We start from the raw sequence: 230,686 nt of genomic DNA on the forward strand, positions 1-230,686 counted from the left end.
CTGGCCGAGCAGTACACAGTCCCAAGCGCACTCGACAGAATGGGAAATCTGAACGACTTGCTGACGACCTTTCCGACATCCAACGGAAACCCGGTTCCGCTGATCGATCCCTACACAGGACAGGCCTATGCGAATAACACCATTCCGCAGCAAAGCATCAGCCAGTTTGCCAAAACGCTGTTGAACACCTACTATCCTCTTCCGAACCTGCCCACCACGACCGCGGGCGCTGTCAATTACCAGACGCTGGTTCCGATTCCATCTCGGACAAACGGCATAGATGGTCGTATCGATCAGGTGATTAACTCAAAGCAACAGGTCTATGCTCGCTTCAACTGGAAGAACCTGTTGGTCAACGTAGTGAATCCATTGTTGCCCAACGATGTGGACAGCGAGCACGACCGCAGCTTCCTGATCTCTCACAATTATGTGATCAGTTCGCGGTTGGTCAATGAGTTCCGCTTTGGCTTCACAGATACTACCTTGGCGCCGAACTTTCCCATCGAAGGTGCTCAAGCCCTCTCTGGCCTGGGTGTTCAGTTGGGCGGAGCGCAGGGCGTGAATGTTTCCAACCATCCTACCGACGAAGGCTTTCCCACCATCAACTTTACCGATGGAACCAACTTCACTCCCATCGGCAGAGACCACGTGGGACCAACGGTCTCCACGACGAAGGAGCTTGCCGACAACATCAATTACACGAGGGGCAAGCACACCTTTCGCGCCGGCGTGGACGTGCGCTGGGTTCGCTTTGAGGTGCCCGAGATTGAAACGCCCTCGGACGACTACGGCCTCTTCACTTTCAACCAAAATACATTTACCAACAGCTCGTTCGGTGACCTGCTGCTTGGCTCGCCTAACACCGCTTACTTTGCAGTAACCGGACCGAGAGACAATGCAGGCGGCGCTCAGACGGGTATTTACGGGCAGGACGAGTGGCAGGTGAACGATCGCCTTACCGTGAACTTCGGTCTGCGCTGGGAATTGCTTCCTCCGTTTGTCGATAAGAACGGCATCCAGGCGAATTTTGACCCCAACTACAGCGGCCCTGGAGCCGATGGGCAGGGTGCAATCGTTGTCAACAATATCCTGTTGAATGGTCTCAAGCCGGCACCGGACTTCCTGGCTTCGTTCAACGCTTGCGGATTAGCTGGTATCAATCCCAATTACAATGCATCGACCTGCACCCCGGTCGTGAGCAATGGCCAGGATCACCTGCCAGCGGGGCTTCGCCAGACTTATCTCCGCAACTTCGATCCGCGCATAAGTTTTGCCTACCGCCCATTCAGGGACAATAAGACGGTCATCCGCGCAGGATTCGGTATCTTTACAGTAACCGCGCTCGGTCAACTCCAGAATAACAACGAAAGCAACCCGGAGGCATCCGTCAATACCTGGCTGAACAACCCCAGCGCCTCAAGTCCGGCTCTGGGAATGGTGCATACTCCGCAATTCAGCTTTCCGCAAGTTGCCCCTCCCGGCGCCGGATTTCAGTTTGGCGGCGGCGAACTGGAGCAAGCTACTTCTCCGAACTATCGCGATGCCCAATCGGCACAGTGGAACGTTACGATTGAGCGCGAATTAACTCCCTCTACGTCGGTGCGCGTGAGTTATGTGGGGATGAACTCCTATCGCCTGAATGTGACGGAAAACCTGAATCAACAAGCGCCAACGACTGTAGAGGCTCCGCTGCCCAACCCTAACCCGATCCCGTTCCCGAACTGGGGTGTGATTTTTAACACCGCAAACCTGGGAGGGAATAACTATCAGGCAGTGGAACTGGAGGCGACACACAGACTGTCGAGGGGATTGTCATACCAGGCGAACTACACATGGGCGCATAACATCAGCGATGCCCAGGGTGATGCGCCCACCGCATTCGTGGGTGAGACCAACTATGGACTTGCGGTCCTCAACCACTTTGATATCCATGCCAACCGAGGCAACGTCGAAGGAACTCGGCGCCAGCGCGCGCTTGTCACCGGAACGTACGAGCTTCCCTTTGGCAAGGGGCGGCAATGGATGAACAGCTCTCCGGTGATGAACGCGATCCTTGGCAATTGGAATGTGAATACGATCACGTTGCTCGAAACCGGGCCGTATCTGACCCCGACCGACAGCGTCACCTATGACCAGACCAACACAGACCCAGCGGGGGATGGATCGATTGTTCGCCCAGACAGAGTTGGCAACCCGATTCCTGCTCATCGTTCGACAAGCGATTACTTCAACATTGCAGCCTTCGCGCACACTCCTCCTGGGGCGGGGCGGATCGGCAATGCTGGTGTTGGAAGTCTTGAAGCGCCTGGAACTATCGCTGTCAGTGGAGGCCTGGCCAAAATCCTCATTGATAGGGAGAAATGGCGCATACGTTTCGAATCTACTTTCACCAACGTGCTGAACCATACCAACTTTGCGCCCCCTCCTACAAACATCAACAATCCGGGAGCGTTTGGTGTACTTACGGCCGCGCAAACGACGGAAAATGCGGGCAACCGCACGGGCCAGGCTGCACTCAGGGTTGAATTCTAGCGTATCGTTGGCGCAAATGTACCAGGCACTGGACGTAGCCGGAATTTCCAGAAACTCCGGCTACGTCACACCTCATCACAACCACGCAAATGACGTTTCAAACTCAAATGGTAGTGAGTGACTCAATGAATAGCATCCCGGAAAAAGTTCTCGTCGTCGCGGAGGAGGCGTCTCAACGCTTTCAACTTCGTCACACACTCAACGCATTTGGATTTGATCTGGGAGAAGCATCCAACGGCGCCCACGCACTGTTGCGTTTACGCATGATGGACTACGAAGCGGTTCTGCTTCATTCTCCCGCGCCCGAGGCCGATGGCATTGAGGTCTGCAGGCAGCTCCGCAACTTTAACGCACGCTTGCCTGTGCTGATTCTGAGCGACCGCGACAGCCTTGACCACAGGGTGATGGCACTCGAAACTGGAGCAGATGACTACATGATCAGGCCTGTTGCTGAACGTGAACTTACAGCCCGCCTGCGATCCGCAATCCGTCGCTATCGCGCACCGCTCAACCCCACGCCAGAGCGCCTGGTAGTCAGGGATATCGTGCTCGATCCAACCTTGCATATGGTTGAGAAGGCCGGCACAAATATCCTACTGACTCCTCTTGAGTTTCGAGCCCTACATATTCTCATGGAACAGGCCGGAAAACCAGTCACTCACGCCACATTGCTCACTACACTCTGGGGTCCGGAACGCGCCCAGCGTCGAGAACATCTGCGTGTCTTAATCGGAGGATTGCGAAAAAAACTCGAAAACGACACAGCCCATCCTGAATACCTGATTACACATCCGCATTTGGGTTATCTTTTCGCTGTTCGCACCCCGAGTGCTGAATTGCAGAAATGTAGTTAGAAAACAGCGACAACGCAATGGAGAAATGGCATTCTATCTCCCGATCAAGAAGGGATCGACCTTCTTAGTCATGGTAGATGCCAGAAGCAGGGTGCTCAGTTGGTGTCTACTATCGCTCAGCATCAGACAAAAGTCTGTGGGAGACATCGCGCTCAAGGCGCCGGATGATACGCATTGAGTGAGTTGCTGCTCGCATCTTCAAATACTTCGCAAAGCACTCACGCGCAACTAACTCAAACGTGTTGGCGATACTTTGTTGCGTGATGGAGTCATACTTTTTGCGATGTTCGCTTGGGTCGGTGCCCTGGCACCTCTGTTTGCGCGCATCATCCGAGCAACTCTCGCTTGTTTCAAGCTGACTTCAGGAAAAACGCCAAGCCAGGTGCGCTCTTCTTTCTAATTGAAACGACACTTTAACCTCCGCTACTTCCCTCCCGCAGGAGCGATCTCCGAGTACAGTCCTCACTCGTCGTAGAGAGTAGAGACTTCGAGGCTTCGCACCTGGATTGACATTCCGGACTTCGGCAGCCGTGAGTGCGTCGGGGGCCTCCTCTCGGCGTTTGACACCTGCCCAAAATATTGCCCCGGAAGTCAACGTAGAGATGGAGAATCATGAGCCCACGGCTCGATTAAGTTCTTCATTTACATCAGTTTTTGGAAGGATTCGGAAGACCTTAGAGGACTATTGGTAGCGCTAACGGGAATCGAACCCGTGTTTTAAGATTGAGAATCTCACGTCCTAACCCCTAGACGATAGCGCCATTGTTTTCAATAGCTTACAGGATAACCCCCGCTGTCTGGCAGGCCTTCCTGCAGTAAAGCTGGAATTCTGCTCAGAGACACACGACCATACGTGGCACGCCCCTGCACAAGTACCCCTCGTACCAAGGGATCGAAAGGAGCGGATTGGAGAATAAGCAGTGACATCCTGTGAACCTTAAACAGTATCGCAAGGTAGAGAGAAAATGGCAATTTGTGCTGGTCGCGTGGGAGACCAAAGGCAACCCCGGTCAGCGCCTGGTTCTCCTCGATGGAGAACCCATATGTTCCAAGGGCGGCGCCTTCTACCTTGGCTTCAGCCACCATGGAAACCAGTCAGGAGTCTTTGGGAACGGTCCCAAGAGACGTCCTTGAAGCCTGGCGGATGAAACACGCCACCCTCACCGGGCTGACCGAACCAGAGGATTAACCGGAAGAAACCGAGCGGGGCCTGACGATCAACCGAGCTTCTGGGCGACGACGTTACTGGAGGACAGGAAAGAAGCCGCAGATCATGGAACATACCCTCTTCACTTTAATCGGCTTCGTGGGCCTGTACTTTGTGTTAGGTCTGCTCTTCCTATATCTGGCCGGTCGAGAAACCGCCCACGGTCCGGACCAGGAACCGAAGGGTAAGCCATCGGTGGAGCGCGAAAGCTCGGTCAGGGGCTCAAGAGAAGGGGATTTCGTATGATCGCGGCGTGGTATGCCCTTGTCAGCTTGATGCTCATCATCTATGTCGTTTTGGATGGGCGCAATTTCGGCGCCGGGATGATTCGCTGGTTTGTCGCCAGGACGCCGGAGGAGCGCCGGCAGGTGATCGCCGCGATCGGGCCGCTTTGGTCATGGCATGAAGTGTGGCTTGTCGGTTTTGGGGCACATTGTTAGCGGTATTTCCACGTCTCATCGCTTCGGCTTTCGCAGGCTACTATCTCGCGCTCTTTTTAATTCTCTGGAGTCTGGTTCTGCGTGGCATTTCCATCGAAGTTGGTGGGCACATCGACGATCGCATGTGACAGGGGTTCTGGGATTTCGTTTTCGTATTTTCCAATTGTCTGCTAGCCGTCCTTTTTGGTGCTGCCGCAGGCAATGTTGCACGGGGGGTGCCGGTCGATGCCGATGGGAATTTCTCGATGGCATTTTTCACAAATTTCAGCGTTCACGGACAAGTCGGGCTACTCGACTGGTACACGATATCCATTGCAATCTTCGCAGCTACCATCCTCGCTGCTCACGGCGCGACCTATCTCACTTTGAAAACGGAAGGCCCAGTACAGGATCGCAGTTCCAAATATGCAACTTATCTGTGGGCTGCGGTTGTTCCGCTCTTTCTGGTGATCTCGGTTGAGTCTTGGGTGGTTCGTCACAACGTTGTTGGACAGGCGATTCACAATCCGTTTTGCTGGCTGGGAGTGTTCGTAATCTTCATCGCGACCGGCACAATGATTTCCGGCCTCACGGCCGGCCATGAAATGAGGGCGTTTCTTGGGTCGAATTTTATTTTGGCAGGCTTGTTGACCACGGGCGGCGCCGCTATTTTCCCGGTGATGCCCTATTCCACTCTGGCTCCAGAGAATTCCATGACCGCCTATTCTGCCGCTGCCGGCGAGCAATCGTTGCGTCTCGCCTCTCTCTGGTGGCCCGTGGGGTTCGCTTTGGCAATCGTCTATTTCGCCATCATTTCGCGGCGCTACGTGGGAAAAGTCAGCGTAAGACGGGACACCCAGGGGTATTACTAAGGACAGTTATGCAGCCGCCGTAAGGCGCACGGAGATAGCCTGGCAAAAAACGACGCAATGAGCAGGCAGGCTACTCCAATTACTCCTGCCACCGAAAGGGTGACTGCGACATTGAGGCCGGTGAAGATATGTCGTACAGCCGTTGGCAGATGCACCTTAAATTTGTTTTGGATGCACTTTTTCGTGGCATTACGCAGTTCAGCAGCAATGCACGATCGACGAACTATTCCATGGCGGTTAGCTCTACCGGCGTCGTGAATTATTCATTAAGCCAGATGTCTTCCGGCAAGAATTTTAGACGAACATGGCGACCAACACCTTAGTATTGGATAGCGTCGGCGCCTGCGACGGGCATGAGTCCGTCTCCCAAAAACGGGCATCGGTTTTGCCGAACTGTTTGTGAAATTCGCGCGAAAGGTATGAAACCTTACTCGCGTGACCAGAATCAATGGTGCAAAGGAGCGAACTCATGCAACTTGGAATGATTGGTCTGGGCAGGATGGGCGCCAATATGGTGCGGAGGCTTCTGAATGGAGGCCACGACTGCGTCGTGTTCGACATGTCGCAGAAAGCCGTGGAAGAGCTTGTTCGAGAGAAGGCAACAGGAGCCGTTTCTCTCCAGGAACTCGTACAAAAGCTCCAGAAACCTCGGGCCCTCTGGCTCATGGTGCCAGCAGCGGTGGTGGACAAGACAATCTCGGATCTCACCCCATACCTCGAAGCTGGAGACACGCTCATTGATGGAGGAAACTCGTACTACGTCGATGACCAGCGGCGCGCGGAGATGCTGGCGTCGCGAGGAATTCACTACGTGGATGTCGGTACCAGTGGTGGCGTATGGGGCCTGGAAAGGGGATACTGCATGATGATCGGCGGCGAGGTCAACGCTGTGCGTCGGCTCGATCCCATCTTTAAGCAGTTGGCGCCAGGAGTTGGTGATGTTCCGCCAACACCAGGCCGTGAGGCGCTCGGAGGCACAGCGGAACTGGGTTACCTGCACTGCGGTCCCAACGGCGCTGGCCACTTCGTCAAGATGGTTCACAACGGAATCGAATATGGATTGATGGCGGCATACGCCGAGGGACTTGGGATCCTGCATCACGCAAACATCGGCAAACAACAGGCCGAGGTAAACGCCGAAACTACCCCATTACGCGATCCTCAGCGCTATCAATATGACTTGGATCTGCGCGACATTGCCGAGGTTTGGCGCCGTGGAAGCGTCATCGCATCGTGGCTCCTCGATCTCACTGCAACTGCGCTCGTGGATGATCCCAATTTGTCGAAATTTGAGGGGCGTGTCTCCGATTCAGGCGAAGGGCGCTGGACGATCAACGCCGCAGTCGACGAGGGCGTACCTGCCCCGGTACTGTCCGCGGCGCTTTACGAGCGCTTTAGTTCGCGCGGAGAGGCATCCTACCAGGACAAGCTCCTGTCGGCAATGCGATTCCAATTTGGCGGGCACGTAGAGTTGCCGGGTGGAAAGTCTACGACCTGATGATTCCGGCGGAATCGGAGCGTTCTCTACCGCACTAAAGGAAGAATACTGGCTCGCAAACCTTGGCTATGAAGGAGGCGCAGTCCCATGCACAACCTAAAGGATGTCTTGCTGCGGGCGCAACAGCAACGCGTTGCCGTCGGCCACTTCAACGTATCGGATCTAGTTCTCTTGAAGGCCGTCTTCACTGCTGCGCAAGAGCTGAAAGTGGCTGTGATTGTCGGTGCGTCGGAGGGGGAGCGGGCCTTTATGGGAATCCATCAGATCGCGGCTCTGGTAAAGAGCTTGCGCGACGAATACGATTTTCCAGTCTTTCTGAATGCCGACCACACCCATTCGCTCGCTGGCGCGGAAGAAGCGGCCAAGGCGGGATTCGATTCGGTTGTCTTTGACCTCTCAGCAAAACCCTTCGAAGAAAACATTCGTCAAACCAGAGAGGCAGTGTCCACGCTAAAAGCAATCAATCCTTCCTTTCTCATTGAGGGAGAAATCGGCAATATTGGAAGCGGCTCCGAGATTCATGAAGTGATGCCTGACCCGTCGAAGGGTCTGACCACTTCCGAGGAAGCGCGACAATTTGTCGATGAAACCGGGATCGACATTCTGGCGCCTGCGGTGGGAAACATGCACGGCATGTCCAGAAGCATGGTCCGCGGAGAATCGAAGCAACACCTGGAGATTGAACGGATCGCGGCCATCCGAAAAGCTGTCGCAGTGCCCCTGACTCTTCACGGTGGTTCAGGAACCGACGATGATGACTTTCGAAGAGCCATCATCGCCGGTATAACCATTATCCATATCAACACAGAGTTGCGGGTTACATGGCGACGCACTTTGGAAGACAGCCTTGCCGGCAAACCGGATGAGGTTGTTCCCTACAAAATCCTGCCTCTAGTCGTCGAATCTGTTACCGAAGTGGTCAAGTCGCGACTCAGACTTTTTAGCAATCCAGGTTCAGTGGCTCAAGAACGTAGCCCAAATTCCTGATAGCAATTGTTCTATTTGAGTTAACTATTTGATTCTGGGAGGGATTGGAAAGGTAAAGATAAGGCGAATTCCTGCGCCCTAAGATGATAACTCCATACTTACGGGAGTCCCTGTCCTGGTGGAACCAATCGGAAAACACGTAATGAATCGACCCCAAATTGAGCCTTGTGCCAAAGCCTACGCTGATTCGGCGCAGCCTTCCTTGCAGTGCTAGATCCCCAGCCTGCGAACCTCGTCGTTATAGTACTTGCGGTAAAGGATGTCCCACTCCTGCGTGCCTTCCTGGATAATCTTGCGCTGCGAGCTGATCTTCAGACGCGCCGCCTGATCGATCTTCGTCTCTTCCAGCAGCAACTGCTCCAGAGCCTTGCGGGCCTCCTGGCGGATGGTGTTGCGATCCTCCAGAAAATCGACCTCGTCGATCTCTGCCAGCGTGTCGGCAACGGTGTGAGCCAGCTTGTTCAGCTTGTCGCGGGAGATTCTCATAGCACCGCCTTATACTTGCGCGTCAGCTCGCCCTTGACCTTCTTGAACATCTCCGCATACTGCGCCCCGGATTTCAACATCTCCTGCTGGTATGCCTCAAGGATGATGCGAACCTCTTCGTTGATGCGGTCTTCGAGGGAAAGCTCCTCGGTCAAACCGGCGGCAACCCGCTCTTCGACGAGGGCAACCTGGTCGGTATGAATCATTTTGGCGTCTACCAGGTGCTTGACCGTGCGACGCGCCAGATATCCGATGTATTCGCGGGAGAAGATCATGAACTGACTTTACGATAACCCATTCGACCGCCGCCTGTACATCCGAAAGCGCGGCGACGTTGCCATATCTGATTGAGGAGGAAAGGCTTGAGGCTGCCCTGCTCGGCAGCCCCGCTCATTCCATCGGCTTTCATGCCCGATGGGGACAACTCTTCGTGTTCACGCAGTCGTCGCTGAGGCGCAGCCGCTCGACGGGTCGTCCACCGACGAGGTGTTCGGCGATAATTTCTTCCGCATCCTCTGGCGTGACCCTGCCGTACCAGACGGCTTCCGGATAAACCACGACCACCGGACCGTGCTCGCACTGGTCCAGGCAGCCAGCCTTGTTGACGCGAATCCTGCCCGCAAGGCCGGCGGCTTTCGCAAACTGCTGCAATTGCGGCAGCAACTCGCTCTTGCCATCGTTGGTGCAGGAAGGCCGCGGAGCACCTTCCGGACGGACATTGTGACAAACAAACAGGTGACGTTCAAAAGGGGCCAAAACGAAAAATTCCTCCAATTCTCATCGTATCTGGCCGCTACTGGCTCGCTTTCCACAGGTTGGGATACTCTCAATCGGATGTGCACATCCCATTACCCAATCTCATCTGAGACAATGGAGAGCGGACTATGGATACCGATAACCTCGTAGCACTTAAAGATGACATGGTGGCCTTCATTGAAGGACACGGCATGAAACGCCTGCCCGGATACGTCACGGAAGATATTCCCGCCGTTCTATGGGAGGGTCCGGAAAATCCGGACGATAACCCCGACTCCTGGAAAGACTTCGTCGAGATGGCCAAACACGCCGGCGCCGTCTTCGTCACCATCAGCGACGTCAAGCTCGAACGCGAAGAGCTGGAGTCGTTGATTGAAGAAGCGAGCGAACTCAACTTCCCCGACGAGGAAGCCTCAGAGCTCGTCGAAGCGCAAATGCTGCAGAAATACGCCGGAAAAGTTGGATACATCCAGCTAGGCTTCGTCCATCAGGGCATCATGTTCCTGCACGAAACCACCACGGAATGGTATGAGCGCTACCAGGAATTGCTCGAAGGGATCGAAAGCTTCGGGGACATCGTAATCGACGACCCGGACGGAGAGAACGAAGATCTATAAGCCCCGCCCTGCAGGATTTTGTCCCGCAGCGAACTTGCCTTGCTGGCACTACCCAGTGAGTGTCGCCTCGTGAACACCCGCCTCAAATCTACTTTCGCTCCAAATGCTGCTGGCGCTGCCGGCGTTACGGCTGAGCCCGTCTTTACGCCTCCGCCGCAACGCTGGCAGCTTAGCATACCTCACCCGGAAGAAGCCGCCAGTCTTGCGTCCGAAGCCCGTATTCCGGTGGTCGTGGCGGAGTTGCTGATCGCCCGCGGAATCACTACCCCAGAAGCCGCATACAACTTTCTCAACCCCGAGATCAGCCAGCTCCACGATCCTTTTCTCATGCTCGGCATGGCCGCAGCCGTTGACCGGCTCGAACTCGCCATCGCGCGCTGCGAAACCATCCTGCTCTACGGCGACTATGACGTCGACGGCACCACCGCCGTTGTCCTGCTCAAGACCGCCATCGAGATGCTCAGCGGTGCAAATGAGACAAATGGGACAAGCGGCGCGAGAGTCCGCTTCCATGTCCCGCACCGGCTGCGCGAGGGCTACGGCATCCAAACCTCCGTGCTCGAAGCAGCCTCGCGCGATGGCGTCGGCCTCGTCATCAGCGTCGATACCGGCATGCGTGCCTTCGCCGAGGCGAGGCGGGCCCGCGAGCTTGGCCTCGACCTCATCATTACCGACCATCACCTGCCCGACGCAGAAGACGAAATCCCCGTCGCGGTTGCCTTGCTTAATCCCAACCAGCCCGGCTGCCCCTACCCCGAAAAATCCCTCTGCGGCGCAGCCATCGCGTTCAAGCTCGCCCAGGCCATTCTGCAGCGGCACGACGAGCGAAACGGCCTCAGCCGAACCCGCGAAAAAACCATTCCCTCGTTCCTGAAGATGGTCGCCATCGCCACCATCGCCGACGCCGTTCCTCTGCGCGGCGAAAACCGCGTCCTCGCCGCGCTCGGCATCCGCGAACTCCACCGCCCCGCCGGCCTTGGTCTGCGCGCACTCTTTCAGGCCGCCGGAATCGACCCCGCCGCCAAACAGCTCACCAGTTTCGATCTCGGCTTTCGCCTCGGCCCGCGCATCAACGCCGCAGGCCGCATGGACATCGCCGCGGAGGTCGTAGAGCTCTTCACCACCCGCGACGCCGCCCGCGCCCACGAGCTCGCCAACAAACTGGAGCGCCTCAACACCGAGCGCCGCGAAACCGAAGCCGAAGTGCTGCGCAAAGTCGAAGCGCGCCTGGCAACCGACCAGCAACTCGCCGCAAACAGGATGCTCGTCATGGCCGGCGAGGGATGGCATCGCGGAATCATCGGCATCCTCGCCTCGCGCATCGTCGACCGCACCGCCAAACCAGCGATCGTCGTCAGCGTCGAAGACGGCGTAGCCTACGGCTCAGGCCGCTCCATCGACGGCTTCCCGTTGCTCGAAGCCATCGAGACCTGCGCCGACCTCTACACCCGCTTCGGTGGCCACGCTTTCGCCGTCGGCTTCGCCATGCCCGCCAAAAACCTGGCCGAGATGGAGCGACGGCTCTGCGCCTTCGCCGCGCAAAAACTTGCCGGGCGGGATGCCGAGCAGATCCTGCGCATTCACGCTGAACTGCCCCTCGACCGCGTCACCCCCGTCCTAGCAGGCTGGCTGCGCAAACTCGACCCGCTCGGCCACGGCAATCCCGAACCGGCCTTCGTCGCGCGCAACCTGCAACTCACCACTCCCGTGCGCCTGATGAAGGAAAAACACATCCGGCTCGAAGTGGCTCCAGCACTGACACCCTCAACAACCGCCGCGCAAATTAAACTCGCACCCATGAAAGCAGTCGGCTGGAACATGGCCCGCCGCGCCAGCGAACTCGCACTCGAACAAGGCTCAGTCATCGACCTTGCGTACCGCATCCGTGAAAACGACCACCCGCAATACGGCGGCCTTCAGATCGAAATAGCCGGAATCGAAGCAGTCCGAACAGGCTAAGTTACGTGAGGGCTTTCAATCCAGATGTAACCAACACTGTGGGTGCCCCATCCTTTGCGCGTATTCTGCGCGAAGGGTGGGAGACCACAGATTCAATGCATGATCATGCGTGGTGCAGGCACCTTACTGATCGTCACGCTGGCAATCCCAGAGCGAACGCTCTGCCCATTCCCATTCACCGCCATCACGACATACTGCGTGGTTCCCTTCTCTGCCGCCGCCTCTGTAAAGCTTGGACGCGTCAAACCCGACGCAACAATGCGTGACGCACCGTCTTGCGTAGCCTCCAGCGTATACGTCGTGGCCCGCGCCACGGGACTCCACGACACATCAACAAACCTGCCTCGTACCGTCGCTTGAATCTTTGCTGGCGCATCCGGAGCGGGCCCGTTCGGCAACAAACCATAGACGCAGAACTGCCCGGTCCCTGTGTTCTCCGTGCCAAAACTGGCGAGATAAACCTTCCCATTCGCAACCGTCGGAGGAGCCATCTTCGAGTAGTTGTTGCAATCATCCCGCTCCGGTTTCTCCAGCGAATTCCAAAGCTCATGCTGGATATCGTCCGCATCATACGCATGCAGAATGCCGGGCCGTGACTCGTGCCAGGAGTCGCCCGAGGCATGAATCGCAGCCCAGAGGATTCCATCCCTCTCCCCGTTCGCGGATAGCGATAACATCGCCCCCGGATGCCCCTCATTCCTCTCCGGCCTGGTCATGAACGGCGTCTCATCCAGCTTCCCGCCGTGAAACCGGTACACCCGCTCTTTGTCCCGCTGACCCCAGAGATACAACAGCTCGCCATTCTTCGCGCTCTTCCAGTAAACGATGCTGTGCAGATGCGAACCTGTCGCCTGAAAGTGCTGCACGGCATGCTCATCGCCCAGATGGCCCAAATGCTCTCTGTCGATCACGTACAACACACCCTCCTTGCCGCCTCCGATGACAAGATGCGTACCCGGAATCAGCGTCGCGCCTGAGGAGTCGAGATCATTGTCATCCTTGTCCAGTTGAAAATGATTGGTCGGCGTAAACCAATCCAGCAGATGCAGCCTTGGATCGAGCCGGAGAAAGCTCTCGCTCAACTGCGTCGTCCCATTCCAGCTTCCGTTCCCCGTCACGACATAGATATTGCCCTTGTCATCCACCGCCGGCGCCTGACCCGATTGCCAGATGCTTGCGCCCTCCCCATCCGGCGAAGTATTGAAGACACCGATCTGCTTGAGCGAAGCCGCATCGTAGCCCAGCAGATATCCGTGATACGGCTCTTTGTCGCAATGGGAAGCATAGCCCACATACACACTACCGCCAGAGAGCAGCAGAGCCGGCCGCTGATTCTGCATCAGCGCATCAAAGCCAGGAGCCTCAATCGTCACAGGGCTATTCGGCAGATCAGCTCCCGTGGACAGATCGAGCGCGTGAAGACGCTGTTCGAAGCCGTCTCTAGCCTTGGTCAAAGCAACGATATACAACGTCGTCTTCTCGGCGTTGATAACCGGAGTGCCGATAACGCCCATCTTGCCGTTGATATCGAGGCACCCAAAGTCGGCATCATGCAGGTCCGCGGGAGTCCCGAAGTTCACATGCCATAGCGGCAAAGTGGCCTGTGCGTCATTCGCATCGAAGGCATACACACTGTTGTTCACTGTTGTCACGATCACAACGTCATGCCATCCGCCGCCAATCTTCACATTTGTGGCCACCAACGGCTGCGTATAAAGCTGATCGTCAACGATTCGCTTGAAGAGCATGCCGAAGTGCCTGGCATCCACGTTCGCCGGTTTCAGCACCGTTTCTTTGAGGTTTGCCCCGGTGCGCCCCTCGTCGTTGTGCTGCGTCAGAACATCCACCTGAGCAGAAACCACGAGCGGCGCAACCAGACACGCAAGCAGGCATAAGCAACAAACCACACCATGCGCAAAGCGAAGCAGGCTTCGCGAATCGCCAGACAGCATCCTCATTATCCCCCGAAAGCGTTTTCAGGGAGAGTATACAGGCAGCGGACGCGCATTACCTTGCAGTGGCCATGATGCTAGCGGCCGCGATACAGGTGCTCGACACCAACCTGGTAGCCGCGCTCGAAACCGTGGCGATAGGCCTCGCGGTCACGATCCGGCACATGCGGATGGCGGAACTCCTCGCGATTATTCACATCGGGTCGGCGATGATTGTCATAATCTTTGCGCGCGCCCTCGATACCATCGTGGAATCCTCTGCGCGAGACTTCATCGAGCTCCTGCGGAGGCTCTTCCCATCCACGATCCTGCATGTAGGCCAGCGACGTCGCCGCACCTTCAGTCGCCGCATGCAACGGCTTCGCGTTAGCGCCCATAAAACATACACCTGCCACAGCCGTAACCATCCAGACTCCGGTTATCTTCTTCACGATTCCTCCTGTTTCAACTCAATGAGTTGCCTTGCAAACATCAAAAAGAGAGCACACGCCGGTCAATCAGCCTGCACTCTGAAGGGATGAAAAAAGCAGCCCACGGGTTGGCCATGGGCTGCGAGGGGTGTGCAGTTTAGGTCGCCTGATCCAGCTTAGCGACCATGTCCGTGCGGCTTTTCACCGCCGGATGGTTTAGGCGCCGGGCGCGACTGCGGCTCCGAATGGGATTGGGGAGCCGGACGGGACTGCGCTGCTGGCGCAGGCCTGGACTCCATTTGAGGACGTGCTGCCGGTGCCGTGTGTGCGGCTGGCGCCGGGCGAGACTCCGCAGCAGGCCGCGACTGGTTAGCCGGCGCCATTTGCGTATGCGCCTGCGGTGTGTTGCCCATTGCGGGCCGTGCTGCCTGCGCCGGGTGATTCTGCATCGCCGATTGCGTGTGCGCCGGAGCCGTCATCGGCCTCGCAGCCGCAACTGTCGCCGGGTGCCCATGGTTGGCGTTGAAGTGCTGCTGTGGATCGTGCGCCGCCGCTGCAATGTGCTGCTGCTGCGCCGCCGTCGGAGCCACGTGACGCTCGCTCATCGCCGTTCGCTCCTCAGCCGTCGGCTGATGCTGAATGCCGCCGGGGCCGCCAGAGTAGGCAACATGATTGTTGTTGATGACGGTCGTGTTGTGAACGATCGTCTCATTGACGTAGGTGTTATGGAACCCTCCGCCGACGTGCACGATGGCCGTGTTATAGAAGAAATGGCCGCCGCGCCATTCGCCGCCGGCAAATCCCACGCCCATGTAGCCAAACCCATAGTTCACGCCACCGTAGTAGCCGATATGCGGTCCCCAATAGCCTTCATGGAAGAGATAGTGCCCGCCTTCAAAGCCCCAGTACGGAGGCGTCCAGAGGTATCCCGGCGTAGGAACAGGCACCCACGCGCCTGGTACCCAGTAATAGCCATCGTCTCCATAAGCCCAGTATCCAGGCGTCCACATATACCCGTCATATGGGCAGGGTGGCTGCACGTATACCGGCAGTACCGGTGGTGCAATTCCGATGCTGATGAACACTCCAGCAAAAGAAGATGCCGGAACGAGGCAAAGCAGAGCCGCGAGAAAGAAAAGACGTGCAGAGCGAAACACTTTCATTGGAATCCTCCAAACCCTTTCAAGGCGATCCGGCTTCTGAGGGACAAATACCGAACCGGACAACCGTCTTGTCGTTAAATCCGTTGAGAGGCGACTGCTGGAAACTCAGCCTACCTACTGCCTTGTGAACCCTCAGCGGCTCGGGAAGTTGCCCGCTGAAGGAACAAAAAGTGATGAGCTTTCGCGTTTATACCGCAGCGAGCCACTCCGCGTCAGGCCTCCGTTGCACATTCCGTACCATTGTTTGCAACCATGGCAAGCCCAGCCGGGCGGCCCAAAAATAGAGCTTCACCGGTTGATCTGCTTATCCTCAGAAATCGCTAGTCCGCATCCGAGAGTCCGGCCCGGCCCAAAAACATTGAAACTAAAGAGTTTTCTTACCGTAGGTCTCCAATGCCCAGACAATTACGGTTTCGTCGCGATTCGGCGTCGCGATTACGTGAGGACCTCATGCGATTCCGGACTCCTCTCGGTCGTCTGCATGGGCTGCGCGGGCAGCGTGAAGCAGAACCTCGCTCCACAAGGAGAGTTTCCTGCCGCCCACAATCGGCCGCCATGATTCTCAATAATGGAGCGGCTGATGCGAAGCCCCATCCCTGTGCCGTGAGCCTTCGTAGTAAAAAAAGCATTGAAGATCAGGCTCGTCTCCTGCTCGGGCAGACCCACCCCCGTATCGTCGACCGTGATCAGCAATTGCCCGTCCTCCGCTCGCCGCGAGCGGATCGTCAGTTCTCGTCTCCGATCCACATCTTTCATCGCGTCGATCCCGTTTACCATAAGGTTCATCAACACCTGCTGCAACTGCACCCTGTCTCCCATAACCACGGGAAGGTCCTTGGCGAGATCGGTGCGAATCGATATCGAAAATCGCGCAGCTTCATTCCGAAGCAAAACGATCATCTCGCGTATGAATTCGTTCATCGCAATCGGCTCCCGAACCGGCGAACTCTTCACAAAGAAGAGCCGGATCCGGCTGACGATCTCCCCGGCATGCTGCCCGCACTTCACGATTCTCATCGCCGCACCCCGGGCCTCTTCGAGATCCGGAGAATCACTCGCCAGCCATCGCAGGCAGGCGTAGGCATTGGTAACGGCCGCCGCAATCGGCTGGTTCACCTCGTGCGCCAGGGACGCGGTCAGTTCTCCCATCGTCGTTACACGGTTGACGCGCGCGAGATCCGATTGCGCCTTCCGCAGTTCTTCCTCAGCTCTCCTCTGTTCCGTGATGTCTTCGCATGCGATCAGGACGATCGGACCGCTCTCCCGCGCCACAGCCTTAGCCGTCTCGCGAACGCGAAGCGCCTTGCCGTCCTTGCGGACCTTGCGGGCCTCCCAGTTTCTGGCCTCGCCGAGATGCGCCAGGCATCCAGCCAGATTCTGCTGAATCGCCTCGCGATCCTCATCGCAAAAAACGCTCAGAACCGGCTGACCGACCAACTCGGCGATCTTGTAGCCAAGCTGTTCGGCCCCAAATGGATTGATAGCCATAATCTGACCGCCGGCATCCACCATGAAGTACATCGTCGGATTGTGTTCAAAGACATCCCGCCACTGCTCCTCGCTCTTCCGCAACGCATCCTCAGCCTGTTTTTCCCGTGTAATGTCGGTTACCGCCCCGACAAATTCAACCTCGCCAGAGGAATCCGTGACCGCATGAGCGACAACATGAAGGTGCTTGACCGCACCGTCCGGCATCAGCAAACGATGCTGCACATCCATCGTTGTACCGCCATGCGATGCCTCGTAGATCACCCTCTCGACATGTTCCCTGTCGTCCGGATGCGTGCGTTCAGCGATTAACTCCAGCGCCGGCTTGCTTGAACTATCGACTCCAAAGATCTTGTAAGTCTCCTCGGACCATAGGATCGTGCCAGAAGAAACCTTCCATCCAAAGCTGCCAGTCCGAGTCAGGTGCTGTGCTTCCGCCAGATATGCTTCACTCCTCCGCAGCCGGTCCTCGGTCTGCTTTCGGTCCTCGATTTCAATACCCGTTGCATACCACTTGACGATGTGTCCCGTGTCGTCGCGCAGCGGAACTCTGCGGACAAGAAACCAAAGATACTCTCCGTCAGCCCTCCGCAGGCGCAATTCAAGTTCCGTCGGTTCTCCAACCGTCAGAGAAGTGCGCCATGCGGCGATGGCTCCTGGCAGATCATCCGGATGAACAATAACTTTCCAACCCCAGCCCACCATGTCCTCTATCGGAACTCCGGTGAACTCCAGCAGACGTTGATTGACGAAATCAGTGGAGCCATCCGGCAGAGTACTCCAGACATGGGCCGGAATTGTGTTGATAACCCTGCGAAGCCGATCCTCGGCCTGCTTCTGTTCGGCCCTTTGTTTGGCTTCGCGCAGCGCACGTTGCACCGACGGCACAAGCCGCGATAAACGCGTCTTCAGAACATAATCCGTTGCGCCGGTTTTGAGCGCTTCGATTGCAACCTCTTCACCGAGCGTTCCGGTAACAAAAATGAACGGAACCTCCGGACACGCGTTCATTGCGATCTTCAACGCGGAGATGCCGTCGAAGGAGGGAAGCGTGTAATCCGCCAGAATCAGATCGATTCCGCCTTGCTCAAAGGAAACGAGCAGCGCAGCCTCAGTCTCGACTCGTGTTACTTCGCAGACGACGCCTTCCGCCTCAAGCAGATCCTGAATCAGCTTCGTGTCTTTAGGATCATCTTCAATCGATAGAATCCGCAATGGGTGCGGCATGCTCTCTTCCTCACAATACTCACTTCCTTACGCTGCCCGGCGGCGGCTCGTTAATCACTGCCCAAAACACGCCCAGTTCTTTAATCGCGTTCACAAACTCATGAAAGTCAACTGGCTTGACCACATACGCATTCACTCCGAGTCTGTAGCTTGCCACCATGTCCTTTTCCTCTTTCGATGAGGTGAGCACAACTACGGGAATCATTCTCAGCTTCTCATCGGACTTAATCTGCCTCAATACCTCCAACCCGTCGACCTTGGGCAGTTTCAGATCCAGAAGCATGACGGCCGGGTTGCCGCCGGGGCGCGTCTCATATTCCCCGCGGCAATACAGGTAATCGAGGGCTTCTGCGCCGTCGCGAGTAACAATCACTTCATTGGCGAGGTTATAATCCTCAAGCGCCGTGAGAGAAAGTTCCACGTCTTTGGGATCGTCTTCAACCATTAAGATGCGCCCCAGCCTGTTCATGCTCTCCATAATTGCCCTCGTGGTCTCGGAGCTGAGAAATAGAAAGTCGCGCCGCCGTCAACCACGCCCTCGGCCCAGACCTTCCCTCCGTGACGATGTATAACCCGTTGAACCGTAGCCAGTCCAATGCCAGTTCCTTCAAATGCATCCGACTGATGCAGCCGTTGAAACACGCCAAACAGCTTATTGACATACTTCATATCAAAGCCCACTCCGTTGTCCCTGACAAATATAACTAAGTCCTCTGCGCTTCCATTGGCGCATCCGATCTCGATCTCGGCCTGAGGGCGCGTGCGCGTGAATTTAATAGCATTCGAGAGTAGATTCACCATCACAAGCCTCAACATCGAACGGTCCCCATAGAATTCCGGCAATGTCCCGATATTCCAGGCAATGTTGCGTCCCTCTGAATCTTGCTGAACTTCGGTAAGCGCCTCTTTTACGAGCTGCGTCAGGTCAAACACTGTCTTTTGCGTTTCAGCCCGCCCAATCCTCGAAAATGCCAGCAGATCGTCAATCAGATCGCCCATACGCTTAGCCGAATCGAGAATCATCACCATATAGTGGTTGCTCTTATCATCTAGAACCGAAGAAGCCTTCTTTTGAAGCAACTCCGCATAGCCTGCCATATGCCGAAGGGGGGCACGCAGGTCGTGCGAAATGGAATAGGCAAACGCTTCAAGTTCTTTGTTGATGGATTCGAGTTCCGTGGAGCGCATTGCAAGTTCCTGGTTGAGGCTTTGAATATCTTCCTCCCGGCGCTTGCGTTCCGTGATGTCATTGTTCGTTTCCAGGATCGCAACTGGCCGCCCCTGCTCATCCTGGCGCAGAGACCATCGGCTTGCCACCACTACTTTGGATCCGTCGGCTTTGGACTTCCGGAGCTCGCCTTCCCAGCGGCCGGTGCGCAGCAACTCCGTGCGAATTTCTTCGATCGGTACCGGAAACTCTGTCAGCAAGAGTTGGTAACTCTCCTTCCCGATTGCCTCTTCTGCCCTCCACCCATACAATTCCTCAGCCCCTCGATTCCAATACGAAATGACATTACTCATATCACGCACAAAAATAGTGTCATGCGTGAGATTGAGCAGGCTGGCCTGTTGGGTTCGTATCGTCACTTCCCTCTGGAGTTCGTCACGGGATTCCAGAAGCTGTTGTTCAACGCGGCGCCGGACTGCGCTGAACCAGACTAGAAGTAACGCAAATAGTATGTAGACAGCATAGTACGGGATCTCAGAACTCTTAACGTAGAGGCTGTACCGAGGTTCAGTAAAGAAGTAGTCGAACGCCAGACTCGAAAGTACAACCGCAAGAATCGCAGGTCCGGCTCCTGCGTACCAGACAGTTACGGCAATGGCAAACAGGAATAGCGGCACCTCCACGTTGTGGAAACCGTAACGCTGCGCCAGAAGCGCCAAGCTCAGGACAATAACGAAGGAAGTGACCGCAAGACCGTAGCGCAGCACAGGGGAACGTGCAAACTGCAATTGGAGATTCGGCCGGGCCAAAATTAGCGCCATGGTCTGCCTCACGTCGACGCGGAGTCAAATTTCCACTGCGCCTGTAACTTCTCCGAATTCTACCGCTCCCCTAAAACCAGAGGACCCCACTCATCTCACAACGGAACTGACCCGGTCGATGTAATTCTAGCCACTTTTCTCTGTCTCTCGTCACGCCTTGAAGCGGAAATGGAAGATATCGCCATCCTGCACCAGGTAGTCGCTGCCCTCAAGCCGCATCCTGCCCGCTTCCTTCACAGCACCCTCGGAACCAGCCGCGACAAAGTCCTCATAGGCAATCGTCTCCGCGCGAATGAACCCCTTTTCAAAATCGGAGTGAATCGCCCCCGCGGCCTGCGGTGCCTTCGAGCCTTTTTCCACCGTCCACGCATGAGCTTCCTTCGGACCGACCGTGAAGAACGTCAGCAGCCCCAACAACCCATACCCGGCCCGAATCACCCGTGCCAAGCCCGTCTCTTCCAACCCCAGCGACTCCAGAAATTCCTTCTTCTCCGCCGGTTCGCCAAGCTGTGAAACCTCAGCCTCAATCGCCGCCGAAATCACGACCGAAACCGCACCCAGCGACTTCGCAAACTCCGCAACCTTCGCCGAATACGCATTGCCCGTCCCCGCCGAGCCTTCCTCGACGTTGCAGACATACAGCACCGGCTTCGAAGTAATCAGACCCAGTTGATGCAAAATCTTATACTGGTCATGAGAAAGCTCCGGCGCAATCGTCCGCGCCGACTTCCCTGCCCGCAGCGCCTCCAGCGCCATCTCCATCACCGGCAACTGCGCCTTCGTCTCTGGATCGCCACCCTTGGCCTTCTTCTGCGCCGCCGTCACGCGCCGTTCGAGACTGTCCAGATCGGCAAGCATCAGCTCCGTCTCCACCGTCTCCGCGTCCCGCACCGGATCGACCGAACCCTCCACATGGGTCACATTGCCGTCCTCAAAACAACGCAACACATGCGCAATCGCATCCACCTCGCGAATATGCGCCAGAAATTTATTCCCCAGCCCCTCACCACGCGAAGCCCCACGCACCAACCCGGCAATATCCACAAACTCAAGCTGTGTCGGAATAATCTTCTGCGAGTCCGCCAGTTTCGCGAGCACATCCAGCCGCGCATCCGGCACAGCCACGCGGCCCACATTCGGCTCGATGGTGCAAAAAGGGTAGTTGGCGGCCTCAGCCGCAGCGGTCTCGGTGAGCGCATTAAACAACGTGGACTTGCCCACATTCGGCAAACCGACAATTCCGCAATTGAATCCCATTCGTAATCCTTACTCTGAACAAATTGCCGTACACATCGGCTCGGCGGAATGCGAAGAATCCGCTTTGTCCATCATAAGGGGTTGGCAAGCAGAGCTTGTGAGACCGACGGTTCAAGAGCCGTCCCATTGTCCGCAGCCGTTACTTCCTGGACCGGCTCGTCCATGGCTCGACGCAGTTCCCGGAACCTATCACGATTGTCTGGCATTCTGCACCCGCCGCATTCTTGCCGATGCACTCGATGATTCGGTATCCCGTTCTTTGCCGGTAAAAATAGACCAGTGGCCGGACGCTTCGCTGAGAAGACAAACGTCGGACGGAATCATACATGCATCCGGCACTCGGATTGAAGTTCGCGCTTGCATCGTATCGATATCCCCGGTCTCCAAAGGGGCACCCTCGGTGAGGTCTGGAAAGCTATCGAGCCCGGGGCCACCCGCCAGCGTGCTCTTCAGCGGGTACTGTAATCGTTCTGGATAAGGAAAGGGATCGGAACCTCCAAGAGAACAACACGTCGATTGGAGTCGATGCCAACTTTGCCGACAACAGACCTCTGAATCTGACCGCGACCGTCCACGAGGTGGAGATAGAACGCATCGACTTCCTCGTCGTAGGACCATCGAATCTTTACGAAAGCCGATGGAGCATCGAGCACTGCACCGGAGAGCTGGTTATGCCAATCCAGCACTTCAACCCCGATCATTTCGCCAAAATCGGTCAAATCAACGGTGCATTTCACCTCGATTGATTGCGAGGGGAGTTCATCAGAAAACCAAACTGAAACAGTCCCATCGTCGATAACGGTAGCTGGGAAAACTTTCACATCGTGCTTCATGGCTGTCCCCTTCGTGCACTCATGATCTTCCCGGTGGTGTTGGCGGGTGGCCCAGATCTCAACCTTAGAAAATGAGGGTGCCCCACATCTCGATTTTGAGATGTGGGTTTCGGCCAAGCCCAACTCCTTCGTCCTGTTCCCCATACTTCATTGGTCTTGGCAGAATCTTCCGCTAAAAACGCTTACCGCCATTGCGTGGAATTATCCCAGACAGGCGCATACTTGAGTAAAAGCCGCAAGCCTGAGCCTAGAAGCATCCCCATTTCAGCGGAGATTTGGCATGAATTAGCCGCAAAAAAATGCTCAAAAACGCCCCTAAAGTGCACTTTTTTAGTATCCAATTTTCGGCCTATCTCTAGCCTTTTGTTAGAGATACACGAGAAAAGTCGTACCCCCCCCGGGGGGGGGTACGACTTTTGTTCACCTCCAGGACCGAATCCACGATGAGCCGCCAACAAGGAGTGTTCAGAACTTGTAACTAGCCCCAATCCCAAACACCTTCCGGGCATCCAGATTCACCGGAACCACCGCCGGCCCGAGCGGCGTCGGCAGCTCCGTATATCCGATCTGTCCCGCCACCTGCCCGACGCCTACATCGAAACTGAAGCGCGGATGCTCCCGCTGCGTAATCCGCACCGCATAATCCAGCGTTGTCGGAATATGCCCACCGCCCGGCACCAGCGCCGCCAAGTTCTTCACATGCGGAGGCTCCTGCGTAAACCCGGCCGCCGGAACAATCGCAGTACCCCACGGCCCCGGCAGCGGAAATCCAACCCCGCCAAACAGCCGTCCGCCAAAGCGAGTCGCCTGTCCGCCAATGCCGTAAATCGAAGCGTTCGTCGCCTTCCAGCCAAGATTCAGCAACAGCGGCACATGCACATCCGCCATCGTCTTCGTCGCCGAAACATACACATCGCCATTGGTATACGTCTTGCTGTCGATCGCACCCGTAACAAAATGGTCGCCCGTCCGCACCACAAATCCAGCAGCCACTCCCGGCATCCACTTGCCGCCAAAGGAGTCCTCCTTCACCACCACCCCTTTGCCGTGAAAGACATTCATCCCGCTATACTCCCACAGGCTGCTGAAGTAGGGATTGTCGCCGTTCGTATGCGCGCTGCGCGTGTATCCAACCTCCGCCCGATTCGCTATACCCTCAGTAATGCTGCCGGTATAAATATTCCCAATCACGCTTCCGGCTTCCACATAATGAAATCCCAGCGACGGACGGGAAAACACAGAGCCTTTGGCCGACTGCACCACGTACGCCGTCGGCGTGATGAATCCGCCCGTCTGGCCCTCCAGCGTCAGATTCTGCGCTCGCGCTACGCCCGTAACTGCAATCAACACAAGCGATGCCAGGGAAAACATCACTGCCTTTTTCATAATCAATTTGTTGGCCACCAACCTCAATCTCCTCACAAACTCAAAGATTGTGCCCCGCCGCACCGATAGTTTGTCAACTGGCATTCACAATTGCCGCCCGGCTGCGCTAAGGCCAGATCCCGGATGGTAGACTCCAGCCATGGCAGCGGAATCGAAACGGGGCTTTTTTCTCACCTTCGAAGGGCTCGACGGCTCCGGCAAGACCACGCAAATCAAGCGTTTAACCGCATGGCTCGCCGAACAGGAGCTGCCACATGTCACCACCCGCCAGCCCGGCGGCACCGCAACCGGCGACCGCATCCGCAATCTCCTGCTCGACTCGAAATCCGCCCACCTGGCCCCGCATACCGAACTTGCGATGATGTTCGCCGACCGCGCCCAGGCCATCCACGAAGTCATCGACCCCGCCCTCGCCGCCGGGCAGATCGTAGTCTGCGACCGCTTCACCGACTCCACCGAAGCCTACCAGGGCGGAGGCCGCGAGCTCGGCTCCGAAATCGTGCTCGAACTCCACAGGCTCATTTGCGGCAATCTGCAGCCCGATCTCACCATCCTGCTTCTGCCCGATCTCACTGCGTCCCTGAAGCGCGCCCGAAAGCGCAACACACGCGAAAAAACCTCGAACGGGGGCGACGAAAGCCGCTTCGAAAACGAACAGAACCCCTTCTTCGAGCGAGTCTACGAGAAATATCTCGAAATCGCCGCACGCGAGCCTGAGCGTGTCGTCGTAATCGATGGCGACCTGTCGATAGATCGGGTCCACCAGCAGGTTATAAACGCAGTAGCTGCACGATTGGGACCATTTGACCAATGGCAGGCACGACACAAGACGTCAGCGTGACAGCGGAATCACCGTCCTCAAAGCCGGTCGTTATCCACAAAGACCGATTCCGATTCCCGCCCGGTCTGCGTTATAACCTGCCCTTCTACTTCTTCGCCGGATTCTTCGACCGCCGCAATCCTATCCTGCTCTTCCAATACTTAACTGCCACCTACGGCCGCGCCGCGCACTACCGCCTGCTCTGGAACCACATCGTCCTGCTCAACAATCCCGCCGACATTCGCGAAGTCCTGGTCGACAAGGCCCAGTTCTTTATCAAGGAGCGCACCCAGAAACGCATGAAGATCCTGCTCGGCGAGGGGCTCATCACCGCCGACGACGAAACCCACAAGCGCCATCGTCGCATCGCCGCTCCAGCCTTCCATCGCCAGCGCATCCAGGCCTACGCCGACACCATCGTCGAACATGCCTCCACCATGCGAGACCAATGGCAACCCGGCAAGCAGATCGACATCGCCGCAGAGATGATGCGCCTCGCCCTGCAAATCACGGCGCGCACCCTCTTCGATACCGAAGTCACGCCCGAGATCGCCGTCATCAACGACGAAGCCAACGCCGTAATGGAGATGTACAACGATCTCGTCGCCATGCCCCGCGCCGAAGACCTCCTGCGCTGGAAGCTGCCCATCCCCGTCCTCACGCGCTTCCGCAAATCCAAAGCCCGCCTCGACGTCGTCGTAGACAAAATGATCAAGGCCAGGCAAGCCGAAAGTACCAAAGCCGCCCGCGAAGGAAAACCCGTAGGCAGCGATCTGCTCTCCATGCTGATCGCTGCCCGCGACGACGAAGATCGCACCGGCGCAAAGGCGTTGAGGAGCGATGAGCTACGCGACGAAGTTCTGACAATTTTCCTCGCTGGCTACGAAACCGTAGCCAACGCACTCTCCTGGACGTGGCTCCTGCTCGGCCAGAACCCTGAAGCCGAATCCCGCCTCCACGCCGAACTCGACGCGACACTGCAAGACCGCCTGCCCACACTGGAAGACCTCCCCCGTCTGCCCTACACCGAGATGGTCATCGCCGAAGCCATGCGCCTCTACCCGCCCGCGTGGGCCATGGGCCGACAGGCCATCGAAGACGTCGAAATCGGCCCCTACCGCGTCCCGCGAGGTACCTACTTCTTCTTCAGCCAATACATCATCCATCGTGACCCGAAATATTTCCCCGAACCGCTCGCCTTTCACCCCGAGCGCTTCACTGTCGAAGCCAAAGCCCAGCGCCCAAAGTTCGCCTACTTTCCCTTCGGCGGCGGCGGACGCCAGTGCATCGGCGAATCCTTCGCCTGGATGGAAGCCGTGCTTGTCCTCGCCACACTGGCCCAGCGCTGGCGGCTCACGGTCATTGAAGATCAACAGATAGCCCTCCAACCCAAAATCACTCTCCGTCCCAAATTCGGAATCCTGACCGTTCCCCAGCTTCGCCGTCTTTAGAATTCATCGCCCTAATTATTGGGTTTTATAGCGGTCACTTTTATACATAAGTAGATCTTTCCTGCACTAAGTCAAGATAGGAGTAAACCTCCCATCCCAGAGGGGCATCTATCGTATCTGTGCGAACGAACTGGATGCCAATCGAAATTTGGGCTTCGGCATCCACTATCCAAGTGATTGCATCCCCTGACTTTGAAATACCAGAAAGTTATGACTGCCGCATTTCGTTCGTAACCTGCAAGATATCGCTTCCACAAAAATGGAATCCCGCGACACTCCGGCACTCTTCGTGCCTAAGAAACTGAGGTATCCAATGCTAGACCTTTCCCACAAATATCGCACTTCGGCCCTCGCAATTTCATTGCTGGCTGGTGCTTCTTTTGCATATGCAATGCCAGCAATTCAGCAGGACCCGGCAAATCCCCAATCAACTCCCGCACCCGACAATTCGGCTCAAAACAAGGGCCAGACCGACACCGCGGAAAAGCAAGGCAGCAGCCCTGAAGACCGCGAAATTGCCAGAAAGATTCGCAGGTCCATCATGGATGACAACACTTTGTCGACCTATGCGAAGAACGTGAAGATCATTGTCAGGGATGGCGCCGTAACCCTTAAAGGACCGGTCACTACCGAGGACGAGAAAAAGAAGATCGGCGACCTGGCTGCGCAAGCCGTCAGCGGAGCGGACAAAGTTACCAACGAACTCACAATCAAGCCGTCCTGACAAATGCCCGTCTTACAAGACCAGGCTAAATACGTCTGGACAAATGATATGGACACCGCGCTGTATCTGACAGCGCGCACAACAATGCTTTAAGCCAACGGGGCTTTGAAGCTAAACAGCAACACCCAGGAGAGTTATCATGGCGAACAAGAATACATCTGTATTTGCAATCTTTCCCACAGCATCCAGTGCAGAGGCTGCGGTCGATCGCTTAGTCACCGCAGGATTCTCGCAGGAGAATATCTCTGTCCTCATGTCGGACATCGAGTCCACTCGTGAGTTCGCTCACGAAAAGAACACCAAGGCTCCCGAAGGCGCAGCGTGGGGTGTCACCGCCGGCGGCGTAGCGGGTGGCGCGCTCGGCCTGTTGGCCGGCATAGGCGCCTTGGCCATTCCCGGTGTTGGTCCGCTCATCGCTGCTGGTCCCATCATGGGAGCGCTGGCTGGGCTGGGAGTCGGCGGAGCAGTCGGCGGCCTCGTCGGAGCTCTCGTCGGTCTCGGCATCCCCGAGTATGAAGCCAAGCGCTACGAAGGCCGCGTCAAAGACGGCGGAGTTCTGCTCTCCGCTCACTGCAACACCTCGGATGAAATTCGCAGCGCCAAGGAAATTCTCAAAGCCTCAGGCGGCGAACATATTTCTTCGACCGGAGAATCTGCCGCCGCTTCTGGCAAAGAAGGCATAGCCAGGCGCGACATTGACACCCACGTCACGACTTACTGAAGTCGTCCACATAGGAAGTTAACAGCAACATCCACATCGTAGGAGTTACTCATGAGCGTCGATACTCTCGAAAAGCTGCTAATCGATGAACTGAAAGATCTGTATTCAGCCGAGCATCAGATAACCAAGGCCCTGCCCAAGATCGCCAAGGCCGCCGCAAATCCTGAGCTCAAATCCGCTCTCGAAAGCCACTTAGCGGAAACTCTGGGCCAGGTTCAGCGTCTCGACAAGATAGGCGAGATTCTAGGCAAGAGCCTGAAAGGCAAGACATGCGAAGGCATGAAGGGCGTTCTAACCGAGGGCGCATCCGTATTGGAAGAAGTAGCTTCCGGCAATATCCGCGACGCCGGCATCATCTCGGCGGCTCAACGCGTCGAGCACTACGAAATGGCCGGCTACGGAGCGGTTCGCGAATACGCGGGCCTGCTCGGAATGAAACAAGTTGCAGCCCTGCTCGACGAGACGTTGCATGAAGAAAAAGCGGCTGACCAGAAGCTTACCAAGATCGCGAAAAGCGTCAATGCTGATGCAATGAGCGTCGCAGTCTGATTCCCCTTAATTCCCGGTAACACTAGGGGCATCCTCAATGGGTGCCCCATTTTTCTGAAAGCAAGATGTCTCCACTTTCGCTTTGGGAGAGCCTAAAATGGCAGATCAATGACTTCGATTGTGAGCGCCGGCACTGTGTGACTCCAACGGTCTTCGTGTACAGAAACAGTCGATTCCACAGGCCGTATCACATTCGGATCGCTGATTGAGTTCGTCGCGTCAAAGGTTGCTCCATGCAGCGAACTCATCGTCGCGGTATGCACTCCTTGCACCCCACTCAGGCTCAATGAAAGCGGCTGGTCAATGCTGGAAGCATTCACCAGCTTCAGATGCAGTACTTTATCTTTTGAACTCACTGTCGCCGAGTAGAAGAATCGCTTATTTTCACCGGAAATGGAGCTTTGCGCGGTGCCGTCGCCCAGATGCGCGGCGAAAAGACACTGCGCCCAATAGCTCGGCGAACCATACGTCGTCCCCGCGTCAAATCCAATCAGATCCGTAGGCCACTCCATCGCGCCCGGACTTACATTCGCAAGCAACGGAGCATAACTTGCCATCACGATAAGATCGCTGTTGCGCTCCATAGAAGTCATCCACGCCGCATCTCCAAGCGCATCGCCAAAGTTGGGTGTAGGCGATCCCGATCTGGTAGCCCATTCACCCACGAATATCTTCGGGCCACTCCGCGAAACCTTGTCGTAGTGATGCACAAGATCCATCATGTCCGCAGGTGACTTGTAATAATGCTCATCCGAGACATCGGGATGGACTCGCGTCTCATACTCGCTATTGCCGTCCGTAGCAATCAGCTTCAACTGTGGATAGTGCTTACGCATCGCTTCCGCAAACTGCGCATAACGGTCGGGGTAACTTCCCGACCTATCCAGATAGTCCTCGTTGCCGATCTCCACATAGTGCAGCGGGAACGGCTCCGGATGTCCGTCACGCGCCCGCTCCGCGCCCCACTTCGTACTGGAGTCACCGGTCACATATTCCACTTCATCCAACGCTGACTGCACGAACGGTTCAAGATCCTTGCCCGCAGCCACATGGCTTCCGCCGAGTGAGTACCCCGCATAAACCGCAAGCACCGGTTCAACCTTAAGGTCTTCACACCATTCCAAAAACTCAAGCAGACCCAGCCCATCGCTCGACCAGTAAAACCATGGCCCCTGATGCCCTGCCCGATCCTCAATCGGTCCGATGGTCTTCTTCCAGTCAAATCGTTCCCCGACCGTCATCCCTTCGAGATAGTTGCCGCCCGGCAAACGCAAAAACTTTGGATGCATCGCTGCCATGCGTTGCATCAGGTCGACGCGGTTGCCGTTGGGCCTGTTATTGAACGTCGGCTGCATCAGCGAAACCAGTTGTAACCAGACCGTTCCGGGATGGCTGACAGTGAACTCCAGATGATTGGCCGTCGAGGGCGCAATCTTTCCCGTCGTCAGCTTGTACTCATAGCGCGCCCATCCTCCTGAACGCGCCACCACCTGCGCCTGCGCCTCCACCGCGCCTGTCGCGTTGTTGATCATCCGCACCGTGATCGGTCCAATCTGCGCATCGGCATCGGCATCCGCAACGCGAGCATACAGCGACCCGGAGTAAGTCGTCTCCGGCCGAATTCCGTATCCCCAGAAGCCAGGGTTGGTCAGACCTGCCTCATTCCCCTGCGACGCCTTGGTGACCGCCAGCTTCATGCTGTAATTCAGAGCCTGACTCGGACCTGTGGTTGTATCAAGACGCTTCTCAGCGACAGCGTTTCCATGGCGCATAACATCCCACGGCGGTTCGCCTTCCCAATCCGAGTGAAAGGCTCGATTCTGAATCATCTCAGCATAGAGGCCGCCATCATACGAGTGGTTGATCTCTTCCGTCATCAAGCCATACAAGGTAGGACTTACCGGCGAAACGATCCGCATAACATCGATGTTCAATTGTGCCGCGGGCTCACTCGCAGACTGCGCCGTAAGACCGGAAGGAAGGGCCATCGCCGTCAGCAAAACCCAGATAACACGACGAGATATAGAAGACACAGAAAACATGTACCGATCATTCGAAGCGAATCTTCGCATAACTACTCCCACAAGCTCCGATAGGAACACGGCACACTCCTTTCAGGCGTTCGCGTCGACCTCTGGAGAACCTGCATTCCGGAGTGTCCACGCAAACCATGAAACAAACAAAGATGACAACCTTTTGAGGCTGAAGTATACGCCATCCGCCGTCTGACCTTGCCTCACCAGCCTCGCAGTCTCTACACTCGGTGGGCGCAGCAATTGGCCAACCGGGGGGGATCGATAGCAAAATGAACAAGAGGCAGTTCTTGAAGACCACCACCGCATTCGCAGCCAGCACGCTACTTTCCCGCTTCGCCAACGCCAACCCTCCTGACCAGCAGGAGCCGCAAGCCCACGAGACCAACTGGGCCGGCAACCTCCGTTACCACGCCGACCATCTCTACGCGCCGCACACGGTTGCAGAAGTCCAGGAGACGGTGAAGAAGTGCGCGAGCATCCGCGCCCTCGGCTCGCGTCACAGCTTCAACACCATCGCCGACAGCCTCGCCAATCAGATCTCGCTCGTCCACCTGGACTCGATGGAAGTCGACGAGAAGGCCCATACCGTCACCGTCGGCGCAGGAGTACGCTACGGCACACTCGCGCCCTGGCTCGACGCTAAAGGCTTCGCCGTCCACAACCTTGCCTCGCTGCCGCACATCACCATTGCCGGAGCGATAACGACCGCAACGCACGGTTCCGGCGTCAAAAACGGCAATCTCTCCACAGCCGTCCGCGCCCTCGAAATCGTCACCGCAGACGGCGAAATCCACCACGTCACCTCGGAGAGCCACCCCAAAATATTCCCCGGCGCAGTGGTCGGTCTCGGCTCACTCGGCATCGTCACCAAAGTGACGCTCGCCGTCCAGCCGCGCTTTGATATGACCCAGATCGTCTACCGCAATCTCTCCACGGATCAGCTAGAACACAACCTCGAAGCCATCATGAGCGCGGGTTACAGCGTCAGCCTCTTCACCAACTGGCAAGACAACCGCATCGCCCAGGTCTGGATCAAAAGCCGCGTAGCCACAGGCGAAAAAACCGCCATTCTGCCAGAGTTCTACGGCGCAAAAGCAGCCACCAGAAACATGCACCCCATTGAGGCCAACTCGGCGGAAAACTGCACTGAGCAGATGGGCGTGCCAGGCCCGTGGTACGAGCGCATGCCGCACTTCAAAATGAATTTCACCCCCTCGAACGGCGCTGAACTCCAAACCGAATACTTCGTCCCGCGCAACCGAGGCTACGAAGCCATCCGCGCTGTCGAAACCCTGCGCGACAAGATCACTCCGCACCTGCTCATTACCGAACTCCGCTCCATCGCCGCCGACGACCTTTGGATGTCGATGGCCTACCAGCGCGACTCTCTCGCCATCCACTTCACCTGGAAGCAGGAAACCCCGGAAGTCATAGCGCTTTTGCCGCAGATCGAAGAAAAGCTCGCGCCCTTTGACGCCCGCCCGCACTGGGCCAAGCTATTCACCGTCCCACCGTCAACTCTAAAAGCTCGCTACCCCAAACACGACGAATTCGCCGCACTCGTCAACGACCACGATCCCAAAGGCAAATTCCGCAACGAGTTCGTGAATCACAACATCTTCGGCGCGTAATCTCCCAATAATTAACGATCCACTCAATTCTGCTAGCCTGAATCTCATGGGCTTTCAGGAATTCCTAGGCAATCCGCACACCGTCGAACGCCTGCGCGAGAGTGTCCTGCACCAGCGCATTCCGCAGGCAATTATCCTCGCCGGCCCTCGCGGAGCAGGCAAGTACACGCTGGCCCTGATGTTCATCCGCCTCGTGAACTGCCTCGCGCCCATCGAAACAGACGGCTTGCCGGACTACTGCGGCGTCTGCCGCAACTGCGAACGGATCGGCCAGGCCGCCGACCTTGAATCCCGCATCACCGATGCGCTCTCAGCCCGCGAAGACCTCCGCGAAACCGACAAGCGCGAAACCCGCATCCTCATCCAGCCCCACCCCGACATTCTCATCGTCCCGCCCGACCCGCCGCAGAACCTCATCAAAATCGGCCAGGTCCGCCAGGTCATCCACAACGCCTATTACCGCCAGCCTGTCGAGGCCAAACGCTCGATCTTCCTGTTCACCTCTTCGGCCTTCATGAAAGAAGCAGCCAACAGCCTGCTCAAAGTCCTTGAAGAGCCGCCGCCGAACTGCACCCTCATCCTGCTCACCGAAAACCCGGCGGAGATGCTGCCCACCATTCGCTCCCGTGCGATGCTGTTCCGCCTCACCGCCGTCCCCCTCGACACGCTGGAGCGACTCATCGAAACCCGCCGCTCCGAGTTGAAAGGCCCTCGCCGTGCCCTGGTTGCAAGAATGGCCGAAGGAGCCGTAGGCCGCGCCCTCGGCTTCGATGTCGAAACCTACCTCGCCAGCCGCCAGGACGCGCTCGTCGTCCTGCGCTCAGCCTTGCGCGATCCCGATTTTTCTTCTCTCTTTCGCACCACCGACACCTACCGCGGCGGCGCCGATGGCCAGGAAAAGACCCTCAATCTTCTCCGCGCCACCAACGCCCTCATCGAAGACCTGCTCATGCTCGTCGCTGGCACGCCGCAACTGATCCGCAACCAGGACATTTCCGCCGAACTCACTCAGCTCGCCGCCGGAGTCTCCCTCGACTGGATCGACCACGGCGCGCGCTCTCTCGCCGAGGTTGAAAAGGGCATGCGCCGCAACCTGCTGCGCTCTCTCTCACTCGACGCCATGGCCCTCGCGCTGGAGCGTGGCTGAACAAGCCAGATTCACCGCCCAAACCGGGAACTCGGTCAGCAAAAAATCCACATGCAACCGCCATCGCCTCCCGCGCATCTGTAAGGTATAGACATTCAGATTCCTGGATTCATTGGGACACTCAACAAATCGTAAGCGCGCGTTGCTGCGCGCACGTGTCGTCCTTTTCGTCCCTTTCATCGTCTGGAACTGCATGCCCCGAGAACACGTAAGCATCAAGCAATACCTTCCCCGGTGTCTGGCAGCGGTTTCAGCCAGTTTGTACAGCACCATGGGCCCCTATCTCGCTCCAGGAGCTGATCGCAATGAGTAAACGAACTGTCCGGGAAACTGCTACAACCTTGCGCGCCGCTGCAACTTCTTCGGCCGCTGCAGTTCTGGAAGAAGCACCACCGCCGCCGGCGCCCGCGCTGGAGAGCACAATCGTCAACGGAGTACGGCCCTCGCTGCCGGTTCGAAAGCTGCGTATGATTTCAAATGGCGCCAACGGTCATCACAGCGCCGTTGCGCTGCTCGAGGAGCATGGTTCCAACCGCCAGGCAGAGCTCTTTTACCTGCAAAAGCAAATTCAGTTGCAGACGCAGATGGTCTTCATTCTCGAAGACGGCGCGCGCGTACAGGGCGTCATCGAGTGGTATGACCGCAATTCCATCAAAGTGCGTGGCAAATCCCGTGTTCTGCTCTATAAATCCGGCATCAAGTACCTCTACAAAGCCGGCGAGGTAGGTTCCGCTCCGGAATAGCGTTCAAGCTTTCGGGTTATCCTTCCACGCCGCCTTGCGCAGTCGATCTCGAATCGCAGCGCCAATTCCTCCATCCGGCGGCACCGGGCATACAATCACCGAACATCCCGCCGCATCCAGTTGGCGCAGACCGGCAAACAGCCGCTGCGCCAGTACCTCCGGCTCCGACCAGTTGCCCCACCAGAAAATCTCCGCAACATCCTCAAAGTGGTCTCTTGATTCAGCCACCGTTTGTTCACCCGGCAGCCCATACGGCAGCATCACGCCCACGCGTTCCCGCGAGAAAATGACCGCTTCCATATATAGCTGCGACGCCAGATCAGTGTTTTTTTGGCCTTCTCCAGCCTCCACCAGAATCAGCCGCGCCCGCGGCGCATAGTGCCGCAGCCCCACTCCCGGCGATGGCAACGACTCGCGCGGTTCAACGGCCAGCGATTCCCGCTCTACGAACATCTCCACAGGTCCGGCGACCGTGCGAATCTGATCCAGAGTGATCGCTCCGGGGCGGTAAACGATCATCGGCGACGGATTGGGATCCAGCACCGTCGATTCCACCCCGAACGCCGTCGGTCCCGCATCGACCACCGCATCGATCCGCCCATCCAGATCGTTCAATACATGCTCCGCCGTCGTAGGACTCGTATGCCCAAACCGATTCGCACTCGGAGCTGCCACCGGCACGCCAGCCCGCCGAATCACCTCCAGCGCCACCGGATGCCCGGGCATCCGCACCCCCACCAGCGGCCGCCCTGCAGTCACCGCATCCGGCACAGCCTGCGACCGCGGCAACAGCAACGTCAACGGCCCCGGCCAGAAAGCCCGGATCAGCAGCCGCGCAGTCTCGGGAATTTCGCTGATAATCCTCGCCAGCATCGCCTCATCCGCCACATGCACAATCAGCGGATCCCACCCCGGACGTTCCTTCGCCGTAAAAATCGCCGCCACAGCCTCAGCATTCAGCGCGTTCGTGCCCAGTCCGTAGACCGTCTCCGTCGGCAATGCGACAGTTCCGCCTCGCTGCAGAATCGCAGCCGCCAGATCGAGCGCCCGCTGCGATGCCTCGCTACCCATATTCTCCAGATCAACCCGTAATCGCAGCGTGTCCATATACTCATTCATGCATTCATTATCATCGTGCCGCTGCGGACAGGCCTTAGTTCGTGGGGCCTGTCGTATACTTCGGACAATGGGAGTTATCGAGACAGAGATCAAATTCCGCGTCGCCGACACAGCAGACCTGGAGGCGAATTTATCCTCGATCGGCTTCCATCTCATCACCCCGCGCAGCTTTGAAACCAACACCCTCTACGACACCCCGGACCGCACCCTGCGGATGAAGCGGGAACTCCTGCGCATCCGCCAGTACAACGGTGCCTGGCTGCTGACCCACAAGCGCATCCCCGACTCTGGCATTGGCGAAGACAGCCATAAGCATCGCATCGAAACCGAAACCGAGCTCTCCGACGGCTCGGCACTCGCCGACGTCTTCGCATCCATCGGGTTCGTCCCCGTATTCCGCTACGAAAAATGGCGCACTGAGTGGTCCGACGACACTGGCCACTGCGTCATCGACGAAACCCCGCTCGGAGTCTTCGCCGAACTCGAAGGTGCGTCTGACTGGATCGACCGCGTCGCGCACCAGTTAGGTGTTGCACCCGAAGACCGCATGACCCTCAGCTATGGCCGCCTCTTTGAAATGTGGCGCGAGCAAACCGGCAGCACCGCGCAGGACTTGACCTTCGCCGCACTCGGGCAAAGAATCCCCTGACTCCTGCACTTCAGCGCCCACCCATCCTGTCGGATCATCGCAAAAATCTCATTGAAACCACCTAATGCTTTTCAACCCTGCGCCGATAGGGTGGTCAGGCGATCTTTCGCCCAGGGATGGTTCAGATGAAATGGCATGATCTTCAGAACTCTTGCAAAGGACAACGGCGGATTGCGGCTGCGATCATGCGACTCGCAGTCTTTGCCGCGGCGATGGCGATTGCCATGCCCCTTCACGCCGCAGACGAGCGCGCGATTAAACAACGCGTATCTCCCACGTACCCCGAGTTGGCTCGACGCATGCGCATCAGCGGCGTCGTGCGCGTCTCCGCAACTGTATCGCCCGATGGCAGCGTCTCTGCAACCAAGACCGTCAGCGGCAACCACATGCTCGCTGGAGCCGCGGAAGATGCTGTCCATAAATGGAAATTCGTTCCCGCGTCGGATCAATCGACCGTCGAAGTCGACGTCAATTTCGCGCTGGCACAGTAGCGCGTTTGTCGGAGCGCAGCTTGGCGGAGTACTTCCGCCGAGGGCAAAGACAGGGCCAAATGAGGGTAAAGACAGCATCCCCCCTCCCTGACTTTGCCCTCATTTTTTTCCTCAACTCAGGCTTCCACGCCGTGGCATTTCTTGTACTTCTTCCCGGAACCGCACGGGCAAGGATCGTTGCGTCCAACCTTGCTGCCTGCATGACGTTGCGCCGGTTCGCTGCTCGCCTGCGACCCCGCGAAACGAGCCGCTTCGATTTCCCGCTTCTTCTTGCGCTCGAACTCCTTCTCAAGCGCATCGATCGTCGTGCTCGGGGCCCGCGTTGGCACCGCAATCTCCCTCACCTGACTTCGCGCCGAAACCGCCGCAGGTTCCAGCACAGCGCTCTCCACCGGAGGCGCCGCCGGAACCGTCCGATCCAACTCCGGCGCTTCCGTGAAAGGCTGTCCATCCGGCCCGACAATCTGCATCCGGAACAGATACCGCGCCGTATCTTCCTGGAAGCGAGTCATCATCGCCTCGAACATCTCGAACGACTCTTTCTTGTACGCCACCAGCGGATCCTGTTGCGCATACCCGCGCATCCCGATCCCTTCCTTCAGGTGGTCCATCGCCAGCAGATGATCCTTCCAAAGGCCGTCCAGCACCGAAAGCATCACCATCCGCTCGTGGTAGCGCATCGCCTCAGCGCCGAGAATCTTCTCCTTGGACTCGTAATCCGCGCGCAGCCTGTTGTAGATCGCATCCCCCAGTTCGTGACGCGTCAACTCCATCGGATCAAGCTTCTGCGCTTCCAGATCGAACCCGAACTGCCCGATCAACTTCTCCTTCAGTCCCTTCAGATTCCACTGCTCCGGATGCGCCGTCTCCGGAGCGAACTCATCCAGAATCAGGCTTAGAATATTGGAAAGGTAATCCTCAAGAATCAGCTCCCGCTGCTCGACAGCCAAGAGCAGGGAACGGCGCAGTCCATACACCGCCTCGCGCTGCTTGTTCATCACATCGTCGTACTCCAGCAGGTGCTTGCGCTGCTCGAAGTTCTGCGACTCGACCGCCTTTTGCGCGCCCTCGATGCGCTTCGAAATCATCTTCGACTCGATCGGCACGCCCTCTTCCATCCCCAGGCGCTCCAGCAGCGTCGAAACCCACGCCTTTGCGAAGATGCGCATCAGGTCGTCTTCCAGCGATAGATAAAACCGCGAAGCGCCCGGATCGCCCTGCCGGCCGGCACGGCCACGCAACTGGTTATCGATACGCCGCGACTCATGCCGTTCCGTGCCCAGGATAAACAGCCCGCCGGCCTCAATGACTTGAACGTGTTCCGCCTGCACCGCCGCGGCATGAACGCTGTTCACTTCCTGCCACTGCTGTTCGGGCGTCTCAAACTCCTGCCCCTGGTAATAGAAGCGCAGAAACCCCGCCGGAGCCATGGGGTTGATCGCACCCTCAGCGGCACTGATCGCCCGCGCCAATCCCTTTTTCACCAGCTCCTGCCGCGTCATGAAATCCGGATTGCCGCCGAGAATAATATCCGTGCCGCGTCCGGCCATGTTCGTGGCGATGGTCACCATCCCCAGCCGCCCGGCCTGCGCGACAATCTCCGCCTCGCGCTCATGGAACTTGGCGTTCAGCACCACGTGCTTCACGCCCTTGCGCTGCAAGGTCTGCGACAACAGCTCGCTCTTCTCGATCGAAGTCGTACCCACCAGCACCGGCTGCCCCGTCTCATGCAGCGTGGCAATATCATCCGCAACAGCCTTGTACTTCTCCTTGATCGTCCGGTACACAATATCCGAACCATCCCCACGCAGCATCGGCTTGTTCGTCGGAATAACCGTGATATCCAGCTTGTAGATCTTGTCGAACTCCGCCGCTTCCGTCTCCGCCGTTCCCGTCATGCCGGACAGCTTCTTATACAAACGGAAATAGTTCTGGAAGGTAATCGTCGCCAGCGTCTGATCTTCCTTGCGGATGTTGACGCCTTCCTTCGCCTCCACCGACTGGTGCAGTCCATCCGACCAGCGCCGCCCCGGCATCAGGCGTCCGGTAAAGGTGTCGACAATGATGACTTCGCCGTCCTTGACCACATAATCCACATCGCGTTTGTAGAGAGCATGCGCCTTGATCGCCACTTCGACGTAGTGCTTCAGATCCCAGTTTTCCGGATCGGCAATGTTGTCGATCCCCAGCAACTCCTCGATCTTGAACCAGCCCTCGTCCGTGACGCCGATCGTCCGGTGCTTCTCATCGACAACATAGTCGCCGGTGAAGATCTTCGCCTCGCCCTGTCCTGGGTCAGTCTCCTCGCCCAGTTCCAGCTTCGGAATGATCGATTTCACACGCGCATACTTGTCCGTCGTCTGATCCGTCGGCCCAGAGATGATCAGCGGCGTCCGCGACTCATCTATCAGGATCGAGTCAACCTCGTCGACGATGGAGTAGTAGTGCCCGCGCTGGACACAGTCCTTCAACTCAAACTTCATGTTGTCGCGAAGATAGTCGAAGCCGAACTCGTTGTTGGTCCCATAGGTGATGTCCGCTGCATAAGCCTCGCGCCTCTGATCGTCACTCAGATCATGCACGATCACGCCCACCGTCATGCCCAGGAACTCGTAAATCTTACCCATCCACTCGGCATCGCGCTTGGCCAGGTAATCGTTCACTGTGACCACATGCACACCATGCCCGGCCAGCGCATTCAGATAGCAGGAGAGCGTCGCCACCAGCGTCTTGCCTTCGCCGGTACGCATCTCGGCAATCTTGCCCTGGTGCAGCACCATGCCGCCGATCATCTGCACGTCAAAGTGCCGCATCTTGACCGCGCGCTTGCCCGCCTCGCGCACCACGGCAAAGGCCTCCGGCAGCAGTTCGTCGAGCGCAGCCTTCTCGGCAGTCCGGATCTCGTCCTCGTCCGTGATCCCTTCGATACGTGCAGCAATTCGGATGCGGAATTCATTCGTCTTGGCCCGCAGCTCATCATCCGTCAGCGGAATGATATGAGGCTCAAGAGCGTTGATTTGAGTGACAATCGGCAACAGGCGCTTGATTACGCGCTCGTTATTGGTGCCAAAGATTTTTGTAAGCAGCTTACCGAACAAGGCAGGTCTCCATCTGACAGTCTAAATGCTTCGTATTTTCGAAGCATGAATGAGAGTCTTCTGAGCAACGCACAGCAATCACAGAATCCGTTCCTTCGGCCGACCACCCAAACTGGGAAATGAGACGAACCGGATTGATCTTGACGGCACAATCGTGCTCGCATCCGAGCAGGAAGTACGGCGATTAGGGAGCCGGACTCCCAGAATGCGCAAAGATCGCCAGCGACGGAGAGGCTGACTTGCAGAGTGAAACGAAGGAAGAACCGGACCCCTCGCGCGGCGCAATCGCACCTGCTGCCAGAACGACCGGGGTCGAAGAGTGAGTCCTTTCGGAGAGAATTCTCGCCCAGCGGGACGGCGTCAATCCACGCCGCTTGGTCCCGGCAATAGGTACAAGAGGACCATTCGCGCGCCGGCGAACAAGAATCGTACCTCCGGCCGGCCCCACGCGGAGCTGACCCGCAGTGCTCAGAATCAAGCCTCCGGCAGATTCGCCGCCAACCTGCGCCGGAACATTCGCCCGAGCGACATCCGCCAGCAAAGCCAGCAGAAAGAACGCATACATCGCTCGGTCAAATCTCTTCATAGCCCCAATTCTAGCCCGAATCGCGGCCTAAGTCTCGCAGTTATCCCCGCCGCCGCAAAACTTCCTCGTAGACTTCTACATACTCCCGCGCCGGATGCTCCCAGGAAAAATTCTTCGCCATCCCATTCCACATCAGCTTCCGCCAACCGGCCTTGTCCTGAAACGCTGCCAGCGCCCGGTCGATCGCAGCCATCAGATCCTGTGCCTGATACCCATAAAACTTGAACCCAGTCCCAGTCCCAGCCGCAGCATCCCACTCCTCGACCGCATCGTCGAGCCCACCCGTAGCGCGCACCACCGTAACCGCCCCATACTTCAACGAATACATCTGATTCAGCCCGCACGGCTCATACCGCGAAGGCATCAGGAAAATATCCGACCCCGCCTGCACCTTGTGCGCGAGCGCCTCGTCGAACTTGACCCGTGCCGCAACCTTATGCGGACTGCGCGCCGCAAGACTCCGGAAGAAGTTTTCGTAATACGGCTCACCCTCTCCAATCGCCACCAGCACTATATCCCGCTCCAGCAACTGATCGGCGATCTGCGCCACAAAATCCATGCCCTTCTGCGTCGAAAACCGCGAAACAATCCCCATCACCGGCGTTGTATCCGGCACATTCTCAAGGCCAAAGGCGTGCAGCAGATCACGCCGGCACTCCACTTTCCCTTCCAGGTGCTCAGGCGAATAATGCGCCGCCAGCTTAGGATCGCGCGCCGGGTCCCACCGCGAATAATCCACACCATTCAGGATTCCCCGCAGGTCCAACCGTCGCCGCTGAAAAACACCCTCCAGTCCGGCGCCATACTCCGCCGTCTGGATCTCCCCCGCATACGTCCGGCTCACCGTAGTCAGGTAATCCGAAAACACCAACCCGCCCTTGAGGAAGTTGAACGAGTCATTCACCTCAACCTTGTCATGCGTAAACAGGTCCCAGGGCAAGAGCAGTTGCTCAATCGTCTTCTTCGAGTGCCAACCCTGATACATCGCATTGTGAACCGTCAGCACTGTAGCCGCTGACCGAAGCAACGGATCGAAGTAATACACCGAGCGCAGCATCACCGGCAGGAGTGAACTCTGCCAGTCATGCACATGGAAAATCTCCGGCACGCCCAGTTGCTTCGCCGCCTCCAGCACCACCCGGCAAAACAGCCCAAACCGCTCCGCATTATCCGAAAAATCCCCGACCCCGGTCGTCGGTCCATAGATCCCGTCCCGGTCAAAGAGCTCCGGACAATCTACAAAGTAAAACTGCACTCCATCCCGCTCTCCCCCGTCCACAATTCCCGCGAACCGGTTGTAATACGGAAACGGAATCGTAATCGACCGGACGGCAAACGTCAGTTCCTCCGGCAAAAACGACCGCGCAGACTTGTAAAGCGGCAGATAGACCGTCACCCGATGTCCCAGCTTCACCAGCGCCGGCGGCAGCGCTGCAATCACATCCGCCATCCCGCCGGTCTGGGCAAACGGTTCACACTCGGAAGCAGCAAATACAATATGCATTTGGAATCTCTCCTCCGCCCGGAACAAAATTGGACGGTAACTTCTCCGATATGGCCCATTGATCCTGGGAATCCGGGCGGAATCAGGCCCAACCCGCCAAGTCTACTACGCCCCGCCGTGGGACTTCCCGCGCAGAAAGAGCAACCATGGCCGCAAAATCAAAGCTGGGACAGAATTTCCTGCGCGCCCCCAAGGCAATCGAACGCATCATCGCCGCGCTCGGGCCACTCGGCACCCGAACCGTCGTCGAAATCGGCCCCGGCAAAGGAGCCATCACCGAAGGCCTTGCCGCCCAGGCAAAGCATTTAATCACCATAGAACTCGACCGCGAGCTCGCCTGGATGCTCCAAGAGCGTTTCTCCCCCGAAAAGGGCTTCCACAACGTCACCGTTTGCCGCCAGGACGTCCTTGGCTTTGATTTCGCCGCTGCGGCCAAAGTTGCGGAAGAATCACTGCTCGTCGTTGGAAATCTGCCGTACTACATCACCTCGCCCATCCTGCTCCGCCTCGCCGCCAGCGCAGCGGCAATTGACCGTGCCGTTCTGATGGTCCAGCGCGAGGTCGCCGACCGCGTCACCGCCCGGCCGGAATCGCGCGACTACGGCCTGCTCTCCGTCACCCTTCAACTCTACGGAAGCACCGAGCCGCTCCTCACTCTGCCGCCGGAAGCCTTCGCCCCGCCGCCCGAGGTACACTCCACTGTCTTCCGCTGGATCTTTGCTCCGCGCTTCTCCGAACTAGGAGTTGAAGAAGCGGCGTTCATAGCATTTCTTAAGCAGTGCTTCGCCCAAAAGCGCAAGACGCTCTCGAATAATCTCCGCGCCGCCGCACAATCGGCAGACCGTATCGGCGACGCCTTCGTAACCACGGGTATCTCGCCGCAGATCCGCGCCGAAGCTCTCACCGTAGAGGAACTGGCCGCCATCTGGCGCGCTCTTTCCCGCTGAAAATCCCGCAAAACAAAAGTGCCGATCACCCAAAAGCGATCGGCACGATTGTGAATTAACTGAAACTCGGCCAATAAGCGTTATTTGTGGCTTCCGCCACCACCACCACCGCCTCCGCCACTGCTGCCCCCGACATGACCACCACCACCGCTCATCCCACCGCCACCGGAATATGACGAATGCGAAGCGGAAGACGAGGAAGAAGAGAACGACTGCGCATGGCTGGCCGGCATCGAAGACATCCGTGTGCCCGAATACCCCGATTGCCCAGGATGCATATACGTCGCAGCAGGCCTCGTCGGACTAGGATAGTAGCCGCCCGCCTCGCGGCCAGACTCGCGATTCGCGAACGCCGCCCCGCGATCATAGCCCGGTCGCGGAGCAACCGGCCGCAGTGGCGCCACGGTATGCCCGCCAATCATTACTGGCTGCGCCGGCCGCGCATATTGTGCCATATTGACAGTCTTGACCGTGCGGCGGTCCACCGGAATCACGTTCGCCGCCACCAGTGTGCGACTTCCCACCGGATGCGGGTGCCCCGGTCCGCCACCCCCCGGACGCCGCGGCGGAAGATAACCTCGCGGGCCGGTGCCGATGTTGTATCCCCAACCGGTGCCATACCACCACGGACTGCAGCCTCCACCCGGAGCCCAGCCCCAGCCGAAGTTATCGTAGTAATTCCACAATCCGCACTGGAACGGCGCATAGCCCCAGTCGTACCCCGAATTCCAGATAAACCCATACCCCGGATAGTTGACCCACCTGCCGTATCCATATGGATCCCACGACGCGCCAGCCGCCTGCGCATCGAACGGCGACCACACATATCCCTGGCCCGGAACGTCATACCAATTTCCGTTGGCATCCAGATCGCCCATTCCGACGCCCTGCGAATTCACATAACCGCTGCTGGCCGCCGTCTTTTCGCCCGCCTCCTGGTTCAGCACCTGGTCGCGATCCGCATTCCAGCTATCCCACGAATCCGGCTCGATCGACTCGGCAAGGTTGTAGCGAGTCTGATCGTTCGCATCCAGGGTCAGGCTCTCTCCGCCATGCATATCCAGTTGCATCGAATCGCCGCGATCCAGATGCACATTCCCGGAAAATAACGCCATCTCTCCCGGAGGCGTGTCCAGCGTGAGCCTCACCACGGAAAAACTGCTCGCCGAAAAAGACGCAGGGCCATAACTCACCCGCAGGCTGTGCTCCTCATTACTCGGCTGCAGTTCGAAATACGCCAGGCCGTTATTCAGCACAACCTCCGTGCGCGATCCGGTTCCCTGCTGCTGCAAAACAGTAAATGTCAGCATCGAATTCGGCGACAGGCGCACCAGACTCCCGTCCTCCAACTGAACCTCGGCCCGCCCGTCGTTGCCGGTGTTCACCTCCGCGCCCTCGAAGAGCGGTAGATTGGCGTAAGCCGGATCGGCGATCACCTGTCCATCCTGAATCACCCGCACCTGCCCCTCAACCGTGCTTAACCGCACCGCACGCGAATCGGACCCGGTCTGCGCGACATCCGGAGCATCATCGTCATCGAGTGGCAAAGCAGCAGCAGCCGTAGCCCAGACAGCACACGCGGCGAGCACAAAAATCGCTCCAGCCGCAGGCAGGATTTTCCCGAGTCCCGTCAAAGATGCAACCCAATGCGCCGGCCCGTCGCTCAGCTCTGGTCGAGAACCCTTGGCAGAGGTATGCGTAAAAGTTTTCATGGAGAGACTCTCCTTTGTCCCACCCGAACGAGCTTTGCGAACCATGCAGTAAAGACGTTGGCGCACCGCAAACCGGTCGTTCAGTATGTGAGACGAACCCCAACGTTACTTAGACCCGAATCCCAAACGGAAGTCGCAAATACTCAAAAAATACCCGATCCAAGTAAACTCTGTTAGCGAATTTGCGTCAACAACTGCCGCGCTTTGCGCCGCACCCGATCCATGACCTCTTCATCCGACGCAATTCGGGTCAAAGTCTCGCGGATCGTGCCCACCTCAGCCGCGCTGCCTTCGTGCAGCGCAGTCACAAGGTTGTCAAGCTCCTCGTCCAGTCCCAGGCGGTCATGCTGCAGCAGCTTTTCCATGCGCGCCCCGCTCAGAATCGTGAACTCCACCGCCATCAGCGAATTCCCAAGCTCCTCGATCTGTTTGTCCTTCGAGTAGTTGTATTCACAGGCCCCGCTCCCTTCCGGACCGGAATAGCTCAGTCGCTTCGTCCCTTGAAAGGCCACCTTCATGTGGCTTTCGCACGGAAAGGCAAACCACCGCCGCGTCCGTGCCGTCGAAAACACCTGCTCCGTGAAGGCAGGACTTAACTGCACAGGCCGATGCACATCCCCGGCGAGGATCGTCTTAGCCTCCTCCTGCGTCGGTTGCCCACCCTCCGCATCAAACTGCCCGCTCCCGTCCGGACTCAGTTTGAGCGTCCAGTGCGACGGCACAAGTTGCAGATTCGTAAACTCAATCTGGAAAACAGCGGACTGTTGAGCACGCAGCGCCGAAGTAAAGAAAGCCGTGCAGGCAATCAACCCCAGCGCCCTCAGCTTCATCCCTCTCAGAGACAACCCGTTCATCCCCGAGTCTCCTGCATCGCGAGTGTCTGCGCCGTGTGAATGTGACAAATGGCGATCGCCAGCGCATCCGCCGCGTCGGGCGGCTCGGGCGGCGCATCCAGACCCAGCAGCCGGGCCACCATGAATTGCACCTGCTCCTTGCCCGCCAGCCCATAGCCCACCACCGAAGACTTGATCTTCAGCGGAGCATACTCAGCCAGCGGCAAACCCATCTGAGCGATCGTCAGCAGCGCCACCCCCCGCACCTGTCCCAGCTTTAGCGCCGACTTGGCATTCACAGAATAAAAGACCTCTTCCACAGCGACCACGTCAGGACGCCACTCTTCAAGCACCGTATTGAGCTCGTCAAATACCTGCTTCAGCCGCTGCGGCATCGTCTTCTGTTTCGGCAGGCGAATCCCACCGAACGCCCGGCAAATCAACCGGGGATTCCGGCTCTCATCGTCCGACTCCACCACCCCGAAACCGGTGATCTCCGTCCCGCAATCGATCCCCATTACCCGCATCACCCTGAGTGTAACCCACCTCCTGCCTCTCCGGTTTCCGCTCACTCACCTGCCCCAATCACGCAATTTCCCCCCCAACAGGCCGTAGCCGTCTGGCGTCTCTAGGCGATTCCCAAATCCGGCCAGCTTCAGCATCGAAATCTCGAATTAATCCCAGCAGCAACCATCTCCGTGTATGATGGCCATCAAACACCGGCGGAAGCCTCGTCACCGGCGAGGATGCAGAGGCAGATGTCGGCGATAGGCTCCTAAAACTCAACTATTGCAAACACGTTCTCTCAGGCCACCGGTTTTATCTAGGAAAGCGGGCCCCAGTGAACGTCCATCTAGTTAATCCCAGTGACAATTCTTTTGGCACGGGCGTAATTACGCCGAGATGGCTGTTTGTCCTCGCAGCCGCCACCCCAAAATCCGCAGGCGATCCGATCCTGGTCGACGAATCCCTCGAACCGATCGTTCCCGAAACCATCCAGCCCGGAGATATCGTTGGCATCAGCGTGCACACCGGCAACGCCCTGCGCGGATACAAAGTCGGCAAAATGGCGAGGGCACGCGGCGCATGGGTCGTCTACGGAGGAATCCACGCCACGCTCTTTCCCGAGGAAGCCCTCGAAAAAGGCGAAGCCCACGCAATCGTCAAAGGCGACGGCGACATCGCCTGGGGACGCGTAGTAGCAGACTGCCTCGCCGGCAACCCCGCCAGAATTTACGAAGGCGGCCGCATCGAAGGCAACCAGTTCCTCGCCGCCCGCTGGGACCTGATGCAGCCCGACAAATACATGTGGGCCTCCGTCCAAACCATCCGCGGATGCCCCAAGCACTGCTCTTTTTGCAGCGTCTGGCGCACCGACGGCCAGCAGCCTCGCCAGCGCCAGTTCGAGAGCGTCATCGACGAAATCGTCAATCTCCGCCGCCTCGGCTTCCGCTTCATAGCTCTCGCCGACGACAATTTCTATCCAGTCACCCTGACTGACCTGCGCCTCGCCCGCCAGCAGAACAACCTCGCCAAGCTGGGCGAACTGACCGCGATCCGCGCCGAGCGATTCCAGCTCATGGAAGAGCTCGCCAAACTACCCAAAGACATGGTCTTCTTCACCCAGATCACCATGGAAGCCGGCGAAGACGGTGAATACCTCGACGCAATGCGCCGCGCCAACATCAAAGGCGCCCTCGTCGGCGTAGAAGCCGTCACCCCCGAGGGACTCAAAGCCGTCTTCAAAGACTGGAACTACTCCGGCGAAGCGCTAGCAAAGCAGTTGCAAACCTTCAAGCAGCATGGAGTCCACGTCCTCGGCTCCTTCATCTTCGGCCTGCCCACAGACAAGCCCGCCACCTTCGACGCAACAGTCCAGATGGCCCTGAAAGCCGGCGTAACCTTCGCCCAGTTCGTCATGATGACCCCGTTTCCCGGCACCGTCGACTTCGCGCGCTGGGAAAAAGAGCAGGACAAGAACCCCACCATGGTCGGCGACGTGCCCATCACCCGCTACTGGATGATTCCCACCGAAATCCGCCCCAAAATGTTTACCCCGCACCCCACCATGAGTTCGGACGAAATTCGCGACCGCACCCAGAAGGTCTGGGACCGCTTCTATAACTGGAGCGCCATCTGGCAAAGGTCAGCCTGCACGCCAAATCTCCGCTCGCGAATCGCCTTCATCTTCCTCTCCAAGCTCTACCGGCAGATGTACGCCGGCACCGGAATCTCAACCGACAGCGCCCGCCGCAAAAAATCCAAGAACTGGGCCCGATGGACCGCCCGCCAGTGCAAAAAGCTCTTTCACGCAACCCCCATGCCGGAGCTCAAGTCTCCGGAATGGACACTCCGGCTTCCGGTCCCGATCAAACAAGTCGCACAAGTCGCATCGCTCGCCGGCAATCTCCAGGAAGCCACAGTGCCATTCGTGATCATCCCGGAAAACTGAGCTTCGCGATCCAGAACGCGATACAGGAACAGCTACCGCCATTCACTTCGAGACGAGCTTCACCCTCGTCTCCGTCGTCGACTTCGTTGCCCGGGTCGTTGTGATGACGACCACGCTCGTCAGAACCAGCAGAGTCCCAAGGATCGTGCGCACACCAAGCGCCTCACCGCCCAGAAAATATCCCACAACCACCGCCACCACTGGATTTACATACGCATAGGTCCCGACCTTCGTCGGCGACTCATGATGAATCAGCCACACGTAGGCGGTGAACCCGATAATCGACCCCGCCACAATCAGGTAGAGCAGCGCCATCCACGCGCCCCGCGAGACCGTGGTTAGATCCAGGCCGCGAAACTCACCCCTGACCGCCGCCGCTAGAGTCAGCAGCACTCCGCCCGCCAGCATCTGCGCCCCCGAACTCATCACCTTGGACTCGGGAAGCGGCAACCTGCGCGTCAGCGCCGACGCGATCGACCAACTCATTGCCGCAACAATCAGCGCCACGCTTCCCGCCCTGTCGATCGGCGCGCCACCCAGATTCAGCGAGCGGCTCACCAGCACGGCCACGCCTCCAAGCCCGATCACAAGCGCCAACGCCAGGCGCGCAGTCAACCTTTGCGTTCGCAGCAAGACAATCTCCGACAACGCCATGAACGCCGGAATCGTCGCCAGCATCACCGCGGCAATCCCCGATGGCACTCGCTGCTCGGCCCAGAACAACAGCCCGTAATCGAAGACAAAAATCAGCGTAGCCAGGAGCAGCGCCGAAAGCCATTCGCGCCCCTTCGGAGATCGCTCACCCTTCGCAATCATCCATCCAAAAAGCACAAGCCCAGCCACAGCGAACCGCATCGCCGCGAACAGAAATGGCGGCACCTCGCGCACGCCAATGCGAATGGCAAGGAACGTAGATCCCCACACAAAATAGATAATCGCGAAGGCCAGCAACGTCTTCCAGGCACTCTTCGGCTCAACCCCGCGGCGATGATGTTCCATGGCAAATACCTAACAGCAATCTATCAATACTCGACGGCCATTGCTTCCCCGGCGCGGCCAGCAGGGCTTATACTCGGAGCGAAATTGAAGACCATCCCCGGGAAACCCCAGAAAATCGATTTATAGGAGTTAGAACCATGCATCTGTCCCGCCGCGAATTCACCAGGCTCAGCGCGCTCGGCCTTGCCGCCCAACTCGCCCCACAACTGCGAGCTCAATCTTCTGACCGCAAAATCGGCTACGCCATCATCGGCCTCGGCCGCATCGCCGACCACTTCATGCGCGGTATCCAGGACACCTCCAACTCCAAAGTCGTCGCTCTCGTCTCCGGACACCCCGACAAAGCCGCCCGCATCGCTGCGCAGTACGGAGTCCCCACCTCCAATATCTATAACTACGAAAATATGGACCGCTTGCGCGACAACCACGAGATCGACGCCGTCTACGTCGCCCTGCCCAACTCCATGCACGCCGAATACACCATCCGCTCCGCCAAGGCCGGCAAACATGTCCTCTGCGAAAAGCCCATGTGCGTTAGCGTCCCCGAAGCCCACGCCATGATCGACGCCTGCAAAGCAGCAAACGTGAAACTCATGATCGCCTACCGCTGCCACTACGAAACCACCAACCTCGCCGCCGTCAAACTCATCCGCGACGGCGCACTCGGCCAGGTGCAGCAAATTCAAAGCGCCTTCGGCTTCGACTGCGGCCCCAAGGAATGGCGCCTCCAGAAGCCCCTAGCCGGCGGCGGCCCGCTCATGGATGTAGGCATCTACAGCCTCAACGCCACCCGCTACCTCACCGGCGAAGAACCGGCCAGCATCTCCGCCTATACCTACAGCAATCCCAAGGATCCCCGTTTCGCCACAGTGGAAGAAAACATCGCCTGGATCACCAAATTCCCTTCCGGGATCACCGCGAGCTGCAACACCACCTATGGCGCACAGATGGAAGGCTACTTCCGTGTCTACGGCTCAAAAGGCTGGCTCGAAGTAAACCCTGCCTTCGTCTACGACGGCCTCCGCCTCACCGCCGAATACCGCGACGACAACGGCAAATTCATCAAACTCGACCAGCCCAACCTGGAAAAAGACCCGATCCACTTCACCAAGGAAGCCGATCACTTCTCCAAATGCATCCTCGAGAACAAAACCCCGCAAAGCCCCGGCGAAGAAGGCCTGCGCGACATGACTTATATCCGCGAAATCTATAAATCCGCCGGAATCATCATGGCCTGAAAAGCCATCTGCGGAGGCCGGATACCAGCCTCCGCAGATGAAAGAACATTCTGCATAGAACGCATTCAGAGTTTTCCGAGCGAATTTGATCTGAGCCTTGACTGCCTATCTCAGAAACTCACCTTCCGCTGTGGATACCACGTAAGTTGGAACGTAGTATTCGTAACCGTCTGCTTGTTCGTCAGATAAATCGGCGCCAGATAGTTCTCATAAGTGAAGTTACCCTTCACCTCAAGATCATGACCGATGCGCTTCACTACCTGCGCGCCGTAATCGTCGATCGTCGTTCCACCGGCAATGAAATCCTTCGCCGCTTTCTGGCGTCTCCAGTTGAATTGAATCCATTCATTGCCGCTCAAGTGGTAGGTCACCCACGCCTGTCCACCCTTGGCCTCGCGTCCCATCCAGTCGCCAAAAATCTGCCCGGCGTTGGTGTATCCCTGCGGCTGCTCACCCTCATAGTAAGTGAACTCGCCGCGCACGCTCCTCGATGTGGACTGATCGTCCATCGCCGCTTCCACCCGCAAATCCAGCTTGGGTACCGCCGGCACATGCGAGAGATACAACCCTGTCCGAAAATCCGCTCGGCGCGGCGCGGAGATCGGATTAACATCGTCATGCGCCTCCGAATCCGTAAAGAACGTCAACCAGTTGCGCAGATACGGCAGCCGGTAGCTCATATCGAATGCGCCAAACCGCGCACCCGGATCATTCCGCGAAGTCTTCACCGCCGCCGTGACATTCTGGACGCTGAAGAAGCTCTTCAGGAAGGAATGAATTGTGATCGGCACATGGCCTTCGCCGCCCCAGATAACCGTACGCTCAAACCCAAACTCCAGATCGCGCGTCGGCTTGAAGCTGATCTTCTCCACATGCACCCACGGATCGTTCCAATCCGTATGACCCTTCAGCGAACCCACCATGAATTCGTAGCGGAATGGTCCGGTAATGCGCGAAAGCCCCGGAATATGCAGCGGCTCAACGCGGTCGATGCGAAAGGCATAGATATTCTCGGCGTTCGTGGAATAAGCGTATGCTCCGCCCTGCGCAGGTCCGAACCACGCATCGCTCTTGCCAAAAGAAATCTCGTGTCCCAGCGTATGCGCTGAAAGATAGCCCTCCATCAGCCGCATATTCGTAGCCGAGGAGATCGGCCCCAGCGGGATAGTAGGCTGCTCCGGATTCGTCGCCACTGGAATATTATCCAGCGCCGAGAGCTGATCGAAGAGTGCCTGCGAATACCCTGCAGCCGAAGGAGCATATTGAAACTCCCCGCGCGCATACAGCGTGAAAATTCCGGCCGTAGCATAACCGCTCACACCCGAATAGCTGTCGAATCCATTCTCGACCGGCCGCCCGTAATCGTTCGTAATCGTCTCGCCAATATGGAAACTGTCATGCAGCGGCGTACCGGAGATGCCACGCGCAACTTCATACGCCGACTCCACAGTCGCTTTCCCGCGATGCTGAAAGCACGGGCCCGACACGTCGCCATTCACCTCATGCATCACAGCGTCATACAGCGAGCGAGCCTCATCGTTCGCAGCACTATCCGGAGCATCCTCCAGATGCGCAGACGTCTCCTCCAGCATGTGCAGCACGCTGGCACGCGTCCACGGCCGCAGCCCCAGAAACGCCAGGTCCACATATCCCAGCGAATACAGCCGCGCGAGCGATGGATAGACCCAGCTATCCATCGGTATATACGGCGAGCCCAGCTCAGCAGTCTGGCAGGGAGCAACAGGAGCAGCTGGGCTATTGGCATCCACATCTGCGTTCGGCCCTGTTTCGCCAGGGGACTCAGCAAACATCGGCGCAGCACTCAGGGTTAATAACGTGCCCACCAGCAAAAAAACAATGCGGACGATTGAGGCGCGCGACCGGCTGCCAAGGATACTCATACCCTAACTCTACTGAAGCGCACGGAGCAGGGTCAATGAAACAAACGCCCTTCCCGAAGGAAGGGCGCTCGCTGTTCACAAGTGCTCAATCTCTCAGTAATTCAATAACTTCGTAGCCGCATCCACAATCTTGTCCACCGATGGCAGGTAGAACTTCTCCAGCGGCGCAGAGAACGGGATCGCAGGCACATCCGGCGCCGTCAGCCGCACAATCGGAGCATCCAGGCAATCGAAAGCCTGTTCCGCTGCAATCGCCGCAATCTCCGCGCCAATACCCAGCGTGCGATGATCCTCATGCACAATCAACATGCGCCCCGTCTTCGCCAGCGACTCCAGAAAAGTATCCTTGTCCAGCGGATTCAACACGCGCAGATCGACAACCTCAATCTCCGCACCCGTCTCCGCATGAATCTTCTCCGCCGCCTGCAGTGAAAGTTGCAACGTCCAACCATACGTCACCAGCGTCAAATCCGTCCCCGGCCTGCGCACCGCGGCCTTGAAGAGGTCCGTGACAAAATCATCGCCATCCGGCAAATCTTCCTTGATCGAGCGATAGAGCTTCTTGTGCTCGAAATAAATCACCGGATCATCCTGCCGGATCGCAGCCTTCAACATGCCCTTCGCATCCGCAACCGTACCAGGCGCGACAACAACCAGGCCAGGCTCATGCGCAAACCAGGTCGTGTTGGTCTGCGAGTGATACAAGCCGCCGCCCACGCCGCCGCCATAGCAAACACGCAGCGTCAGCGGACACGTCTGCGTGCCACCGGAGCGATAGCGAAGCTTCGCCGCCTGCTGCGTCAGCGCATCCATCGCCGGCGTAATGAAGTCCGAAAACTGAATCTCCGGCACTGGCCTCAACCCCGCCAAAGCCGCGCCAATTGCGGACGAAACGATGATGCCCTCAGCCAGCGGAGAATCGATCACCCGCTCCGCGCCAAACTCCTCGTAAAGCCCCTTCGTCGCCTTGAAGACGCCGCCCTCGACGCCCACATCCTCGCCGATAATGAACACGCGCTCATCGCGCCGCATCTCTTCCTGCAGCGCCTCGGTAATCGCGCTGATGTATGTCACTAATGCCATAGCTCTACCAATCCTGACTATCTGCTAAAAGTTGTCATCCTGACCGAAGACCTGCTTTTCTTTCTGTCATTCCCGCAGGGAATCTGCTTTTCGGCGACTTAGTAACTCGGCGAATAACTCTTCGGATTCAACACCCGCTCGCGAATATCAAACGAGAAGACATGATCCAGCGCCTCCACGCCCTCCGGCAGCGCGCTCTGTTCCGCAATCTCAATCGCCGCGTCAAGCTCTTTGTTGAAGCCGTCCACAATCTCCTGCTTCCACTCCGCCGTAAACAGTCCCTTGCCAGTCAGATACTTCTCCATGTTGGCAATCGGATCCTTCGCCTTCCACCGCTCCACTTCTTCCGGATCGCGATACTTCGCCGGATCGATCTCCGAGTGCCCATACCAGCGATAGGTCTTGCACTCAATCAGCGTAGGACCCTGCCCGCGCCGCGCCCGCGCAATCGCTTCCTGCGCCACGCGATACACCGCAACCACATCGTTGCCGTCGACCGTGATCCCAGGGAATCCATACGCCTGCGCCTTCGTGCTGATATCCGGCACCTTCGTCTGGAACTGCAAATTCACTGACTCCGCCCACAGATTGTTCTGGCAAACAAAGACGATCGGCAGATCATGCACGCCGGCAAAGTTCAGCGCCTCATGCCAGAAGCCCAATGAAGTCGAACCATCGCCCGAATACGCCACAGCGATGTTGTCGTTCTTCTTCATCTTGTTCGCCAGCGCAACGCCCGTCGCAATATTCAACTGCGCGGCAATCGTCGAAGCAGGCGTAATCACATTCAGCGGAGCATACCCAAAGTGCGCCGGCGACGAACGTCCCTTGTCCGGCGAATTCCCGCGCGCATACAAGTGGCAGAGCATCTTGTCCAGCGGCGCGCCTTTGATGAATCCCGTAATGAAGTCACGATGCGAAGGCCCGATCGTATCCTCCACACGCAGATCGATCGCCGTACCTACCGCGGCCGCTTCCTGACCCACCGCGGCATAGTAGTTGCCGGTGAACTTGCTCTGCTTGAACAGCACACGAGCCCGCTCTTCCAGCGTGCGGCACTTGAGCATCGTCGCATAGAGCTGGCGCAGCTTTTCATTGCTGATGAGCCCCGTGCTTCCAGAAGCTCCGTTCGCGGATGCAGCCGCCTTTTCAACCGGCTCTTTCACCTTGGTAGCCATAATTCCCGTTACCTCTTATCCCTCTGATTGTAGAACCGCCGGAGCCCGGCCCTGTGTGCTTAACAAACCAATGGCACTCAGTCTTGCCGGTAATGCACAGCCCATTCGAACTCACACAAAAAGCCCAAATCCGCGCAAACTTCCACTCTCAATGTGCACGAACGAGGCCACAACCCGCAACTCGCATTCTGGTATCAGTTCCGCAGTGCGGTATTTTCACTCGGTCGCTCGCTGGCCGGTTTGGTCGCCTGTCACTTGGTTGATGGATCGCTTGCCCTGACTCAAAAAAAAAGAAAAATGCATGAAACTTTTTCGAACCCTGTATTTTTCCCTTTCCGGTCCGTCTGCAATGTAATTTTTACTTGAAGGTCCAGCCGGTTTCATTTGAATGAACTTACATGGCTACAACAAGTTACAGTTTGGCGCGAAAATTGCCTTATCTTATAGCGAAGTACATATCATCTGGTTGAATCGGTTCCATTCTTCATCCGCTTAATTCGTCCACACCCGGTCAACCGCAAAGGAGTTTATCAACTTGTCTTCTACTTTCTTCGCACGCTACTCCTATCGGCGCGCTTCTTTCCGCAGGCCTGCGCTGTTCCGCGCATGGCTACCCGTCTTCTTCTTCGCCTGCATCTTCGCGATCGAATCCACAGCAGCATTCGGCGCGGATCGCACCTCCATGCCACTGCACACCGTCTTCCACGGCATCTTCGGTTCAGCCGTCGATGGCGATTGGAGCGACATCCATCACATCATTCGCAAGACCGGCCATTTCACAGGATACGGCACGTTCTCTCTGGTCTGTTTCCGCGCATTCTGGCTCACCCTGCGCAACCGGGCCAGCCAGCTTCCAATGCGCATCGGGAGACGTCTCGCATGCCATGGCCTTGCAATCGCCACAACATTCTGCGCCGCCAGCGCCGACGAACTTCACCAGAGTTTCCTGCCCAACCGCACCGGCGTCTTCTCCGATGTGCTGCTGGATACAACCGGCGCTCTGCTCATGCAAATCGCGCTCTTCCTGGTCCTCAAAGCAATCACCAACTGGCCAAAGCACCCAGGAACCGCACTGCAACACAGAAAGAACGCGTCGCTCGCTATTTAGGTAGAGTAATCCGCATTGATACGGACATACTCCGCCGTGAGGTCCGTCGTCCAGAAGATGCAACTACCCTCGCCTTGATGGAGATCTATGCTGATCGAAAACTCAGGCTGCCGCAAATAGGCATGCGCGGCAGCCACATCCATCTCCAGCGCACGCCCGCCATCCCGGCAAATCCGCAGCTCGCCAAACCAGATATCGATCCGCTCCGGCTCAATCTGCGCGCCTGAATTCCCAATCGCCGCCATCAGCCTTCCCCAATTCGGGTCCGACCCAGCCCACGCCGTCTTCACCAGCGGAGAATGCGCAATCGCCTTCGCCACCACGACCGCTTCCGCATCCGACGCCGCGCCATTCACCCGCAGCTCCACCACATGCCGAACACCTTCGCCATCCGCCACAATCTGCTTCGCCAGCGACTTCGCCACTTGCTTGAGTGCCTCTGCAAATGGGGTATATCCCGCGGGTATCTTCACCCCGCTCGCCCCCGAAGCCAGCAGCAGCACCGTATCGTTCGTCGAAGTGTCCCCATCCACCGAAATCCGGTTGAAGCTCACCTCAACCGCCGCATTGAGCATCCCCTGCAACACGGCAGGCTCAACCTCCGCGTCCGTCAGAATATAAACCAACATCGTTGCATGCGGAGCCGCAGGGGCCTGCCCCGGAACCAGACGAGGATGGATCATCCCCGAGCCCTTCCCCACAGCCGCGATCCGCACTTCCCTATCGCCGATCTCCAATCGCAGAAAGGCCGTTTTCTCCACCAGGTCCGTCGTCAAAATCGCCTGTGCCACCTGCTGAAAGTGATCAGACTCAGCGCCCAGTTCAGCCTTCACCACCGGCAGCGCCTTCACCAGCTTCTCCACCGGCAGCGGAACCCCGATTACCCCAGTCGACGAAGGAAATACCTCCTCCGGCAGGCAACCAAATTCCATCGCCGCAGCCGAACACGTCGCATAGGCCGCATCCAAACCCGCCTGCCCAGCCGCACAGTTGGCATTGCCGGCGTTTATCGCAACCACCCGCACCCGGCCTCCTGTAGCCCGCAGATGCTCTTTATCGACGTGTAACGGCGCAGCCGTTATCCGATTCGCTGTAAACAGCGCCGCCGCGCTCGCAGCCTCATCCGCCACAATCAGCGCAAAATCCGGCCACCCGCTTGGCTTCAGCCCCGCCCGCGTAGCCGCAAACCGAAACCCCGCAGGAATCAAGAATCCAGAAACATCACTCATCTGTTACATCCTCTGACAATAACTGGGTGCCCCATGTCTCGATCCTGAGACATGGGATTCACCTCAACCAGCGTTTACTCTAACAAATGAGATGACCTCCGAACCCGCGCAGCACCCTTTCCTGAAAATGGCCAATGTCAACGTGGCCCTCGGCGACCGCAACGTCCTCCACGACATCAACCTCACCATCCAGACCGGCGAACACGTCGCCATCCTGGGCGCCAACGGCTGTGGAAAAAGCACCCTAATCCGCACCATGACCTGCGAACTCTACCCCGCTATCCCAGGGCTCGACCAGCCTCGGCCGGAAGTCAGTCTCTTCGGACACAGCCGCTGGGATCTCACCGAGCTACGCAAGCACTTCGGAGTCGTCTCCGACTCCCATCCCGGCCTCTACTCCACCTCGCGCGCACCCGACACCGCCGGCAGCTCCACCGGACGCACCACCGGTCTCAACGCCGTCATTGCAGGCTTCTTCTCTGCCTCAACCCTCTGGCCCAACCTCATCGTCACCGACGAAATGCGCCAGCGCGCCACCGAAGCCCTCGAACGCATCCACGCCTCGCATCTCATCAACCATCTAGTCGGAGAAATGTCCGCCGGAGAAAAGCGCCGCATCCTCATCGCCCGCGCCCTGGCCCATCGCCCGCAACAACTGCTCCTCGACGAGCCCTCCAACGCCCTCGACCTTGCAGCCCAGCGCGACCTCCGCGAAAGCCTGCGCGGCCTCATCGCCGACGGCGTCGGCCTGATTCTCGTCACCCACCACCTCAACGACATCCCGCCCGAGATCGAGCGCGTCATCCTTATGCAAAAAGGCCGTATCGTCGCTGACGGCCCCAGAGAGCAGCTATTGACCGCACCCGTCCTGTCAGACCTATTAGGCACAGAAGTAAGAATCGGCGAGCAGGACGGCTGGCTCCATAGCTGGTGAGATCACAGCCGGGCTCGGAAATTCGAGCCCGCTTCTAATACCAATACTTGAACTCCGCCCACTCCGACGCATAACTCTTCCTGCGATGCTTCAGAAGGAAGTAGTGATGGTGCTCATGATTCATAATCCACGGCGCATCGAACGCTCCTAAATCGATAACTTCCTCGTAACTCTTCAGATAGTCATTCCGGTCATTCCCCAGAGTCAGCATCGACTCGCCTGAATACCCATGCCAGCCCCAGTAGAAATAATTCTGGTGCCCGCTGATCGCCTCCGGCAGCCCATACTTCGGCCCCAGTACATTCACCGCGCTCGCCTCACCATAATTCCCGCAGAAGATACCCGTCTTCGCCCGCTCCTCCGGAGACAGCGCGTTATAGCGTGCAACAAACCCCTGAGCCATCTCCTCCCAACCAAAGCGATCCGAAAGATACTGCGGCAGCGGACTCGAAAACTTCTCCGTCCGCGTCTTATTCGCCCCAAAGTGCGCAGCCCATCCGCTGTAAGCCTCGGGCGGCAAAACAGTAAGCCCAATCGGAACCGTAGCCACCACCAGAAAGATAGCCAGCACCGCGGAATATGCGTAAGCAGGCCACCCCCATCGAGTGACCTGCACAAACCAAACAGCCCCAGCCGCAAACAGCACCGGATAAATCGGCGCAAGATAATAATCCTTGGCGTGCATCGCCATCATCATCGCCAGAAAGACAAGATAAGTCACAGCAACAAACCGCCACGCCCTCGCAGTCCGCGCAATGCCCAGCCACACCAGACCGCCAATCCACAGCGGAGCCGAAAAGATCAGCAGCATATCGACCTGCTGCTTTAGAAACGCCAGCGGCGGCAGCTTCGTATTCTTATCTGAATGCGCAATATTATTCAGCAGCTCATAAGTCGGCCATCCATGCTGCCACTGCCACCAGAAGTTAGGCAGCACCACAAGAAAGATCACCGCGATCCCAGCCGCCACCCATCCCGACCAGAGCAGCCTCCGCTGCGGAGTCGCCAGCAACCCCAGCAGCAACGCCACCAGAAAGAAAACCGTCGAATCCTTGTTCTCAATCCCCAGCCCGGCCAGCAATCCAAACATTAGCCACCACCGCGGCGACAGACTCCCCTCCGCAATCCGCAGCAGCACCAGCAATGAGCCCATCCAGAAGCAAGGCTCCCACGAATTCATCGAAAGGTAATTATCCGCCACCAGAAAGACCGGCGCAGCCAGCGCGGCCATCATAGCCAGCACCTGAGCCCGTCGCCGTCTGCCAAGCTGCCACGCCAGCAATCCCGTCAGCCCTACCTTCACCGCTCCAGCCGCAAAGCTCAACACGCGAATCCCAGTCGGCGTCAGCCCAAAGAGCGTTTCCGAAATCCGCGCCTGCACCGCCACAAGCGGCGGTTGATCTACATATCCCCAATCCAGATGATGCGCGCAGACCAGAAAATACAGCTCGTCGCGAAAAAATCCGTATCCGAGCCGTGATCCATACAGCGAGCAGACGACATGCAAAGCCAGCGTAAACACAGCAAAGCCGCCAGCCAGAAACAAGGCAGACCGAAGCGGTCCACGTACGGCAGAGTGAGATATGGATTGCAGAAGAACAGTAGTCACGTGCACCAACTCCAGCGGCCTTCGGAATTACGGCTCACTACGGAAGTGCTTCTTCCACAGTTCCGCAAAATCGTCCGGTCGGAATCCGACCCAGTCTACTGTTTAAGAACAGTCAATGGAGAAGAATTCGCATATCCTGCATGAAAATGCCCCCAGATAGCCTCCGCCGTCTTGCGCGGCACCACCGCCGCCAGCGAATCCACCGTCGCCTCCCGCACCTCGCGCAGGCTCCCAAAGTGCGTCAGCAGCCGCTGTCGCGTTCCCTGCCCCACCCCCGGAATCTCCAGCAGCTCCGAATCCCGGTCCCGCATCTCGCGCCGCTTGCGGTGATACCCAATCGCAAACCGGTGGCTTTCATCGCGAATCGTCTGCACCAAATGCAGCACCGGCGACCGCCGATCCAGCACCACCGGCTCATCCTCATTGCCGTACACGTAGATCACTTCCTCGCGCTTGGCAATCGAAGCCAGCGGCTGGCTCGTAAATCCCAACTCCTCCAGCGCATCCGCCGCCGAATGAAGTTGCCCCAATCCACCGTCAATCAAGATCAGCGAAGGCATCGTCTGCCCCTCGTCCTTCACCCTCTTATACCGCCGCCCGACAATCTCGCGCATCGACGCGAAATCATCCACGCCCGACACCGTCTTCACCTGAAACTTCCGGTAAGCCGACTTCTTCATCGCGCCGTCTTCCCACACCACCATCGAAGCCACCGTCTCCGCGCCCTGAATATGCGAGATATCGAAGCATTCAATCCGCTTCGGCAGCTCCGGCAGCATCAGCACATCCGCCAGCGACTCCTGAATCGCCTTCCGCGAAGGCTCCAGCACGCGGAAGCGCTGCGTGTACGACTGCTTCGCATTCTGTCCCGCCAGGTCAATCAGCGAACGCTTATCGCCCCGCTGCGGAGCAGCCAGCTCCACCCGATGCCCGCTCCGTTCCGCCAGCAGCGTCGCCAGCGATTCGCGATCCTCAAAATCCACCGGCACCAGAATCGTCCTGGGAACATACTGCTGATCGATATAAAGCTGCTTCAAAAGCGCCGAGAAGAACTGCCCGGCATCAAAAGCCGGCGCGTCTGGCGCACTCTCATCCTGCGAAGCCGCCATCATCGCCGCCTCAAGCTCTTCCTCCGTATCGACCTCCGCCACGGGCTCCGTCAAAAACTCCGGCAACTCCTCCCAGAAAAACTCCCGCCGGTCCACAATCTTCCCCGAGCGAATATGAAACAGATTCGCCGCAATGCACCCGCCCTCGTAGTGATACCCAAAGACATCCGCATCATCCGATTCCGCCGTTGCAATCCTTTGCTTCTCCTCCAACTGATGCACCGTCGAAATCAGATCCCGGTATCGCGCCGCCAGCTCAAACTGTTCCGCCTCAGCGGCCTCAGCCATCCGCCCATGCAGCGACCGCTCCAGCTCCGCATGTTTGCCCTCCAAAAAGAGCTGAGCATCCTTCACCGCGCCCGCATACATCTCCGGCGTGGTCAGCTCCTTGACGCAAGGCCCCAGGCAGCGGTGAATGTAGTACTGCAAACAAGCCCGCGGATGATATCGCGAAAGATCCACCTTGCAGCTCGGAATCAAAAAGCTGCGATGGATAAGCTCCGCCACCCGGTACGCCAGATTCCCCGGAAAATACGGCCCATAATACGCCGAACCATCCTTGCGCAGCCGCCGCGTCACAAAAACCTTGGGAAACCGGTCCCCCAGCGTCAGCTTCACATACGGATACGTCTTGTCATCTCGCAGCAAAATGTTGAACCGCGGCTTCCGCTGCTTGATCAGGTTATTCTCAAGCGCCAGCGCCTCCATCTCGTTCGCCACGAGAATGTAGTCCAGATCGACCGCCTCGCGCATCAGCGTCCCGGTCTTGGCGTTGGCCTGGCTCGCCGCCAGCAGGTAGCTCCGCACCCGCGAACGGAGGTTACGCGCCTTGCCCACATAGATCACCTGGCCCTCGGCGTTCTTGTACAGATACACCCCGGGCTGCGTAGGCAAAGTCCGAATTTTTTCGTAGAAGTCCATGGAGAAGAGGGTCGTCGCCGAGGTCCGTGACTGGATAGCCCCGACTTCTAGTGTAGCCACTCACAGGCCGCCAATGCCCCGCTTCTCGCTCAAGGTCGTTCGATTGTCCGAGGCCGTCCTATGGCTCAAGTGTCACATCTGCGGCTACCGTCGCGGTAAGCGCCATACCCGGCTTGATCACAGCTTCCGGCTCCCACTTGTCCGCTCCCTCCATGGTTTCGCCCCCGCGCAGGAGAATTGACTTTCCGTGCGCGCTGAGCGAGCGGACCTCGAAAGTGAGAATGCCCGGCGTATAGTACTCGACCGACGGCGAAGCGACCGTCAAGACAGCATCGACTGGAGTCCCTTTGGGAACGACGACCGAATCGCCCACTTTCACATCCTGATCCAGCACCAGGGGGATTCTGTCTCCCGTTTTAGCGGCATCTGAGCTGGTCTTGGCAACAGTCACCAATTGCAGCGTATTTCCGGCTCTAAGCTTTCCATCGGTAATCAAAGGTGGCTGCTCAATGGGAGTTGTCCAACGACTACCTATAATGTAATATGCCTGGCTGACCTCGCTGCGCTCGGAGTTAGGTCCAACCCCGATCGCTTGGAGATGGGTGGTTGCATTGATCCGGATTGGTCCTTTGTAGAGCACCGAAGCGGTAGTTGGTGTCCAGCCGTCGGTCGAGTAATAGACAGTGGAAAAGTTGTCAGTCGTTCGCCACTTGATCCGCACCCTCGTCCCGGAATCAACTTGACCGGACTTTACGGAAAAGGCTGGCTGGCCCATCCTCAGAAATTGCGCAGAAGCCTTGGTCGGCGCATTTAGAAACTTCCTCGGCAATTGCGAAGCGGACTGCTGCGCCGCGAGCATCTGTTGTTGTTGCGCCATCTCTGACTGTTGCTGCTGCATAACTTGCATGCTCTGTAGCCCCGAATTCAGCATGTCCTGTTGCATCTGTTGCGCGGCCTGAAGCTGACCGGCTTGTTGCATCGCAATAGTCCCTGGATCCTGACCGAAGGCACAAGCACTGGTAATAACCAGAAAAAGAGGAGCAACTCTCATCATCATTCCCCCGAATGTCGACTGAGAAAAACTATCCTCTCAGACGCGAAAATTATTGAATTAGTTTCCGGTTCCACATACCAGCATCTTCCGTCTCATGAATTCTTTGACACCGTTTCTCGCCTCTTTGATCGATCTTCTTAGACAGCTCAACAGCCCTCAGACGCCTGATTCTCGTCCGGTAATCAATCCGACAGCTAACTTGCCGTTTCATTGCCAAAAGACATTCAATGCACAGTGATTTGCAACCTCAATCGCCGCAGACTGCATTGACTGACGACACTGCGCTCCGCCGTGAGTCGCGATCAGTCAATCTTCGCGAACAGGCGTGTGATGGCTTCGCAATCAACAATTCAGGATCGGATGGTAAAGCTGACCGAGATCTGCCTCGCCCTCCCCGGCACAACCCGCGAAGACAAACCTAGCCGCTCCACCTTCCTCGTCGCGAAAAAGATCTTCGCCTACTTCTTAAACGAACACGACCCCGCCAGACCAGGTGAAGCCCCAATTGTCAGCGTCTGCTGCAAGCCCCTCGTAGGCGACAACGCACGGCTAGCCGAAACCAGTCCCCGCAACTTCTACCTCCCGCGCTACATCGGCGCCAGAGGCTGGGTCGGCTACCGGCTCGATCTCCCCAACGTCGACTGGAGCGAAGTGAAAGACCTCGTCCGCACCAGCTACACGCAAACCGCCCCGGCAAAATTGCTTAAGCTGCTGTAAGCGCGGCAGCTCAGCTTGATCGCAATATCGAACTTCGCAGCCGCACCCATGCACCCTGCCACGTAACCATTACCTAAACCATGTAAAAATTACACACAAATCGCCAGCCAGCTCCGCATAGCCAACCCCATAACCGCCATAGATTCAGCCAGATGCCGGAGCAGGCAACTTTGGCCGCAGAAGTGCCATCAATAACGGTGAAAGCAATGCATGAGCACTGCCGGATACCCGCGTAGAGCCCTTTAACCGAAAGGATTTCCCCATGATGCAACGAATTGATGCTTTGAAGATCGCCGTGTTGGCCACCGCGATTGCAACTCTCTCAGGCTGCGCTACCAAGAATTACGTCCGCAATCAGACCGCGCCCATCATCGACCATACCAATGAACTGAGCGACAAAACCGCCGCCAACAATCGCGCCATCCATGATACCGACGAGCGCGCTCAGGCCGGCATCACCAAAGCGCAGGGCGCTGCCGACTCCGCCACGCAAAACGCACAGGGTGCCCAAAAGGCTGCCGGAGACGCACAAAACGCCGCCAATGACGCCGTTCACCGCGCCGACTCGCTCGCCTCTGTCGTCGCAGGCCTCGACAACTATCAGGCCATCGGCAACGTCTCCGTCACCTTCGGCTTCGACAAGTCTAAGCTGACCGACGACGACAAGGCCCAACTCGACACCTTCGCCGCTACTCTTGCCAACGCCAAGAGCTACATTGTTGAAGTCACCGGCGGCACCGACTCCACCGGCGACGCGGATTACAACTACGCGTTGAGCCAGCGCCGCGCCGACGCCGTTGTCCAGTATCTGGCCTCGAAGTATGCCATCCCGGCTCACCGCTTCTATCTGATCGGCATCGGCAAGGATAAGGAAGTCGCCGACAACAAGACCCGCGAAGGCCGCGCCAAGAATCGCCGCGTCGACATCCGTCTGCTCTCCAACCAGGGAGCACCCTCTACAGCAAACGCAGCCACACCCGCCACAGGTGGCGGTCTATAAACGAATCACCCCTAAACGCAACAATTGCTGCATCTCGACGAGCAGGCCGGCAGGAGAACCGGTCTGCTCAATTTCTTTTGGGGCATGGCCGAGTCGCCTGCAGAAGCAAACTCTAGCCCTGACTCTGCCCCTTCACATGCTCCACGCGAACGTCCGTAGCTGTAAACAATGCAAAAAAGGGCGCGCCCGCCGCCGAAGCCTCAACCGTCGGTCGTCCATTCGCCTCCTGCCGCTCCACCAGGCACACTACCGCTGCAATCACCATCCCGGCATCCCGCGCCGCCTGAATCGCGTTGATCGTGGAGGCGCCCGTAGTGCAGACATCGTCCACAATCACTACACGAGCACCCTCCCGGCAAAATCCCTCAATCCGCCGCCCGGTCCCATGCGCTTTTTCCGCCTTGCGCACCAGAAATCCATGCAGCAGCGGAGAACCCGGCTTCTCAATCGCCCGCCACGCGCTCGCTGTCGCCACATTGCAGACAATCGGGTCCGCGCCCATCGTCAGCCCGCCCACAGCCTCCGCCTCAATTCCTTTTTCTGCCAGCAGTTCCAGCACAGCATGCCCGGTCAGCCGCCCGCCCTCGGCATGGAGCGTTGTCGTGCGACAGTCAATGTAGTAATCGCTCGTTCCGCCTGAGGAGAGCGTAAATTGTCCCAGCCGAAAGCTGATCCGCGCCAGCAGCGAAAGCAATTGCTGCCGGTAAGAAAGAGAAGTCGTAAAAGTACCCATCGCTCCCAAGTCTAACAAGCGCCCGCAGGCGTCTCGTGCAAACACAAAAAGGCCGGCGGGAAACCATCCGCCGGCCCGAGTTTCACCCTCAATTTATTGGTTTGTGGCAGGCATAAGATTCATCGGCTCAGTCAAAGTAAACAGCAGAACCGCGCCCGGCTCCAGCCTCGCCTGCGGATGGTCCACCATCAGGTGGGTCGTCACCACCCCAGCGCCAATCAGGCTGCCCGTAAGCGCGCCCACCGGACCGCCTAGCACAGCGCCCGTTACAGCGCCTGCGCCAACCACTGAGCCATACTCGATCCCGTCTTTCTTCGCCCTCGATCCAGGATTGATCGTTCCCTCCGATCCAACCCGCGCCTTCGATCCAGGAGCGCCCGTTGTCTCGGCATGAAGCTGGAACCGCGATCCATCCGGCAGAATCACAGCTTCGGGCCTAAGCCGGAAGCTCCCATGGCCGCCAAAATGTCCGCTCGTCACCGCGCTCACCCGGCCCTCGATCCCCGATCCCGCCGGAATCAGCACCTTGCCATCCTGCAGCACATCCGAAGCCACCTGCCCGTGAAACGGCTCGCCCTTCTCGGTCTCCGTCGACGAAATCCCCTCTGTCAGCCGCACCCGGATCGTCACACCCGACAGCAACTCGCCCGGCCGCGCCCGGAGAGGATGCACAATATCTCCATCCGGATCAGACACTTCCGGCCGCGTCACCAAGGCCTGCTGGCCCGCATCAGGCGCGACATAGCTGGAATCCGGCCCCGGAGAACTCGGCTGCACTGGCTGCGAATCAGGCTGCGCCACCACTCCGGCCTGCGGCTTGGCAATCAGCGGCGCTGGCGGAACCTCCTGCGAAGCCACAATCGGATCATTCGGCGGCTGTGAAACCCCTTGGTAAGCGCTCGACTGGCCGGTCTGTTGCGCTATCGCCGCGCTCGCGACACTCAAAGCCGCGGAAGCCATCATCAAAGCTGCAAAATTTTGCCGACGCATAGCAGAATCCTCCTCGCGCGCACCACCGCCGCGCAAACCTACCCTACCCTTGAACACTCAACCCATCTATAAGTTGTGGCAAATTCTGGTCAAAACATCCCTCAGAACGGACCTTTTGACACCATATCCACTCTTCACCATAGCTTCCCCCAAATAAAAATGAGCCAATTCTCGCCAAAATTGCAGGGCTGAGGTATCGCCCACAGCACGAATCAAACTAGACACTCCACCGCGCAGATCGCCAACCTTCAATCCCGAAAAGTGTCCCACTACCCATCGTCCCGCAATCCGGTTTGCTATCCTACCCAAGGTATTCGCTTACATCCTTTTCAGGGGATTGCGCCCATATGGCAGAGCTACTCACCACCATCCAAAGCATCGCTGGTAAGGCGCTTGCCGTAGATCGCCGCCCCAAATTAAATGACCGCTTGCAGCACCGCATTGCGAGGACTGATATGACTGAAATCGTAGCTATTCGCGCCCGCGAAATTCTTGATTCGCGCGGCAATCCTACCGTAGAAGCAGACGTCATCCTGGAAAGCGGCGCACTCGGCCGCGCAGCCGTCCCATCCGGCGCATCCACCGGCGAACACGAAGCTGTGGAGCTCCGCGACGGCGACAAATCCCATTACTTCGGCAAAGGCGTCCTCCAGGCCGTGGAAAATATCGAGACCGTCCTCGCCCCCGAGCTAGAAGGCTTCGACGCCACCAACCAGCGCCTGCTCGATCACACCATGATCCAGCTCGACGGCACCGCCAACAAGTCCAAGCTCGGCGCCAACGCTATCCTCGCCGTCTCCATGGCCGCCAGCCGCGCCGTCGCCCAGACCCTCGAAATTCCGCTCTATCGCTATCTCGGCGGAGCCAACGCCAGCATCCTGCCCACTCCCATGATGAACGTCCTCAACGGCGGCGCGCACGCCGACTCGAGCGTCGACTTCCAGGAGTTCATGGTCATGCCAGTCGGCGCGGAGCGTTTCTCCGACGCCCTCCGCTGGGGCGCAGAAGTCTTCCACACCCTCAAAGGCGTCCTCAAGAAGAAGGGCTACTCCACCGCCGTCGGCGACGAAGGCGGCTTCGCACCCTCGCTCAAATCCAACACCGAAGCCATCGAAGTCATCCTCGAAGCCATCACCCTCGCCGGCTACAAACCCGGCGAACAGATCGCCATCGCTCTCGATCCCGCCTCCAGCGAGTTCTTCGACAAGGAAAAGAAGAAGTATGTCTTCAAGAAGAGCGACAAGCGCGAGCTCTCCAGCGAAGAAATGGTCAATTTCTACGACGACTGGGTCCGCCAATTCCCCATCGTCAGCCTCGAAGACGGCCTCGCCGAAGACGACTGGGACGGCTGGCGCATCCTCACTCACAAGCTCGGCGGCAAGATCCAGCTCGTCGGCGACGACCTCTTCGTCACAAACACCGACCGCCTGCAGCGCGGCATCGAAGAAGGCGTCGGCAACTCCATCCTCATCAAGCTCAACCAGATCGGCACCGTGACCGAGTCCTTCGAAGCCATCGAACTAGGCCGCCGTTACGGCTACACCAGCGTCATCTCGCACCGCAGTGGCGAAACCGAAGATACCTTCATCGCCGACTTCGCTGTAGCCACCGGCGCAGGCCAGATCAAGACCGGCTCAGCCTCGCGCACCGACCGCATCGCCAAGTACAACCAGCTCCTCCGCATCGAAGAGGAACTAGGCCAAGGCGCAAACTTCCTTGGCATCGAGAGCCTAAACTACAACGACTAACTTTGAGACGAAGAATGCGGGTGCCCCAGGTCTCGATTCTGAGACCTGGGTTCCTCGAACCCACAAATGTGGGGTAACAGAATCCTTCGACCTCAACCAAGGAATTGTCATCCGGAGCGCAGCGAAGGATCTGCTTCTGCCTTTGCAGTTGACTTTGCTTTTCTATCTGTCATTCCCGAAGGGAATCTGCTTTTCCCATATGCCATCAACCACGCATCCTATCGGACTCCGCCGATCCGCTAACTCGCCAAAGCGCAAAGCGCGCTAACTTGCTAACTTGCCGCCTTCAAAGGAACTGCCGTGTCCACTTACAAGCACCCGCTAGTCCTCACCATCCTAGACGGATGGGGTTACAGCCCAAAGACCGAAGCCAACGCCATCGCCCTGGCCCGCAAACCCACCTACGACAAGCTCCTCGCGGAATACCCCAACACCCTCATCCGCGCAGCCGAGCACTTCGTCGGCCTCCCCGACGGCCAGATGGGCAACAGCGAAGTAGGCCACCTGAACCTCGGCGCCGGGCGCATCGTGCAAATGGACATCACCCGCATCGACGGGATGATCGCAAACGACGAATTCACCAACTTTCCGGCCATTGCGAAAGCCATGCACCGCGCCCGCGAAAACGACCGCGCCCTGCACCTCATCGGTCTGCTCTCAGACGGCGGCGTCCACGCCCACCAGGAGCATCTCTACGCCCTCCTGCGCGCCGCCAAGGCCCACGGCGTCACCCGCGTCTTCGTCCATGCCTTCCTCGACGGCCGCGACACCCTGCCCACCAGCGGCGCAGGCTACATCGAAAAGCTCCTACATAAGATGGCGGAATACGGCATCGGCAAACTCGCCAGCGTAAGCGGCCGCTACTACGCCATGGACCGGGACCGCAAGTGGGACCGAGAGCGCAAAGCCTTCAGCGCCATGTGCCTCGGCAAAGCCGAAGGTGGAGCCACCACCGACGCCGTCGCCCTCATCAGAGACCGTTACAACAACGGCATCACCGACGAGTTCACCATCCCCTTCGTTGTAACTGACGCCGCAGGCAAACCCAACGGCCTCATCCGCGACGAAGACGTCGTGATCAATTTCAACTACCGCGCCGACCGCGCCCGCCAGATCACCCGCGTCCTCACTCGCGAAAGCGGCCTCAACCAGGCCGGCGGCCGCAATCTCGACGCCTGGGAATCCCTCGACGAAACCATCCCCCGCAGCGAGATTCCAAAGAAGCTCTACTACCTCTGCATGACCCAGTACGACAAGAATTTTTCCTTGCCCATGGTCATCCTCCCACAGTCGATGGATAACATCCTCGCCAACATCCTCGGCGCAGCCCAGTTACGCAACCTGCGCGTAGCCGAGACGGAGAAGTACGCCCACGTAACTTACTTCTTCAACGGCGGCGTAGAAACCCCATTCCCCGGCGAAGATAGAACACTCATCCAGTCCAAGAAAGTAGCAACTTACGATCTCGCCCCTGAAATGTCTGCCGAAGGCATTGGCGACACCATCGTCAGTGCCATCCACGACACAGCCTTCGACCTGATCATCGCCAACTTCGCCAACGCCGACATGGTAGGCCACAGCGGCCAATTGGAACCGACCATCAAAGCCGTAGAATACGTAGACGCCCAATTAGCCCGCATCTACAAAGCCCTGCGCGAAAAAGGTGGAAGCTGGCTGATCACCGCCGACCACGGCAACGCCGAACAGATGATCGACCCCGCCACCGGCGGCCCACACACCGCCCACACCACCAACCCTGTCCCGTTAATCTACGTAGGCGAAGAAGCCAACAAATACACCCTCCGCCCAGACGGCAGCCTGCGCGACATCAGCCCAACACTGATCAACCTCCTAAACCTGCACCTGCCCAAAGAAATGACCGGCCACGACCTCCGCATCCCAATTACCAAGTAACGCTCTTGTCATTCAGTTAAAAGATTTGTCACCCGGAGCGCAGCGAAGGATCTGCTTTTCGTCTTCCTACATGTAACTGCAGTCTGGGTGCCTCATCCCTGACGCGCACTCTGCGGCAAGGGTGGGATAGAGCAGATGCCATTCATCAAGCTATCCGACCCACCTCAGCGTGCCCCATAATTCCACCCATGGAAAGAAAGCCCGCGCCAAAACCGTCAAATTCCAAGCCACAACCAACCGGCAGACGGCGGGAGAACCTACGTTCTATTCCCCCACAACACCCAGCAGGAGTTCGCAACCAAGGCAAAGTCCCATCAAAGCGATCATCGCCGACGTCCCCTGCACTGGCTCCCTCATCCGACTACTTGACGCCAGTCTTTCTCAAATCAATCGCCCCGCTGGACCCCGTCGTTGTCCTTCCGAAGCTAAGTCAAATTGACTTGCGATTGCAACAAAATCTTTGGGACGGCGGATTCACGCCTGCCGTCTCCCGAGACCGCATCGCCTCATCGTTACCACCTGCAGCAACACTGGGCAGATACCACGATGTGCAAGATTATCAGAACAAGGTAGGGTCGAATGGAAAGATGCTCGACTGGATGCACACTGCGCTTACCTCGGATTCGGTCCGCCACGAGAAGTCTGCATTCTGATTGGGAACATGTATGGCATCTTCAGGCGTATCATCTGGCGTGTAATATTTTAGTTTTGTTGAATTCAGCCCTGCTCAGAAAATCCTCGACCGGACGCCAAATAGAATGGTTGAGAATCCTTCAGCGCGTCGGCTGAATCTTTGAGGTCTGAATATCATGTCCGTAATACTCGAAAACCTGCCCCTCGGCCAGAAGGTAGGCATCGCCTTCTCCGGCGGCCTGGATACCAGCGCAGCGCTTCATTGGATGAAGCAGAAGGGCGCTCTGCCGTACGCCTACACCGCCAACCTCGGCCAGCCTGACGAAGCCGATTACGACGAGATCCCGCGCAAGGCACTCGAGTACGGCGCTGAAAAGGCCCGCCTCATCGACTGCCGCGGCCCGCTCGTTCGCGAAGGCATCGCCGCTCTCCAGTCCGGCGCGTTCCACATCTCCACTGCGGGCATCACCTATTTCAATACCACACCCATCGGCCGTGCTGTCACAGGCACCATGCTGGTCACCGCCATGAAAGAAGACGATGTCAACATCTGGGGGGATGGCTCGACTTTCAAGGGTAATGACATCGAGCGCTTCTACCGATACGGCCTCCTCGTCAACCCGGACCTCAAGGTCTACAAGCCGTGGCTTGATGCCGCCTTCATCGACGAACTCGGCGGACGCGCCGAGATGTCGGCCTTCATGCAGAGGTCCGGTTTCGCATACAAAATGTCCTCCGAGAAAGCCTACTCGACGGACTCCAATATCCTTGGTGCAACCCACGAAGCCAAGGATCTCGAACTTCTTTCGAGTAACATGAAGATCGTTGTCCCCATTATGGGCACCGCCTTCTGGCGCGACGACGTCGAGGTCAAGCGCGAAGAGATCACCATTCGCTTTGAAGAAGGCTTGCCCGTAGCGCTCAACGGCAAGGAGTTCCTTGAACCCGTCGAGCTGATACTCGAAGCCAACCGTATCGGCGGCCGTCACGGGCTCGGCATGAGCGATCAGATCGAAAACCGCATCATTGAGGCCAAGAGCCGCGGCATCTACGAGTCTCCCGGTCTTGCCCTGCTATTCATTGCTTACGAGCGCCTGATCACAGGCATCCACAACGAAGACACTATCGAGCAGTACCGCGAAAACGGCCGTAAGCTTGGTCGCCTCCTGTATCAGGGCCGCTGGTTCGATCCTCAAGCCATCATGCTTCGCGAAGCCGCCCAACGCTGGGTAGCGAAGCCTGTCACTGGCGAGGTCACCCTCGAGCTGCGCCGCGGCAATGATTACTCAATCCTGAACACCGACTCACCCAATCTCACATTCAAGCCCGAGCGCCTCACCATGGAAAAGGGCGAATCCACCTTCTCACCCCGAGACCGCATCGGCCAGCTCACAATGCGCAATCTCGACATCACCGACACCCGCGCAAAGCTGCTGACCTACGCGCAGACCGGTCTGCTCACACTAAGCAAGGGCTCCGAGATGCCACAACTAACCACGAGCAACGACAGAGAGTAAGCCACCTCTCTTTTTGCTGCAGGCCGCGTGTCGGCTTGCCAACTCAAGTAGCGCGTGATAATGAACGTTATCATGCCTTATGGGTAAGGCGTCACCTACTCGATCCTTGTGGCGTCTTACCCGGTCCCTGCCCGCTCGTCCTTGCGCGCCGGAATTTGGAATTTAGACTTACAAAGCTCGTGCCCGCACTGCTGACGCAACTTTCAAAGATACTTTGCGAAGCTTTCGATATGGCGTGCACCATACTCCCTGCGTTCTACGGGCGATGACAAGATTGTCGAGGTGGAAGTTGCTCCCAGTGCGGAGAGCCGGTCAATCAATACTTCCAAGTGACGGATTGACACAACGTGCGCTTCAAACACAAAGGATTCCGATCCGGTGATGCGATGGCACCGGCTGATCTCGACAAGTTCCTGAATTGCCGTCACTGTGCGACGGATCTGCAGATCGCCACCGGGAATTGTGAGCCGCATCCAGATGTGAATCGGCACACCCAACGTCGCCAGGTTCAACGAAGCATGGTAGCCGGTGATCACCCCCGCATCCTCCAGGCGATGCACTCGTTCCGCCACCGCCGGCGTGGATAATCCAACCTTTCTGCCCAATTCGGCAAACGAAAGACGAGCGTTATTTTGCAGACATTCAATGAGCTTCCATGCAATAGCATCCAGCTCAACTCGATTAGGAACGATCTTGTGGGTCATATTGAACACGCCTTAAGGCAATTGATCCATTATGCCTAATATTCTTAACCTCGAGTGAATTTTTTCTTACCGATCGCCATTCCCAGCTTCATCGCACAAGCCTATTCTTTTGTCTAGCCGTGAGTGCTTAGTTTCATCGGTTTTCCAGTGCTCATGGCGAAGGAGGTTCCAATGAACGCGAGCTTACGTTCCATCTCATCTGCAACCGCTGCGAATGCCGTACTGGAATCTCCTGCCTCCGGACCGGATTTCCTTCCATTGCGGGGGACGGACCATGTCGAATTCTACGTGGGCAATGCCCGCCAGGCAGCGCATTTCTACCGCAGTGCGTTTGGCATGTCCCTGGTCGCGTATGCCGGACCGGAGACCGGGCAGCGCGATCGCGCCTCCTATGTTGTTCAACAGGGCAAGATTCGTTTTGTGCTGACCACACCTTTGAAGAGCAGCGGGCCTATTGCGGAACACATCCAGCGGCATGGCGATGGAGTGCGCGTCATCGCGCTCTTAGTCGACGATGCATCGCGCGCCTGGCGCGAAACAACAAGTCGCGGAGCGACCAGCTTTGCCGAACCCCATGTCATTTCCGACGAACACGGGCGCGTTGTGCTATCCAGTATTTGCACGTATGGGGACACGATTCATACTTTTGTCGAGCGCGACGACTACCAAGGCACATTCCTTCCCAGATATCGCGCGATCGAAGGCGATCCACTTGCGCACTCGACCGGTCTGCTCCACATCGATCACATGGTGGGCAACGTCGGTTGGCATGAAATGGACACGTGGGTCGATTTCTACTCGCGTGTGATGGGATTCCGTCTCTACCAGCACTTTGACGACGAAGACATCTCCACGGAGTATTCATCGCTCATGTCAAAGGTGATGGCCAATGGCAACGGCTACGTAAAATTCCCCATCAATGAGCCTGCGGAAGGGAAACGCAAATCGCAAATCGAAGAGTATCTCGATTTCTACGCAGGGCCTGGAGTCCAACATATCGCATTAGCGACAGGCGACATCCTGCATACGGTGAAGAGTCTGCACGCGCAAGGGATCGACTTCCTCCATGTCCCTCACACGTATTACAGCGAATTGCAGGGGCGTGTTGGCGTTATTGATGAGCCAATCGCCGAGTTAGAGGAACTCGGTATTCTCGTCGATCGAGACCACGAAGGTTACATGCTTCAGATCTTCACGCGACCTGTCGAGGATCGACCAACACTTTTTTTCGAAATCATCCAGCGCAAAGGAAGCCGCAGCTTTGGCAAAGGTAATTTCAAAGCACTATTTGAAGCCATCGAACGCGAGCAGCAGGAGCGCGGCAACCTTTAATTCAGGGAGATCAATCGTGTATTCTGCAACGCTATCGACCGCGGCGCCATTCATTATCCAGCAGGATTACCCGGCTTACACCGATGAGCAGCACAGCGTGTGGGCTGAGCTTGTGGGCCGCAGGTTGCCTGAATTGGAGAAGCATGCGGCCAGTGAGTATCTTGAGGGATATGAGGTCATCGGCCTGCAACGAGATCGCCTGCCCAATCTGACATCGATCAGCGCGCGCCTCGCTCCAAGAACGGGCTGGACATCCACGCCCGTCAGCGGGTTCCTGCCAGCACCCGCTTTTTTCGAGATGCTTGCTTCGCGCCTTTTCCCGACTACAACCTGGTTGCGCAAAAGGGACGCTCTCGACTACACACCGGAGCCCGACATCTTTCACGATGTTTTCGGCCATGTGCCGATGCATGCGCACCCGGTGTTTGCCGATTTTCTTGCGCACTACGGCCGGGTTTGCGCACACGTCGAGAGCGCTGATGTTCTCGAGAAACTTGGCCGCCTGTTTTGGTACACGGTCGAATTCGGGTTGATTCGCGAACGCGGCGAAATCAAGGTCTATGGAAGCGGCCTCATCAGTTCGCATGGGGAATGCCGCAATGTAACGGAAGGTCATTGTGCAGTTCATGATTTCTCATTGCGTGAAGTCCTCGACACTCCGGTAAAGGTGGATGAGTTGCACAAGTTGCTGTTTGCTGTGAGTAGTTTCGACCAGATCTACGAAGCAATGCGCGAAGCCGAACGACTCGCTCTAGATGGAGAGTTATGAAGACGGAATCCATTTCAGTCGATGTTCAATATCAATCGGGTTTTGGAAACGAATTCGCGACTGAGGCTGTTCCCGGAGCGCTACCGGTTGGCCAAAATGCGCCTCAACAGCACCCGCTTGGTTTGTACACTGAGCAGTTCAGTGGCACACCGTTTACTTCGCCACGCGCTACTAATCGCCGCACTTGGACCTATCGCATCCGTCCATCCGTTACACACCGCCCTTACGAAGAGATTGATTCACGGTTGATTCGGAGTGGTCCGTTTACGGAGGTTCCAACGACACCGAATCAACTTCGCTGGGACCCGCTGCCTATACCCAAAGAAAAGACGGACTTTGTCGATGGAATCGTCACGCTGGGCGGAAATGGCGATCCTGCAATGCAAGTGGGTGTAGCGATCCATCTCTACGCGTTCAATACATCCATGAAGGATCGGTTTTTTTACAGCGCGGATGGAGAGCTGCTGATCGTACCTCAGTTGGGGAGACTGCGTTTTCATACGGAACTGGGAATTCTGGATGTCGCGCCAGGCGAGATTTGCGTTATCCCGCGCGGTGTGTTGTTTCGCGTAGAGCAACACGACGACGAGTCTTCGCGCGGTTATATTTGCGAAAATTATGGATTGTCGTTTCGGCTTCCCGAACTAGGCGCGATCGGCGCCAACGGATTGGCCAATGCACGTGACTTCGAGATTCCGGTCGCAGCCTTCGAAGACCGCGAAGGCGAGTTTCGTATCACAGCAAAATTCATGGGAAGGCTGTGGTCTGCAAGCATCGATCATTCCCCGCTGAATGTTGTCGCGTGGCACGGAAACTATGCGCCTTACAAATATGACCTTGCCCGCTTCAACTGCATCAACACAGTCTCCTTCGATCATCCCGACCCCTCGATCTATACCGTTTTGAGCGCTCCATCGGCCATCCCAGGCACGGCCAACTGCGATTTCGCGATATTTCCCCCGCGCTGGATGGTTGCTGAGCACACCTTCAGGCCGCCGTGGTTCCATCGCAATCTGATGAATGAATTCATGGGACTGGTATTCGGTGCGTATGACGGAAAGGCAGAAGGCTTTGTGGCCGGCGGCGCAAGTCTACACAATTGCATGGCGGGGCATGGTCCTGACGCGGAGACATATGCACGCGCCAGCAACGCGGAACTGAAGCCACAATACCTGGAGAATACGCTGGCCTTCATGTTTGAGACTCAGCTTGTGGTGCGGCCCACCGAGTTTGCCATGAAGACAAAGATTCTGCAGCACGAATACTTTGAATGCTGGCAGGGGCTGAAAAAGTATTTTGCGGCAAGCAATGGCGTAAACCCACCCGCGAACCGGAAACCAGCGCACTCAACTCCAAAATGAGTGTCATCGCCAAATTGCTGGATGGCTTAATCGACTACGCTGGTCTTTATCCTCCAGCCAGCCTCGATTTGCCCGCGGTGGTGCGCAACTATCTTTACTATCGACAAGGAAAAGACGCGGCTGTTCTTGGAAGACTGGTTATTGATTTGAGCCGGATGGAAGAACTGCGAAGCTTCGCGCGCGATTCGCTGCAGGAACTTCTTCTGAGTATTACTGCTTCGGCAAGCCTCGATGTAGATAGCTTGAATCGCTTAATGGATGCCGGACTGCCAATTGAAGCGATTGAGATAAAAGCCAACGCGCCCTCTGTGATTCAGTGCATTGCCGCGCAATTGCCTGTTGAAGTGGTGACCTACTTCGAGGTGCCGGTTGAAGGTACAGATGCCGGGGTACTCGATGCTATTTGCGCGGCCAGTGCGAGGGTTAAACTACGCTTGGGTGGATTGGCAGCGGAGACGTTCCCATCATCGCTAGCAGTTGCACGTATGTTGCAGGCCATTGCAGAGCGCCATCTTCTTTTTAAAGCTACGGCTGGACTGCATCATCCACTGCCTGGACGCTATCCCTTCACAGATGCACCGGACAGTGCAGCAGGAACGATGCACGGCTTTGTGAATCTTAACTGCGCCGCAGCTTTGCTTTATCTCGGCGGTGATGTAGCTGATGCAGTACTGATCCTCGATGAGATGGAGCGAGACGCATGGCAGGTATCAACAGAGACCATCGCGTGGCATGACCTTCGCTGGAACTCCTTGCAAATGGAAGAGGTCCGGCAAGCTTTCTTCTGCGGCATTGGTTCGTGCTCATTCACACAGCCATTAGCGGAGATGGAGGCGTTGGGATGGAGGTGAGCCGAGAAAGCCGGATCGAATGCTGGATCAAATCTGCCAACGAGACTGGATGCGATTTCCCGATCGAGAACCTGCCCTATGGAACGGTTCGCCATCGCGAACGGACATTTCTTGCGATAGCGATTGGTGACCGAATCTTGAATTTGCAAGCCTGCGCTTGCGACGGGCTATTCTCTTCGCTTTCTGAGCCAATTTTGAGGGCATGTGGCGCGGAATTACTCAATCCTCTCATGTCCCTCGGAAGAGAATCATGGTCTGCGCTTCGGAGCCGCGTAACGGAGCTTCTGGATGCAAATCGTTCAGACGAGGAGATGCGAGACCGTGTGGCCCGGTGCCTTATCCCTATGCAGGATGCGGAGATGATACTGCCTGCACAAATAGGAGACTATACCGACTTCTACGCATCGATCCATCACGCAACGCGCGTAGGCAAGTTATTCCGTCCGGACAATCCGCTATTGCCAAACTATAAGTACGTTCCGATCGGATATCATGGTCGCGCTTCGTCAATTGTAACGAGTGGAACGGAGATTCAGAGGCCTTCCGGTCAAATCAAAAATGCGGACGCGGAGCCGCTCTATGCTGCATCGCAAGCACTTGATTACGAACTGGAGATCGGAGCATTTATCGGGGTGGGAAATCGGCTGGGGCAACCAATTGCGATCGCCCAGGCTGAAGAACACGTCTTCGGCTTATGCCTGGTGAATGACTGGTCTGCGCGCGATTTGCAATCGTGGGAGTATCAACCGTTGGGGCCGTTTCTGGCGAAGAGCTTTGCGACGACGATCTCACCCTGGATCGTACCGATGGAGGCGCTGGCGCCGTATCGGGTACCGGCGGTCACCCGTGCATCCAGCGATCCGACGCCCCTTCCCTATCTTTCTTCCTCGATTGCTGAAAAGGATGGTATCGAACTCACGCTCGAGGTTCTTCTTCAATCGCGAAGGATGCGTGAGGCGAAGCTGGCGCCTGCCCTTGTCAGCCAAGGCAATCTACGCGACCTGTATTGGACGATTCGACAATTGGTAACCCATCATGCGAGCAACGGGTGCAACCTGCGTCCAGGCGATCTGCTTGCGACTGGCACGGTTTCGGGATTGCACGAAGGGTCGGAGGGTTGTCTTTTAGAGATGAAGCACCGATCGGAGCCGCTCCATTTACCGAATGGAGAAAAACGCAGGTTCCTCGAAGATGGAGATCGAGTTATCTTGCGCGCATACGCGTCGAAAAATGGCTTGCCTAAAATCGGATTTGGTGACTGCATGGGAACGATTGTGTGACCAATCGCCCTGCATGCAAGCCAGGAGCTCGAATGAAACTGTAACTCTTGGTTGGCTTGTCTGACCCGCTACTTGTAGCTGAAGGCTGCCGATTAGCAGGAGGTGGGCGCCAACGTGGAAAAGTTCTCATTCAGGTGTATTTCGTAAACGTATTCAACGACATCCGTTTGAAAACCTCCGACACTGTCACCGCTGCACATCCGCCTCAGTCAGTTGGCCAAGATTCGCTTCAGAGACAGGGCACTCCAGATTTGAGCGTACATGCGCGCCATCTTCGCTGAAGCAATCCAAAGATGCTCAGGACGGCACTTTTCAAATGGGAACTATATACCTGAGTCCACTTCTTTTATGATTTAAGCCACGTCAATCCTTGCACGAATGAGCAGGCCTTCGGAATTATGCTTGGACTCGTTGGGTTTGTTGTGGGGCTTTGGCCTATTTCGCTAAACAACCGAAAGGCGTCAAGAAATGAATGAAGCTGAGATCACAAAGGAAATTCGTGACATCAAGGATCGCCTCAAGAGGCTAGAACAGCCTCACGTTTCTCTGAGTGAAGAAGAGGCGGAGTATTTTGCTCCAGAAGTTCTGCAAAGCGAAATCGTAACGAAAGTGGAAGCCTTATTGGAGACGCTGCGACGGATTCTTCCAGAGTTTTCCCGGACCTACGAGCAAGTCCATACCAAAATGCAAAACGACAAGCTACCCGATGCCAGCGTTCGCGCTCTCGCTGATCGCCTTGCCGAATCAGATCAAATCTGATGGGGCGTGGGTAGCTAGTGGCTTTATAAATCTCCATGTAAACCTCTCTTTCACTATAGTGACGCCGTAGTCGGCTCACGCCATTTCGGTGAGCTCCTTGTACGTGATCCGCGCTCCCGCCGACTTAGCGAACAGGGATAGAGGATGGCAAGAAAGAGCTTCATGGGTCCCCTGGATTAGTACGGTGGAAGTTTGGCAAGCATGGCAGCCAAACCGCTGATGTTAGTTGTACGAATTTTTGTATCTTCGGCAGAGCAGCCGCCCTCGATTTGCAGTGTGCGGTGGGTGAGAAGTTGCCGATAGAACTCAGTTGCTTTCTTGCCTCTAAGTTCCATCTGTGCGTATGCGGGAAAGTAAAGGAAACTGCCGGTTTGGGTGGGGCCTGCGTCGAATTGATACCGGAAGTCGCGGGGCACTCCCTAGTCCCACTGTTCCTCGGATGGCGTCTGGCAGGAGCGCTCCATGAGTATCGAGACGGCGACGACGATGCTGTTAATTCCCTTCGTTGGCGTCTCAAGCGCGACTGAGACTACCGGGTTCCCCTCGGATAGGAGGAAAGTCGGTTCCCGTTTACCGTCCAACCGAATCCCGCCGCCGTGCGCGTCCCATTGCGCCTGTGCGATGGTTGGCAGGGCTGCGTACGTGAGAAATAGGGCGGTGAGGGCAAGAAATAGCTTCATAAGGGAACTATATACATTCCATCGCTGTACAATGCCAATCATGGCTAATTACCTGATTGCGTACGATTTAACTGCCCCAGATTCCGACTACAGCGCTCTCATTGAAGCTTTGAGGGATAGAGGCGCTCATCACCCACAAGAGTCAGTGTGGATTCTGAGAACGGGTGACACCCTGCCGGATGTAACTCAATACGTCTGTCTCTATGTCGATTGTGATCGGGACCGCCTACTTATCTACCCGATTACTGAAGATGATAAAGAGTACAACAGCCTGAATACCTAGACAGGCTGTTGTACTTCCGCTTCGCTCCTCACCAACTTGTCAGGAAGCCTCCCTGCCGGAGCGGTTGCCGTACTGTCTCCATTAAGTCCGTGGAAGAGGACTTTCAACGCATTCTCCTCTTCAACACTTTCGGGGATGAACCGAAAACATCCGTTCAACCAGCCAACTTTCATGTGGAACCTCGCTTTCACAATAGGTTCCGTAGTCCGCTTACGCCGAAGCGGTGAGTTCCTTGTAGGTGATCCTCGCGCCCACCGCCCGTCCGAGCAGGGAGTCGATCCGATCCATCGTATGATTCTTCACGTTTCCCTCGTTCAGCCGGAACGTGAACTCATCCACATACCGCTGTAGGTGTTTCGTGCTGAACGAGTGGTAGACGCCGTAGAAGCCCCGCTTGAGGACGGCCCAAACGCTTTCGATGCTGTTGGTATGCGCCATGCCGTTCACGAACTCCTTGGCGCTATGGTTCACAACTGCGTGGGTAAGCCGTCCAATTCCGCGATAGGCGGCGTGCTGATCCGTGCATAGCAAGGAGCCGTCCGCGACAGCAGCGTGGACCAGCCCCTGAATCTCCACCGCTCCGGTAGACTTGAGGACTTTACCCACAACACGACCGCCGCGTTCCCGAAGTCCGAGTACAGCCACTTTGCCTATCGCTCCCCGTCCCATCTTCAGTTTCTTCGATTCATGCTTGTTGGCTTCCTTACCGCCGATGTAGGTTTCGTCGGCTTCAACGATGCCGGACAGGAAATGGCTACCGTTTCCACAAGCATGACGAACCCTCTGGAGAAGGAACCAAGCAGATTTTTGCGTGATGCCGATCTCTTTCGCCAACTGAAGTGATGAAACGCCTTTGCGGGCTGTCATTACGAGATAGAAGGCGTACAACCACTTGTCGAGGGAGATGTGAGACCGCTCCATGATCGTCCCGGTACGAACAGTGAAGTCGAATTTGCAACCGGGGCAGCGATAGAAGCCAACCGCCTTTAGCCTGTAGATCGGCTCAAAGGTTCCACAGGACGGGCAGGTTGGGGTGTTCCCCCAACGCTTTGCTTCCATGTACTTGCGGGCGGACCCCGCATCGGGAAAGCGGCGGTGAAGTTCGTAGGCGCTGATGGTTGAGCGGCTCATCTACCTTCAACCTACGAACCTCATTTAGATTTTGTGGACTCAGGTATATAGTTCCCTTTCAAATGGTGTAGGCCGTTCTGCCCAGAAGATCGAGCGTCAATGCATGCCGATATTCCGATTCGGCTGCAGCGTAATTTTTGTCAGCCTCATTCAGCCAACCTTGTGTAGAGGAGAGTCCAGCGAAGAAATCTTCGGTGAGGCCGCTCGCAACCTTCGATGCCTCAGTCGCGCACCTCAGATACTCCCGTGCCTTTACTCGTATGCTTTTGAGTTATGGCAAGCTCTGCGAGGCTCGTGCATGCGTCAGCTACGCCAGCTTGATCATTGGTCCCCTCATACATGCGCAGTGCCTTCATTCGCATTTTCCATGCAGCGTCCATATCCCCCTTATCGCGATAGAGAGTTGCGTATGCGCTTAAGGCCGCCGCGTATTGCTCATAGAATTCCGGATTATTTCTCAGCAAGTTCAGAGACCGCTCGAAAGCGTTCTCAGCTTCCTGATATCTTCCCTCCTGGTGGTAAGCGATCGCGAGCAGTAACCAGGTTTGGCCGAGCTCCGGCGTAGTCATCGAGGCGGTCGCAGTTAGAGGCTTGAGATCTTCTATGACCTGGGCAAACTGGCCTTGCTGATTGAGCTGGAATGCATGTTGAAGCTCCCGGAGCGTGTCTTCTTGTCCCCAGAGGGGCGCGGAAATGATAGCGATCGACAACAGATATATGCTTATTCGCCTCATAGCGTGATCCCTTCTCCTGAGTCGGATGTGCTATACCAACGAGCCTTGCTAGAGCGTCTTCATATAGCCGATCAAATCGTCTATCTGTGCCTCGCTGAGACTGCTGAAGCCTGGCATTGTGTTTTTGCCCTCTGAAATGATCGTGCGTACCGCGGAGTCCGATGGCCGCGGCCGATGTGTCGTGTAGTAGCCCTTCATACCGGGACCGACGAGAACTTTTGAGCTGTGGGCGCTGTGGCAGGAGGCGCAGGATTGGGAGAAGAGCCGTTCTCCATTCGTGGATACCGGACTCACAGCACCCGCCAGGCTCTGTGATTTTGCCCACATCGCGACCACGCCCAACAAGGCGATCATCGCGAACGGCGTTGACTTTCTGCGAGAATTACCCTTCATGAAGGAAAGGTAGCGGCTGCACACAGCGAAGCGCGAGGGGTCTGTCGCTGGGCGCTCGAAATGCGGCGCGAAGTGAGGCAACAAGGACTGGGATGGATGGCAAAGGCCGCCAGTGGCAAGAACGCGCGCGAATTTGTCAAGAGGGCCCCTGTCAGAACTTTGCCCCGAGCCGTCCGCTTCGCGCCGCAGAACTCTAGCTTTGCGACAATCGCATCACTCTCTCAACTCATTGCCGTTATCGTGATCTGTTGAAGGTGAACCGTGCCAGTCTCTTTCGTGTTGAACCATCGCAAGGTATCGCTCAACGTCGCTCCAGGTGATCCACTGCTCTGGGCGATCCGCGAGGCTGCTGGGTTAACCGGCACAAAATACGGCTGTGGTGCAGCACTTTGTGGGGCTTGCACGGTGCACCTTGACGGAAAGCCGATTCGCTCGTGCGTTACACCAGTTCATTCAGTTGCGGGAAAGTCGGTCACCACGATCGAAGGAGTTTCCGGCCCGACAGCACTTGCGGTCGAAAGCGCGTGGGAGCGCCTCAATGTCGTTCAATGCGGATATTGCCAGTCGGGCCAGATTATGTCCGCCATTGCGCTCCTTGAACGAAAGCCGTCCCCTGCTGACGATGACATCGACACCGCAATGAACGGCAACATCTGCCGCTGCGCCACGTATATGCGCATCCGCGCCGCCATTCACGAAGCCGCGCGAATTCGGAAAGGATGAGCGATGCCGATTGACAGCGAAGCCATCGCTCCTAGCAGACACCAGCTTCTCAAGGCGAGCTCTATAGTTGTTACGGGTCTCGTACTGGGATTCTACTTGCCGGATCGTAACCGCCTTCTTGCGCAAGCACCGGCGGGATCAGGGCAAGATGGATTCGCCCCAACGCCTTTCTTCGGATTGCTCCCGACAATACCGTAGTGATCGTCTCCAAGCATGTGGAAGGAGGGCAGGGCATCCACACCGGGCTGGCAACGATTCTTGCGGAGGAACTCGATGCGGACTGGTCTCAAGTCCGCGTTGTGCCTGCTCGGGCGGATCGGGACCTTTATAAGAATCTGCAATTCGGTTCCCAGACTACTGGGGGGGGGAGCAACTCCATTCCCAACTCTTATGAACAATATCGTCGGGCAGGCGCCACTACCCGTGCGATGCTTGTAACCGCCGCGGTAGGCAAATGGGGAGTTCCCAGCAGTGAAATCAAAGTAAGTGAGGGAGTAGTAAAGCATCCGCCATCCGGGCGAAAGGCACCTTTCGGTGAACTTGCCATCGCTGCCGCAAGCCTGCCAGTGCCTCCGTTGGTCGTCCTCAAAGACCCCAAAGACTTCAAACTGATCGGAGCTCAGCATCTCGGTCGCGTCGACAGTAAATCCAAGTCGAACGGAACGGCAGTTTTTGCCATTGACTTCTCACTTCCGGAAATGGTGACTGCCTTGGTCGCACGACCACCACTTTTTGGAGCAACCGTGAAGAGCTTCGACGCAACTGCTGCAAGAGCAGTTCCGGGCATGGTCGACGTTGTGCAGATTTCGACCGGAGTAGCAGTAGTCGCAAAATCTTTTCCGGCGGCACTGCGCGGACGCAACGCTCTGCATGTCAAGTGGGATGAGTCAAAGGCCGAGAAGCGCGGAACGCCGGAATTCCTTAACGAATACCGAGCTCTTCTGGAACATCCTGGCGCTATCGCACGACGGGACGGTGATTGCGCGGCGGCCCTTGCCGGTGCGGCTCGAACACTGACCGCTACATTCGAATTTCCCTATCTGGCTCACGCGCCCATGGAACCCCTCAGTGGAGTCGTTCGACTTTCCGCGGAGCAGTGCGATATCTGGACGGGCGATTGGGATGTCTCCGGAGTGCAGGACGATGCGGCCCGGATTACGGGCCTGAAACAGGACCAGATCGTTATCCACTCTTTGTTTGGAGGCGGAAGCTTCGGGCGGAGAGGGAGCGGAGCGTCGGAGATTGTCGAGGTTGCGAAGACAATCGGCAACCACGCACCGGTAAAGCTATTCTGGACCCGCGAAGAGGACATGCGTGGTGATTCGTACCGGCCCATGTATCTTCACTAACTGACTGCCGGGCTGGACGAACAAGGAGACTTAATCGCCTGGCAGCATCGGATCGTTAGCCAATCCGTGCTTGGCAATGATCCTCATTGGATCGTCAACGGGGTTGATATCACCTCCGTTGCGGGTGCGAGCAATATTCCCTACGACATACCAAATATTCTCGTAGACCTTCATACTCCGGTACACGGCGTGCCAGTGGATAAATGGCGCTCCGTCGGAGACAGCCACACGGCCTTTGCTGTGGAGATTTTCCTTGACGACATTGCTCATGCAGCGGGCCGAGATCCTTACCAACTTCGGCTTGCGTTGCTTGCAAAAGACCCGCGAGAGAAGAATATCCTTGAGTTGACTGCTCCAGCTCCGATGCGCCCTGGACTTTTCGCCAAGTTCCCGCGCGATCGGCAGGTTCTTCAACTTGCCGCGGAGAAAGCAGGTTGGGGAACGCCACTGCAGCCGGGCAAAGGGCGTGGCATTGCAGTTCATTATTCGTTTCATAGTTCCTTGGCGTATGTGGCAGAAGTAATTGTAGACTCGGATGGCGATGTGAAGGTGGATCGCGTAGTGTGCGCGGTAGATTGCGGTATGCCCATCAACCCCGACGTGATCCGGGCACAGGTGGAGGGTGGTGTAGGCTTTGGCCTGGGCGCAATTCTCTATGGCGCTATCGCCTTGAAGAACGGTCACGTCGAGCAATCAAATTTCAACGACTATCGCGTGCTGCGCATGAATGAAATGCCGAAAGTCGAAGTGTATATCGTCGATTCGGCGGAGCCACCGTCAGGCATTGGTGAACCCGTTGTGCCACCTATTGGTCCTGCAGTGTCCAACGCGATCTTTGCCGCTACAGGAAAACGCGTGCGCACATTGCCGATGAGCTCTGCGACTTAGGTTTGGAGGCAATTGTGGCCAGGAGCAGGTTGTCAGTATTAATCTTCACTCAGGACGCGGTCTGACTATGCGATATCCCGTTCGAATTCGATTTGCGCTGGCAGGATGGGCGCTCACATCCCTTTTCTTCACAGCGGTTCTGCTGGTAGGGGATTTGGACCGGCATAAGCCTCCCATATTTGCCCTCTATGCGAACGCCGTGCATTTTGCATTGTGGACGCTCTTGTTACCTTTGCTGGCTCGATGCACACGCAGATTTCCGCTGGACGGACCACGCAGGATCCGAAACGTTGCGGCACTCTTGCTGATTGTCGCTGCCCTCGCTGTGCCGGTGATGATCACTCAATGGGCTATCCTGTTCTTCACATATTTTCCCTATCACTCAGCAACGTTTCCTTCGTTCCTTCAATCAGAATCGAACAGATTCCTCCCTGTAGACGTCCTGATCGGAATCGTGCTCGTGCTCGCCCTTGAGGGTTGGCGAGTTTGGCTGGATTTTCAGGCCGAGCGCACACGCGCTTCAGAGCTCGAGCGGCAACTTGCAGTCGCACGCCTTGACGCGCTTCGCATGCAACTGCATCCGCACTTTTTGTTCAATAGTCTGCACACCGTCGCCGGCCTCATCGTCGAGCAGCCCCCGACAGCCCGTCGTATGGTGATTGCGCTCGGGGATCTTCTCCGGCTCACTTTGCGGGATACCGGCGATTCTGTCCGCAGCTTGGCCGAGGAGTTGGAATTCGCGGATTTATATCTCGGAATCGAAAAACTTCGGCTGGGAGAACGGCTGGTTCTCGATTACGATATCGAACCGGAAGCGACTACTGCTGAAGTGCCCCAGTTGCTTTTGCAGCCTCTCTTTGAGAACGCTATTCGACACGGTGCAGCCCGCACGCTGCACTCGTGCGAGATTCGCTTCCGCGCATGCCGTGAGGGCGGCAAGCTTCACATTTTGCTTCGCAATGATGGTCCTGTACGCTCCCCATCCTTGGGCACGCCGCCCTTCGGCGTGGGTCTTCAAAACACATTGGATCGCCTCCAATTGCACTACAACAATCAATACACCCTTCAGTACATCGACTGGCCCGAGGGTGGGGTGGAGATTGACCTCTTGATTCCATATAAGAAGGCCTGTAATGAGAAACAAGAGTGCATCACGCCGCTTCCGCACCTGGCTCACGTCAGCGCGCAAAGAGTCAGCGCGGCAGATCATCCAACGATCGGTTGCGCATAAGCTTCATCCAGAGGGCATAGCAATTGTGGAGAACGGGTTAAAGAACAACATATTGGCGCCGCAACCGCCAATGCGCGCGCTAATCGTCGATGACGAGCTGCATGCGCGCCGTTATCTCTGCGAGTTGCTTGACGGTGAGAGTGAGATCGTTGTTGTTGGAGAGGGATCGAGTGGCGCTGAGGGCATCGAGCGAATCCGGGAACTCTCGCCGGAGATCGTTTTTCTGGACATTCAGATGCCGGACCTCGATGGATTTGGGATGGTTGAGCGGCTTGAATCGTCACCTATTCCGCTCTTCATCTTTGTAACCGGATATAGCGAATACGCCGTAAAGGCATTCGAGATTGAGGCAGTCGATTATCTCTGCAAGCCTTTCGACAAAGAACGGCTATTGATCTCATTGGAACGGGCGATCCGGCGTATAGGCACACGGGAAGCTGTTCCGGGAAAAGAGGCGGAGCGCTGGCTTACCCGGCTGTCGATCAAAGACGAGAATGGCATCGTATTCGTGCCAGTCGAGCACGTCCTCTGGATCGAGGCGGCGAACAAATACGTGGTCATTCATACCGCCGTCGGCTCGCATATTGCAAGGCAGACCATTCAAAGTCTCGAAGACAGCCTCGATCCGAGGCAGTTCGTCCGGATTCATCGATCTATATTGGTTCAGAAGGCAGCGGTTCGCGGGCTGCATCCGTTGTTTCATGGAGACTATCTTGTCAAGCTGGTCAATGGCGCCGAACTCACATTGAGCCGTAGCTTCCGGGGCTCGTTCTTTCATCAGATGAGCCGCTGAACTGAATACGCAGTAGGCATTCAGTTCAAACGGCGATGGCACGTTGTCAATCGTTCACGAAGACTCGCCGGAGAAATATACATTGTGACCAACATCTAGACTCAGCGCGGAGCGCGGACGATGGAGTTGGACCTCAAGACCCATCGCATCTACTTAGTGACGGCGGAACTCGGCCCGCAGCCCCAGTCCCAGTCCACCGCCGACGATCCCCATCCCCTTCCGCCCATGACGCTGGGGACATTCATATTATTGGCGTATGGTCGCGAAACGCCCAAATAGGCGAGAGGCTTATATATGCTTCCGGAGACGCGATTTACGGGAGCTAATGAACAGGCAAACCTACCAATGTTACTGCCGTAAACACCAACCTCTCCTCCGGAGAGATTGGGCAGCCTGTAACAGCCGACACCGCTCGCCGTATTGAGTTGGGGATACGAATCACCTTCTGATCGGGACTGGCGGTACTATTCGAGTGTTCTCTTGCCGTGTTAGTGTGTGCGAATGGAAATTGGTCTTCCGTCACAAGCTTCTCGAGTGACGCCGAATCTCCTGGGCTGAAATTGAGAGTTGGGGAGGCAAATTCTGGGGTTTCGAGCGGTTGACCGTCAAAGATCCAGATGGATCGAGCGCTTTCTGGGAGTCCTACCAAGCTTGACGGAACTCAGGAATGCAGTTGCTCCAGAGCACTTTGCAAGGCCGAAGCCGCAGTTCGCAGCTCAACGTCTTGTGTGAGGCAATCGGGGCAAAGACGCAGCCATTCACCGCGAGCGTCAGCGATCACATTACCCTCTGCAATTTTTCGTGCAAGATTGCTGGCATTCGAATGGCGAACAGAGAGAAATGCGCCGTGGTCGGCATCGCCTCCAATTGCATCGATTCCGGCCTCAGCAAGATAAAGCTTCAATTTGCCAAGCTGTCTTTGTCCATACCCACGTAAACGCTCCACAGTCATGGCCAGCGTAAATTGCTGCCCACTGCGCGCTTGATAGTAAGTAAGAACCGGAGGCGTCGATTCGAGAAAGGCATCGCCACCTGCACGCAAGCGTGGCGGATCGCGGCGCTCATAATCAAACGTGTTTTCACGCGCGAACCAACCTGTATCGAGTGGGCGCAGTCCGCTGGCGAGAATTTCAGGCGACAGGTAGAGAAAACATGCACCGGGACCACCGCGAAGATATTTATAACTGCCGCCAATAGCGAAATCAGTCCGCATGGCAGCGACATCAATGGGAAAGACGCCGAGAGCATGATAGCAATCGACCAACAGTCTTGCCCCAACGCTGTGGCACGCGTCGGCGAGCTGTTCCAGACGATGTACGGTTTGTCCATTCATGAACATAACCTGAGAAATTACGACCAAATCGATCTCCCGTCCCAGATGCCGCATGATCCCCGGTACAGTGAATAGACCCTCTGCATCGGCTTCAACCCACCGCATTTCGATGCGCCCAAGCGAGGCATACTGTTTCAACAGCAGGTCTATGGAATCGAATTCTCCAAGCGTGCTCAAGACCCGCGGGGTTCCGGGCAGCGCATTCAAAACAGCACGCAGACCCTGCCCGGCAGAGGTCTTTGGCACAATGCAATCAGCACGCGGAACATGGATGAGTTTTGCAATGCGGGCGCGAAAGGCTTCCTGTTCCATCAGCCAGGCATCCCATGCATCTCCAAGTTTTGTTTCCCATAACGAAGTTGCTTCGCGGACATCCTCTGCCATCGCGTCGAGCGGGCGTCCTAAAGAGTGGTTGGCAAGGTAGATCCGATCGCTGGCCAACACACGGGAAAACAACGGTGCAATGTGCCGCTGTACAGATTCTTCCGTAAGCGGACCGGGGCCGAGTTGTGCAACGGCTTCGTCCACCCTACGGCTCATCGTTGTCTCAGACCTGTACGAACAGCAAATAGTTCGGGAAAGAAAGTTAATTCCAGTGCCTGGCGTAGAAAACCAACGCCGGATGAGCCTCCTGTGCCAGGCCGGAAGCCAATGATGCGCTCGACCGTCTTCATATGGCGAAAGCGCCAGAGCTGGAAATACTCTTCCACATCAACCAGCTTTTCGCACATCTCATATGCGTCCCAGAGCTTGCGTGGATGTTCGTAGATCTGCCGAAAGACATCTGTCAGTTCATCGTTTCTCTGATATGGCTCGGACCAATTGCGCTCGACGCATGATTGAGGAACTGCAAGGCCGCGCCGTTTAAGATGCCGTAGAAATTCGTCATACAAACTGGGGGATTCAAGCGTCTTATGCAAATCCTGATGGATCTCCGGTGCATTGGCAAAGACTTTGAGCGCATCCCGATTTTTGTTTCCTAACAGAAACTCAAGCTTGCGGTACTGATAGGACTGAAATCCAGAGGCGTGGCCGAGAACGCCGCGAAATTCCATGTATTCAGATGGAGTGAGCGTTTCTAATACCGCCCACATATCAAAGAGCTGCATCTGGATGAGCTTGGCACGCGACAGAATCTTGAAGCAGGGATCTAGCTGGTCCCGCTGCACATGACGGATCGCTGCCTCCAACTCGTGAAGCAGTTGCTTGATCCAGAGTTCCGAGACTTGATGCTGTATGATAAACAGCATTTCATCGTGGTGAGGCGGTTGGGAGAGCGGCTGTTGTTGCGAAAGCAAACCATCGAGGCAGAGGTAGCCTGAATAGTTCATCCGATCGCTGAAATCGGTAACAATACCGGCTTCCAGAGGTCGCTGATTCTTTTCTGAGGAAGACATCTCTCGCATTATAGAAGCCCGAGTCGCACAAAGTAATGTTAACCAACAGCGCTTTGAACGGGTTCGCCTGATGATAGGCGCAGTCTTGCAGCGGTCGGCGGCGCTGTCAGCCTGAATCGCGAGGATGACTGTGGATGATGATGAATTCGGACAAAGTCCTGCGATTTAAACATACCGGGTTGTCGAGATCGAGGTATTGCACAGGTTCTAGAACCTTCTCATGCAATCATCGCTCGGCCTGTCCGATATCGAACAGACTGAATCACAATTGGTCATCCCGAGCGATTCGTCAGGTAAAACAAGAGTCTCATTACAAGATATTTTTATCTTTTCTTTTGGTACGGTAAATGCTCGGGTCTAAGGATGGATATTGCACGCCCCCAAATTACGCAAAAGAGAAAGCGTCGGAGAATCGTTTTGGCTGGCGCGGCGGTGATAATCGCCGTTGCCGGATTCTTCTTGTGGCGGCTCGAATTGCGGCACCATCGTACTTACGTCACTCTCACGCACAACGGCCGCATGATCGACACACTCGTCGACGTTCCTACTAAAGCTCAAAGCAAGGCATCTGTTGTGGTTCTAGTCCACGAAGTCTACGGTCTCAGCGACTGGGCCGGGGAAATGGCAGATGATCTCGCCGATAAAGGCTTCATCGTTGTCGCGCCCGACTTTCTCAGTGGTTACGGACCTAACGGCGGCGGCTTCAGCGACTTCCCCAGTGAGGGCGATCGAGTGAGCGCCGTCCAGAACCTCAATGACGAGGGTGTGATGGCGGATTTGGATGCCGCGATTGATTACGGAAAGAAGCTGCCCGGTGCCAATGGTAAGGTTACTGTCGTCGGGTTTTCATGGGGCGGATGGAAATCCTTCGCGTTCGCCACGCGCCGCAAAGACCTAAGCGCAGTGTTCGTGTTCTATGGCACCGGCCCAACGGACGTTACGACCATCACCGCGCCCGTATTCGGGTTTTACGGCGGGAAGGATCCGGGAGTGAGCGGCACCGTTCCTGCGACAGCCGACGCAATGAAAGCGGCCGGAAAATCCTATGAATCCGTGACGTACGAGGGTGCGGATCACGGATTCATGCGTCTCGCCGGAGAATTCGCCAATACCAACTCTGATAACAGGACCGCCCGCGATCAAGCATTCGCCCGTCTTGTCATGCTGCTTAGCGAAATGGGGCCCAGGACAGGTCCGCCTCAGTGACGTAGCTCTGCGAATGAGCGATTCTCAACAACTATAATCAGCGGTCCGGGGTGGATGACCGGCGACCCGGAAACTACTACTTGATCGACAGCCGAACAGGGGATAACAAGATTATTATCGGGAAGTCGGCTCAACGGAACCGATCGGCGTAGCCGGCCCTAAAGTTGTGCGATTGCGGTCGAAACGCAGGCCAGTCGAATGTCATGCGAGTACATTCCCTCTCTTTGGGGTGGACCGATTCGACGAACCTGAATGAAGTGAGTCATGTCGGTTAGTACCGATGGCCGAAAGCGTCGTTAATGGAGCCATTTGAAGCCTCGCGGAACGAGGTCACGGAAGCTCAGTAATTGAAAATACGGTAAGCACTAAGAAATTCAGTTCCCTGACATCTACCGTGTTTACAAAAAACAAAACATGATATTTCCCGACATCTCGTATAGGCAATGAAAATTACGGAAAAATCGCGATCCGAATCTTCCGCAGTACAGATGGACCACAAGCTACCTGATGCACGGGTGTCAGCGCAATCGCTGTTCCTGGTGATAGAGCGTGGCCAGTTTCATCGCCTTAATAGTTGACGGTGGAACGCAGGGTACCTGAAGCGATCCGCCCACCGATCCCTCAGGAGGATTTATGACCCGCACAGCGCAAACATCCGGCTCGAAAACACAGACTCATTCTATTTTCCCCACGCGCCTTCACTCAGTCCCCGGCGCACGAACCCGTTGCAGTCTATACGCATCCATCACCGCAATGCTCTTCCTCTTCACCATCGCAGGCAACGCCCACGCACAGGAGACCTCTCCGGCCAATGCAACCTCCACCGACGCCACATTTACCTTTACCGCCGACGTCCATGTCTCCTTCGATGGCTACGACGATCACCAGGGTATCTTGGACGATGTCCAGAATCAGCACGGCAATCCGCTCGATATTTTCCTGATCGGAAACGAAACGATGAAGTCCTCGGGTTCTCCCGCATCGCATCAGGATGCTTGCGTCGGTAGTGGTTTCAGTATGGAAAAAGATCTGTGCAATCAAATTCAACTGGTCCGCAAGCTAAATCGCCTTCCCACCAACGAGTGGAGCGCCGCCTCTTTCCAGCAAAACAATCACACGACCTATCTGAGCAGCGCCGGCAAGACCATTGGCACTCCGCTCGGTCTCATCATCGCCGGCGACCTCACCGACTGCGGAGGAGGCTCGGACAATGTCATAGTCCACGACGGGACATGGCATAGCGAGAACTGCGACATCGACTACACGAACGGCATTCCCGGCAAAGAATTGGAAATCTTCCAGCAGTTGTTCGATAGAGACATCATCAAGAAGTACAATCCACTCGCACTCTACCCGGTGATCCAAGGCCTCGAGAATCCGGACGAAGATGCGCCGCTCAAGTATTGGATCTATCCCGGCCTCGGCAATCACGACCTCGGTTACGATAAGTCCGGCGATATGATGAACTATGTGCGTCAGTGGAACAGCGGCCAGCCCACTTCCGACTGGCATCATGTTCTGAACAGCGATCCAATCAGCGGTTCGTATTCGTGGGATTGGGGAAGACTGCACGTCGTCAATGTTGGAGTCTTTGCGGGATCTTCCAACACCAGCAAGGCCACCGATGCCAACTACGCCTATGACCAGGGCGCAATGGACTGGCTAAGCAAGGATCTCGCCACGTATGCGAGCGATGGCCGCCCAGTAATTCTGGCGCAGCATTTCGGATTCGACCCGTATTCCTGGTCGAGCAGTTGGTATCTTGACAGCGCCGCCCTCCAGGGCGCGCAAAACATCTGGGCGGTGCTGGCGAACTACAACGTAATCGGCATCTTCCACGGCCATCATCACGAGCAACAGTTCTACACCTTTGCCCCAGGTCAAGACTACGTCAATGGCAACCTGACTCCCGCCATCCGCCTGCCGTATGACATCTTTGAACCGGGCCCCGGCTTCGGCCAGGACTTCGCAGCTATTCATGTCACGGACAAGTTCATGGATGTACAAGCAACCAAGTGGAATGACGATTTCGATAACACCCAGTCCACTGTCAACTTCGGGCTCTTCTTCAACAAGCGCCTCGTTCAGGCCCCCACAGGCGGCCTTCCACAGGCGATCGAGAAGGGCGATGCCATCGCCGCCTCGGTTGCATCCGGACCGACGACCTTCCTTATCGGCGCAGGCAACATCACCGGGAACTATACTGTTCGCGCCGTATCGGGCAACGGACCGACATCCGTGGCATCCACCGGCAGCTTCTTTCCCGTGATTCCAACCTTCCTCGTCCCCTACTCCTTCGAGGGACAAAGCTTTGTGCTGGTTTCGAATGGCAATGAAATTGTCGACTATCTGGTTACCAACACGGGTGCGCTCACGAAGCTATGGCAGGACGCACTTGATCTTCATGGGATGGCCGTCGTATACGGCGAGAACAAAGAGCCACATCTCGTAGCCGATGAGGCCGCCGCTGTGCCCGGTAACGCCCGCTTCCACTTCTTCGCGCTCTCGCCCAGCAAGATGTCCGATGAGGGATCGATCCTGATCAGCGTTCCGTCCTTCTCATTCACTCAAATGGTTACGTTCCCAACCTCGTCCGGCAGCTTTGACCTGATCCGGTATGCAGCTACTGGCGAGGCGGAAATTCTCACCGGCTCGGTCAGTTCCGATGGCACACCTACCCTCTGGTTTGGAAGCGTCGAGCATTGGGTGGCGGACTCCCAACATCAGAGCCCTCTGTTGTCTCATCCCGGCGTATTGATTCAGCCCGTAGTCCTGCCCGACCAGACAACAGCGATCCTCGTCAAGTCACCCTACTGCCTGAACTTCGACGTAAGCGGGGCGTGTGATTCCGTCAACACCTTTGACAGCCCGTTCACCGTCCGCACCCTCACAAAGGACGGAACTGGAACAGAAATCTCCTGGCGCGGCGCGCTGTTTCCCCCAACCATGACCGCCAACGCAGTCTCCTTTGTTCCGGTTGCTGCCGACGGCGCTAACACAGTCGGTATCTACACCTCCGACGGACTGCTCCTGAAGCTAGACATGCGCGACTAAAGACTCTTTCCCGCAACTCTTGCATGCCGAGGCGGACCCAAATGGGTCCGCCTCGGCCTTTCTGCGTCCGGCAATCGCATGAATCCCGTTGCCGCCGCCTCGCAACTGCTCTATTATGGCCTCAATCTCATTCGGGCGCTCTCTACATGGGTATAACTTGATTATCTCTGTTTCCCCCACTTCAGATAACTCACCTCGATTGATTCGGCGAGCTACCCACAATAGGTTGTTACCCGGAAGGCCGAGAGACTCATGCCGACCCTTCTAACCGCTCAAGACTGGTTGCGTTTGCAGGAAATCTTCGACCGCGCTGTCGACCTGCCCGCGGACTCCCGCGGCCTGTATCTCGACGAAGTCTGCGCCGATGCTCCCGATCTGCGCCTGCGCGTGGTTTCGCTGCTTTCCTCCTTTGATGGCGACACCCAGGTCGGAGAACTCATCGGTTCAGCGGCTTCGGCGACCCTGCACTCCTCGCTACCGGCAATCGGCGGACGCCTGGGTCCCTACAAAATAACCGGCGTCCTTGGCCAGGGTGGCATGGGTGTTGTCTACCGCGCCGTTCGTGACGACGATGAATACCAGAAAGAAGTCGCAATCAAGGTAGCCGCCGTAGGCGTTTTCACCGGCGACCTGCACCAGCGATTTCTGCACGAACGGCAGATACTCGCCAATCTCGACCATCCCAGCATCGCGCGCCTTCTCGATGGCGGCACGACGCCGGAAGGCATGCCGTTCGTCGTCATGGAGTTCGTCGAAGGGAAGCCCATCGACGAGTACTGCTCCGTGGCAAAGCTCGACCGGCGTGCCAGAATCGAACTGATCATCCAGGTCGCCCGCGCCGTCGATTATGCTCATCGGCACCTGGTAGTCCATCGCGATCTAAAACCCGATAATATTCACGTCACCCAAGGCGGCGAACCCAAACTGCTCGACTTCGGCATTGCCAAGGCACTCGATCCCGAGACCTCAGGCCTGTACGGAGTCAAGACTGTCGACGCCATGCGTCTGATGACGCCTGATTACGCCAGCCCCGAACAGGTACGTGGTGAGGCCATCACAACCGCTACCGATGTCTACCAGCTCGGCGTTCTGCTCTACCTTCTGTTGACCGGAAAGCGTCCCTTTGAAGCCGCCATCTGCAACATGGGGGAGCTCGAACGAGCCATCTGCGAAACCCTGCCCGCCAAACCAAACCTCGACGCCGACCTTGATCGAGTCCTATTGCAGGCTCTGGAAAAGGAGCCCTCCAGACGCTACTCATCGGCAGAATCGCTCGCCGAAGACCTGGAGCGATACCTGGGTGGCTTCCCCGTCCGCGCCCGCGCCGGTACCTTTGCCTATCGCAGCCGAAAATTCGTCGGCCGCCACAAGATTGCTGTCGCAGCAGCCAGCGTTGTCCTCCTTCTCATATTGGGATTCAGCGTCGGCATCGCCCTACTCGCCCAGCGCCTCGACCGGGAACGCATGCAGATGGAAACCCAACTCCATCGCTCCGAACGAGTCTCGCAATTGCTTGAGGACGTCTTTGGCGGAGCCGACCCCAACACGGCTCAAGGGCGGAACCCAACTGCGCGCGAACTTCTCGATCACGGCACCGAGGAAGTCGGCAAGACTCTCGACTCAGAGCCTGAGGTGCAAGCCAGCCTCTACTCCACCCTCGGCCATATCTACGACAATCTCGGTGTCATCGACCGCGCCCTCGATCTCATGCAGCGCTCGCTCGCGCTTCGAAGGAAGCAGTACGGGGAAAATTCCCTGGAAACCGCCAAGGGGCTCAATGACGTAGCCGATCTGCTCAACGATAAGGGAGAGTTCAAGCAAGCAGAGACGATGGCCCGGGAAGCTTTGATCATTCGCGAATCTCTCCTCGGCAAATCCAGCATCGAGGTAGCCGAGACGATGAACTATCTCGGTATAGCCGTCACCGGTCAAGGAAAAAATGCGGAGGCCGAGGAGTTGTACCGAGAGGCGGCTGCAATTGCGGAGCCGTTAGTCGATCAGCACAACGCGGAGTTGGAGACCATGCCGCTTCACAACCTCAGCATCATGCTCATGGAGCGAGGCGACTACCCAGCCGCCGAAGCCTCAGCCCGGCATTTGGTCGCCCTTGCCCGTAAAAACATGGGTGAAATCTCTCCAGACACCGCCATGTACCTGAGCGTGCTCGGGACGATCCTTCAGTCTTCGGGGCATTACGAGGAAGCCCGAAAACTCTTCAGTGAAGCGCTCGACGTAGAACACAGGACGCTCGATCCCAGGAATATGACCATCGGGAATACAGAAATAGAGCTCGGCAATGAGTTGCGCGACGAGGGGCACTTCAGCGATGCGGAGCACCTTTATCTCGACGCCGTACAAATCGAGAGCGTCGCACTTGGCCCGCAAAGCCCCCCAGTCGCCCACGCCAAATATGAATTGGCCCGCCTCTACCAGATGCAAGGCGACCTGACCAAGGCAGAGCCTCTCCTGCGCGACTCCCTGGCCATCGATCTTCTTCGTGGCGGCCTCAATACCCCAGGAGCCATCAGCACTGAATGCGCCATCGTGGAGGTTTTGGTCAGGCGCGGCAAACTGACGGACTCTCGGGCAGTCCTCAACTCCGCACAGCAAGCGGCGGCGAAAACTGACGACGGAAAGGGCTTGGACACTGTCCGAGTCGACCAGGCGGCGAGCCAGTGGTTCGTAGCGCACAAAGAGTTCACGGAAGCCGAAGCTCGCTTGCGCCAGGCATTAGCGATCCAGCAGGCCAGGCTTCCCGCTGGCCATCCACAGCTCGCAAAAACCCTCGACCTGCTCGGTGAAGTCTTGCTTCTGGAAAACCATCGTAGTGATGCCGCAATCTTCCTGCAGAAATCCGTTGCGATTCGCATCCAGACATCGCCTCGCGACTCACCCAGCCTGCGTAACTCCGAGGAGTTGCTTGCGCGAGCCACTCACACTTCCTGAAGGATCATATGGCAGAACCGACTGCACACGTAACTCGTCTTCTCCACGCCTTGCGCTCCGGTGACTCCCACGCGATGGACGAACTGATGCCTCTCGTTTACGATCAGCTCCATTCCCTCGCATCGCGTTACATGCGCCAGGAAAACGCCGGGCACACGCTCAGTTCTACCGCACTCGTGCACGAAGCCTACCTCAAGCTGCTCTCGTCCGAGGTCTCATGGCAGGATCGCATCCACTTCATGGCTATCGCCGCCATGACCATGCGCCGCATTCTCGTCGATCATGCCCGCACCAGCCGCAGAGTCAAACGAGGCAGCGGCGCAGAACGTGTGGCCCTTGAGGATGTGGCGCTTTTCGAAGAACCGATGAGCCTGGACATCCTCGCCCTAGACGATGCGCTCGTCCGGCTGACGCAACAGGACGCCCGCAAAGGAAAGCTCATTGAGTTGACCTACTTCGGCGGCTTGAACTGCGAGGAAGCGGCAGCCGCGCTCGAAGTATCAACAGCAACCATCAATCGCGATCTCAAACTCGCCAAGGCATGGCTTCGTCACGCGTTGAACAACGTTGCATTTAGTTGAGACAAATCGTCCAGACGATCGCTCCTTCTCTCCAGAAATCGGTCTGCATCGATGGTCCCTCACGCTTCACACGGCGTATCAGACATTTGCGCATCTGAAAGGGCACGATTTGTACCCGAGAACGAAACGCTCGTGAGGCGAACGATTTTCTGCCGCCCTGCCAGGTAAAGTGATGGGCCCTTCAGATCAACGCTGCGCTACACTAGCAATCTCATTGGTGCAAGGCATCGGGCATGCCATGAGCGAAAAGAAAAAGCGGCTTCCGCGACCAGGCTCGGTCTCTACATTCAATTGCGTTCCGTGACGTTCGGCAATCCATTTGCCTAATGCCAAACCTAACCCAGAGCCACGCGAGCCGAAATTACCTGCTTCGGTTCCGCGATAAAAGCGATCGAATATCTTCGGTAGATCGCTGCAAGAGATGCCAATACCGGTGTCACGGACGGAGAGTGTAATCGCGTTCGCCTTGGATGTCGCGCTCAATGTGACGGACCCACCGGGAGCCGTGTATTTGCTGGCATTTTCCAGCAGGATGGACAAGAGCCTTGAAACTCCGGACGGATCCCCTAAGACGGCCAGTTCGCTGCCCTCGATCTCAATACGAAAATCGATCATTCCGAACTGCATGATTGTCCTCCACGTCTCCTCGATCCTCATAAAAAGAGCATCTACCGAGATGGGTACCATGACTACAGTCTCAGCTCCGCCATCGGCGCGAGCCAGAGCCAACAGGTTTTCGACCAGGTGAGTCATTCGAATCGTCTCTTCGAGCAGACGCAATAGCGTTGCGTGATATTCTTGCTCGCCCCTTGGCCGCAGCAGCGCAACTTCGATCTCTGCGCGCAACAGGCTGATAGGCGTGCGCAACTCGTGGGAAGCATTACCGGTAAATGCGCGCACGCTGGCGAAGGCCGTATCGATGCGTTCAAGCATCTGGTTAAGCGTCCGAGATAGGTCCGAAATCTCGTCGTTTGCGCTCGGCACAGGCAGGCGCGTATAGAGATTGCGATCATTTATGCGGCGAGCCTCTGCTGCCAGCAAAGCCACCGGCTGTAACGCCTTTCTGCTCATCCAGTGGCCTCCAACAGCAGCCAGAATAATCATCGCTGGCGTCAATAGAAATAAGTCCGTGCCGAATTTCGTCAACAAGACGATGGACCTGTTAAGAGCAAGACCCGTCTGCACAGAGTATTTTCTTCCGCGAATCTCGATGGGATAGCTAAGCACCCGTACAAGATGAGAGCCCTGATGGAACTCCTCAATTAGTCCTCGGCCGGGGAGGCGATCAGGGAGTGGCAGCCCCGGATTCTGGGCAAGCATGCGCTTTGAGCGAAAGATCCAGTTGCCATCCTGATCCATCACCTGCAGCCATTTGCCGTCGTCTTTGATCGAGTAAATGGCTGCAAATTCCTGCCGCAGTTCGTCCATGCCGCGAGTCGGATCTTCGTGCGCAAGAAGCAGTTGCACATCCTCCACTCGCTCCTTCAACTCATGGTATTCCGTAGCGTCAACGGTGCTTCGTAACATCCACCAGCTAGCGATACTTAACAAGCACGCAGCAGTCGCAAACATCGCAAAATACCATAGCGAAAGCTTCAGCCGTATCGGGAGAGGCTTCATGACTGGGCACCCTCCATGCCTCGCGACTGGCAATTAAGAAGGTAGCCCGCACCGCGCACGGTTCGGATCAGCTTGCGCTTGTAGGGAGCATCGATTTTGCCGCGGAGCGCATTCACGAGCACATCCAAAGCGCCGGTCCCGACCTCAGCATCGGAGCCCCACACGCTTTCCATCAGGCTCTTGCGGGGAACACATATTCCCGCAAACCTGGCCAGCGATATCAACAGGCTGAACTCGGATCGCGAAAGATCTATACAGTCGTTGTCGCGCGCCACGGTCCGTCGCAGAGGATCGATTATTAAACCGCCGACTTCAATTCGGCCATTGCGATCATCTCGGTGAGGCCTTGTAATCGATTGAAGCCGCGCCACCAACTCTGCGAAGGAAAACGGTTTGGTTAAGTAATCGTCAGCGCCAAGATTCAAGCCGCGAATGATATCGTCTTCGGCATCGCGAGCAGTAAGCATCAAAACACGGGTCCCGCAGGCGCGTTCCCGCAGCACTCGCACAACCTCAAAGCCGTCGCGCTTCGGCAGGCCGACGTCCAGCAAAATTGCGTCGAACTCACAAGCCGAAGCGATCTCCAGGCCAGTCTCGCCGTCCATCGCCGTCATTACAGTGCAATCGTGCTCCTGGAGGCCCCGGCGCAACAACTCCAGCATGCGTGGCTCATCTTCCATAACGAGTATCCGCATACGAATTTCTCCTATCTAGCAGGAAAAAGTGAGGGATTCTGCGAATGCAAGTCCGTGAGTTCCATGACAACACACTTTTGTGACCTTGAGTACAGTCGCCCCCAACCTTAGGACTTTTTCACCGAATTGTTAACCGGCCTTTAACAACGCGGCATAGAGTCGAGCACGCAGCCATCCGATGATGTTGATTCGAGTACGGCGAATGTTCGTAATTTACAAGGAGGAACAATGCCGCGTATTTCTCTCATAAGCTCTCTAATTGCGATAGTCATGGCAAGCATCTGTTACGGCCAAACCGGTAAGGGCGTCATTACCGGTCATGTCCAGGACAGTCAGGCAGCGGCTCTGCCCGGCGCCAAGATAGAATTTGTGCCTCAGGTTCGCCCCATCGTCTCAGATCCACAAGGCGATTTCACCCTGACCGATGTAGCTCCTGGCACTTATAGTTTCACGATTTCCTATATTGGTTTTACCGGGTACTCCGGCAGCGTGACGATTGCCGCAGGCCAGACTGCGCATGCCGATGCAACACTCAAGGTGGCATCTCGCAGCGATGAGGTGATCGTCACAGACGAGCGCCCCTTCGGCGAAGCTGAGGCCATTAACGAGACACGCGCGGCAGAAAATATCCTCCAGGTGCTCCCGGCTGAAGTGATTACTTCCCTGCCCAACGCCAATATTGCGGATGCGCTGGCCCGGATGCCCTCCGTCACTATCGAACGCGACGAAGGCGAGGGTAAATACGTGCAGATTCGCGGCACAGAACCTCGTTTGAGCAACACGATGGTCGATGGAGTCACAATCCCCTCGCCAGAAACCGGCGTCCGCCAGATCAAGCTCGACACAATCGCCTCCGACCTGGTTGAATCCGTCGAAATCAACAAGACTCTCCAGGCCAATATCGACGCGGATGGCATCGGCGGTTCGGTTAATCTGGTCACCAAGACTGCCAGCGACTCTCCAACGCTGATTTTGTATGGATTGGCGGGACACACACCCATCATCGGCGGACGCACTGTCGAACAGGCTGGAGGCACGATGGGACGTCGCTTTCTTGCAGACAAGAAACTAGGCGTCCTCGTGGGCGGCACGTATGACTACAACGGCCGCGGCATCAATGACATCGAGCCGGTGCCAACCTCCAGCAGCCTGACGCCCCATTACGACAGCGTGGACTTCCGCGACTACATCTATAACCGCACCCGCTGGGGAGCAACCGGAAGCGCCGACTACAAATTTCATGAAGGTTCCAACATCTCTGCCCGCTTCCTCTTTTCCACCTTCCGCAACTGGGGCAACAAATGGGTCTTTACGCTGACCGATGCGAGCAAATTCGATCCCACCAATCCTCAAGGTAGTTCCGATCCCGTCTACAGCCAGGATTGGCGGCGCCCCAATATGGCCATTGGCAGCCTGTCCCTGCAAGGAAACCAAATTTTTAACGCAAACACGATCCATTGGAATGCCTCAGTTTCCCGCTCTCGCTCTCTGAGTGGCAGCGGCGGCGCAAACTACGTCTGGTTGGGTGCCAACAACGACGGCACTGCCTACAACTGCGCCAACGATGAATCTGCCGCCAAGAGCGTGTACCGGCCCGGATGGAGCGCCAGTTGCTTCGGCGCCGGTACCGCAAACGCCTTCGACAAGAACAACTACGGACTGGTCGAGTATGATCCACCGACATTTGGCCAGAGCGTGCAGTTGAATCTGCAGGCTTCGGGCTCTTATTCGCGCCTCTACCACGTTGGTCATCACTTCGGCACCTTCGAATTCGGAGCCAAAGTCCGCAACGGTCACAAATTCGATGACACGTACAACGAGGCCTACCTTGCTCCTGACTCTACCGGCTTTTCCACTCCCGTCTCGGCACATCCGGAGTGGAACAGCGATTTTAATGATCCCGATTACTACAGCGGCACTTACGGCAAGTATCCCGCCGTCACTGACTACGCCAAGATCAAGGTCTTCGCGCTAACGACGGGGGGCTTTATCCTCAATGGCGGCCCTGGCGTCAACAGCAATAACTACGACCTAGTGGAGCGTGTGACAGCCGGCTACTTAATGAACACCTTCGAGCTTGCCAGCCGTTTCCGGCTTGTGGCCGGTCTTCGCTTTGAAGCCACGCATCTCAACACCCTGAGCTTTGACAACACAACCGGCGCATTAACCTTCAAGGCAGGTGGAGACTATCTGAATGCGTTGCCAAGCGCGTCGCTTCGATTTGCCATCGACAAGGACTCTGATCTTCGGCTCGTCTACGGCAGGGGCCTCGCGCGTCCCGACCCTCAGGACGTAACCGCGGCCATAGGCCAGATCGTGAAATCGCAGACTCCGGAGAGCGTTAGCGTAGGAAACCCGAATTTGAAGGCCGAATTCGCCAATAACTACGATGTTCTCTATGAGCGCTTTCTCAGTCCCCTAGGCCTCATCCAGGCCGGATACTTCTACAAGGACCTTTCCAATCCCATCGTAACGCAGCAGACGCTGACCAGTTCCTCTGTCTATAACCCGGGCATCCTGACCTTGGTGGATCAGCCTCTCAACGCCGGCAGTGCACACGTACAGGGCGTCGAGTTTGGATTTCAGCAGCGGCTTTCCTACTTCCCGGGACTTCTGGGCGGGGCTGGCATCTCCGCAAACTACAGCTACACCAATTCCAAGGCCATGCACGTCGACCCGCTTCGGACCGACAGCCCAGCCTTGCTCCGCCAAGCGCCCAACAGTTGGAGCATCAGCCCAACCTATGACACCCGCAAGTTCTCAATGCGTGTCGGCATGACCTACCAGGACAAAATGATCTATGCATATCAGTACGAAAACCTGTCCTATGCAACCGACGCAAATGGAAATCCGATCATCGTAAACGGCGTGCAGCAGACCGTTCCCAATCCGCAGGTGGGCAACACAGCCGGCCCTGCTGGCGACAACTATCTTTACGCCCACTTCCAGTTCGACACCCAGGCAAGTTACAGCCTTCCCCTCGGATTTCAGGTCTACGCTTACGGCCTCAACCTGAATAATGAGGTCTTCGGCTTCTACAACGGAAGCCCTCAATATGTCGTGCAGCGCGAGTATTACCACCCCACGTATGCGGGCGGCATCCGCTGGACACTTCCTCACGAGAGATAACGCGCAGCAATCTGCTGCATCGTGGCCGAAGCAACGAAACAGCAATGACTCTCAATAAGTGACTTTCGATGATGCTGCTCTTCCCGCTGGCAAACGAAGTGATGGGCGCCTGAACTGGCCGCCCATCACCTCGCTTCAATTGCTCTTTTGAATCGCAAAAACAGCAATGGCGCCCGGCTTTGAATTAGCAGGCGGCAATATCACGAAATAGCGCCCGAGTTGCTTCGCAAGCAGACTGTTCTTGCCTCCCGGTCCGGATGCAACCTGTCCCAGCAGACTGTAGTGATCGGCATCCTGCTCCTCGTACACCCAGGTCGCGCCATCAGTCCCGCATGGGGCATAAAGCCGTCTGCTCTCGGAATCAAAAATCAAGTCATCCACACCTTTGCCAATGGCAAGCCTCTGCAGCTCTTTCCCCGTTTGCGTATCGAGCACCACAATCTCTCCGCTTCGGCAGGCAACGAACAGCCGATGATGCGCTTCGTCCAAAGCCATCGCCACGTTTCGCTTGCCCATCGTAACTGGCCAGCTTGCGGCCACGCTACGATTCCTCCGATCGATGACCGTGACCTGGTTCTTTGCCGCGTTGTTCACGTACATACGGTCAGTTCCCTTTTCCATTGCCGTGGCTTCCAGCGTGTCGCCATCGATTTTGATGTCTGCAACCTTGGTGCTGCTTGTCGTATCAACAACACTCAACATCGAGAAGGTCTCGTGTGCATCGCCTCCGCCGTTGTCGATATAGAGGAGATGCGTTGCCGGATCGTATCCAATCGAGTCCGCATCCACTTTTAGCGGAATGCTCTTGAGCAATTCGTAGGTCCTGCCGTCATAGACCTTCAACGCTCCCGATCCGCCATCAGTAACGTAGATACGACTCAGATCGGCTCTGACGAAAATCGCGTGGGGAATCTCTATGTTATTGATGGAACGGAGGAACTTGCCGGTGCGCAAATCGAAGATCAAAACCTGGTGCGCTGTCTCAGCGGCAGCGAAAAGACGGTTTCCAGCCATGTCGATCGCAAGATGATCAAACTTACCCTGAACGGAAGCGGGCATTTCATACTTTGTAATCGGCGCGAGCGGACCGGTTGGAGAAGCTGGGCTTTCGCACATTGCAGCGCAAGCCGTAAGCAGACAAGTTGCTGCAAGGATCGACGATAGCTTTAACACTTGTATTCTCCTGATTTATTTCGGATGATTCCGGAGCAGCAGACGAAACAATCTGGTGTTTCCGGTCTACCTATCGTAAAGACTGTCTCGATAAAATGCGAGGCCTGCTTCACGCCCAGCAGTGACTCCAACACTTACGGCTCTATAAGAAATGGGGCAATAGCCGGCAGCCTCCCGATGTTGCGAAGGAGGCTGCGCTGCAGGATGGTGTTAGTTACTTGTCTCGGGTCCAAATAGGGTTTCAAGAGTTGGCACTCGCCGTTGTACTTCATCGCGAATGACGCCCCCCGTCTGGATAGCCCCATCTTCAGTGGTCGCCGTCGTAAACGGTACCTCCATGATCAGGAAACCGATGATGCGTCCAGTTTGATCGTGCAAGGGCATGAAAGTGTCAAAGAAGCGGCCGCTTTCAATACGAACCGCCACGGGATTTCCCGAGGACACGAGTTTGAGGTCGTTGGGCGATGAAAGCTTCCCGATCTTTTCGGGCAGGTTGTTTGCCACAATAGCGCTTTGAGTCTGACCGGGAGGCACGGCATGCAGGCCCAGCTTTTGGATCTCTGGATGCATCGCCTTCTCTTTCACAATCAACTGCTTTGCGAAGGGCGCATCAATATGAATCTTCGCCGGAGTTGTCGCAGCCGCCGACGGATCAGTCTGCGCGGCAGACGCTGAGATGGCGCCTGCTGCAAACAAACTTGCGAGAATCATTGGTACAGCCTGCTTCATAGTATTTTCCTTTCGCAATTACCGGTTGACACGGTATACGAGCAAGCCCGCGATGTCGATATCGGTCTTCGGATGGATCACATAGAGCTGATTTACCGAAGGAACGTAAGTGGAGGTCTTGCCGCCGTTCGTAGGCATGTTCAGAAGCTCGGTGTACTTGTCCGGAGAATCCTGGCGGAAGATGCTCAAACCCTGCGAACCCGAGACGTACAGCCGCTTCATCGCCGGATCCCAGGTCATATCGTCGTTCACGTTGACACAGGACATCTGGCTGACAACCTTGCCAGTCCGAACATCGAAGACATACAGAATCCCCGGATTACGCCCTGCGACAAATAAACGCCCCGTGATCGGATCCATGGTGAGCGCCGTGTTTCTGCTCATGTCCGGCGTCGTCCATGTATCGATAACCTGCTTCGTCTTGAGATCGACGACTCCGATCTCCTTCTTGTCGCGAATGTTCACGTACAGGCGATTTTGAACATCATCGACGACCATGCTCTCGACGTTGTTGCCGGGGATCGAGATCTCGCCGATGATCTTGCCTTCCTGCAGCGAGAAGATAGAGATCGTTGAGTTGTCGAGTTTGGCTGAAATGCCGCCGTTTCCGATGTAGTACAGACGAGTCTTCTCATCGTAATAGGCCGCGTCCGGCGAATCGCCCTTACCTGTCGCCGATCCATCAATCAACTGAACGCGGTCAATGCGATGGAAGTCCGTCGGATCCAGAATAATCAACGCCGAATCTCCGCCGTCCGCGACAAGCAACTCGTCCTTGGCAGCGTCAAAAGCGAGAGAATGAGGAGTCTTCAGGCCGCCGATGCTTTGCAGATGCTCGCCGGTCTTCAGATCAAACATTTCAACCGAGTGATGCACCTCGGCGGAGACAAAAAGATGATTGCGCTTCATGTCGACTGCAAAATGATCGAAGTCGCCCACGATGTCAGGTAGATATGTCGTCTTGATGAGCGTTACCGGAGGAAGCTTCTCCGCAGTCGATGCAGCCGTTGCTCCAATGGGAGCGAGCGCGATCACGCCCGCCGCGAAAAGTGTGACAGTGTACAGGAGTTTCCGTTTCATTCGATTAGTCCTTTGTCGGGGAGTTGTCGATCTGTGTGTGGTTCCGTTGCGTCCATTCAGGAAGATGTGAGCCATTGGACGGTTTGCGCATGGCCTGTCGCCATTGAAACCTACAGCAACAGGCACGTTTGCAGGGTACGGTTGAGCAACGGGTTTTTCTCTTAGCCTAGTAAGTGAGCCGAAGCGAAAATTCAAACTCTCGCGGAGTTCCTGTGCCAACTAGTCCAGATGGGTTCACGGTTGCGGTAATCACGCCAAAGCTGCTCGTCGGTACGATCTGCCCCGCAGACCCAACGTTGAGACTGCTGCCAGGCTGTCCATATTGCGCGCGATTGAATACATTGAATGCCTCAGCGCGGAAGATCATACTGTTACGTTCCGTCATGCGAAAGGTCTTCTCTATGGTTGAGTCGTCTTGCCAGAGCGGCGGACCGGTTGCAATGTTCTTCGCAGCATTTCCCCAGGTTCCGTTCGCCGGCACTGAAAAGGCGGCCGGATTCAGCCACCTGTCAATGCCACGCCCCGGCAGGTAAATCGGAACTCCGGGAACGCGGCTTGGACGCTCGTTGACATTGTTGCCATCGGACAACGCGCTGGCACTGCGGCTGAGCGTCACGTTGATGGGGAGTCCGGCCCGCGCTGCAAGCAGCGTATTGACAGACCATCCGCCAGCCAGAAGATCGGCAGTGCGCCCTGTTGAAAAATACCGCCGACCGTGCCCAAAGGGAAGATCGTAAACGGCGCTCACATTCCCGGTGTTGCGCACGTCGTCATCGCTGCTTCCCCATTCGCAGCTGAAGCAGTTCACATTCTGCGCGGAATCACCCTCACCGGCCCCCACGGAACCGTCGTCGATCGCATGGGAAAGCATGTAGTTGCCAGCAAAGAACAATCCGTTGTGGAAGCGGCGATTTACATTGACCTGCACTGCGTGAAAGATGGACTTCCCTTCGTTGTACTTCGTATCGATTTCGCTGGGATACTGCGGCAACGGCCGCAGTCCAGTCGCTGGATCGATCAGGTTTGTATACGAACGGCGAAATAAATGCGTGCCCTTCACACCGAGGTAAGTCACGGTCAGAACTGTGTTGCCAGGCAGCGCCTGCTGAACCGAACCGGTCCACTCCTCCGTATACGAGTCCGGATGGTTGCGAGCCATCGAACGAGGCGTCAACGCCAAGCCGGTCGATGGTGTCAGTGCTGGCGGTACGGGATAAGAGTATTGAACCGTCGTCCCATTCGACTGCTTACCGCTTGTCAGCGTCACGGATGGTTCGGTGTTCACAACAGGGCTGTCTTCGTCGCCGAGCTGGTCCTCCCCGTGGAATTCGCCGAAGCCGGCGCGAAAAACGGTCTTGCCGTTAAGCGCCCGGGGGGAATAGGCGATTCCAACCCGCGGGTCGAATCCGAGATAGTTATTGAAGTAGAATTCCGTTCCGATGCCGCAATAACCACCGCAGCTGGCAATATCAAAAGGATCTTCGTTGTTATGCTGTTCGTGGAACGGCGAGAAGTAGTTATATCGCATGCCGTAATTGACTGTGAGATCAGGCGTGGCTTTCCACTCGTCCTGTATGTAGCCGGCAACCTGCTCTTTGCGCAGGCCCTTGTCGGGAAGCGCGGCGGTTGTCTGAAACGTATTCAGCTGGTTTGCGAGGAACGCCGCTTCACTCAGAAAGCTCGCGGTGCCGTCGATCGAGTTGGCCTCGTTGTACTGTGGTAAACGGATGTCGGCGCCGGCTTTGACGGTATGCTTTCCGATGGTCCAGGTGACTGTGTCGTTGACGGAGAAGCTCTCCGCAATTTGTGCCTTGTTATAGTTCTCCAGGACCTCGGTAAATCCACTGATGGCAAAGTTGAATGGCTCGCCAGTCACCTGCGACTGCAGATATGTGTTGCGATTGAAGCCGAATTCGGCCTCGTTCAACAGATGCGGATTAAAGATGTGGGACTCTTCGAGAACAAAATTCTGCACCCTTGAGCCGATCGTGCTTGGCTGCCCAAGAGCGTTCAGAGCGCTAGTGGAGGTTCCGTCGTCGATGTTGTACCGGGCGAAGCTGGTGTCCTTTTCCGTGAGCTGGTGATCGATACGAACGATGCCCGAGTTTTCATTGTCCGGGCTTGGCACCAGGCCCGTGAACGTATACGCGTTTGGGTCCGTCGCGGATGGCGCCTGGCCTTGCGGGAATGCATTCACGATTGGCGCCAGTGCCGGCTGCGCTGCAATAACCTCCGCGCGAAATGCCGGGCTGGGAACGAAGCCGATCTGCGGAACTCCGCCCAGCTGCTGGCGGAAACCCTCGTAGTTCACAAAGAAAAAGGTGCGATCACGGCGGATCGGACCGCCCAGGTTTGCGCCGAACTGATTGAGGTGAAATTGCGGGTGTACCTTAGCTTTGATCGGCGACAGCGCGTCGAAGTAGCTATTCCGAAGATAGTCGAAGACGCTTCCGTGAAGACTGTTTGTCCCGGTCTTTGAAATCAAACTGACCTGCCCACCGGCCGAGCCGCCCGTGTCCGCTGTATAGGCACCCGAGTCAACTTTGAATTCCGCCACTGCTTCTGTCGAGTATTGCAGACGGAGGCCGGATTTCAGAGCCATTCGATAGATGCCGCTCGCATCCACGCCGTCCAGCCGGAAGTTTCCGTCGTCGATTCCCTGCCCAGAAAAGCGGATAGAAGACTGTTGTCCGGTTCCATTGTCAATCGCACCAGGGGCGAGAAGTTCGAGCGTTGCGATGTTTCGGCCATTCAACGGCAATTCCTGCACCTGAACCGTCTGGATCGTCCCGCCAAAAGTCGCGTCGTTCTTGTCGAGTTGCGCCCCTCCCATCTCTCCCTCAACGGAGACTGTCTGATTGACAGAGCCCACGCTCATGCGACCGTTGACAGTGCGTACATCCCCGGCGTGGAGATCAATACCCGAGACGCGGAGATCTTCAAACGAAGCTTTTGAGAACAAGAGATCGAATCGTCCGACCGGCAAGGAAGAAGCGACAAATTCTCCATGAGTGTCGGTCATAACCGTCCGTACGGCGTTCGTTCCTTCCTGAGTTACCGTGACCTGCACGCCAGGAATCGTAGCGCCGGTTGAGTCCGTGATGCTTCCATTCAATTCAGTGCGGTCAATCTGCGCATGGGCAGCAGCACATGTGCAGGCAGCAAGAATGACGAGGCATAACGTTCGAATCAGTCTCATAGGCCATTTGCGGAGTGCGTCCTTTCACGCGATTCATCTTCTCCGTTCTGTGCCTATCAGAGCGCAGTAACCTTAGGCTCAGCTTAGACAGACGCACTAACGCCAAAGTTTTCACACTCCTCTAACCAGTTATTGCCAATTCGGCTCGATACTCAAATCATGCAGGTCTGCATCGTCGAGGACGACGCGAGGCTGGCCGAGCTTCTGCAACAGGCGTTGCAGGAGGAGGGTTCGACGGCTATCCACCTCGCAAGTGGTCAAAATGCCGCGAGCTATATCGCTTCCTATCCATTCGACATCGTGGTACTTGACCTGATGTTGCCCGAAATCAGTGGCGTTACAGTCTTGAAGCAAATGCGGCAACAACGGTGTCAGACACCGGTTCTTGTATTGTCGGCAAGCGACACCGTTCCGGAAATGATTCGCGCTCTGGACGCTGGCGCAGACGACTATATGACCAAGCCTTTTCATCTGGAACTTTTTCTCGCTCGCGTACGCTCGGTGTCACGCCGCGGAGCTATTCCTCGCGGCACTTCGTTGTCCGTCGGACCCATCCAGTTGCAGGTGAGTCAGCACAAAGCTTTGCTGCAGGGTGAGCCGTTGGCTCTGACACGCCGCGAGTATATGCTGCTGGAGACGCTGATGCGGCGTCCTGGCCATGTGGTAACGCGCAACCAACTCGCAGATGCCGTCTGGGGACTTGCCGCGGATGTCAGTAAGAGCAATCTCGACTATCATATGCACAGCTTACGCACCAAACTTGGCCCGAAGTGCGACGGCCTCATTCGCACAATACGTGGTACAGGCTACATCCTGAATTTCGAAGCGGAATACGCATGAGATGGTCTTCTCTGCGCATTCGCGTAGGCATCTGGTATGCGATCTTCACTCTGAGTTGTCTCTCCCTGTTCGGACTATTTCTTTCCCTGTATCTCGGCCATGCCCTTGAAAGTTCAAGAGCTCCAACGATGGTTCGCCGTTCCGCTCGTCTTGTCGCATTCGTGAATCAACAATACCTTCAGAATCCTCGACTTCCACTTGATTCAGTCCTGCTCAACTTTCTCAGCGCCAGCCCTCAGAATGATGAAATCATAGTGCGCGATCAAACCGGGAACCAGTTGCTGTTTGCAGGCGGCGGAGAGTCTGAACTTCAGAGCGAACCTGTCTGTCTACAGACTTGCTTTCGCGAGTTTGTTCTCTCGGGCCACCACTATCGCATTTACACATCACAAGTAGTTCTCGCCGGATTGCCAGTGCAACTCACATTGGCGGGTACCATCGATGAGCATTACACCATCTTGCGAACGGTGCGCACCTCCTACTTACTCTTTGTTCCTTTCCTCCTGTTTGCCTCGCTGACCGGTGGATATTTGCTGAGTGGCCGTGCCCTGTTGCCCGTCGGCCGCATGACCGCAATTGCGAGCCGTCTTAGCATTTCAGATCTACATGGCCGCGTTCCCGTTCCGCACACAGGCGATGAACTGCAGGCACTCGCTGAAGCGTGGAATAACATGCTCGAACGCCTGCAGGTTTCCGTCGAGCGCAACTCCCAGTTCACCTCCGACGCATCCCACGACCTCCGCACCTCCATCGCAGTCATACTGGCCAGCGCCCAGCTCGCATTACGCAAGCCGCGCACGCCCGATGAGTATGCAAAGACCCTCCGCACGCTCATCTCGGAATGCGATCACACCCTGCGACTGCTGGAAGATCTTCTGGCTTCAGCACGCTCCGGCTTCGAGCACCATGAAATCAAACACGAACCACTCGAATTGTCGAGAATAGTCCGCGAAGCATGCGAGCCCTTTGCAGATCAGGCCGAAGGCAAGGAGCAGGCGCTTACCCTCGATCTTGCCGCGGAAGCCTGGATTCTGGGAGATTGTGCTCTCCTGCGACGCCTCGTCGGTGTGCTTGTAGAGAATGCAATCAAATACACGCCTCGAGGTGGTACGGTGAACGTAACGCTGAGAGCTACCCGATCCACGGTCACGCTTGAAACCCGCGATAGCGGACCGGGCATCGCGCCGCTGGACCTGCCGCATATCTTTGAACGTAACTTCCGCGCACAGGCCTCCCGGCGAACAGAACCAGGCACCGGGCTGGGGCTGAATATCGCACACTGGATTGCCGAGTCACATCGGGCATCTCTCAGCGTGCAATCGGCGAGAACAATGGGCAGCGTATTTACGGTCACGTTTCCTGCGCATGACTCCATCGCAACCGTCTGGTTGGAACGGCAATCAACCACTTCAAAAGCTGCCGTAGTCGATTTCCCTTAGAGGATAGCCAAACGTTCGGCCAATGTTCGCAAATCGAAGACAAGGACTACCAAGCCGTCACAATGTATTCGTCGAACAGTTTATCCTCCTCGTCATGTTGCTGCATGCACATTCGTCGAAATCACTTCGCGTGAATCGTGAAGGAGTCCTTGACCTCCCACGCTGGCGTCTCCGCACCCGCATCGGCCAAACGGTACATCTTCGCATCGAGTTGATCACCGTTCAGAACAAACTCGACATAGTGATAATTTGGAAATCCCTTGTCCTGGTACAAATCGTCCGGCGCACGTTCCACCTCGACAGGGGATGCTGCTCCACCACCAGCCACCAGAAAGGTGACGCCTTTCTGTTCGAAGCGTTCGTAGTTATGAATGTGGCCCGCGCTAACTATGATCTTCGCTTTAATCTGCGGCGCCATCTCCTCCAAATAATCTCGCAATGCAATTTCGTTTGGCCTCGGATTATGGCTGACATTGATCCTCGTCTGGAAGTCAGCAACCGGCGGGTGATGGAGGCTGAGAAAGACGAAGCGCGTTGTCTTCGGCAAGTTCGTCAACTGTCCATTAAGCCAGTTCCATTGATCGGTGCCCTTCAGGAGCGAGGTGTCGCTGTCCAGCGCAATTGTGTAGATGGAGCTGCCAAGTTCCACGGAGTACCAGCGCCGGTTTCGCATCTCCGGAAATGCGTTCCACCAGTGTTCGAGGGCCTGCCGTGGATCACCATGGAACTCATGATTACCGAGAGCCGGGTAGACGTGCAGGTGCACATCACGCCAAATCTGCGTCTCTGCCTTGTATACGGCGTAATCGTTCTCGACATCCCCGCTATAGGGAACGTCCCCATTCATCAGGATCGCGTCCGGACGCTCTTCGGCGATCTTTTGCACCAAAAGACGGCGCACTTTCGGATTCGTCACCTTCGTATTGGCAGGATCAGTGAATCGCTGATCCCCATACGCAATTACCTTTGTATGCTTGCCCGCTTTCACTTGCGACACGCGGAAGGTCGGGCCTGGCTCGCTGATCAGGGATGAGGTGGAAAGGTCCTCAGGACGAGGACTTTTCGATTTTGTCTCACTCTCCTGAGCATGGAGTACAGCGCAGGCAAGCAGTAAGACAGGAACAATCTGGCGACGAAACTGCATAAGACAACCCTCCATGGGATGAAACTCGTATTCCAACTTCCCGATTCTCTTTAAAGGTACGTTCTGATTGCGAGAGGTCTTCCACGATACGAAATCCTTATTGCATCATTCCAGGATGAAAGGCAACCGAGTGCTGCTTCCAGGATGGATAGGGTGTTCCCATGGCATCGTGCCAGAGAATCTCGTTCAGTTTTTCTGTCGGGACATCGTCCGGCTCCTGCCAGTTCATCTTGCCGGATGCGATTGCATCGGATTTACTCTGTCCATCCAGCGCGTTGACTCCCGGATTCAACTCATAGATGGATTGGGTTGGTTCGATTGCCTGATAGGGGGTCAGATTCGGAGTCTGCTGGAAACTATGGCGCATATCATTCGCGATTAGATCGAAGAGCGACATGGGAGGCACACCTAGAATTAACTCAATTGTCTTGACCATACTGACCTGTGAGTAGAACGTAGAATCAATCGCGCTGCGCTGCGTGTAGGGGCTTACGGCAAGCGCCACTGTGCGATGACCATCCACATGATCCAGGCCATCCTGCGCATCGTCTTCTACTATCAGGATGAGGGTTGATTTCCAGAACCTGCTGTGCGAGATTCCTTCCACAACCTGGCCGACCGCGAGATCGTTGTCTGCAAGGCATGCCTTGGGAGTCGAAAACCCTGGCGTCGTCCCCTCCGTATGATCGGAAGGCAGCTGGATCATAACCAGGTTAGGCATGCTACCGGCGCTTTCCCACTCCTTCAAATGGCGGAGAAAGATTCGTGCTCTAACAACATCTGGAATCTTCAGCCCATAGGCCGGAAAGTCAGGAACAAGGTATTGATTGAGACGTGCAATCGGAGCCCTGGTGGAAAAGGCGCCCATAAATTCACTGCCCTGCTTATATTCATCGAGCAGTTTGGCTCGAAGCGATCCAGTCTTGCCACCCATCTCACCCTCATACTCTCCAAAATCTGCGAAAGTCTTGTCGTGAGTGACAAGTTGGTCCCACAGGAAACCCGAACCGGCAAAGGCTAAGGGATCATCTCCGTTCTTTGGATAGCTGCGTCCGTTATATCCAGGCCAATAGGCATAGTCTGTTTCAGCAGCTTGCGTCAACCACTGGTGCCCGTCCGCGCTGTTGCCACCGTTCGCGTAAAAGTTGTCGAGCAGCACGAAATCGCGCGCGAGCTTGCGTTGATTCGGAATGATATCGTCTGCGTACATATTCAAACTCGGATCGCCATCACCCTTTCCCAGGGAGCCGAAATACTGATCGTAGCTGCGATTCTCCTTGATGATGTAAACCACGTGATCGATGGTGGACGGTTCGCCAACTCTCGCCGGAACAGGACGCGGAGCGGCATTTGGATTCGACTTCCCCTGCGCACCTCCTTCGGCGAACGAAACGCTCTGCAGGCTCATATGATTGTTCTCTGCAACCGCAATGGAGTACCGTCCGAGTTCATCCGCATCCGGAACCGCAATGATGTGGACTGTTCCTCGATCGGCGTGAACATACCGGCGATGGATATTGAGTTCCGGCTTCATGCCATCCCTCTTCTCGCGCGCCAGGAGATTTGCACTGTTCCATCCAGCGCCAACTCCGAGCAATGTTGAGACAGCAATGGTCTTTCCATCAGGACTTACGGCAACATCCTCCGGATACCATCCAGTGGGGATGAATCCGGCCACGCGGGAATGAATTGCCTTAAGATCAATCACCCCGACGGCATTAATTCCGGCGCATGCTACATACAAGGTTGAGTTATCTGGCGATAGAGCGACGGACTCGGGTGACACACCGGCGACTCTCTTCGCGAAGGGCTGCATGGCGATCGTTTCCAGCAAGCGATTCGACTCCGTATCGACGACGGAGATTGAATCCGAGTTGCTGTTCGCCACATAAAGTCGGCGATGCGATTCATCCCATACGAGGCCGGATGGATGCAGGCCCACTGCGATCGTTGCTGTTACTTGACCGGAGATGAGATCGATGCGTGAAACCGTTCCGTTTGACGCGACCCCCCTCTCATCCATCAGAACCTGGTCTGCATTCACTTCCGGACCGGTCGCAGCGCTTCGCTCTCCAGCACGGGGAACACGTCCTCCCCAATTACTGACAGATGCTACGGAACTGTCCGCAGCGACAACCGCTCCAAATGGAGCGATGCCCGTCTTGATCCGGCCCTTGACCTCTTTCGTGTCCAGATCAATGACCGCAGCCTCGTCATCGAATGTCAGCGCTACCACGGCCAGACGCTCGCCTCGCGAGTTTTTGGAGCGTCCCACGCTGACCCCGCCGACCTGGTGCGATCCGAGACCATCTGCAACTACAGAGCTTTCTTTCTCGCTCAGCGAGACCAGCTGTCCTGCGGACTCCTGCCCCTTTGCGCTTCCCGATATCCCATCCAAGAGTGGCGTTCGGCTCGTTGGGTCGAATATGAGCCCCTGCATGCCTGCGCTCGTTGCGGTATTCAGGACCCGCATCATCTGGTTCGTCTTTAGATTGATTTGATAAACATGAGTGCCCGTCTGTGAGAGGACAGCAGCATAGATGGACTCACCGTTTTCTCCGAAGGCAATGCCGTTCACCCGGCTCTCAAAAATGCTCTGCAAGCCCGCAGGCGTGATCATCTGCCTGCTGGGAATCACTCCTGGGTCGACCACCGACTTTACCGGCGGGACTGCTTTAGTGGGCTTGGCTTCTTGCTCACCTACAGGTCCCAGGTTTTGTAACGCTGGAGCAGAAGGCGCCTGTCCAGACTCTTGTGCTTCAACGGTTCCCTGAATTCCAAGGAAGATACACATACAAATGGTAGCTAGATTAGGGTTGATGCCCATTGATCGCCAGTTCATTGCTTCAACTCCTTGCGTATTAGTCCAAAACAAAATCAAACGAATCCATTGCGTAGAGCGCCCGTCAGAGAAACACCATGATAATCGGCAGCAGCGTTCCTCCGATTAACACGCCCTAGACGAGCCGCCAGTCTCCCCCGTAGCGAAAACCCATATAGATCCCCAGCAGCGTCGTCGCGAACAAGCCTACAGACATGGCCAGAACAAAGCACTTGAGCGGCAAAACTGCCTTCCCTGGCGGCAAGTCTTTTTTCTGCGCGCCAGGACCTCGGGGCGCAGTTTCATTTGGTACTGGCTTACCTTTCTCTTTCGGCACGCTCATGGTTTGTTTCTTATGTATCTGCGCCATAGCAACAATCCATGCCGGAGGTACATATCCCGCACTCTTTATTTGCTGATTGCAGGTTGAAAGTCTGAATGACTCCGCTAAAAGTAAAAAACAGGATTGCCGGGGAGAAAAAGAGTCCGAGATATCGATGCAAGAGCCGGATTTTCTTCATCGATTATTCTCCCAGAATTGGCAAACGCAGGCTCCAGGCGGTCCGCGTCAACCCTACCTTCATAGATTCCGTCGACAGAGAAGTAACAGTGTAGATGTCTGGACCGTTAGTTTTCGTTAGAAGCTCGACTCCGGTTGTTATGAAATTGATCAGGATCGCCGCGCCGAGAACTATCTTGCCGGCGAGATCGGTTATGGTACCGGCCAGTGTAGCGCTATGAATCTGAGCGAACACAGACATGGCAAAGAACAGTATCAACAAGACACACAGCTTTTTCATCACTGGTCTTCCCCCTCGGAAGCTTCTAGCTCGCTCTTCAACGCTGATACATCGCGTTCTTGCTTGGAATCGGGCGCTGCGCTTCATCGTGGATTGCGACGCCGATCTTCAAAGCCTCAGCTTCATTGCTGGCCTTGGTAAACGGCACTTCCATAACAATGAATGCGCCGTCGAGATCGCCACCCTTCGCATCCGAAATCGGCATGAGCAGATCGAATGTCTTATCCTTCTCGAGCCGCACTGCAATCGGTGTGTTCTTCGCCAACTTATCAAGATCAGGGGCCGAAGACTTCTTCTCGATTTTTGATGGAGTGATATTGGCGATAATGACGTTGTCGGTTTCATCTGGAGGAACAGCGTGGAGTCACAGCTTGATGCTTTGACTTCGCCTCCACGAGAATTTTCTGCGTCAGTGGAGCGCTTACGCGCAAGCAAATGGACGAATCCGGTGCAGGAGCTTTAGTAGCCCTGGTGGTCTGTGCCTGCGGAAATCCTTGCGCGATGACAATGAGCAACGAAGAAGTGAGAATAGCCCGTATGACGGTCTTAGACATGCAGATCCCCTGAGTTATGTTGAATACGTTTGCCGCCGTTATGCAGTCGGATGGATCATTCGCAATAATGCGGCTTTGACTTAAGTTTGGATCTCGCGAACAAGCTGCCGCGACGACTGATTCGCCTCCGAGGCTCCTTCCCCTCACGGCACAGACCCCTTGGGTTGATAGACCATGCTGCTTTGGATTGGATGTCCAGTTACCGTAAGCCTCATTTGAAGCCAGTTGACATCTCTGCTTGCAGAATTGCCGGCATTGTGAAGCCATTCAAATAGGCGAACCTGAGAATAATCTTGGGAAATTGCCCATGTAATCCATAATTAATGATATTCCTCCGATTTATTCACATTCGGCCTTGAGGCCGGAGTTTTTGGGGACACACGTCGAAGGGGTTCACCAGTCTGTGGAGTGCACCGCATGCATGGCGTGCGGTGCACTCCACAGACTGGCCCTGGATGCCCGGCAGTTCTCTTTAGTGCTAAGGAAGGCAGCAACTTCGCTTCAACGATGGAGGCAACGCACTCTTCGTTCGGAAGAGTTGCCACGGCCTTCGCATTCATCTTCCTCGGATTAGTTCTCGTAGCGCAGGCATCCGGACACTGGCAAACCGATCTCCAAACTGAAATATATGGATCCGGTTTCCCATGCGAGCGAGGCCGTCCACCCAAGCATGTAAAAGTGACAGTGCGGTGCCTCCGGCATCTACGCGGTCATTCACAACTCGCAGCACCGTCAAACGCACGAGGTCACCTGCGTTTAGGGGCGTCGCTCGAATTGCTGAGCGTTGAAGCAATCAAGCAGTGCACTCTGACAGCGATGGGCATTGCCGTGCTGCCGGAGGCGGTGATTGCGAACGAACAGAAGCGCGGAACGCTGGTGACTGTGGACTGGCCGAGAAAGCCTCTACTGGTTTACATGCAGATGTTCCGTCACCAAGACAAGTGGATGTCACCGGTGATGAGTACGTTTTGGAATCTGACGCCATCTCTGCTTCAGGGCGACGCAGGAAAGAAAAAGAAAAAGCGCTTCCGGAAAATACCTTAACGGCTATACATCGTCTGCTGCGTTGATGATGGTTATATCTGAGAATTCCTCCGTTGAAGCGGCGTTTCTGCTGTTGCAACGGGAATCGGTTCAGTTTACAGACAACAGTCTCGTCGAAGGCCGAAGGAACAAAACACAGTCTTCCGATTGGCGGTCACTCACCATCTGACAGTTCCCCGATTGCTTTCTCGACCCGCAGACGATTCTGGCTCTCGGCTGTCACAAACGCGTCGCCAGATGTCAGACGGCAGCAGAATAAGAGTCCGTCTTCGCGCCACACCTAAACTATTCATGTTAAATATCTTATGAGCACGTGTGGTGGGCCCAAGGAGGGCTTAGATCGGTTGTACTGTGTCTCGGCGGGCTGCTACAATCGCACCCATGATCGCCGGGTGAAAAGCAATGCCAAACACAGTTGCTCATACAGTTCCAGAGACTGTGGCGCCTAATACGGAACAGTGTGAGCTGCAGGTTCGCCGAATACTGCAATCCACGACCTTCCGGAACGCAACTACCTTACAGCAATTGCTGCAATTCCTGGCGGCGAAGTCTGCTACTGGTTCCAACGATGCCCTGAAAGAGTACACGATCGGGGTCGAAGCTCTGGGGCGAAAGCAGGACTTCGATCCTAAGATCGACCCGATTGTTCGGGTTCAAAGCCACCGGCTGAGATTGAAACTGAAAGAGTACTACGACGCCGAGGGCCGCCATGATCCGGTACTGATCCAGATTCCCAAAGGGCATTACCTGCCCACCTTTGAGACTTTGGCAGCCCCGATGTCCCATCTTGATCGCCGCTCGACCTATGAACCGGAACCAGCCATCTCCGTCACAAGCCTCCCCGGCGACCTCAAAGTTGAAAGTGCTCTTCCGGAGACCGTGATCGATCGATGGCGTCTTCATTGGCCGGACCCGGCTTGGATTGGAATGGCTTTGGCCGCGATAGCCATTTTTGCCTTTGGTTGCTGGCTTGGAGACAAACATGCCAAAAGCCTTTCTGGCCCAGTCACTGAGTTCTCCAGCGCCGATTCAGATTCTGCGAAAACGCCTGACCCGGTGCGGGATTTTTGGGCTGGCTTTCTTGGGAATGATTCGGCTCCTGTAATCGCTTATCCGGATGCAGTCTTCCTTCTGGATGATTCGAACGACCTTTTCCGATTTCGACAGGGAGCGAGCGATAGCCGTGGAGTTCTTGTCGACCCGCACCTGGCCCGACAATTCGCGTCAAACCCCTCATTGGTTGCGCAGGCCGGCCAACTCTATTACGAAAATGGATATACCGGTACAGGGGAACTTGAATCTATCGCGATGTTGGCCGGGCTGCTCGGCCGGATGGGAATCAAACCCATCATTAAGTCCTCTCGAGACATTACTCCCGATGATCTTAAGCAGCATAACGTGATTCTTCTCGGGTCTCCGTTCCAGAACATCGCCGTAGCTCAGTTGCTTACAACAGGAGATTTCACCTTCAAGAACCCTGATTCGCGCCACGAACAGTGGAGAGCACAGATCGTGAACGCGCATCCTCGTTCCAACGAGCAGCCGGCTTACGGCACCGAACGGGATCGCAGCACCCAGGCCCTGAAAGCCGATTACAGCCTCATCACCATAGCTCCGGGCGTAGTGCCTGGGCGGTATATCGCGATTTTAGGCGGACTCGACACCACAGGCACCGAAGGCGCCACGGTATTCGCTACCTCCAGGCCGGGCATCGAGGAGTTGACCAAAGCCTTGGGCTCAATCGGCGAGAAAGGCACTAGGACTGAGCCTCCGCTTTTTCAGGCTCTGGTGCGCGTTCAACTTGCCAAAGGCTACCAGGTGCTGAGCGCCGATCTCATGGCAGTACACCAACTTCATTCCGCAGATACAAAAAGGGCAGGCAATACCATTACTGCCGTGTCGGCTCCCTAGCAAACATCCAACGATGTGACAGAGCGGAGCATCGCCCTAACTGCGCCTTGGTCTCTGGTCGATCAGATCCGAGCGCTTAAGGGCAATTTCGAGCAATAAAGAGTACTTTTTCGGCCTTGACCGGTGTGCCTCCGACCCCAAAAACATGTAACGGGCCGCGTAACGTTGATGAAACGTCCGCACTAGACGCGTGTAACACGCACGTATCAGATTTCCGTATCCCTCCGTAACTAGCCTGCGTCACTTGCTTTCTCTAGGGTTGCGAACGTTGGTGAGGAGCCACTTGGCCGTCGTCCTGACAAAAATGGGCGAACAACCTAAGACCAAAACAGAGCCAATGAAGCGACCGGGAAGCAAGCAGTAGGAGGCCGTATGAGATTTGCAATTGCCCAACGTAGAAGAGCCGCCAGACATGGGCGGCTAGGCAACTTCACAGTCAAATTGTTCATATTCGTTTGTCTGCTGACTACCATTCATTTCGCCACAGCTCAAGGCGTGAGCGGGCGTATCGTCGGAACAGTCGTGGACCAGAGTAATGCAGCCGTCTCCAATGCCACCATTACGGTGACCAATCCAGACACGGCAAGCACCTCGAAAGTTCTCACCAACTCCAGCGGCGAATACAGGGTCGACAATCTGCCTCCCGGAAACTATCAAGTCACGTTGGAGGCCCAGGGCTTCCGTATGGTCGTCTCCAAGGGAAATATCGTCACGGTAGACGATGCAACCGTAGTCGACTTCACGGCCCAAGTCGGCTCCACGACTCAGTCTGTCGTCGTCTCAAGCGCCAGCCCGCTTGTCGACACGACGAGTTCCTCGCTCGGCGAAGTGGAAAGCGAGCAGGAAATATCCAGCCTGCCCCTCAACGGCCGAATATTTTCCCAGTTTGTACAAACTGTTCCCGGATCTGTCGCTTCGGGCTTCGGAGAGGCGCCGGAAGCAGCAGCCGGCGCGGGCGCTACCGGAGCAATCTCAGCCAGTGTGAATGGGATGCCCTGGGGTGGCACAACCTATACGCTGGACGGCGTAAACAATATGGAGTTATTGAACGCCTTCATTAACGTGACACCCCCGCTGGACTCTCTCCAGGAGATCAAAATCTCGACCAACAACGCCGAGGCGACGGTCGGCACATATGGCGGCGCGCAGGTGAACGCATTCATCAAATCCGGCACCAATTCGTTTCATGGCTCCGCATATGAGTTCTACCGCGGCGATTCTTTGAACGCATACCAATGGCGGGCCAGCAGCAAAGCTCCATACCGCGCCAATCAATTCGGCGGATCTCTGGGCGGCCCGATCCTCAGGAACAAGGCATTCTTTTTCGTGGATTATCAAGGACTGCTACTCCAGAACGGAATCAGTTACATCCTGACAGTGCCAACAGATCTTATGAAACAGGGAACATTTCTGAAGAGTCAATTCCCTGACCCGATCTACGATCCAACGACTCAAAGCCCATTCCCGACCGTGGCAACACCCCAGGGCGACGCATGGCAGATCCCGGCCTCGCGCTTCGATCCCGTCTCGGCAAACATGGTTGCAGGCAGTACGATCTGGCCTACGGCAAGCGATCAGAACAGTACCAGCAATAACTTCAAGGCCAACACAACCGAGCCCGATGACAACCATCAATTCGATGCGAAGGTCGACTATCAGCTTTCCAACGGAGATCGCCTCTTTGCTCGAGAGTCTTACCAGCGACGCGATCTGTCCGCTCCATCACCAGGAACAAGATTTATCCAGGTTGGGGACGTCAATGCAATGACTAGGGATCACAATGCTGCCGTCGGATACAACCACACGTTTTCTCCCAGTCTGGTGAATGAACTGAGATTTGGTTTCAACCGGTTTTTCACCAAGGATTTCGGGAACGACCTCGGGACGAATGAGAATACGGCGCTGGGAATTCCGAACGGTAACGATGCTGCATTCGGAGCCACCGGCATCGGAAATTTTCAGGTCGGCAACATCGCCAACACCGGGTCACAGGGCTGGACGAACTCTCATCGGATCAGCAACTCCTTTCAGATCACGGATAACCTCACGAAAGTCCACGGCCGACATACCTTTACCTTTGGGGAAGACTACCGCAGACTGCAGGCCTCGCTGACAAATTCCGATGACAACAAGAATGGCGACTTCACTTACATCTCCGACTACACAAGCAGTTGCACGATGCAACCTACTTGTTCGAATGCCGTAGGCGGCAACCAGTTTGCCAGCTTTTTGCTTGGCCTTCCCTCTTATCTGGATCGCGGCTACGTTGCCACCGATCCGGCGACCCGCGCAACGCTGCTTGGCGTTTACGGGCAAGACCAGTACAGAGTGACAAAGAACCTGACCTTGAACCTTGCCCTTCGCTGGGATCTGATTACGCCGGCGATCGACAAAGAGAATCATCAATCGAATTTCGATCTTACCAACGGTGTCCTGGATTTCGCCACATCAGGCAATCGGGGACCGAATGTTGACAATTATTACGGAGGCTATTCACCGAGAGTGGGATTTGCATACTCCCCCAACAATGGAGACACCACCATTAGTGGTGCCTTCGGAATCACACACTTTCCAGGCAACTTCGGCGCCATGGGCGGATTTCTCGAAAGGAACTTCCCCTTCTTCGAGGTCTTCACCAATCCCGCGCCGCTTCGAGACGTTCCCCTCGCGCCTCTGAGCGTCAACGGCCTTCCGACCTATATTCCGACTCCAACGAACGCCCCGGTGCAGTCGCCGCCGGGAGTAGCGGTCGAACTCATGGCGAGAAACATGCAGCCTGACGTGGCGAACGCATGGAACTTCGGAGTTCAGCAAAAGCTCTCTGCGTCAACCGCATTCAGTCTCGCCTACATAGGAACCAAGGGCTCGCATCTATTCCGCAGATGGAATCTCAATACTCCCCCTCCGGGAGATACTCCTTTCAACTCGCGCCTTCCGTATCAATACTTCAACTCGCTTGGCGAGCAATACGCGACCAGCATCGGCTACGGAGACCCGGACGGTTCCTCCATCTACCATGCGCTGCAAGCGGAATTCAAGATGAACAACTTTCACGGGCTACAAGGACGGCTTGCTTACACATGGTCCAAGGAAATCGACGATATGAATCTTTGGTGGCCGCTGGACGATAAGTTCAATCGCGGAGAAGGCACAAACCAGGCTCCTGATACTCCACAGAATTTCATTGCCAGCTTCCTTTATCAGCTGCCCTTCGGCAGAGGCCAACAATGGCTCTCCAACGCCTCCCGTCCTGCAGAAATACTGCTCGGCGGTTGGCAGGTGAGCACGATCACCAAACTTCAATCCGGCAACGCGCTCACCTTCAATGCCGCATACGACAATCTGGGCAGCGGCGTTACAAACAGGGCTAATGTCACCTGCCCAACTGTGAGGAAAATCGGCTCCGTATCGGAATGGTTTGATACCAGATGCTTTACAACTCCAGGCCCACTTCAACTCGGCAACTCCGGAGTAGGCAAAGTGCGCGGACCTGGCTATTACAACTCCGACTTCTCTTTGTCTAAGTCAGAAAACATCCACGAACAAATGAGTGTCAAAGTCCAGGTGGATGCATTCAATCTTTCCAATACACCTCACTATTCCAACCCGGACACCAACCTTTCCGACTCAAACTTCGGTCAGATTGGCGGGACAAACGGTTCTCCGCGTGAAATACAGCTCGGCGTACATTTCACGTTCTAGCATCACTCTGCATCTCGTGTTGCCGGCGCTCCTCAGTATTTTGAAGAGTGCCGGCAATCTGCGCCGCGGAAGACATTTCTTCGAATGCGTAGAGCGAGGAGTGTATACCGAATGTCTACGACGGATGAGAGACAGACAGATCGGAATATGAGCCCCCTCATTTCGAGTTACGACGAGATAGGGATAGACGCTCTCGCTGAACTGAATACCGAGTCTTGCACAATGAAAGACGTAGCCAGGCTGGCAGGGGTTTCGACAGCGACTGTGTCGCGGGTCACAAATGGCGCGAGCAACGTGTCCTGTAGCGCAAGAACAAAGGTCCTGGCCGCCATTTCAACATTGAATTATCGCCCAAATGCGCATGCGGCAGAATTAGGCCGTGCGAACGCCGGCATCCGAAGAAACCGCGATCTTTCCATGTCCATTCCGACCCGGCGCGAAGGGAGAGCGGATCTCTAATCCAGAACTGGACGCGCAGGATCAGGTGAATCACATGGAAGGGTTGTATTTATTGGAGGAAAGAGCATCTCCGATGACGAGTTGTAATAGCTGGAAACAAGCATGGAGAGGAATCAAAGAATGTTGGATCGGAGACACTTTCTGACAGGGGTCGCGGCGACTGCAATTTCGTCTGGGGCACATGGTCTTGCACTCAATACAATTTCACCGAACAAGCGGGGAGAAAATCTTGTTCCTCAGGAGCCAGCCAATACTCCGAATTACTGGTGCACCTGGGCTGCACAAAACTACATGTACGGCCATCATCTTCCAGCATTGGACCCTAAGATACTCGAAAGCGATTCCGGTAGCAATCTAGCTCACAAATTTATGACAGAAGATATTCTCTTCGGAGAGCAAGGCTGGGCCGCAAAGTTCTTCCCGAGGATTCGAAAGGATGTATATTTCCTTCTCGATGATGGTTGGCAGGCCGGAGGGACAGCAACCTTTGAGCTTGATACTAAGAAGTTTCCATCATTTACCGGATCGTCGGCCGACCGGCTGAGAAAGCTGAACGATGCAATTCAGAAGGCTGGATGGCGCGGAACAGCATTATGGTGCCGTAACACCCCCGGAGGAGATGCAGATCATCGTCTTGAGAATGTGAGCCAGTCTGCCGGTATCGGATATTGGAAAGTTGACATCGGAGATCCCACATTCCATCTCGTTCGCCTCCGCGATGAAACGCATATCCCGCTGACATTGGAGCATGTAAATGGTGAGTTGCCTATCAATGGCGACTGGCAAAAAGATGGACGATTCGGACCTCAAGCCTGGGATTCAAGACGAATGAGAATCCTGCAAAATACAGATGTATATCGGACCTATGATGTGACATCCATTCTGTCGCTGCCCACAACCATCGACCGGTTGGCCGAGATGCTGAAAGGCTCCGAGGGACACCGCGATATTCGCGGGCTCCTGAATGTCGAAGATGAGGTGTATCTCGCTGCTGCGATGGGATGCACCATGGGCATATTGCGTCATCCACTTTACGGGATGAGGCCGGGACAGGATGTAGATTTATTCTTCAACGGTCCCAGACTGGCCAAGAGACGCATGGATGAAGTTGTTCGCGCACTGCGCTGGCAGCGGATTGCCCCTCCCTTTTCGCCGGGAATGGGATCAGTCACAGTCAGCAAAGAGATCTTGATCGATAGCTGGACCTTCGAGCGAGGTCAAACGTGGCAGAACGAAATCGTTGGGGCCACAGTGCGGCAAGGCGCGCCGGCAAGCATCGCTCGCAACATCAACCTGCCTGACGTACACGCTGAGGGCGAAAGGCCGTTCGTATTTGCAACAAGGTTTCCGAACGGGGCCGTCGCAGTGGCAGCCCAGGAAAGGACTACGAACGGTCGTGCATGGTATATGCCTACCTGCGACGTGACGCTGACGGTAGCGGATGCGCCCGGACCCTACGGGATATTCGGCAACTTTCGAAGCCTTACGCTGAGTTTCGACAATACCATGCAAAACAAACAAGTCATAGCACAAGATCTCGCAGGCGAGGAATCGGTTAACATCTCGAATGCAGTGCAGCGACAAGGGAATAGTGTATCTATATCGGGAGAGATCATACGAAGAATCGGCCTTCAGAAGGCGACACCCGGCGATTTATCCTCACCAGGGTTAGTCGTTGCTGTTCGCTGAGATGCAATCCTGCTGTCAAAGGCATTCAAATAGAAAAGGTATCGATGACCATACACAACAGTACACATTGGTTCTGCCTTTTGTTATTGATCGCTGTTCTTGGGTGGGCGTCGTTCAGTCCTGCGCAAGATGCGCCGGTCTCCTCAAAGCTGGAGTTCGAGTCGTCCGACCCCGCTCTCCAGCAGGCCTTTCGATGGGCGAAAGCCCAGGCGCTCGCGTATGCCCATCCTGAATCTGAGTCCATCGGCGCATGGTACGAAGCTGCACTGCCAGGAAGAGACTCTTTCTGCATGAGAGATGTGTCACACCAGACGACAGGCGCCGCGGCGCTGGGGCTCTATTCCGCAAATCACAACATGCTCAAGCGCTTCGCAGCCTCCCTTGCACCGGAACGCGACTGGGCTGGATATTGGGAGATCGACCGCCTCGGGCGCCCTTCCGCAGCCGACTACATTAGCGACAGTGACTTCTGGTACAACCTGCCCGCGAACTTCGATCTTCTCGATGCAGTCGTGCGTATGTGGAGATGGACAGGCGATGACTCTTACTGGAAGGACCTAGAATTCGAACGGTTCTTTCAGGCGACGGCGAACTCTTACATCTCGACATGGCAGTTGCAACCTGGCCGCGTTCTATCAAGGCCGCGCATCATGAACCGTCGTTTACAAAATGGCGAGTTCGTGAACTCAAGGGGAATTCCCAGTTATACCGAGGGGCGGAAAGATTTCAATGTCGGTTCCGATCTACTGGCGGCGGAATACCGCGCTCTTCAGTCGTTGCAGCAGATAGCCGTGGAGCGTCATCAACCGGATGATGCGAAGAGGCTTCAGGTTACAGCCGACGCTGTCGAGCAATTGATTGAACAAAGGGCATGGTCTGGGAGGGAAGGCCACTTTCATGGCTTCTTCTCGGAAGATGGTAGCTCGTTTGGCTCCGGCGACGCAATGCTGCTCTACTTCAACGCGGTGCGTCGCCCGGAGCATCTTCGAGGAGCACTGGACTTCATCGCGTCACCGGAGTATTGGCAGCCTGTCAATATAGAGGAGGAGAGCTATCTTCCACTTGCTCTCTATCGCTACGGAAGAAGCGCAGATGCATATCGCATATTGCTTGACCTGAGCAATCCTGACAAAAAGCGGCGCGAGTATCCCGAGGTTTCCTACGCGGTTATAGCTGCGATTGTCAGCGGGATGATGGGGCTTGAGCCCTCCGAGGAAATAGGGAACGATACAATTCAAACTCTTTCACAACTCCACGATGGACCCGACTTCGCCGAGCTAAGGGGTGTTGCGATCAAACATAATATTGTAGATCTGAGGCATGTTGGTACATCCAGCAGTACCCTCACCAATCGATCTGGTCCGCCGCTTCAGTGGAAAGCCAGTTTTCCGGGAATCGCAGCGAGTCTCAAGGTGAACGGCAAATGGATGCGAGCACAGCACTTTTCTTCCCTGGCAGGAATGACCATCAGCTGGGTTACCATAACTGTTCCTCCTGGAAGTACTTCAGTGGTTGTACGCGACGTAATCGGAAAGCAGTAAGTCGGCCATAGCCTGAATGACGGATCCGCCTATACATCTTTTGAAGGCTCTAGAATGAATCTCTGAATCCGAAGGGGTGGAGAATGTCAGACAGGAATCTGTGCTGGAGGCCGTTGAATTGTAGTTCGCAAAAATTTTCATCTCATCTGTATGCCGGCCATCTTGCAAAAATTGGGCGGTTGGCTTGGATGCAGTTAGCGATCTTATGTCTTGGCTTGATGGCTCACGCCGCAGAGGGTCCTTATGCCTATACAGGCGCAATTGAACTGGACCTGCGACAAACTCCCTTCAGCAGGTTTGGCTCATATCTCAGCATCTCAGACTTAAGCCGCTATCCTGAGCCCCTTCGGCGACAAGGGCTCTTTCTTCGAACCCTTCACGGAGGCGGAGCAAACGCTTTCGAACTGCAACTTGTGCACAATGGAAGTACAGTTCCATTTCATACAACTGCTACGCCAACTAGGCTGAAGTTAGCTTCAGATGCCGGGTATGTCGAGATTTGCTTCCAAGGCCCGCGCCGGCTCCGAGTAAGGGGCAAACGCGTTGGGCTTCGTCTTTCCGCGCGCGAGGACGCCTGGGCTGTCCCCTATCCAGCCTCAAGGTGGGAAGTTAATACAAGTGAGATGAAATATACTTTGTGGCCTCTCGCCGGATTGTTGGACAAGGATGTGAAAAGAGGCGAAGGCGGGCACAGCAATCTGACGATGACGTTCGGTGCTGCTCTCAGCTCGGACATCTTCGAAGCAGAAATCGACGCCTACACCAGTGTGTGGCAATCGCATAAGGCGAAAGGAACCTTTGACGAGGCTGAGGAAGTTGAGCGCGAGGAATACAACGCCTGGCTGAAGAAAATGCCGGATGTCGACGCTACGTTTGGTCACGGCGCTGAAGTGGCAGCTTACGTTAATTGGGAAAGCGTCGTGGAACCCAGTGGAAATCTGAAGCGGCCAACCATGCTCATGTCCAAGAACTGGATGTCTTCAGTCTGGTCCTGGGATCAAACATTCAATAGCATGGCCATGACCTTGAAGGATCCCGAGTTAGGCTGGGACCAGTTCATGCTTCCAATCGATGTGCAGGATAAAAATGGCGCATTTCCCGATAAATGGGATGCGGATACGATGGCATGGGAGTTCTCAAAGCCTCCGGTCCATGGATGGGCGCTCGCGTGGATGCTCCGGCACCATCGCTTTGAAGACCGGACGCATCTACAACAAGTGTACGAACCACTTGTGAAGTGGACCAACTGGTACTTTGATTATCGAGACTCCAATAGAAATGGCCTGCCCGAATACCGGCATGGAAACGAGTCAGGGTGGGATAACTCCACAGCGATGCGAAACGACGGTCCCTTCGAAACACCTGACCTCAGCGCATATCTCGTATTGCAGATGGAGACGCTTTCGATGGTTGCGGAGCGGTTAGGCAAGCCTGCGGACGCGCGAGAATGGAAAGCCAGATCAGAGCATCTGCTCCAGGCCATGCTGGCACGTTTCTGGAGAAATGACAGATTCGTCGCGTTCCGCGCCAACGATGGAAGTGAGATTGATTCCAACAGCCTGCTTCTATCGATGCCTATCATCCTCGGCCATCGCCTGCCCGCAAACGTGAGAAATCAGATGCTAAAAAGCCTGGCCAGCAGAAGCGCTTATCGGACACAGTTCGGTCTCGCATCCGAGCCGCCATTGAGTTCCTACTACACACCGGACGGATACTGGCGAGGCCCCATCTGGGCGCCCAGCACGATGATCATTTCGGAAGGACTGGATGATGCCGGAGAACACGAATTCGCCAGATCCCTTCGGGAAGAATTCTGTCGAATGGCACAGGAAAACGGCATGGCCGAGAACTTCAATGCCCTCACCGGAGAAGCATTGCGCGATCCTGCATACACTTGGACCTCAAGTGTCTAGCTCATTTTTGCGAACCAGCTTTATTCCAATTCTCAACGTCCCCATCTTGCGAAGTGACTGCACTTACAACTTCTCGTGCAATCTGTTTCGACCTTTCAGCATGAAAATGGAAGAGTGGCAAGCATTCGCATTCACGGATTTGGCGGATCAAATGTCTGAGCATCATGAGCAGGCAGGCTAGTTGGACGAAACCGAGGAAATTCTCGAGATGGTATTTCCATCGGGTGACGAGGCGGCGGAAGTTATGTATCCAGGCAAAGAGCCGTTCGACCTTCCAGCGTCTGCGATAGCGGCGCAATTGGCGGCCATCCTGGGCACTGTGTCTTCTCCTTCGCCGGTTGGGAGCGATCATTTCAACGTCGTATTCGGTGGCGGGTTTTTCATTGAGCCGGTCCGAGTCGTAGACTTTGTCGCCGGTGAGCCTTGCGGGGAGTTGGTCGAGGAAGCTGGCGGCCAGAACGTCTTCCATAAGCTGGCACTCGGCTGGCGAAGCGCTGTCGACAGATACGGCGAGAGGAAGACTGTTGCCCGCGGCGAGGGCGATGATCTTAGTGCCCTTGCCGCTGCGGGTGGGACCGACGGCAAAGCCCCCTTTTTGGCACTCGCGAAGGTGGCATCCACGAAGACCTCTTCCAGGTTGAGCTTGCCTTGCGCGGGCAGATGTGCCGCCAGCAGCTTCAACGCTTGTTCCAGTTTGCCGCTGCGTATCCACTGCTGGAAGCGGCGGTGGCAGGTCTGGAACGGCGGATACTTCTCTGGGAGTTCGCGCCATTGTGCTCCGGGTGCCCAGCACCCACAACACACCGTTCAACACCGCCCGTGTGTCATGCCACGACCGGCCACGATCGTCCGCTCGTCGCGCCCGACGCAACACCAGCTCGAGAATCAACCATTGTTCACCGGTTAACTCCCAGCGTCCGGCCATCGGCTCGTTCGCGAGATCACTCAGAGCAATAACAGAATGAACCAGTTTCGCCTGTCAAAGGTTTATGAGACTGGTTCTAGTCCGTCGCACCGAAATCTACCCGCCGCTTTTGGCGAGGAGACGCAGATAGTAGCTGATTTCACCAAGTGAAGATTGTTGCTTGAACCTCGCAATGTACTGCTGTCTGCAACGTTGCGTGGAGTTGCAACGCCGCTCTCCGGCTGTTGAGATATTATCTGTGGCATGATGACTGTAGATGCGAATCTCGGATTGCAGACAAGAGGGCAGGAATGCTTCAAAGAGTTCCTCGGTTCGTGGAGTCTTGTCTCCTTCGAGCATGTCCTGTCAACCGGTGAGGTGTTGAAACCCTTCGGCGATGCTCCCCTAGGCTCAATCCTGTATCAGGCAGACGGCCACATGTCGGCCCAGGTGTCGGCCCTGAATCGCCCAGAGCTCTCCAGCGATGATCCCCTTGAGGCGAGTGTCGACGAGGTATCCGATGCCTGGCGATCATACCTTGGTTACTGGGGATCTTACAGAGTCTTTGCTGAAAGGCGCGTCGTCGTGCACCGCGTGGAGGGCAGTTCGTTTCCGAACTGGGTGGGAACGGAACAAATCCGACATTTCCATTTCGATGAGAGCAATCGATTGATCCTCGAAACGCACTCGCTTGTCGGGCATTTCAAACTGACCTGGCAGAAAAGAGCCGATTGAAATCCGGTCCTCCCCGGTTGCGCCTTGGGTGTGGGTTGAAAACGCCTCCGTGCCTCCAAAGCTTTTCTCGTAGAGATTTCTCGGTCCGCATACGGGCTGGCTGCTCACGACCCTCACGTCAATGAAGGTGCGTTTAAATCTCGCTAGAAATTCGTTCCGCCGGCTGAACGAATGTGTTGGCGTGAGTGCACCATTCGAGAGCCGGTTCTCCGTGAAGCCATTTGAGCAGATGAGTTGATGCCCAAGAAATATCGAACGGGAGCTGCAACAAAAAAGCAACTCCCGTCTCGATGGCACTTATGATCTGTGGACTTCACTTTGAGGTTGGTGGCGCCTCTCCAGAGATTCCCCTGTTTGAGGTTGCGAGATCGATCGTCACGCACGCTCGATCCGAAGAGGGTGCCCTTCTGTCGAGCAACGATCCAGGCAGACGAGCCGCTGATCCAGGAGATGAAGAAGCTAGTCCAAGACCCGCGGTAGGTGGGCTCGGCGACGGCGAACGACAACCTTTTCGCGAGACGCATCTATTTCATGCCGTGGCTAATCGTCCTCAAGGCGGCGCGTCAAACGGATTGCGGTCCCGCTGAAGACCCGACCGGGATCGGTGTCAATCCAGTCAAACCTGCTCCCCTCCGGAGTGATCAAAAAATTGTAGTGAGCGCCGTCCGTGGCGACTACTGACCCTATGCAGTCAGAGTTCACTGTATAGGGTCCAATCTTCGTGGCTGGGGAGATCACGCCGTTCACGCTTACCGTGTAGGGGTTAACGAAGGTCCCATTTCCATCGTAGGCGATCCGCCCGACCGCGGTGATGGGTCCAACACCCACGATAGTGCCCGTCGCGCGTGACATATAGTTTCCGTGCAGTGTTTTGTTCCCCAGCGGGCATAATGCACCGGTTTCTTCCTCGTCTTCAAGACGGCTCGTCAAACGGATTGCGGTCCCGCTGACGACCCAGCCGGGAACGATAGCAATCCAGTCAAACCTGCCCCCATCCGGAGTGATCACAAAATTGTAGTGAGCGCCGTCCGTGGCGATTACGGAACCTGTGCAGTCGGAGTTTACCGTATAGGCACCGATCTCTATGGTTGCGGAGATCACGCCGTTCACGCTTACCGTGTGGGGGTTAACGACGTTCCCCTTTCCATCGAAGACGCTCCGCCCGACCACGGTGATGGACCCGACATTCACGATAGTGCCCGTTGCGCGTGACATGTAGTTCCCGTGTAGTGTTTCGTTCCCCAGCGAGCATAATGCGTCCTCATCGGCCGCCTTCAGAGCTTGGGGCGCCACCGCAAAGGTGACTGCAGAGAGCGCAAAAATTACCAGACGTCTAGTCATGATTGAAATCCCTCCTCGTGCGCAGATTTCTCCTTTGAAATAACTGTGCTTTGCTTGTTCCAACCCAGAGTTCTGATCGGGTCGCAGGAGGTACTTTTGCCGATCGTGATCCACGCATCAAGAATCCTTGTGGTGGTTTTTGGGTTACTGTGCAAGCTGCAGGCTTCTAACGCCTTACTGACGCCGGTTACCATCTGTTGTTCTTTGGTGGCTAAGGCGTGACGGACTTGCTGTCCGTTCTAGGCCTGATTCTGTATGCAAGACTGGCCCGGCCCGAGCCGCAACATCAGATTCCGTATGTTCGAGGTCGACCTCCGGCAAGGTGAGCTGCGCCGGTCAGGCTTGCGGCAGAGGCTCGGACCGCAACCCTTCGAACTACTGCGGAAGCTGCTGGAGCGGCCCGGCAAGCTAATCACCCGAGACGAGTTGCGACAGCGACTGTGGCACGAGAATACGTTTGTTGATTTCGAGCTAGGCCTGAAGAAGTGCGTGAATCGTGTTCGCGAGGTACTGGGCGATTCCGCGGATCATCCTCGCTATTATTGAGACGCTGCCGCGGCGTGGTTACCGGTTTATCGCGCCACTCGAGCCGATTGATGGGGCGGGTCCGCTCAAAGGTACGCCTCGAACCAGAGACGAAGCAACGTTCGAAGTGCAGGATGGCCGAAGAGCCGAGATCCGCGCAGAGGCGGAAGCGATGCTGGCGCAGCCGGCCGGCGGTGCTCTGCTCGATCCGCCGGCTACGGACCTACCCGGTGAATCGAGCGTTACGCGTCTGCGCGATATCGGGGAAGCACGGGTGGCGATACAGAATGCCTGGAAAGAGCCGCCGGCGGTCTCCGTGGCGTCGCTCAAGCGCCGGTCAATCGTTTGGCCCGCGATCGCCGGTGTGCTGCTTCTCTCTATCGCCGTGCTGCTCGTTCGTGAATGGGTTTCGAGCTCGGAACACGTCATCGCGACTCCTGTCCGAACGACGCTGGAATTGACTCCCGCCGAGCATTTGACCAACGATCGCATGGGCCGTCCCCACCACGCCGCAATGGCCTTCTCTCCCGATGGCGAGGTGCTGGTCTTCGCCGGCACGGTCGGGACGACAAGATAGCTCTACAAACGGCCGCTCGATCAGGCCGAAGCGGTACCGATTCCCGGAACGGAGGGTGGCGATGGCCGTTCTTTTCTCCCGATGGGAAATGGCTTGGCTTCTACTCCGATAACAGCTTGAAAAAAGTCTCTACCAGCGGTGGTCCAGCCGTACCAATCTGTAAACTCGAAAACCCCTTAATGGGGAGCGACGTGGGGCGCAGACGACTCAATCGTCTTTGCGGAATACGGCCTAAAACAGGTTTCCGCACAATGGGGTGAGCCGAAGATCCTTTTGGAGACCAACAAAATGGACTGGGGGTACGCTTCGCCGGAGTTCTTACCCGATGGCAGGACTCTGCTTTTTACAAACGTGCAAGATTGGAATTGGGATGATGCCGAAATTCTGGCCCTTCCAAACGGTGGCTCACCGCGGTTCCTGCTGAAGGGCGGCGCGAACCCCGTTTACGCCTCAGCCGGCTACCTCCTCTATATGCTGAGTGGCGCTCTGCTGGCCGCACCGTTCGATGCGCGCCATCTGGAACTGACAGGGCCCGGGGTGCCAATCCTGGACGGAGTCATGCAGGCGGTTGGCACACCAAATAGTGACTATGAATCAGGCATTGGTCAATTTGCCGTTTCCCGCCTGGGCACTCTGGTCTATGCAGACGGCGGGATTTACCCGCCGTACACCGGATCGATGGTTCGCCTGGATCGGAGTGGTGCGGCCGTCGATCTCCACTTCAACGACGTCGCCTTTGGCTTGAGGCTTTCTCCCGACGACCGGCGGCTGGTGGCTACAAAACGGGCCACTAACAGTCGCACCGTGAATGTTGAGCTATATGATCTCGAACGAGGAACCTCCACGCCGCTGACGTCGGATGGCGCCTCCGGTTGGCCGATATGGTCGGTCGATGGACAACCGGTCCTGTTTACGGTAGGGTCCAGGATCGACTCCGTTGCGGCGGACGGAGGTGGCGCGCGAGAGATCGTCTTCAACAAGGGAAGTGATGGAGCCACACCTGCAAGTTGGTCGCGTGACGGCAGGTGGCTGGCCATTCTCCTGAGTATGGCGAGAACCCAAATCCTGGTCCGCCCCATGGCGGAGAAAGGAGAGCCGCGGATTTTCCTGGAGTCTGGATCTAACACATCTGGAAGCTTCCGGATATTCGACCCTGAATTCTCCCCTGATAGTAAGTGGATCACGTACACCTCCAGCGAAACCGGCGCCCTCGAAGTCTACGTCCAGGCCTTCCCTGGCCCTGGAGAAAAACACCGTATTTCCCCGAACGGGTGCATGAATCCCGCTTGGGCGCCGAGCGGCCGCGAATTATTCTATCTGGAGCCGGCCATGCCGGGAGACTTGCGTCGCGGATCAAAAATGATGGCGGTGGATATCGACGATCGCGCCTCTTTTCGCGCCAGCGCTCCGCATGAGTTGTTCGCCGTTAGAGATGGATTGCCCAGATGGTCCCTAGAAACGATTCCAGTACGCAGCTACGACGTCTATCCCGATGGCCGGCACTTCATAGCATCGCTTCTTGAACACCAAACCGACCCGCAGGTCGCACAATTGAACGTTGTGCTGAACTGGTTTGACGAACTGAAGCGCCGCGTTCCGACTCGATAGTTAAAACCAGCCCATCAATTTTTGCCTGCGGTTGGCTGCCCCTGCGCACCTCTCCGTCAAGATACAGGGTTACATCGTGTGCCGGGCCGCCCGCAGCCTTCCATCTCAACCATCCGCACCGGAAGGGTCCTGTGAAACGCAACAGCTGTGTACGCGAAAACAACCTCTTCCGAACCGCCTCACCTGTCGCGCAGGCCTGCAAGATGGAATACCGACTTGCATGGATCGATGCCAGCCTTATCAATCTCCATGGACCGCCTCCTCGTTCACCTCTTATAACCCCCGGGTTAAGGCGGCGGACTATACCATTAGTTGGATCCCATAGACCGATCAAGTTGCGCAAAATCGCCGATTCACTCATCCGCTGTGTGACCTGAAGTCGACTTGAGGAGGCCTGTACAGCCTGATTTAGCGCCGCTCTTCAAGCAAATGAGCCACCCGTTCCGTGCTTACTCGCGCCCAGGCTGTGTTCGACGCAAAGCCGATAGCCAATACCACCGCACCGCACGCTGTCATCACCCACCAGATTGCATGCGTCGCTGTGGAGAAGTCCATACCATGCACATGGCTTGCTGCCACCACCGTTCCCGATATTGCCACCCCCAGAGCTGCGCCCACCTGCCGGCTGGTCGATGCAATGGCCGCTGCGACGCCCGCTTGCGACAGCGGCATTCCGGCTACTGCGCTGTTCGTGATGGCAGGATTCACCATGCCCAGCCCTACGCCGAAGAGCGCGTATACCGCCAGCAGCCAGCCCACCGGTGTTTGTTGATTCAGACTGGTCAGCATCGCCGTGCTGACCAGAAATCCCATGCCGGCAGCCAGCAGGGAAGGCTGTGGGCCGTAGCGTCCAACCAGCCGTCCTGACAATGGCGCACATACAATCATTGTTACCGCCAGCGGCAGTGTGAACAGCCCTGTATGAAAAGCGGAAAATCCACGCACCTGCTGCAGATACAGCGCGTTTAGAAAAAGAAAACCGGCAAAGCAGGAGAAGGCGCTCGGCCCCAATACTGTGGCACTGGAGAAGGGCACGCTGCGGAAGAAGCGCAGATCCAGCATCGGCTGGTTTCGCCGCTGCTCATACAGCACGAACGTCAAAAGAGCCAGGAACGCGGTTACAAAGAGACCCAGGATCAACTTTGAGTCCCAGCCGGCGTGCGGTCCTTCAATAACACCCCACGTCAGCGTTGCCAGCCCGATCAGCACCAGTGCCTGTCCCACCGGATCTAAGGCCCGCGGACGCGCCGCCTTCGACTCCGGCACAAACCGAGCTGCCAGGAGCGCCGCTATAATCCCAATCGGCACATTGATCCAGAAGATCGATCGCCATCCAATCGTCTCCGTCAGTGCCCCGCCGATCAGTGGCCCAATTCCCAGCGAGACGCCTGCCACCGCGCCCCAGATGCCCACCGCCCGCGCGCGCGCTTTCGGATCCGGAAATGCATTCGCAATAATCGACAGCGCCACGGGGTTCAGCATCGATGCTCCCAAGCCCTGCAGCGCTCGGAACCCGATTAGCTGTTCAATCGTTCCCGACTGACTACACAGCAGCGAGCCGAGCGTGAACACACCCAGCCCGATTTGAAATACCCTCCGGCGCCCGAAGCGATCCGACATCGAACCCGCCAGCATCAGGAAGCTCGCTACCACAAGCGTATAGGCGTCGAGAATCCACTGCAGCCCAGCCAGATGAGCATGCAAGTCTTTCTGGATCGAGGGCAGCGCGACGTTGACAATCGTCACGTCCATGCCCACGATCAACAGGCTCGTGCAGCAGATCGCCAGGATCAGGTTCCGATGCGTAGTATGCTTTGCGGGAGCAACAGCGGCAGTGCTCCCGGTGCCTGCAGTAGGAAAAGATCGGTTCTCAGTCTTCGGCAAGATATCTCCACTAACAAGAGATGCACTCCGCGTCGCGGAGATGAAAAAAGCTCCGCATGGTCCTTCCCCCTTTTGAAATCCTGTCGGCTATACCGCGCATCCCCCAAGCTCCACTCGTACTTTCAATCCAATGCATAATATGAACTCGTCGGCACTCGATGAGTGCCTTGGACTGATAGTGTTAACCACGGATATTGCCGTGACGGGGCGGGGCCGTTGCGGGCTTACAGAGACTGATCCGTTGGCGATGCCCCCGGTTACGCCGGGCCAAGAATTGTCGTCTAAAAACTATGCCGAACCAAACCGTAACACGCACCGTCGAATCGAATTCTGAGCCGATCGAGATCTACAACGTTCTGGCCCAAGTCAGCAACATTCCTAAGTGGGCGCCAGTCTTTGCCGACGCCATTGAACAAATCGATGACGCGCATTACAGCGTCACAAAAAACGGCGAAATCTTCAACTTGGAAGTCTTCTTGCATCCGTCTGCTGGCACCGTGGATTACATCCGAGAGATGCCCAACAACAAGCGCGGCGGTGCTTACATCCGCGTAATACCACGTCCGCTCGGCGGAAGCGCCATCAGCATAACCGTGCCCATAGGTCCCAATACGAATGAATCCGACGTCGCAAGGACTCTTGAGCAGGAACTCGCAGACTTAATCCGACTTGCGCGAGCTTGATGGCGCAGGCAGCAGTGACGCGAAGGGCACATTGAGGCGGATCACCAGCTGCAATGACTGCGGCGGCGCATTGTAGGTAGGTGGCGCTAGCATGCTCTCGTCAAAACGAGCACAGAACTGCAGCGCCATCTTCTGCATATCATTGAAGCGGTGAAAACGTCCGCGCATTCGACTCAGGATAAGTCACGTCTTCGTCTAGAGTTCGAAGCTCGCCTTATACTTCCGGGTGCACGCCTCTTCTGAATCTGCCTCGATAATCCCGCCTAAATAACCTACATCTGATAATCGAAACTTATGTAAAGTAAAATTCACTATTGCTGATGTCCAGAACCCTCGCATGAGGGCGGAGAGCAAATTTCTATCTTGGTTAGAATTCAGGTATTGTTCGCTCATCCTGAGGCCTGTTTGAGCTAGGACGAGCGAACAAGGTGATGGAATAGTCGTGGATCAAGGCTTCGGGACACTATTAATCGTCTTCAGAATGCGCGAAACAATCTGATAAGGATCTCCCTCTGAGTTAGGTCGGCGATCTTCCAAGTAACCCTTATAGCCGTTCTTGATGAAATTGATAGGCATCCGGATCGAAGCGCCACGATCAGAAAGACCATAGCTGAACTTGTCGATCGCTTGTGTTTCGTGATGGCCTGTCAGGCGCAGGTGGTTATCCGGTCCGTATACGGCGATGTGCTCGGCAACGTTTTCGGAGAATGAACCCATCAGGGATTCGAAGTACTCTTTGCCTCCGACCTCGCGAAGGTACTTGGTCGAGAAGTTAGTGTGCATGCCAGACCCGTTCCAGTCACCCTTGATGGGCTTGCAGTGCAATTCGACATCCACTTCGTATTTTTCGCAAAGACGCATCATCAAATAGCGAGCGGTCCAGAGATCATCTGCGGCTTTCGCCGAGCCTTTGGCAAAGATCTGAAATTCCCATTGCCCCTTCGCGACTTCCGCGTTGATGCCTTCATGATTAATGCCCGCTGCAAGACAGAGTTCTAGATGCTCTTCAACGATTTGACGGGCCAAGCTTCCCATATATTTGTAGCCAACACCGCAGTAGTAGGGAAACTGGGGAATGCTGGGGTGGCCGTCTTTCGGAAATCCGAGAGGGCGACCATCTTTGAAAAGAAAGTACTCCTGTTCAAAGCCAACCCAGAGATCAGGGTCATTCTCAATCGTCGCGCGTGCGTTAGTAGAGTGCGGAGTGCCATCGGCGTGAAGAACTTCGCTCAAGACGATATACGCGTTCTTACGGCTCGCGTCAGGATACAGAGCCACCGGCTTCAATACGCAGTCTGAACTCTTGCCCTCGGCCTGCATCGTCGAACTGCCGTCAAAGCCCCAATTGGGCAGGTCAGCAAGGGTAGGTGGAGTCTCAAATTCCTTGAGAAGCGTTTTCCCGCGCAGACCCGGAACGGGCGTCTTGCCGTCAAGCCAGACGTACTCCAGTTTGTACTTTGACATAAATCTCCTCTGTGATTGTGAAGGGAATCTACACCCTCTAAGCCTAGGATTCGAGACATAAAGAACCCATGAAGATTTAGGAAGACATCCCACCGACTGCTCAGCGGTGATGAGCCAGAAGATACATCAGCAAGAGAAGCGCAACGGGAATCATCGCCAATCCGCCGTAGTAGACCATCTTTCGAGAGAGGTGAGATTTCCGCTTGCTCCAATCTGTCACTTCCGCGCGGTCTGCGACTCCGACTTGATCCAGGTGTTGCAGGTCCCGTCCAAACTCGTGCGCATTCGGGTACCGATTGGTAGGTTCGCGTTCCAGAGCGCGATATATAACCTCCTGCAGTTCAAGGCTGATGGACGGGTCTGCGATCCGCGGCGGGATAGGGTGGTTTATCAGGCGGTCATTCATAACAGCCAATGGCGATGGGCCGGAAAAGGGAGTTTTGGCGGTCAGCATCTCGTAGAGGATCACCCCCATTGCATAGATGTCTGACCGGCGATCGCCACGCTTGCCCTTGACCTGCTCTGGAGAAATGTAATCCGGAGTTCCGAGAGCAGCCGTGAAATTAGCATAAGTCAGGCGCTTCGCCGAAGAATCGCCTGCAATTCCAAAATCGATAAGCTTGATGTTGTCATCCTCGTCCACCATGATGTTCTCCGGCTTCAAGTCGCGGTGGACGATGCCGTTGGCATGAATGTACTCCAACGCCTCCAGAATGCCGACTGCAATGCGGATGGCGCGATCATGCGGCAGTCTCGATTCCGAGAGAATTTTGCGCAGTGGGCGGCCGTCGCACCACTCCATGACCATGTAAATGCGCGATCGCTTCTCACCGCCGAATACGCGCATAACCTTCGGATGATTAAGCTTTTCTCCAATGTCCGCTTCACGCTTAAATCGATCGAATAGAAGAACGTCGGCTTCCATGTCTGGATGTGGAATCTTTAGCGCAACTACGCGGTTATCGCGCACATCAAGGGCGCGAAATATGGATGCCATTCCACTACGGGCCACCGGTGACTCGATGCGGTAGGAATCAATCTGCGAACCGATTTCAATCGTGTCGTGTAAACCCATTCGATCTCATGCCCCAAGCTCTCTTCAATGTATCGGAAAAAATGGTTTTAGCCGCGCCCCACTTGCCAAGCGCCCGATGTCAATCCTGCCTGCCATCTCTCATCAGCTTTCCTTGGAATATCTTCAGGAAACTCCGATCTCGTCAGGATGGAAGGAAATAGGGACGACCACGATACATTCCCACTTTCTCTACCGAACAAACGCGGATAACCATGGCGGTAGTATTGTCGGAGCCGTCACTTTCCACAGCGGTCGCCACCAGTTCGCGAGCAATCTCGTCCATATCCTTTGTTTGACAAACGATGCTCGCGATCGCCCCTTCCTCCATTCTCCCATGAAGACCATCCGAACAAAGTACGAGAGTGTCTCCGGCCATCACCGAAAGAGCCGTTGTGTCAACCGGGATGAATAGTTCCGGTCCAAGCGAACGAATGAGAATGTGCCGCGACTCCGACACAGCCATTTCCTTCGCGGTAATCAAACCCAGCTTTCTCTGCTCGTTAACCCAGGTATGATCCTGAGTGACAAAGTGGACCATGCCATCGCGGATTAGATAACATCGAGAATCGCCGACGTGGGAAACGACAGCTTGATCATAGCGAAGAGCACAAAGCACAAGCGTTGTAGCAATCTTTTTGCCGCGGCGATCCGGAGTCAGCGTCACATCATGGACAGCAGAATTTGCGTGTTGTACAAGTCTGGGCAACAGACTCACCAGGAGAGTTCCTTCCTGTGCTTTGGCGAATCCTTCGGTGACTGTGGCAATCGCCGTAGCCGACGCTACTTCCCCAAACTCATAACCACCTAAGCCGTCGGCCACAGCAAACAAATAGCCATGAGATCGCAATTGTTGGCGCGAAACGGGGACGAAGGAGCCCATCGCGTCTTCATTGTTCGTTCTTACTTTGCCGGGATCGGTTGCTTGGCCAAAGATAACATCCAACATGGGCTCTGACACCTGAAACAAATTCCGATTCACAATCAGTGAGGCGCTGAACAGCCTGAGAATGTCGCTCTTAAAGAATCACAGGGTGATCCCTCTCAACTCCGCCCCGAACAAAGAGAATGAGAGGTCCACCCGATGATTGCTTTGGATCAGCCTTAAAAAGGGGTCACCTTGATTCGAGAAGCACAGTTTTTCCTTTGACCTTGGAAGAGCGAATGAAATAAATCGCTCCGTAAATGCCCCAGATCGCGGAGATTCCCAATGCCAGCAGCGGTTCCTTTGAAGTTCCGTAACCCATGAATGGACCAATCAGATAAAACGCCATGCAGACCAGATTTGCAATTAGACCGAAACCCGGAATAAGCAGGTGTCTGACTACGCTGTAGTCGGGGCGCTTGTTGAAGGCTACGATGCAAAGGAAACAACTGAGCGCATACAGAATAAATGTGCCGAAGTTGGAGGTGAGTGTAATGGTGAGCAGAGAATTGGGAAGCGCCGCCAACGTATCGTGGTTGGAGTAACCAAAGCTGGAGAAGATGCCATGAGGCAATGCGGCAATGGTCGCGTCCGTCGGTGCGCTGCCGTCGGCAAAGACCAACGAGACCGCCAAAACTCCGAGCACCGCGGAAATGACGGCCAGAGTCCAGATCGCACTGCGAGGCGTCAGAGACTCAGCATGGAGAATCCCAAAATGTTCCGGCGCCTCATTATCCTTGCCCATCGCATAGGTCACTCGCGCGCCAGTGTTCATGCACGACAGTGTTGTACCGATTAATGCCAGGAAGACGGTGATTGCCTCGCCCAGCATAAAATACTTGCCGTGTCCCTGGCCGAGAAGCGCGTCGCCGACCATGATCATCATGTCGCCTATCGGAGCTGCCGAGCCAGCAGCGCTCTGCATCGTGTAACCGGAATTGAGGAAGTAGTTAGCCGCGAAATACTCTATCAGGTAACACATCAGTCCTTGAATCAAAAGCGAAGCAATGACCGCGATGGGAATGTGCTTCGTCGGGTTCAGAGCCTCCCCTCCCATCGAAGTCACCGATTCGAATCCCACCAGGATCAGAATGGCCACCGTAGCCTGTATGAATACCCAACTGAAACTGTGCGGAGACACTACAGAAGCTGCAGTTCCGTGTGTAAGAAAATTACCGGTGCTGTCTTTTTCAGGATAAGTGACCACATAAGGTAGGGGTTTACCTGCAGTATCAAGCAGCGGTTGAGGCGTTCCGCTGCCATCTCGGATCGTTGTGCCGTCTTTCGGGTTGGTGGCAAACTGGTAGGTGTAAGTGGACAGTGTTTGCGCGTCATACTGGAAGCCGGTGCTGCCAGATGGATGATTGACGCGGTAGCCAAGAGCCAACACGCTGAATACCAAAAGCGCTGAGATCTGAACAACATTGATAGCCAGATTGACCGCTGTTGATGCGCCAGCACCTTTCTGAGCGATCCACGCGACGAAAAACGAGAAGATGACTGCTACAAGAGCCATAAAGACTGGCCCAGGATTGGAACCGCTAATGAAGTTTGGATACAAGAATCCGACCACGTATCCAACGAATATTCCGGTAGTGGCAACCATCACTCCGGGATATACCCAGTAATAGAGGTGTGAGCCCCAGCCTACGATGAACTTGGCAACGCGGGCATACTTGAATGCCTTGTCTTTCGACAGCAACGCTTGTTCGGCGTAATAGTAGCTTGAACCTGTGCCCGGATAAAGCTTCGAAATCTCCGCGTAAGCAACGGCCGTCGCAAGGCAAAGCAGGAGGGCCAGAAAGATACCCCACCACATGGCCGGCGCAGTTGTTGGTGTGCCGGTTGTTGCCTGGATAAAGAAGGTTAGCCAAAGGAAAGCGCCAGGAGCGATAAGCGCCATTGCGTTGCTGGTAAGCCCTGTAAGGCCCAGCGTGGCCTTCATCTCGGGTGCTTTTTGTTCTGCCATGAGCATTCTCCTGAAATTCGAAGTTTGAAGGGCTGGTCCCGGCGAATTGCTATCCGGGAAACTCGTCGGATCCGCCCGCTTCTTTCGAAATCAAACCGGGCCGATAAGAAATACCTGTTGTTGGAAGTGAGCGGATGAGCAGGCGTTAACGCTTGGGCCCGAAGAAGGCCACAAAGCCAGCTGTAACAGTCGTCTGGCCCTTTACGCCTCCACTGGCGGAGTCGTTCGGAAGAACCGTGACGATATCATTACCCTTATGGAAGAAAGGTTCCGATGACCAGTCATGTCGGACTTCCAGTCGTGCCAGAAGACCCTCCACCCACTTGTATTCGTAGGTTCCAGTAACTTCCTGCACATCCTGGCTGACGCCTGTTGCAAATCCATTCGGGTCTGTGAAGTATTCGTAACGTGCGGCAAAAGCAACTTTCGCGGTGACCTGATCCTTAGCGCCAAAAGCAACACCCTGCCAATGCTTCAAGATGGTGTCGCCAACACCGGCAACGATCGAATCCTGGTTCAGTCCGTAGTCATAATTGACGAGGAAGTTGAACTTCCCCGCCAGCGTAGTCAAAAAGGTAGTGTCGATCAAATTACGGTAGCCATTCTGAGTGTTGGCATTTTCGGGCCCCGTATAGAAGTTCACGTTCCAGGAATATTTGGGCTTGACGTAAGCGCTGGTTATACCCACAGTCACCCCTCCGTTGTTCTTGGTGACGTTGTTCCAGCCATTCACTAATTGGAGACCCGCCGTCCAAGTCTTGGTCACCGGAAGAGAGGAACGAAGCCCAAAGTGGAAATATGGAATGGCCAAAGTGAAGAGGAGACCGCGAGAATAATTCCAGTCATCCTTTGACTCGATGACTTCAGCACCTGCTGAGGTCACAAACTTGCCGAAGTCCATTTCCAAGCCTTTGGCCTTGATTGGCTTGAAGCTGAGAAACGCCTGTTCGAGATAGTTGCCCTCTCCACCTGAGTTGGGCCCAGGAGCGTTGATCAGAGTATTGGTACGTCCGTAAAGAAAGTCGATATGGGCGCCAACGGGATCTGGATCATGATTTATAGAGAGTTTAGCTGCGCTCAGACTAAATTGGTCCGTCTTGTCATTAAAGTCATACAGATCGTTCACTTGCCCGTTGGCGGCGTCGCTTGGACGGTTTGCATTGTAACTGTAGTAGCCATCAATTAACCCGGTGATGTCCATTGGCCCCACGCTCCAGGTTGGAGCTGCTGGCGCGGCATCGGCCGGAGCGGCTGGTGCTTGTGTTGTAGGCGGAGCAGTCGCAGGTGCGGATGCCGGGGCTGAAGCAGCCGGAGTTGTCGTTTGTGCCGATGCCATGAATGCCATGCTCATAACGACTCCAATTCCCCACTGCAACACGCGAGTCAAATTCAAATTCATAAAAGTGATTCCTCCCGAAAGGTCATGAAGTGCGGATTGCGAGGTGCGCGTTCAACGAAAAGGTGAGACAGAGCTGAACATCGTAGATATGTCAACTGCACTTGTTGAACTGTCCGGTCTTCGCGGTCAAACTGAAGCGCAGAAACGCCCGCAGGGGCTGAGCGAAGAGTTTGCGCGCCCCGATAGATCGAACCGTTTGCTGCGGATTGAACTTAGGGTTGCAAACAGCACATAAAGAAACCGTGAAGATCCTGAAAAGAGACTCTGATCTTGTTTGCTGTCGACATCCGGCTTAGGGAGGAGGAAATTCGTGAATTTCGAGGCGTAAAAGACTTTGCCAAGCCGAAATTGTGAATTTTCTATGAACTAATAAATAAGAAATGCATATAATTACTGTTAAAATTCCGTTGTGTTTTCATCACAATAAAATTTAGTACATTGCCTGACGATTCTTGGTGGCACTTCTGTAATTCAAAGAATTTGGCTATGGACAGACTTGCTAAGCAGCTCGCGAATCGCCCGGTCGCTCGCCTGTTCGCACCGTTTTTCAAAATCAGAATGGAAAGGTTGAACGCCAGTTGTCTGGAACCTACATTCCGCTCATTTCCTCACTCGCAACAAAGCCCTTATTTGGCTCCAAATCGGGCGTCCTGCTCTTTGGGTTGGAATGCGCTCTTGGGATAATTTCAGTCGTTCTTGCAGCGGCTCTGGCGCACTGGTCGGAATGGCTGCTTCCTGTAGCGGTCCTCCTCTACCTTTTGATCGTGGTGCCAACAGCTTTACTTTGCGGATTCTGGCAGGCAGTTACCGTTTCGCTCTCTGCGGTCGTTATTCATGTTCTCTTTACGGCGCGCCAACCTGCGATCAATGCTGTAGCTGACCCGGCAAATTCCGTAACACTTGTTGCATTTGTTCTAACAGCCCTTGTGGTAAGCCGACTCTCCGCAAGCGTCACTAGACACGCACATGAGGCGGAGTCCTGGGGAGAACAAATGCACGACCTCTATGAGTTCAGCAGGAGGACATTGCAAATGAACCTCCACATGGAACCGGGTCCCCAATTAGCTGAACTCATTCATGAAATCTTTGCGCTGGAGGCTGTAGTCGTCTTCGACGCCGATTTGCATGAGGTCTATCAAGCTGGATACTGGGGAGTTGACGCGCGCGATCTTGCCCAAAATGCTTATTTTTTTGATAAGTCGGATGAAGATCCCGCCACGGGTATAGGCCGACGCGTTCTTCGGCTGGGGGCGGTTCCTATTGGAAGCGTTGTGTTACGCGGAGACACAAGTCCACTTACGAACGACTCGATTGCCTCGTTGATCGCAATATCTTTTGATCGATACCGTGCCTATGTAAATGAGAGCAACATCGAAGCGGAGCACCGCACTGAGCAACTTCGGACAGCTGTGCTCGATAGCTTGGCGCACGCATATAAGACCCCACTTACTGCAATCCGTGCGGCCAGCACTGGTCTCGGTGAAATGAGCCACCTTACAGAAGCCCAATCGGAGCTTGTCGCGTTGATCGATGAGCAGACTGGCCTGCTGAATGATTTGACAACCCGTCTACTTGCTACCGCACGTCTGAATGCACAGGAGATCACTATCCATGCCACTTCAGTCGGCGTCAGTTCATTAATTGAAGAAGTCGTGACTAGTCTCAAAGATCGGCTATCGAGTATGAAGGTTGCAATAAAACTCGAGCGAGATGATTTGAATCTTTGCTGTGATCGTCAACTCATGGTCGCGCTGCTTACGCAATACATAGACAACGCCTGTAAGTACTCAACATTTGGCACTACGATCACCATCGGAGTTGTCCAGTCTAGAAAAGAATTGATTTTCTCGGTGCACAGCTACGGTCCAGTAGTTCCGGTGACTGACCGCGAACGGATCTTCGACCGTTACTATCGTTCCTCAACATCCTCGAATGGCGCCAGTGGAACCGGAATCGGGCTGTCTGTTTCCAAGCGAATTGCCCGGGTTCACGGCGGTCATGTTTGGGTCACGAGTGATGAGGAACAAGGGACCATATTTTATGCGGCTATTCCTACCACATTGCACCAGAAAGGATCCGAATGAGCCAAACAGGCCTCCGAATTCTTATTGTAGACGACGAGCCGGCGATACGCAGAGCGCTACGGCCGCCGCTGCTCGACCTTGGATTTCAGGTAGTTGAAGCCTCCCGAGGGGAAGAGGCAATTCAGCAATTGAGGGCCGGGACTTTTGATGTGGTTTTGCTTGATATAAACATGCCAGGAATAGGCGGATTGGAGACGCTTCGCCGCATACGATTATTTGCGCCTCGCCTGCCAATCCTTATGGTGACCGTACGCGACGGAGAAGAAGAAAAAGTCGAAGCGCTGGAGTCGGGAGCTGACGACTATGTCACCAAGCCATTCAGTGCGCGCGAACTAATCGCTCGAATCCGAACGGCTGTGCGGCGTATCCAAGCGCCAATCAGGCCCGAAGATGCGCCAATCGAGATTGGCGAGATTCGTCTGCTTCCAATACGTCGTATTGTTACCATGCGCGGTCAGGCAATTCACATGACTCGCAAGGAATTTGACATCCTTCACTACCTGATGGCGAACGCAGGAAGAGTTGTGACCTACTCGAAGCTACTTACAGTGGTATGGGGGGATACATATCGCGAAGAAGTTGAATATCTTAGAACATTCATTCGCCTGCTGCGCAAAAAGCTGTGTGAAGATCCCTCTAATCCGACATATTTGCATACGGATGCGTACGTCGGGTACCGATTCGTCGACGCACAGGCCTTTGGAGAAATTGCATTGCAACGTTCGCATGAGTTGCATCGAGCGGAAGAATCTCCGGAAGCGCTTCCCGATGACCTCTGCTCGAAATGAATTGTGGCCATCCAATACGAAAAATGGATGGCACTATGCGGACATGAAAGCGACACGGCTTGGGCCCTATTTTGCGAGCGCATCGAAGTGAGAGAGGTCGTGCATGGAGTTGACTCCGCCCAGTAGACAGTGGCGAATCCAGCTACAAATAGCGCGCCCATCGTCGATAGCCGATCGAGGTTTCCGTGAGAATATGATTTGGATTCCGCGGATCGTCTTCGATTTTTTGCGTAACTGACGAATAAAGGTACGAAGATATTCAGGCTCGTTTCCGTACTCCGCTCCCCAGACCCACAGATGAGCGCGATTGGCATCTGCAGCCATCTTTACTGCGGAGAGCCCAATCCCCGTACCGGCCACCGTTTCTTTCGCCTCGGATGATCTATAAAAGCGTTCAAAGATTAGTTCGCGATCATCTAGATGGACAAGGGAGCCAAAATTATGTGCGGAGATGAGCAGGTCTGAAGTGCTCTTTCGCACGGCAATTTCGACGGGTGTCCCAGCAGTGGAGTACTTACACGCGTTCTCGATGAACTGAGAAAGAGCTATCGTCAGGAGCCCGCGATTGGCGTATACATTAGCCGATTGTGCGTCCATAGTAATCTCGATTGGGTTGCGCTTCGAATCCGAATCACTACCGGATAGTACGTCCGAAATCAACTCATGAACATTCACTTCCTCCCTCCCTGTGTCAAAATGTTCTGCGTCGAGCTTTGCGGTTTGCAGCAGCCTTGTGCAGAGTTCGTTCAGGAAAGTCGCTTCTTTATCGATGAGCGATACCATATCGGATTGAGGTGATGCTAACCCTCCCATTTCTATTAAACCTGAACTAGCTGCTTGGATCGCTGTGAGCGGTGTCTTGAAATCATGAGCCAAAGCATCCAGGACTGCAGCCCTCAACTGCTCGCTTTGTTTCGCTGACTCAGCCCTGTTTTCCTTCTGAGTTACCTGATAACGCTCCGTCGCAGTTACGGCAAGTGAGGCAGGCGCGTTCAAGACAACAGAACTAAGCTCTCCGTGCACAACAAGGGATCCGACCGAGCGGTTTCCAATACGAAGAACTCGCCGCATACGTTGAGTTGGCAAATTATCGAATTCCGTGCCTCGCAGGTAACATTTCATCGCTACTTTCTCTTCGCCTCGATTCCAGTCTCCAGCAGTGGAAATACTACCGGCGCTTGCATCAAATAAAGCCGCACCGCGCACTCCAAATATCCTGTGGATCAAGATAGCGAGCTCCGGACCAAGTGCCTTGTTCAGGTCGAGTTGTAGAGACCTTTTGCTCAATTCATATAACTGCTCCATGCTTGCTCGCTCTTCTGTCGCTTCCCTTGCGTGCCTAAGCGCCCTCGCCAATAAGTTACTGATAACCAGTGCCGTTACCTCAAAGGACACAAGTGCAACATATCCGTGTGCACTGGAGACACGAAAACTATAGAGAGGAGATGTGAAGAAGAAATCCAGGCACGCAGCAGCAGCGCACGAAGTGACCGAAGCTAGCCAGAAGCCGCACAACAACGCCGACGAAATCACAAGGAACAGAAACAAAAGGCTCATCGTAGGCAGCGATGCGTGGAATAAGATCCCGCAGTAAGTGAGTAGCCCTAGGCCGGCAATCGCTGCTGGGAAGCACCACCATTTGCTGAGACGCTGAATCGGCTGGATCCATCTCTTGAGGATCTGATTGTTCAACGGACTGTTGCTCTCTCAAGTCGATTTGCTGGCAGATTCTATAGAGATTAGTCGCGAGAGCATCAAGAATACATAAGGATTGCATACAGAGAATATGATAGTCACAAAAGCGGGGAGGCGATTTGATCCACTCCCCGCTCTTCGCTGAATTATACATCTAATCAAAATACCCTTGCAGATATCTCAGGCTTCATTGAGTCATTGCAGGGCTCGCAAGTCGAAGGTATTTTTCGGAAAGCACACCAGCTTCAGACGCCTTGTATGCGTAGTACTCATAGAGGTTACGCGCCGAATCGACAGGTCTTGGATACTTGGCGGAAATGCTGGTAGTGAACTGGCTCCGACGCGCCCATTCCTGCTTCTCGTCCGCAGCCTTCTGAAGGAAGGACTGTTGCTCGTTACCGTAATAGTGCGCGAGAACGTCGTACTGATCCGGAGTATGTGCCTCGTTTACCAGCTTCTTAAGCTGAGACTGCGTATAGTGCTCGCCCGTCTGCTTGGAAGAGGCCGTTCCTTGCGCATTCCCAAGAGTTGCGAGAGCTAGCGATAGAATGCACGCCGTAACACTGGACTGTTTCATAGTTTGATTTGCCCCCTATTCCTAATTGTGTGGCCGTAAGCATGAGGGCCGCATAAGGATCGCCATAGGCTTTCGTAAAACCAGCGCGCTGCACGCGCAATATACCAGCTCTAGCAAGCTTGACAATGACTCTGGATTTTGGACAATCTTGATTTCGCACTGACAAAGGAACCACTGCATGAGTCGTTTTCAAGCAAAGACCTGAAGCTTGCTTTCAAATTTAAGCTGCATACCTAGCATTTGGCTGTCGTTATTGCGCAGCACTGGAAGTTTGTGTTTAGCGGGACAACCAAAGTTGTCCGATTCAGCATTCGCCCTTGCGGACATAAAGGCAGACTCGAACCAAAAACATATGTGCAGTGGCTCGAGCCCCTAATCCATTTTATCCTGCAGCGCGGGCTGTGAACGATTCTCTTTACTCACAAATAGATCAGTCGATCCCGAAAAGCCAAGAAAATCCTTATAACACCTGATGAACTGGAGTGTTGGTTGCACTAAGATTTCCCTGCAGGCGTAGCAAATGGCCTGGAAACTGGGCAAACCGACGCGCCCCATGCGCGAACCGGAGCAGCCACACCGGCAGATGTTTCAGATGACCGCCAATATCATCATCGATCGCAGGAAGTCGACAAGACTCTTGGCTTCGATTGCGAATCCCTACACCGTCTCTCTTGCCTCGTCAGTCATTGGAGTGGCGCGGCGCGACCGACTCTTAGCCAGGCAACACCAGCAGATAGGACCACGGAACAACAACTTCATCACGTTCAAAGACCCTTCACGACGACTCTTCCGTCTGTACTTCTCAAAACTCGTCTAAGCCGCCAATGTCCGCTGAAAATGCGCCTTCCGCTTCATACCTCGATTTTATTTATGTAGGCTGTGGGGCAGAGACTTGTGCTGAGTCTCCCTAAGAGTTTGACTGGGCTCGCACCAGAGACGCAACGAGGAGTTCGAGCTCGGCAGGATTGACGTCGCTCACGGCAAGAATGCAGAGGTCTTGTGTGTTGGCGGAGTCAATCGTGAAACCCGCCTGGGTACTGCGCAGCACAGTGACAGGGCCGTTTGCTCGCTGGGTCAGGAAGATGGAAACCTGGTGCTTGTGAATAGTAAAGAGAAGCAGCGCTGCCGGTTGGCCGTTGAAATAGGTGAGATCTGCACCTATGAGAGTGGTGTCTGGAGGCAAGGCTGCCGCGTCAGGCAAATTGAAGCTGAAAGGAAGACGGCCCTGAAACCAGGGTTTGACGGTGTGGCGATCCGTGGAGATCACCTGCGGAGTTGTTCCACTGCCGAGCGTAGCCAGATGCTGGTCGAGAAGCTCGGCGGCGAGCCCATTGGTTCGATGTATCTGGCGCAAACCCAGGATTGACACGACGAGCAGAATGGCAGCGGCGAGAGCAGCCCAGGCTGTGGGGCGAATAGGGTAGATGCGTCCGATTTTCTTTGTTTGCCGCTGCGATTGGAGCTTCTGCGTGAGGCGCGCGAGCGATTCAGCCGTCGGCGAAAAGCGATGCCCAGCGTGCGCGGTGGCCGCCTTGAGCTGTGTGGCAGATAGGACTTGAAGCGCACAGGAATGGCAGTCGTTAAGATGCTGCTTCGCTTCCTGCTGTTCGCCCGCGGGCAGTTCGCCGTCGATGAAGGCGTTGAGTGTGTCTGGGGCGAGATGGTCGACAGGGTCGATGCGTGGTGTCATTGGGATTTCCTGTGTTGCAGGATGAGAAGTTGGCAGAGGGTGTCTCGCGCATCCGAGATACGTGAGGTCACAGTGCTGATGGGGATATCGAGGATGAGAGCGATGTCTCTGTAGCCAAGTTCTTCTACGTCACATAGAAGAAGAACCTCGCGAAGGGTTGGTTGAAGCTGATTAACCGCAGCGAGAAGTGCTGGCTGGCTGTCAATGTAGACGAGGTTGTCTCTTTGGGACAGGTTGGTTTTGGCAGTACAGACCGCGCGGGGAGCGAATCGAAGACCTACGCGGGCGATCGCTGCTTTCAACTCTTTACCGGAAACAACATAGAGCGCGCAAAAGCGGCAGTACTTCACATGGTGCCGAATTTTCTCCTCTTCACCGACGTGCAGCTCACCGTCGACGAAGCAGTTCAGCGTCCACGGATCAATATGTTTGCTTCGTAGCTTATTTCTAATCACAGGGATCCTCCCAGCTGCGGCCGCAAGAGTTCTCGAAGGGTTTGCCGGGCGCGTGAGACACGGGACATTACCGTGCCGATGGGCACGCCGAGAATCAGGGCGATGTCCTTGTACTTCATCTCCTCGACATCGCAAAGCAGGAGAACTTCGCGAAGTGATGGCTGAAGCTTCTCGAGAGCGTCTTGCAGGACCTTCTGGTTGTCGAGATGAATGACGTTCTCCTCCGGAGTCGGGTCGGCTGCAACTATATCGAATGGGGATTCGTGGTCTTCAAGAAAGACCGTGCGGGAAGCAGCAATGCCCGTTCGTGAGGTGAGGAAGGTATTGCGCAGAATACAAAATATCCAAGCCTTGAAGTTGGTGGAGGGCTGGAAGGAGTCAAAAGCACGGAGAGCTTTGGAGAAAGTCTCTTGAACGATGTCTTCTGCCTCGGCGGGGTTGCGGGCAAGCCAAAAGGCGTGGTTGTAAAGCGAAACCAGGAGCGGCAAAGCGAGTTCCTCAAAGGTTGCGCTCTGCGTGGTAGTCAACGGCATACTGCGGGGTGCCTCGGTCTGTCTGAGCTTGCGTGGTTCTAGCGACATCGCGGATAAAGCAGGTAGACCTTGAGAGCTGAACATCTCTACTGTTAACCAAATCTCAGACAAATTATTCCATGAATTGTTTTCAGGCCGCTTGGAATAAGGATCGACTTCGCCAGTTTTGTGTAGTGTAGGCAATCACAAAGAAATGGAGATCAGTATGAATCGGTTTAAGGAAGACGAAGAAGTACAGGACAGCCAGGCAGTCAGGCAGTCTGCAGGCGATGGCATCGACCGGCGCAATTTTCTTGGATGTATGGCGTGGGCAGGCACGGGTCTCCTGTGGTCGATGGTTGGCGGCGTGCCTGCCTCCAGGCTTCTCGCGCAAACAATGAAGGGTGGCCCCTCGGGGGTTGGGAAGGCAGCGGACTTCACTTTTGTGCAGATCAGCGACAGTCACATAGGCTTTAACAAAGGTGCAAACCCGGATGTGACCGGCACGCTCACCAAGGCGATCGATAAGGTCAATCTGGTACCTGCAGGTATGAAGGCGCCCGATTTCATGATCCACACCGGCGACATCACGCAGAACTCCAAGGCAGTGGAGTTCGACACAGCCGCACAGGTGATCAAGAGCGCAAAGGTCGGCGAGGTGTTCTACGTTCCCGGCGAGCACGATTTTATCGACGACGGCGAACAGTACAAGGGGCGTTTCGGCAAAGGAACACAAGGCAATGGCTGGTACAGCTATAACCACAAAGGCGTTCACTTTGTAGGTCTGAATAATTGCGTGCAGGTCGATGCGATGGGCAACATGGGCGGCGATCAATTGGCGTGGCTGAAGTCTGATCTGGCAGGATTGAGCCATTCGACGCCGATCGTAGTATTCGCTCATATTCCGCTGTGGATGGTCTATGAAAAGTGGGGCTGGGGCACGAAGGACGGTGAGCAGGCACTCGCCATGCTCAAACCTTTTGGCTCGGTGACCGTCCTCAATGGCCACATTCACCAGGTTGTCCAGAAAGTGGAAGGCAACGTTGCGTTTCATACCGCCATGGCGACGGCCTTTCCGCAACCAGCCCCAGGAGCCGCGCCGAATCCAGGGCCGATGATGGTTCCCGCCGGCAAACTCGAAAGCGTGCTCGGAGTGACAAAGGTCCAGCTCGTTCACGGACACGCCCATCTCGCTGTGGTCGATTCAACCTTGGCGGAGACGGCTTAATGCGTACGTGGACTATAGCCGCGCTAGCTTTGGCCGCAATTGTGGGCCTTGGGTATATACACCCGTTTGGCAATCCACGTGTTGAGCCTGCAAGGGGGCTCGACACGCTGTTACTGAGCGCCAATATGCCCGCGAATACCAAGGCTGTGCTGGTCGCAAAGTGCGCCGATTGCCACTCGAATGAGACAAGGTGGCCAGTGTACGCGCGGATTGCCCCGGGATCCTGGCTCATCGAACGGGACATCGTCAAAGCAAGAGAGGAAATGAACCTGTCGCGCTGGGACCAAATTCCCCCAGAGAAGCAAGAGGTCTTGAAGGCAAAGATCGTTCAAGAAGCCAAGAGCGGGGACATGCCTCCTGTGCAGTATCTGGCGCTGCATTGGACTGCGAAGCTCTCCTCTCGCGATGTCCAGGCTCTCGCCATGTTGAGCCAACACGCAGTTGGAGGCGAAGCCGCTTTAACGGGCCTCGGCGATCCTATGCGGGGCCAGGCAGTATTTGAGAAGCGTTGTACCGGTTGCCACGCGATCGAAGTGAATCGAGAAGGACCCAGGCTCGCCGGAGTGTTTGGCCGGCAGGCGGGAAGTGTGGCTGGGTTTACCTATTCCGCAAAATTGAAGAAGTCGGGCATTACTTGGGATGACGCAACTCTCGATAAGTGGCTCAGCGATCCGGATCTCATGGTCCCCGATAACGATATGAGCATCAACGTTCCCAAAGCGGCGGATCGGCAGGATCTAATCGCGTTTCTGAAGCAGAAACAGTAATTGACACAAGTTAACGAAGGACCTCAAATGTCCGATTGGTCCAACGAAGTGATCGACGAAGATTTAATCGAGGTGTACGAAGGGCGAGATTACACGGAGGACGCTGCTAGCTGGCTCCGCGAATCCCCGTACATTCGGCTAACTACGGGCGGAGGAGATCAATTGGTTGCGATGGATGGCTCTCAACACGCCGAGACAGGGCGTGCTGGAGAAGCTTGCACAGCATCTGGATTCGACGTTCGCATGCGCGTAGCGTGCAATCCAATAGCTCCTGAACACGTCCTCGCAAAACTCGCTGACAATTCAAGCGCTTTCGCACGCATAGGGATAGCTCAGGACAACCGTACGCCAGCGTCGAGTTTGACAAGGCGGAGCCAAGATTCCGACATCGTGGTGCAGGCGCAAGTCTTCAGGAACCGCACCGGGCTAAACTTTTTCCTTTTTCGCGCAAGATATGAACTAGATGCAGCCACTTTGGCCGCCGCATTTGCTTCTTCTCGTCTCTCTGCTTTTTGCCTGTCGAATGAAGCTCCTCAGGTGGCAAAAGAATTCATGGAACAAATCAAACGCTGGGAATAAATCTGCCACCATTCAGCTCATAAGTGCAGGGAAGGTAGAACAAATATGGAAAACCAGTGAACAATACCAAGCGTCCAGTTGATCGGCGTTCTTTTATGAAAACAGGCCTTCTGGCAGGGGGTGCAGCTACGGTAGGCGTCAGTTTGTTAACAAATGAAACTTTAGCAGGTGCACAGGAACGAGTAGAAAACGGAAGTCTAGATGCTGGTGATGTTGCCATACTCCGATTTCTGGCTGCAGCAGAACTCATCGAGTCGGATCTTTGGACACAGTATGCGGAGTTGTGCGGCCTCACTTCGGGAATTCCGCTAGAGGTAGACCCGAATCAACCTTTGAACGGCTACCAGGCTGCCCTCCAGAACCTGGATGGCGATGCCACCCAATACATCACCAGCAATACCCTCGACGAAATCAGTCATGCTAGCTTTCTCAACGGATACCTGGAGTCTAAAGGCGCCGAACCGGTCAACTTCGACGAATTCTTCACGCTTCAGGGAAGCCAGGCAACGGGAGCGCAGAACATCGGCCGTCTGACAAACCTCATGCACCTTAACGTTGACACCAGTTGGTTCATTCGTTATCGCGGCGCAACAAATCCCGACTTTGGCGCCACTTATCCACAGGCGATCAAAATCACAGACCGCACTGCTATCCCCATCACCGACGCTGATTTCAATGACCCGAACCATATTCAGGTGATCGCGAATACAGCTGCTTTTCACTTCGGATACATTGAGCAAGGCGGATCGAGTCTTTACGCAGCAATGAATCAAAAAGCAAAGCATCCAGAAGTGGTTCGAATCACCCTTGGCATCGGTGGAGACGAGATAGCACACTTTCTGGAATGGGTCGATTTCGCGGGCAATGCGGTACAGGCGCCTGTTGCACCCGTCACGGACGCGGGACTAACCTTTCCCAATTTCTTTAACCCGCTCAATAAGCTGACTCAGCCCAGCCAGATCTTCCCCGTCCCTTGCGAATTCATCAAGCCCAACCTGCCCAAGTGCTCTGTCATTCGTCCGCTGACCGATAAGTTTGGAGGCGCTGTCGCTATGATCGCCAGCTTCACTGTCGATGGGCTCTTCATCGGTCAGAGCAAGAAATTCCTCAACACCCTGCATGAGCTCGCTGCTGCAGCAGATACGGCCACCCGCTAGTTGCCGAAGCCCTAAACTCTGGAGGATGGTTTTTAGGAATTGGGGACCTCGCTTGTTTAGGAGGTCCCATCCTGTCAACCCGGCTGTGCGGCTGCCTTAAGTCAAGCGATCTTACGCAGGCCATACAGAAGATTACAGATACGCTAGAATGCGCTGAAACTCTCCAACAGAATTGGGCTTGTGGAGATTTCCACCGACCCACCCCACACATTGATCACGTTCCCATACAAGTCGCGATATTGCACCAGGCCTGCAGGCACCGTAAACGACTTCTCTCCAACCGTGTTCCACACCGCCAGCGCGGAGTATCCGTTCGGTCGGGTGTAACTGCAGGTGTAGGTGGTGGAGTCAGTAACCGTGGCGTTGCAGGGATGAATCAAGGAAACGCCTTCGATCCATTTGGCCACCTCTCGATCAGCATCGCCCACGGCATTCAATCCTGCGAAGGGGGTCCAAAGACCGCCCCAACTGGTACTGTCATAGGCATACCAGAAAGAGGCCTGAACACCGATCGAATGTTCAAGCAGAAAGTGCCGGCCCAGGAATGCGACCTGGTCGCTCTCGTCGGGGAGCCTAGTATTCAAGCCCCAGCTGGATTCCGCGTCGACGATCGGCAGTGAACCGATGCCATTTTGATTCATCGCCACTTGCTGCAAGGTCACCACGCCCTGAATCTGCTCAGGCGCTTCTCCCACCGACGGATAGCCATGGAATGCCACTCCATCAATGTAGTATTTTCCGCCCGCCGCCAGCCAGTTGCTCAACCACTTGCTGCCGCAGCGCGGATCCCTGGTGGCGCACTCCGTGGGCGTCTCAAAATTGATGGTAGTCGAAGGGCTCAGAATGATGGCGTTCGGATCGGCCTTCTTGATAATCGCTCTGGCATCCTTTGTCATTGCAACCAGCATCATCGGATCTCCATTCCACCCGTCAGCAATATTCGCCTCATTCCAAAGCTCCCAGTACTTGATCACGCGTGGCCCCACATGATTGATGAGCGCGTAGACAAAAGCGTCCCAGCTGGCAAGGCTGACCGGAGCCTCCGTGCATCCGCCCGGCGCAACCCCGGTGCCGCAAACTGCACTCAACGAACCCGCGGACGAGGTGCTGTCATAGCCGAATTGCGAATAGGTGAGCGTCGTCGACGTCGGCGTCCCCGTTATCGCAAAGGTGCCGTCGAAGCTGCTGTCGGCGACTCCAGAAATTTCGACGCTGGTCTGTTGTGCGGGCTGATACATGGAATTGTAGTAAAGATTGTGCGGTTCCGACGTGGTCACTGTGACCACTCCGCCTGATCTGCTAATCGCTGAAATGCCCAGGTTGGTTGCGATCGCCCATGGCGGAGTGCCCACGAAAGTAAATAGAACCTGCGAATTGTTGCCCCGTGCGAGATCGATCTCCTGGTCGAGGCTCTTCCAGTTATAGGTCCCGGAAGCCGGATTCAAAGTGCTCCAGTCTGTCTCCTCACCAATGATCCGGAAAGAGCCCGTCGGCACCAGCGGCCATGGCGTTCCATTCAAGATGCCGCTCGCGTTCATACCGAAAAAAGAGGCATTCGAGTTCACGTTGTGAACCGGTATGTATTCGGAAAGAATGGTGTAGCTTCCCGACGTGACGGAGCTCGGTGGTCCGCCCGGGTAGACGGCGATTGCCTTGAGCGTCGCGGTGCTGCTGAATGTGCTTCTATTGCTGAAGGTGATCGGACCGCTATAAACGGGGGATGCGGCGCTGGGCGTGTTCCCGTCTGTCGTGTAGTGAATGACCGCACCCGATGTCCCATCCTTGATGCTGACCGCGACCGATCTATCGAAGGACCCCGAGGTCACGCTCAAGACCGGAGCCAGGGCAGCATATACGGTGTAGGTGGCTGAGGCCACTGCGCTGGCCGAACCGCCGGGATAGACCGCAATCGCCTTCAATGTCGTGGTACTGGCCGCAGTGGCGCTGCCTATGGTGAGAGGTTCCGAATAGACAGCTGACGAAGTCGTGGGCGTCGACCCGTTGGTGGTGTAGTAGATCTTCGTGCCCGAGGTCCCCTCAGAGATTTTCACGGTCGGAGGAACACGATAGGTACCGGTGCCGGTGCTGAAGGAAGGGGTAGAGATGGCGGCCGTCGCGATGGCGCTGGATAGAAATGCGCCCGCAACGCACAGAAGTAGGCGGAGAAAGCTTCTGATTTTCAAGAGAAAACCTCGTTCAATTGGGCTGTCTTTCGACAGAACACAGTGGGAGCTAGGGCCGTGCGCGCGACCAAGAATCTGCGTAGCCTGATCGAGCCAGAGAGGGCTTCGGACGGCGGGTAGGGCTATTGAAGGCAAGAAGGCGGATTGCTAAAGAGTCTCGTCGACCCCAAAATTTAGAAGTGATTAGCAACAAAGTTAAGACAAATAGTTAACAAGGTCAACGGCTTTATGCTGAAAATATCGCAAATTTGCAGCCAAGGCGGCGGAGACTTGCTGGCAGCGATTTCATTTCTGTATTCTTCTACATCGTCCCGCCCAGCTACTTTAAGGCGATCGGAATGCGCCTCAAGGAAGGCCGCTACATCAGCCGGGACAACATCGTCAATAATCGGAGCGTAGTCGTCATCAATAAAACCGTTGAGCGCAGACTGTGGCCGGGACAGAGCGCCATAAGCCGCATTGCCATCGCCAACGGGGCCGAGTCAGTCTGAGCGTTAAGAGCCGACAGGCGGATGTCCGACTATGTTAGGGCTGTATGCGTGCAGCGCCTCGAGTTTTTGCTGCGGTGCGAATTTATCCCATGCTGTCACGAGTATTTCTTCCTCGACTGCGGACTCTGTTTCAAAGTACATCGTAACAATCTGCTGTGGTTGAATTGCGAAGCGAAGATCCGCGTCGGATGGAAGGTTCGTAACTACGTTTCCAACCAGATCCGTGATAGCGGCGCTCTTGTGAGGAAGTGATAGCTTGACACGAGCTTCACCCGCGATCCCGAAAGCTTCTGCGAACCGTAAGATCATGTGATTGCCCTGCCGTCGCAGAGACTCGACGATGACGTTGCCTGATGTTTCTAGATAAGATTGGCTCTTGAAGCCAGCGCACCCATCGAGCATTGCCGGCGCGAGGTTGTATTCCCACGCTGTATGTGGAACTCGCGCTCCTTCCCATGAAGTTTCGTGAGGCAGCAGCGCATATTCCAGCACATGCCTGCCTTTGCCGGTGAGCCATGGATTGTCGTATCCCTCATATTTGTCTTCTGCGTTTAAGAGATAGATGGAGGCCTCACGGCCATTCAATTCGCGTCCTGTTAATCCCCGATCGAGCAGGGCCACGCCGCCTCTGTCGGTGGTTGCGTAGGCGGACCAGCGTACCGCGGGCACGATGCCTCCGGCCCAGCCGTGCAGGTTGGGATTGGGTTTTGACCAAGCGGCATGGGAGAAACCGAAAGGCACGCCACGCATGACTTCATCAACATCGTTCGCAAGGGGGAAATGGGCATACACCATCGTGTAGTCCGGAATATCATTCAGCTCTGTCTCGAAATCGATGCGCGGATAGGCTTCGTAGAGCCTAATGACTCGTCGCAAAATACCGCCGCCGTAGAACTTCCCTGTGACCACAATGGTCGTTGACAGCGTCCCTTTGTGTACTTCGATCGTTGACGGTTCATCGCTCGAAGTTGCTATCTTGTTCTGCTCTGGAATTGGAGGAAGAACGTCTGCCGGATCGTTTGCTTTCTTCTTGGGTCTTTCCGCGACGATGGTATTTGCTTGTGATCCCAGGAATTCGCGGCCGCTCTTTCGGCTTATGAGGCTGGCGATTGCGCCGGTCTTCACATCGAGGGTCATAGTGTAGAGCGAGGTTTCAATTTTGTTGGCGAGGCCGAGTGTTTTCGGTTTCTGCGGCGCGCCTTGGACCAGCTTCAATGAATGAATGCTCGTAGATGCCATCGGAACGCTGCACAGGATACGTCCATCTGGCAGAAGTTCGCATAGCGCGCCCTCGATGACTTTGTCAGGAGCGAGCTTGAGGATGATTGGATCATTGCGGTGCCAATTCAATGGATGGAAGACAGTTGCTTGTTCTCCTGCAACTGTGAGGGATTTGAGAGCGCTCGATTGAACCTGCGCAGTGGAGCGCTTCACCCAGTTGAACCTGTCCTGCACCTCCCAGGATTTGTCACTAACGAAGACCATGCCTCCTGCTGATTCCCAGAGAGTGTTGCGATCCATGTTTAAGAACATCAGTACCCATAACTCGTAGAGGCTCTGCGATGGATAGCTATAATGACCACTCAGACTTGCGATGGTAGCCAGTGCTTCTGCCGCTTGCAAGCCTTGTTCGCAGCTACGGTATAAGGTCTTTATTTTAGGGGTGTCCATCCAGAATGCGTCAAAGTCATACGCAGTACCGCCTTGATGAGTAGGGATCTCTATCACTCCGGATTGAATGCGGGGAAGTATGGTATCGACATACTTGCTGAGGGTTGTGAAGCGAATCTTGCGGCGTATCCCGGCCTGTTGCCACTGCAGGAGTAATGCAGTGGGATAGGACTTGACCGGGGGAGCGAGCGAATAATCACCGCCACCGCCAAGAATCAGGATTGATGCACCTTCCGGTGTGATTCTTTCCTTCGCGGCGAATTGGCTTTCGAGCCCGTCAAGTTCCATGTCAGTTAATACTTCCTTGCTCTCATAGATGCTACTGGCCTCGGAGTAATGGCCCGGGCAAAGCGTAAGTATGCGCGACCCATCGGGAGAGATGGTCCAGTAGATTGTCTTACCTGTCGGATTCTTGCGAGTGTAGATGAAAGCCTCCATGCCCAGGCCTTTCACGATTTGCGCCATCTGATCATGTACACCGCAGGTATCGATACACCAGGCATATCGGGGCCTCAGACCGAAAATATCTTCGTACCACCGCAGGCCTTCGGAGCCAATGCGAACGAGCGCCTCGCCGCCTGAAAGATTAATGGTGGATTCGAGGAAGAAGCCGTTGACCAGTTCAACGCGTTTTCCGTGACGCGCTGCTTTAGTTCGGGGATGCGCTCGGGGCGAAAATTCATGATGCCGATGATGTTGTTTATTTCAGACAGAGCAAACTGATACTCACCATCGTCACGAACCCGATCCAGATGCGAGAGGTAGCTGTTAACGCAGTAGACCCGCTCTTCGGAGAAGTCCGCGAGCCAGCCGCAACTGGCGGGGTGAAAATTTGAGACGATATAGACGTCGCGGCCATGAGCGTTTTCACTCTTGCTTTCGGCCAACTGCGCTAGAGCGCATCGACCAAAAGCCAGTGTTGCCGCGCCGGCAATGAACTCTCTTCGGTTCCACCTGGGATGCTTTGATTTCTTCATCATCGCCTCGCTAAGATCGCCGCTTCGAGCCTCATGATAAACCGGAATTATCGTGGCCTGATTGCCAGCGACATTTTGAGTCGATCGTTGATAGCATCTCTGAACTTCTGCCTGCATCCGCCCAGTAGTGCGCTGCCGCTGGCCTCGATTCCTTCCAGGCACGAAGGATACTCAGAGAAGAATTGAGCCACCTCGCTCCGCCTCAACTTCTGCCGCAATACCGTTCGTCCCGCCTTATCAGCTCCGTGCACCTGAAAGACCTGCCTCGCAATATCCAGTCCAATCGTCGTTGCCATCATCATGGTTCATCCTCCTCGTAGCGAGTCCAACAACTCTTCTCCACGAGGCGGGTTCATCCCATTAGGTCGCCTATGTACGCACTAAGATTGCGTGTTAAGTCCCGCATTTTCAAGGCAAACGGAAAAGAGCTTAAGAAATCCCATTCTCTTTCCGCCGTATCACTCATAACTTGACAATATTGAATAGCTTAGAGAAAGCTCAACAAAGCGTGTCACCCAGATCGCTACCCGAATATAAAACAATTGACGGATTCTGAGTTATAAGACGGTATTAGTATCCAGTAACTGGTATATGAGGAATCCCGTTACATTGTATTTGCGTGTCAGGTCTGCAGATAGCAAGTGGATCTATGCGCAACCAATCAAGTCAACCAACCACCGGCTCAAACCCTCCACGGGATCGTCGACGGCACACCAAGCGTTACCCAGAGAGGACCAGTGTCCTCCGTTATCGAACCGACGACGGCAAGCGAAAGGGCCTCGCCCGTCCACTATGGCATTATGATTGACCATGCCCTGAGAATCCGTATCCCATAAGTAGTTGAAGATCGTAGTCCCAGCAGTTCCCTTGCGGCCATCGTAGCTATGATGCTGTATGCCTCGGCTTTTCCGGGTTTCCTTCAGAGTCGCAGCAAGACTGGCTAGTATCAGACGCTCAATCAGCTGATGATGCGCGGAATTCGGCTGATGCTTGGGGCGTGGAAGAACGATCCGCCAGACTTCGGCTCAATCGCATACTGGGCAAACAAATCTGACGACATCGCAGGCAAAGAGCCGATCATATGGATCGACCTTTACGCATATCCAAGCCGGGGTGTGGGACCGTATGCAGCTTGCATATAATGTGCACCTTGTAACCGTGACCTGTAGAAGATTCGGGATTCTCACTAGCCTCTATGGGCAGAGCAAATCCATCCTCGTCTACAACTCTTACCGCTCTAGAGTTGAGACGAAGGCGGTGGCGGAATTTGCGGCGGAGAGACTGGCAGTACGTTGCGCTGTTTAACAGGCACGTCTGGAGCGCCGGTCGTCTCCTCATCGCCGATCTCGAAAATCGGTGTGCCTTTGGGAAGCTTCAAGCGACCGTCGACCAGATAAGCGACCACGACTCCTCCAGTGACCTCAGGGGCCAGAACAACCATAGGCAGAAGATACTTCTTGCTCTTGACAAGCGACTCGGCCACGCCATCGACCGGGTGACTGCGGGGAATGCTACCCGGTATCTGCGGAATCACAAAGGCGCTCATGTTCAGGCTTGGGTTTTTCTTTCCGTAATTGACGAGATCACGGGCGACCTGTTTGGGAGTCATCACACCTGCGTCGGCGAGAAAGTTTCGGTGGATGGCGTGAGGCAGGTAGATATCGAGTACTACACCGGAGAAGTCAGCGCAGTTATGAAAGAGGAGGTTGAAGTGGCCGACGTTGCGGCGATCGTTAAAGGTAGCAATGAATATCTGATCCTGTTCCGGCGAGCTATCCACTTGAAAGCCGTGAATGGTTCGGTCGAAGGAAGCGCCAATAAGCTGCGTCCATTCACCTTTCGGAGTTCCACCCTCCGGATTGTCCGGCGCGAGATCAAGCAGATGTTGTCTGCGGTAAGCGTCCCGCAGAGTTTCAGCCTTCTCTCGATCCACCGTGAGGGGAATGTCGTTCGGCGAATCAACTGCGTAGAGATAGCCAATCAGGGGCATGGCGAGCCAGTCATAGCCATCGATTTTGTGATAGCGGCTAATGACGGTTCCGTACTCGCCATCGTGGCACGATCGAAGCACAGTAGGGGAATCGGCGCAGATGTGATTGAAATAGATCGCAGCATGCCCGGTGGGATTCATAGCACCAAATTTCCCGTACGGCTCTTCCATCAGTAGCGCAACCGAGGCATGAGCGGAGATTGCTGGCGCTGTCAGAAGGCAGAGAAACAAGGCTGTCATCCGCAGTGGCGTTTTCTTATGAAGATTGCCGATTTTCGCTCGATTTCTCATACATCTATCTACATCTAAGATATCTTAAGGTGTTCAAGACGACTCTTCATTCTCTCGCCAAACGCGCAGCTGGTCGTCAACCGCGATTATGATCTAAATCCACAATAGGGCAATTTGAGCAACAAATGCTCAACTTCACTGGGGCTCATCCGGGCGTCTATTTCTCCCGCTATGGATCCTTTCACGTTTTTCGTTGCCAATAGTTGTAAGTGGTTCCGATTCAGCCGTTATAAACATCAATCTGGTTTCGTAGACGCGCTCGATGATTCGGTCCTGTGATATTGGTTGGGCGCGCCAGGTGTTGGAACGTCGTTGGAGACTTGCGTTCCACTGGCATGTGCCCGGGCCAATGCAGTAGTGAGGCTGATACCACTGCCGGAAATCTGCACGCCAGCCGCGTGCGCGTGAGTTAGCGGCGCAGCGATTGTGATTGTGGTGCCGCGGAAGTTCCTGGTTGAGGAGACGACAGCCGTCTCGGAGTTTGCTCCACTATCAATTGTGATTGTCTGGCCTTTACTAAAGCCGATCGCATCGGCGGCCGGGAGAACCGTGGCTCCCACACCCGTGGCCGTGCGTAGCGTAGTAGCGCCCGCTGTGCCAACTGTAGCGATGATGGCATTTTCAAGATTCCCATCCGAATCTATCAGTATCTTCTGGCCAGCACTGAAGCCTTCCACGCTGTCGACCTTGATGTTCGTTGCACCCGCAGGCGAAGCAGTCGACAGAGCGGCAGCAGCCTGCGCCAGAAAGTCGTTACAGTTGCTCTCGGTATCAGCGCCGTCGGGGAAGCGGCCTGCGCTCGCATTGATGGTATTAGGGCTCGCGACGATTGACCATAACTGTAACATTGCGTTTGGTGCGGGCGCGTAGCAACCGCTCTGGCTTGCTCCTGAGGCGGCTTGATAGCCTTCGGCGGCCCAGGGGTCGACAAGGCTGCCATAGTTAAGGCTGTCGGCAACCATCCCCGAGGCGTCCCTTAGCACCATGCTGCCCTCTTCGATGGTGATAATTCGACCGAATATAGGGGAGTTGGTAGTCAATTCCGGTCCTCCGAACCATTGATTGGGTGTCGGCGTCCCTTGGTATCCCGCTGCCTTGACGGCCTCGTCGCGTACAACAGCATGGATTGTATGGTTGTTGGTCAGTGGGCTGTCGAGCGTAATACCAGTGCCAAGCGCCTGGACTGGCTCGTTGCTTGAATGGGCAAAGGCTGTCGCCGGCTGGAAGCTGATCCCTGTTCCGCGATCACTGAACGGCAGGTTGGCCGCATGATTGAACTTGAGCGGAGCGGCCAGATCCAGACCCGTGCCCGGGGACACAACCCACTCACTGGCCACATGAGATTTAGCCAGGGCTGGCGTAAATTCGAGAGTCATACTTTCCGGCTCTGCGCCGCCTACGGCGGTGACCGTAACAGATTCATGGCTTGCCGGCGTTCCAACCGTGATTTTGTCACCCACCGCAAAACCCTCTGCCCGGCGGACATTGATCCGGGTTACGCCGGCGCTTGCAGGAGTTGAGAGATTTGTCTGACGCACCGCTGTTCCAACATGAGCCACAGTGACGGTCTCGATTCCATGTCCGACACTGTCGATATCCAGCCTGATCTTGTCACCGACAGAGATATTGGAGACGGATGTTACTTTGATGTTCCTCGCTCCGACCTGCGCATCCGTCGCTAGATATGCTTGTGTGCCCGGTTTGCCTACTGCGGTTACCGTGGCTATCTCGTACTGCTCCACAGTATTTGCGACGAAGGGATAAGTCGCACCATACCCGAGAGCTATCTTCTGGCCAACAACGAAACCGGACACGCTCTCGACAGGCACGTTGGTCGAGCCCGCACGAATCGTGATCACCGGTCCTTCGGGGAGGGGTTGCCACAGCGTTGTATGGTTGCTGGCTGCCGTCCCAAGGCTTGTGATCTTGCGGGTTTCCGCGTTCATGCCGTCGCCGATGCGGATCGTATCGTCAACCGACATTCCCTCCGTGTTCCTTACATGGAGGATGCTGTCGCCTGCGCTCGCGGGGACCGCCAACCCGGAGTCGGAGAGACCTAGCAGGTAGAAGCCGCCGGCCGCAAGGCTCGTTCCAGCCGGGATCGTTATGGTCGAGAAGATAGCTTGATGGGCGGGATGCTCGGTCAACGTCCAGTTGGAGATATCGATGCTTCGGGAACCCGCATTGTAGATCTCGATAAACGAGTTTGTCGGGTTGGCAGGAGCACCTGAACGAACGCGATATTCGTTGATCTTGATCGGCTCTGCATTCCTCACCTTTTCTGCCGCTGTTTCGACTTGCTTCTTGCCTATTGCGTTCGCCCACGATGCATTGCCGACGACATCGCCATTGAAGGCCGCTGGCCCAGAAGTGACTTTGAAAGTTGCGGTCACGCTTTCACCCGGCGCAATCGGTTGTACGAACGTCTTTGACGCTTCAGAGGTGCCGGAGACGACTACACTCCACTGTGCGGTGGGCACGGCCATACTTAATTTAACTCCCTCCACCGGCGTCCCCGTGGTATTCGTGAACGTCACGGTGGTGTCCTGCGAGGACCCCGGAGTAAACGTCTGCAGCCCTGGCGGCGTTGCCGTTTCTGCCCCAGGCGTCACAGTGAGCGGGGCCACGTCGTACCTGGCAGCCACGATGTTTGCCTGCACTAGCTGGTCGGTAGCATTCGAGGGAAATGTGCCTGCGGCTGTCAGCGCCCCTTCATAGAATGTTCCTTGCGAACCGTCACTGTTGTCGCCGCCGTTGCCCAGCAGAATAGCTCCCTGCTTACGCATCGGGTCATAGGTAGGATTAACACGCGGTCCATCAAACATGACCGATAGAGCTCCTTTTCGCGCATCGCCGCCCATGGAGGTCCAGTGGTGCGGTTCTCCCTTGGCGATTGCGGTCACGAATCGCCAAGGGATGCTCGGTAGATCTGTACAGCCTTTCGAACCATCATCTTTGACGCAGCCGACAAGATTGTTCTCCTGGTCCGTCATGATCCACGGACCTTGGCCGTTTCCGCTATACCAGGGAGTCGCGTTGCCAAAGTAGAGGGTTTCCATGGTGCCGTTATCATCGTCGCGGCTGTCGATTTCCGCATTGCCGTAGTCGAAGCAGCAACCGGAATTGAAGTGCTTGCCATTCACGACCCAGTATTGTCCCTCCGCCTGGTCGTCGACTGCGGTGCCTCTCGCATCGTCATGGCGCAGGCCCATGCCTGGCTCGATGAACACACCGTAAACTTTGTGTCCCATGATCGTAATCGGCGCCATGTCTGCGAGCGGAATATTGTTGAACCCGCCCAGGGCCGGTCCGCTGAATCCGCCACGGGGCGCCTGCGTGAGATCGTTGTGTTTGGGAGATTGGTCATAGATCTTGCTGATCCAGCAGTACGTGTTGGCGCAGAAGCCGTCCTGTGCGGCTGCGTCGGCGTATCCTCCGGCATCGGGAACGGGCGAGAGAACAGGCCGCACAACACCGATGTCCAGGGTCTTGCCGTCCGACTGGCGCAGAACCTGGTAGAGGGGACCGTTATAGGAGGCATATAACGCGCGTGTAGTGCTATGGGCGGCTACGCAGGAATCACCGGCAGCGGCATAGATGTCGCACGGACCTTGTGGTCCAGCTGGAGGAACACTGGTCCCCTTCCGAGTCTGTTGCGCCATCGTCGAGGTGGCACCAACCAGAGCGAGCGCGACCGAAAGCATAAGTGCAAGATCTATTCTCGTTTTCATCTTTATCCTGCCTATCCGCCAAATTGCCTTCGGCATTCCGAAGAGACAGAATCTCGCCCCGGTTTTGGCAGCTAATTCCTTCAAACTTTCCGTCCGGAATACGTATACCACCTAACCCTAGACTTGCTCCATATTGTCCATTGTTTCGTGTGATGCATTTAACCGATATCCGCGTCCCATCGGCAACAATAACTCGGAATTGCAATGAAATTCCCTCGCCCAGCAGAGATTGTCTCAGACGGCTCCGATAGCCTGCGGCATTTTCGAGGATATATCTGAAATTCAGCGCATAATGCAAGCTCGATGAGTGATTTGCCCTGTTGGCGCTATGCGAAGTCGCATTCCGAGTATTCGGGTGAACGTATGAGCTCTCGTGATCGAGGCTCACACGTTTCACTCGTAACGCAATGCTTCCAACGGATCAATCTTCGCCGCCCGCCGCACAGGCGCCCAGCATGCCAGAAGTCCCACTCCCACGCACAACACTGCCACCGCGATCAACGTCGCGGGATCGCTGGGCTGCACTTCAAATAGGAACGACTTCAGCACCCGCGACAAAACAATGGCCAGAACAACGCCGGCGATCACGCCACTCACGATCAATCGAAATCCTTCTCCGAAGATCAATTTGCGAATGTCCGTCTGCTGTGCCCCCATCGCGCTTCGAATCGCAAGCTCCTTGCGTCGCGAGGCCACAGACAGTGAAAGCACGCCGTAGATTCCCACCAGCGTCAGCAGGCTTCCTACAGATGAAAATCCTGTTAGCAGGTGCATAGCAAAGGTCCGTGAGGAGAGGGATTCGTCGCGAATCTGTTCCAGAGTCTTCACATTTTCGATTGCCGCTGTTGGATCTACGGAGCGTAGCTCGCGTTCTACTGCAGCTACCATCGTTCGCGGATCTGCTGCAGTCCGAATCACAAGATGTTTGGAAAACGCAGTCGCTTGCCACAGCGGCAGATAGATCTCCGACGACGCCTCCTGCGTCAAATCATCGCTCCGCCCGTTCGCGATCTCCCCGACAATTTCGATGCCCGGCTTATCGCGCCCGTCGAACCAGAACTTTCGTCCAATGGCATTGCCATGCGGAAAATAGCGGTCCGCAAACGCCTGGTTTACGATCGCCACACCGGGCGCCTTGTTGTCGTCCGTCGATCGAAATTCCCTCCCGTCCATCAGCGCTATTCCCATCAACTTGAAGTAATCGGGAGTCACCGCGCGCATCGGCAGCGCAATCTTGTCGCTCTCTTTCACCGCTGGAGGCTGGCCCTCGATCTCCATCGTCGCAGGCCAGTTATTCCCGGTAAGCGGCACTCCCCAGGCAAACGCCGCGCACTGCACGCCCGGAATCGCAGCAACCCGCTCCAGCGCTTGCCGATGGAAGCTGCCCCAGGTCGAATAGCTCTGCACATCCGTCACGCTCATCGTCAGGATCCGTCCCGTGTTGTATCCCGACGGCACCGCGGCGATCTTCACCATCGTGCGAATGAGCAGCCCCGCACCCACCAGCAGCGCCAGAGTCAGCGCCGTCTGCAGTATTGTGACTCCCTGCAGCAGCCGCCTCTCTCCGGTTCCCGCTGTCCCTTTCGGGCCCGCACTTTTCAGCACCTCCATCGGATCCAGACGAAACGCCCGCAGTGCGGGAATCACCCCCGCGATGAATGCAGCGAGCACAGCCGCTCCAAGCCCCGCCCCCAGGACCGCCCAACCTGCCGTCACTCCATCCAGACGCGGAACGGCATGTCCTGCAATCGCTTTGAACAGTTTCACCGCGCCAACAGCAAGGCCGCCACCCAATGCTCCCCCGAGCAGGGCCAGCAATAAGCTCTCAGTCAAGACTTTTCTCAGAAGTGCTATGCGGCCCATGCCCATCGCGATCCGCACCGCGTACTCCTGCTGCCTTTGCAGTCCGCGCACCAGCAGCAGTGCTGCCGCGTTCCCGCAAGCAATCAGCAGCACCAGCCCCGACGCGCCAAGCAGCGGCAGCAGAATCCGCTTGCCATCCCGGTTCATCTCCTCCGTTACCGGCTCCAGTTGCGGCGCAAATCCTTCAAATTCTTTCTCTGCCAGCGCCTCTCTGGCCACCAGCACGGACAGCTCCTCCTGCGCATGCTGTTGAGTTGCTCCATTCCGCAGCCGCGCAACCACGTTCCAATCAGGCTCCCTCATATACTTTGGATCCGGATAGAGCGGTGCCCAGAAATCCACTGTCGCGTTGACGTCGTAATTAGGTTCCTTCGCTGCTCTCGGCGATGGCAGAAATCGCACCCCCGGTTGCATCACTCCGATCACGGTCGGCGTCACCTGCCAGCGGCTGATGCGCACAGTCTTCCCGATAATCTGCGGATCGCCGCCGAACGTCCTCTGCCAGAACTCATATCCCAGCACAATCTCCTTCACCGGACCTGGTGCGAAATCGGAATTCGCAAAACCCCGCCCCATCGCCGGCTTCAGTCCCATCACCCGGAAATAATCCTGCGATACCTCCATCCCCTGCATGGACTGGCTGCCGTCATTACGAATCAGGAAATTGAATGTCCAGTCATACCCAGCGATCCCCTGGAACGTTGTTGTCTCTTTCTGCCAATCCAGCCACTGTTGCGCCGCCCAGCCACGGGGACTATCCATCTTCTTCCCATCAACGCGCTTCGTTGGGATCATCATCAGTTGGTCAGGCTTCTCGTACGGTGGCGGCGTCAGCAGCACACCCTGAATCAAACTGAAAACGGCCGCAGTAGCGCCAATCCCCAGCGCCAGAGTCAGCGCCGCAATCAAACTGAAGCCCGGCTGCTTCCGCAGCATCCGAATAGCCAACAGGAAATCTCGCAACATACGCCCTCATTCCCCTTTTAGATTCCCGAAGCTCACTCCGGCATTCGAGAAGACGTAGACTGACTTCACTCGTCATCCATCCGATTGAATGATGGAATTCCAGATAGTCTTGCCAGGATCGGTGCAATCGCTTGCTCGTTGGATCACCGCTGCTAAGTTCAGTACCCTGGGTATGCGCATGCACTTAAAGGCCCAATTATAAAAACGGCGAGCGAGGGAAAGAGTCGTTTGCGAGAAGCAGGCCATTCGCTGATATAGCGCAATTTAGCCAGGATACGGCGCGGACTGCGGTCCTTACGTGACAGACAAGGCAAGCCTTGGAGACCAGCCAAGGGTGTTCAGAAGCGAACGGGATCGGTCCAAAAATGGACAGCAAAGAAGTAGGGCGTTTCGGCGGCCCAATTCTGTCACCGAGACTATTGGGCGAATTCCGATCCTGACGTGGAATCGTCCTGACGAACAGAGTCACATAAACAAACTAAACCAGGACCTTACCAGTGACCAAAAGAACTGAGTTGCTCGCGTATTACCGGCCACACATACATGACCCGATTTCGAGGAGGGATGGCTGCCGGGTGGGGCAAATTTTTGCCGGGCCGAGAAGCGCACCCTCCGCGCAGTGGAATTGTTGGTTATTCTTCTTCACTTTTTCAGGTATTCAAAATCCCTTGCATGAATATTACACCCTATGGTGTAATATAAGAATGGATCAACTCTCTGACGTGCTAGCAGCCATTTCTCATCCGACGCGGCGAGCGATTATCGGACAGCTGGCAAACGGTCCCGCGCGATTCCTGGATGTTGCACAGCCGTACTCTACGGCGCTAAACGCGGTGACAAAGCATTTGAAGATGATGGAACGAGCGGGGCTCATCGAGCGCGAAAGGCAGGGGCGCGAGGTCATCATTTCTCTTCGAGCGGAACCGCTGCGATTGGTATCGGGATGGGTGCATGAGTACGAACGGTTCTGGAACGAACGCCTCGATCAGTTTGAGCAGCAATTTCGCGACAAAAAGAAGAAGAGGGACAAGTGACGATTGCAATGAAGACCATTGAAGTGAGGTTAGAACGAACTATCTGTGCTCCTCCGGGTGAGGTGTACGATGCTTGGCTGGATCCGAAGACACCGGGCACTCCCTGGAATATGGGTGACAAGATGCTTCTGAATCCGCATGTTGATGGGTTGTTTTACATGAAGAGCAAGAGGATTCCCCATTATGGACGATTCATGGAGATGGAGAGGCCGACTCGCATTCAGCACACGTGGGTGTCGCCGAACACGCTGGGAGAGGAATCGACAGTGACTCTGACCCTCAAAAAGCACGGAGAAGCCACTCTGATGACCCTCGTCCATACCGGCATACCCGATACAGAAGCCGGAAGAGAGCATGAGAAAGGCTGGAAGTACTTCTTGGACATTTTCCCTGAGTATTTCGCACATGGCTCACGCAAAGAAAAGTAATCCTGGGCAACGTCCGGAAACCGAAGCGCTGTAGAAGCGCGAGACAAGGAGGACCATGGCAAGCGCAGTCAGCAGCAGTACGACGAAAGCCCACGGATACGCGCCCGTCAACGGGCTGAAGATGTATTACGAGACGGAAGGAACCGGCGATCCGCTGGTCTGTATCCCTCCTGCCTTTGGATACGCCGGACTCAATCGCTATCCTGCGCTGATTGAAAGCCACACGGTCATTACGGTTGATCTCCAAGGGCACGGCCGCACGGCGGATATCCCGGAACGTCCGCTTTCGATCGAGCGATATGCCGAAGACCTGGCAAGTTTGCTGAAGTATCTCGGAATCGCAAAGGCCAACTTCTTTGGCGAAAGTTATGGCGGCAATGCAGTCGTGATGATCGCAGCTCGTTATCCCGAGCTTGTCGGCCGAGTAGCAACCTATGCAGCGACATTCGGACCTCCTCAGGTTGCTTTGAACCCGAAGACAACGCATTTTGCCGAGCCGCCGACCGCAGAGTCCAGCTACATCCAGTTTCAAAGAGAGAGCTACAAAAAAGTGGCTCCCGATCCAGAGTACTGGCCCAGAATTTTCGACAAGCTCGGAAACCTTCATTGGCAAGGATTCTCAAAGGAGGAGCTGGCATCGATCCAAGCGCCGGTTCTCATCGCTCTGGGTGATTTCGATTTTGTGCGCCTTGAACACGCGGTTGAAACCGTCAATCTGATGCCCAACGCCGAGCTAGCCGTGATCCCGGATGCCGGCCACTTCGCCTTGTTTTCAGAACCGCAGAGGGTAATTCCCGTGGTCAAACACTTTCTGGAAAAGCCTGCGAAGAGAATCCCCGTATCCACTGCTGCAACGGGCTATCATCCGGACGAGACCAGGTAAAGGTTCAGGAACAACGCGATGCGCCCAGCGTGTTTGGCGGCGATGGCGGCTGCACGCGCAACCTCAGGCGGTGGGCCCTAGATGCTCAAACAGATTGCCAGGGAGGCTATCGGTATGAAGATGCGTTCAGTGGAAGCACAACACTGGGCAGGAACATGGAACGAGTGGCTCGCGGCTCGGCTCACACTGCTAGAGGCGGAGATGGGACACAAGCGGCGCGGCGATGAGGTGGCGCGGATGCGGCAGGAGTTGCCGTGTGCCGTCTGGTAGCGCTCGTAGCGAGTTCTTGACCGGATACACCGGTTGGAAATCCCAGATTATTTTCTATCCTCGAACTGGCATCCGCCCAGCCGCCGGGGTATGGCTTTCAATCAGGAGAATATCCAATCCCTCAAACGCTGCATATACTGCCGCTGACAGGCCGGCCGGCCCAGCGCCCACGATGATGAGATCATGAAGTCGACTCGTGTCGATGTTGTCGTTCAGTCCGAAGCCATCTGCCAGCTGTGAAGGTGACGGATTGCGCAAGACAGTTGTCCTGTTGCAGATGACGATCGGAACTTCGGAGACAGCGATCGACGTGCCTTCTCCGCTTTCACCCACATTGCCAGCGGGAGTGATCGACGCCATGCAACGACTAAATGGTTCATGTGGAGCCGCTCAGCCATTTGTCGTATCCGAATTGCGCCGTTCTGCAGCGAGAACATTGGAGCCGACAACGCATTGACAGTGGGTTCAAGGTGACTGTGGATGTGCCCGAAGTGCCCACATCCACAGTCAGCCTCTTCGGTGAATCAGAAAGCGTGAAGATTGGCGCATGCGCACCGCGGGATTATTGGGATGCGTCCTGCAGCCACAGTCACTCTATCAGGCGCGTGAAAGTAGGACGTCGCCTCACGCCCGAAATTTGCCGTGGCCCAGATGCGACCACCATGTGATTCAACTATGGAACGGGTAATTGCCAGTTCCAGACCTGTTCCCTCATGCTTCGTGGTCAAGAATGCATTGAAGATCTTTTTTGACATTCTCGATACGGGCGTGTCCACCAGAATGAACCGGGAAATGGCGATGATATTTCTCGTCTGTTTGAACATGCTTTAGCCCAACCGAGCATACAACACTACCACGGAACGAGCACCAGCCATATACACGGGACTGGGGACTTTCTGGGCTACTGGCCATTCGACAATGTCATCAGGTGAGTCGAGGCTTGTATCGATCCAACGCCGCCACTGCTGCTCGCCGACTCGCAACACAGGAAGTTCAAATTCCAAGGGTTCCTGGTATGAATTCAAAATCAGGTGAAAGGTCAGATCATCGGCTGGACAGGACATGTGCATCGCTAGTGAGTGAGAGTTCTTACTCCAGTCAGGTGCCCATAGTCTCACGCCGTGCCAGGCACGGTTCCCCCTCTGTAGTAGTTCGTTCAGGCTGACGCGGGACTCCGCCTCTTCTTCGCTTCGCATCAGACGATGTTGATTCAGCAATCGTACGAAGCGATACACGTCCGCGTGCTTTGCGAGCAGATCCCAGTCGAGCCAACTGACCTCATTGTCCTGACACCAGGCGTTGTTATTGCCGCGCTGTGTGCGCCGCATTTCGTCACCCATCAGGATCATGGGGAGTCCCAGGGAGATCATCGTGACCGTCAAGAAGTTCTTTACCTGAAGATTTCTAATTGCCTCCACTGCCGGATCTTCCGATGGCCCTTCCACACCCCAATTATGACTGCGGTTGTCATCCGTGCCATCGCGTCCGTGCTCGCCGTTGTCCTCGTTGTGCTTTACGTTGTACGAGACGAGGTCGTTCAGTGTGAACCCGTCGTGACAAGTTACAAAATTTACACTCTGCTCGGCTTCCCGTGCCTTGTGTCCGTAGATCTGGGGGCTGCCGATCAACCTGTCTGCAAGGCGCCCAACGGTATCCTCGTCGCCACGGAAAAAGCTGCGAACATCGTCGCGAAATCGTCCATTCCACTCTCTCCAACTGTGCCCAGGAAAACTGCCCACCTGATACAGGCCCGCGGCATCCCATGCTTCGGCAATGAGCTTACATCCGGCAAGCACAGGATCTGAATCGATATCCCAGAGCACCGGCGGACTGGGCATCAGATTACCTGCCTCATCTCTGTTCAGAATGGATGCAAGATCGAAACGAAAGCCGTCGACATGCATCTCCTGCACCCAGTAACGAAGACTGTCCACGATCATGCGTCGAACGACCGGATGGTTCGCGTTCAAGGTATTCCCTGTTCCGGTGTAATTCGCGTAGCGGGAACGGTCGTTGTCAAGAACGTAGTAGACGCCATTTTCCATCCCTTTGAAACTCAGCGTCGGGCCATTGTGATCGCTCTCGGCAGTGTGATTGAAAACAACATCCAGAATGACTTCAATGCCGGCCCTGTGCAGAGCCTTGACCATGTCGCGAAACTCGTCCATCGGACCGCACGGATCGCGACGCGAGCTGTACGCGCAATGTGGTGCAAAGAAGGAAATTGGGTCATAGCCCCAATAGTTCAATCGCCCGTTCACCGCATTCCCAGGATCGAACTGAAAAACCGGCAGAAGTTCAACAGCAGTGATTCCAAGATCCTGCAGGTAGGGGATCTTTTCGATGACTCCGGCGTACGTTCCGCGGTTTTTCTCCGATACTCCGGAGTTGGGGTTGCATGTGAATCCACGCACATGCATTTCGTAGATGATGGATCGCGAAGCTGGTCTGCGCAGAGGAAGATCGCCTTCCCAGTTGTAGGAGCTCGGATCTAGCACAACGCTCTTCATTGCAGTAGCGGCGTTATCTCCGGAAACCGTCGCCGAGCTTCGGCTGTAGCTTTCCGGAATGGCCACTCCCCGCCCATAAGGATCCAGTAAGACCTTTTCGTGATCAAAGCGCATGCCTCTTGGTGGATCAAAAGGGCCATACATCCTAAATCCATAGAGTTGACCCGGCACTATCCCCTCCACAGAAACATGCCAATAGTCCAGGGTTCTGTTTGTCGCGCTCTGAATGTCGATAACGCGGGCAGGACGGGCATCATCAACCCGATCAAACAAGAGCAGCTCTACCCGGGATGCATTTCTGGAGAAAACACTGAAGTTAACCCCACCGGCAACAAACGTCGCTCCAAGAGGTGCGCTGCAGCCGACCGCGACATCTTTTGCCTTTCCGCTCTGAAGCACCGCGAAAGGGGAACAAACCAGGGAGACTTGGCTCACAATTCACTCCTGTCAGTCTTTAGATATCACGTTGTACTACTTGGCGAACGAAAAGGAAACCCAATCCTTCTGTTAGAGCCGGATGGGCGAGGATGACGTCCAGCAATTTTGTGCCCCATGTCTCGTTGGGGCATGGGACACAAACATCGTTGATTCACAACATTCGTTCTTGTTAATCCTTGAATAAGTGAGACGCGTGGGTAACCGCCGCGCCTGCTCGCATCGCCGCAGCGACCATGGCTGCTTCCGTCAGCATCGCGTCATTTGCGCCGGCATGACGCGCTGCTTTCACGTGCAACTCAATGCAGTAAGGACACTGCGTTGTCAGCGCAACGGCCACAGCCATCAATTGCTTGTGCAAGACATTGATGGCGCCGTCTTTGAATGCCTCTTTGTCAAAAGCCCAAAAGGCTTTCATCGTTTCAGGTGCATTCTCATCGAGCTTCTTCAGACGAGTGAGGTTTTTCATATCAAACATGTGGATGACTCCATTCGGGCTTTGGGTAAGGCGCTTCCGACGATGAGAGGTCTGGGAGCGCGTTTGGTTACGCGTCTCAGGGCTTCAAGAGTGACTCCCCAAAACGCACGGGAATAGCAAAATTTGATCCGCCGAAATCGCGTACCATCGCAAAGTTGATTCCTATGACCTGACCTTGATCGTTGAAGAGCGGGCCACCGGAACCGCCAGAGGTCGTCTGGGCGTCGTAAACGATTTTGTCAGGCAGTATGTCGCCGATGTGTCCCTGTGTGACGACTGGCTTGATCAAGTGACGGCGTGCGAGTTCTTCCATCGCCTGCTTCGGATCGCCCTTCGATGAAGCTGCGATTGCCTGTAGAGTAGCTGCACCAGTGCGAGCCAGAATCGCATCAACACCGGTAGGATAGCCAAGCAACACGACCGGACTGCCGCCAACAGCCGAGTTGCGCCCATCGGCCAGGGTGATGGGCCGAATTCGCATCCCCGAAACATTCCCCTTTACGACTGCGACATCTGCAACGGACGAAATCTTCTTGGTCGAAATCGGGATGCCATGGGCGATGCTGGGGAAATAGGCCGTCATCTCGGCAATATCGGGCTCGAGGCCTTGATCGAGCATCTCCTTCAGTTCGTCGTTCTGCCACCAGGGTTCGGCGACGTGATGGTTGGTGAGGATTTGTCCGTCATCGGAGGCAAGAAACCCGGTGCCAAAAACATCAAGGTGTACCTCTGGTCCGATCCCCGTAAGGCTCACTAAGGGATTATTGGACTTGTCGGTCTCAGGCTCTCCGGAGCTAGTGAGCGCCGCGTAGCGCAATTTCAACCCGGAGTCGTGATCGCGGAATGCCAACACAACATGGATGAGACAGACACTCGGCTCATCGGCTTCGATTATTGCGTGTGCAGCCTTCCCCTCGGTTTCGAGCTTCTGAAGCCGGCCTTCTACCGCCGCTACCTGGTTTTCTAGAGCGGCGTGGTCTTCTGGTTGGTCGCCTGCAGCTCCCCGCGTCTGGTTCTCGAGGCTCTGGTGGGAACGTTCCATCAGGCTTTGCTGCGAGAGTGCGCCGGTTTGCAGGCGAGTGATGGCGGCAAAGACTCGGACGTTTTCCGCTTGGCTACGGTGGTAGAAGAAAAACGAGACAAGGCCAACAACGACAAGTACAAGAACAATGGCTAGAGTGCCGACCAGAAACGTCCGTCTCTCCTCATTGACCGCCGTTACCACTTGCTGGTTCGCGTTCTGACTGTCCTCGCTAAGCCGAAGTCGCTGCCAAAGCTCGTCTGCAGTCTGTTTGCTCCGCAATTGAGAGCGTATCCTCGAAAGGAGCTCGGGTGGATCGAGAGGCAGCGACAATGCATCATCCGCCCCGAGATCCAGTCCCCGAGTCCGTTCCGCGGCATTCCCATGAACTAACATCACAACTCGTACATTCTGAGTGTGCTTGGAAGCTTTGATTTCAGAAAGAAGGTCACAACAATCCAACTGCGGTGGATCCGCACCAAGAATGACAAGGTCGGGTTCGAAAGCGAAAACGGCTTTCATTCCCCCGCGGTACTCGGTTGAAACCCTGTATCCTGCGTCTTCCAACAAAGCGATGAGGGTTACCCTCAAAGCGTCGTCAGATTCCACGATCAGCAATTTCCCGCTTTGGTCGTTCATAACATCCTTTTCATCGTGCGACCGAACAGAATTTGATGCCAAGGCAACTTGGTCGACGCCGATATCTGCACCCTTCTTTGATGCGTCTGCTGTCTGGCAAGTGACGATCAAAAATAGGGCTTAGAGTGGTGCGCTCGGCGTCGAACCACAGTCCACCCGGACTCTCGTCGCGCAATCTCAGCAGCAGGCGTGGCTCTGACAAGATCGTGCTTCAGCGCAGATAAAACGAAACCACTGGTGGAACGGCATCTTTCATCAGAAATGTGATCGCTTCGGCAAAGGTTTATCGCCACCACACTAGGTTGGAATGTGCCACTTTGTCCTCTCCTTCATTCACTCGCCTCTGTTTTCAAGGAGGATAGCCTTGTTGCCGAAATAGCCGATTAGATAGAACGATACCCCAAGCGAGATAAGATCCTTGTAGAGAAACAGGCCCAAAAAACTCATATACCTGATGCCGTGAACGGAAATGATCGCGCCGGGTGTAGTCATAACCATAGTGCTGGTGGTAAAGAACATCACTGTGGTAATAAGGCCACCTACAACACCGGCTTTAGGCCTGAAATAGCCTGCGGCAATCAATAGGGCTCCGGCGATCTCAGTGATTCCGATTAGGTCTGAGCCGATATAGGGACCAAACAATTTGAAGTGCCAACTGATCAGCGGGCTGTTGGAAACCAGGGGAATGATACCTTCGGCGCCGGAAGCGGTCATCTTGTAGGACCCAGCCCAAAGAAGCATCACAATCATGCCAATGCTGGTTACAAGGAAAGGGACATCACGATCGTTTATCCATGCGGCTAATCTGGTCAGGCTACTTTTAGCTGATTTGGAAGGCCCAGCCGAATGCCCCTGAGAAAGCGTGACGGCAACGTGGTTGTTGATGTTTGATGTGAAATCGGGAGCGATATGGGACATACTCTTCTCCAATCCGGGCAGCACTTCTGCACTGCGCAGGAAGCATCTCTAAGGATGATATGGGACGTATTGTCACGAGGAGTACCGTTGAGATATCTTATAGTCCCATATGGATCGATTGGCTCCTTTCTTCGAAAAATTTTCTCTCACGGCCCGGATGTTTTATTCGGGGTTCTTGTGCGGAAGCTCTGCGGATCAAGATAGTGAATATGCCGGTTATCTTCATGTGCTCAGGAAAGGAAGGCTGAAGATCACCCGGCCAGATGCGCGTCAAATGGTCATTGATACCCCGAGCATCCTGTTCTTTCCACGTCCTCGCCTCCATCGTCTTCACGGCCCAGAGCAAGAGGGAGCCGAGCTCGTTTGCGCGACGATCGAGTTTGGCGCCGGAATGCTGAATCCTCTAATCGCGTCGTTTCCAGAACCACTTGTGCTTCCACTAGACGCCCTTCCCGAACTTGAACCGACCCTGCAGCTTTTGTTTTCAGAGGCTTTCTCAAAATTACCAGGCCGCCAGACTGCCATAGATCGATTATTCGAATATCTTTTTGTGCTACTTATTCGATCAGCAATGAATGCACATCTGGTTGACAGCGGAGTTTTGATGGGACTCAGTGATTCGCGTTTGGGCAAGGCAATCGAGGGCATGCATAAACATCCTGAAGCCGCCTGGTCGCTGGAACAACTTGCTCAACTAGCCGGTATGTCCCGTACGCGCTTTGCTGCTTATTTTCGCCAGGTTGTCGGCGTGACACCGTTTGATTACCTGGCAAATTGGCGGCTGGGGGTTGCCCAAACAATGTTGCGTAAGGGCAACTCACTGAAGCTGATCGCATCCGCCGTGGGATATGCAAATGCGACAGCTCTAACGCGAATCTTTACGCAACGTGTAGGAATGTCTCCTACTGAATGGCTCGCTCGTAGCCTGGGACACAGGATGTAGCAAATATCTGACTAACCTGGTTGTGCGGCTGGCCCGTCTCGTTACAGTGTCGCCGCGCGGCCCAGATCGACGCGCGCGAAACGCCGCAGCGCCCGCGACTCGTACAACGCAAATTCCCTAATCATGGTCTACGGAACGTAGCTGGGCTCGTACCGGCGATGCCAGCAATTCTTCGATGCGGATCGGTTCACCGCAGGATATGGTTAAACATTGTCCAGACCATGCCGCGGCCACTCATTACCTACTCGCCGAGCCGATCAATAGTTTCCAGTTTGCGTAATCCGTTTCCTGCAGCGTCCCCAGTGAATTCGCCAGATATTCCAGCCTTATTGTCGCCGGAGTTCTGGTCTGATAGCGGTCCGACAGAAAGTACGACGGCAGCGTCTGCGAATACAGACTCACCGTCGCATGCAGGTTGCCCGCATTTGCGCCGATCGGCAGCGGAATCTCATATCGCACAATCGACTGTCCTCTGCCCGCCAGGTACACAGGATCATTCAGTGCATCGCCGACCGGCAGCGTCGCATGCAGATACGGCTCCGGGATCTGGAGATCCTTTGGCCCGTGCAACGACCAGCCGATCGGCAGCAGACGGTTGTCCTTCACGTCATAGTCGCGTCGCGTAAAGCTGGTGGTGAACTGGTGCTGCGCATCCTGCGTCAGTTCTTCGTAAATCTGCACCTGGTCACTCGAGCGGATCGGATTCCCCTGGCTGAAGTGTGGCTGATACATGCCATCCTGGAAGGACTCCGTCGGCAACACCTGCCCCGTAAAGTTCGTAATTTGCCCCATCGCGTTCGTCGCTCCCGAAGTAAAGAACGGTTTTCCATCCACAGTTGCCTGCAGGTCAAGAAATGCTCTCCGGAACCCCACGCCGCTTGGAAACCGGTGACCTGCCTTGTTCGTCACCGTTACCTCTACGACCAGCGTGTTGTCATGCACCTCCCACTTCGAAATCTCCACCGTGGCCGTGCTCGTCTGCGCCTGCTGCACGACGTTATCTGACGCTGCCTGCAGATCTGTAGTCAGCCCCGACATGTAATCGCTCAGCCGGACTCCAAGCGTCTCGTTATTTCCCATCGCGTTCATTGGTTTCAGAAACATCTGCAGTAGGAACCCATTCGTTCCCAGCAGTTCATGCCGGCTGAACCCCGATTCGCGATAGCGCACATTCACATCATCCGGTTTGGCCAGGTGTTCCACCGCGGGGTAGGTTCCGTCCTGCACGATTGCGATTCTGTCCCTGATCTGCGCCACATTCATGCCTGTCTTCGTATTCACATACTCGCCCTGCATGTGGCAGTCCTGGCAGGTCTTCGGCGTTGCACCAACCGATCCATACTCCTTGCGAAAATCGCTGTTCAGCCATTCCGGATATGTTGCCTGCTCCACCGAGGACTTCCCCGCGTCAGGGCTGTCCACCACCTGGAGCAGGATCGTGTGGCATGTTCCGCACATCTGCGGCGATTGAATATACGCGTCGTACTTCGGCTTTGCGTCGATGCCCGTAAGCATCGGATAAGTCGTGATCTCGTTGTCTTTGAAAGGTCCGTGCAGCTCTCCCTGCGGAGTTACATCGAACACGCCGTTGATCTGGTGCTTCAGAAAATACGGCAGGCTTGGATCTTTCGGTGCCTGCATGCGGTGGCACACCTCGCAGCTGATCCCGTCCCGCGCCAGTCCACCATATTTGAATCCCTCATTATGCGGGTCCGTTTCGTAGACAAAGGCGAGTTTGTAGTCCTCCTTCGGATGCTCGGTGGCGAACGTCCTCTTGCCCATCGCATTGTGGCATTGCGTGCAGGTGTCAATGATCTGCTGCTGCTTCGTGTGCTCCTTCAGATAAGCCAGCTCGCTGTCCAGCTGCGAGTAGAAGACCGGATCGCGTCCGGCGAGCCCCATCGGCGTCCACCGCCACTCCCCGTACTGCGACACATTGATCGTCGGCGATGAACTCGATGTCAGCACCATCGTCGGCCCCAGCCCCGCGCCCGTCAGTCCGCTATGGCAGCCTGTACACTGCGACGATGTCACGAACCCCGGAGAGACGTTTGCCGGCAAGCCCGCCGCGGGCTTCAATACCGACTTCGGCTCGGGGACAACAGTATCGAACGGCTCCGGCGGCATCTTTTGAATACTCGGGGGAAGTGCACGCAATAGCTTCACCAGTGGCAGCGCCTCGACGTTTTCCTGGATCGCTGCATTCTGCTCGTGCTCCGGAAACAGCGCCGGCGGAATCGCCTCCTCGTGCGCCAGCCGATGCCGCTCCTCCAGCGGCGCCTGCGCGGTCTGTACAAGGTCTATCAGCGTCGTCGATCCAAATCCACATGTCTTTGGCGGCAGGGGTGCGCTGTGGCTCATCCAGCTGTCATCCACGCGGAACTGCAACGGCCATCCCGGCGAGCCTTCGATGTTGCTCAGCGACGCGAACGTGTGCTGCTTCTCCGCCGAGGAGTGGCACCGCAAACACACCAGCCCATATCCCGCGTTCGGATACTGAAACGGATTGTTGAAGTTCATCGAATTCGATGGCGTGCTGCCATTCCATACCTCAGCCCAGAACCACCCATCGAATGAGCCCTTCGAGTTCCGGATCATGACCGTCCAGTCGTTCGAACATCCCAGGTCCTTCTCTGCAATACCGTGATACCGCGCCGCCGGGACCGGCGAGAATTGCTCCTTGATGATCACCGCCCCATCCGGAATCTCACCCTTGCGCCCGTTTAACAACCATTTCGACACCTCCGGCGAGTAATAGATGTGTACCGCCGGATGCACGATCGCTGCCGTCCCCTGAATCAGCGGTCCCGTGTCCCGCACCCACTTATCGCGGCACCAGCCAAGGTTGCGATACTGCAGCTTGTTCAGGTAAGTCAGCAGCTGCTTCTCCATCGTCACCGGCTCGCCCGGCGGAAGGATCGTCGGCAGTTTCATCTGCTGGGGCACCGGCTGTGCATTAGGGCATGGATTCGTCACACTCTGCGCATGAGCGCCAACAGCCAACAAAACCAAGAAAAGAATATTCAGGACACGCATTTCTCGATCTCCGGGGGCAGCTGATCAGAAACGGCCGAAAACAGAAGCAGTTTTTATGAAATCGCATACCCACTTAAGCGCAGCTTCGGGGCACTTTTTAGCAGATGGTAGGGAGACTGTAAAAAGGAAAGGTGAAGGTCGTTTGCCGTCAATTTGAGGACAAAAGCAAGTCTGCTCGACAACAGTTCATGTGTCAAGAAATTAGTTGAAAGAATCGCGCGACTGAACAGTGCGTCACCTTAGACGACCTTCATTGCCGTGCGGTGGCTGGCCATCTGGATCACACGGTCTTTACAGATGCTTTGCCATAAACGTCCGCTTTTGAACTCTCTTTCTCAGCTATGAACATACGTACGCGATGTCGAGCATCTAAGTTGTTGATTTCAAGCGGCTGGCATGTGGAACATGACGTGCTATCTCGCAGTGGAAGCCGAAATGCGTGGAGGTTGATCGATGCGTGTTCTGCTTCAAGACGTAACCTCCGTGCTGCGCCAAATTCGGGCAGCATAAGTCTAGCTGTTTGTCGACTTTTCAAGCTGCAACGCAGTCCTCGATTCTGGACAATCCGGGCGATCACTTTATCTATCGAGCCCAGGGGTCCAAAGCTGCATAGTTTTTCGAGTAGCTAATGAAAACACGTTCAAAAGCGCTCGTTGGAAGCAGGCCATCCTCGCGGGGGCTGGGACCGCTGCCAACTTCATTCAGAGGCATTACGAATGAAATCTGTCTCACTAGACATGCACCAACGAGGATATCCTGGGCGGGTAGAACAGCGAATGCCTGCTCCACTCCCTTGACTACGCGCTTGAGCACTGGAGCCCGTATTCCGCGGAAAACGTTGAGCTCAACACTCGGAACTCTTGCAAGTCGTCAACTGACACAAGGCTTTGTGTCGTCCCAGAGCAGTAGATGCCGCGACAGAACTGCTCGTTCCTGGCCCCGGCACACCATAGCCATTACCGGGACTCACATTCGTCGACACACCATCGACGATGTAGCCGTTGGATTCGGTTCTCTGCCCATTGATACTGAAATCTCTACTAGCCCCAATTGATCCTGTCCCATCGCCCGATTGCGGAGTTGCTGTCGTGACGCCAGGCGTCATCGAGATCAAGTCCTGGAAGATTCGACCCTCAACTCGTAGAAAAGTGACTTTCTAGCGGCTACTAATTGGACAGGCGTACAGGTGGTCGTGCTAACAGACTCCTGTTTTGAGTTATAGGTTACTGTGAATTCGGCAGAACCGTCCACAAGAATCGCTACGGCTTGTTTTTGTAGGTGTTTCGCCAGTGGATCAGTTGCGTGACTGAGGTAACTCTGATTGTCGATAGTTATCACCTGATCGATCAAAACCATTGGCGAGGGGAGACCCTTCATGTCGCTCTTTGAGAGAGGGACTGACTCAAGCGGTCAAAGACTCTAATGAGATGAAAACTCTGAGTTTGCCTCTTGCGGGCGATATTTGTCGAGAAGCAACATGGCATGATCCTCAATTGTCCCCTTTCGAGGAAATTCCCATGTCAGCGGTGTGCACTGTCAGCATCACGAACGGAATGCTCTATGACAGAGCCTTCCCGAAGTCGGGACTCGAAAGTTAGGTTGCGCGTTTGAATAGGTCTCCGCGCCGCAGCTAAGCTGTGGCATCTGTAAACCGGATTATCGCGTCGTGTTCCTTTTCCCCGCGACAAAGGTCGTTATCACGCATCGTTCGCGATCCATATTTGATATGGACCTAGGCAGAATCCGCGGCGCATCCCTCGCTCCAGATATGCTCAGCCCGAACAAGCAAGCGCCCCCAACCCGCTTAATCGGATGCGATTATGAGTTCAATTCGCTCAGCTTCTTACCAACTGCACCTGGCCCGAAATTGATACGAGCGTCCTTAATGGAAAGCCCGACGACTTCGATACGCTTCAGATCTCGTGTTCCGATCCCGGCTTCCTCTGCGAGACGCAGGGAGTTATCGCCTCGGATGAACGGAGAAGTGCCGCGCTCCGCATATGGATCGTAGCCCATCACTGCCATCCCGACAGCGTCCACGCAGACAGCGTTACGGCCAGCGATGATCACGCCCGGCGTCATCTTTTCGAGGCCCTGAAGCCACGGACCTTCCCCGCCCCGCACCGTCTCGACACCATCCACGATAGCGAGATCAATTGGCCGGATGCCGTTCTGATCGACCAGAATGCGCGGAACCCGATAGCCCGGATCGCGCGGAGAATCAGGATGCAGCTCGACATCGACTCCCGCGGGCGCAGGCGTCGTTCCGCTGTGCAGCACAGGTCCGCGCTCTTGCGTCGGTTTCTCATTCCCGCTAGATCCGCAGTCCCCGCCATAGAGCGAGCAGGGCGTGTTGCCGAAGTTGTTCTTCATCGTCATGGTCACGCCTGCAATCCAATGGTTCTTCAGCTTCGCCATCGAAGCGTATACGTCGCACTGATAGAATGCCGGGTTCAGATGGTATGCCGGATAGGCGTAGCCGCCCCACGGCACCTTCATGCGCACATATTGCTTGTAGTTGCCAAGGTTCTGTACGTTTTCCCAAACCACCGGCACACCCATGTTGTTAATCGCATTTACGTCCAGGCCGTAGCGTGCCCATAACGAGAGATCCTGCTCGGCGGGGAAGAAGCTTTCAATCATGCGAACGCGCCGCGCACCTGCCTTGGCAAACAGATGCACGGTCGCCGCCACCGACTGCGGATCCGTCCGATAAGGAAGATCGGGTGTCAGCGGGAAGTTCTTCGGATTCCCCGTGAGATTCAGCTTTAGCGCAACGGTCTTTCCACGCACCAACTTCTCGATCCCGCCGATCTGATCGAACGCTTGCGAGAGTTGCTGTCCATACTGCGCGTAATCGCGACAACGTACGATCGCAACCCGACTCGCCGGAGCGTCGGCCTTCATCAGCTCCGGCATGCAAAGTGCCCCAAGCGTCGCAGCACCTGTGGTGGCCAGCATCTCTCGTCTGTTCATGTCTTCCGCCCCCTCGACACCGTGCTATCAAACCATGCTACTCCGAGATGATCGATTGCGCGGGCCAATTTGATAGCTACTGCTTGATCACCGTTCCATCTCGTTTACGGATCTCGCCCCACCCGCCATTCAGGTGGTTTGCGTTGTCAGTAAATGGAAATTTCGCCGCTAGTTTCTCGTCGATCTCGATTCCCTACCCCGACCTCTGGTTCACCCAGAAATAGCCATCCTTCATCTGGTCACCCTTTGAAGATTTCCTGCGTCTCAGCTTTGAATGGCATGTACTCCCGAATGCTGAAGTTATAGCTCACAATATCCAGAGTTCTATTCCCATGTGCCCTACCGGTGAAACATCTCCTGGTCCATGCCATGCGGTCTTCACGCCATACTGCTCAGCCAGGATCGCGATCTTTCGTGCGGGTAAAAATCCGCCCGCTTGCGACACATGTACGCTTCAGGCGTTGATGCGCGATTCCAAGAGATCGCAGACAAGATCATCGGCTATACCTGTGACCGTCGCGGCCTACATGCCCGCATCGTTATGGGGAATCATCAGATTTATTCCTTGGTGTGGATCTCAATTGGCAACGACTATAACTCCAGTCTTGCTTTGATACGCTCGCGAACCGCTTGTTCGATCCTGCGATGAACCTCTTCATTGGTCAGGCCAACAGGATCGAAGTAGAGATTGAGAGCAAGTCCGTCAAGCAATGCTCCAAAGGAAGCAATGAGTTGACGGCGTTCTGCTCCATCCGCAGTCGCGAATTCCGGGACTAATTGCATCTTGCGCTCCGCGCACTGACCGCACACCGCGGCATGGAGTTCCACCAATCTTTGCCGCTTGTGCTGTGAATGCCGCGCTGCATACAGCTTGAATTCGACATAGAGCAAAGCGCGCTGCCTGTCGCGGACGAGGGCTTCGAGGTGTTCGGTGACAACCGCGATCCGCTCTTCGTGCGTGGAATCAGGCCGCAGCTTCTTTTGGAAGGCCGCATCGTCCTGGGCCAGATCCTGTGCGATCAACGCAAAGAAGAGATCTTCTTTATCCTTAAAGTGGGCATAGAGAGCTCCTCTTGTTTTGCCCGCAGATTCGGCAATATCCTGAAGCCTGGCTCCCTCGAAACCGTCACGGGCGAAGATGCGGCGAGCCGCATGCAACAGCTCGTGACGCGTGTGAATGGCGCGCTCCTGCGTCGGGCCATCGGAAGGATCTCTGAAGGCATTTCGCTTTCTCTTCCCGATTCCTGAATTTCCCCCGCTGATTCCTGAATCAAATTGTTCTGCGCCCGCATCCATAGACGAAACATACACCCATGTATGTTTTACTGTACACCGTCATTGCGATCAGGCGGAAAACGAACAAGGAGCTTTTATGGCTTTCCAGGTGAGACGCAATCGCGGATCAGGAAACACCTACGCCCGCGGCATTCAGATGACCGGGGGCATCGCGCTCCCCTTTGCGCTGGTCCTCTTTTTGGCCGGATGCGAAAAGAAGCAGGCACCACCGGCTATGGGACCGTTGCCGGTTTCTGTTGTCACTGTCCACGCAAGCGATGTTCCCCTCCGCAACGAATGGGTGGGCACCATGGACGGCTATGTGAATGCCCAGATTCAGCCCCAGGTGAGCGGCTACCTGATCAAGCAGGATTACCGCGAAGGCTCGGTCGTGAACAAGGGGCAGGTTCTGTTCGAGATCGACCCGCGTCCGTTTCAGGCAGTTTTGGACCAGGCCGAGGGTCAGGTAGGCCAGGCAGAGGGCGCTTTGGGCCAGGCGCAGGCCCAACTGGGACTCGCCGATATCAACGTGAAGCGAGACACTCCGTTGGCAGAACAGCACGCCATCGCGCAGAGCCAGCTCGACAACGATAAGCAGACCGAAGCACAAATGACCGCAAACGTCCGCGCGGCGGAGGCGCAGATCGCCAGTGCGAAAGCCGCGGTAGAAACCGCGAAACTCAACCTCGGTTTTACCGAGGTTCGTTCGCTGATCTCCGGTGTCGCGGGACAGGCGACCACTCAGGTTGGCAATCTGGTGAACCCGCAGTCGGTTCTGACTTCGGTCTCGCAAATGGACCCGATCAAGGTGTACTTCTCCATCAGTGACAGCGAGTATCTTTCGCTTTCCAACCTGCAGGACCAGAAGAAGAGCGGCCTGCTGAGCAGCGCCCCAAACCTGCCGCTGACACTCAGGTTGGCGAACGGCGACAAATATCCGAAACAAGGCCACATCGTCTTCGTCGATCGCCAGTTAAATGCGCAGACGGGCGCCATCCGCATTGCGGCAGCGTTCCCCAACCCGGGCAATATTCTTCGTCCGGGGCAGTTCGGCCGCGTCTCGGCTGAAACGCGGTTGCAACACAATGTCATCCTCGTGCCGCAAGCTGCGGTCCAAGAGTTGCAGGGCACGCAGCAGGCCTTTATTGTCGGCCCTGACAACAAGGTCAAAATCGTCAACCTCACTCTCGGTCCGCAATATGGCAGCGACTGGGTGGTCGAAGGCGGTCTGCCTGCCGGTTCGCAGGTGGTCGTCGACAACCTGCAAAAACTGCGGGAAGGTGTGCCTGTTTCTCCGCATCCTGCGCAGACTGCACCAGCACCCGCGATGAACGATGCGGCCGGGAGGTAAGGATGTCGAAGTTCTTTATTCGCAGGCCGATCGTGGCCATTGTCATTGCCATCCTCACTACGATTATTGGCCTGGTGTCGATGCTGACTCTGCCGACGGCGCAGTATCCGGACATCGCGCCGCCGGAAATCCAGGTACAGGCCAACTATGCAGGCGCCGACGCCAAGACGCTGTTGCAATCCGTGTCTACGCCGCTGGAACAGCAGATCACCGGCGTCGACAACATGCTGTACATGTATTCGGTCAATGCCAATAACGGACAGTCGCAAATCTTTGTCGACTTCGACGTGAAGACAAACCCGGATACCGACCAGATTCTGACACAGCTGCGCGTATCTCAGGCGCAGTCGCAGTTGCCTGCGCAGGCGACCGTGGGCGGCATCACCGTGCAGAAGTCGCTTACCTCGCCGCTGATGATCGTAGCGCTCTCGTCGCCAAACAACACGTTCGACGCGACGTTCCTTACGAACTACGCCATTATCAAGCTGCAGGATGAAATCACCCGAGTTCCCGGTGTTGCTCGCGTCCAGGTGTTCGGCGGCCAGTATGCTCTACGCGTATGGGTGCAGCCAGACAAGCTGGCAAAGCTTGGTGTAACAGCGCCTGAAATCATTGCAGCCCTGCAGACGCAGAACAATGTGAATCCGGCCGGTCAGGTCGGAGGCGATCCCGCTCCGAAGGGTCAGCAGTTCACCTATACCGTCCGTACCGAGGGCCGGCTCGTCACTCCGGAAGAGTTCGGGAAGATCGTTGTGCGCGCGAACGCTGATGGTTCGGTGGTCCATCTAAGTGACGTCGCCCGCGTCGAGATGGGCCAGCAGTACTATACGCTGAATGGACGCTATAATAAGGCGCCAGCCGGCGTCTTCGGCGTCTATCAGCTCCCAGGCTCCAATGCAGTGGAAGTAGCCAAACTGGTGAACCAGCGGATGGCCGAGCTTTCCAAAAGCTTCCCCGCTGGACTGACGTACGACGTCCCGCTCGACACAACCAAGGCTGTGACCGCAGGTCTGCATGAAATTGTGCTAACCCTGGTGGAAGCTCTGGTCCTGGTGGTGATCGTGGTCTTCGTCTTCCTGCAAGGCTGGCGTGCGACGCTGATTCCTCTGATGGCCGTGCCGGTCTCCCTGATCGGCACGTTCATCATCTTCCCTTTGCTGGGATTCTCCATCAACACGCTATCGCTCTTCGGGCTTGTGCTGGCGATCGGACTGGTGGTCGATGACGCCATCATCGTGGTCGAAGCGGTAGAGCACCACATTGATGAAGGCATGAGCCCCACGGACGCGACCATCAAAGCCATGGAGGAAGTAGGCGGGCCGGTCGTGGCCATCGCGCTCATCCTTGCTGCCGTGTTCATTCCCACAGCGGCCATCCCCGGCATTACTGGCCGTCTCTATCAGCAGTTTGCCATCACGATCGCGATCTCCGTTCTCATCTCGGCCTTCAATGCGCTAACGCTCAGCCCCGCGCTGGCGTCCCTGCTGCTGAAACCGAAAGATAAGGAAAAGAAAAAGGGACTGCTCGGGCGCTTTTTCGAGTTTTTCAACAACTTCTTTGGCCGCGCAACGGACAATTTTGTATCCACATCGAGAGTTATGGTGCACAAGGCCGGGTTCTCCATGCTCGTCCTGGCCGCCGTGGGTGTCGTTTCGGTGTTGTTGGGCGCACACCTGCCAACGGGCTTCATTCCAACAGAAGATCAGGGATATGCCTTCGTCGCGCTGCAGCTTCCGGACGCTTCTTCTCTGCAGCGCACCGATGAGGCGGCACTGAAGGTGTCCGATGCGCTGATGAAAACGCCAGGCGTCCACAGCGTCATCCAGGTCAACGGCTTCAGCCTGCTTACGCAGACCCAGAGCACCAATACAGCCTTCTTCTTCGTATCCTTCAAGGACTGGGATGTTCGAAAGTCGAAGGAGGAGCAGTTCCTCGCCATCCAGCAGAATCTTGCAAAGCAACTGGCAATGAATCCGGATGGCATCGCCTTCAGCTTCCCGCCACCTTCGATTCCCGGCGTCGGCACTTCGGGGGGCGTTACCTTCATCCTTGAAGACCGCTCGGGCAACGACGATCCGATGTATCTGACCAAGAACCTCGGTACGTTCATGGGCGCCCTGAAAAATCATCATGAGATCGCGGCCGCTGTTCCAGCCTACCTGCCCGCCGTGCCGCAGATTTATGCGGCGGTGGACAAAGAAAAGGTTGTGCAGCAGCAGGTTCAGCTCTCGGATGTTTATGCGACGATGCAGACATTCATGGGCGGATACCTTGCAAACTACTTCAACCGGTTTGGCCGGCAATGGCAAACATACGTGGAAGCTGAGTCCGACACACGAAGTAAGATCGAAAACATCAATCAGTTCTATGTGCGAAGCGCCAATGGAGGACAGGTGCCTCTGGCAACGCTCATCAACATCAAAAAGATCAATGGACCGGAATTCATTCTTCGATTCAACGAATACAACGCAGTGCAGATGACCATCGTCGGCGCCCCCGGGTACAGTTCCGGGCAGGTCATGAAGGCTTTGGAAGACACCTTCCATCAGACCATGCCGTCTGACATGGGCTTCGATTATTCAGGCATGTCCTTCCAGGAAAACAAGGCCGCGCACGGACTTCCTCCATGGGTCGTCTTCGGGCTCTCGATTCTGTTCGTTTTCCTGATTTTGGCTGCTCAATATGAAAGCTGGACTCTTCCATTCAGCGTTCTTCTCAGCACGCCGGTGGCGATTCTGGGCGCCTATACGGCGTTGAATATCCGTGCGCTGGAGAACGATGTCTTTGCAACCATCGGACTGATCATGCTGATCGGTCTGTCGGCGAAGAACGCGATCCTCATCGTCGAGTTCGCCAAGACGAACTACGAGAAGGGGGAAAGCATTGCCCAGGCCGCGCTGGACGCAGCCCGGCTTCGTCTCCGGCCCATCATCATGACAGCACTGGCATTTATCGTCGGATGCCTTCCACTATGGTTTGCATCCGGCGCCGGAGGCGTGTCGCGCCGCATCCTGGGCACGGTGGTCGTGGGCGGCATGCTGCTCTCGACAGTGCTCGGTATTCTCTTCGTTCCCGTAACGTTTTCGTTCGTCGAGTATCTCTCCCATCGCTACACCAAAGGGGGAAAAGGAACGACGATGGATTCCAAACCCGACGTCGATCCAGTCGAGCTCGGCAAGCGGGCTGGTATCGGCCAGCCACCGGCCAAGGGAGATCACGCATGAATACCTCGATGAAAAGCGCAACTGCGTTCCTGGCTGGCATCACGGCTTTACTTCTGGCAGGTTGCAACGTTGGCCCAAAATACCAGCGGCCTGCGGTCACAGCTCCTCCTGCGTTTCGCGGTCCGGATGAGACCGCTGTTTCGAGCGATGCTAAGGATTCGCTCGGAGATGAGCAATGGAGCGCGGTATTTCGCGAGCCGGAGTTGCAGGATCTGATCCGTCAGGCGCTAGCGAACAACTATGACCTGCGTGTAGCTGCCGAGCGCGTACTCGAAGCCCAGTCGCAGATTCGTATTACGCGGGCAGCCGGCCTGCCTACGCTCACTGTCGGCGGGACGGGTATAGGCGCAGATCTCCCAAGTTCTCTTGGAAGTACTCTGGGAGGGAACAATCCCCTGTCGTTCGGCAGCTTCAATTTGTCGGCCGCGTGGACGCCGGATTTCTGGGGTTTGTATCGCAAGCAGACGGAAGCTGCGCGGGATCAGATGCTCGCGCAAGCGTGGGCGCAGCGCGCCGTGCGCATGACTCTGGTTGGGCAGGTTGCGACATCGTACTTCACGCTGCGGTCTCTGGATCAGCAACTCGAGGTTGCCAAGCAGACCCTCAAAGCCCGCCAGGACTCCTTGGATCTGACAAAGAGGCTAGAACACGGTGGTTCCGCGCCGCTTTCCGACGTGCGCCAGGCAGAGCAGTTGCTCTACACGGCCAGCGCAGAGATTCCTCAGCTGCAGGAGCAGATTCAGCAGCAGGAGAATGCGATGAGCCTTCTGCTGGGGAAGCCACCCGGGCCAGTCGCGCACACCGATCCATCGGCGCTCTCGCCTGTGCCGCAGGATCTTCCGGTTGGCATTCCCTCGCAGCTTCTGGAGCGCCGTCCTGACATCCAACAGACCGAAGCGCAGCTCAAAGCAGCCAATGCACAGGTAGGTGTAGCCAAGGCGCAATTCTTCCCGCAGCTCTCGATCAGCGCATCGGCTGGCGTAGGTGGAGACAGCCTCTCCAACATCTTCGATCCGGCAGGCAAAACAATCTATGGCCTCGGCACTCTGACGCAGCCCATCTTTGAAGGCGGCAAGCTTCGCGGTCAATATGAGCTTTCCAAGCAGCAAAAGGAAGAGTTGGTCCTCACCTATCAGAAGACGATCCTGACTGCCTTCCGCGATGTATCGAACTCCTTGATCGCCGTAAACAAGCAACATGCCACGCGTGCCGAGCAGCAAAAGCTGGTAGAAGCCGCACAGGATGCAACGCGGCTCGCGCGCATTCGCTATGAAGGCGGCTCGACGGCCTATCTCGAAGTGCTCACGACAGACACCAATCTCTTTAACGCTCAGCTCAACCTCATCAACGCGGAACAGAGCGAGGCGCTCTCTCTCGTGCAGCTCTACCAGGCACTCGGCGGTGGTTGGCAGCAGTAAATCTGCTCCACCATCGCCCTGCAGGCATCTTGCACAATTGTGCAAGATGCAGCGTCGATAAAGCCAGGCAGCGGTGCTCTTCACTGGCACGCACTGTTGGGCTCACTCGAACACGCAACAAAGGCCTTGTCTTTTAAGACGATAGAGGACGTTATCATTCATTTAGACTCGGTGATGCGAACTCAAGAGATCGCAGAGGCCGTTTGCTTCCAGGGCGAGAATCGTGCAAAAAGGGACCAGGGAGAAATCTCCCCATATGCTGCATGAGCCGCTGGCGAACGAAGTCGGCGCTCGATCGGCTTCATGCCTGCGACCTGTTTCTGTTAGGGACCTTTTCCGAGAAATGCCTGTCATCGGCGAAATCGCATTGCATGCCCCTGTCTGGATCATTCCGCCCCGATACCCGCCACTCGACCGGAACCAGGAGGGAAACTTCGGGACTCAACCCCATCCCAATGGGTGCATCGCCTAAAATTGCGAGGGTTAAACTACTTCTGGGTTGCCAGGTAAATCTACGCAAAAGCGCGCGAGTAGATACGCCTACAATGGCTAGTGTCCTGTCCCTGAAATAATTATCATAAATATTGGAGATTCGGCATCGGATAGAGTGGGAGGAAGCCCATGCGGAAAGGTCGTCCACTCGCTCCGTTGTCTGTTACCGTTGAGGATCGCGCTCAGCTTGTCGCCTGGAGCAAGCGGCCCAAGACGGCGCTGGCCATGCGATCGCGCATCGTTCTGCTGGCTGCCGATGGACTCAGCAACACGGTCATTGCCAGCCAACTACACACCATGCAGCACACCGTGGGCAAGTGGCGGAGGCGTTATCTGGAGTCCGGTCTGGATGGACTTTTAGACGAGCCGCGCCCAGGCACCTCGCACAAGCTCAGCGACCGTGACGTGGAGAGTGTTCTGGCGCTCACCCTGGAGTCAACCCCAGCAGATGCTACGCAGTGGTCGACACGTTCCATGGCCAAGCGCGCCGGTCTCAGCCGCAACTCCATCCATCGCATCTGGCAAGCCTTTTCCCTGGCGCCGCATCGCTCCGAGACGTTCAAGTTATCCAAAGACCCGCTGTTCATCGACAAGGTGCGCGATATCGTCGGCCTGTATCTGGCTCCTCCGGAGCGCGCCCTGGTGCTGTGCGTGGACGAGAAGAGTCAGATACAAGCCCTGGATCGCACCGCGCCGCTGCTGCCCATGCGTCCCGGACAGATCGAACGCCGCACCCACGATTACGCCCGTCATGGCACCACCAACCTGTTCGCTGCCCTGGACACCAAAACCGGTGCGCTGATTGGCCAGACCCAGCGTCGGCATCGCTCGGTGGAATTCCGCAGCTTCCTCGATACGATTGAGGAAAACGTGCCGCCGGAGTTGGACATCCACCTGATCCTGGACAACTACGGCACCCACAGGACGCAACTGATTCGCGACTGGCTGGTGAAGAGGCCGCGCTTTCACCTGCACTTCACGCCCACTTCGGCCAGTTGGCTCAATCTGGTCGAACGCTGGTTCGCTTTGCTCACTGAAAAGCAGCTCCGGCGCGGCGTCCATCGCTCCACCAAAGAACTGGAAACAGCCATCCAACGCTTCATCCAGCACCACAACATGCATCCAAAACCCTTCATCTGGCATAAAACCGCAGACCAAATTCTCGACTCCCTCGCGCGATTTTGTACTCGAACTTTAGGGACAGGAGACTAGATCATCTTGACAGAAAGTCAAGTAGACCGCGCCATGCCGAATAACGCCCGAATCTTTCTTACGCACGTGCAGACCTAGATGCGTCGCGGACTCTCCGAGATCTCATAGAGACCGAGTTGGGATCTGGCGTTGTTTGGCACGACGTGCGCAACCTCGTAAGCGGTCAATGGTGGATTGAAATTGAAGAGATATTGCGCAAGCAGGCAACCGTCGAACACCTCGTGATGCTAACCTCGCTTGAAACGCTGTCCCTACCTATCATACGTGACAAATGGCGGGTCGCGCGCAGAGAGGGTAAGGCGGTTACGAACGTATTTTGGTCAGCGCGACAGGGCTTTGTAGTACCAGAACTCGCGAAACTACCGAAGTAGATTGGTGCCAAGAACTTTATTAATCTTTCGCTGCCGGAGGGACCTCAGCGCCTAATTCATCGCCTGAAACAACCAGGACAGGGTCCACGCCGCCCTGGTATGGCACCACAGCTACCAGAACCCTTTATTCAGCGACCGGTTGAGTTCAACCGTCTGAAGTCCGCCCTGTTGAGCGGTGATGGAGACGCTATTGCCTTGACGGCGCCCCTTCGCGGCGCGGGTGGCTTTGGCAAGACGGTACTCGCGAGCGCACTTGCACACGACGAAGAGATCCAGGATGCTTTTCCAGATGGCATATTATGGGTCACTCTTGGCCAGAAGCCCAATCTTGTGCAAATACTTGCAGACCTGATTTACAAATTGACACTTGAACACGTGGCATTCAGTAAACCCAATGTTGCGGCAAATAGACTCAAAGATCTTCTAGAGCGGCGACATTGTCTGCTGGTGATTGATGACGCATGGTATCGAGGCCACCTTCGTCACTTACTCGATGGAGCATTTGGGACGACCCACCTCATTACTACGCGTCGCAGTGACATACTGCCATCTCGGGCGACAAGAATTCTAGTCGATGCTATGACTTCGGAGGAGGCGGTTCAGCTGTTGGGCTGGCAGATTGGCGACGTCAACGTCGCACAGCGGAACGAGTTAATCAGACTAGCAAGCGAAGGACTCGGTGAGTGGCCCATTCTATTGGGCCTCGTTAACGGGTTTCTGCGCGGGCGGATACGACTCGGTGAGAACCTTGAGCAAGCAATCCGCACGGTCCGCCTGCGCCTCGACCGATGTGGCCTCAGTGCCTTCGATCGCACTTTGGAAACAGATCGAACTGCCGCTATCGACAGTACAGTTCGGGCAAGCCTTGACCTGCTAGCTGCATTCGATGAGTCCGCAGGATTTCACGCGCAGCGCTATCACGAATTGGCAATATTTGCTGAGGATGTGAATATTCCAATAGCAACGATCGCCCGGCTCTGGCGCCGAACTGCGAACAGTGATGCGTTTGAAACCGATGCTGTCCTCGAACGCTTTTACGAGCTAGCATTGCTACAACTAAGGTTAGTGAATATTTCAACGATGACACTGATCAGGCAATTCGAATTTAAAGACGGCTATATCTGAGGTATCGCGGCTAGTCTCACAGCTTTAGCCGTTAGCTTTGATAATGCATTGATCCAAGTGCGAAATTTGCATGACCCTAACGAGCAAGCCGAGTTAGCCGGGCATCAGGGACCTGTGACCGCGTTGACGGCCCTGCCTGATGGTCGTTTTGTCTCTGGAGCAAAGGACGGAACCATTCGTCTCTGGAGTGACCATTGTGGTATCGAGATCTTCCGTGCGTTGGGGTCTCGACGGGATGTGTGAGCTGTGCTTGCGCTAAGTAACGAGCATATTGTTTTTGCTTTCAATGATAGGACCATTCATTTATATGATCTTCCTCGGAGGGCTGAGATCGCAATGTTGGAGATCGATGCTGACGTGTCTTGCATGGCCGCGCTTTCTGGTGAGCGCTTCGTCGTGGGGGACGCATTTGGCTCTCTACATTGGCTGAGAATCATGGAATGAAGGATGTGGTGGTCGCGGCTCCGTTGTCCGAGGGCCTGTTTGCGCCATCGGAACAATGCGAAGAATAGAGAACTCACGAACTTTGGGCAACCGAAGAAAAGAGGATGTTGTAATCGCTTGACTTTCTAAATCGATAAAATACATTATCGCGTTAGGAACCATGGATTAGAGCAGGGCAGTGTCGAACGAGCCGGGTAGTGTCAAGTCTGCACGTGCTCTGACATCGGATCAGTATGTCGGGCTCGCCGATGTTCCCCCGGAGATCGAATGGCTCGCTAACATCACCAATGACAAGACGCGACGCTCCTATAAAAGCGACGTCGCTAAGTTCGTAGCGTTCACGGGCCTGAAGAATTCTGCAGCGCTGCGTACCGTCGCGCACTCCCATGTCAACGCCTGGCGAAAGGACATGCAGACTCGCTCCCTCGGCGCGGTCACGATCCGCCGCAAGCTCTCAGCGCTGTCGTTACTCTTCGACTACCTGTGCGAACGCAATGCGGTCCTCGGTAATCCGTGGACGGCGTTAAGTGGCCCGCCACGAATATTAAGGAAGGTAGCACTCCAGCCCTAGGGGATGCACAGGCAAGACGACTGCGGGAGGCCCCTGCCTCGGACACGCTGGAGGGGTAAGGGATCGCGTGATACTCGCTACCCTGCTCTATCACGGCATCGGGCGCGAGGAGCTATGCCTGCTGCGGCTGCGTGACATGCAAAGTCGTCAAGGAGTGATGCATTTCAGTATTAAGGGCAAGCGCGCCAAAATCCGGTTTGTTCCCGTTCACCCGATGACCTCGCGGCTCATCGGAGAATATCTGGAAGCGGGGAAACACGGCGGGGCGCTGAGCCACGAAAGCCCGGACTCTCCCCTTATCCGGCCAGTTGCGAACAACCGCACCGACACGCTTGATAAGCACCTCGATCCCGGATCGATATATCGGAACATTGTGATGAAGTACGCGAAGGCGACCGGCATCAGCGGGGAAGCCATAGGTATCTGTGTGCATTAGAGGCGGGCGACTGTGACGACAAATGCGCTATCAAACGAAGCGGTCATGGCCAAAGTGCAGGAGCGGCTCGGTCATGCTAACAGCCGCTTCAAGAGTGAGTTCTCATCTTCTAACTGATGCAGACGCTGGGCCTTGTTCACTTCGAGGCGGTCGTACTTGGCCTACCAGGCGTAGATCGTGTGCTTGGGACTCCATACTCCCGGGCTACGTCCTCCGCCGTGCGGCCAGCCTCCACCCGCTTCAGCGCGGCGATGATCTGCGCCTCCGTGTGCCTGCTCTTGCTCATGCCCTCTCCTCAATCCGAAATCATACCTCCGTATGTGCGGATCCAGGGGCGCAGGTCACGAAAGGGCGTTTGCATCTGCAGCCTGGCTGATCCTCAGCTGACCCTGTTAGAAATCGCGGACAAATCTCAGTCGCAACTTTGTCCTCGATTCAGGTACATCGGTCTGCAATCAAAGTGCAATGAAACTGCGGTTAAATCACAGAGAATCGTTGAAACATATGGCGCCACAATCCGCGATTTGGGTGCAGCACAATATCCGCGTATACTCCCCTGTGTAGAGCAGGGTATTAGGATGTCGCAATTCAGAAAGGCTGCATGAGCGAGAGAAGTCCAGTGAGTACTCCGACGGAATGGTGGCAAGCCTACATCGGCGATTGTGGTTGTGAGAAACCATCCAAGCTTTCCCAACTTCTGGCAGAAACCATTCCCATCGAACCGCGTACAAAAAAGCTATTGGATATGGGCTGCGGCACCGGGATTATCGGTCTCTACTGCCTTCTTGAGAAGAAGGCCAGCTCTGTCACCTTCATTGAAATTCTGCATGAATGGATTGACATCACTCGCGCCAACGTCAGTCTTAAAATTAAGGAAGGCGCCATTACTCCATCACAAGTCAATGTCGTGGATGCAATGCCCTTCGATCGAATTTCCCCGGAGGTCGTTGCCCAACACGATATGGTTGTTTTCAACCTCCCGCAGTTTCCCGAGGACTTTGTGAGCCCAAGTGAATTGTCCGAAATCGGAGCCGATCCTATTAGGGCCAAGTACCGTTTAGCGGGACGGGACGGGTTAAAGATGGCGCGTGACTTCTCCCAGTGGTATGCCTGTCTCAGACAGCCAAAGCCTGACGCCGTATTCGTCCTGTGGTCGATCCTTGGCAAGCGACAAATCGCAGAAGCGCTCAAAGCAGACGGTTTCCAATGGAAGATTATTCAGGAGACGCCGATTCCTCTCAAGCCTGAGTTTTCTCGCGTTGCTGCGGAATTCTTTCAGGATGCAGAAGAAAAAGACAACAGAATGCTTGCAAGGGATGGGGACGGCTGGACGATCCACGTGTTAACAATCAGGCTCACGGACATCTGAAGCCGCGAACGCGCCTTCGATTGCCTCTGACTGTCCTCGGGGGTTTAGCAGGCTTGCCGCACCTAGCCAGCACGAGACGGTGAGCGTCGTGCGAAACATGTCGGGCAGGGTATCGACAGCCAGTAACATAGCCATGCCTTCAAGTGGGATCCCTGCGGAGGCAAGCATGGGCGACATAACGATAATGGCGCCGCCGGGTATGCCCGGGGCGGTCATGCTAACTGCGATGGCGTTCAGAGCGAGGGCGGCGAACTGTGCGGAGGAGAAAGATACTCCGTAAAAACCCGCCAGGAAGGAGACCCCTACCATTTGCTCGATGCAGCCGCCCACGTGGAAGATAGATGCGGCGAAGGGGAAGAAAAAAGCGCCGGCGTCATCTGAAAGCTTGAGGCTGTCGTGCCCTGCCTTGTACGAAGCAGGCAGGGCAGCGAGCGAGGAGCGCGAAGTAAAAGCAATCGCCTGCGCCGGAGCGCTCGCTCGGATAAATTCCGGAATGCTCAATGAGCTGAAGATCGCGATACTGGGATAGAGAATAACTGGGATGAAAATCGCGGTGGTGAAGCACATGGCAACCACATAGCTCAAAAGCCAGCGCGCGCCACCTACTCCAACGCTTGCACCGAGGCCTACGGAAAGACAAAATACTCCAATCGGAACCGTTTTGAGAATGCCACCAATAAGGATGGTGAAGCCATCTGCCAACGCGCGGAAGAAACGGGTGAGAAGGACGCGCTGAGAGTCTGGAAGGTGCGAAATGGCGATGCCCAGTGCAACGGAAGAAAGAACCAGAGGAAGAAGGGCCCCGTCCTGAGCGGCCTTGAAAATGTTGGCGGGCACGAGGCCCAGGAGGAAGGAGCCGACTGTGGGAGCCGCGCCGGCTGGGATAGAAGATGTGGCGGTGGCAATGGCCGCGCGGCCAATGACTTGTGACAAATAGTGAAAGAGAGCAAATGCAATCCCCCCCGCAAAAACAGCTGATGCGACAAGGTAGAAGAGCATGATGGCTAGCGATCTGCCTGCGAGACGGCCGAGTTTGGCAGGGTTGGTGACGGCGCATCCAGCTATGAGGCTGGTGGTCACGAGCGGAATGACGCAAACCAGGATCGCATTGATGAATAATCGCGCCAAAAGCTCAATCAGAGTAGGGATATCGTGCAGCAGGGGGAAGGGGCTGCGTTTACACGCGTATCCCAGAAAAGCACCGAGGAGCAGGGACAGAAAGACGCGAAGGGGGGAACTCATGCTCCATTCCAATTCGAGCGGCGCCGTCGATTATAAGGATGGGTCATTCGAGGGCCTACTAACTGCGTAAAAGTAACTGCCTGGATCAGAAACCGGAACTCTATCCAAAAGATAGTGCCGTAGGATTCGCACCTTCTCCTCCGCCGTGCCATGTCTGCGTTCTCAGCTCATAACTTCGCTCCGCTATCTTAGCCGACGAACGCTATCTCCATTTCCAGCAGAGGCGGGACTGGTCACAAGGACGACAGCGACGCCCGCCGTGAGTCTGGTGCTTGAGAAAATCACAGTGCAGTTCTGCTTAATTCGTTTCTAATTTCGCCAACCGAAAGAACCAGATCATCGAGATTCAGTTGTGCGGCCGATTCGGAATCGAGAAGCAGCGTCGCGTTGGGATGCGTACGAAGAATCGTCGCTGGGCATTTCTCTGAAATTGCCCCGTGGAGTGTTCGCCTCACGATCTCTGCCTTGCGTCTTCCGGGCACGGAGAGAATGAGCTCAGGGACGCGCATGATGGTGGGAATCGTGAGAGTGAGAGCTCGATCCGGAACCTCCTCCCAACTCCGAAACCATCCCTCGGCAGCCTGTTGTTTCCGGCAGGCAGAATCCAGCCGGGCGACTTTCATCTCACGTGGATCGTGAAAATCCGCCTCACTGGGATCGTTGAAAGCTAAATGTCCGTTCTCCCCGATCCCCAGTAAACAGAGTTGAGGATTGGCTTCGCGTAGCTTCATTGCATATGCCCGGCAAAAGCTGTCGTGGTCCGGCGTGCGGCCGTCGATTTCGAAGAACTTGTGAATGGGAACACGCGAGGTCAGGTGTTGGCGCAGGTATCTCCGGAACGAAGCGGGATGGTTTTCATCGAGGTCCACGTATTCATCAAGATGAAAGCCGACAATCTTTTCCCAGGGAATTTCCTCCCGGTTGACCAGGCTATTCAGCGTGTCCAGTTGCGATGCGCCCGTGGCAAAAACCACACCGACAAGATCCTGAACCATGCACAGTTTGCAAATGGCCCGGGAAGCATACTCCGCTGCCGCATGACCGGAAGATTCACTGTTGGGATGAACCTCTACCTGGAGTGTCTCAACCTTAAACCGAATAATATCCATATCAACACGAATCCCTTTCGAGGTCCACGCCGAACCTCAGTGAGTGATTGCCGACAACCTTCGTGCCGTTATCGAGAATCTGATATAAGTTCTGTCCCTCGATGGAGGGACCAGAGTCTTCCGTACGGTGGGTTTCCCTGGTACGGCTGCAACGCTGGCTTGTTAGAAGGCACCTTCCCGCGCGTGGCACCCACGTGTCGCGTCTGTGCCAGCAGCGCTGGCGGTTACGGAGTGATTCCACTTAACCGGCGAAAACACATGGAAACCGAGGCGTCTTGCGCCATGCCGGGGACTCTTCCCCGATCAACCTGCGCTGGGGCGATGTGCGTCGCCAAGAAAGACTCAATGCGCAAAATAAAAATCTTTGAGTTCTGATAGGAAAAGCCTCCATACCTGTCCTCTATCGCATAATTTCTAGTCGTGAGCGCAATTCTCGAGAAATCTAAGCGGAGTGTCAAGAGGAATTTTCCCCGGATTTGTGCAATATTTCTCCGCGCTGTAGGCGTAGGTTGCCATTTCTCGAAGCCCTATTTTTCTTGGCCGAACCGTTCTGTCCTTCACCGTCTCTGCGCACGTTGTGAAGCTTGTTGCCTCACCTTTCCGGGTATTCGTTTAGCGGGTGGCGGAACCAAACGCAGGGCTTGGGGCCTGGGGAGATGGAGCAGTTGTTGCAAGGTTCCAGTTGTGGGCCGCCATCGGGCCGTAGTTACGATCCGGCTGAATCGAATACAAAATTAGCACGCCGATCCCAATGCCAAGCCTGTGTAAGCGAGCACTTCGGCCGACGGCAACTATGGTCCAGCCGACTCGCCGGACGGGAAGTATCTGGCATGGCGCTCGCAGGAGCGCGGGATACAAATCGGTCAGGTCGAGCATAAAGATGCCGGCGCCGGCCTAGATCGTCTCGTCGAAGAGTTGAGTGCTCCTGAGAAAATTTACTCATCTATGGAGAATTTCTTCTTGACATACGCGGCCCGAATAACGATACTTTCGACAGTTAGCAAGTCAGTTAAGAAAACCGGACTGAACAGCCGGAAATCGCACTCCTTTACGAGGAAGCGCTTGAGCACTCTTTACGAGTAAGCGCTCGAATCGATGGCCATCCTTGAAGTTCTTACCTGTGTGCTCTCTTCCCCTGTTGAAACGCATGGCTGAATGTTGTGCATCCAGCGCAAGCCAATCTTAAGTTTTTCGAATCTACTTCGATACATTACGACCCTGCAATGCGCTAACCTGCCCCGGCGGGTCACTGAAGTTGCGTCACGAATGGAAGTCAGGACTGCCATTCTAAACGCCGGCCTCAGCCCATCGGGAGAGTTGGCCGCTTCGCAGGGAAAACAAATTTATCTTCTTGGATGGAGAAACAAACATGGTTAGTAGGCGTGAATTTATCGACACACTTGCCCTTGGAACGGCCGGTTTGGCTATTTCATCCACTGCTAAGAGCTACGGTCAGATTGTGGGTTCCAACGATCGTCTCAACTTTGCAATCCTGGGTCTGCATATCCGAGGCTATTCTCATCTTGGAGCGCTCGTAAAGAATAGCGATACCGCCCGTGTCTCGCACGTTTGCGATGTGGATCGCGGTATTATGGCCACCTTCGCGGGCGTCGCACAGCAGGAGTTGGGCTATGCTCCTGTCAATGTTCAAGACTTTCGTGAAATCCTTCAGAACCGGGAGGTAGACGCGATCACCATCGCCACTCCTGACCACTGGCACACCCCTTTGGCGATTCTCGCCTTGCAGGCGGGAAAGCACGTCTATGTTGAAAAACCATGCTCGCACAATCCTGCCGAGGCAGTGCTGCTGGTGCAGGCTCAACAGAAGTATAAAAAGTGTGTGCAGTTGGGTACGCAACAGCGGTCATGCCCACATACCATGGAGGCGGTCGACAAGATACACAATGGCCTGATCGGCACACCATACTTCGCCAGGGCTTGGTACAGTTCCTCAAGAAAAGGGATCGACTTCGGGAAAGAAGCTCCCGTGCCGCCGCAGCTCGATTGGGATCTGTGGCAGGGACCCGCACCGCGGCGGCCCTATCACGATAACTATCAGCCGTACGACTGGCACTGGTTCAAGCACTGGGGCACCGGTGAAGCTGGAAACAATGGCGTACATAATATCGACATATGTCGCTGGGCGCTTGGGGTCGACTATCCGCAGAGCGTTGTAGCAACGGGCGGAAGATATGCCATGAAAGATGACCAGCAGTTTTATGACACCCTTTCAGTCAACTTTGAATACGCCGATAAGATGATTACCTGGGAGGGCAGGAGCTGCGCCGCAGTAGGGTACATGGGGCGCAATTCAGGGTTGGTAGTCACCGGAACCACCGGTTCGGTGATGATCTATGGAGATGGCGGCGATGGCTATGAAACCTTTGATCTCAAAGGGAAATCGACGGGCGTCTTCAAGCGTGACTTGCGTGACCCCGACTCTGCTCATCCGCCCAGTCAAGCGGGTAGCCGCCAGGCGGGCGCAGGACAACAGCGCGATAATGGCGATCCGATAACAACTGCCCACTTTGCCAACTTCATCGCTGGAATCCGCAACCAAGAGAAACTTAACGCGCCTATCTCCGAAGGAGCTAAATCGACTACCCTGATGCTCCTGTCGAACATCTCATGGGAAGTAAAGCGCCCCCTGAAGCTCGAATCAAGTACTAACGCACATATTCAGAACGATCCGGATGCCATGAAGCTGTGGTCGCGCGAGTACGAGAAGGGTTGGGCTCCCCGTCTCTGAGTCATCCCTGCGCCTGCAGGGGCTCCCTGTCATCGGCCCCTGCCGCAATCCTTTCAACCCGCTTTACCGGTGTCAAAAGCTCATCCCATCAATCTTCTCCTGACCAAAGACGGGCAGGATGATTTGGTCAGGTTTTCGAACGCGTGTCGCGATTGCAATCGGCGCAGTCTAAAAGCACTTACAACCAAGGGCACAGGAGGGAGGACCATGTTAGATCGTCGTCAGTTTGTCAGGACCATCGGACTCGGCGCTATGGCAGGCATCGGAGGAGTCGGATCGCAGATTGCGGCAGCCGCAGAATCGGAAGGCAATGCAGACAAATCAAAAGTTGCACGATTGTTGCCAGGCAACTGCGCTTACTCGTATGGCAAGGACATTCAACAAGGCAAAATGACGCTGGAAGATGTCATCCTACTGGCTGTTGAACAGAAGCTTGCCGCCGTCGACATGACGGTATATTACCTCAAGAACACCACCCCCGAGTATCTTCATAGCCTTCGCCTCCTGGCTTACAAGCATGGCGTGGCCTTCTCAGGAACCGCATGCAGATCAAGCATGGTGCAGACTACAGCTGACAAGCGCGCGGCTGTGCTGAACGAAATCAAGGGGTGGGTGGATGTGACGGCTCAGTTGGGTGCGTCGCAACTGCGCGTGTTTGCGGGAAAACTGCCTGATGGCGCGACCTTGCAGGAGGCCACGGGGTGGACGGTAGAGGGGATGAAGGCGGCCTGCGACTACTCGGGCTCGAAGGGGATCGTGCTGGGCCTGGAGGACCATCAGGGCGTGACGCAGACCTCCGACGTGTGCATTGAAATCATGCAACGCGTCAATCATCCTTATGCCAGCATCAATCTCGACATTACAAATTTCATCGCCAGCCCTACCCAGGACGCTTACGCGCAGATTGCCGCGTGCCTGCCCTATGCAAGCGGCAACATCCACATCCGCGACCACTTTTACGGGGATGATCACGCCCTCGTGGACATGGAGCGCGTATGGAAGTTGTTCGCACAGGCTGGGTACCAGGGTTATGTGTCGGCCGAATACGAAGCCAATTTCCCCGGCTGTCTGCCGCCTTCCACCGGCGTTCCCAAGCTGCTTGAAACCATCAAGACGCTGTGCAGGAAGTATTCAAGCGCCTGACCGGGATGTCACGGCCATAGTTGGAAGAAACGTACCATCCACGATACGCAAGCAATGGCAGGTTCACGAGCAGGATCCGTACACGCTGTTGCGCGGCGCGCAACTATAAGAACGTGATTCCTCAGATAACCACAACAATTATTCAGGAGGAGTGGCATGCAAAATTTCAGGAGGAACGACATGCAGGCAGGCGGTCGAACAGCAAGAACATCTCTTCCCTGGGTCGCCGTCACGCAAAACATTCCAGCAAAGCGAGCAGCGAAACCCATGAGGTTTTGCATCACGCTGCTCGTTTTTGTATTCTGCGTGAGTTTCATCGGATGGGCACAACAAATCACCGGCTCCATTGTGGGAACGGTCAAGGACCAGCAGGGTGCGTTGGTGACGACTGCCACTGTGACCGCGACCAACACGCAGACCGCGCTCGTTCGTTCCGTGCAAGTAAACGGCCAGGGTGAATACCGCATCGATTACCTTCCCGTGGGTACGTACAGCCTCCAGGCGGATGCGACGGGTTTCCAGCGGTACATGCAGCAGAACATCGTGTTGACTGTCGACCAGACACAAACGCTGGATGTGACGATGGAAGTGGGCTCTGAGAGCCAGACGGTTACTATCACCGGGGCGCCGCCGGAGGTGGATACGAGCAGCGCGGAGCTGGGCAGAACCATCAGCCCAACGGAGATCATCGGCCTTCCGCTGGTTAATCGCGATGCGTATGAGGAACTGTCGCTCATACCCGGCGTCATGGCCAACAACTTTAGCCAGCAGAGCGACCCATCGGGCGTGGCTAACTTCAACCTCGGCGTGCCTGCGGCGGATGTGCAGATCAACGGCTCCACCGATGGCGGCGTTGGGCAGGTGAGCTTTTATCTGGATGGCGGGCTGAACATGTCGGCACTCCGCGACTACGGACAGCAGTTGCCAAACCCGGACGCACTGGAAGAGTTTCGCGTGGAGACGAGCAATTTTTCGGCCCAGTACGGGCGCGGCTCCTCCGCAGTGGTCACGGCGATCACCAAGTCGGGAACCAATCAGTTTCACGGGGCGCTGTTTGAGTTCAACCGCAATACCGATCTCAACGCCTTTCCGTGGAACGCGCCCAAGAATGCGCAGGGGCAGTTTATCAATGCGCCGTACCACCGCAACAACTTCGGCGGTGTGATTGGCGGCCCCATCAAGAAGGATAAGGCGTTCTTCTTCTTCAGCTATGGTGGTCTGCGGCAAGTGATTGGAGCATACGTAAGTGGCGGCAGGCTACCCACGGCTGCCGAGCGTCTGGGCGACTTTACCGGGGATACTTATACGGTCTACATGCCCGGCACCAAGACGCAGGCGAACGGAATCAACAGTGCACCCAACTGCCTGGTTGCGAAGCCGAATTGCATTCCCATCGCCCTGCTGGACCAGACCGCGACCAACATTACGTCGGGGAAAAATCCCCAGGCGACGATTCCGCTGCCCAACACCCCCAACAGTTCGGGAGCGATGGTGGACTGGACGGGCTACTTCACCGGTCCGACAGTCGACAACGAGTATGTTGGCAAATACGACGAAGCACTGGGCACAAGCGATCATCTCTCGGCGAGCTACTTCTACATCCGCACAACGCAAGACGTTTTCGGAAGCGGCAACATCGCCCCGTGGGTGAGCGTGGAGTCCTTCACCAGCCAGACGAACGCGAACATCAGCGAGATCCACCCCTTCAGCGCGAACACGATCAATCAGGCGTGGGTTAGCTTTTCGCGGGCCGGAGGCGGACGTCTCCCGCAGCCCGGGATCAGCATCCAGCAACTGGGCTCGGCGTATACCGTAGAGGGGCCGCCGTCGTTGCCTGATTTGGTCGTATCCGGCGATTTCACGGCCGGCAATAGCAACACCGGGCCGGTAAGCGTCTCGGATTTCTATTCGTTCCGCGACAGTGTGAGCATGACCAGGGGCAAACACACCCTCTCCTTTGGCGCCGAGGAGGCGCTCGAAAAGAGTATGATCGTCGCCGACACCGAGAACTACGGGGTTTTCACTTTTAATAGTTCCGCTCCCACAACCACCGGCAATGCGATGTCCGACTTCATGACCGGCATGGTTTCCTCGCTGCTGCAGGCCACCCCGTACAATATGCGGTTAAGCGCGTGGCATACGGGGGTGTACTTGCAGGACAACTACCGCATCACGCCGCGGTTCACGGCCAACCTGGGCATCCGATGGGACTTTGACACCCCGCCGGTGGAGTCGGAGAATCGTACGGCGACATTCGTTCCCAGCGAGGCGCAGTCCACGAGCAATCCGGCAGGCACCGAGTCGACGGTCTCTCCCACCGCGCCTCCGGGCATGTTCTTTCCGGGTGATCCGGGCGTGCCGCGCGGCATCACGACCATGAGGTGGCATCATGTCTCGCCGCGCGCGGGCGTGGCGTGGGATGTGTTTGGCAACGGCAAGACCGCGTTACACGCAGCCGCAGGCGTTTTCTACGGCGGCGTATCCGGGAACGAATGGGGACAGCCGAGCAATGCCGCCCCATTCGCGATTGAAGCTACCTGGGGCTCCGTGAACTCGCTGTCGAATCCCTACGCGCCCACGATGGTGAATGGGACTCCGTCTTCATTGCCCAACGGAAACCCCTTCCCGTACTACTACACTCCGCAGCACCCGAACTTCGTGTACCCGGCGAGCAGCGTGATCACCGACGCAAAAACCATGCAATGGCCCTTCACGTACCAGTTCAACGCTTCGTATCAGCAACAACTGCCGCTACATATGGTGGCGACGGTCGCCTACGCAGGCACGATATCGCGCGATGTTCCGATATTTGTCGACGCCAATTATGCTCCCTACGTGCCCGGATTGGCCGGTGAAAACTCCGGCGCCGCGGGACCAGGCGGCTACAACGCGCGGCGTCCATACGATCAGAACTCGACAGGGACGGGAACCCTGGGTGAGGACCAACAGCTCGTCTCTAACCAGAGCGCTTCGTATCATTCGCTTCAGGTGTCGGTGAACCGGTCGATGACGCATAACCTCATGCTCAGCGGATTCTATGTATGGAGCCATGCTCTGGAAAGCGCCAACATCGCCGCGGACGGAATAGGAACTGCCCAGGATTGGAACAACCTGTGGGAGGAACGCGGTCCGATGAGCGACGACCGGCGCAACGTGGCCGCCATCTCCGGCATATGGAATATCGACTACTTCACAGGGTCGAATTTCGTAATGAAGAACCTGCTCAACGGCTGGAGGATCTCGCCGATCTACTACATCCAGAGCGGGGAGCCGACCCAAGCCGCTACCGGCTCCGACAATAACGACGATAGCCAAAACTCCAACCGCCCCGATCTGGTTCCAGGCGTCAGTCCTACCCTGAATCCTCACCGCAACCGCAGTGCAGCGGCAGCCGAGTGGTTTAACACAGCAGCCTTCGTCGCCAACGGCCCCGGCGTGCCCGGGGGCATTGGCCCCGGTGGAGCGGACGGCAATGAGCCGATGGGTGGTTTGCGCGCGCCGGGTTACCGCGACGTCGATCTCGGAGTCTTCCGCGATTTCAAGCTTGAGCGCGGCGCCATCTTCCAACTCCGCGGCGAGGCTAACAACGTCTTCAACTTGGTGAACCTCAACCCGCCATCCGTGACCGGTCCTCCGCCGACGGTTGGAGCCGCGCCGTCCTCTTCGACCTTCGGCGTAATTACCAGCGCACTCAGTCCACGCATCATACAGGTGGGCGCGCGGCTGACCTTCTAAGAGGCCGGGCCTCTCTATACATGAACCGCGGACCGGATGAGGGATTTTCATCATAATTCTGATTCTGTGCCTGCTGCTTAACTGGATTACGGGCGATGCAGTGAAGCAGCTTTCGCACTCGAGAGGTGACTGACGAACAGGTTTGCCAACAGCCAAAATATCTTGTTCAGGAAAATACGCCCGTTCCGCCGCATTTCAAATCACCGGTACTGTCGATGGAAATAACGTTACCTGGCAAGGACTTCGCACATATCATGCGAAAGATGCATTACCGAGCTCGGCGCCCTACGTGGCTTCTTATCTCTGTCACACCGTGAGTAAGCCCCCACGTGATAAACCGGATTATCACGTAACAGACCAACTGCCAAGGGCAGGTTGGGAACACTTGCGCGCCTTGAAAAACCTATAACCGCTACCCATCCCCGTTTGAAGTCAGATACGATCGCCTCCGAAATATCTACGATCAAGGAAGCCCTGTGCGGATGGACCGTATATGCACGGAATTCCGTGCCTCTTAAGAAGGTCAACTGGGGTTGTTGATGTGAACGTCTTTTATCATTCACTGCCTGGATTGGCAAGCTCACGGCAGGTTTCGGGGTCACTTGTCCGAGATGGCGACTACACAGCCAAGTGGATCCCATGCAGATTCTATTCGCCGAATGCCTTGGACTTTGGCTGAAAGCCTGCGTCAGGGCATTCTGTCATGAAAGCATGGTGCAAAACCTCTGCCGCCGAATTCGATGGCAGTATAAAGACTTCTTGCGCGAGGTCCGCAAGGGCGACCGAGTCCTTAACGGCAAGCGGATGGTCCTCAGGTAGAGCGATCACGAGGGACTTCGGTTCGAGTTCACGCTAAGCGAAGCCCGCATCGGGTAGTGCGTACATCAGGCCAATATCGATCTCCCTGCTCCTTAATGCGGGTTTCTGGGCTGTGCCGCCTGATTCAATCAGAGTTACTTCGACCTCTGTCATGGATAAATTCGACAGCGTTCAAGCTTGGTCTACGATGCTCATTGGGCGGTCCCACTCATGATCTGTGCAAATCGCAGTGTTAAATGAGGGACGGACTCTGTCGGAACCGCTCCAGGCGGTGATGATCCATTGTGAATACAGCCATTGCAGAATGGACCACATTCTGTCACGGGCAATCAGGCACGGATGTCACGCAAGCGGTGAATCCGTTGACAGCCGATTTATTCAGACATATATACTTGTGCTCCGCCATAGAATCGGGAGTCTCCTATGCTTCATTACTGGCTTGGCATGGATCTCGTTTCAACAGCGCACACACATAAGCTGCTGAGAGCTACGTTTGTCTGTCTCCACGCAATCGTTGTTCTCACCTGGGCCGCGGATCCGTGGGCGCGAGCGCAAGCGGTAGGCGGGGGCCAGATTCAGGGCATCGTCACCGACCCAGCCGGAGCAGCGGTCGCCGATGCAACCATTGAAGCGGATCAGACAGACTCTGGGCTCAAGCGCACTGTCATCAGCAGTACCGAGGGGGGATACATCATTTCGAGTCTTCCCGTAGGTCCCTATCAACTTATCGTGTCAAAGACGGGATTTGAAACCTACCGCCAGTCGGGAATCGTCATTGAGGTCGGCAACAACCTGCACATCGACATTGTCTTCCGGTTAGGCGACGTCGCGCAGACTGTTAAAGTGAACGCCGACGCTTCCATGGTGCAGACTGAGGATCAATCTGTCTCACAGGTCATAGATCCACATCGTATCGTGGACATGCCGCTGAACGGGCGACAGGTTACGCAACTGATTCTGCTGGCTGGCGCGGCGACCTCTTCGCCAAGTGGCGACAACGTGGGCTCGAAGAACTATCCAAGCGAAGTCACGTTCTCGGTCGCCGGGAGTCAGGGAACCAGCACCGATTATCTAATGGACGGCGCCGACAACAACGACGCGTTCTCGAACGTGAATTTGCCGTTCCCTTTTCCTGATGCCATACAGGAGTTCAGCGTGCAGACATCGGGTCTGTCAGCCCAGTACGGCCTGCATCCTGGATCCGTTGTCAATATCGTCACACGCGCCGGCGGCAATGCGTTTCACGGCACACTTTTCAATTTCTTCCGCAATGGCGACCTGAACGCCATCTCTTATTTTTCGAACCGCAAGGATTCCCTCAAGCGCAATTATTTCGGCGGTGTTTTCGGAGGGCCGATTGTTCGCAATAATCTGTTTTTCTTCGGCGGCTATCAGGGAACACGGACAAGCCAGGAAGCTTACGACGTCACGAGCATCGTCCCGACCAAGGCCATTTTGAATGGTGACTGGACCGCGTGGGCCGCGGCGGAGAACAAGACACTTGGTGCGCCCTTCGTTAATAACAGAATCAGTCCGTCTGTATACAACAAATCGGCCATCGCCATTGCCCAAAATTATCTTCCAGTCTCTGCTGCTCCCAATGGCAAGCTAGTCTATGGAATCCCGAATCAACAAAGCGAAGACCAGTATATCGGGCGGATAGATTGGGATAAGAGCAACAATCAAACAGTCTTCACCCGTTACTACCTCACTCACTTTGATCAACCCGGATTCTTCAACAACAACCTGCTGTTAACCGTCACCCCGCAACTCAATGACCAGGAGCAGTCGCTCACTTTCGGCCACACCGACTCGTTCAGTTCAAATCTGGTCAACTCCTTCCATGCAGCCGGGACCCGCGTCTTCGTTACGCGTGGCCAGGCCTCTAATCTGATCAACCCGGGCACAGTCGGGATACAGGTCAGCACGCCGGTTCCCAATTACATCTATATGGCAGTCGTAGGCGACTTCACTGCCTCTTGCGGAACCTGCGAAACATATCAGGTCACAACGAACCAGGAAAACGTAGCCGAAGATCTATTCTGGACGAAGGGCAAGCACCATTTCGCGGTGGGGGCCAACATCATCCATCAACACCTGAATCTTCAAGGCACCAATAACGCCAACGGACAATTTACATTCAACGGCTCTTACACTGGTGATGCCATGGCGGACTTTCTATTGGGCGATCTCTACAGCCTGAATCAGGGAAATGATACGGGAAGCACCTTCAGCAAGAATGTATTTGCCGGCTATGGGCAGGACAGCTTCCAGGTTACGCCCAGATTCACACTGAACGCCGGCGTCCGCTGGGAGTCAGATCTGCCCGAGGTTGAAACCGCGGGCAGAGGCGAGAGTTTCTCCATCACCGCCTTCAATGCGGATACCACGTCCAAAGTCTTCAAAAGTGCGCCTCCAGGACTGTTGTTCTATGGCGACCCCGGAATTCCGAAGGGTTATATTCAGCACCATTTCGACCATTTCGAGCCCAGAATAGGATTTGCACTGGATCCGAGAGGGAAAGGCAAGGAAAGTCTGCGCGCGTCTTACACGTTGGGCTTCCAGACGCCAATTCTCTATTTGGAAAATCGTTTTGAAAATGATGCGCCCTACGGCGACGCGATCACGATAAACCCGGCGGCCGCCCTGTTCTCGAATCCCTACACTGACTATCTGGGCGGAAATCCGTTCCCCCAGCCCTTTCCGCCCAGCCGTAGAAGTGCTTTCTTCCCGATGGAGGGTTCCTACTTCGTATTCCCTATAACTATGAAGCCGAGTTATACCCAGGCATGGAACCTGACTCTTGAAAAACAACTTGGCAATAATTGGGAACTGACGGTTGCTTACCTGGGTAATCACGTCGTGCACATCCCCTCGGGCAATGAAGAGAATCCGGCCACCTATATTCCGGGCAATTGGAGCGGCCCGGGAAGCTGTGGTGCGCTCACCGTGTCGCCTGGGGATGGCAAGCCATGTTCCAACGTTGGCAACACTAATGCGCGCCGTATGACCGCGCTGACGAACCCGGCCACTGGCACCTATTATTCCGAGGTCAGCTACATGTACGATGGTTCTAGCAGTGTTTTTGATGGTTTGTTGCTCACCGTGCAGCATCGATTTGCCAAAAATTTCACGTTGCTGAGCAATTACACTCGGTCAAAGTGCCTCACTGGCGGCACGGATGTGGGCGACCTGGGAGGCAATACCTTCCAGAATCCTGCCAATCCCAGCGCCGACCGCAGTTACTGCGGCGCGGACCTGAGGAATAGTTTTGCGACGTCACTTGTGGCCAGAACCTCTCCCCAGGGCGGATCGATGATGCGGGCGCTGCTGGGTGGATGGCAGATCGCCCCGATTGTTACGGTGACTTCTGGGTCGCGGTTTACGCCCACGACGGGTACCGACAACTCGTGGACCGGAGTGGGCCAGGATCGGCCGAATCTTATCGCAGATCCATACGTGCGTGGTCAAGCACGGGCAGCCTGGCTAAATAAGGCTTCGTTCCAGGCGAATCCAATTGGAACTTTCGGAGAGACCAAGCCATATTCATTGGTGGGTCCGACATACGCGGATATCGATGCGGCCGTCACACGATTTTTTCCTCTCCCCGAGACGATGCAGCTTGAGTTCAGGACAGAGTGTTTCAATTGCGTGAATCATCCTAATCTTCTGCCGGGCAACGGGCCGGCTAACACGACGTTGACTGGCTCTCTCTTCGGCGCGATCACCACCTCCAATCCGCCGAGAATCCTGCAATTGAGCTTGAAGGTGCATTTCTAGAGCAATATGATGGACCCATTGAAAACCACTCGCCGGTCTCTTCGAGAAGGCGTGGAGACATCAATTAGATATTTCAATGCCACCCTCCCCAGGGGTATACAAGATCAGCTAACTCTTCGGTAGTTTCGCGTACTCGGCTTTCGCTTGCCGGTAGATCGGAATATCAGGGTCGGCATCCTTCCATAGCGTCAGGAAATCCTCGTACGATTTTCGGGCTGCGCCAGAATCGTGCATGAGGACCTGAGCACGCGCCAGTTGCAGAACAGAAAGACTGCCCGTTACGAAACCGAACCCAACCCCGGAATGATCGAGAACCTTTCGGAACTGATCTGCCGCCAACCGCCCTCGCTTCAATTGGAGATAGGCAACGCCTCGCAGGTACGCAGGATATGCATATTGGAAGACGTCGTTGAAGGCGAGATCGTAGGGTTCGACCGGCTGCAATATTGTGAGCGCAGCGGACGGATCCTTTTCGCTGAGCTTCATTGCGGATCGTACGCAGGGCAAGAGGAAGGCTTGAACTGAAAAGTCGTTGGGGTAGCGCTGGCTGATGGATTCCACCAGTTTCTGTGCCTGCTCCGTTTTTCCCGCGCGCGCGAATGCCAATGCGGCGAAGATGAAGGTCGCACGATCCTGGGTCTTCCCGAGGGCGTCAGCAGCCAGCAATTGAGCCTCTTCCGCATTCCCGTTCTCAGCTTCCCGTAGAGCGGCGATGTTCTCGAAATCGGCTGCGTCCGAGGATAATCCCGCCTTCATCGATGACTCTGCATCGATCTGCGTCAGGCGGTCAGCATTACGAGAACGACCGAAGAATCCTTCCGCCTTCGACTCCATGGATAGAACGTAGCGCCCCCGGACACGATCTTGAGATGCCCATGCCCACTCCTTCTGCATTTCGGTTTTGTCGTTTTGAAGAAATGCAAGCAACGCGTGGTCGTAGTGCAGACCGGGCGAATCCAATCCACGCGAGATCGCGTCGTCGTACGCTTCCTTCGCCTCATCGAATTTCTGTGCAAAGATCGCCTCAACCAAGAGATTTGTGAAAGTGGGGTTACTGGGAAGAAGTCTTGCTGCGTCGCGAAATTGAACTAACGCCTCATTGTGACGCCCCAGATACTTCAGGCAGGTACCAAGGTCTATTCGTGCGATAACGTCGCGGGGAAACGTGTGGACCCATTCCTCGCCGATGGCGCGGCCTTTTTCCCATTCGTTTCGGCCGACTCCGTAATACGCTGTCTCGACCTGAAACCGGCCGGGAATTGTTAGCCGGCTTCGCAGGTCGAAAGCCTTGGAAAAGCCGAGCGATGCAGGAGTTCCCTTACCCAGCCAGAAATTTCCGCTCCCATCTGCTGCATACGCCAGCGCAAAGTTTGGATCTTTTTCGAGGGCACGCTCATAGTCGCCGAGAGCACTGGGTATGTCTCCGCCCAGTTGCCTCTTATATCCCGAGGCCAGAAATGCGAGAGCGTCGGGTGAAGAACTGGTCGCTTGATCCAGAGGTTGATTGAATTTGCGCAGAGAGTCTTTCGATTCGCCGAGCTTTCCGCGCAGTTGGAAAGCGGACAAACCAAAGGTCCGAACGATGTCGTCCCGAGTCGCCGCTTGATTAGCGACGCGCCCCAACATCCTTCCAGATTGGCAGTCCTTGGCCTCCAAGCCCACGCGGAAACGATTACCATCGTCGGCAACAAAGCCCGAAATGACAGCGCGGCTATTCGTTTTCCGGCAGACTTGCAATGCGATCTGCGGGGTAATCTTTCCATTTTCGTCAAGGTGAAGCATACCCAGTGTTTCGCGAACTTTGTCAGTGCCCAGAAGGTATAGATACGGCGTCTGCTGCAAAGAAACTTGCAGCGCGAGGTTCATTCCATCCCCCAGAGCACTATCTCCCGTTTGGTTGTCCATGTCGGCAAGAACCAGCGTGTCGGAGGCAGCAAGTGTCACTTGGCTGTGAACACGCCAGTAAAGCGCGCCAGCAGCAGCTATCACCAAGAACGATGCAGCCACAACCAACAACTTTCGGGCCAAATGGCGGCCGGGACGCAATTCTTCCCGGAGCTGTAAAAGGTCCTTGTGCATCTCAGCAGCGGATTGGTAGCGGCGCGCACGATCCTTTTCAAGGGCCTTGGAGATGATGGTGTCGAGTCGACGCGGAAGAGCAGTCTTGGGCTCAAGTGTCGAGCCCAGTGCGCGGTGGAGAATGGCCTGATGAACTTCCTGGACAGAATCTCCCTCAAAAGCACGATGTCCGGTCGTCATTTCGTACAGGACCAGTCCAAACGAAAACAGGTCTGAGCGAGGATCTAGTTTTTCTTTTCGGATCTGCTCGGGAGACATGTAACTGGCCGTCCCCATCTGCGCGCCGGTGCGGGAAAGAGTGCTGTCGTGTGCTAGGACGGTCTGCGAGTTAGCTGAAACGAAGGGAGTTGTAGGCCCGTTCTCTTTCCCGGCTATTTCTTCTGACTCGACCAGCTTCGCCAATCCAAAATCAAGAATCTTCACTTGGCCGTGACAAGTGAGAAAGATATTCGCAGGCTTGATGTCGCGATGGACGATTCCTTTTTCGTGAGCAGCTTCAAGCCCGCTTGAGGTTTGCAGCGCGATCTCAAGCAATTGATCCAAAGCCACCTTGTTTGAACCGGGAGCAGCGAGATAATCGCGAAGGGTCTCGCCAGCAAGCAGTTCCATCACGATGACCGGCTGCCCTTCGAATTCCTCGATTTCGAAAATAGTGCAGATGTTGGGATGGTTCAGGGACGAAGCTGTCTCCGCTTCCCGTTGAAATCGCCTGAGAGGGACCGGGTCGCCTGCCAATTCCTCAGGCAGAAACTTGAGCGCAACACGGCGGCCCAACTTGAGATCTTCCGCCCTGTAGACCACCCCCATGCCACCTCCGCCAATGACTTCGAGGACGCGAAAATGGGAGATTTTCTTGCCGCTAAGTCCAGTCTTCAGGACTTGCGGTTGTGAACCATCTTCAGCTTGACGGTTACCTGGTTCGTCTTTTGGTAGATTCTCAAGCGGCTCAACCCGCTCCACGGGAACCATGAGCCGATAGCCTCGGCGGGGAATTGTCTCGATGTACCGGCACTCGACAGCGGAGTCTCCGAATACTCGCCGCAAGGTGGCAATAGCGACATTAATGCTGTTGTCAAAATCCACGATCGTGTCGTTCGGCCAAAGCCTTCGCTTAATCTCTTCGCGTGTCGCGACTTCGCCGCCGCAGTCGATGAGGAAGCGCAAAACACGGAACGGCTGCTCCTGGAGGAGCACTTTCCTGCCCTCGGAGTCCTCACCCAGCAAGCGCAACTCACCCGTCTTCAAATTGAGCTCGAATGCCCCGAGTCTCAGACGGGTTGGCTCGTTGATCTTCATTGAATCGGGGAAGTCCTGCCCTAGGATTCTTGCGAACCGGGAACCCAAAGGCGACAGCGGACACCCAAATTGTAACGGACACGGAGGAGAAGTCGTCTCAAATCCCCTCATTCTATAGGGTTTAATGCAATTAATCTTTAATTAAGACCCGTTCCATTTACTGCATCGACATGTCGGGCCAAATTGAAAAAGGCCGTTGAAGGAGTGATTTGGCCGGGTGGCGGCTTTCAGCCGGTTTGATACGTGCCGTCATTGAAGAGTCGCCACGCTCGCTTGCCATCCTCGTCCAGTCCCACATCGTTCGCCTGACAATTCTCAATGCAACCGAGAGGGAGTCCTTCCATGCTGAGGTCGGCACAGGTTTCTGACTCTGAAAATCGGATCAATTCAAATGGGTTTGCGGCTTCCACCGTGGCGATAGACAACCCGATCCCGATTGACGATCAGAGCCTATTTTTCCGCCAAATTGTCGACTCGTCCCCGGCGCTTCTCCATACAGCACGGCCGGATGGTTACCTCGATTTCTTTAATCAGACATGGCTCAACTTCACCGGCGTGCCGGTGAAGAGATTATTGGGATGGGGCTGGACTTCTTGTATTCATCCTGACGACGTCGAAGCCTTTGTGCAAAAGATGCGCGAGTCCTTTGCCAAGAGAGAGCCCTTTGAGGACACATCACGAGTGCGAAGAGCCGATGGTGTCTATCGATGGATGTTGCACCACAGAGTTCCGGTATTCAATGGTGCTGGAAACCTTATTAAGTGGAATGGTTCGAGTATCGACATTGATGATCGGAAGAGGGCAGAGGAACAACTCATAAAGGGCACCAAGGAATCGCAGAGGAGCGAGTTCTATTTAGCCGAAGCACAACGTCTCGGGCATATCGGGAGCTGGGTATTTGACCCTGCAACTGGATTCGAGCACTGGTCCCATGAGCTTTTTCAAATACACGGTCTTGATCCACTAAATGAACCGCCAAACTCTGAGCAATACCTGGCGCTCGTGCATCCTGAGGATCGCGAATTCATGGCCTCGATGATGAAGCGAATGCTCTCAGGCAGTTCTGGATTTGATGTGACTAAGCGCATCGTGCGTGCAGGCGGAGATGTTCGCTATGTCCGATGCGTCGGAACTGCGATTTCAGACAATCCCGCCTCTAGAAGAATTGGCGTTGGAATTGATGTTACCGACCATGAAGTTTTGACACAAGAACTCAGACGTCGCGAAGCCCATTTGGCGGAAGCACAAAGTTTGAGTCGAACGGGCAGTTTCGGATGGAATCCAAGCGGTGAAGAGCTTGTCTGTTCGGAAGAAACCTACCGGATTTTCGAATACGAGCCTGCGGAGAAGTTGACAATTGACAAGATCATAGAACGAACTCATCCCGAGGATCGCATCTTGGTGCGTGAGACGGCAGAGCGGGCTTCCTGCACCGAAGGAGCCATCGATTTCACCCATCGTCTGCTCTTTGCAGACGGTCGTGTGAAGCATCTCCACTTTCGCGCAAAGCCGTTGCTAACTGCTTGCCATGAGCTTGAGTTTGCCGGGGCGGTGACCGACATTACCGAGCGTATAACTGCGGAAGAGAAGATCCGGCGCAACGAGAGAGAGCTTCAGACACTCATTGATGTAATGCCAGCATACGTGGTGACCGCTTTGCCTGACGGAACAGCCGACTATCTGAGCCAGCGATGGTTGGACTACTTCGGCCAGACCAGAGAAGAGGCAATGGGATGGGGCTGGGCGCGAGTGGTCCATCCCGATGACATTGATCGAGTATCGGCAAACTGGCAGGCTGGGTTGGCCTCAGGAGAACCTGTTGAGCAGGAGCTACGTTGCCGTCGCGCTGACGGAGTCTACCGCTGGTTCTTGAACCGTAATCTCCCTCTTCGTGATGACGAAGGGAAGATCGTTAAATGGTATGGGATTCTCTTCGATGTCAATTCATTCAAGGAGACTGAACACGCTCTTCAGATACGAGAGCATGAGCTGGTTGGAATGATCGAAACCATTCCCTCAATGCTCTGGTCAACGTCGCCGACAGGAGAAGCAACTCATGTCTCCCGAAGGATCCTTGATTATTGTGGCGTCCCCTCAGAAGAATTGGTCAAACGCCTGTGGGAGGGATTCACTCATCCAGAGGATAGGGAAGAGACTGCGGAGTCGTTCGCCAAGGCAATCAGCTCTGGAGAGTCATATAGCGCAATCCACCGCTTGCGACGCGCAGATGGAGAGTACCGGTGGCATCACTCGACGGCCGAGCCTTTGCGTGATCTCCACGGCAAGATCATTCAGTGGTATGGCCTCTCGATCGACATCGACGAGAGAAAACGAGTAGAGGATCATCTTCGCGACACGAGTATAAAACTCGCAAAGGCTTCGCGATTGGCCACCGTCGCTGAACTTGCAGCCTCGATCGCGCACGAACTGAACCAGCCACTCACGTCGATAATTGCAAATGCACAGGCGGCGAGAAGATGGTTGATCGCGACTCCCCCGAAGATAACGGAGGTGAATTCGTCGATTGAACGGACTATACGAGCAGCCCGCGCCGCGGACGAAACGATGCAACATATTCGAGCACTCTTCAAGCAGGAGTCCTCCGACAAGAAGAATGTCAACATTCCACACCTACTGCATGAAGTGGTCCGAATTGTACAAGAGGATCCCCAAAAGCGTGACCTACTCATCGAGTGCGACTTCGAAGAGCCTCTCCCAATGGTCCGTGTCGACCAGATTCAAATCCAGCAGGTCTTCATTAATCTAATCGTGAATGCTATCGAGGCCATGGAGGGACAAGAAGTGGCTCCGCTAGTCGTCCTCCGGGCGACGACGGATTCAAGCGGAATGTTAATTCAAGTGATCGATAACGGGCCTGGAGTGGATTTCCCGGACCAAATCTTCGACGCCTTTATGACGACAAAAGAGAATGGCATGGGTATAGGTTTGGCCGTGTCACGCTCGATTGTCGAAGCGCATGGCGGGCGGCTTTGGGCGGAGAATGGTCCAGATGGCGGTGCGCGGTTCAATGTAGCCCTACCGCTCCCTCCGATGAGTGAAGATCCAAGTAAAGCGAATCAATCTGGAGGCTTCTGGATTTGATGCCACCACCCCATCAAATTGCGCGATTCCGGCCGGTGGCACCTTTCGATATTCTTCTGCATCATGCCTGAATGCGCTGTCAGCAATGGACCTGGGTTTGCGGATCAAAAGTTTCGAGCACACCTCTGACAGGAACATGTAATGTACCTCGCTCCCCGGCGTTGCTAGTATCGCCGTGTCATTGGCGTTTTGCTCTCAGACGCACACCTTACGAGTTTCAACTTGAGGCTTCGCATGACCCCACATTTCCTCTCCGGACAATCTGCATTTCGGGTTGCCGTTCTTCTCCTCGCCGGCCTGCCCTGGACGCACTCTGCGGCTGCCAGACTGCAGATGTGTGGACGGCACAGGCGAAAGAAGGCACCTTTACGGTACCTCATTTCCCCTTCAGCGACGGTGAGACGCTGCCCGCCCTACACCTGCCGTCTGGGCAGCGCGCTCGCTCGCTTTGAAGGCATCAAGGCCTTCTCGGAGACAGACCAGACTGACGATCTGAAAGCGATCACAGTACCAACGCTCGTGATGCAAGGCGACGACGATCAGATTGTCCCTTACAAAGACGCTGCGCTGCTACAGGCAAAGCTGCTCAAGCATGGGACGCTCAAGATCTACCCGGGTTTTCTCACGGCATGATCACCACGAATGCCGACGTGATCAATGCGGACCTGCTGGCATTCATCCGAAGCTAAACTCCGCAGGGTACAAAGCTCATAGAGAAGTAGCGGGAAACTGGCCCGGGGCTGTCGTCGGTGTATGCAGCATTGGCTATAGTCTTCGCAGTCGTCAAGCAGGCCATGGCATTTTGCCTTGCCTGGTTGGTGATCCGGATTTAAATGGTGGAGAAGCAATCTTCTGAAACGTCAGCTTTGCGAAGCACGCAATCCAGCCTCGTGCTGCGTCTCCTCGCGGTAGATTTGGGCCAGCACGCAGAACGCAGTCAGAATGGCTGAGGCACCGAGCAGGAGCACCAAAGAGTGCCTTAACATTTGAACGCCGACAAAGGCTCCTGAAAACATCATGAAGACTGAGCCGACTCGCCGGCGCCACCTGGGATTGTTTCCTGGCGTGAGTGAAAAGTCGAAGGCCAGTGCCGCAACCGTGAGGGTAAGTACGGTTGTCGTTAGTTCTGGCACTGCGAGAAGTCTGACCGTACCGTTGCGCATCCCCATTCCCAGCGCGGTTAGGGCGATGATCCCGTAAAGAGCCGTGGAGATCTGCTGCCCTCCCCGGCTCTCGGAGTACCAAGAGACCGTCATTGCCCCGAGGAGAAGAATTGCCTCAATGGCCAAGGCGGCCGCAAGCCATATGTTTCGTCGTCTTCTGCCAAGCCAGGAATCTAATTTCCCTGCAAGAAATCCGCCAACAAGCGCGAATCCAAGAGCGGTTGCAGATCGCCCAATCGACAAACCCGGCACTCCTCCGAATGCAAAACCTAGAAAGACGACATTGCCAGTCATGTTGGCCGTGAAGACGTGCCCCATTGCCACGTAACTGCCGGCATCGACCAAGCCAGTTACGAACGTCAGGCAATAGAGAGAGCCATGAAGGATGCGTTCGCTTTTTGTGAGGGAATCCATCAAGTCTCCATTTTCAGAACTTATAGCCTGCCCAAAACGCCCAGTAGTTCAGATTGCGGCCGGGTTGTGTTTCCTTGAGAAAACGGCCCGCGTAGAAGATTCCGTAGTCTCCCTGGAACCAGAGGTGACGATTCGTCTGCCATCGTATCTCGGTGCCAGGCCTGTTTCCAACGAATCGGGCGTGGCTACCATCCGCAGCTCTGATCAGGAATCCGGGTACGGCATATACGCCGTCTTCCAGGCTCTGTCTCCATTGGAAGATCCAGTCAAATGACAACGAGACATTGTGCGGAGCAGATGCTTCTACGTGAGGATGAACGTCGATGAAGTTGATTGGCCCTGGACCTGTTGTCGCCAGGACGCCGAAGTAGTTGCCTTTGGGGTAAAGCGGATTGAAAGTGCCCAGCGTGTTCGTCGCTGGATGGTCTCCGCTTGAGATGTCCGCTTTTGCGCTGAATCGCGGCTTCAGCGGAATCGTGGGAATCCTATAGCCCGTTTCTGTTGCGACACTCCAGGCGCGAATGTCTACCGTTCCGAAGCTGCCGAACTGCCAAAGTGCTTCATTATCAAAATCCCAGCCGGGGTGTTCGCTGGCGACAGGCTTCGATACTCTCGTGCCTAGTGTATGCCGGACCTCGTGCGCCGATCCTCTCTCATAAGCGCCGTCTTTCCGATCCTGACCCAAGTAGTAAAGGTCCAACTGCACTTTGTCGGGAATGGGACCGCTTGCATATGCGCCCCAGAAGCCTACGGTGTGATTTGGAGCGTTGTCGAAGAATCCTGGATTATCTTCGTCAGGCCGCATCGCAAGCCCGTCTACCTTCCATGCATGAATCTTGGTGCGCACCAGGAACCCGTCAAAGCTGAGCCTCACATTGGGGCCTTCGCGTACATCCACGATGCGACCGGAGCCATACTCCAGTTCCTGTCGGCCGGCTCTCACATGCACCGACCCCCAGGAAGACTCACCGCCAACCTCAAGAAACCCCGCCTGAAAATCAAGTCTCTTCTCGTCTATAGGGCGAGGGCCTCCCGCTCGCCAGGAGTTAATACCACTCTTCAATTCGAGGAACGTGCGGACATGAGGGCCATAATGCAGATCGGCATAGAGCATGTATCTCTCATTCAGATACCCGTTCATTAAGGGCGACTGTCCCCAGTTGTCGTTCCCAATCTGTTCCCAGGTCTCGCGTGCTTCGCCGCCGAAGGTGACGAACCAATTCTTGTCCGTCTTCCGCAGCGGAATGTACTTGATCGGGTCCCAGAAGTCGGTTTGCAGACTCTTATCGCGAAGAAAGTTCCAGTCTTCGTCCGATCGAAGTAGCTTGTAGCTGCGATCGGGGGCAGGTGCCTGCACAATCTGCTGTGCCCGTAGCGCAGTGAGCGCTGGCCCGGCCAACAGAATGAGGGCTGTTGCACAGAGAGACTTGTTCAAAACGACCTCTCACTCGGCTCGGGGTAAACCGGGAACCTGCTCTGCCACCTTGACAGGTGTATCCCAGCGCTTGCCTGAAAGGCATGCCGCTGCAGCGTGAGCCACATTTGCGTTCCTGGTGTGAACCCAACCACCCACCTGCTCGCCTATCACCATGCCGAGAAGTCCGAGCAAAGCAACGATGGGCGGTGCTGGGCTCTTCACCTTGATGATTCCATACAGCACGCCCACAAATGTTCCAACTGCAAATGATATGAGCAGAGCTTTCATTGCATCCTCCCCATCTCTTGTGAACTGCGGCACCCGAGATGCATTACGTCAGAACGCGAAACAATCGCATCCCAATCCCCAGATCGCTTCACCTAACTTCTGCCGATTCGGCGTACCGTGCGGGTGTCCCTCGCAATGATGAATAAGCGGCCTCGCAGCGGTGGCATCTACCCGGTGATAGCCCCCATAATGCGCGGTTGGAGCCCAATCCAGCGCTGCCGGTAGAGGTGGCGGAGCAAGTGACTGAAAGTCATGGTTTGCGTGAACAACTTCTCCTCCCACCACCGTCAATTGAGACTCAAGGTTCTTGATCTCTTCGGCCGGGATCTTGAAATAGTCGTTGGTCAGCACGGCGAAGTCCGCCATCTGGCCTTCGTAGAGTCCGCCCTTGGCGCCATCCTCGGTCGAGAACCAGCTGCTTCCCTGCGTGTAAAGCCGCAGCGCCTCTTCTCGTGTCAACCGGTTCTTTTCCGGGTAGAGTTCCAGCCCTCCAACCGTCTTTCCAGTCACAAGCCAGTAGAGGCTTACGAATGGATTGAAGCTGGCAACACGTGTCGCGTCTGTCCCGGCTCCCACAGGGCACCCGAGATCCAGCATTCGCCGGATCGGCGGTGTCCTACGCGCTGCGTCCGCACCATAGCGGTCGACAAAATACTCGCCCTGGTATGCCATACGATGTTGCACAGCAATGCCGCCACTCAGCGCAACCACTCGCTCTATATTTCGATCGCTGATTGTTTCCGCGTGATCTAAGAACCAGTGCATTCCATTGAACGGAATGTCGGCGTTCACTTTCTCAAAAACATTGAGAAAGCGCTCTATCGATTCGTTATAGGTTGCGTGCAGGCGAAACGGCCAGTGTGCGGCTGCAAGATGGCGAATGACTGCCTCGAGTTCACTTTCCAGCACCCTGTTCAAATCAGGTCGCGGCTCCAGAAAGTCTTCGAAGTCCGCAGCTGAGAAGACCAGCATTTCGCCGGCGCCGTTCAGCCGGAAGGTGCTGTCTCCCTGATGGAGTTTTGTGCTGCCAGTCCATCGCTTGAAGTCATCGAGTTCGTGCTTGGGGCGCTGCGTGAAGAGATTGTAGGCGACCCTCACAGTCATCTGATTGCGGCGATGCAGTTCAGTGATTACGCCATAATCGTCGGGATAATTTTGAAATCCTCCGCCTGCATCAATGGCGCTGGTCACGCCAAGGCGGTTCATTTCACGCATGAAGTGCCGTGTCGAGATAAGCTGATCTTCAAACGGAAGCACTGGCCCCTTCGCAAGTGTTGAGTAGAGAACTCCTGCGTTCGGCCGCGCGATCAACATGCCGGTGGGATTACCCTGTTTGTCGCGCTGAATCTCTCCACCGGGAGGATTGGGGGTGTCCTTCGTATATCCCACTGCGCGGAGAGCGGCCGCATTCAAAAATGCGCGATCATATAAATGCAAGACAAAGACCGGCGTCTCCGGCGCCACCGCGTTGATTTCCTCAAGCGTTGGCATGCGCCGCTCAGCGAATTGAAATTCGTTCCAGCCACCTACCACGCGTACCCACTGCGGGGCAGGAGTGCGCGCCGCCTGTTCTTTGAGCATCCGAAGCGCATCGGCCAATGAGGGTACTCCGTCCCATCGAAGTTCCAGGTTGAAGTGCAAGCCACCCCGAATGATGTGCAGATGCGAGTCGTTCAACCCAGGAATGACTGTTTGGCCACGCAAGTCAATTGTCTCTGTGTCGGAATTCTTCAAACGAAGAACCTCTGGGTTTCGTCCCACCGAAGAGATCTTCCCGTCCTCTACGGCAATGGCCTCGGCGAAATATGGCTTTGAATTGGTCGCAATCTTACCGTTGTGAAAGATTCTGAAAATTCCCATGAACGCCTCCGCACGTTTGTTTTTTGTCGGAAGGTAGGGCCGGTCGATTCACCGGCCCTTTGTTTGGGTTGGCTAGCTGTGAACCAGCTCCGCCGGAACTTCCCAGCCGGGATGAACCGTGGGCGAGGCGCCGTGGACCATTGTGTAGGCGTATTCGACACCCATGCCGTAACCACCGGCATAGTGCTTCACAACATCCATCACGGCGTCATACGTACCCCTCTTTGCCCAGTCGCGCTGCCACTCAAGCATCACCTGAATCCAAGTAACCGGTTTTGCTCCCGCCTGCTCGACCCGTCGCATCGCTGCCTGATGAATCCTTTCGTCCAGGTCACCGCACAGATCCTCAAGGACATAAACCTCATAGCCATCGTGGATCGCCTGAATCGTTGGAAATGCTACGCATACCTGGGTCCAGAGACCAGCGAGCAAAATCTTCTTGCGCCCTGTCTTCTTCACCGCAGCTACGAACTTCTCGTCATCCCATGAGTTCATGAAGCTGCGCTCAATCGGCACTTGATCGGGATAGATTGCCTGCAATTGAGGCCAGATATTTCCACTAAACGATTTTGTTTCAACAGTGCTCAGGATCAGGGGAACATCGAAGATCCTGGCGGCTTTGGCAAAGCCCACAACGTTGTTGATGAGCGACTGTCTGTCGATGCTGGTGACACCAAACAGCATTTGCGGCTGATGATCAATCAGGGTGATGACACAGTTGTCCGGCGTCAGCAGCCCCTTTTCGCTTCTTGGCTCCAGTTTCATGTTCCCTCCAATTCCTTTGCATATTCGTGACGGTGGCTCGCTGGCTCTTGCCTCAGCTGAGTCCAAATCCCTGAGTGATTCTCGCGGTAGTTGCGACTTAGCTGACACGCCAGACCGAGTCAAGAGTTTCGTCCTCATTGGGTTGACCCGTTCAGTCAGGTCCTGACGTTCAAATTGAAGGAATGCCGTTCCGCATTGGTGCATTTTGGATCGAGGACCTGCGATCAATGAACGCGATAGTAGAAGAAGGAAAAGAGCATGGATATTACATGCTTCTGGTAATTGCATTACATGTTTCTGGTAGTTACAACTGAACAAAAGCGTGGAAGGATGATTTCGGCCGCAGCTCGAAAATGCGCTCGCGGCCTTGGACTCATTCCCCAGCTGAGGCGGACTCACCGCTGATGGCTAGGATCTGGCTCTTCACAGAATGGAAGCGGCAGGAGCGAAATTCACAGTCGGCTACAGGTCCTGCTTGAGTTCCGGCGCGATTGGACGCGGCATGAAATATACGCGGCGCTCGTCACAGCGTCGAGGAAGATCGTAGCGGATAAGAGCGGCTTGAAGTTGACTGCTGCATTAAGGGAACTGGAGGGATACCTATCTTGAAGACTTTTTCTGCTATTTTCACGAAGACTTTGAGCTTTCTGGTTCCCACGGTCGTGGGCACGATTATCTTCTTCGTGATCATTGGTGTGTTCGGACTTGGGTTTGCGATCGCAGGGCTGCTTGTCACTGTCATTGGTGCCGCGATCATCGTGCGCCAGCTTCCTGGGGAAGGAGACGCGAGATGACTCTGAATTCCGCTACGCTTGCCCGGGTGCAATTCGCCTTCACGGTGAGCTTTCATATTATTTTTCCAACGATGTCCATTGGGCTTGCCATGTTCCTTGCGGTAATTGAAGGGCTATGGCTCAAGACAAAAGACGAACTTTATTTGCAAATCTATCGTTTCTGGCTCAGCATTTTCGCAATGGGTTTTGGAGTCGGTGTTGTAACCGGCATCGTTCTCTCATTCGAGTTTGGTCTGGGCTTTGCTCGGTTCGCACAGCTTGCCGGGCCGGCGATTGGTCCGATGATTGCACTCGAGGTTCTAACTTCTTTCTTTCTTGAGGCCGGATTCCTCGGGATCATGCTTTTCGGTATGCATCGAGTTGGTCCGAAACTCCACCATTTCGCTACTTGCATGGTGGCACTTGGTACTTTGTTGTCGGCTTCATGGATTCTCTCCGCAAACAGCTGGATGCAGACTCCGGATGGTGTGGCGGTTCAGAACGGTCGTTTGGTCGTGATCGACTGGTGGCGTGTCGTGAACAACCCATCCTGGTTGGTCCGCTTGCCCCATATGCTGTCCGCCGCATACCTTACAGCTTCCTTTCTGGTGGCCGGGGTCGGCGCGTTTTACTTATTGCGCGGCAAGCATCTTGCATTTGCGAAAAAGAGCGTTGCGCTTGGCACAGCGTTCGCAACTGTGCTTATCGTGGGGCAGGTCTTTATAGGCGACATTCTCTACGGTACGATGCTCAAACTCCAACCCTCAAAGATGCAGGCAGCCGAGGGTTTTTGGGAGAAGGAATCAGCATCCCCTGCACCATACTACTGGGTGATTGTCCCTGACCAGAAGCAACAGCGTAATCGCCTCGCTGTTGGTGTCCCGTATCTGGGCAGTATCTGGCTCACGCACAGCCTTCATGGTCGCGTGCACGGGCTGGCGAACACTCCGCAGGACCAGCAACCGATCATGGGCATGGTCTTTTATGGATTGCGAATTATGTACGGTATCGCCATTCTGATGTTCGCCGTAGCGATAGCCTCTTTGTGGCTTAGATGGAAACGCCGGCTCTTCATAGCGAAATGGTTCCTCCGCTGTCTTGTGGTCATGACACCTTCGGGTATTGTCGCGACGCTTGGAGGATGGTATCTGGCCGAGACCGGCCGCCAGCCCTGGGTCATATTTGGCATGTTGAGAACCGTCGATGCCGTTTCGCCCGTCCCAGCACAGACGTTGCTGGCGACGCTGATCGCGTTTTTCTGCATCTATGCTTTCTTCATGGCTGCATTTCTCATTTTCGTAGCGCGTATCATCCGGAGGGGCCCGGAGTCGAGCCCTGCCCATGCCGAGGCCTCGGGGTCTCTCAAGAATGCACTCCGTCCACTGGTGTTAGACAGCGCGAACGCCAATGTCGCGTTAAGGAGATAGCGAGATGAACCTTCCCCTCCTTTGTGCCGGATTTGCTGCACTATCAGTAACGTTTTATGTGTTACTCGATGGCTTTGATCTCGGAGTGGGCGCCTTGCTCTTGTTGCAACCGCACGAGAAATCGAGAGACCATATGGTCGATTCCATCACGCCGACGTGGGACGGCAACGAGACTTGGCTGATTATGACCGGCGTGACGCTGTTGGCGGCTTTTCCGACTGCCTATGGCATTCTCATGCCCGCCCTCTATATTCCGATCATCGTGATGCTGCTGGCGCTGGGTTTACGCGGAGTCTCATTCGAGTTTCGCGCCCAGATGAAGCGCTACCGCCGTAGGTGGGACGCGATCTTTGCCATCGGTTCAATCGTCGCAGCGTGTATGCAAGGACTCATTCTGGGCGATGTGCTCCAGGGTATATCGGTCGATGGCGTCACGTTCAGCGGCAGCGTCGTTGATTGCTTCCGGCCTTTTCCGGCACTTTGCGCCATTTGCGTCGTTGCAGGATATGTGGTCCTTGGCGGCTGTTGGCTTCAATTGAAAGCGACAGCGTTGCTCCACGGGTTTTCGGCGCGGGCGCTGCACATCGCGCTGCCGCTTTTCTTTATGTCCTTTTGTGTTGCTGCCGGAATCTCGCTCTCCGTTCAGCCCGGTATCCTGACGGCATGGCAAGCTCATCCCATCTTGCTCGCAATAGCAAGCTGCACAATGCTGGCAGCAACTATTGTTCTCTTTGGGAGTATCGGGAAGCGCCCTGACATTCGTCCCCTGGCTGCGGGCCTGGTAATGATCGCTGCTGGAATCGCCGGAATCGCTACTATTGTGTTTCCAATGATAGTGCCATTTCGAGTTTCCATTTGGACTGCGTCAAGCTCTCACCTGAGCCAGATATTCGTGCTCACCGGAGCAATCCTTGTCACACCCGTGGTTCTCGGATATTCCTTCTTTGCTTACTGGGTATTTCGTGGCAAGACACCGGAGAAGGGATGGGACGCATGAGTACGCAGAAAAGGCAGTTCCTGTGGTTCACGGGAATTTACATGAGCTCATTGATCGTCTTTGCCTTGGTCACGTATTTACTACGAACTGCTTTACGGCTCCTTTGATGGGTCAGCGGACAACCGCGCTTTCCATGCGATGTATTCAAAGGGAATCAAGATCTACCAACCGTGACGTAAGAGTCAGGAGCTTCAGGAGGAAGTAAGGCTATGTATCGCACTCGCCGTCTCTTCACTTTGGTCTTGCTCGTTTTCAGCTTCGCGAACCGCTCGGAGCTCGGGTGGGCGCGGAGCCCGCAAGGCAGAGCCTCCGTTTCAAACGTCGCCATCGGACCGCAGTACGACACTACCCATGTCTACGTCGCGCCATCGGACGTGAATGCATTTGTTGCGAGCTTTCTGGGCACCTTCGGAGGCAAGAGCACGAACCAAGTCGTTGCCACGGTGACGCCGACCCCCAGCAGTACTACATCGCAACTGCTGCAAACACCTGTTGGGACTGTATCGCTGTTCGGGTTCAAGACGCCGATACCCGCGCCCTTCGGCGCGGAGCGCACGGGATATCTTATCGCGAACATGGATGCAGCGATCAAGGCAGCACGGGACAGCGGAGCAGAAGTGGTGGTGACGCAGTTTCCGGATCCGATCGGCGTGGATGCCGTGATCCAGTTCCCGGGCGGTGTGATGACGCAGATCTACTGGCATACGAAGGCGCCATCGTATGCGCCCTTTGCGCATGTGCCGGAGAATCGCGTGTATGTGTCACAGGATGCCGCAGACACGTTTCTTCGTAGTTTTGTGGCCTTCTCGAGCGGATCGGTTGTGTCCGATGAGAGCGCCGCGCCGGGAGACGAGATCGGCAAGCCCGGCACGACGTTTCGCCGGATTGGAGTAAGTTCTACTTTTGGCAAGCTTCTGGTCCTTGTCACCGACGGTCACTTGCCGTATCCCTACGGGCGAGAGACTACCGGCTACGAGGTGGATGATTTGGCAGCAACGCTTGAGAGGGCATCGTCTCTTGGAGCCAAGGTCCTGGTTCCGCCTCTCAACTCCCATGGGCGTATGTCGGCGATTGTGCAATTCCCAGGAGGCTATATCGCTGAGATTCACTCGCCCGTTTCTGCAGCGAACCATTGACCGCAGCGCAGATTGACAGTGCAAGATAGCGATCTCTCATTATGGCGATTGCGGTCGATCGTCGTTTCAATAACTAACATTGAACCGTCAAATCAGGAGAGTCCGATGAATGGAATTGAGACGTTATTGAAACCTGAAGACTGTGTAATGCTGCTTGTGGACTTGCAAGCAGGCCTCGGATTTGGCACAGAGTCCATTTCCCGGCAGGTGCTGCTTAACAATGCGGTCGCCCTCGCCAAGACGGCTGTAGCATTCGGTGTGCCGGTGATCGCCACAACATCCGCGTCAAAGGTCTACAGCGGGCCGTTGTTCCCGCAAGTCCAGGCAGCGCTTCCTGATGTAAAGGCGATTGAGCGCCGAAACATGAATGCATGGGAAGACGACACCGCACGCGGCGCAGTTGAGGCCACGGGCCGCAGGCGATTGCTCGTTGCCGGTCTGCTGACGGAGGCCTGTGTCTCGTTCCCGGCGCTCTCAGCCGTCAGGGAAGGGTATGAAGTGTTTGTCGTAGCCGACGCTTGTGGTGGGCTCACACCGATCAGCCACGAACTCGCCTTGCGAAGGCTGGAGCAGGCGGGTGCCCAACTCACGAACTGGATTCAGGTACTTCTCGAGTTTCAGCGCGACTGGACACGCCACGGCACTTACGAAGCGGCTCGCGCCATCGTCGTCGAAAACGGTGGCGGATATGGCATGGGACTTGCCTATGCTCGCGAAATGATCCATCCAGGATAGATATAAAACTTGAGTTCGGGCGCCACGCTATTCCTAGACCTTGGCGCACCTCTCCCATGGACGATGCAGAAGCCTGAGGTTCAAACAAGAAAGGAACCAGTCATGCAACACGTCCATCGTCATGGAATCCTCGGCCCAAAAGGTCTACTTACACCGGGGAAAATTTATCTGCGATCCTCATTGGCGGGATCGCCGTCCTGCTTGCAGGCCAAAGCGCTTACACGCAGGGGGGCAGGAAGCAAATAAGGTGCTCGATGCTGCGGCGGCCTTCGGCGACTGGCAGAATGACGCACCGAAGGTCTCAACTGTTTCAGCGCCGAGTAACTTCTTGCCCTCCTCCGCGGTCAGCTAATTCCCGACACTCACTCCCAGCCAGCGGACGTCCTTCACGCTGAATGCCTGCCGCAAGATCCGGGCTAACAAGTCCGCAATCGGATGCTTCATACGCCAGCCGGCGTATCGCAACTAATCTCAGGTTAATCGTCGACGGGGCGTACGGGTACTGTTCGAGTGCGATTCGGTAGCGTGTGACCACGATCCTATTGACCAGTCGACCTAGGCTTGAAACCGGCTTTGCGATGATTTGGTATACGGCTACGTCGGCAACGGATTCCGGGCAGGCACGTGTGTGGGATGCCGATTATTGAGTTGCTCTGAGCTAGAGATGATTCTCGACAGTTGAAAAAGGAGCACCTTGCCAAAATGCATCCCTTAAATCGTAGGTCGCTCCGAGTTGTGCTTATCTAAGGTCCGAGATGCGCTCACGAAATTCGTTTGAGTAATATGGACAGGCAGTTCGGAGGCGATACTTGAGAATCTGGTCTCTCCTGCTTTTGCTGGCATCAAGCCCAGTCGCCGCTGGTCAGAGCGTCGACATGAACACTGTCTCTGCTCCTCAATCGAGGCAGCCATCTCAGGTCAAGCAGGATACTGACGAGTTGAGGCAGCAGCTCGACATAGACGAAGCCGCGTTGTCGAAGATTCCGGCCGATCCGCTTGTCCACCCCGATCCCCTGGCGCCAATCTTTGAGCCGGTC

General features: G+C 55.8%; 178 protein-coding genes, 1 tRNA gene and 5 pseudogenes (2 of these 184 only partly in view). 93 read left to right on the plus strand and 91 right to left on the minus strand.

Going from position 1 to position 230,686, the window contains the following annotated elements; translation table 11 throughout:
- Together OHL23_RS24275 and OHL23_RS24280 are read left to right on the plus strand one after the other, a co-directional pair.
- Positions 1-2,532 carry the 3' portion of a carboxypeptidase-like regulatory domain-containing protein gene (locus tag OHL23_RS24275; protein WP_263354620.1) on the plus strand. 945 nt of this gene lie to the left of the window's left edge, so 2,532 of the gene's 3,477 nt are visible here — the last part of the coding sequence; the start codon falls outside the window, past its left edge; it ends in the stop codon at positions 2,530-2,532.
- Between the two features lie 125 nt (positions 2,533-2,657).
- Complete coding sequence (locus OHL23_RS24280) at positions 2,658-3,386, plus strand: response regulator transcription factor (RefSeq protein WP_263354621.1); 729 nt, start codon at positions 2,658-2,660, stop codon at positions 3,384-3,386.
- A 686-nt stretch (positions 3,387-4,072) separates the two neighbouring features.
- Here the strand turns inward: OHL23_RS24280 and OHL23_RS24285 are convergent.
- Positions 4,073-4,147, minus strand: a tRNA-Glu gene (locus OHL23_RS24285).
- A 721-nt stretch (positions 4,148-4,868) separates the two neighbouring features.
- Here OHL23_RS24285 and cydB (OHL23_RS24290) point away from each other — a divergent pair.
- From cydB (OHL23_RS24290) to OHL23_RS24300, 3 genes and pseudogenes are all read left to right on the plus strand, one after another.
- Positions 4,869-5,884: pseudogene (gene cydB, locus OHL23_RS24290) on the plus strand (cytochrome d ubiquinol oxidase subunit II).
- Between the two features lie 469 nt (positions 5,885-6,353).
- Entirely contained in the window at positions 6,354-7,382 is a 1,029-nt protein-coding gene (gene gnd / locus OHL23_RS24295) for a phosphogluconate dehydrogenase (NAD(+)-dependent, decarboxylating) (RefSeq protein ID WP_263354622.1), read from the plus strand.
- A gap of 87 nt (positions 7,383-7,469) precedes the next feature.
- A complete protein-coding gene (locus tag OHL23_RS24300) occupies positions 7,470-8,369 on the plus strand; it encodes a class II fructose-bisphosphate aldolase (RefSeq protein ID WP_263354623.1) in 900 nt (299 codons plus the stop codon).
- 210 nt (positions 8,370-8,579) lie between these two features.
- Here the strand turns inward: OHL23_RS24300 and OHL23_RS24305 are convergent, their stop codons facing one another.
- The 3 genes from OHL23_RS24305 to OHL23_RS24315 all read right to left on the minus strand — a co-directional run bounded on the left by OHL23_RS24305 (position 8,580) and on the right by OHL23_RS24315 (position 9,611).
- On the minus strand, positions 8,580-8,855 hold the full coding sequence (locus OHL23_RS24305; protein ID WP_263354624.1) for a DUF507 family protein: 276 nt from the start codon (positions 8,853-8,855) through the stop codon (positions 8,580-8,582).
- Positions 8,852-9,130: a DUF507 family protein gene (locus OHL23_RS24310; RefSeq protein ID WP_263354625.1), complete on the minus strand. Its 279-nt coding sequence runs from the start codon at positions 9,128-9,130 to the stop codon at positions 8,852-8,854. The genes OHL23_RS24305 and OHL23_RS24310 overlap by 4 nt, the downstream gene beginning before the upstream one ends.
- A 130-nt stretch (positions 9,131-9,260) precedes the next feature.
- A complete protein-coding gene (locus tag OHL23_RS24315; protein ID WP_263354626.1) occupies positions 9,261-9,611 on the minus strand; it encodes a (2Fe-2S) ferredoxin domain-containing protein in 351 nt (116 codons plus the stop codon).
- 128 nt (positions 9,612-9,739) lie between these two features.
- Here OHL23_RS24315 and OHL23_RS24320 point away from each other — a divergent pair, with 128 nt between their 5' ends.
- Both OHL23_RS24320 and recJ read left to right on the plus strand, forming a co-directional pair.
- Positions 9,740-10,228 carry a hypothetical protein gene (locus tag OHL23_RS24320; RefSeq protein WP_263354627.1) on the plus strand — a complete coding sequence of 163 codons (489 nt, stop codon included), beginning with the start codon at positions 9,740-9,742 and terminating at the stop codon, positions 10,226-10,228.
- A gap of 69 nt (positions 10,229-10,297) precedes the next feature.
- The gene (gene recJ, locus OHL23_RS24325) at positions 10,298-12,187 is read left to right on the plus strand and encodes a single-stranded-DNA-specific exonuclease RecJ (protein ID WP_263354628.1); all 1,890 of its coding nucleotides are present in this window, start codon (positions 10,298-10,300) and stop codon (positions 12,185-12,187) included.
- A gap of 92 nt (positions 12,188-12,279) precedes the next feature.
- Here the strand turns inward: recJ and OHL23_RS24330 are convergent, their stop codons facing one another.
- The 9 genes from OHL23_RS24330 to OHL23_RS24370 form a co-directional block, all read right to left on the minus strand.
- Positions 12,280-14,139, minus strand: a complete 1,860-nt coding sequence (locus OHL23_RS24330) for a PQQ-binding-like beta-propeller repeat protein (protein WP_263354629.1) — start codon at positions 14,137-14,139, stop codon at positions 12,280-12,282.
- Positions 14,140-14,216: 77 nt separating this feature from the next.
- Positions 14,217-14,570, minus strand: a complete 354-nt coding sequence (locus tag OHL23_RS24335; protein ID WP_263354630.1) for a hypothetical protein — start codon at positions 14,568-14,570, stop codon at positions 14,217-14,219.
- A 155-nt stretch (positions 14,571-14,725) separates the two neighbouring features.
- A complete protein-coding gene (locus OHL23_RS24340; RefSeq protein WP_263354631.1) occupies positions 14,726-15,712 on the minus strand; it encodes a YXWGXW repeat-containing protein in 987 nt (328 codons plus the stop codon).
- A gap of 435 nt (positions 15,713-16,147) precedes the next feature.
- A complete protein-coding gene (locus OHL23_RS24345; protein ID WP_263354632.1) occupies positions 16,148-18,427 on the minus strand; it encodes a PAS domain S-box protein in 2,280 nt (759 codons plus the stop codon).
- A 19-nt stretch (positions 18,428-18,446) separates the two neighbouring features.
- Positions 18,447-18,896, minus strand: a complete 450-nt coding sequence (locus OHL23_RS24350) for a response regulator (RefSeq protein ID WP_263354633.1) — start codon at positions 18,894-18,896, stop codon at positions 18,447-18,449.
- Positions 18,893-20,416, minus strand: a complete 1,524-nt coding sequence (locus tag OHL23_RS24355) for a sensor histidine kinase (RefSeq protein WP_263354634.1) — start codon at positions 20,414-20,416, stop codon at positions 18,893-18,895. Before OHL23_RS24355 ends, OHL23_RS24350 begins: the two co-directional genes overlap by 4 nt.
- Before the next feature lie 150 nt (positions 20,417-20,566).
- Positions 20,567-21,673: a redox-regulated ATPase YchF gene (ychF, locus tag OHL23_RS24360; protein ID WP_263354635.1), complete on the minus strand. Its 1,107-nt coding sequence runs from the start codon at positions 21,671-21,673 to the stop codon at positions 20,567-20,569.
- 449 nt (positions 21,674-22,122) lie between these two features.
- On the minus strand, positions 22,123-22,623 hold the full coding sequence (locus OHL23_RS24365; RefSeq protein ID WP_263354636.1) for a hypothetical protein: 501 nt from the start codon (positions 22,621-22,623) through the stop codon (positions 22,123-22,125).
- 348 nt (positions 22,624-22,971) lie between these two features.
- On the minus strand, positions 22,972-23,910 hold the full coding sequence (locus OHL23_RS24370; protein ID WP_263354637.1) for a DUF3034 family protein: 939 nt from the start codon (positions 23,908-23,910) through the stop codon (positions 22,972-22,974).
- Between the two features lie 121 nt (positions 23,911-24,031).
- Between OHL23_RS24370 and tmk the strand changes: the two genes are divergently transcribed.
- The 5 genes from tmk (at position 24,032) to OHL23_RS24395 (ending at position 28,157) form a co-directional block, all read left to right on the plus strand.
- Complete coding sequence (gene tmk, locus OHL23_RS24375) at positions 24,032-24,733, plus strand: dTMP kinase (RefSeq protein WP_263354638.1); 702 nt, start codon at positions 24,032-24,034, stop codon at positions 24,731-24,733.
- Complete coding sequence (locus OHL23_RS24380) at positions 24,703-26,163, plus strand: cytochrome P450 (RefSeq protein WP_263354639.1); 1,461 nt, start codon at positions 24,703-24,705, stop codon at positions 26,161-26,163. Before tmk ends, OHL23_RS24380 begins: the two co-directional genes overlap by 31 nt.
- A 313-nt stretch (positions 26,164-26,476) precedes the next feature.
- The gene (locus tag OHL23_RS24385; protein WP_263354640.1) at positions 26,477-26,887 is read left to right on the plus strand and encodes a BON domain-containing protein; all 411 of its coding nucleotides are present in this window, start codon (positions 26,477-26,479) and stop codon (positions 26,885-26,887) included.
- Between the two features lie 139 nt (positions 26,888-27,026).
- The gene (locus OHL23_RS24390; RefSeq protein WP_263354641.1) at positions 27,027-27,608 is read left to right on the plus strand and encodes a general stress protein; all 582 of its coding nucleotides are present in this window, start codon (positions 27,027-27,029) and stop codon (positions 27,606-27,608) included.
- A gap of 51 nt (positions 27,609-27,659) precedes the next feature.
- Entirely contained in the window at positions 27,660-28,157 is a 498-nt protein-coding gene (locus OHL23_RS24395) for a YciE/YciF ferroxidase family protein (RefSeq protein ID WP_263354642.1), read from the plus strand.
- Positions 28,158-28,249: 92 nt separating this feature from the next.
- Here the strand turns inward: OHL23_RS24395 and OHL23_RS24400 are convergent, their stop codons facing one another.
- Positions 28,250-30,229, minus strand: coding sequence for an alpha-L-arabinofuranosidase A (locus OHL23_RS24400; protein WP_263354643.1), 1,980 nt, complete (start codon positions 30,227-30,229; stop codon positions 28,250-28,252).
- Positions 30,230-30,480: 251 nt separating this feature from the next.
- On the opposite strand from OHL23_RS24400, the gene OHL23_RS24405 reads away from it, so the two are divergent.
- The 3 genes from OHL23_RS24405 (at position 30,481) to OHL23_RS24415 (ending at position 33,714) form a co-directional block, all read left to right on the plus strand.
- A complete protein-coding gene (locus OHL23_RS24405) occupies positions 30,481-31,824 on the plus strand; it encodes an FAD-binding protein (protein WP_263354644.1) in 1,344 nt (447 codons plus the stop codon).
- Between the two features lie 46 nt (positions 31,825-31,870).
- A complete protein-coding gene (locus OHL23_RS24410; RefSeq protein WP_263354645.1) occupies positions 31,871-32,971 on the plus strand; it encodes a DNA polymerase III subunit in 1,101 nt (366 codons plus the stop codon).
- 305 nt (positions 32,972-33,276) lie between these two features.
- Positions 33,277-33,714 (plus strand): hypothetical protein, encoded by a 438-nt coding sequence (locus OHL23_RS24415; RefSeq protein ID WP_263354646.1) that lies wholly within the window; start codon positions 33,277-33,279, stop codon positions 33,712-33,714.
- 3 nt (positions 33,715-33,717) lie between these two features.
- Here the strand turns inward: OHL23_RS24415 and OHL23_RS24420 are convergent, their stop codons facing one another.
- Positions 33,718-34,833, minus strand: coding sequence for an L-threonylcarbamoyladenylate synthase (locus OHL23_RS24420; RefSeq protein WP_263354647.1), 1,116 nt, complete (start codon positions 34,831-34,833; stop codon positions 33,718-33,720).
- A 67-nt stretch (positions 34,834-34,900) separates the two neighbouring features.
- Here OHL23_RS24420 and OHL23_RS24425 point away from each other — a divergent pair, with 67 nt between their 5' ends.
- The gene (locus OHL23_RS24425; RefSeq protein ID WP_263354648.1) at positions 34,901-35,482 is read left to right on the plus strand and encodes a class IV adenylate cyclase; all 582 of its coding nucleotides are present in this window, start codon (positions 34,901-34,903) and stop codon (positions 35,480-35,482) included.
- Between the two features lie 125 nt (positions 35,483-35,607).
- A complete protein-coding gene (locus OHL23_RS24430) occupies positions 35,608-35,973 on the plus strand; it encodes an energy transducer TonB (protein WP_263354649.1) in 366 nt (121 codons plus the stop codon).
- A 116-nt stretch (positions 35,974-36,089) separates the two neighbouring features.
- Here the strand turns inward: OHL23_RS24430 and secA are convergent, their stop codons facing one another.
- From secA to glgA, 3 genes are all read right to left on the minus strand, one after another.
- The gene (gene secA / locus OHL23_RS24435) at positions 36,090-39,071 is read right to left on the minus strand and encodes a preprotein translocase subunit SecA (protein WP_263354650.1); all 2,982 of its coding nucleotides are present in this window, start codon (positions 39,069-39,071) and stop codon (positions 36,090-36,092) included.
- Positions 39,072-39,255: 184 nt separating this feature from the next.
- A complete protein-coding gene (locus OHL23_RS24440) occupies positions 39,256-39,657 on the minus strand; it encodes a hypothetical protein (protein WP_263354651.1) in 402 nt (133 codons plus the stop codon).
- Between the two features lie 40 nt (positions 39,658-39,697).
- Positions 39,698-41,161 carry a glycogen synthase GlgA gene (gene glgA / locus OHL23_RS24445; RefSeq protein ID WP_263354652.1) on the minus strand — a complete coding sequence of 488 codons (1,464 nt, stop codon included), beginning with the start codon at positions 41,159-41,161 and terminating at the stop codon, positions 39,698-39,700.
- 146 nt (positions 41,162-41,307) lie between these two features.
- On the opposite strand from glgA, the gene rsmA reads away from it, so the two are divergent.
- Entirely contained in the window at positions 41,308-42,108 is an 801-nt protein-coding gene (gene rsmA / locus OHL23_RS24450; protein WP_263354653.1) for a 16S rRNA (adenine(1518)-N(6)/adenine(1519)-N(6))-dimethyltransferase RsmA, read from the plus strand.
- A gap of 80 nt (positions 42,109-42,188) precedes the next feature.
- Here rsmA and OHL23_RS24455 read toward each other — a convergent pair whose 3' ends face one another.
- The 3 genes from OHL23_RS24455 to ruvC all read right to left on the minus strand — a co-directional run bounded on the left by OHL23_RS24455 (position 42,189) and on the right by ruvC (position 45,180).
- On the minus strand, positions 42,189-43,820 hold the full coding sequence (locus OHL23_RS24455; RefSeq protein ID WP_263354654.1) for a FecR family protein: 1,632 nt from the start codon (positions 43,818-43,820) through the stop codon (positions 42,189-42,191).
- Between the two features lie 173 nt (positions 43,821-43,993).
- Entirely contained in the window at positions 43,994-44,674 is a 681-nt protein-coding gene (locus OHL23_RS24460; RefSeq protein WP_263354655.1) for a hypothetical protein, read from the minus strand.
- Positions 44,671-45,180, minus strand: coding sequence for a crossover junction endodeoxyribonuclease RuvC (gene ruvC, locus OHL23_RS24465; protein WP_263354799.1), 510 nt, complete (start codon positions 45,178-45,180; stop codon positions 44,671-44,673). The genes OHL23_RS24460 and ruvC overlap by 4 nt, the downstream gene beginning before the upstream one ends.
- A gap of 314 nt (positions 45,181-45,494) precedes the next feature.
- On the opposite strand from ruvC, the gene OHL23_RS24470 reads away from it, so the two are divergent.
- Positions 45,495-47,105, plus strand: coding sequence for a B12-binding domain-containing radical SAM protein (locus OHL23_RS24470; protein ID WP_263354656.1), 1,611 nt, complete (start codon positions 45,495-45,497; stop codon positions 47,103-47,105).
- Positions 47,106-47,147: 42 nt separating this feature from the next.
- On the opposite strand, the gene OHL23_RS24475 is transcribed toward OHL23_RS24470, so the two are convergent.
- The gene (locus OHL23_RS24475) at positions 47,148-48,104 is read right to left on the minus strand and encodes an EamA family transporter (RefSeq protein ID WP_263354657.1); all 957 of its coding nucleotides are present in this window, start codon (positions 48,102-48,104) and stop codon (positions 47,148-47,150) included.
- 137 nt (positions 48,105-48,241) lie between these two features.
- Between OHL23_RS24475 and OHL23_RS24480 the strand changes: the two genes are divergently transcribed.
- On the plus strand, positions 48,242-49,342 hold the full coding sequence (locus OHL23_RS24480; RefSeq protein WP_263354658.1) for a Gfo/Idh/MocA family protein: 1,101 nt from the start codon (positions 48,242-48,244) through the stop codon (positions 49,340-49,342).
- Positions 49,343-49,452: 110 nt separating this feature from the next.
- On the opposite strand, the gene OHL23_RS24485 is transcribed toward OHL23_RS24480, so the two are convergent.
- From OHL23_RS24485 to OHL23_RS24495, 3 genes are all read right to left on the minus strand, one after another.
- On the minus strand, positions 49,453-51,243 hold the full coding sequence (locus tag OHL23_RS24485; protein WP_263354659.1) for a capsule assembly Wzi family protein: 1,791 nt from the start codon (positions 51,241-51,243) through the stop codon (positions 49,453-49,455).
- A gap of 93 nt (positions 51,244-51,336) precedes the next feature.
- A complete protein-coding gene (locus OHL23_RS24490) occupies positions 51,337-52,326 on the minus strand; it encodes an alpha-ketoacid dehydrogenase subunit beta (RefSeq protein ID WP_263354660.1) in 990 nt (329 codons plus the stop codon).
- 98 nt (positions 52,327-52,424) lie between these two features.
- The gene (locus OHL23_RS24495) at positions 52,425-53,504 is read right to left on the minus strand and encodes a thiamine pyrophosphate-dependent dehydrogenase E1 component subunit alpha (protein ID WP_263354661.1); all 1,080 of its coding nucleotides are present in this window, start codon (positions 53,502-53,504) and stop codon (positions 52,425-52,427) included.
- 535 nt (positions 53,505-54,039) lie between these two features.
- Here OHL23_RS24495 and OHL23_RS24500 point away from each other — a divergent pair.
- Entirely contained in the window at positions 54,040-54,612 is a 573-nt protein-coding gene (locus OHL23_RS24500) for a VanZ family protein (RefSeq protein ID WP_263354662.1), read from the plus strand.
- Here the strand turns inward: OHL23_RS24500 and argJ are convergent.
- On the minus strand, positions 54,609-55,841 hold the full coding sequence (argJ, locus tag OHL23_RS24505) for a bifunctional glutamate N-acetyltransferase/amino-acid acetyltransferase ArgJ (protein WP_263354663.1): 1,233 nt from the start codon (positions 55,839-55,841) through the stop codon (positions 54,609-54,611). The two genes, OHL23_RS24500 and argJ, sit on opposite strands and share 4 nt — an antisense overlap.
- 91 nt (positions 55,842-55,932) lie before the next feature.
- Between argJ and OHL23_RS24510 the strand changes: the two genes are divergently transcribed.
- Positions 55,933-56,775, plus strand: a complete 843-nt coding sequence (locus OHL23_RS24510; RefSeq protein WP_263354664.1) for an ABC transporter ATP-binding protein — start codon at positions 55,933-55,935, stop codon at positions 56,773-56,775.
- A 34-nt stretch (positions 56,776-56,809) separates the two neighbouring features.
- On the opposite strand, the gene OHL23_RS24515 is transcribed toward OHL23_RS24510, so the two are convergent.
- From OHL23_RS24515 to OHL23_RS24525, 3 genes are all read right to left on the minus strand, one after another.
- Complete coding sequence (locus tag OHL23_RS24515; protein ID WP_263354665.1) at positions 56,810-58,384, minus strand: glycosyltransferase family 39 protein; 1,575 nt, start codon at positions 58,382-58,384, stop codon at positions 56,810-56,812.
- A gap of 95 nt (positions 58,385-58,479) precedes the next feature.
- On the minus strand, positions 58,480-60,414 hold the full coding sequence (gene uvrC / locus OHL23_RS24520) for an excinuclease ABC subunit UvrC (RefSeq protein ID WP_263354800.1): 1,935 nt from the start codon (positions 60,412-60,414) through the stop codon (positions 58,480-58,482).
- 118 nt (positions 60,415-60,532) lie between these two features.
- Positions 60,533-61,393, minus strand: a complete 861-nt coding sequence (locus OHL23_RS24525) for a chitobiase/beta-hexosaminidase C-terminal domain-containing protein (RefSeq protein WP_263354666.1) — start codon at positions 61,391-61,393, stop codon at positions 60,533-60,535.
- Positions 61,394-61,798: 405 nt separating this feature from the next.
- Here OHL23_RS24525 and OHL23_RS24530 point away from each other — a divergent pair, with 405 nt between their 5' ends.
- Both OHL23_RS24530 and OHL23_RS24535 read left to right on the plus strand, forming a co-directional pair.
- Complete coding sequence (locus tag OHL23_RS24530) at positions 61,799-62,185, plus strand: MmcQ/YjbR family DNA-binding protein (RefSeq protein ID WP_263354667.1); 387 nt, start codon at positions 61,799-61,801, stop codon at positions 62,183-62,185.
- Positions 62,186-62,447: 262 nt separating this feature from the next.
- Positions 62,448-63,185, plus strand: coding sequence for an OmpA family protein (locus OHL23_RS24535; protein WP_263354668.1), 738 nt, complete (start codon positions 62,448-62,450; stop codon positions 63,183-63,185).
- Positions 63,186-63,297: 112 nt separating this feature from the next.
- Here OHL23_RS24535 and pyrE read toward each other — a convergent pair whose 3' ends face one another.
- Together pyrE and OHL23_RS24545 are read right to left on the minus strand one after the other, a co-directional pair.
- Complete coding sequence (gene pyrE / locus OHL23_RS24540) at positions 63,298-63,918, minus strand: orotate phosphoribosyltransferase (RefSeq protein ID WP_263354669.1); 621 nt, start codon at positions 63,916-63,918, stop codon at positions 63,298-63,300.
- A gap of 93 nt (positions 63,919-64,011) precedes the next feature.
- Positions 64,012-64,908: a hypothetical protein gene (locus tag OHL23_RS24545; RefSeq protein ID WP_263354670.1), complete on the minus strand. Its 897-nt coding sequence runs from the start codon at positions 64,906-64,908 to the stop codon at positions 64,012-64,014.
- A gap of 347 nt (positions 64,909-65,255) precedes the next feature.
- Between OHL23_RS24545 and eno the strand changes: the two genes are divergently transcribed.
- The 3 genes from eno (at position 65,256) to argG (ending at position 70,720) form a co-directional block, all read left to right on the plus strand.
- Entirely contained in the window at positions 65,256-66,656 is a 1,401-nt protein-coding gene (gene eno / locus OHL23_RS24550) for a phosphopyruvate hydratase (RefSeq protein WP_449701821.1), read from the plus strand.
- 300 nt (positions 66,657-66,956) lie between these two features.
- The gene (gene gpmI / locus OHL23_RS24555; RefSeq protein WP_263354671.1) at positions 66,957-68,570 is read left to right on the plus strand and encodes a 2,3-bisphosphoglycerate-independent phosphoglycerate mutase; all 1,614 of its coding nucleotides are present in this window, start codon (positions 66,957-66,959) and stop codon (positions 68,568-68,570) included.
- A gap of 809 nt (positions 68,571-69,379) precedes the next feature.
- A complete protein-coding gene (gene argG / locus OHL23_RS24560; RefSeq protein WP_263354672.1) occupies positions 69,380-70,720 on the plus strand; it encodes an argininosuccinate synthase in 1,341 nt (446 codons plus the stop codon).
- A gap of 203 nt (positions 70,721-70,923) precedes the next feature.
- Here the strand turns inward: argG and OHL23_RS24565 are convergent, their stop codons facing one another.
- Positions 70,924-71,424, minus strand: a complete 501-nt coding sequence (locus tag OHL23_RS24565; protein WP_263354673.1) for an Lrp/AsnC family transcriptional regulator — start codon at positions 71,422-71,424, stop codon at positions 70,924-70,926.
- Between the two features lie 171 nt (positions 71,425-71,595).
- Here OHL23_RS24565 and hppD point away from each other — a divergent pair, with 171 nt between their 5' ends.
- The 6 genes from hppD (at position 71,596) to OHL23_RS24595 (ending at position 77,776) form a co-directional block, all read left to right on the plus strand.
- Positions 71,596-72,756, plus strand: coding sequence for a 4-hydroxyphenylpyruvate dioxygenase (gene hppD, locus OHL23_RS24570; protein WP_263354674.1), 1,161 nt, complete (start codon positions 71,596-71,598; stop codon positions 72,754-72,756).
- Positions 72,757-72,772: 16 nt separating this feature from the next.
- Positions 72,773-73,525, plus strand: a complete 753-nt coding sequence (locus OHL23_RS24575; protein WP_263354675.1) for a phenylalanine 4-monooxygenase — start codon at positions 72,773-72,775, stop codon at positions 73,523-73,525.
- Positions 73,522-74,886, plus strand: coding sequence for a homogentisate 1,2-dioxygenase (gene hmgA / locus OHL23_RS24580; RefSeq protein WP_263354676.1), 1,365 nt, complete (start codon positions 73,522-73,524; stop codon positions 74,884-74,886). Before OHL23_RS24575 ends, hmgA begins: the two co-directional genes overlap by 4 nt.
- Complete coding sequence (locus OHL23_RS24585; RefSeq protein WP_263354677.1) at positions 74,796-75,737, plus strand: hypothetical protein; 942 nt, start codon at positions 74,796-74,798, stop codon at positions 75,735-75,737. The genes hmgA and OHL23_RS24585 overlap by 91 nt, the downstream gene beginning before the upstream one ends.
- Complete coding sequence (fahA, locus tag OHL23_RS24590; protein ID WP_263354678.1) at positions 75,728-77,017, plus strand: fumarylacetoacetase; 1,290 nt, start codon at positions 75,728-75,730, stop codon at positions 77,015-77,017. Before OHL23_RS24585 ends, fahA begins: the two co-directional genes overlap by 10 nt.
- Before the next feature lie 468 nt (positions 77,018-77,485).
- On the plus strand, positions 77,486-77,776 hold the full coding sequence (locus tag OHL23_RS24595) for a hypothetical protein (protein WP_263354679.1): 291 nt from the start codon (positions 77,486-77,488) through the stop codon (positions 77,774-77,776).
- Between the two features lie 419 nt (positions 77,777-78,195).
- On the opposite strand, the gene OHL23_RS24600 is transcribed toward OHL23_RS24595, so the two are convergent.
- From OHL23_RS24600 to OHL23_RS24615, 4 genes are all read right to left on the minus strand, one after another.
- A complete protein-coding gene (locus OHL23_RS24600) occupies positions 78,196-78,498 on the minus strand; it encodes a hypothetical protein (protein ID WP_263354680.1) in 303 nt (100 codons plus the stop codon).
- 451 nt (positions 78,499-78,949) lie between these two features.
- The gene (locus OHL23_RS24605) at positions 78,950-79,870 is read right to left on the minus strand and encodes an IS1595 family transposase (RefSeq protein WP_263354681.1); all 921 of its coding nucleotides are present in this window, start codon (positions 79,868-79,870) and stop codon (positions 78,950-78,952) included.
- A gap of 221 nt (positions 79,871-80,091) precedes the next feature.
- On the minus strand, positions 80,092-80,604 hold the full coding sequence (locus tag OHL23_RS24610) for a tetratricopeptide repeat protein (RefSeq protein ID WP_263354682.1): 513 nt from the start codon (positions 80,602-80,604) through the stop codon (positions 80,092-80,094).
- Positions 80,605-80,652: 48 nt separating this feature from the next.
- The gene (locus OHL23_RS24615; protein ID WP_263354683.1) at positions 80,653-80,958 is read right to left on the minus strand and encodes a c-type cytochrome; all 306 of its coding nucleotides are present in this window, start codon (positions 80,956-80,958) and stop codon (positions 80,653-80,655) included.
- Between the two features lie 300 nt (positions 80,959-81,258).
- Between OHL23_RS24615 and OHL23_RS24620 the strand changes: the two genes are divergently transcribed.
- Together OHL23_RS24620 and OHL23_RS24625 are read left to right on the plus strand one after the other, a co-directional pair.
- A complete protein-coding gene (locus OHL23_RS24620; protein ID WP_263354684.1) occupies positions 81,259-81,720 on the plus strand; it encodes a (2Fe-2S)-binding protein in 462 nt (153 codons plus the stop codon).
- Between the two features lie 152 nt (positions 81,721-81,872).
- Complete coding sequence (locus tag OHL23_RS24625; RefSeq protein WP_317891727.1) at positions 81,873-83,069, plus strand: molybdopterin cofactor-binding domain-containing protein; 1,197 nt, start codon at positions 81,873-81,875, stop codon at positions 83,067-83,069.
- Positions 83,070-83,099: 30 nt separating this feature from the next.
- Here the strand turns inward: OHL23_RS24625 and OHL23_RS28595 are convergent, their stop codons facing one another.
- Entirely contained in the window at positions 83,100-83,552 is a 453-nt protein-coding gene (locus OHL23_RS28595) for a hypothetical protein (RefSeq protein ID WP_317891729.1), read from the minus strand.
- Here OHL23_RS28595 and OHL23_RS24630 point away from each other — a divergent pair.
- The 4 genes from OHL23_RS24630 to OHL23_RS24645 all read left to right on the plus strand — a co-directional run bounded on the left by OHL23_RS24630 (position 83,433) and on the right by OHL23_RS24645 (position 86,260).
- The gene (locus OHL23_RS24630) at positions 83,433-83,957 is read left to right on the plus strand and encodes a molybdopterin cofactor-binding domain-containing protein (protein ID WP_263354802.1); all 525 of its coding nucleotides are present in this window, start codon (positions 83,433-83,435) and stop codon (positions 83,955-83,957) included. The two genes, OHL23_RS28595 and OHL23_RS24630, sit on opposite strands and share 120 nt — an antisense overlap.
- A 67-nt stretch (positions 83,958-84,024) precedes the next feature.
- Positions 84,025-85,188: a sensor histidine kinase gene (locus tag OHL23_RS24635; RefSeq protein WP_263354685.1), complete on the plus strand. Its 1,164-nt coding sequence runs from the start codon at positions 84,025-84,027 to the stop codon at positions 85,186-85,188.
- Between the two features lie 70 nt (positions 85,189-85,258).
- Positions 85,259-85,981, plus strand: a complete 723-nt coding sequence (locus OHL23_RS24640) for a LytR/AlgR family response regulator transcription factor (protein ID WP_263354686.1) — start codon at positions 85,259-85,261, stop codon at positions 85,979-85,981.
- 120 nt (positions 85,982-86,101) lie between these two features.
- Positions 86,102-86,260, plus strand: coding sequence for a hypothetical protein (locus OHL23_RS24645; RefSeq protein WP_263354687.1), 159 nt, complete (start codon positions 86,102-86,104; stop codon positions 86,258-86,260).
- A 382-nt stretch (positions 86,261-86,642) separates the two neighbouring features.
- On the opposite strand, the gene OHL23_RS24650 is transcribed toward OHL23_RS24645, so the two are convergent.
- Together OHL23_RS24650 and OHL23_RS24655 are read right to left on the minus strand one after the other, a co-directional pair.
- The gene (locus OHL23_RS24650) at positions 86,643-87,854 is read right to left on the minus strand and encodes an aminotransferase class V-fold PLP-dependent enzyme (protein WP_263354688.1); all 1,212 of its coding nucleotides are present in this window, start codon (positions 87,852-87,854) and stop codon (positions 86,643-86,645) included.
- Positions 87,851-88,711 carry a tryptophan 2,3-dioxygenase gene (locus OHL23_RS24655; RefSeq protein WP_263354689.1) on the minus strand — a complete coding sequence of 287 codons (861 nt, stop codon included), beginning with the start codon at positions 88,709-88,711 and terminating at the stop codon, positions 87,851-87,853. The genes OHL23_RS24650 and OHL23_RS24655 overlap by 4 nt, the downstream gene beginning before the upstream one ends.
- Before the next feature lie 417 nt (positions 88,712-89,128).
- Between OHL23_RS24655 and OHL23_RS24660 the strand changes: the two genes are divergently transcribed.
- The 4 genes from OHL23_RS24660 to OHL23_RS24675 all read left to right on the plus strand — a co-directional run bounded on the left by OHL23_RS24660 (position 89,129) and on the right by OHL23_RS24675 (position 96,498).
- Positions 89,129-89,917 carry a dienelactone hydrolase family protein gene (locus OHL23_RS24660; RefSeq protein WP_263354690.1) on the plus strand — a complete coding sequence of 263 codons (789 nt, stop codon included), beginning with the start codon at positions 89,129-89,131 and terminating at the stop codon, positions 89,915-89,917.
- A 633-nt stretch (positions 89,918-90,550) separates the two neighbouring features.
- Complete coding sequence (locus tag OHL23_RS24665; RefSeq protein WP_263354691.1) at positions 90,551-92,971, plus strand: metallophosphoesterase; 2,421 nt, start codon at positions 90,551-90,553, stop codon at positions 92,969-92,971.
- A 252-nt stretch (positions 92,972-93,223) separates the two neighbouring features.
- The gene (locus OHL23_RS24670; RefSeq protein WP_263354692.1) at positions 93,224-95,917 is read left to right on the plus strand and encodes a serine/threonine-protein kinase; all 2,694 of its coding nucleotides are present in this window, start codon (positions 93,224-93,226) and stop codon (positions 95,915-95,917) included.
- Positions 95,918-95,925: 8 nt separating this feature from the next.
- Complete coding sequence (locus OHL23_RS24675; protein ID WP_263354693.1) at positions 95,926-96,498, plus strand: ECF-type sigma factor; 573 nt, start codon at positions 95,926-95,928, stop codon at positions 96,496-96,498.
- A gap of 186 nt (positions 96,499-96,684) precedes the next feature.
- Here the strand turns inward: OHL23_RS24675 and OHL23_RS24680 are convergent, their stop codons facing one another.
- Positions 96,685-98,118: a sensor histidine kinase gene (locus OHL23_RS24680; protein WP_263354694.1), complete on the minus strand. Its 1,434-nt coding sequence runs from the start codon at positions 98,116-98,118 to the stop codon at positions 96,685-96,687.
- Positions 98,115-98,813 (minus strand): response regulator transcription factor, encoded by a 699-nt coding sequence (locus tag OHL23_RS24685; protein WP_263354695.1) that lies wholly within the window; start codon positions 98,811-98,813, stop codon positions 98,115-98,117. The genes OHL23_RS24680 and OHL23_RS24685 overlap by 4 nt, the downstream gene beginning before the upstream one ends.
- Before the next feature lie 228 nt (positions 98,814-99,041).
- Between OHL23_RS24685 and OHL23_RS24690 the strand changes: the two genes are divergently transcribed.
- Entirely contained in the window at positions 99,042-101,942 is a 2,901-nt protein-coding gene (locus tag OHL23_RS24690; RefSeq protein WP_263354696.1) for a TonB-dependent receptor, read from the plus strand.
- A 135-nt stretch (positions 101,943-102,077) separates the two neighbouring features.
- Here the strand turns inward: OHL23_RS24690 and OHL23_RS24695 are convergent, their stop codons facing one another.
- From OHL23_RS24695 to OHL23_RS24710, 4 genes are all read right to left on the minus strand, one after another.
- Positions 102,078-103,115: a YncE family protein gene (locus OHL23_RS24695; protein WP_263354697.1), complete on the minus strand. Its 1,038-nt coding sequence runs from the start codon at positions 103,113-103,115 to the stop codon at positions 102,078-102,080.
- A 210-nt stretch (positions 103,116-103,325) separates the two neighbouring features.
- Positions 103,326-103,844, minus strand: a complete 519-nt coding sequence (locus tag OHL23_RS24700) for a hypothetical protein (protein WP_263354698.1) — start codon at positions 103,842-103,844, stop codon at positions 103,326-103,328.
- An 18-nt stretch (positions 103,845-103,862) separates the two neighbouring features.
- The gene (locus OHL23_RS24705) at positions 103,863-104,924 is read right to left on the minus strand and encodes a YncE family protein (protein WP_263354699.1); all 1,062 of its coding nucleotides are present in this window, start codon (positions 104,922-104,924) and stop codon (positions 103,863-103,865) included.
- A gap of 166 nt (positions 104,925-105,090) precedes the next feature.
- Entirely contained in the window at positions 105,091-108,123 is a 3,033-nt protein-coding gene (locus OHL23_RS24710) for a TonB-dependent receptor (RefSeq protein WP_263354700.1), read from the minus strand.
- 159 nt (positions 108,124-108,282) lie between these two features.
- On the opposite strand from OHL23_RS24710, the gene OHL23_RS24715 reads away from it, so the two are divergent.
- Together OHL23_RS24715 and OHL23_RS24720 are read left to right on the plus strand one after the other, a co-directional pair.
- Entirely contained in the window at positions 108,283-108,963 is a 681-nt protein-coding gene (locus OHL23_RS24715) for a response regulator transcription factor (protein WP_263354701.1), read from the plus strand.
- Positions 108,960-110,402, plus strand: a complete 1,443-nt coding sequence (locus tag OHL23_RS24720) for a sensor histidine kinase (RefSeq protein WP_263354702.1) — start codon at positions 108,960-108,962, stop codon at positions 110,400-110,402. The genes OHL23_RS24715 and OHL23_RS24720 overlap by 4 nt, the downstream gene beginning before the upstream one ends.
- Before the next feature lie 121 nt (positions 110,403-110,523).
- Here OHL23_RS24720 and OHL23_RS24725 read toward each other — a convergent pair whose 3' ends face one another.
- The 5 genes from OHL23_RS24725 to OHL23_RS24745 all read right to left on the minus strand — a co-directional run bounded on the left by OHL23_RS24725 (position 110,524) and on the right by OHL23_RS24745 (position 115,432).
- Positions 110,524-111,546, minus strand: coding sequence for a metallophosphoesterase family protein (locus OHL23_RS24725; RefSeq protein ID WP_263354703.1), 1,023 nt, complete (start codon positions 111,544-111,546; stop codon positions 110,524-110,526).
- A 97-nt stretch (positions 111,547-111,643) separates the two neighbouring features.
- Positions 111,644-114,388 carry a bifunctional YncE family protein/alkaline phosphatase family protein gene (locus OHL23_RS24730; protein WP_263354704.1) on the minus strand — a complete coding sequence of 915 codons (2,745 nt, stop codon included), beginning with the start codon at positions 114,386-114,388 and terminating at the stop codon, positions 111,644-111,646.
- Between the two features lie 115 nt (positions 114,389-114,503).
- Entirely contained in the window at positions 114,504-114,737 is a 234-nt protein-coding gene (locus OHL23_RS24735; RefSeq protein WP_263354705.1) for a hypothetical protein, read from the minus strand.
- Positions 114,738-114,891: 154 nt separating this feature from the next.
- Positions 114,892-115,167, minus strand: a complete 276-nt coding sequence (locus OHL23_RS24740; protein ID WP_263354706.1) for a hypothetical protein — start codon at positions 115,165-115,167, stop codon at positions 114,892-114,894.
- A gap of 37 nt (positions 115,168-115,204) precedes the next feature.
- Complete coding sequence (locus tag OHL23_RS24745; protein WP_263354707.1) at positions 115,205-115,432, minus strand: hypothetical protein; 228 nt, start codon at positions 115,430-115,432, stop codon at positions 115,205-115,207.
- A gap of 796 nt (positions 115,433-116,228) precedes the next feature.
- On the opposite strand from OHL23_RS24745, the gene OHL23_RS24750 reads away from it, so the two are divergent.
- From OHL23_RS24750 to OHL23_RS24780, 7 genes are all read left to right on the plus strand, one after another.
- Positions 116,229-116,765, plus strand: a complete 537-nt coding sequence (locus tag OHL23_RS24750; RefSeq protein WP_263354803.1) for a LysR substrate-binding domain-containing protein — start codon at positions 116,229-116,231, stop codon at positions 116,763-116,765.
- Between the two features lie 402 nt (positions 116,766-117,167).
- Positions 117,168-118,676 carry a hypothetical protein gene (locus OHL23_RS24755; RefSeq protein ID WP_263354708.1) on the plus strand — a complete coding sequence of 503 codons (1,509 nt, stop codon included), beginning with the start codon at positions 117,168-117,170 and terminating at the stop codon, positions 118,674-118,676.
- A gap of 372 nt (positions 118,677-119,048) precedes the next feature.
- Positions 119,049-122,378 (plus strand): carboxypeptidase regulatory-like domain-containing protein, encoded by a 3,330-nt coding sequence (locus OHL23_RS24760; protein WP_263354709.1) that lies wholly within the window; start codon positions 119,049-119,051, stop codon positions 122,376-122,378.
- 222 nt (positions 122,379-122,600) lie between these two features.
- A complete protein-coding gene (locus OHL23_RS29035) occupies positions 122,601-122,837 on the plus strand; it encodes a LacI family DNA-binding transcriptional regulator (RefSeq protein WP_263354804.1) in 237 nt (78 codons plus the stop codon).
- Between the two features lie 120 nt (positions 122,838-122,957).
- Positions 122,958-124,526: a hypothetical protein gene (locus OHL23_RS24770; protein ID WP_263354710.1), complete on the plus strand. Its 1,569-nt coding sequence runs from the start codon at positions 122,958-122,960 to the stop codon at positions 124,524-124,526.
- Between the two features lie 44 nt (positions 124,527-124,570).
- The gene (locus tag OHL23_RS24775; protein WP_263354711.1) at positions 124,571-126,067 is read left to right on the plus strand and encodes a glucosidase family protein; all 1,497 of its coding nucleotides are present in this window, start codon (positions 124,571-124,573) and stop codon (positions 126,065-126,067) included.
- 623 nt (positions 126,068-126,690) lie between these two features.
- Complete coding sequence (locus OHL23_RS24780) at positions 126,691-127,980, plus strand: amylo-alpha-1,6-glucosidase (protein WP_263354712.1); 1,290 nt, start codon at positions 126,691-126,693, stop codon at positions 127,978-127,980.
- Position 127,981: 1 nt separating this feature from the next.
- Here the strand turns inward: OHL23_RS24780 and OHL23_RS24785 are convergent, their stop codons facing one another.
- Together OHL23_RS24785 and OHL23_RS29040 are read right to left on the minus strand one after the other, a co-directional pair.
- Positions 127,982-128,692: a transposase gene (locus OHL23_RS24785; RefSeq protein WP_396127414.1), complete on the minus strand. Its 711-nt coding sequence runs from the start codon at positions 128,690-128,692 to the stop codon at positions 127,982-127,984.
- 17 nt (positions 128,693-128,709) lie between these two features.
- Positions 128,710-128,784, minus strand: a pseudogene (locus OHL23_RS29040) (hypothetical protein); the annotation flags it as partial.
- A 364-nt stretch (positions 128,785-129,148) separates the two neighbouring features.
- Here OHL23_RS29040 and OHL23_RS24790 point away from each other — a divergent pair.
- Positions 129,149-129,619 (plus strand): lipocalin-like domain-containing protein, encoded by a 471-nt coding sequence (locus tag OHL23_RS24790; protein WP_263354714.1) that lies wholly within the window; start codon positions 129,149-129,151, stop codon positions 129,617-129,619.
- A 540-nt stretch (positions 129,620-130,159) separates the two neighbouring features.
- Here the strand turns inward: OHL23_RS24790 and OHL23_RS24795 are convergent.
- The gene (locus OHL23_RS24795) at positions 130,160-130,960 is read right to left on the minus strand and encodes a hypothetical protein (protein ID WP_263354715.1); all 801 of its coding nucleotides are present in this window, start codon (positions 130,958-130,960) and stop codon (positions 130,160-130,162) included.
- Between the two features lie 297 nt (positions 130,961-131,257).
- Between OHL23_RS24795 and OHL23_RS29045 the strand changes: the two genes are divergently transcribed.
- From OHL23_RS29045 to OHL23_RS24805, 3 genes are all read left to right on the plus strand, one after another.
- Positions 131,258-131,506 carry a transcriptional regulator gene (locus OHL23_RS29045; protein WP_396127415.1) on the plus strand — a complete coding sequence of 83 codons (249 nt, stop codon included), beginning with the start codon at positions 131,258-131,260 and terminating at the stop codon, positions 131,504-131,506.
- Positions 131,457-132,062, plus strand: a complete 606-nt coding sequence (locus tag OHL23_RS24800; protein WP_263354716.1) for a hypothetical protein — start codon at positions 131,457-131,459, stop codon at positions 132,060-132,062. Before OHL23_RS29045 ends, OHL23_RS24800 begins: the two co-directional genes overlap by 50 nt.
- 288 nt (positions 132,063-132,350) lie before the next feature.
- Positions 132,351-133,670: a TolB-like translocation protein gene (locus tag OHL23_RS24805; protein ID WP_263354717.1), complete on the plus strand. Its 1,320-nt coding sequence runs from the start codon at positions 132,351-132,353 to the stop codon at positions 133,668-133,670.
- A gap of 408 nt (positions 133,671-134,078) precedes the next feature.
- Here OHL23_RS24805 and OHL23_RS24810 read toward each other — a convergent pair whose 3' ends face one another.
- The gene (locus tag OHL23_RS24810) at positions 134,079-135,554 is read right to left on the minus strand and encodes a DHA2 family efflux MFS transporter permease subunit (protein ID WP_263354718.1); all 1,476 of its coding nucleotides are present in this window, start codon (positions 135,552-135,554) and stop codon (positions 134,079-134,081) included.
- Between the two features lie 290 nt (positions 135,555-135,844).
- On the opposite strand from OHL23_RS24810, the gene OHL23_RS24815 reads away from it, so the two are divergent.
- Entirely contained in the window at positions 135,845-136,237 is a 393-nt protein-coding gene (locus OHL23_RS24815) for a hypothetical protein (RefSeq protein WP_263354719.1), read from the plus strand.
- A 447-nt stretch (positions 136,238-136,684) separates the two neighbouring features.
- On the opposite strand, the gene OHL23_RS24820 is transcribed toward OHL23_RS24815, so the two are convergent.
- The 5 genes from OHL23_RS24820 to OHL23_RS24840 form a co-directional block, all read right to left on the minus strand.
- Positions 136,685-137,701, minus strand: a complete 1,017-nt coding sequence (locus OHL23_RS24820; protein ID WP_263354720.1) for a glutamine synthetase — start codon at positions 137,699-137,701, stop codon at positions 136,685-136,687.
- A gap of 100 nt (positions 137,702-137,801) precedes the next feature.
- Positions 137,802-138,776 carry a serine/threonine-protein kinase gene (locus tag OHL23_RS24825; RefSeq protein ID WP_263354721.1) on the minus strand — a complete coding sequence of 325 codons (975 nt, stop codon included), beginning with the start codon at positions 138,774-138,776 and terminating at the stop codon, positions 137,802-137,804.
- A gap of 142 nt (positions 138,777-138,918) precedes the next feature.
- Entirely contained in the window at positions 138,919-139,722 is an 804-nt protein-coding gene (locus OHL23_RS24830) for a PP2C family protein-serine/threonine phosphatase (protein ID WP_263354722.1), read from the minus strand.
- 166 nt (positions 139,723-139,888) lie between these two features.
- On the minus strand, positions 139,889-141,667 hold the full coding sequence (locus tag OHL23_RS24835; RefSeq protein WP_263354723.1) for an APC family permease: 1,779 nt from the start codon (positions 141,665-141,667) through the stop codon (positions 139,889-139,891).
- A 145-nt stretch (positions 141,668-141,812) separates the two neighbouring features.
- Positions 141,813-143,066 carry a porin gene (locus OHL23_RS24840; protein WP_263354724.1) on the minus strand — a complete coding sequence of 418 codons (1,254 nt, stop codon included), beginning with the start codon at positions 143,064-143,066 and terminating at the stop codon, positions 141,813-141,815.
- A gap of 578 nt (positions 143,067-143,644) precedes the next feature.
- On the opposite strand from OHL23_RS24840, the gene OHL23_RS24845 reads away from it, so the two are divergent.
- Positions 143,645-145,150, plus strand: a complete 1,506-nt coding sequence (locus tag OHL23_RS24845; protein ID WP_263354725.1) for a sensor histidine kinase — start codon at positions 143,645-143,647, stop codon at positions 145,148-145,150.
- The gene (locus OHL23_RS24850; protein WP_263354726.1) at positions 145,147-145,938 is read left to right on the plus strand and encodes a response regulator transcription factor; all 792 of its coding nucleotides are present in this window, start codon (positions 145,147-145,149) and stop codon (positions 145,936-145,938) included. The genes OHL23_RS24845 and OHL23_RS24850 overlap by 4 nt, the downstream gene beginning before the upstream one ends.
- Before the next feature lie 66 nt (positions 145,939-146,004).
- On the opposite strand, the gene OHL23_RS24855 is transcribed toward OHL23_RS24850, so the two are convergent.
- Together OHL23_RS24855 and OHL23_RS24860 are read right to left on the minus strand one after the other, a co-directional pair.
- On the minus strand, positions 146,005-147,630 hold the full coding sequence (locus OHL23_RS24855; RefSeq protein ID WP_263354727.1) for a DUF4118 domain-containing protein: 1,626 nt from the start codon (positions 147,628-147,630) through the stop codon (positions 146,005-146,007).
- Positions 147,631-147,820: 190 nt separating this feature from the next.
- Positions 147,821-148,210: a hypothetical protein gene (locus tag OHL23_RS24860; RefSeq protein ID WP_263354728.1), complete on the minus strand. Its 390-nt coding sequence runs from the start codon at positions 148,208-148,210 to the stop codon at positions 147,821-147,823.
- A 520-nt stretch (positions 148,211-148,730) separates the two neighbouring features.
- Between OHL23_RS24860 and OHL23_RS24865 the strand changes: the two genes are divergently transcribed.
- A complete protein-coding gene (locus OHL23_RS24865) occupies positions 148,731-149,027 on the plus strand; it encodes a hypothetical protein (RefSeq protein ID WP_263354729.1) in 297 nt (98 codons plus the stop codon).
- Positions 149,028-149,117: 90 nt separating this feature from the next.
- On the opposite strand, the gene OHL23_RS24870 is transcribed toward OHL23_RS24865, so the two are convergent.
- Positions 149,118-149,900, minus strand: a complete 783-nt coding sequence (locus tag OHL23_RS24870; RefSeq protein ID WP_263354730.1) for an anti-sigma factor family protein — start codon at positions 149,898-149,900, stop codon at positions 149,118-149,120.
- Positions 149,897-150,133 (minus strand): sigma factor-like helix-turn-helix DNA-binding protein, encoded by a 237-nt coding sequence (locus OHL23_RS24875; RefSeq protein WP_263354805.1) that lies wholly within the window; start codon positions 150,131-150,133, stop codon positions 149,897-149,899. The genes OHL23_RS24870 and OHL23_RS24875 overlap by 4 nt, the downstream gene beginning before the upstream one ends.
- Here OHL23_RS24875 and OHL23_RS24880 point away from each other — a divergent pair.
- Positions 150,062-150,340, plus strand: coding sequence for a hypothetical protein (locus OHL23_RS24880; RefSeq protein ID WP_263354808.1), 279 nt, complete (start codon positions 150,062-150,064; stop codon positions 150,338-150,340). The genes OHL23_RS24875 and OHL23_RS24880 overlap by 72 nt on opposite strands.
- Before the next feature lie 11 nt (positions 150,341-150,351).
- Here OHL23_RS24880 and OHL23_RS24885 read toward each other — a convergent pair whose 3' ends face one another.
- On the minus strand, positions 150,352-150,888 hold the full coding sequence (locus OHL23_RS24885; protein WP_263354731.1) for a sigma-70 family RNA polymerase sigma factor: 537 nt from the start codon (positions 150,886-150,888) through the stop codon (positions 150,352-150,354).
- Positions 150,889-151,093: 205 nt separating this feature from the next.
- On the opposite strand from OHL23_RS24885, the gene OHL23_RS24890 reads away from it, so the two are divergent.
- The 4 genes from OHL23_RS24890 to OHL23_RS24905 all read left to right on the plus strand — a co-directional run bounded on the left by OHL23_RS24890 (position 151,094) and on the right by OHL23_RS24905 (position 154,598).
- On the plus strand, positions 151,094-152,095 hold the full coding sequence (locus tag OHL23_RS24890) for a metallophosphoesterase family protein (protein ID WP_263354732.1): 1,002 nt from the start codon (positions 151,094-151,096) through the stop codon (positions 152,093-152,095).
- Positions 152,095-152,862, plus strand: a complete 768-nt coding sequence (locus OHL23_RS24895; protein ID WP_263354733.1) for a heme-binding domain-containing protein — start codon at positions 152,095-152,097, stop codon at positions 152,860-152,862. Before OHL23_RS24890 ends, OHL23_RS24895 begins: the two co-directional genes overlap by 1 nt.
- A gap of 162 nt (positions 152,863-153,024) precedes the next feature.
- Positions 153,025-153,441, plus strand: a complete 417-nt coding sequence (locus tag OHL23_RS24900; protein ID WP_263354734.1) for a hypothetical protein — start codon at positions 153,025-153,027, stop codon at positions 153,439-153,441.
- 95 nt (positions 153,442-153,536) lie between these two features.
- Positions 153,537-154,598: a hypothetical protein gene (locus OHL23_RS24905; RefSeq protein WP_263354735.1), complete on the plus strand. Its 1,062-nt coding sequence runs from the start codon at positions 153,537-153,539 to the stop codon at positions 154,596-154,598.
- A 143-nt stretch (positions 154,599-154,741) separates the two neighbouring features.
- Here the strand turns inward: OHL23_RS24905 and OHL23_RS24910 are convergent, their stop codons facing one another.
- Entirely contained in the window at positions 154,742-156,781 is a 2,040-nt protein-coding gene (locus OHL23_RS24910; RefSeq protein ID WP_263354736.1) for a chitobiase/beta-hexosaminidase C-terminal domain-containing protein, read from the minus strand.
- 338 nt (positions 156,782-157,119) lie between these two features.
- Between OHL23_RS24910 and OHL23_RS24915 the strand changes: the two genes are divergently transcribed.
- On the plus strand, positions 157,120-157,272 hold the full coding sequence (locus OHL23_RS24915; protein WP_263354737.1) for a hypothetical protein: 153 nt from the start codon (positions 157,120-157,122) through the stop codon (positions 157,270-157,272).
- Positions 157,273-157,275: 3 nt separating this feature from the next.
- Here OHL23_RS24915 and OHL23_RS24920 read toward each other — a convergent pair whose 3' ends face one another.
- The 6 genes and pseudogenes from OHL23_RS24920 to OHL23_RS24945 form a co-directional block, all read right to left on the minus strand.
- Positions 157,276-159,564: a glycoside hydrolase family 38 N-terminal domain-containing protein gene (locus OHL23_RS24920; RefSeq protein ID WP_317891728.1), complete on the minus strand. Its 2,289-nt coding sequence runs from the start codon at positions 159,562-159,564 to the stop codon at positions 157,276-157,278.
- Positions 159,456-159,920 carry a hypothetical protein gene (locus OHL23_RS24925; protein WP_263354738.1) on the minus strand — a complete coding sequence of 155 codons (465 nt, stop codon included), beginning with the start codon at positions 159,918-159,920 and terminating at the stop codon, positions 159,456-159,458. Before OHL23_RS24925 ends, OHL23_RS24920 begins: the two co-directional genes overlap by 109 nt.
- Before the next feature lie 118 nt (positions 159,921-160,038).
- Positions 160,039-160,222, minus strand: a pseudogene (locus OHL23_RS24930) (IS110 family transposase); the annotation flags it as partial.
- A 935-nt stretch (positions 160,223-161,157) separates the two neighbouring features.
- Entirely contained in the window at positions 161,158-162,201 is a 1,044-nt protein-coding gene (locus tag OHL23_RS24935; RefSeq protein ID WP_263354739.1) for a hypothetical protein, read from the minus strand.
- 236 nt (positions 162,202-162,437) lie between these two features.
- Positions 162,438-165,932: an arabinofuranosidase catalytic domain-containing protein gene (locus OHL23_RS24940; protein ID WP_263354740.1), complete on the minus strand. Its 3,495-nt coding sequence runs from the start codon at positions 165,930-165,932 to the stop codon at positions 162,438-162,440.
- 393 nt (positions 165,933-166,325) lie between these two features.
- A complete protein-coding gene (locus OHL23_RS24945; RefSeq protein ID WP_263354741.1) occupies positions 166,326-168,761 on the minus strand; it encodes an ABC transporter permease in 2,436 nt (811 codons plus the stop codon).
- A 575-nt stretch (positions 168,762-169,336) separates the two neighbouring features.
- On the opposite strand from OHL23_RS24945, the gene OHL23_RS24950 reads away from it, so the two are divergent.
- From OHL23_RS24950 to OHL23_RS24965, 4 genes are all read left to right on the plus strand, one after another.
- Entirely contained in the window at positions 169,337-169,795 is a 459-nt protein-coding gene (locus tag OHL23_RS24950; RefSeq protein ID WP_263354742.1) for an ArsR/SmtB family transcription factor, read from the plus strand.
- Complete coding sequence (locus tag OHL23_RS24955; protein WP_263354743.1) at positions 169,792-170,223, plus strand: SRPBCC family protein; 432 nt, start codon at positions 169,792-169,794, stop codon at positions 170,221-170,223. The genes OHL23_RS24950 and OHL23_RS24955 overlap by 4 nt, the downstream gene beginning before the upstream one ends.
- 55 nt (positions 170,224-170,278) lie before the next feature.
- Positions 170,279-171,106: an alpha/beta fold hydrolase gene (locus OHL23_RS24960; RefSeq protein ID WP_263354744.1), complete on the plus strand. Its 828-nt coding sequence runs from the start codon at positions 170,279-170,281 to the stop codon at positions 171,104-171,106.
- A gap of 114 nt (positions 171,107-171,220) precedes the next feature.
- Positions 171,221-171,376 (plus strand): DUF899 domain-containing protein, encoded by a 156-nt coding sequence (locus OHL23_RS24965; protein ID WP_263354745.1) that lies wholly within the window; start codon positions 171,221-171,223, stop codon positions 171,374-171,376.
- A gap of 54 nt (positions 171,377-171,430) precedes the next feature.
- On the opposite strand, the gene OHL23_RS24970 is transcribed toward OHL23_RS24965, so the two are convergent.
- From OHL23_RS24970 to OHL23_RS24990, 7 genes and pseudogenes are all read right to left on the minus strand, one after another.
- Complete coding sequence (locus tag OHL23_RS24970) at positions 171,431-171,736, minus strand: NAD(P)-binding protein (protein WP_263354746.1); 306 nt, start codon at positions 171,734-171,736, stop codon at positions 171,431-171,433.
- Positions 171,737-171,900: 164 nt separating this feature from the next.
- Positions 171,901-172,200 carry an ATP-binding protein gene (locus OHL23_RS29050; protein ID WP_396127416.1) on the minus strand — a complete coding sequence of 100 codons (300 nt, stop codon included), beginning with the start codon at positions 172,198-172,200 and terminating at the stop codon, positions 171,901-171,903.
- A 3-nt stretch (positions 172,201-172,203) separates the two neighbouring features.
- Positions 172,204-174,321 carry a glycogen debranching protein GlgX gene (gene glgX, locus OHL23_RS24975; RefSeq protein ID WP_263354747.1) on the minus strand — a complete coding sequence of 706 codons (2,118 nt, stop codon included), beginning with the start codon at positions 174,319-174,321 and terminating at the stop codon, positions 172,204-172,206.
- A 172-nt stretch (positions 174,322-174,493) separates the two neighbouring features.
- Positions 174,494-174,799 carry a carboxymuconolactone decarboxylase family protein gene (locus tag OHL23_RS24980; protein WP_263354748.1) on the minus strand — a complete coding sequence of 102 codons (306 nt, stop codon included), beginning with the start codon at positions 174,797-174,799 and terminating at the stop codon, positions 174,494-174,496.
- Between the two features lie 76 nt (positions 174,800-174,875).
- On the minus strand, positions 174,876-176,102 hold the full coding sequence (locus OHL23_RS24985) for a S1 family peptidase (protein ID WP_263354749.1): 1,227 nt from the start codon (positions 176,100-176,102) through the stop codon (positions 174,876-174,878).
- 18 nt (positions 176,103-176,120) lie between these two features.
- Positions 176,121-176,459 (minus strand): annotated as a pseudogene (locus OHL23_RS29055) (response regulator); the annotation flags it as partial.
- A 333-nt stretch (positions 176,460-176,792) separates the two neighbouring features.
- The gene (locus OHL23_RS24990) at positions 176,793-177,377 is read right to left on the minus strand and encodes a DUF417 family protein (protein ID WP_263354750.1); all 585 of its coding nucleotides are present in this window, start codon (positions 177,375-177,377) and stop codon (positions 176,793-176,795) included.
- 109 nt (positions 177,378-177,486) lie between these two features.
- Between OHL23_RS24990 and OHL23_RS24995 the strand changes: the two genes are divergently transcribed.
- Positions 177,487-178,320, plus strand: a complete 834-nt coding sequence (locus tag OHL23_RS24995) for an AraC family transcriptional regulator (RefSeq protein ID WP_263354751.1) — start codon at positions 177,487-177,489, stop codon at positions 178,318-178,320.
- A gap of 237 nt (positions 178,321-178,557) precedes the next feature.
- Here OHL23_RS24995 and OHL23_RS25000 read toward each other — a convergent pair whose 3' ends face one another.
- From OHL23_RS25000 to OHL23_RS25010, 3 genes are all read right to left on the minus strand, one after another.
- Positions 178,558-181,356: a cytochrome P460 family protein gene (locus OHL23_RS25000; RefSeq protein WP_263354752.1), complete on the minus strand. Its 2,799-nt coding sequence runs from the start codon at positions 181,354-181,356 to the stop codon at positions 178,558-178,560.
- A 1,818-nt stretch (positions 181,357-183,174) separates the two neighbouring features.
- Complete coding sequence (locus OHL23_RS25005; RefSeq protein ID WP_263354753.1) at positions 183,175-184,332, minus strand: DUF362 domain-containing protein; 1,158 nt, start codon at positions 184,330-184,332, stop codon at positions 183,175-183,177.
- Between the two features lie 591 nt (positions 184,333-184,923).
- On the minus strand, positions 184,924-185,628 hold the full coding sequence (locus tag OHL23_RS25010) for a TetR family transcriptional regulator (protein WP_263354754.1): 705 nt from the start codon (positions 185,626-185,628) through the stop codon (positions 184,924-184,926).
- A gap of 76 nt (positions 185,629-185,704) precedes the next feature.
- Here OHL23_RS25010 and OHL23_RS25015 point away from each other — a divergent pair, with 76 nt between their 5' ends.
- The 8 genes from OHL23_RS25015 (at position 185,705) to OHL23_RS25045 (ending at position 196,251) form a co-directional block, all read left to right on the plus strand.
- Positions 185,705-186,958 carry an efflux RND transporter periplasmic adaptor subunit gene (locus OHL23_RS25015; protein WP_263354755.1) on the plus strand — a complete coding sequence of 418 codons (1,254 nt, stop codon included), beginning with the start codon at positions 185,705-185,707 and terminating at the stop codon, positions 186,956-186,958.
- A gap of 2 nt (positions 186,959-186,960) precedes the next feature.
- A complete protein-coding gene (locus OHL23_RS25020) occupies positions 186,961-190,182 on the plus strand; it encodes an efflux RND transporter permease subunit (RefSeq protein WP_263354756.1) in 3,222 nt (1,073 codons plus the stop codon).
- A complete protein-coding gene (locus OHL23_RS25025) occupies positions 190,179-191,600 on the plus strand; it encodes an efflux transporter outer membrane subunit (RefSeq protein WP_263354757.1) in 1,422 nt (473 codons plus the stop codon). Before OHL23_RS25020 ends, OHL23_RS25025 begins: the two co-directional genes overlap by 4 nt.
- Positions 191,601-192,221: 621 nt before the next feature.
- On the plus strand, positions 192,222-193,304 hold the full coding sequence (locus OHL23_RS25030) for an IS630 family transposase (RefSeq protein WP_263354758.1): 1,083 nt from the start codon (positions 192,222-192,224) through the stop codon (positions 193,302-193,304).
- A 470-nt stretch (positions 193,305-193,774) separates the two neighbouring features.
- Positions 193,775-194,800 (plus strand): NB-ARC domain-containing protein, encoded by a 1,026-nt coding sequence (locus tag OHL23_RS25035; RefSeq protein ID WP_263354759.1) that lies wholly within the window; start codon positions 193,775-193,777, stop codon positions 194,798-194,800.
- A gap of 57 nt (positions 194,801-194,857) precedes the next feature.
- Positions 194,858-195,043, plus strand: a complete 186-nt coding sequence (locus OHL23_RS29060) for a hypothetical protein (RefSeq protein ID WP_396127420.1) — start codon at positions 194,858-194,860, stop codon at positions 195,041-195,043.
- A gap of 379 nt (positions 195,044-195,422) precedes the next feature.
- Positions 195,423-195,815: a site-specific integrase gene (locus tag OHL23_RS25040; RefSeq protein WP_263354760.1), complete on the plus strand. Its 393-nt coding sequence runs from the start codon at positions 195,423-195,425 to the stop codon at positions 195,813-195,815.
- A gap of 67 nt (positions 195,816-195,882) precedes the next feature.
- Entirely contained in the window at positions 195,883-196,251 is a 369-nt protein-coding gene (locus OHL23_RS25045; protein WP_263354761.1) for a site-specific integrase, read from the plus strand.
- A 136-nt stretch (positions 196,252-196,387) separates the two neighbouring features.
- On the opposite strand, the gene OHL23_RS25050 is transcribed toward OHL23_RS25045, so the two are convergent.
- Positions 196,388-196,537 (minus strand): transposase, encoded by a 150-nt coding sequence (locus OHL23_RS25050; RefSeq protein WP_263354762.1) that lies wholly within the window; start codon positions 196,535-196,537, stop codon positions 196,388-196,390.
- Positions 196,538-196,870: 333 nt separating this feature from the next.
- Between OHL23_RS25050 and OHL23_RS25055 the strand changes: the two genes are divergently transcribed.
- Positions 196,871-197,620, plus strand: coding sequence for a methyltransferase (locus OHL23_RS25055; protein ID WP_263354763.1), 750 nt, complete (start codon positions 196,871-196,873; stop codon positions 197,618-197,620).
- Here OHL23_RS25055 and OHL23_RS25060 read toward each other — a convergent pair.
- Together OHL23_RS25060 and OHL23_RS25065 are read right to left on the minus strand one after the other, a co-directional pair.
- Positions 197,594-198,862 (minus strand): dicarboxylate/amino acid:cation symporter, encoded by a 1,269-nt coding sequence (locus OHL23_RS25060; protein ID WP_263354764.1) that lies wholly within the window; start codon positions 198,860-198,862, stop codon positions 197,594-197,596. The genes OHL23_RS25055 and OHL23_RS25060 overlap by 27 nt on opposite strands.
- 281 nt (positions 198,863-199,143) lie before the next feature.
- Entirely contained in the window at positions 199,144-199,971 is an 828-nt protein-coding gene (locus OHL23_RS25065; protein ID WP_263354765.1) for a glucosamine-6-phosphate deaminase, read from the minus strand.
- Positions 199,972-201,322: 1,351 nt separating this feature from the next.
- On the opposite strand from OHL23_RS25065, the gene OHL23_RS25070 reads away from it, so the two are divergent.
- The 3 genes from OHL23_RS25070 (at position 201,323) to OHL23_RS25080 (ending at position 207,598) form a co-directional block, all read left to right on the plus strand.
- On the plus strand, positions 201,323-202,720 hold the full coding sequence (locus OHL23_RS25070) for a Gfo/Idh/MocA family protein (protein ID WP_317891724.1): 1,398 nt from the start codon (positions 201,323-201,325) through the stop codon (positions 202,718-202,720).
- A gap of 207 nt (positions 202,721-202,927) precedes the next feature.
- On the plus strand, positions 202,928-203,863 hold the full coding sequence (locus tag OHL23_RS25075; RefSeq protein WP_263354766.1) for a sugar phosphate isomerase/epimerase family protein: 936 nt from the start codon (positions 202,928-202,930) through the stop codon (positions 203,861-203,863).
- Positions 203,864-204,019: 156 nt separating this feature from the next.
- Entirely contained in the window at positions 204,020-207,598 is a 3,579-nt protein-coding gene (locus OHL23_RS25080) for a TonB-dependent receptor (RefSeq protein ID WP_263354767.1), read from the plus strand.
- A gap of 648 nt (positions 207,599-208,246) precedes the next feature.
- On the opposite strand, the pseudogene OHL23_RS29065 reads toward OHL23_RS25080, so the two are convergent.
- A pseudogene (locus OHL23_RS29065) lies at positions 208,247-208,432 on the minus strand (LysR substrate-binding domain-containing protein); the annotation flags it as partial.
- Positions 208,433-208,840: 408 nt separating this feature from the next.
- On the opposite strand from OHL23_RS29065, the gene OHL23_RS25085 reads away from it, so the two are divergent.
- Positions 208,841-212,197: a TonB-dependent receptor gene (locus tag OHL23_RS25085; RefSeq protein ID WP_263354768.1), complete on the plus strand. Its 3,357-nt coding sequence runs from the start codon at positions 208,841-208,843 to the stop codon at positions 212,195-212,197.
- Positions 212,198-212,305: 108 nt separating this feature from the next.
- Here OHL23_RS25085 and OHL23_RS25090 read toward each other — a convergent pair whose 3' ends face one another.
- The gene (locus OHL23_RS25090) at positions 212,306-215,572 is read right to left on the minus strand and encodes a protein kinase domain-containing protein (protein WP_263354769.1); all 3,267 of its coding nucleotides are present in this window, start codon (positions 215,570-215,572) and stop codon (positions 212,306-212,308) included.
- A gap of 342 nt (positions 215,573-215,914) precedes the next feature.
- Between OHL23_RS25090 and OHL23_RS25095 the strand changes: the two genes are divergently transcribed.
- Together OHL23_RS25095 and OHL23_RS29225 are read left to right on the plus strand one after the other, a co-directional pair.
- Positions 215,915-218,674: a PAS domain-containing protein gene (locus OHL23_RS25095; protein ID WP_263354770.1), complete on the plus strand. Its 2,760-nt coding sequence runs from the start codon at positions 215,915-215,917 to the stop codon at positions 218,672-218,674.
- 234 nt (positions 218,675-218,908) lie between these two features.
- A complete protein-coding gene (locus OHL23_RS29225; RefSeq protein ID WP_317891725.1) occupies positions 218,909-219,307 on the plus strand; it encodes a hypothetical protein in 399 nt (132 codons plus the stop codon).
- Positions 219,308-219,534: 227 nt separating this feature from the next.
- Here OHL23_RS29225 and OHL23_RS25105 read toward each other — a convergent pair whose 3' ends face one another.
- The 5 genes from OHL23_RS25105 to OHL23_RS25125 form a co-directional block, all read right to left on the minus strand.
- Positions 219,535-220,251 (minus strand): YoaK family protein, encoded by a 717-nt coding sequence (locus OHL23_RS25105; protein ID WP_263354771.1) that lies wholly within the window; start codon positions 220,249-220,251, stop codon positions 219,535-219,537.
- A 13-nt stretch (positions 220,252-220,264) separates the two neighbouring features.
- Complete coding sequence (locus OHL23_RS25110) at positions 220,265-221,686, minus strand: alginate export family protein (protein WP_263354772.1); 1,422 nt, start codon at positions 221,684-221,686, stop codon at positions 220,265-220,267.
- A gap of 9 nt (positions 221,687-221,695) precedes the next feature.
- The gene (locus tag OHL23_RS25115) at positions 221,696-221,956 is read right to left on the minus strand and encodes a XapX domain-containing protein (RefSeq protein WP_263354773.1); all 261 of its coding nucleotides are present in this window, start codon (positions 221,954-221,956) and stop codon (positions 221,696-221,698) included.
- 48 nt (positions 221,957-222,004) lie between these two features.
- Positions 222,005-223,816, minus strand: coding sequence for an amidohydrolase (locus tag OHL23_RS25120; protein ID WP_263354774.1), 1,812 nt, complete (start codon positions 223,814-223,816; stop codon positions 222,005-222,007).
- Positions 223,817-223,888: 72 nt separating this feature from the next.
- On the minus strand, positions 223,889-224,581 hold the full coding sequence (locus OHL23_RS25125; RefSeq protein WP_263354775.1) for a hydrolase: 693 nt from the start codon (positions 224,579-224,581) through the stop codon (positions 223,889-223,891).
- Positions 224,582-225,186: 605 nt separating this feature from the next.
- Between OHL23_RS25125 and OHL23_RS25130 the strand changes: the two genes are divergently transcribed.
- From OHL23_RS25130 to OHL23_RS25155, 6 genes are all read left to right on the plus strand, one after another.
- A complete protein-coding gene (locus OHL23_RS25130; RefSeq protein ID WP_263354776.1) occupies positions 225,187-225,375 on the plus strand; it encodes a hypothetical protein in 189 nt (62 codons plus the stop codon).
- On the plus strand, positions 225,372-226,781 hold the full coding sequence (locus OHL23_RS25135; RefSeq protein ID WP_263354777.1) for a cytochrome ubiquinol oxidase subunit I: 1,410 nt from the start codon (positions 225,372-225,374) through the stop codon (positions 226,779-226,781). Before OHL23_RS25130 ends, OHL23_RS25135 begins: the two co-directional genes overlap by 4 nt.
- A gap of 4 nt (positions 226,782-226,785) precedes the next feature.
- A complete protein-coding gene (gene cydB / locus OHL23_RS25140) occupies positions 226,786-227,778 on the plus strand; it encodes a cytochrome d ubiquinol oxidase subunit II (protein ID WP_263354778.1) in 993 nt (330 codons plus the stop codon).
- Positions 227,779-227,987: 209 nt separating this feature from the next.
- Positions 227,988-228,914 carry a VOC family protein gene (locus tag OHL23_RS25145; RefSeq protein WP_263354779.1) on the plus strand — a complete coding sequence of 309 codons (927 nt, stop codon included), beginning with the start codon at positions 227,988-227,990 and terminating at the stop codon, positions 228,912-228,914.
- A 105-nt stretch (positions 228,915-229,019) separates the two neighbouring features.
- Positions 229,020-229,649, plus strand: a complete 630-nt coding sequence (locus OHL23_RS25150; RefSeq protein WP_263354780.1) for a hydrolase — start codon at positions 229,020-229,022, stop codon at positions 229,647-229,649.
- Positions 229,650-230,458: 809 nt separating this feature from the next.
- Positions 230,459-230,686 carry the 5' portion of a carbohydrate porin gene (locus OHL23_RS25155; RefSeq protein WP_263354781.1) on the plus strand. The gene runs 1,047 nt beyond the window's last position, so 228 of the gene's 1,275 nt are visible here — the first part of the coding sequence; its start codon is at positions 230,459-230,461; the stop codon falls past the right edge of the window.

The organism is Acidicapsa acidisoli (assembly GCF_025685625.1).
Taxonomy (GTDB): domain Bacteria; phylum Acidobacteriota; class Terriglobia; order Terriglobales; family Acidobacteriaceae; genus Acidicapsa; species Acidicapsa acidisoli.

Coding starts and splice junctions, on each gene's coding strand:
- OHL23_RS24665 (WP_263354691.1), top strand. CDS start 90,551: ATGACCCGCACAGCGCAAACATCCGGCTCGAAAACACAGACTCATTCT.
- OHL23_RS24700 (WP_263354698.1), bottom strand. CDS start 103,844: ATGAAGCAGGCTGTACCAATGATTCTCGCAAGTTTGTTTGCAGCAGGC.
- pyrE (WP_263354669.1), bottom strand. CDS start 63,918: ATGGGTACTTTTACGACTTCTCTTTCTTACCGGCAGCAATTGCTTTCG.
- OHL23_RS24525 (WP_263354666.1), bottom strand. CDS start 61,393: ATGCAACAAGCCGGTCAGCTTCAGGCCGCGCAACAGATGCAACAGGAC.
- OHL23_RS24605 (WP_263354681.1), bottom strand. CDS start 79,870: ATGAGCCGCTCAACCATCAGCGCCTACGAACTTCACCGCCGCTTTCCC.
- OHL23_RS25075 (WP_263354766.1), top strand. CDS start 202,928: ATGTTAGATCGTCGTCAGTTTGTCAGGACCATCGGACTCGGCGCTATG.
- OHL23_RS25010 (WP_263354754.1), bottom strand. CDS start 185,628: ATGGATGCGGGCGCAGAACAATTTGATTCAGGAATCAGCGGGGGAAAT.
- ruvC (WP_263354799.1), bottom strand. CDS start 45,180: ATGCGGGTAATGGGGATCGATTGCGGGACGGAGATCACCGGTTTCGGG.
- OHL23_RS24460 (WP_263354655.1), bottom strand. CDS start 44,674: ATGAACGGGTTGTCTCTGAGAGGGATGAAGCTGAGGGCGCTGGGGTTG.
- rsmA (WP_263354653.1), top strand. CDS start 41,308: ATGGCCGCAAAATCAAAGCTGGGACAGAATTTCCTGCGCGCCCCCAAG.
- OHL23_RS24870 (WP_263354730.1), bottom strand. CDS start 149,900: ATGACACCACGCATCGACCCTGTCGACCATCTCGCCCCAGACACACTC.
- OHL23_RS24345 (WP_263354632.1), bottom strand. CDS start 18,427: ATGCCGCACCCATTGCGGATTCTATCGATTGAAGATGATCCTAAAGAC.
- OHL23_RS25115 (WP_263354773.1), bottom strand. CDS start 221,956: ATGAAAGCTCTGCTCATATCATTTGCAGTTGGAACATTTGTGGGCGTG.
- OHL23_RS24760 (WP_263354709.1), top strand. CDS start 119,049: ATGAGATTTGCAATTGCCCAACGTAGAAGAGCCGCCAGACATGGGCGG.
- OHL23_RS24395 (WP_263354642.1), top strand. CDS start 27,660: ATGAGCGTCGATACTCTCGAAAAGCTGCTAATCGATGAACTGAAAGAT.
- OHL23_RS24690 (WP_263354696.1), top strand. CDS start 99,042: ATGCCGCGTATTTCTCTCATAAGCTCTCTAATTGCGATAGTCATGGCA.
- OHL23_RS25095 (WP_263354770.1), top strand. CDS start 215,915: ATGCTGAGGTCGGCACAGGTTTCTGACTCTGAAAATCGGATCAATTCA.
- OHL23_RS24755 (WP_263354708.1), top strand. CDS start 117,168: ATGCCAAACACAGTTGCTCATACAGTTCCAGAGACTGTGGCGCCTAAT.
- OHL23_RS24565 (WP_263354673.1), bottom strand. CDS start 71,424: ATGACCCACAAGATCGTTCCTAATCGAGTTGAGCTGGATGCTATTGCA.
- OHL23_RS24735 (WP_263354705.1), bottom strand. CDS start 114,737: ATGGCGCAGATACATAAGAAACAAACCATGAGCGTGCCGAAAGAGAAA.
- tmk (WP_263354638.1), top strand. CDS start 24,032: ATGGCAGCGGAATCGAAACGGGGCTTTTTTCTCACCTTCGAAGGGCTC.
- hppD (WP_263354674.1), top strand. CDS start 71,596: ATGAACGCGAGCTTACGTTCCATCTCATCTGCAACCGCTGCGAATGCC.
- OHL23_RS24585 (WP_263354677.1), top strand. CDS start 74,796: ATGCTGGCAGGGGCTGAAAAAGTATTTTGCGGCAAGCAATGGCGTAAA.
- OHL23_RS25000 (WP_263354752.1), bottom strand. CDS start 181,356: ATGCGTGTCCTGAATATTCTTTTCTTGGTTTTGTTGGCTGTTGGCGCT.
- OHL23_RS24775 (WP_263354711.1), top strand. CDS start 124,571: ATGACCATACACAACAGTACACATTGGTTCTGCCTTTTGTTATTGATC.
- OHL23_RS24970 (WP_263354746.1), bottom strand. CDS start 171,736: ATGGCGTCGATCACTCCCGCTGGCAATGTGGGTGAAAGCGGAGAAGGC.
- OHL23_RS25105 (WP_263354771.1), bottom strand. CDS start 220,251: ATGGATTCCCTCACAAAAAGCGAACGCATCCTTCATGGCTCTCTCTAT.
- gnd (WP_263354622.1), top strand. CDS start 6,354: ATGCAACTTGGAATGATTGGTCTGGGCAGGATGGGCGCCAATATGGTG.
- OHL23_RS24305 (WP_263354624.1), bottom strand. CDS start 8,855: ATGAGAATCTCCCGCGACAAGCTGAACAAGCTGGCTCACACCGTTGCC.
- OHL23_RS24815 (WP_263354719.1), top strand. CDS start 135,845: ATGCCGAACCAAACCGTAACACGCACCGTCGAATCGAATTCTGAGCCG.
- OHL23_RS24960 (WP_263354744.1), top strand. CDS start 170,279: ATGGCAAGCGCAGTCAGCAGCAGTACGACGAAAGCCCACGGATACGCG.
- OHL23_RS24705 (WP_263354699.1), bottom strand. CDS start 104,924: ATGAAACGGAAACTCCTGTACACTGTCACACTTTTCGCGGCGGGCGTG.
- OHL23_RS25050 (WP_263354762.1), bottom strand. CDS start 196,537: ATGAGCAAGAGCAGGCACACGGAGGCGCAGATCATCGCCGCGCTGAAG.
- OHL23_RS25065 (WP_263354765.1), bottom strand. CDS start 199,971: ATGGATATTATTCGGTTTAAGGTTGAGACACTCCAGGTAGAGGTTCAT.
- OHL23_RS24310 (WP_263354625.1), bottom strand. CDS start 9,130: ATGATCTTCTCCCGCGAATACATCGGATATCTGGCGCGTCGCACGGTC.
- OHL23_RS24865 (WP_263354729.1), top strand. CDS start 148,731: ATGGCCTGGAAACTGGGCAAACCGACGCGCCCCATGCGCGAACCGGAG.
- OHL23_RS24940 (WP_263354740.1), bottom strand. CDS start 165,932: ATGAAAACGAGAATAGATCTTGCACTTATGCTTTCGGTCGCGCTCGCT.
- OHL23_RS24965 (WP_263354745.1), top strand. CDS start 171,221: ATGAAGATGCGTTCAGTGGAAGCACAACACTGGGCAGGAACATGGAAC.
- OHL23_RS25080 (WP_263354767.1), top strand. CDS start 204,020: ATGCAAAATTTCAGGAGGAACGACATGCAGGCAGGCGGTCGAACAGCA.
- OHL23_RS29225 (WP_317891725.1), top strand. CDS start 218,909: ATGACCCCACATTTCCTCTCCGGACAATCTGCATTTCGGGTTGCCGTT.
- OHL23_RS25145 (WP_263354779.1), top strand. CDS start 227,988: ATGTATCGCACTCGCCGTCTCTTCACTTTGGTCTTGCTCGTTTTCAGC.
- OHL23_RS24380 (WP_263354639.1), top strand. CDS start 24,703: ATGGCAGGCACGACACAAGACGTCAGCGTGACAGCGGAATCACCGTCC.
- OHL23_RS24545 (WP_263354670.1), bottom strand. CDS start 64,908: ATGCGTCGGCAAAATTTTGCAGCTTTGATGATGGCTTCCGCGGCTTTG.
- argG (WP_263354672.1), top strand. CDS start 69,380: ATGTCCGTAATACTCGAAAACCTGCCCCTCGGCCAGAAGGTAGGCATC.
- OHL23_RS24895 (WP_263354733.1), top strand. CDS start 152,095: ATGCGTACGTGGACTATAGCCGCGCTAGCTTTGGCCGCAATTGTGGGC.
- OHL23_RS25025 (WP_263354757.1), top strand. CDS start 190,179: ATGAATACCTCGATGAAAAGCGCAACTGCGTTCCTGGCTGGCATCACG.
- OHL23_RS24740 (WP_263354706.1), bottom strand. CDS start 115,167: ATGAAAAAGCTGTGTGTCTTGTTGATACTGTTCTTTGCCATGTCTGTG.
- OHL23_RS24790 (WP_263354714.1), top strand. CDS start 129,149: ATGATGACTGTAGATGCGAATCTCGGATTGCAGACAAGAGGGCAGGAA.
- OHL23_RS24340 (WP_263354631.1), bottom strand. CDS start 15,712: ATGAAAGTGTTTCGCTCTGCACGTCTTTTCTTTCTCGCGGCTCTGCTT.
- OHL23_RS24420 (WP_263354647.1), bottom strand. CDS start 34,833: ATGAATGAGTATATGGACACGCTGCGATTACGGGTTGATCTGGAGAAT.
- OHL23_RS24830 (WP_263354722.1), bottom strand. CDS start 139,722: ATGTTGGATGTTATCTTTGGCCAAGCAACCGATCCCGGCAAAGTAAGA.
- OHL23_RS25120 (WP_263354774.1), bottom strand. CDS start 223,816: ATGGGAATTTTCAGAATCTTTCACAACGGTAAGATTGCGACCAATTCA.
- OHL23_RS29050 (WP_396127416.1), bottom strand. CDS start 172,200: ATGTTCAAACAGACGAGAAATATCATCGCCATTTCCCGGTTCATTCTG.
- OHL23_RS24355 (WP_263354634.1), bottom strand. CDS start 20,416: ATGGCGCTAATTTTGGCCCGGCCGAATCTCCAATTGCAGTTTGCACGT.
- OHL23_RS24400 (WP_263354643.1), bottom strand. CDS start 30,229: ATGCGAAGATTCGCTTCGAATGATCGGTACATGTTTTCTGTGTCTTCT.
- OHL23_RS24410 (WP_263354645.1), top strand. CDS start 31,871: ATGGGCTTTCAGGAATTCCTAGGCAATCCGCACACCGTCGAACGCCTG.
- OHL23_RS25135 (WP_263354777.1), top strand. CDS start 225,372: ATGACTCTGAATTCCGCTACGCTTGCCCGGGTGCAATTCGCCTTCACG.
- OHL23_RS24990 (WP_263354750.1), bottom strand. CDS start 177,377: ATGTCCCATATCGCTCCCGATTTCACATCAAACATCAACAACCACGTT.
- OHL23_RS29045 (WP_396127415.1), top strand. CDS start 131,258: ATGTTCGAGGTCGACCTCCGGCAAGGTGAGCTGCGCCGGTCAGGCTTG.
- OHL23_RS24805 (WP_263354717.1), top strand. CDS start 132,351: ATGGACTGGGGGTACGCTTCGCCGGAGTTCTTACCCGATGGCAGGACT.
- OHL23_RS24945 (WP_263354741.1), bottom strand. CDS start 168,761: ATGTTGCGAGATTTCCTGTTGGCTATTCGGATGCTGCGGAAGCAGCCG.
- OHL23_RS24385 (WP_263354640.1), top strand. CDS start 26,477: ATGCTAGACCTTTCCCACAAATATCGCACTTCGGCCCTCGCAATTTCA.
- OHL23_RS24710 (WP_263354700.1), bottom strand. CDS start 108,123: ATGAGACTGATTCGAACGTTATGCCTCGTCATTCTTGCTGCCTGCACA.
- OHL23_RS24650 (WP_263354688.1), bottom strand. CDS start 87,854: ATGAGCCGTAGGGTGGACGAAGCCGTTGCACAACTCGGCCCCGGTCCG.
- OHL23_RS24670 (WP_263354692.1), top strand. CDS start 93,224: ATGCCGACCCTTCTAACCGCTCAAGACTGGTTGCGTTTGCAGGAAATC.
- OHL23_RS24860 (WP_263354728.1), bottom strand. CDS start 148,210: ATGAAACAGTCCAGTGTTACGGCGTGCATTCTATCGCTAGCTCTCGCA.
- OHL23_RS24330 (WP_263354629.1), bottom strand. CDS start 14,139: ATGCTGTCTGGCGATTCGCGAAGCCTGCTTCGCTTTGCGCATGGTGTG.
- OHL23_RS24300 (WP_263354623.1), top strand. CDS start 7,470: ATGCACAACCTAAAGGATGTCTTGCTGCGGGCGCAACAGCAACGCGTT.
- OHL23_RS24675 (WP_263354693.1), top strand. CDS start 95,926: ATGGCAGAACCGACTGCACACGTAACTCGTCTTCTCCACGCCTTGCGC.
- OHL23_RS24630 (WP_263354802.1), top strand. CDS start 83,433: ATGCGCCCTGGACTTTTCGCCAAGTTCCCGCGCGATCGGCAGGTTCTT.
- OHL23_RS24390 (WP_263354641.1), top strand. CDS start 27,027: ATGGCGAACAAGAATACATCTGTATTTGCAATCTTTCCCACAGCATCC.
- OHL23_RS24685 (WP_263354695.1), bottom strand. CDS start 98,813: ATGCGGATACTCGTTATGGAAGATGAGCCACGCATGCTGGAGTTGTTG.
- OHL23_RS24750 (WP_263354803.1), top strand. CDS start 116,229: ATGGAGGCAACGCACTCTTCGTTCGGAAGAGTTGCCACGGCCTTCGCA.
- OHL23_RS24730 (WP_263354704.1), bottom strand. CDS start 114,388: ATGAACTGGCGATCAATGGGCATCAACCCTAATCTAGCTACCATTTGT.
- OHL23_RS24850 (WP_263354726.1), top strand. CDS start 145,147: ATGAGCCAAACAGGCCTCCGAATTCTTATTGTAGACGACGAGCCGGCG.
- OHL23_RS24495 (WP_263354661.1), bottom strand. CDS start 53,504: ATGGCTACCAAGGTGAAAGAGCCGGTTGAAAAGGCGGCTGCATCCGCG.
- OHL23_RS25150 (WP_263354780.1), top strand. CDS start 229,020: ATGAATGGAATTGAGACGTTATTGAAACCTGAAGACTGTGTAATGCTG.
- OHL23_RS24490 (WP_263354660.1), bottom strand. CDS start 52,326: ATGGCATTAGTGACATACATCAGCGCGATTACCGAGGCGCTGCAGGAA.
- OHL23_RS24635 (WP_263354685.1), top strand. CDS start 84,025: ATGCGATATCCCGTTCGAATTCGATTTGCGCTGGCAGGATGGGCGCTC.
- OHL23_RS24430 (WP_263354649.1), top strand. CDS start 35,608: ATGAAATGGCATGATCTTCAGAACTCTTGCAAAGGACAACGGCGGATT.
- OHL23_RS24600 (WP_263354680.1), bottom strand. CDS start 78,498: ATGATTGGCATTGTACAGCGATGGAATGTATATAGTTCCCTTATGAAG.
- OHL23_RS24530 (WP_263354667.1), top strand. CDS start 61,799: ATGGCTTCGCAATCAACAATTCAGGATCGGATGGTAAAGCTGACCGAG.
- OHL23_RS24475 (WP_263354657.1), bottom strand. CDS start 48,104: ATGGAACATCATCGCCGCGGGGTTGAGCCGAAGAGTGCCTGGAAGACG.
- OHL23_RS24320 (WP_263354627.1), top strand. CDS start 9,740: ATGGATACCGATAACCTCGTAGCACTTAAAGATGACATGGTGGCCTTC.
- OHL23_RS24820 (WP_263354720.1), bottom strand. CDS start 137,701: ATGTCAAAGTACAAACTGGAGTACGTCTGGCTTGACGGCAAGACGCCC.
- OHL23_RS24455 (WP_263354654.1), bottom strand. CDS start 43,820: ATGAAAACTTTTACGCATACCTCTGCCAAGGGTTCTCGACCAGAGCTG.
- OHL23_RS24535 (WP_263354668.1), top strand. CDS start 62,448: ATGATGCAACGAATTGATGCTTTGAAGATCGCCGTGTTGGCCACCGCG.
- OHL23_RS29035 (WP_263354804.1), top strand. CDS start 122,601: ATGAAAGACGTAGCCAGGCTGGCAGGGGTTTCGACAGCGACTGTGTCG.
- OHL23_RS24890 (WP_263354732.1), top strand. CDS start 151,094: ATGAATCGGTTTAAGGAAGACGAAGAAGTACAGGACAGCCAGGCAGTC.
- OHL23_RS24440 (WP_263354651.1), bottom strand. CDS start 39,657: ATGAAGAGATTTGACCGAGCGATGTATGCGTTCTTTCTGCTGGCTTTG.
- OHL23_RS24905 (WP_263354735.1), top strand. CDS start 153,537: ATGAAAACAGGCCTTCTGGCAGGGGGTGCAGCTACGGTAGGCGTCAGT.
- OHL23_RS24915 (WP_263354737.1), top strand. CDS start 157,120: ATGCGCCTCAAGGAAGGCCGCTACATCAGCCGGGACAACATCGTCAAT.
- OHL23_RS24655 (WP_263354689.1), bottom strand. CDS start 88,711: ATGTCTTCCTCAGAAAAGAATCAGCGACCTCTGGAAGCCGGTATTGTT.
- OHL23_RS24980 (WP_263354748.1), bottom strand. CDS start 174,799: ATGTTTGATATGAAAAACCTCACTCGTCTGAAGAAGCTCGATGAGAAT.
- cydB (WP_263354778.1), top strand. CDS start 226,786: ATGAACCTTCCCCTCCTTTGTGCCGGATTTGCTGCACTATCAGTAACG.
- OHL23_RS24835 (WP_263354723.1), bottom strand. CDS start 141,667: ATGGCAGAACAAAAAGCACCCGAGATGAAGGCCACGCTGGGCCTTACA.
- OHL23_RS24715 (WP_263354701.1), top strand. CDS start 108,283: ATGCAGGTCTGCATCGTCGAGGACGACGCGAGGCTGGCCGAGCTTCTG.
- OHL23_RS24795 (WP_263354715.1), bottom strand. CDS start 130,960: ATGACTAGACGTCTGGTAATTTTTGCGCTCTCTGCAGTCACCTTTGCG.
- OHL23_RS25125 (WP_263354775.1), bottom strand. CDS start 224,581: ATGAAACTGGAGCCAAGAAGCGAAAAGGGGCTGCTGACGCCGGACAAC.
- OHL23_RS25005 (WP_263354753.1), bottom strand. CDS start 184,332: ATGAACAGACGAGAGATGCTGGCCACCACAGGTGCTGCGACGCTTGGG.
- OHL23_RS25015 (WP_263354755.1), top strand. CDS start 185,705: ATGGCTTTCCAGGTGAGACGCAATCGCGGATCAGGAAACACCTACGCC.
- OHL23_RS24425 (WP_263354648.1), top strand. CDS start 34,901: ATGGGAGTTATCGAGACAGAGATCAAATTCCGCGTCGCCGACACAGCA.
- OHL23_RS25030 (WP_263354758.1), top strand. CDS start 192,222: ATGCGGAAAGGTCGTCCACTCGCTCCGTTGTCTGTTACCGTTGAGGAT.
- OHL23_RS24415 (WP_263354646.1), top strand. CDS start 33,277: ATGAGTAAACGAACTGTCCGGGAAACTGCTACAACCTTGCGCGCCGCT.
- OHL23_RS24925 (WP_263354738.1), bottom strand. CDS start 159,920: ATGAAGAAATCAAAGCATCCCAGGTGGAACCGAAGAGAGTTCATTGCC.
- OHL23_RS24280 (WP_263354621.1), top strand. CDS start 2,658: ATGAATAGCATCCCGGAAAAAGTTCTCGTCGTCGCGGAGGAGGCGTCT.
- eno (WP_449701821.1), top strand. CDS start 65,256: ATGGCAGAGCTACTCACCACCATCCAAAGCATCGCTGGTAAGGCGCTT.
- OHL23_RS24615 (WP_263354683.1), bottom strand. CDS start 80,958: ATGATCGCCTTGTTGGGCGTGGTCGCGATGTGGGCAAAATCACAGAGC.
- OHL23_RS24510 (WP_263354664.1), top strand. CDS start 55,933: ATGACCTCCGAACCCGCGCAGCACCCTTTCCTGAAAATGGCCAATGTC.
- OHL23_RS24480 (WP_263354658.1), top strand. CDS start 48,242: ATGCATCTGTCCCGCCGCGAATTCACCAGGCTCAGCGCGCTCGGCCTT.
- OHL23_RS25090 (WP_263354769.1), bottom strand. CDS start 215,572: ATGAAGATCAACGAGCCAACCCGTCTGAGACTCGGGGCATTCGAGCTC.
- OHL23_RS24680 (WP_263354694.1), bottom strand. CDS start 98,118: ATGAAGCCTCTCCCGATACGGCTGAAGCTTTCGCTATGGTATTTTGCG.
- OHL23_RS24770 (WP_263354710.1), top strand. CDS start 122,958: ATGTTGGATCGGAGACACTTTCTGACAGGGGTCGCGGCGACTGCAATT.
- OHL23_RS25060 (WP_263354764.1), bottom strand. CDS start 198,862: ATGAGTTCCCCCCTTCGCGTCTTTCTGTCCCTGCTCCTCGGTGCTTTT.
- OHL23_RS24485 (WP_263354659.1), bottom strand. CDS start 51,243: ATGAGTATCCTTGGCAGCCGGTCGCGCGCCTCAATCGTCCGCATTGTT.
- OHL23_RS24595 (WP_263354679.1), top strand. CDS start 77,486: ATGAATGAAGCTGAGATCACAAAGGAAATTCGTGACATCAAGGATCGC.
- OHL23_RS24840 (WP_263354724.1), bottom strand. CDS start 143,066: ATGAATTTGAATTTGACTCGCGTGTTGCAGTGGGGAATTGGAGTCGTT.
- OHL23_RS24885 (WP_263354731.1), bottom strand. CDS start 150,888: ATGCCGTTGACTACCACGCAGAGCGCAACCTTTGAGGAACTCGCTTTG.
- uvrC (WP_263354800.1), bottom strand. CDS start 60,414: ATGGACTTCTACGAAAAAATTCGGACTTTGCCTACGCAGCCCGGGGTG.
- argJ (WP_263354663.1), bottom strand. CDS start 55,841: ATGAGTGATGTTTCTGGATTCTTGATTCCTGCGGGGTTTCGGTTTGCG.
- OHL23_RS25035 (WP_263354759.1), top strand. CDS start 193,775: ATGGCACCACAGCTACCAGAACCCTTTATTCAGCGACCGGTTGAGTTC.
- OHL23_RS24610 (WP_263354682.1), bottom strand. CDS start 80,604: ATGAGGCGAATAAGCATATATCTGTTGTCGATCGCTATCATTTCCGCG.
- fahA (WP_263354678.1), top strand. CDS start 75,728: ATGGAGGTGAGCCGAGAAAGCCGGATCGAATGCTGGATCAAATCTGCC.
- OHL23_RS24935 (WP_263354739.1), bottom strand. CDS start 162,201: ATGAGAAATCGAGCGAAAATCGGCAATCTTCATAAGAAAACGCCACTG.
- OHL23_RS25085 (WP_263354768.1), top strand. CDS start 208,841: ATGCTTCATTACTGGCTTGGCATGGATCTCGTTTCAACAGCGCACACA.
- OHL23_RS24640 (WP_263354686.1), top strand. CDS start 85,259: ATGCGCGCGCTAATCGTCGATGACGAGCTGCATGCGCGCCGTTATCTC.
- OHL23_RS24780 (WP_263354712.1), top strand. CDS start 126,691: ATGAAATATACTTTGTGGCCTCTCGCCGGATTGTTGGACAAGGATGTG.
- OHL23_RS24645 (WP_263354687.1), top strand. CDS start 86,102: ATGGAGTTGGACCTCAAGACCCATCGCATCTACTTAGTGACGGCGGAA.
- OHL23_RS24720 (WP_263354702.1), top strand. CDS start 108,960: ATGAGATGGTCTTCTCTGCGCATTCGCGTAGGCATCTGGTATGCGATC.
- OHL23_RS24350 (WP_263354633.1), bottom strand. CDS start 18,896: ATGAACAGGCTGGGGCGCATCTTAATGGTTGAAGACGATCCCAAAGAC.
- hmgA (WP_263354676.1), top strand. CDS start 73,522: ATGAAGACGGAATCCATTTCAGTCGATGTTCAATATCAATCGGGTTTT.
- glgA (WP_263354652.1), bottom strand. CDS start 41,161: ATGCATATTGTATTTGCTGCTTCCGAGTGTGAACCGTTTGCCCAGACC.
- ychF (WP_263354635.1), bottom strand. CDS start 21,673: ATGGGATTCAATTGCGGAATTGTCGGTTTGCCGAATGTGGGCAAGTCC.
- OHL23_RS25020 (WP_263354756.1), top strand. CDS start 186,961: ATGTCGAAGTTCTTTATTCGCAGGCCGATCGTGGCCATTGTCATTGCC.
- OHL23_RS28595 (WP_317891729.1), bottom strand. CDS start 83,552: ATGAACTGCAATGCCACGCCCTTTGCCCGGCTGCAGTGGCGTTCCCCA.
- OHL23_RS24725 (WP_263354703.1), bottom strand. CDS start 111,546: ATGCAGTTTCGTCGCCAGATTGTTCCTGTCTTACTGCTTGCCTGCGCT.
- OHL23_RS24825 (WP_263354721.1), bottom strand. CDS start 138,776: ATGGGTTTACACGACACGATTGAAATCGGTTCGCAGATTGATTCCTAC.
- OHL23_RS24995 (WP_263354751.1), top strand. CDS start 177,487: ATGGATCGATTGGCTCCTTTCTTCGAAAAATTTTCTCTCACGGCCCGG.